At 39.2% G+C, this 230,686-nt stretch carries 156 protein-coding genes, 5 tRNA genes and 7 pseudogenes (1 of these 168 cut by a window edge); 110 read left to right on the top strand and 58 right to left on the bottom strand.

Annotated elements, in window-relative coordinates; all coding sequences use genetic code 11:
* Positions 1 to 4: 4 nt before the first annotated feature.
* Positions 5 to 283 (bottom strand): hypothetical protein, encoded by a 279-nt coding sequence (locus ASE74_RS25230; RefSeq protein WP_235526142.1) that lies wholly within the window; start codon positions 281 to 283, stop codon positions 5 to 7.
* Between the two features lie 895 nt (positions 284 to 1,178).
* Here ASE74_RS25230 and ASE74_RS17185 point away from each other — a divergent pair.
* From ASE74_RS17185 to ASE74_RS17155, 7 genes are all read left to right on the top strand, one after another.
* Complete coding sequence (locus tag ASE74_RS17185) at positions 1,179 to 2,393, top strand: Pycsar system effector family protein (protein WP_055911606.1); 1,215 nt, start codon at positions 1,179 to 1,181, stop codon at positions 2,391 to 2,393.
* Entirely contained in the window at positions 2,393 to 4,432 is a 2,040-nt protein-coding gene (ppk1, locus tag ASE74_RS17180; RefSeq protein WP_055911603.1) for a polyphosphate kinase 1, read from the top strand. The genes ASE74_RS17185 and ppk1 overlap by 1 nt, the downstream gene beginning before the upstream one ends.
* Before the next feature lie 63 nt (positions 4,433 to 4,495).
* Positions 4,496 to 5,407 (top strand): SdiA-regulated domain-containing protein, encoded by a 912-nt coding sequence (locus tag ASE74_RS17175; protein WP_055911600.1) that lies wholly within the window; start codon positions 4,496 to 4,498, stop codon positions 5,405 to 5,407.
* A gap of 159 nt (positions 5,408 to 5,566) precedes the next feature.
* Positions 5,567 to 9,169 (top strand): BamA/TamA family outer membrane protein, encoded by a 3,603-nt coding sequence (locus ASE74_RS17170; protein WP_082458828.1) that lies wholly within the window; start codon positions 5,567 to 5,569, stop codon positions 9,167 to 9,169.
* A gap of 140 nt (positions 9,170 to 9,309) precedes the next feature.
* Positions 9,310 to 11,736, top strand: a complete 2,427-nt coding sequence (locus tag ASE74_RS17165; protein WP_055911597.1) for a GAF domain-containing protein — start codon at positions 9,310 to 9,312, stop codon at positions 11,734 to 11,736.
* Between the two features lie 273 nt (positions 11,737 to 12,009).
* The gene (locus tag ASE74_RS17160) at positions 12,010 to 13,161 is read left to right on the top strand and encodes a prolipoprotein diacylglyceryl transferase (protein WP_055911594.1); all 1,152 of its coding nucleotides are present in this window, start codon (positions 12,010 to 12,012) and stop codon (positions 13,159 to 13,161) included.
* A gap of 55 nt (positions 13,162 to 13,216) precedes the next feature.
* Positions 13,217 to 14,005: an inositol monophosphatase family protein gene (locus ASE74_RS17155; protein WP_055911591.1), complete on the top strand. Its 789-nt coding sequence runs from the start codon at positions 13,217 to 13,219 to the stop codon at positions 14,003 to 14,005.
* Positions 14,006 to 14,165: 160 nt separating this feature from the next.
* Here the strand turns inward: ASE74_RS17155 and ASE74_RS17150 are convergent, their stop codons facing one another.
* The 6 genes from ASE74_RS17150 to ASE74_RS17125 all read right to left on the bottom strand — a co-directional run bounded on the left by ASE74_RS17150 (position 14,166) and on the right by ASE74_RS17125 (position 17,551).
* Positions 14,166 to 14,717, bottom strand: a complete 552-nt coding sequence (locus ASE74_RS17150; RefSeq protein WP_055911586.1) for a NifU family protein — start codon at positions 14,715 to 14,717, stop codon at positions 14,166 to 14,168.
* Positions 14,718 to 14,804: 87 nt separating this feature from the next.
* Positions 14,805 to 16,151 carry an adenylosuccinate lyase gene (gene purB / locus ASE74_RS17145; RefSeq protein WP_055911583.1) on the bottom strand — a complete coding sequence of 449 codons (1,347 nt, stop codon included), beginning with the start codon at positions 16,149 to 16,151 and terminating at the stop codon, positions 14,805 to 14,807.
* Between the two features lie 122 nt (positions 16,152 to 16,273).
* Positions 16,274 to 16,474 carry a hypothetical protein gene (locus tag ASE74_RS17140; protein WP_055911580.1) on the bottom strand — a complete coding sequence of 67 codons (201 nt, stop codon included), beginning with the start codon at positions 16,472 to 16,474 and terminating at the stop codon, positions 16,274 to 16,276.
* A 140-nt stretch (positions 16,475 to 16,614) separates the two neighbouring features.
* On the bottom strand, positions 16,615 to 16,836 hold the full coding sequence (locus ASE74_RS17135) for a hypothetical protein (RefSeq protein ID WP_055911576.1): 222 nt from the start codon (positions 16,834 to 16,836) through the stop codon (positions 16,615 to 16,617).
* Positions 16,837 to 16,964: 128 nt separating this feature from the next.
* Positions 16,965 to 17,183: a hypothetical protein gene (locus ASE74_RS17130; RefSeq protein ID WP_055911574.1), complete on the bottom strand. Its 219-nt coding sequence runs from the start codon at positions 17,181 to 17,183 to the stop codon at positions 16,965 to 16,967.
* Positions 17,184 to 17,329: 146 nt separating this feature from the next.
* Positions 17,330 to 17,551 (bottom strand): hypothetical protein, encoded by a 222-nt coding sequence (locus tag ASE74_RS17125; RefSeq protein WP_055911571.1) that lies wholly within the window; start codon positions 17,549 to 17,551, stop codon positions 17,330 to 17,332.
* 205 nt (positions 17,552 to 17,756) lie between these two features.
* Here ASE74_RS17125 and ASE74_RS17120 point away from each other — a divergent pair, with 205 nt between their 5' ends.
* The 4 genes from ASE74_RS17120 (at position 17,757) to ASE74_RS17105 (ending at position 20,633) form a co-directional block, all read left to right on the top strand.
* Positions 17,757 to 18,323 carry an RNA polymerase sigma factor gene (locus tag ASE74_RS17120; RefSeq protein WP_055911568.1) on the top strand — a complete coding sequence of 189 codons (567 nt, stop codon included), beginning with the start codon at positions 17,757 to 17,759 and terminating at the stop codon, positions 18,321 to 18,323.
* A gap of 8 nt (positions 18,324 to 18,331) precedes the next feature.
* Entirely contained in the window at positions 18,332 to 19,429 is a 1,098-nt protein-coding gene (locus ASE74_RS17115) for a S1C family serine protease (protein WP_055911565.1), read from the top strand.
* 160 nt (positions 19,430 to 19,589) lie between these two features.
* On the top strand, positions 19,590 to 20,225 hold the full coding sequence (locus tag ASE74_RS17110; RefSeq protein ID WP_055911562.1) for a peroxiredoxin: 636 nt from the start codon (positions 19,590 to 19,592) through the stop codon (positions 20,223 to 20,225).
* 210 nt (positions 20,226 to 20,435) lie between these two features.
* Positions 20,436 to 20,633, top strand: coding sequence for a cold-shock protein (locus ASE74_RS17105; RefSeq protein ID WP_055911558.1), 198 nt, complete (start codon positions 20,436 to 20,438; stop codon positions 20,631 to 20,633).
* A gap of 207 nt (positions 20,634 to 20,840) precedes the next feature.
* Here the strand turns inward: ASE74_RS17105 and ASE74_RS17100 are convergent, their stop codons facing one another.
* The 4 genes from ASE74_RS17100 to ASE74_RS17085 all read right to left on the bottom strand — a co-directional run bounded on the left by ASE74_RS17100 (position 20,841) and on the right by ASE74_RS17085 (position 24,614).
* Positions 20,841 to 22,028, bottom strand: a complete 1,188-nt coding sequence (locus ASE74_RS17100) for a class I SAM-dependent methyltransferase (protein WP_055911555.1) — start codon at positions 22,026 to 22,028, stop codon at positions 20,841 to 20,843.
* Between the two features lie 145 nt (positions 22,029 to 22,173).
* The gene (locus ASE74_RS17095; protein ID WP_055911552.1) at positions 22,174 to 23,442 is read right to left on the bottom strand and encodes an aspartate kinase; all 1,269 of its coding nucleotides are present in this window, start codon (positions 23,440 to 23,442) and stop codon (positions 22,174 to 22,176) included.
* 1 nt (position 23,443) lies between these two features.
* Positions 23,444 to 23,911, bottom strand: coding sequence for a GNAT family N-acetyltransferase (locus ASE74_RS17090; RefSeq protein WP_055911549.1), 468 nt, complete (start codon positions 23,909 to 23,911; stop codon positions 23,444 to 23,446).
* 1 nt (position 23,912) lies between these two features.
* Entirely contained in the window at positions 23,913 to 24,614 is a 702-nt protein-coding gene (locus tag ASE74_RS17085) for a YggS family pyridoxal phosphate-dependent enzyme (RefSeq protein WP_055911544.1), read from the bottom strand.
* Between the two features lie 69 nt (positions 24,615 to 24,683).
* Here ASE74_RS17085 and ASE74_RS17080 point away from each other — a divergent pair, with 69 nt between their 5' ends.
* The 5 genes from ASE74_RS17080 to ASE74_RS17060 all read left to right on the top strand — a co-directional run bounded on the left by ASE74_RS17080 (position 24,684) and on the right by ASE74_RS17060 (position 32,153).
* Positions 24,684 to 25,241, top strand: a complete 558-nt coding sequence (locus ASE74_RS17080) for a DUF4296 domain-containing protein (RefSeq protein ID WP_082458827.1) — start codon at positions 24,684 to 24,686, stop codon at positions 25,239 to 25,241.
* A gap of 1 nt (position 25,242) precedes the next feature.
* Positions 25,243 to 27,621: an endonuclease MutS2 gene (locus tag ASE74_RS17075; protein ID WP_055911537.1), complete on the top strand. Its 2,379-nt coding sequence runs from the start codon at positions 25,243 to 25,245 to the stop codon at positions 27,619 to 27,621.
* Between the two features lie 1,693 nt (positions 27,622 to 29,314).
* Positions 29,315 to 30,406, top strand: coding sequence for a sorbosone dehydrogenase family protein (locus tag ASE74_RS17070; protein WP_055911535.1), 1,092 nt, complete (start codon positions 29,315 to 29,317; stop codon positions 30,404 to 30,406).
* 296 nt (positions 30,407 to 30,702) lie between these two features.
* Positions 30,703 to 31,419: a CoA transferase subunit A gene (locus tag ASE74_RS17065; protein WP_055911532.1), complete on the top strand. Its 717-nt coding sequence runs from the start codon at positions 30,703 to 30,705 to the stop codon at positions 31,417 to 31,419.
* Between the two features lie 74 nt (positions 31,420 to 31,493).
* A complete protein-coding gene (locus ASE74_RS17060; protein ID WP_055911530.1) occupies positions 31,494 to 32,153 on the top strand; it encodes a CoA transferase subunit B in 660 nt (219 codons plus the stop codon).
* 245 nt (positions 32,154 to 32,398) lie between these two features.
* Here ASE74_RS17060 and ASE74_RS17055 read toward each other — a convergent pair whose 3' ends face one another.
* A complete protein-coding gene (locus tag ASE74_RS17055; protein WP_055911527.1) occupies positions 32,399 to 33,049 on the bottom strand; it encodes a uridine kinase in 651 nt (216 codons plus the stop codon).
* Positions 33,046 to 34,575, bottom strand: a complete 1,530-nt coding sequence (locus ASE74_RS17050; protein WP_055911524.1) for a LysM peptidoglycan-binding domain-containing protein — start codon at positions 34,573 to 34,575, stop codon at positions 33,046 to 33,048. The genes ASE74_RS17055 and ASE74_RS17050 overlap by 4 nt, the downstream gene beginning before the upstream one ends.
* A 283-nt stretch (positions 34,576 to 34,858) precedes the next feature.
* Between ASE74_RS17050 and ASE74_RS17045 the strand changes: the two genes are divergently transcribed.
* From ASE74_RS17045 to ASE74_RS17035, 3 genes are all read left to right on the top strand, one after another.
* The gene (locus ASE74_RS17045; protein ID WP_055911519.1) at positions 34,859 to 35,338 is read left to right on the top strand and encodes a Dps family protein; all 480 of its coding nucleotides are present in this window, start codon (positions 34,859 to 34,861) and stop codon (positions 35,336 to 35,338) included.
* 105 nt (positions 35,339 to 35,443) lie between these two features.
* Positions 35,444 to 37,279 (top strand): UbiD family decarboxylase, encoded by a 1,836-nt coding sequence (locus ASE74_RS17040; protein WP_055911516.1) that lies wholly within the window; start codon positions 35,444 to 35,446, stop codon positions 37,277 to 37,279.
* A gap of 47 nt (positions 37,280 to 37,326) precedes the next feature.
* Positions 37,327 to 39,750 (top strand): hypothetical protein, encoded by a 2,424-nt coding sequence (locus ASE74_RS17035; RefSeq protein WP_055911514.1) that lies wholly within the window; start codon positions 37,327 to 37,329, stop codon positions 39,748 to 39,750.
* Positions 39,751 to 39,803: 53 nt separating this feature from the next.
* On the opposite strand, the gene ASE74_RS17030 is transcribed toward ASE74_RS17035, so the two are convergent.
* Positions 39,804 to 41,342, bottom strand: a complete 1,539-nt coding sequence (locus tag ASE74_RS17030) for an OmpP1/FadL family transporter (protein ID WP_055911511.1) — start codon at positions 41,340 to 41,342, stop codon at positions 39,804 to 39,806.
* Positions 41,343 to 41,363: 21 nt separating this feature from the next.
* Positions 41,364 to 42,374 carry a hypothetical protein gene (locus tag ASE74_RS17025; protein WP_055911508.1) on the bottom strand — a complete coding sequence of 337 codons (1,011 nt, stop codon included), beginning with the start codon at positions 42,372 to 42,374 and terminating at the stop codon, positions 41,364 to 41,366.
* Between the two features lie 196 nt (positions 42,375 to 42,570).
* On the opposite strand from ASE74_RS17025, the gene proS reads away from it, so the two are divergent.
* The 5 genes from proS to ASE74_RS17000 all read left to right on the top strand — a co-directional run bounded on the left by proS (position 42,571) and on the right by ASE74_RS17000 (position 48,318).
* Entirely contained in the window at positions 42,571 to 44,043 is a 1,473-nt protein-coding gene (gene proS, locus ASE74_RS17020) for a proline--tRNA ligase (RefSeq protein ID WP_055911505.1), read from the top strand.
* Between the two features lie 82 nt (positions 44,044 to 44,125).
* Positions 44,126 to 45,265: a cystathionine gamma-synthase gene (locus ASE74_RS17015; RefSeq protein WP_055911502.1), complete on the top strand. Its 1,140-nt coding sequence runs from the start codon at positions 44,126 to 44,128 to the stop codon at positions 45,263 to 45,265.
* 204 nt (positions 45,266 to 45,469) lie between these two features.
* Positions 45,470 to 46,321, top strand: coding sequence for a TIGR02757 family protein (locus tag ASE74_RS17010; RefSeq protein ID WP_055911499.1), 852 nt, complete (start codon positions 45,470 to 45,472; stop codon positions 46,319 to 46,321).
* Between the two features lie 114 nt (positions 46,322 to 46,435).
* Positions 46,436 to 47,050, top strand: coding sequence for a Crp/Fnr family transcriptional regulator (locus ASE74_RS17005; RefSeq protein WP_055911496.1), 615 nt, complete (start codon positions 46,436 to 46,438; stop codon positions 47,048 to 47,050).
* Between the two features lie 620 nt (positions 47,051 to 47,670).
* A complete protein-coding gene (locus tag ASE74_RS17000) occupies positions 47,671 to 48,318 on the top strand; it encodes a response regulator transcription factor (RefSeq protein ID WP_055911493.1) in 648 nt (215 codons plus the stop codon).
* Between the two features lie 33 nt (positions 48,319 to 48,351).
* Here ASE74_RS17000 and ASE74_RS16995 read toward each other — a convergent pair whose 3' ends face one another.
* Entirely contained in the window at positions 48,352 to 48,525 is a 174-nt protein-coding gene (locus ASE74_RS16995; RefSeq protein WP_157255462.1) for a hypothetical protein, read from the bottom strand.
* A gap of 574 nt (positions 48,526 to 49,099) precedes the next feature.
* Between ASE74_RS16995 and ASE74_RS25550 the strand changes: the two are divergent.
* From ASE74_RS25550 to ASE74_RS16940, 13 genes and pseudogenes are all read left to right on the top strand, one after another.
* A pseudogene (locus ASE74_RS25550) lies at positions 49,100 to 52,163 on the top strand (Calx-beta domain-containing protein); the annotation flags it as partial.
* A gap of 55 nt (positions 52,164 to 52,218) precedes the next feature.
* Positions 52,219 to 52,979, top strand: a pseudogene (locus ASE74_RS25545) (Calx-beta domain-containing protein); the annotation flags it as partial.
* Positions 52,980 to 53,041: 62 nt separating this feature from the next.
* Positions 53,042 to 53,803 (top strand): annotated as a pseudogene (locus tag ASE74_RS25540) (Calx-beta domain-containing protein); the annotation flags it as partial.
* 18 nt (positions 53,804 to 53,821) lie between these two features.
* Positions 53,822 to 54,322, top strand: a pseudogene (locus ASE74_RS25535) (Calx-beta domain-containing protein); the annotation flags it as partial.
* 82 nt (positions 54,323 to 54,404) lie between these two features.
* Positions 54,405 to 54,736 (top strand): annotated as a pseudogene (locus ASE74_RS25530) (Calx-beta domain-containing protein); the annotation flags it as partial.
* Between the two features lie 95 nt (positions 54,737 to 54,831).
* Positions 54,832 to 67,925 (top strand): annotated as a pseudogene (locus tag ASE74_RS25525) (Calx-beta domain-containing protein); the annotation flags it as partial.
* 14 nt (positions 67,926 to 67,939) lie between these two features.
* Positions 67,940 to 69,725 (top strand): annotated as a pseudogene (locus tag ASE74_RS25520) (Ig-like domain-containing protein); the annotation flags it as partial.
* Position 69,726: 1 nt separating this feature from the next.
* On the top strand, positions 69,727 to 73,402 hold a 3,676-nt coding region (locus tag ASE74_RS25515; RefSeq protein WP_369800183.1), incomplete at its 5' end, for an Ig-like domain-containing protein.
* A 55-nt stretch (positions 73,403 to 73,457) separates the two neighbouring features.
* Positions 73,458 to 74,432 carry a type IX secretion system membrane protein PorP/SprF gene (locus ASE74_RS16965; protein WP_235526140.1) on the top strand — a complete coding sequence of 325 codons (975 nt, stop codon included), beginning with the start codon at positions 73,458 to 73,460 and terminating at the stop codon, positions 74,430 to 74,432.
* Positions 74,433 to 74,459: 27 nt separating this feature from the next.
* Positions 74,460 to 76,424: an OmpA family protein gene (locus ASE74_RS16960; RefSeq protein ID WP_055911472.1), complete on the top strand. Its 1,965-nt coding sequence runs from the start codon at positions 74,460 to 74,462 to the stop codon at positions 76,422 to 76,424.
* Between the two features lie 1,241 nt (positions 76,425 to 77,665).
* Positions 77,666 to 78,988 (top strand): DNA polymerase IV, encoded by a 1,323-nt coding sequence (gene dinB, locus ASE74_RS16955; RefSeq protein WP_055911470.1) that lies wholly within the window; start codon positions 77,666 to 77,668, stop codon positions 78,986 to 78,988.
* 2 nt (positions 78,989 to 78,990) lie between these two features.
* The gene (locus ASE74_RS16950) at positions 78,991 to 82,008 is read left to right on the top strand and encodes a DNA polymerase III subunit alpha (protein WP_055911468.1); all 3,018 of its coding nucleotides are present in this window, start codon (positions 78,991 to 78,993) and stop codon (positions 82,006 to 82,008) included.
* Positions 82,009 to 83,023: 1,015 nt separating this feature from the next.
* Positions 83,024 to 83,527, top strand: a complete 504-nt coding sequence (locus ASE74_RS16940) for a YdeI/OmpD-associated family protein (protein ID WP_055911463.1) — start codon at positions 83,024 to 83,026, stop codon at positions 83,525 to 83,527.
* 934 nt (positions 83,528 to 84,461) lie between these two features.
* On the opposite strand, the gene ASE74_RS16935 is transcribed toward ASE74_RS16940, so the two are convergent.
* The 8 genes from ASE74_RS16935 to ASE74_RS16905 form a co-directional block, all read right to left on the bottom strand.
* On the bottom strand, positions 84,462 to 85,196 hold the full coding sequence (locus tag ASE74_RS16935; RefSeq protein ID WP_055911461.1) for a polyprenol monophosphomannose synthase: 735 nt from the start codon (positions 85,194 to 85,196) through the stop codon (positions 84,462 to 84,464).
* 446 nt (positions 85,197 to 85,642) lie between these two features.
* The gene (locus ASE74_RS16930) at positions 85,643 to 87,124 is read right to left on the bottom strand and encodes a peptide MFS transporter (protein WP_055911459.1); all 1,482 of its coding nucleotides are present in this window, start codon (positions 87,122 to 87,124) and stop codon (positions 85,643 to 85,645) included.
* A 65-nt stretch (positions 87,125 to 87,189) separates the two neighbouring features.
* A complete protein-coding gene (locus ASE74_RS16925) occupies positions 87,190 to 88,785 on the bottom strand; it encodes a peptide MFS transporter (protein ID WP_082458825.1) in 1,596 nt (531 codons plus the stop codon).
* 147 nt (positions 88,786 to 88,932) lie between these two features.
* A complete protein-coding gene (locus ASE74_RS16920; protein WP_055911457.1) occupies positions 88,933 to 89,829 on the bottom strand; it encodes a hypothetical protein in 897 nt (298 codons plus the stop codon).
* Positions 89,830 to 89,867: 38 nt separating this feature from the next.
* Positions 89,868 to 91,043 carry an acetyl-CoA C-acyltransferase gene (locus ASE74_RS16915; protein WP_055911455.1) on the bottom strand — a complete coding sequence of 392 codons (1,176 nt, stop codon included), beginning with the start codon at positions 91,041 to 91,043 and terminating at the stop codon, positions 89,868 to 89,870.
* Between the two features lie 809 nt (positions 91,044 to 91,852).
* The gene (locus tag ASE74_RS24465) at positions 91,853 to 92,020 is read right to left on the bottom strand and encodes an Arc family DNA binding domain-containing protein (RefSeq protein WP_082458824.1); all 168 of its coding nucleotides are present in this window, start codon (positions 92,018 to 92,020) and stop codon (positions 91,853 to 91,855) included.
* Positions 92,021 to 92,022: 2 nt separating this feature from the next.
* Entirely contained in the window at positions 92,023 to 92,544 is a 522-nt protein-coding gene (locus ASE74_RS16910) for a hypothetical protein (protein WP_055911453.1), read from the bottom strand.
* Between the two features lie 5 nt (positions 92,545 to 92,549).
* A complete protein-coding gene (locus tag ASE74_RS16905) occupies positions 92,550 to 93,407 on the bottom strand; it encodes an SPFH domain-containing protein (RefSeq protein WP_055912012.1) in 858 nt (285 codons plus the stop codon).
* A gap of 190 nt (positions 93,408 to 93,597) precedes the next feature.
* Between ASE74_RS16905 and ASE74_RS16900 the strand changes: the two genes are divergently transcribed.
* From ASE74_RS16900 to ASE74_RS16875, 6 genes are all read left to right on the top strand, one after another.
* Positions 93,598 to 95,604: an HD family phosphohydrolase gene (locus tag ASE74_RS16900; protein WP_157255471.1), complete on the top strand. Its 2,007-nt coding sequence runs from the start codon at positions 93,598 to 93,600 to the stop codon at positions 95,602 to 95,604.
* Between the two features lie 81 nt (positions 95,605 to 95,685).
* Positions 95,686 to 95,772: transfer RNA gene (locus tag ASE74_RS16895), tRNA-Ser, on the top strand.
* Positions 95,773 to 95,868: 96 nt separating this feature from the next.
* A tRNA-Pro gene (locus ASE74_RS16890) sits at positions 95,869 to 95,942 on the top strand.
* 53 nt (positions 95,943 to 95,995) lie between these two features.
* Positions 95,996 to 96,069: transfer RNA gene (locus ASE74_RS16885), tRNA-Pro, on the top strand.
* Between the two features lie 528 nt (positions 96,070 to 96,597).
* Positions 96,598 to 96,981 carry a transposase gene (locus tag ASE74_RS16880; RefSeq protein WP_235526139.1) on the top strand — a complete coding sequence of 128 codons (384 nt, stop codon included), beginning with the start codon at positions 96,598 to 96,600 and terminating at the stop codon, positions 96,979 to 96,981.
* Positions 96,950 to 97,417, top strand: coding sequence for a transposase (locus ASE74_RS16875; RefSeq protein WP_055911446.1), 468 nt, complete (start codon positions 96,950 to 96,952; stop codon positions 97,415 to 97,417). Before ASE74_RS16880 ends, ASE74_RS16875 begins: the two co-directional genes overlap by 32 nt.
* Before the next feature lie 178 nt (positions 97,418 to 97,595).
* Here the strand turns inward: ASE74_RS16875 and ASE74_RS16870 are convergent.
* Together ASE74_RS16870 and ASE74_RS16865 are read right to left on the bottom strand one after the other, a co-directional pair.
* Positions 97,596 to 97,672 (bottom strand) — tRNA-Met (locus ASE74_RS16870).
* Positions 97,673 to 97,904: 232 nt separating this feature from the next.
* Complete coding sequence (locus ASE74_RS16865) at positions 97,905 to 98,546, bottom strand: hypothetical protein (RefSeq protein ID WP_157255460.1); 642 nt, start codon at positions 98,544 to 98,546, stop codon at positions 97,905 to 97,907.
* Positions 98,547 to 99,350: 804 nt separating this feature from the next.
* On the opposite strand from ASE74_RS16865, the gene ASE74_RS16855 reads away from it, so the two are divergent.
* The 3 genes from ASE74_RS16855 (at position 99,351) to ASE74_RS16845 (ending at position 102,539) form a co-directional block, all read left to right on the top strand.
* A complete protein-coding gene (locus ASE74_RS16855) occupies positions 99,351 to 99,731 on the top strand; it encodes an START-like domain-containing protein (RefSeq protein WP_055911440.1) in 381 nt (126 codons plus the stop codon).
* 30 nt (positions 99,732 to 99,761) lie between these two features.
* Entirely contained in the window at positions 99,762 to 101,186 is a 1,425-nt protein-coding gene (locus ASE74_RS16850; RefSeq protein WP_055911438.1) for an LptF/LptG family permease, read from the top strand.
* A 141-nt stretch (positions 101,187 to 101,327) separates the two neighbouring features.
* Positions 101,328 to 102,539: a bifunctional 3,4-dihydroxy-2-butanone-4-phosphate synthase/GTP cyclohydrolase II gene (locus ASE74_RS16845; RefSeq protein WP_055912011.1), complete on the top strand. Its 1,212-nt coding sequence runs from the start codon at positions 101,328 to 101,330 to the stop codon at positions 102,537 to 102,539.
* Between the two features lie 1,137 nt (positions 102,540 to 103,676).
* On the opposite strand, the gene ASE74_RS16840 is transcribed toward ASE74_RS16845, so the two are convergent.
* On the bottom strand, positions 103,677 to 107,921 hold the full coding sequence (locus ASE74_RS16840) for a translocation/assembly module TamB domain-containing protein (protein WP_235526138.1): 4,245 nt from the start codon (positions 107,919 to 107,921) through the stop codon (positions 103,677 to 103,679).
* A gap of 263 nt (positions 107,922 to 108,184) precedes the next feature.
* Here ASE74_RS16840 and tsaD point away from each other — a divergent pair, with 263 nt between their 5' ends.
* Together tsaD and ASE74_RS24915 are read left to right on the top strand one after the other, a co-directional pair.
* Positions 108,185 to 109,186 (top strand): tRNA (adenosine(37)-N6)-threonylcarbamoyltransferase complex transferase subunit TsaD, encoded by a 1,002-nt coding sequence (gene tsaD / locus ASE74_RS16835; protein WP_055911434.1) that lies wholly within the window; start codon positions 108,185 to 108,187, stop codon positions 109,184 to 109,186.
* Positions 109,187 to 109,317: 131 nt separating this feature from the next.
* Positions 109,318 to 109,515, top strand: a complete 198-nt coding sequence (locus ASE74_RS24915) for a hypothetical protein (protein WP_055911432.1) — start codon at positions 109,318 to 109,320, stop codon at positions 109,513 to 109,515.
* 222 nt (positions 109,516 to 109,737) lie between these two features.
* Here ASE74_RS24915 and recA read toward each other — a convergent pair whose 3' ends face one another.
* The 7 genes from recA to ASE74_RS16790 form a co-directional block, all read right to left on the bottom strand.
* On the bottom strand, positions 109,738 to 110,751 hold the full coding sequence (recA, locus tag ASE74_RS16825; RefSeq protein ID WP_055912009.1) for a recombinase RecA: 1,014 nt from the start codon (positions 110,749 to 110,751) through the stop codon (positions 109,738 to 109,740).
* A gap of 135 nt (positions 110,752 to 110,886) precedes the next feature.
* Positions 110,887 to 111,552 carry an endonuclease III gene (gene nth / locus ASE74_RS16820; protein WP_055911430.1) on the bottom strand — a complete coding sequence of 222 codons (666 nt, stop codon included), beginning with the start codon at positions 111,550 to 111,552 and terminating at the stop codon, positions 110,887 to 110,889.
* A 283-nt stretch (positions 111,553 to 111,835) separates the two neighbouring features.
* Positions 111,836 to 113,029 (bottom strand): MFS transporter, encoded by a 1,194-nt coding sequence (locus ASE74_RS16815; protein WP_055911429.1) that lies wholly within the window; start codon positions 113,027 to 113,029, stop codon positions 111,836 to 111,838.
* A gap of 301 nt (positions 113,030 to 113,330) precedes the next feature.
* The gene (rhuM, locus tag ASE74_RS16810; RefSeq protein WP_055911427.1) at positions 113,331 to 113,633 is read right to left on the bottom strand and encodes a RhuM family protein; all 303 of its coding nucleotides are present in this window, start codon (positions 113,631 to 113,633) and stop codon (positions 113,331 to 113,333) included.
* The gene (locus tag ASE74_RS25220; protein ID WP_082458822.1) at positions 113,603 to 113,830 is read right to left on the bottom strand and encodes a hypothetical protein; all 228 of its coding nucleotides are present in this window, start codon (positions 113,828 to 113,830) and stop codon (positions 113,603 to 113,605) included. Before ASE74_RS25220 ends, rhuM begins: the two co-directional genes overlap by 31 nt.
* A 178-nt stretch (positions 113,831 to 114,008) precedes the next feature.
* Positions 114,009 to 114,203, bottom strand: coding sequence for a hypothetical protein (locus ASE74_RS16795; RefSeq protein WP_055911421.1), 195 nt, complete (start codon positions 114,201 to 114,203; stop codon positions 114,009 to 114,011).
* A gap of 86 nt (positions 114,204 to 114,289) precedes the next feature.
* Positions 114,290 to 114,874: an RNA polymerase sigma factor gene (locus tag ASE74_RS16790; protein ID WP_055911419.1), complete on the bottom strand. Its 585-nt coding sequence runs from the start codon at positions 114,872 to 114,874 to the stop codon at positions 114,290 to 114,292.
* A gap of 259 nt (positions 114,875 to 115,133) precedes the next feature.
* Here ASE74_RS16790 and uvrA point away from each other — a divergent pair, with 259 nt between their 5' ends.
* The 5 genes from uvrA to ASE74_RS16765 all read left to right on the top strand — a co-directional run bounded on the left by uvrA (position 115,134) and on the right by ASE74_RS16765 (position 123,161).
* The gene (gene uvrA / locus ASE74_RS16785) at positions 115,134 to 117,947 is read left to right on the top strand and encodes an excinuclease ABC subunit UvrA (RefSeq protein ID WP_055911417.1); all 2,814 of its coding nucleotides are present in this window, start codon (positions 115,134 to 115,136) and stop codon (positions 117,945 to 117,947) included.
* Positions 117,948 to 117,955: 8 nt separating this feature from the next.
* Positions 117,956 to 118,609, top strand: coding sequence for a LysE family transporter (locus ASE74_RS16780; RefSeq protein WP_055911415.1), 654 nt, complete (start codon positions 117,956 to 117,958; stop codon positions 118,607 to 118,609).
* A gap of 389 nt (positions 118,610 to 118,998) precedes the next feature.
* Positions 118,999 to 119,841, top strand: coding sequence for a metallophosphoesterase (locus ASE74_RS16775; protein ID WP_055911413.1), 843 nt, complete (start codon positions 118,999 to 119,001; stop codon positions 119,839 to 119,841).
* A 16-nt stretch (positions 119,842 to 119,857) separates the two neighbouring features.
* Positions 119,858 to 120,697 carry a hypothetical protein gene (locus tag ASE74_RS16770; RefSeq protein WP_055912007.1) on the top strand — a complete coding sequence of 280 codons (840 nt, stop codon included), beginning with the start codon at positions 119,858 to 119,860 and terminating at the stop codon, positions 120,695 to 120,697.
* A 22-nt stretch (positions 120,698 to 120,719) separates the two neighbouring features.
* Entirely contained in the window at positions 120,720 to 123,161 is a 2,442-nt protein-coding gene (locus ASE74_RS16765; protein WP_055911411.1) for a bifunctional YncE family protein/alkaline phosphatase family protein, read from the top strand.
* A 120-nt stretch (positions 123,162 to 123,281) separates the two neighbouring features.
* Here the strand turns inward: ASE74_RS16765 and msrA are convergent, their stop codons facing one another.
* From msrA to ASE74_RS16750, 3 genes are all read right to left on the bottom strand, one after another.
* Positions 123,282 to 123,770 (bottom strand): peptide-methionine (S)-S-oxide reductase MsrA, encoded by a 489-nt coding sequence (msrA, locus tag ASE74_RS16760; protein ID WP_055911409.1) that lies wholly within the window; start codon positions 123,768 to 123,770, stop codon positions 123,282 to 123,284.
* An 834-nt stretch (positions 123,771 to 124,604) separates the two neighbouring features.
* Complete coding sequence (locus tag ASE74_RS16755) at positions 124,605 to 125,480, bottom strand: hypothetical protein (protein WP_055911407.1); 876 nt, start codon at positions 125,478 to 125,480, stop codon at positions 124,605 to 124,607.
* Between the two features lie 3 nt (positions 125,481 to 125,483).
* Positions 125,484 to 126,731 (bottom strand): YdcF family protein, encoded by a 1,248-nt coding sequence (locus tag ASE74_RS16750; protein WP_082458821.1) that lies wholly within the window; start codon positions 126,729 to 126,731, stop codon positions 125,484 to 125,486.
* Positions 126,732 to 127,051: 320 nt separating this feature from the next.
* On the opposite strand from ASE74_RS16750, the gene ASE74_RS16745 reads away from it, so the two are divergent.
* Positions 127,052 to 130,324 (top strand): TonB-dependent receptor, encoded by a 3,273-nt coding sequence (locus ASE74_RS16745; RefSeq protein ID WP_055911405.1) that lies wholly within the window; start codon positions 127,052 to 127,054, stop codon positions 130,322 to 130,324.
* 10 nt (positions 130,325 to 130,334) lie between these two features.
* Complete coding sequence (locus ASE74_RS16740; RefSeq protein WP_055912003.1) at positions 130,335 to 131,864, top strand: RagB/SusD family nutrient uptake outer membrane protein; 1,530 nt, start codon at positions 130,335 to 130,337, stop codon at positions 131,862 to 131,864.
* Between the two features lie 648 nt (positions 131,865 to 132,512).
* Here ASE74_RS16740 and ASE74_RS16730 read toward each other — a convergent pair.
* On the bottom strand, positions 132,513 to 136,559 hold the full coding sequence (locus ASE74_RS16730; RefSeq protein WP_055911401.1) for a hybrid sensor histidine kinase/response regulator transcription factor: 4,047 nt from the start codon (positions 136,557 to 136,559) through the stop codon (positions 132,513 to 132,515).
* 201 nt (positions 136,560 to 136,760) lie between these two features.
* On the opposite strand from ASE74_RS16730, the gene ASE74_RS16725 reads away from it, so the two are divergent.
* The 9 genes from ASE74_RS16725 (at position 136,761) to ASE74_RS16685 (ending at position 150,286) form a co-directional block, all read left to right on the top strand.
* On the top strand, positions 136,761 to 139,967 hold the full coding sequence (locus tag ASE74_RS16725; RefSeq protein ID WP_082458820.1) for a TonB-dependent receptor: 3,207 nt from the start codon (positions 136,761 to 136,763) through the stop codon (positions 139,965 to 139,967).
* 21 nt (positions 139,968 to 139,988) lie between these two features.
* Positions 139,989 to 141,893 (top strand): RagB/SusD family nutrient uptake outer membrane protein, encoded by a 1,905-nt coding sequence (locus ASE74_RS16720; protein WP_055911399.1) that lies wholly within the window; start codon positions 139,989 to 139,991, stop codon positions 141,891 to 141,893.
* A gap of 11 nt (positions 141,894 to 141,904) precedes the next feature.
* Entirely contained in the window at positions 141,905 to 142,840 is a 936-nt protein-coding gene (locus ASE74_RS16715; RefSeq protein ID WP_055911397.1) for a DUF5017 domain-containing protein, read from the top strand.
* A 56-nt stretch (positions 142,841 to 142,896) separates the two neighbouring features.
* On the top strand, positions 142,897 to 143,700 hold the full coding sequence (locus ASE74_RS16710) for a family 16 glycosylhydrolase (RefSeq protein WP_055911395.1): 804 nt from the start codon (positions 142,897 to 142,899) through the stop codon (positions 143,698 to 143,700).
* Entirely contained in the window at positions 143,697 to 145,790 is a 2,094-nt protein-coding gene (locus tag ASE74_RS16705; protein WP_055911393.1) for a polysaccharide lyase family 8 super-sandwich domain-containing protein, read from the top strand. The genes ASE74_RS16710 and ASE74_RS16705 overlap by 4 nt, the downstream gene beginning before the upstream one ends.
* A 15-nt stretch (positions 145,791 to 145,805) precedes the next feature.
* Positions 145,806 to 146,990 carry a glycoside hydrolase family 88 protein gene (locus ASE74_RS16700; RefSeq protein ID WP_055911391.1) on the top strand — a complete coding sequence of 395 codons (1,185 nt, stop codon included), beginning with the start codon at positions 145,806 to 145,808 and terminating at the stop codon, positions 146,988 to 146,990.
* Between the two features lie 353 nt (positions 146,991 to 147,343).
* Entirely contained in the window at positions 147,344 to 148,567 is a 1,224-nt protein-coding gene (locus tag ASE74_RS16695) for a DUF2264 domain-containing protein (protein ID WP_055911999.1), read from the top strand.
* Positions 148,568 to 148,656: 89 nt separating this feature from the next.
* A complete protein-coding gene (gene kduI, locus ASE74_RS16690; protein WP_055911389.1) occupies positions 148,657 to 149,496 on the top strand; it encodes a 5-dehydro-4-deoxy-D-glucuronate isomerase in 840 nt (279 codons plus the stop codon).
* A gap of 25 nt (positions 149,497 to 149,521) precedes the next feature.
* Positions 149,522 to 150,286 (top strand): SDR family NAD(P)-dependent oxidoreductase, encoded by a 765-nt coding sequence (locus tag ASE74_RS16685; RefSeq protein WP_055911387.1) that lies wholly within the window; start codon positions 149,522 to 149,524, stop codon positions 150,284 to 150,286.
* A gap of 151 nt (positions 150,287 to 150,437) precedes the next feature.
* Here the strand turns inward: ASE74_RS16685 and ASE74_RS16680 are convergent, their stop codons facing one another.
* The 5 genes from ASE74_RS16680 to ASE74_RS16660 form a co-directional block, all read right to left on the bottom strand.
* Complete coding sequence (locus tag ASE74_RS16680; protein WP_055911385.1) at positions 150,438 to 151,064, bottom strand: carbonic anhydrase; 627 nt, start codon at positions 151,062 to 151,064, stop codon at positions 150,438 to 150,440.
* Between the two features lie 59 nt (positions 151,065 to 151,123).
* Positions 151,124 to 151,387 (bottom strand): hypothetical protein, encoded by a 264-nt coding sequence (locus ASE74_RS16675; protein ID WP_055911383.1) that lies wholly within the window; start codon positions 151,385 to 151,387, stop codon positions 151,124 to 151,126.
* 3 nt (positions 151,388 to 151,390) lie between these two features.
* Positions 151,391 to 151,633: an NAD(P)H-dependent oxidoreductase gene (locus tag ASE74_RS16670; protein WP_055911381.1), complete on the bottom strand. Its 243-nt coding sequence runs from the start codon at positions 151,631 to 151,633 to the stop codon at positions 151,391 to 151,393.
* A gap of 155 nt (positions 151,634 to 151,788) precedes the next feature.
* On the bottom strand, positions 151,789 to 152,397 hold the full coding sequence (locus ASE74_RS16665; RefSeq protein WP_055911379.1) for a hypothetical protein: 609 nt from the start codon (positions 152,395 to 152,397) through the stop codon (positions 151,789 to 151,791).
* 312 nt (positions 152,398 to 152,709) lie between these two features.
* Complete coding sequence (locus ASE74_RS16660) at positions 152,710 to 153,351, bottom strand: Crp/Fnr family transcriptional regulator (protein ID WP_082458819.1); 642 nt, start codon at positions 153,349 to 153,351, stop codon at positions 152,710 to 152,712.
* 78 nt (positions 153,352 to 153,429) lie between these two features.
* Here ASE74_RS16660 and ASE74_RS16655 point away from each other — a divergent pair, with 78 nt between their 5' ends.
* From ASE74_RS16655 to ASE74_RS16640, 3 genes are all read left to right on the top strand, one after another.
* Positions 153,430 to 154,125, top strand: a complete 696-nt coding sequence (locus ASE74_RS16655; protein WP_055911377.1) for an HAD family hydrolase — start codon at positions 153,430 to 153,432, stop codon at positions 154,123 to 154,125.
* Positions 154,122 to 154,766, top strand: coding sequence for a chloramphenicol acetyltransferase (locus ASE74_RS16650; RefSeq protein WP_055911375.1), 645 nt, complete (start codon positions 154,122 to 154,124; stop codon positions 154,764 to 154,766). Before ASE74_RS16655 ends, ASE74_RS16650 begins: the two co-directional genes overlap by 4 nt.
* 414 nt (positions 154,767 to 155,180) lie before the next feature.
* A tRNA-Ala gene (locus ASE74_RS16640) sits at positions 155,181 to 155,257 on the top strand.
* Positions 155,258 to 156,678: 1,421 nt separating this feature from the next.
* On the opposite strand, the gene ASE74_RS16630 is transcribed toward ASE74_RS16640, so the two are convergent.
* Together ASE74_RS16630 and ASE74_RS25215 are read right to left on the bottom strand one after the other, a co-directional pair.
* Positions 156,679 to 158,400, bottom strand: a complete 1,722-nt coding sequence (locus tag ASE74_RS16630; RefSeq protein ID WP_055911369.1) for a hypothetical protein — start codon at positions 158,398 to 158,400, stop codon at positions 156,679 to 156,681.
* Positions 158,401 to 158,441: 41 nt separating this feature from the next.
* Positions 158,442 to 158,720, bottom strand: coding sequence for a hypothetical protein (locus tag ASE74_RS25215; protein WP_055911367.1), 279 nt, complete (start codon positions 158,718 to 158,720; stop codon positions 158,442 to 158,444).
* A gap of 223 nt (positions 158,721 to 158,943) precedes the next feature.
* Here ASE74_RS25215 and ASE74_RS16620 point away from each other — a divergent pair, with 223 nt between their 5' ends.
* Positions 158,944 to 159,993 (top strand): DUF4932 domain-containing protein, encoded by a 1,050-nt coding sequence (locus tag ASE74_RS16620; RefSeq protein WP_055911365.1) that lies wholly within the window; start codon positions 158,944 to 158,946, stop codon positions 159,991 to 159,993.
* A 21-nt stretch (positions 159,994 to 160,014) separates the two neighbouring features.
* Here ASE74_RS16620 and ASE74_RS24455 read toward each other — a convergent pair whose 3' ends face one another.
* The 6 genes from ASE74_RS24455 to folE form a co-directional block, all read right to left on the bottom strand.
* Complete coding sequence (locus ASE74_RS24455) at positions 160,015 to 160,170, bottom strand: DUF2256 domain-containing protein (protein WP_082458818.1); 156 nt, start codon at positions 160,168 to 160,170, stop codon at positions 160,015 to 160,017.
* A 27-nt stretch (positions 160,171 to 160,197) separates the two neighbouring features.
* The gene (locus ASE74_RS16615) at positions 160,198 to 161,034 is read right to left on the bottom strand and encodes a phytoene/squalene synthase family protein (protein WP_055911363.1); all 837 of its coding nucleotides are present in this window, start codon (positions 161,032 to 161,034) and stop codon (positions 160,198 to 160,200) included.
* A 78-nt stretch (positions 161,035 to 161,112) separates the two neighbouring features.
* Complete coding sequence (locus tag ASE74_RS16610) at positions 161,113 to 161,724, bottom strand: MarR family winged helix-turn-helix transcriptional regulator (RefSeq protein ID WP_055911361.1); 612 nt, start codon at positions 161,722 to 161,724, stop codon at positions 161,113 to 161,115.
* A 41-nt stretch (positions 161,725 to 161,765) separates the two neighbouring features.
* On the bottom strand, positions 161,766 to 163,022 hold the full coding sequence (locus ASE74_RS16605; protein ID WP_055911359.1) for an NAD(P)/FAD-dependent oxidoreductase: 1,257 nt from the start codon (positions 163,020 to 163,022) through the stop codon (positions 161,766 to 161,768).
* A gap of 154 nt (positions 163,023 to 163,176) precedes the next feature.
* Positions 163,177 to 163,896 (bottom strand): SDR family NAD(P)-dependent oxidoreductase, encoded by a 720-nt coding sequence (locus tag ASE74_RS16600; protein ID WP_055911357.1) that lies wholly within the window; start codon positions 163,894 to 163,896, stop codon positions 163,177 to 163,179.
* Positions 163,893 to 164,540, bottom strand: a complete 648-nt coding sequence (gene folE / locus ASE74_RS16595; protein WP_055911355.1) for a GTP cyclohydrolase I FolE — start codon at positions 164,538 to 164,540, stop codon at positions 163,893 to 163,895. Before folE ends, ASE74_RS16600 begins: the two co-directional genes overlap by 4 nt.
* Positions 164,541 to 165,264: 724 nt before the next feature.
* On the opposite strand from folE, the gene ASE74_RS16590 reads away from it, so the two are divergent.
* From ASE74_RS16590 to ASE74_RS16505, 18 genes are all read left to right on the top strand, one after another.
* Positions 165,265 to 165,429 (top strand): hypothetical protein, encoded by a 165-nt coding sequence (locus ASE74_RS16590; RefSeq protein WP_157255458.1) that lies wholly within the window; start codon positions 165,265 to 165,267, stop codon positions 165,427 to 165,429.
* Between the two features lie 3 nt (positions 165,430 to 165,432).
* The gene (locus tag ASE74_RS25510; protein WP_369800182.1) at positions 165,433 to 165,648 is read left to right on the top strand and encodes a hypothetical protein; all 216 of its coding nucleotides are present in this window, start codon (positions 165,433 to 165,435) and stop codon (positions 165,646 to 165,648) included.
* Positions 165,649 to 165,818: 170 nt separating this feature from the next.
* Complete coding sequence (locus ASE74_RS16585; protein WP_235526137.1) at positions 165,819 to 167,333, top strand: glycoside hydrolase; 1,515 nt, start codon at positions 165,819 to 165,821, stop codon at positions 167,331 to 167,333.
* Between the two features lie 117 nt (positions 167,334 to 167,450).
* The gene (locus ASE74_RS16580; protein ID WP_055911345.1) at positions 167,451 to 167,729 is read left to right on the top strand and encodes a beta-galactosidase; all 279 of its coding nucleotides are present in this window, start codon (positions 167,451 to 167,453) and stop codon (positions 167,727 to 167,729) included.
* Complete coding sequence (locus ASE74_RS16575) at positions 167,701 to 168,402, top strand: cellulase family glycosylhydrolase (RefSeq protein ID WP_055911343.1); 702 nt, start codon at positions 167,701 to 167,703, stop codon at positions 168,400 to 168,402. The genes ASE74_RS16580 and ASE74_RS16575 overlap by 29 nt, the downstream gene beginning before the upstream one ends.
* 208 nt (positions 168,403 to 168,610) lie before the next feature.
* Entirely contained in the window at positions 168,611 to 169,459 is an 849-nt protein-coding gene (locus ASE74_RS16570; RefSeq protein ID WP_055911342.1) for an NAD(P)-dependent oxidoreductase, read from the top strand.
* Positions 169,460 to 169,616: 157 nt separating this feature from the next.
* Entirely contained in the window at positions 169,617 to 169,919 is a 303-nt protein-coding gene (locus ASE74_RS16565) for a hypothetical protein (RefSeq protein ID WP_157255457.1), read from the top strand.
* A 177-nt stretch (positions 169,920 to 170,096) separates the two neighbouring features.
* Complete coding sequence (locus ASE74_RS16560; RefSeq protein WP_157255470.1) at positions 170,097 to 172,439, top strand: TonB-dependent receptor domain-containing protein; 2,343 nt, start codon at positions 170,097 to 170,099, stop codon at positions 172,437 to 172,439.
* 7 nt (positions 172,440 to 172,446) lie between these two features.
* Positions 172,447 to 172,917 (top strand): DUF4625 domain-containing protein, encoded by a 471-nt coding sequence (locus tag ASE74_RS16555; RefSeq protein ID WP_055911338.1) that lies wholly within the window; start codon positions 172,447 to 172,449, stop codon positions 172,915 to 172,917.
* 30 nt (positions 172,918 to 172,947) lie between these two features.
* On the top strand, positions 172,948 to 174,183 hold the full coding sequence (locus ASE74_RS16550) for a hypothetical protein (protein WP_055911336.1): 1,236 nt from the start codon (positions 172,948 to 172,950) through the stop codon (positions 174,181 to 174,183).
* Positions 174,184 to 174,434: 251 nt separating this feature from the next.
* On the top strand, positions 174,435 to 175,352 hold the full coding sequence (locus tag ASE74_RS16540; RefSeq protein ID WP_055911333.1) for a DUF4625 domain-containing protein: 918 nt from the start codon (positions 174,435 to 174,437) through the stop codon (positions 175,350 to 175,352).
* 365 nt (positions 175,353 to 175,717) lie between these two features.
* Positions 175,718 to 177,982 (top strand): catalase/peroxidase HPI, encoded by a 2,265-nt coding sequence (gene katG / locus ASE74_RS16535; RefSeq protein WP_055911331.1) that lies wholly within the window; start codon positions 175,718 to 175,720, stop codon positions 177,980 to 177,982.
* A gap of 697 nt (positions 177,983 to 178,679) precedes the next feature.
* Positions 178,680 to 181,874, top strand: coding sequence for a TonB-dependent receptor (locus tag ASE74_RS16530; protein ID WP_200912316.1), 3,195 nt, complete (start codon positions 178,680 to 178,682; stop codon positions 181,872 to 181,874).
* Positions 181,875 to 181,900: 26 nt separating this feature from the next.
* Complete coding sequence (locus tag ASE74_RS16525; protein WP_055911326.1) at positions 181,901 to 183,457, top strand: RagB/SusD family nutrient uptake outer membrane protein; 1,557 nt, start codon at positions 181,901 to 181,903, stop codon at positions 183,455 to 183,457.
* A gap of 794 nt (positions 183,458 to 184,251) precedes the next feature.
* Entirely contained in the window at positions 184,252 to 187,395 is a 3,144-nt protein-coding gene (locus ASE74_RS16520; protein WP_082458815.1) for a SusC/RagA family TonB-linked outer membrane protein, read from the top strand.
* An 11-nt stretch (positions 187,396 to 187,406) separates the two neighbouring features.
* Positions 187,407 to 189,287 carry a RagB/SusD family nutrient uptake outer membrane protein gene (locus tag ASE74_RS16515; protein ID WP_055911324.1) on the top strand — a complete coding sequence of 627 codons (1,881 nt, stop codon included), beginning with the start codon at positions 187,407 to 187,409 and terminating at the stop codon, positions 189,285 to 189,287.
* Positions 189,288 to 189,485: 198 nt separating this feature from the next.
* Entirely contained in the window at positions 189,486 to 190,508 is a 1,023-nt protein-coding gene (locus ASE74_RS16510) for a LacI family DNA-binding transcriptional regulator (RefSeq protein ID WP_055911322.1), read from the top strand.
* A gap of 255 nt (positions 190,509 to 190,763) precedes the next feature.
* Complete coding sequence (locus ASE74_RS16505) at positions 190,764 to 191,651, top strand: polysaccharide lyase (RefSeq protein ID WP_157255456.1); 888 nt, start codon at positions 190,764 to 190,766, stop codon at positions 191,649 to 191,651.
* A gap of 218 nt (positions 191,652 to 191,869) precedes the next feature.
* Here ASE74_RS16505 and ASE74_RS16500 read toward each other — a convergent pair whose 3' ends face one another.
* On the bottom strand, positions 191,870 to 193,036 hold the full coding sequence (locus ASE74_RS16500; protein ID WP_055911319.1) for a chondroitinase-B domain-containing protein: 1,167 nt from the start codon (positions 193,034 to 193,036) through the stop codon (positions 191,870 to 191,872).
* A 219-nt stretch (positions 193,037 to 193,255) separates the two neighbouring features.
* On the opposite strand from ASE74_RS16500, the gene ASE74_RS16495 reads away from it, so the two are divergent.
* The 13 genes from ASE74_RS16495 (at position 193,256) to ASE74_RS16435 (ending at position 212,109) form a co-directional block, all read left to right on the top strand.
* Positions 193,256 to 194,095 carry a FimB/Mfa2 family fimbrial subunit gene (locus ASE74_RS16495; RefSeq protein WP_055911317.1) on the top strand — a complete coding sequence of 280 codons (840 nt, stop codon included), beginning with the start codon at positions 193,256 to 193,258 and terminating at the stop codon, positions 194,093 to 194,095.
* 240 nt (positions 194,096 to 194,335) lie between these two features.
* Positions 194,336 to 194,833, top strand: coding sequence for a phosphoheptose isomerase (locus ASE74_RS16490; RefSeq protein WP_025142534.1), 498 nt, complete (start codon positions 194,336 to 194,338; stop codon positions 194,831 to 194,833).
* A 262-nt stretch (positions 194,834 to 195,095) separates the two neighbouring features.
* Positions 195,096 to 195,824, top strand: a complete 729-nt coding sequence (locus ASE74_RS16485) for an acyl-CoA desaturase (protein ID WP_055911311.1) — start codon at positions 195,096 to 195,098, stop codon at positions 195,822 to 195,824.
* A gap of 582 nt (positions 195,825 to 196,406) precedes the next feature.
* A complete protein-coding gene (locus ASE74_RS16480; protein WP_055911309.1) occupies positions 196,407 to 196,736 on the top strand; it encodes a DUF1475 family protein in 330 nt (109 codons plus the stop codon).
* 83 nt (positions 196,737 to 196,819) lie between these two features.
* Positions 196,820 to 197,614: a DUF1295 domain-containing protein gene (locus ASE74_RS16475; RefSeq protein WP_082458814.1), complete on the top strand. Its 795-nt coding sequence runs from the start codon at positions 196,820 to 196,822 to the stop codon at positions 197,612 to 197,614.
* 168 nt (positions 197,615 to 197,782) lie between these two features.
* Complete coding sequence (locus ASE74_RS16470) at positions 197,783 to 198,811, top strand: cyclopropane-fatty-acyl-phospholipid synthase family protein (RefSeq protein ID WP_055911305.1); 1,029 nt, start codon at positions 197,783 to 197,785, stop codon at positions 198,809 to 198,811.
* A gap of 89 nt (positions 198,812 to 198,900) precedes the next feature.
* Positions 198,901 to 200,145, top strand: a complete 1,245-nt coding sequence (locus ASE74_RS16465) for an NAD(P)/FAD-dependent oxidoreductase (protein WP_055911303.1) — start codon at positions 198,901 to 198,903, stop codon at positions 200,143 to 200,145.
* A 153-nt stretch (positions 200,146 to 200,298) separates the two neighbouring features.
* On the top strand, positions 200,299 to 201,111 hold the full coding sequence (locus tag ASE74_RS16460) for a DUF1365 domain-containing protein (RefSeq protein WP_055911301.1): 813 nt from the start codon (positions 200,299 to 200,301) through the stop codon (positions 201,109 to 201,111).
* A 10-nt stretch (positions 201,112 to 201,121) separates the two neighbouring features.
* Complete coding sequence (locus tag ASE74_RS16455; protein ID WP_082458813.1) at positions 201,122 to 202,360, top strand: cyclopropane-fatty-acyl-phospholipid synthase family protein; 1,239 nt, start codon at positions 201,122 to 201,124, stop codon at positions 202,358 to 202,360.
* A 224-nt stretch (positions 202,361 to 202,584) separates the two neighbouring features.
* Positions 202,585 to 205,041, top strand: a complete 2,457-nt coding sequence (locus ASE74_RS16450) for a TonB-dependent receptor domain-containing protein (protein ID WP_055911299.1) — start codon at positions 202,585 to 202,587, stop codon at positions 205,039 to 205,041.
* 322 nt (positions 205,042 to 205,363) lie between these two features.
* The gene (locus tag ASE74_RS16445) at positions 205,364 to 208,498 is read left to right on the top strand and encodes a SusC/RagA family TonB-linked outer membrane protein (RefSeq protein WP_055911297.1); all 3,135 of its coding nucleotides are present in this window, start codon (positions 205,364 to 205,366) and stop codon (positions 208,496 to 208,498) included.
* Positions 208,499 to 208,509: 11 nt separating this feature from the next.
* A complete protein-coding gene (locus ASE74_RS16440; RefSeq protein ID WP_055911295.1) occupies positions 208,510 to 209,940 on the top strand; it encodes a SusD/RagB family nutrient-binding outer membrane lipoprotein in 1,431 nt (476 codons plus the stop codon).
* A gap of 84 nt (positions 209,941 to 210,024) precedes the next feature.
* Positions 210,025 to 212,109 carry a prolyl oligopeptidase family serine peptidase gene (locus ASE74_RS16435; RefSeq protein ID WP_055911291.1) on the top strand — a complete coding sequence of 695 codons (2,085 nt, stop codon included), beginning with the start codon at positions 210,025 to 210,027 and terminating at the stop codon, positions 212,107 to 212,109.
* A 164-nt stretch (positions 212,110 to 212,273) separates the two neighbouring features.
* On the opposite strand, the gene ASE74_RS16430 is transcribed toward ASE74_RS16435, so the two are convergent.
* Positions 212,274 to 213,740 (bottom strand): ABC transporter substrate-binding protein, encoded by a 1,467-nt coding sequence (locus tag ASE74_RS16430; protein ID WP_235526136.1) that lies wholly within the window; start codon positions 213,738 to 213,740, stop codon positions 212,274 to 212,276.
* Positions 213,741 to 213,951: 211 nt separating this feature from the next.
* Here ASE74_RS16430 and ASE74_RS16425 point away from each other — a divergent pair, with 211 nt between their 5' ends.
* On the top strand, positions 213,952 to 214,404 hold the full coding sequence (locus ASE74_RS16425) for a hypothetical protein (protein WP_055911287.1): 453 nt from the start codon (positions 213,952 to 213,954) through the stop codon (positions 214,402 to 214,404).
* An 88-nt stretch (positions 214,405 to 214,492) separates the two neighbouring features.
* Here the strand turns inward: ASE74_RS16425 and ASE74_RS16420 are convergent, their stop codons facing one another.
* Positions 214,493 to 215,830 (bottom strand): sigma-54 dependent transcriptional regulator, encoded by a 1,338-nt coding sequence (locus ASE74_RS16420; protein ID WP_055911285.1) that lies wholly within the window; start codon positions 215,828 to 215,830, stop codon positions 214,493 to 214,495.
* Between the two features lie 670 nt (positions 215,831 to 216,500).
* On the opposite strand from ASE74_RS16420, the gene ASE74_RS16415 reads away from it, so the two are divergent.
* The 7 genes from ASE74_RS16415 (at position 216,501) to ASE74_RS16385 (ending at position 225,763) form a co-directional block, all read left to right on the top strand.
* Positions 216,501 to 218,969: a PIG-L family deacetylase gene (locus ASE74_RS16415; RefSeq protein ID WP_055911282.1), complete on the top strand. Its 2,469-nt coding sequence runs from the start codon at positions 216,501 to 216,503 to the stop codon at positions 218,967 to 218,969.
* Positions 218,970 to 219,069: 100 nt separating this feature from the next.
* On the top strand, positions 219,070 to 220,776 hold the full coding sequence (locus ASE74_RS16410) for a sodium:solute symporter (protein WP_055911280.1): 1,707 nt from the start codon (positions 219,070 to 219,072) through the stop codon (positions 220,774 to 220,776).
* A gap of 148 nt (positions 220,777 to 220,924) precedes the next feature.
* Positions 220,925 to 221,443 carry a DUF2911 domain-containing protein gene (locus tag ASE74_RS16405; protein ID WP_055911990.1) on the top strand — a complete coding sequence of 173 codons (519 nt, stop codon included), beginning with the start codon at positions 220,925 to 220,927 and terminating at the stop codon, positions 221,441 to 221,443.
* A gap of 353 nt (positions 221,444 to 221,796) precedes the next feature.
* Positions 221,797 to 223,881: a glycoside hydrolase domain-containing protein gene (locus tag ASE74_RS16400; protein ID WP_055911278.1), complete on the top strand. Its 2,085-nt coding sequence runs from the start codon at positions 221,797 to 221,799 to the stop codon at positions 223,879 to 223,881.
* A gap of 71 nt (positions 223,882 to 223,952) precedes the next feature.
* Complete coding sequence (locus ASE74_RS16395; protein ID WP_055911276.1) at positions 223,953 to 224,144, top strand: hypothetical protein; 192 nt, start codon at positions 223,953 to 223,955, stop codon at positions 224,142 to 224,144.
* Positions 224,145 to 224,280: 136 nt separating this feature from the next.
* The gene (locus ASE74_RS16390) at positions 224,281 to 224,739 is read left to right on the top strand and encodes an NUDIX domain-containing protein (RefSeq protein WP_055911274.1); all 459 of its coding nucleotides are present in this window, start codon (positions 224,281 to 224,283) and stop codon (positions 224,737 to 224,739) included.
* Positions 224,740 to 224,908: 169 nt separating this feature from the next.
* Complete coding sequence (locus ASE74_RS16385) at positions 224,909 to 225,763, top strand: NAD(P)-dependent oxidoreductase (RefSeq protein WP_055911988.1); 855 nt, start codon at positions 224,909 to 224,911, stop codon at positions 225,761 to 225,763.
* Between the two features lie 20 nt (positions 225,764 to 225,783).
* Here ASE74_RS16385 and ASE74_RS16380 read toward each other — a convergent pair whose 3' ends face one another.
* From ASE74_RS16380 to ASE74_RS16365, 4 genes are all read right to left on the bottom strand, one after another.
* Entirely contained in the window at positions 225,784 to 226,995 is a 1,212-nt protein-coding gene (locus tag ASE74_RS16380; RefSeq protein ID WP_055911272.1) for an ATP-binding protein, read from the bottom strand.
* A gap of 109 nt (positions 226,996 to 227,104) precedes the next feature.
* Entirely contained in the window at positions 227,105 to 227,503 is a 399-nt protein-coding gene (locus ASE74_RS16375) for a DUF1634 domain-containing protein (protein WP_055911270.1), read from the bottom strand.
* Between the two features lie 9 nt (positions 227,504 to 227,512).
* A complete protein-coding gene (locus tag ASE74_RS16370; protein ID WP_055911268.1) occupies positions 227,513 to 228,346 on the bottom strand; it encodes a sulfite exporter TauE/SafE family protein in 834 nt (277 codons plus the stop codon).
* A gap of 4 nt (positions 228,347 to 228,350) precedes the next feature.
* Positions 228,351 to 229,001, bottom strand: coding sequence for a FadR/GntR family transcriptional regulator (locus ASE74_RS16365; RefSeq protein WP_055911266.1), 651 nt, complete (start codon positions 228,999 to 229,001; stop codon positions 228,351 to 228,353).
* A gap of 179 nt (positions 229,002 to 229,180) precedes the next feature.
* Between ASE74_RS16365 and ASE74_RS16360 the strand changes: the two genes are divergently transcribed.
* The 3 genes from ASE74_RS16360 to ASE74_RS16350 form a co-directional block, all read left to right on the top strand.
* On the top strand, positions 229,181 to 229,579 hold the full coding sequence (locus tag ASE74_RS16360; protein ID WP_055911264.1) for a heme-binding protein: 399 nt from the start codon (positions 229,181 to 229,183) through the stop codon (positions 229,577 to 229,579).
* A gap of 285 nt (positions 229,580 to 229,864) precedes the next feature.
* A complete protein-coding gene (locus tag ASE74_RS16355) occupies positions 229,865 to 230,254 on the top strand; it encodes a BlaI/MecI/CopY family transcriptional regulator (protein WP_055911262.1) in 390 nt (129 codons plus the stop codon).
* A 23-nt stretch (positions 230,255 to 230,277) separates the two neighbouring features.
* A protein-coding gene (locus ASE74_RS16350) for a M56 family metallopeptidase (protein ID WP_055911260.1) crosses the window boundary here: on the top strand, positions 230,278 to 230,686 show its 5' end (the start). The gene runs 1,481 nt beyond the window's last position; the window shows 409 of its 1,890 coding nt (coding positions 1–409); it begins with the start codon at positions 230,278 to 230,280; the stop codon falls past the right edge of the window.

The raw sequence follows: 230,686 nt of genomic DNA, 5'->3' as shown, positions 1-230,686 counted from the left end.
CTCTTCATTTCGCGTAACCGTCATTTCGACCGAAGTGGAGAAATCTCTGAACATGTTTGTGCAGCTTTAAAAGATTTTCCGGCTGTGCTGCGCTCGAAATGACGGAAAGAGCGATAAATCCTCGCGTTACCGTCATTTCGACCGTAGTGTAGAAATCTTTGAACATGTTTGTGCATCTTAAAAAGATTTCTCGGCTGCGCTGCGCTTCGCTCGAAATGACGGAAAGAGTGATAAATACAAGTCTAATCGTCATTTCGACCGAAGTGGAGAAATCTCTGAACATGTTTGTGCAGCTTTAAAAGATTTCTCGCCTGCGCTGCGCTCGAATGACGGAAAGAGCGATAAATCCTCGCGTAATCGTCATTCCCAACCCGATAGCTATCGGGTTGATTGGGAATCTTAATGCTTAAATATTGCCTGAGTTGTAAGATCCCCGCCTGCGCGAGGATGACGACTGGCGAATTAAATACTAGTCGAATCATCATTTCGAGCGTAGTGGAGAAATCCTTGAACATATTTGTGCAACTTTAAAAGATTTCTCGGCTGCGCTGTGCTTCGCTCGAAATAACGGAAAAAGCGATAAATCGTCATTCCCAACCCGATAGCTATCAGGTTGATTGGGAATCTTAATGCTTAAATATTGCCTGAGTTGTAAGATCCCCGCCTGCGCGAGGATGACGATCGGTGAATCAAGTACTAGTAGAATCGTTATTTCGCCCGTAGTGGAGAAATCTTTGAACATGTTTGTGCAACTGTAAAAGATTTCTCGGCTGCGCTGCGCTTCGCTCGAAATGACGGAAAGAGCGATAAATACAAGTCTAATCGTCATTTCGACCGTAGTGGAAAAATCTTTGAACATGTTTCTGTGCATCTTAAAAGATTTCTCGCCTGTGCTGCGCTCCAAACAGGCCATCATAAATCGTCATACCAAACTTCAACACCAATTTTAATGCAGTTTTTACTTCCTAACCTTGATTATACCACCCCTAATTTCTACTTATCCATTAAAGCTTATTGTAAAATAAATAAGGCATTATTATTGTTCAAGGCAGAGCAGCGTTGTTTTTAAAAAATTAGCGTAATTTTATAACCATAAAACCAAACAATTTTCAGTTTTAAACATTTTAAACAAATGCATTTCCCTCATAACCACAAATTACCACAATCCCGCTCCACACATGAACTATAAACAATTGCAGGAAGATGTACAAAAGCATGTTAGCGATTACTTCCATACCCACAGCGATCCGCGATTGGTTTATCATAATCTGGAACATACTCAGGAAGTTGTACATGCTGCACAACAGATTGCCAACCACTACCAGCTAAATGAGCAAGATTTTTTCACCATAACTGTAGCCGCCTATTTCCACGATACTGGTTATTTTGAAGATGCCTTAAATCATGAGGCTAAAGGTGCAGAACTTGCCGACCAGTTTTTGGCCAAACACAAAGTAAATCAGGAAGTTCGTGATAGTGTTAAAAGTGCCATATTGGCCACCAAAATTCCTCAGCATCCTAAAAATGAAATCGATAAGATTATTTGCGATGCAGATCTTTTCCATTTAGGGTTATCTGATTTCCGAGCGAAAGGAAAACTGATGCACAAAGAAAACGAGTTGATCTATAAAAAAGACATCAGCAAACTCGATTGGCGTAAAAAAGATATCCAGTTTATGGAATCTCACCATTACCATACCGATTATGCCAATTTGTTGCTAAGTGATCAAAAACAGAAAAATATCGATAAGCTGAAAAGTAAATTAAGCGCACAGGAAGAAATCAGCACAGAACTCGAAGAACCTAAAAACTTTGCACCTGAAATTGTAAAAGAGAAAAAGAAAAAAGATAAAGACGACCGTCCAGACAAAGGAATTGAAACCATGTTCAGGATTACTTCGGCAAATAACCAGCGTTTGAGCGATATGGCTGATAATAAAGCACATATTCTCATTACTGTAAATTCAATCATGCTATCGTTGATTGTGAGTTTGTTGCTAAGGCGGTTAGAAGATCACGGCAACCTGATTATACCAACATTTATATTATTAATGGTGAGTTTAACCTGTGTAGTGGTGTCCATCCTGTCCACCCGTCCATCCATTCCCAAAGGAGAATTTACTCAAGAAGATATGGACAATAAAAAAGTTAATCTCCTGTTTTTCGGTAATTTCTATAAAATGAGTTTGCCGAGCTATACCGATGGAATGATTAAGGTAATGAACGATAAAGATTTTTTATACGGAACATTAATTACCGATGTTTACTCGCAGGGTGTGGTTTTAGGCCGTAAATACAAATTAATCCGCCTGGCATATAACATTTTTATGTTTGGCTTAATTGCAGCAGTATTGGCTTTTGTAATCGCTTACGCAGCTTACGGTAAACTTTAATGGAACAAATTATAGAAACCTCTTTTTTTAACAGAGATTTAAGCTGGTTAAAATTTAACGAGCGTATTTTAATGGAAGCCGAGCGGAATACCGTTCCGTTACTCGAACGAATTAAATTTTTGTCTATATTTTCTTCCAATCTAGATGAGTTTTACCGTGTTCGGATGCCTGTATTACTGGCACTCGAAAAGTTGAGTAATAAGGAAAATAATGACATCAGGATTGACGATAATTTACTAAATACCGCCAATCAGCTAATTTCCGATCAACAACAACGATATGGCGTTGTTCTAAAGTCTGATATCATTCCTCAGCTGAAAGAAAATAAAATAAATTTAATTTATGGTCAGCCCTTTCCTGCAGAAATTCAGAAAAGCATCACACGGTATTTTTTAAGTCAGGTAATGGCTTTTCTGCAACCTGTTTACGTTGATCAAAATACCGATTTTTTTCCGTCAAACAATGAGCTGTACTTCCTGGTTACGCTAAAAAAAGAGCTTGATGCCGAAGTTATCATTTTAAACATTCCTTCCAACCAGCTGCCCCGTTTTTATAAGGTAGAAGCCGAAGGCGAAACCTTTATCGTTTTTTTGGATGATATCGTCCGCTTTCATTTAGACCGTATTTTTCCTGAAGGAGAAGTTACAGGTTGCTACAGTTTCAAAATTACAAGGGACGCCGAAATTGATCTTAAAGATGAATATTCAGGCAGTTTATCAGAACAATTAGAAAAACAATTGCTTAAACGCGATGCAGGTTTAGCTACACGCTTTCTGCATCAGCCAGGCATACCAGCAAATGTTTTCGAGCTGCTAAAAAAACTTTTCAATTTAAAAAAAGCCAATAGGATAGAAGGCGGGCAATACCACAACCTGAAAGATTTTATGGGTTTCCCGGTAAATGTGCCCCAGCTTTCCAACCAAAATTGGCCAAAACTTTGCAATACCGATGTAATTGAAGGGTCGCTGACAGAGGCAATTTATAAAAACGACATAATTGTACATACACCTTATCAAAGTTACGATAGCGTATTGCGCTTTTTTAACGAAGCCGCCATTGATGCTGATGTTAAGGAAATTTATGTGACGCTATACCGCGTGGCCAGCGATTCTAAAATTGTAAATGCCTTAATCAGTGCAGCCAAAAATGGTAAAAAAGTTACGGTTTTGGTAGAGCTTAAAGCCCGTTTTGATGAAGCCAACAACATCAAATGGGCTAAAAAAATGAAAGAAGTTGGTGTAAACATTATTTACAGTGTAACTGCTTTAAAAGTACACGCCAAAGTAGCACTGGTAAAAAGGCAGATAGGCGATAGAATGCGCTATTCAGGTCTGTTTGCCACCGGTAACTTTAACGAAAGCACCGCTGCTTTTTACACCGATCATATTTTAATGACAGCCAATAAGGAAATGCTTCGCGAAGTAGAGTTGCTTTTTATCTTTTTGGCCAAAAGAGTTAAACCAAGCAGTGCCGATCTCATTAATTTTAAGCACTTATTGGTAGCGCAGTTTAACCTGCAGCAGGTTTTTATTCAATTGATTGATAGAGAGATAGAACATGCCAAACAAGGTAAAGTATCGGGCATTACCATTAAAATGAACAACCTCGAAGAAAAAGTATTGATTAACAAACTTTACGAAGCATCGGAGGCAGGCGTGAAGATAGAAATGATTGTGCGGAGCATTTGCCGCTTAATTCCAGGTGTAAAAGGAATGAGCGAAAACATTAAGGTAACGCGCATTGTTGACCGTTATTTAGAACACGGACGGGTTTTTATCTTCCATAATTTAGGGAAAAATGATGTTTACCTCGGCTCGGCAGATTGGATGAACCGGAACATTTACCGAAGAATAGAGGTTTGTTTCCCGATTTACAATGAACAGATTAAAGAAGAAATTTTATCCATTATCGAAATACAAAAACAAGATAATGTGCAGGCAGTTTGTATAGATGATGACATGAATAACATTCCCGTAAAAAGTGGCGGGATTCTTGTCGAGTCTCAACATGATATTTATGCATTATTGAAAAATAAATAACGCATGATTTTACTTATTGATGGGCTATGATAACACAGGCCATTAAAATTAATTTTTACCCTTATGAAATACAATAAAACTTTCCTTGCTTCCAGTTTACTACTCTCAGCTGCTTTTTTAGGCCTATCCTGCGTTAATGGTAACCGCAATGATAAAAAAAGTGATTCTACTGAAACAGTATCAACAAGTAGTGCTGCAAAATCAGATTTTCCTTACGATTTATCTGCGCCCGTTAAATACAACATGCCACATAACCTTTTTGAAATTTCTGGAATTGTGTTTCATAACGGCGACCCAAAAGAAGTTTTTGCTATCCAGGATGAGGATGGAGATCTTTTTCACCTGGGTTTAAGCGATAAGGATTCTAAATACACCAAATTTGGAGGTAAAGGCGATTACGAAGATCTAACCATCATTAACAATTATATTATTGTTTTAAAAAGCAATGGTGAGCTGCATACATTTCCGATTTCTGAAATTAACAAACCCGAGGTTGCCAATGTTGTTAAAACCAAAGATCTTGTTCCAAAGGCAGAATATGAAGGTTTGGCTGCGGATGAAAAAAACAACATGGTTTATGTGCTAACAAAAGATAGCAAGCCAGATTCAAAGGCAAAAGCATCAAGTATTTATGGCTTTAAGGTTGGAACTGATGCCACATTAACCCCTGCCGGAGAATTTAGCCTTTCGCATAAAGCGATTGAAAAAGCATCAGGAAGTTCGAAATCAAGGTTCCGCCCATCTGCACTGGCTAAAAACCCAAAAGCGAACGAGTGGTATGTGCTTTCTTCAATAAATAAAATGATTGTGGTAACCGATGCCGATTTTAAAGTAAAGGCAACATATCCATTGGATGGCAGCCTTTTTAACCAGCCAGAAGGGATAGCTTTCGATCGCGATAATAACCTCTACATCTCTAATGAAGGCGGAACCCTAGCGGCCGGTAACATTTTGATGTTTAAATTGAAAAAATAAAGGTTGGTGTTGTTTCCTCAATCTTGCGTCATGCTGAATTTATGTAAGCGTCTTTTCCACACGAAAGATCCTGAATTGAATTCAGTGTGATGTTATTATGGAATAAATCCAAAAACATAATAATTTTAAAATAACTATATTTATACAAACGCTGAGTCTATGATCAAAAGATTTACTCTTTTTACAATTTTATTTTTAATCAATTTCATTGCCATTGCTCAGGATGATGTAAAATATCGGGTCATTCTCTTTGGGGATGCAGGGGAAATGAACCCTGCCCAAATGCAGGATCTCAAAAATGCTGCAAAGCAGATTCTTCCAAAAAAAACAACCGTTGTTTACTTGGGTGATAATATCTACCCAACCGGTATGGGGCTTCCGGGAAGTTTGGAAGAAGAAGAAACTAAAAAAATCCTCCGTTCACAATTCGAACCCATGCGTAAAATGGGGGCAGCAGTTTATTTTGTTCCCGGCAACCACGATTGGGACAAATCCGGCCCGAAAGGTTTGGCTAAAATTAAAGCACAGGGTGACTATCTTAGCGCACAAAACGATCCTTTACTCAAGTTAATTCCAGCAAACGGATGCCCTGATCCCGTTGCCATTAAACTTACCGATAAATTAACCATTATTGCCTATGATAGCGAATGGTGGGTTTTTCCATATAGTAAATCCAATCCAAATGGCGAGTGCGATTGCCGTACCAAAGATGAAGTTTTGGTTAAAATGGAGCAGCTGTTAGAAGAAAATAAAGATAAAGTAATCCTGCTGGCTTCTCACCATCCATTTCAAAGTTACGGACCACATGGAGGTTATTTTAACCTGCGCAATCACCTCTTTCCCTTAACATCCCTTAATAAAAATCTATACATCCCACTGCCTGTTTTAGGTTCTGTTTACCCAATGTTGCGTTCAACATTACTGAGTCCTGAAGATTTAAATCATCCTGCTTATAAGGATATGATCAAATCAATAACAGGCGTATTTGGTGATTATCCAAATGTTACCTACGTTGCCGGCCACGAGCATGGCTTACAATTAATTAAAGGAAAACAGTTACAGATTATCAGCGGTTCAGGTTCAAAAGTATCGCCAAACAAAGAAGGCAAAACTTCGCTGTTTCACGAAATGCAACAAGGCTATGTAGTAGCCGATCAGCTAAAAAACAACGATATGCGTTACGAATATTATATATATTCCGATACCAGCGTTAAAAAAGTATACAGTTACATTAAAAAGTTCGAAACGATTCCTCAAAAGGTAAGAAACAGAGATAAACCACTCACTGCCGATAGTATTTTTGTTCGTGTTAAACCAGAGTACGATAGTGTTGGGCGTTTTCACCGCTACGTTTTTGGTGAAAATTACCGTAAAGAATATGCTGCACGAACGAAAGTGCCAGTTTTAAGGGTTTCGCAGATGATGGGTGGCTTAAAGGCTACACAACGTGGCGGAGGAAATCAATCGCGCTCATTACGATTGGAAGATAAAAACGGCAAAGAATATGTGTTGCGGAGTGTAGAAAAATATCCGGAAGTGCTTTTGCCAGCAGCCCTGCGCGAAACTTTTGCTAAAGATGTAATTAAAGATAATATGTCGGCCCAGCATCCGTTTTCGGCCCTTGTAGTGCCCGAATTGGCCAAAGCAGGCGGAATTGCGCACAGTAACCCGATTATTGGATGGGTTTCACCCGATGATAATCTGGGAGAATTTGAATCCGCATTTGCCAATACCCTTTGTTTATTCGAGGAAAGAGAACCTACGGGAGAATCGGACAGTTCGCCAAAAATGGACAAAAAACTAACGGAAGATAATGACAATAAACTAGATGGCCCAGCCTGGGTTAAAGCCAGGGCATTTGATGTTTTACTAGGAGATTGGGACAGGCACGAAGACCAGTGGCGTTGGAAAGAAACCAAAACCAAAGATGGATCCTTATATTCGCCGGTTCCGAGAGATCGCGACCAGGTATTTTTCAGATCAGACGGCTTTTTACAGCGATACACTCAATCATCTTCACTTTTGCCAATGATGCAAGGCTACGAGCGTGGCATCAAAAATATCAATTGGTTTTTATGGGAAGGTAGAGAAATAAGCAGCCGATGGACAGCAAACATTGATGAAGAAGAATTTGATCAAATTGTAAAAGATTTTTGTGCAAACTACAACGATGCTGTTTTTGAAAAAGCATTAAAAAAACTCCCTGAGCCAAGTTATTCGCTACACCACGATGCCGTTTTGGCACAAATGCGCAACAGGATAGCCACTTTGCCAAAGTTAATGAACCAGTATTATCATTTCTTTAACCGGATTGTGGATATTGAAGTAACCAATAAAAACGAACTCATCCAGATTTCTGATGCTGCTGATAATGGTTTGCGTGTTAAAATCAATAAAATTTCGAAAGAAGGCAATATTAAAGATGAACTTTTCGACCGTAAGTTCGATCCCAAGGTAACAAAAGAAATTAGGGTTTACATGCACAATGGTAACGACAGTTTAATCCTGAACAATAAAAATTCGAACATCAAATTGAGGATTATAGGCGGCAAAGGGAACAAGGTTTATGATTTTGCAAATAGTAACGGTCCGGTAAAATTATATGGTAGAAAAGATAAAGCCACTTATAATGGAGAAGATGCCAGTAAAATCAGAAAAATAATTTCCAATGATACCTCGAATTTTAGCTACATCCCAAAAGATATGTATCGCCGCAGTTCTTGGCTGTTAAATGCAGGTTATAATCAGGATGATGGTATTTTATTGGGATTAATTTACAAACAAACCAATCCTGGTTTCAGAAAACAGCCTTATGGCAATTCACAAACCATCTCTTTTCTTCATTCTTTCTCTACAAAAGCTTTTAGGTTTAACTACAAAGGCGAATGGTTAAAAGCATTAGGCAAAGCCGATTTTGTTTTAAAAGCCGATGCTTTTGCCCCTAACAATACACAAAATTTCTTTGGCCTGGGCAATGAAACACCATTTAATGATGGAGACAACATCAGGTATTACCGCGCACGCTTTAACCTCTATCAGGTAGATGCAGCAATCAGGTGGCGCCGTCCGAAATCTACTTTCAGTGTTGGCCCCTCTTGGCAGTATTATAAGTATAACAAAGAAGATAACGATGGCCGCTTTATCGAAAATCCTTCGCTTCTGCATTCAGCCGATTCTTTAACCGTACGTAACGAAAAGATGTTTGCAGGTGCTTTTATAAACTTTACCAACAATACCCGCGATAACGATTTATTGCCAACCTTAGGGAGTTATGTAGATTTTAAGCTTTTAGGATATAAAGGAGTTAACAAATATTCCAATTCTTATGGACAGTTTACCGCAAGCATTGCTTTATATAAAAACCTCGATGGCAGAAAAAACTTCATTTTGGCAGATCGTTTTGGCGGAGGAGTAACCATTGGCAAACCAGCGTTTTATCAGGCACTTTATCTCGGCGGACAGGGCAATTTACTCGGTTATCGCCAGTTTAGATTTGCCGGTGAGCATACCTTTTATAACAACTTAGAGCTTAGGGCCAAACTTGGCGATCTGGTAAGTTATGTTTTACCCGGCCAAATTGGCTTATTGGGTTTTTATGATGTTGGCAGGGTATGGAAACGTGACGAAGCATCAACATTATGGCACCACGGCGTAGGAGGGGGTGTTTATTTTGCCCCGGCATCACTCACAGTTGTGCGATTTGTGATGGGACACTCTACTGATGGCTGGTATCCATACGTATCACTTAATTTTAGGTACTAAATTTGTGTAACATATTAATAGATGTAATATTCAAGTATTACGTTCAGCAGACTAACATTGCTTTGAGGAGTTTGTATCTTTGCAATGAATTAGTAACTAAATAGATAACTATAAATTTTACACTATAGCAAACTTATACAATGAATACCAATGTAATACAGATACACAAAAATGAATGTATACATTGCCAGGTAGAATCCTCACTGTCTTTTCGCCCCCTTGTGGAGTATTTAAAAGGCAGGTTGAAAACAGAGAAATCAGTAAAATCAGAATTTTACAGGTTTTTACTTCAAAAAATTGAAAAAGACGATGTGCTGCTTGGCAACATCAGTGCCGAAGATTTATCCCAATATAAAGATACTTTAGAATTAATTTTTACCATTCTAACACCTTTAATGGATAACGAAGATGATTTGTTTTGGGCTTTAAGTACCCCAATTCCAGATCAGATTTTCTTCAGTACCAATGCATTCTATAAATTTTTTAAGGATCACGATCCTAAAAATAAGGTAACGAAAGATAACGAGCCTGTTGAGAAAAAACAGCTTAAATTTATCTACAATATCATCTTGGGGCGTTTTTATAATTTCACCTCAGTACTGAAAAATGAGATTATTTATGCTCACATTAATCAGGAAACCACCCTTACGCAATATTATAATATTCAAACAGATACAAAGTTTGTTGATATTATGCACAAAGGAGATCTGCCTGAACTTAATTTTGAAGAACTTGGTAAACATTTTCAGGATGAAACCGAATTGGACTACCTGGTAGAGCATTTACCATTGCAAAATTTCCTTTTCGAGGGTTTCAGTATCATTTCGATAACAGATGTTACCTTACAGCATGCAATTGATGGTATACGCGATGCCTTGGTTAACCACAATTACCAAACAGAAGCATATACCCACGTAATTCATGCTTTAAAAACCCTTAGCGGAAACGGAAAACTGGAATTTGGTTTAATGCCTTTTTTAACCGTTAACAATAAGCTGGTTTTCGATAACAAGGAATTTTCGCAGAGTATGCTCATCAACTCCGCTAAATCATCCAATCTCGAAGAAGAAGTTTTTTACTCACTGGTAGATAAATATAAAGAAAACCCAAGGGCCATTTTCGTTAGTGCAATAAACGACGATCAGATTGATAAGGACCCGTTTTTAAGGGTTTTAAAAGCAGCAGGCGTTTGTTCTTATTCCGTACTGCCAATTTATTACAATACCCAATTGGCTGGTGTTTTAGAAGTGTATTCTAACGAGGAAGTTTTGGTTGATGATAAGTTGTTATCAAGATTGCGTCCTGCAATGCCGCTAATAGGTCAGCTTTTCCAATACAGTATCGAAGAATTCGATTCGAAAATGGATGAAGTATTGATGGATAAATTTACAGCTTTGCAACCCTCTGTACAATGGAAGTTTAACGAGGCTGTTTGGCATTTTCTTCAACAAAACAACAGTTACCATAAGTTAAAGGAGATTGAAACCATCACCTTTAAACACATGTATCCTTTATTTGGTGCAATTGATATCCGTAACTCCACTATTGAGCGCAATAAGGCTTTAAAAGATGATATGGAAGTGCAATTGAACAGTTTAATTGATACCTTAAAATCAATTCGCAAACATGTTTCTTTAGAGCTAACAGATAAGCTATTGTTCAATTGTAAAGATTGGATAAAACGTATCGGAGATTTCGCTTCATCAAACGAAGAAAATAAACTGAATGAGTTTTTAGAGGTAGAAGTTTACCCTTTCCTGTCGATTATTAAAGGAAATTATCCTCAGACTGCTGAATTTGTCGATCATTATTTCGAAGTTATTATTCCAGAAACCGGAGCAGCTTTTGCAAACCGCAGGCAACTGGAAATATCAATGCAACTGATCAATACAGAGGTTAGTCAATATCTAGAAAAATCACAAGCAAATTTACAGGCTTCCTATCCATGTTATTTTGCCAAATTTAGAACAGATGGTGTGGAGTATGATATTTACATCGGTCAGGAAATTGCTCCCGATAAGCCTTTTGATCTGTTATACCTAAAAAATATCCGCCTTTGGCAGTTAACATCCATGGTTGATATTGCACGTTTATCTAAAGGCTTAATTGGCGAAATGCCACGGCCATTGGAAACTACCCAATTGATTTTTATCCATTCAAATGCGATCGATATCAGCTTTAGAAATGATGAACGTCGGTTTGATGTAGAAGGTGCATATAACATCCGTTACGAAGTTGTTAAAAAACGAATTGATAAAGTTCTAATAAAAGGAACAACCGAACGCTTAACACAGCCCCATAAAATTGCCATGGTTTATTTCAACCCCGAAGAAGCCAAAGAATATATGGAGTACATTAAATACATGCAGGTTCAGGGTTATTTAAATGATGATTTAGAGCAATTGGAACTGGATGAATTACAAGGTGTTTCTGGCTTAAAAGCTTTAAGAGTAGGAGTAAAATACCCCGAAAGTAAAACTGGTAACAAGGCTGATAGAGCAAAAAAGCTTAAACCTAAAGAGATCAAATCTATCGAAAAGGAAATCGCTAAAGTATTACAGCATTAATGCTCAATTAAGGAGCTGAAATTATTTTAATGATAATAACTTTAAGTCCTCTGGCATAAAGCCAGGGGATTTTTTTATTTTTTTCAAATAACAGATGAGGCTTGTGAGTTTATTTGTTAAATATCTATAAATGAAGGTATTATTTATGATTTTCAATCTTCAACAGTCTGTCTTTTTACGTCGAATTTTCCATTTAAGTGTTTCTCATTTGCCTCGAGTGTTTAGGCTTTCAGCTTTGGTCTTTCTTTCCTATCTTCGCAACAAATTATTTGTATGTTTCCTACCGTTTCACATTTTTTAGAATATTTATTTGGCATTAATTTGCCACTTCCATTTAATACGTTCGGTGTTTTTGTGGCATTGGCCTTTGTAGCTGGTTATTGGGCTTTTACCAAAGAACTTAAGCGTAAAGAAGCGCTGGGCATACTCCACCCATTTAAAAAAACAATTACAGTTGGTAAACCAGCTACCACTTCAGAGCTGATCATGAATGGGCTTTTTGGTTTTGTAATTGGCTACAAATTGGTTTATGCATTATTGAATTACAAACTTTTTGTAAACGATGCTCAAGGTATTTTAATGTCTACCAAAGGCAATTTAATCGGTGGTTTGTTTTTTGCAGGGCTGTTTGCCTACTGGGATTATACGGAAAAAAATAAACATAAACTGGATAAACCAAAAGAAACACTGGTAACCATTCACCCTTACCAAACCATGAGCAATTTAATTGTTTGGGCAGCAATTTGGGGTTTCCTTGGTGCAAAATTCTTTGATAATTTAGAATATTGGGATGATTTTGTTCAGCACCCCATCGAAAGGTTGTTGTCATTTAGTGGGCTTACATTTTATGGTGGCTTAATATGTGGTGGTGCCGCAGTACTAATTATTGCAAAAAGGTACGGTATTAAACCTTTGCACATGCTTGATGTTGGTGGACCAGGCATGATGCTCGCTTACGCAGTAGGCCGTATAGGTTGCCACCTGGCTGGAGATGGAGACTGGGGAATTGTAAACAATAATCCAAAGCCATTTTCTTGGTTGCCAGATTGGCTATGGTCGTACAAATACCCAAACAATGTAGTGGGAGAAGGGATTCCAATTCCGGGCTGCAATGGTAAATTTTGTAACGAACTTGCACAGGGTGTATATCCTACACCAATTTATGAAGTAATAATCTGTTTAATTCTCTTTGCTTTTTTATGGCGCATCAGAGATAAAATAAAAGCACCTGGTTTAATGTTTGGTATTTACATGATTTTGAACGGTATTGAACGTTTCTGCATCGAATTAATTCGTGTTAATTCAAAATACCATGTTTTTGGTTTAAGTTTTACACAAGCCGAAATGATTTCTACATTTCTTGTGGTTGGCGGTATTGCTTTAAGTGCTTATGCCTTAAGAAATAAGAATAAACTGGCTCAATAAGATCAATAAGTTCATTTAAAATCCAACAACAGCACATTTTTGTTGTTAAATAACTATGAATTACGAATTACTATGCAATAAGGTAATCTCTATTGTAAAACTTACCGGAAACTTTATCCGCAAAGAAGCGATGCAATTTGATGCCCAAAAAATTGAATACAAAGGTTTAAATGATATGGTTTCCTATGTTGATAAAACAGCAGAGCAGAAACTGGTTCAAAACCTCGAAAAACTAATTCCTGATGCTGGTTTTATCACCGAAGAAAAAACCATCAACAGAACAGGTAAAACACACACCTGGATTATCGATCCTTTAGATGGTACAACCAATTTTATACATGGTATCCCTGCTTATGGCATAAGCGTAGCGCTTTACGAAGATGGTTTGCCTGTAATTGGGGTAGTGTATGAATTAAATAGGGGAGAAATGTTTTATTCTTATAAAGGCGGATTGGCCTTTCTGAATAAAAAGGAAATTAAGGTTTCTGTAAATCCTGATTTAAAATCGAGTTTGCTCGCTACAGGTTTTCCATATTACCAGTTTGATAAACAGCCCCAGTATTTGAAATTGTTGGCTGAGATGATGCAGAAAAGCCATGGCGTACGCAGAATTGGTGCAGCCGCAGTAGACCTTGTTTACACAGCATGCGGACGTTTTGATGCATTTTTCGAATTTAATCTGCAACAATGGGATTTTGCTGCCGGTTGCTTCATTGTTCAACAGGCTGGAGGCGAAGTTTACGACTTTTCCGGGGGTAACGATTACTTTGAAAAAAGAGAAATTTTAGCAACTAACGGTAAGCTTACAGCTGAAATGTTGACTGCGATTAAGCAGTACTTTTAATTAATATCGTCACCCTGGATTTAGTTCAGCGTTTAGTTTTAAAGATGCTGAAATAAATTTAGCATGACGAATATCTCAAGAACAGCTGATTTGCAATAAAAAAAGGTCCCGATTCACATCGGGACCTTTTCATTATATATACTATGAAAAATGCACAATTTTAAAGCGCTTCAGAAACAACTTCTGTAACCTCAGGTACCATTCTTTGTAATAAGTTTTGGATACCCGATTTAAGCGTAATGGTAGAAGATGGACAGCCGCTACAAGAACCACGTAATTCTACAGTAACAACACCTTCATCAAAAGATTTATAAGTAATTGCACCACCATCCTGCTCTACAGCCGGACGAACGTAATCATGAAGAATTTGCTGAATTTTAATTTCAGTTTCCGAACCTTCAAAAGCAGGAGCTTCTTCAGCAGTTGCTTCTTTAATTTTTAATTCAGATTCAACAGCACCTTTAACAAATTCTTTCAAAATGGCTTCAATATCTGCCCATTCTGCATCTTCTGTTTTGGTGATGGTTACAAAGTTACTGGCGAAAAATACTCCAGAAACAAAGTTGAACTTAAATAACTCTTTAGCAAACGGCGAGTGTTCTGCACTTTCTTTAGTAGCAAAATCCTCACTGCCATTGATTAACAGCTTGTTTACCATGAATTTCATGGTAGCTGGATTTGGAGTCTGTTCTGTATATACGTTAATCGTCATGTCTTAATCAATTTGAATAAACAAAATTAACAATTACTCATTAATAAAACCTTGTGGTGCTGTCTGCTTAACGTCAATTTAATTCAACTAAAAAACACCAGTATAATTAAAAGGAGTAATGGTTCTCAATTGTACTTTTACAGTTTCTGTAACAGCTAAGCCTTCAATAAATTCGGCAATACTTACTGCATTGATTTTAGAATTGGTTCTGGTCAGCTCTTTTAGCGCTTCATATGGGTTAGGGTAATTTTCTCTTCTCAATACCGTTTGAATGGCTTCGGCAACAACAGCCCAGTTATCATCTAAATCAGCATGTAAAGCTGCTTCATTCAATAAAATTTTATTTAATCCACGCAAAGTAGCGTTAATTGCAATCAAAGTGTGGCCAAAAGGTACGCCAACATTCCTCAATACAGTAGAATCTGTTAAATCTCTCTGTAAGCGTGAAATCGGTAATTTTGCTGCAAAAAACTCAAATAACGCATTGGCAATCCCTGCATTTCCCTCAGCGTTTTCAAAATCAATCGGATTAACTTTATGTGGCATGGCCGACGATCCAATTTCCCCCGCTTTGATTTTCTGTTTAAAATAGTTTTTAGAGATATATGTCCAGATATCCCTGTCCAAATCGATAATGATGTTATTGATGCGTTTCAATGCATCACATTGCGCTGCAAATTGATCGTAATGTTCAATTTGAGTGGTATGTTGCGCTCTTGTTAAACCTAATGTTCCGTTAACAAAATCGTTCGAAAAATCAACCCAGTTTACTTCAGGGTAAGCAATATGGTGTGCATTAAAGTTTCCGGTGGCACCACCAAATTTTGCGCTGTTCGGGATGGCCTTTAAGCCCGCCAACTGTATGCTCAAACGTTCGGCAAAAACCAGGAATTCTTTACCTAATTTGGTAGGAGAGGCAGGTTGGCCATGGGTATGGGCCAACATCGGGATATCTTTCCACTCTGTTGCCAGGGCATTTATTTTCTCAATTAAGGTAGCAATTGCAGGATAATAACTTTCATTTAAAGCCAATTTAATTGAGTATGGAATGGCCGTATTGTTAATGTCTTGAGAGGTTAATCCAAAATGGATAAACTCTTTATAATTTTGAAGTGATAAGGTATCGAATTTGCTTTTTATGAAATATTCAACCGCTTTAACATCATGATTGGTTACTTTTTCAGTTTCCTTGATTTCTAAAGCATCTGTTTCTGAAAAATTTTCATGTATCAGACGCAATTGTGCATAAAGATTTCGATCAAAATTTTCCAAGCCAGGCAAGTTGATTTCGCAAAGGGCGATAAAATATTCGATTTCTACAAAAACCCGGTATTTAATCAGGGCTTCTTCAGAAAAGTAAGCAGCTAAACCTTCGGTAGTTTTTCTGTAACGCCCATCAACAGGTGAAATAGCTTGTAGTGATGTTAAATTCATTATGCGGATTATATTTTTGCCGCAAATTTACTATAAATGGTCGGTTTATCCCTTAAAGAATGTAGCTAAAATAAAAGAGGCCTCAGATAAATCTAAAGCCTTTAAAATAGGTGTTGCTAAAACTACATTTTTTTAGTGCTGTCCATTTTAGCAGTGTCTTTCGCCATGCTATCTTTCATAGTAGTATCTTTTACTGTAGTATCAACAACTGTTGAATCAACTGTAGAAGAATCTGCAGCACCATCTTTCTTTTCTGATTTACATGCAGCTACGGATAATGATAAAGCAAAAGCTAAAAAGCCTAATTTGAATAAATTTTTCATGTTTTTGTGTTTTGTTGTGGTTCTAAAATTAATTATTTACTAATTTATACAAAATACTCAAAAATTAATTCGTTTTTGTATAATAAAAAAGGTCGCGATATTAATATCGCGACCTTTTTTATTATAATTAGTTGATTAAACTAGTGTTTTACTTCAGTTTTCTCAGTTGTAGCTTTAATTGTAGTATCTTTTACTGTAGAATCTTTAACAACCGTGTCAACTTTAGTAGTATCAGTAACAATTGTAGATGAATCAGTAACTGTAGTATCAGCACCTTCAGCTTTTTTGTCTGAACCGCCACAAGCAGCAACTGTTAAAGATAGAGCTAGGGCTAAAAAGCCTAATTTGAATGCATTTTTCATTTTGATCTTTGTTTTAGGTTAAAATATACTGTTTATACTCAAAAGATAAAAAGGTAACCCATTTTGTATAAAAAATAAAAAAGCCTCTTGATTTAACATCAAGAGGCTTTTTATATGGGTAAGGTAAACTAGTGTTTAACTTCAGTTTTTTCTGTAGTAGTTTTTACAGTTGTATCTTTTACTGTAGAATCTTTTACAGTTGTATCTTTTGCTGTAGTGTCAGTTACGATAGCTGAAGAATCAGTTAAAGTAGTATCAGCACCTTCTGCTTTTTTTTCTGAGTTACAAGCAACAACTGATAAAGATAAAGCTAAAGCTAAAAAGCCTAATTTGAATGCATTTTTCATTTTTGAGTATTTTTAAGTAATTAATTAATTTATCTCTTAATACGGGTTATTTAAAAAGGTAACCCAAAAAAATAAAAAAAAATGAAATAAAAATAAAAAACGGCTTGAAGGCATCTTCAAGCCGTTTTTTTATGAGTAAAATTAAACTAGTGTTTAACTTCTTCTGTAGTAGTTGTAGTAGCTTTTACAGTAGTATCTTTCACTGTAGAATCTTTAACTGTAGTATCTTTTGCAGTAGTATCAGTAACGATAGTAGAAGAATCAGTTAAAGTAGTATCAGCACCTTCAGCTTTTTTTTCTGAGTTACAAGCAACAACTGATAAAGATAAAGCTAAAGCTAAAAAGCCTAATTTGAATGCATTTTTCATTTTTTGAATTTTTTTAAGTAATTAATTTCTTATTAATGCCGCAAAGGTATAAAGGTAACCCGATAATTTTTAAAAAAGTTAAAATATTTTTTTCCCACTGCTTTGGGTTACCGTATGGGTTAAGTTTGTATTAAGCAATTATAGTAGCTATAAATATTTTTTTGTCTAATATTGGGTTACTATTTATCGAAAAATGTATTAACTAGTGAATAACAGTTTAAAGAGTTCAGTTCCAACAGATAGAGAGGTTATTTTAGGTATTCTAAATAACTCCGAAGATGCACTTAACAAGTTATACAAGGCTTATTATGCGATGATTTTGCAATTCATCCTCAACAATAACGGGGATGAAGATGATGCAAAAGACGTTTATCAAGAAGCTATTATTATTTTATATAACAAAATTAAGGAAGGCAATTTTGAGCTCAGCAGCAAACTGAAAACATATATTTATTCGGTTTGTCGGCGTATTTGGCTAAAGAAATTAAGCTTAAATAGTAAAAAGGCAGGCAATATTACCGATTATGAAGATGTATTTGCTGTTGAAGAAGATGTAGAACAGCATGAAGAGAAAGACCTGCAATTTGTTAAAATGCAGTCTGCACTCGATCATTTGGGCGAACCCTGTAAAACCATTATTCAGGATTTTTATATTCACAATTTATCCATGCAGGATATCTGCGAAAAGTTTGGCTATACCAATACTGATAACGCAAAAACACAGAAATACAAGTGCCTGCAACGGTTAAAGAAAATATTTTTTCAACCATAATAATTGAAATGAGAAACGATTTGGAGTTAGATGCAATTATTGAAGATTATCTTTTAGGTAAACTTAACGCACAGGAAACTGAAGCTTTTGAACAGTTACGTCGCAATGATGCCACAGTAGATCATAAGGTGGTTTCGCATAAGTTCTTTTTAGAATCTATGGGAGCGTTTGCCGGGCAATTGCGGTTGAAAGATCAGCTTAATCAAATTCATTCAGAAATTGATGTAGCACATTTAGCCACAACATTAAGGCCGCATCCATCACGTGTGGTTCAATTATGGCGTAAACATAAATCTGCCATAGCGGTTGCTGCTTCTTTTCTGGTGTTGTCATTGGTTTCAGTATATTCGATACAGCATAACACAAGGCAAAAAGAGCAATTGGTGTTGTTAAGTAGTCAGGTTAATAAAGCCATAAAAACACAGAATAGTTTAATCAGGAAAATAAACAGCACCTCTGCGGCCGTCGGAAAGCCCGCTGTTCAGAATAGTGTAGGCGGTACCGGGTTTGCCATTTCTACAAATGGTTATATCTTAACCAATTTGCATGTAATTAACGGTGCAGATTCACTTTATGTGCAAAACAACAGGGGTGAGTCGTTTAAAGTTAAATCTGTTTATACCGATCCTCAGAACGATATTGCAATTCTTAAAATCAGTGATAAAAATTTCGATAATCTTTCTTCATTACCTTATACCATTAAAAAAAGTACCAGTAGTATTGGTGAAATGGTTTATACTTTAGGTTATCCGAAAGATGATGCAGTTTTAGGCGAAGGTTATGTTAGTTCTAAAAATGGATTTGTAGGCGATACCACGCAATACCAGGTGGCCATTGCTGTAAATCCAGGAAATAGCGGAGGACCGGTTTTAGATAATAACGGTAATTTGGTTGGAATTATCAGTAGTAAACCTGATCAAACTGAAGGTGCAGCATTTGCTGTTAAGTCTAGATATATTTTAGAGGCGATGAGGGCTATTCCTCAAGATTCCTTAGGTAAGAACAAACTCTCAGCGAATAAAAAAAGTGCCCTGTCTGGCTTAAAGCGAACGAAACAGATTGAGAAATTACAAGATTATGTATTCATGATCAAAGCTTATAATTAATTATACCCCAAATAAATTAATATTCTTGAACCCTGTGGATTATTATCTTCAGGGTTTTTTGTTGCATTTATAATTTAGATGTCCTAAAATAATATTATGTCTATGTATTTAGTATACTATTGTTTAAATTTGTTTTAATCAATATAAAATATAGACTATCATGAGTATAAGATTAGGCGATACCGCACCAAATTTCCAGGCCAATACCTCTATTGGAGAAATAGATTTTTACGATTATTTAGGCGATAGCTGGGGAGTATTATTTTCTCATCCTGCTGATTATACCCCTGTTTGTACAACAGAATTGGGTAGAACTGCGGCATTGAAAGATGAGTTTGAGAAAAGAAATGTTAAGGTTTTAGCATTAAGTGTTGATACAGCAGAATCGCATAAGGGCTGGATTAATGATATTAACGAAACTCAAAATACTTCGGTTGAATTTCCGATTATTGCCGATCCTGATAAAACTGTGGCTAATCTTTATGATATGATCCACCCGAATGCCTCAGAAACATTAACTGTAAGGTCGTTATTTGTAATTAGCCCTGATAAAAAAGTAAAATTAACGATCACCTATCCTGCATCAACCGGAAGAAATTTTAATGAAGTCTTACGTGTGATTGATTCCTTACAGCTTACTGCAAATTACAGTGTGGCAACACCAGCCGATTGGAAAGACGGGGAAGACGTAATTGTGGTGAACAGCATTAAAACAGAAGATATTCCGGCTAAATTTCCTAAAGGACACAAGGTTGTTAAACCCTATTTACGTACTACACCACAACCGAATAAATAATTAGAAGAGAATGCCCTTTTTAAACGCAACATTATTGTTAAATGGCCAAAATCGGGTTGTATACCATGTGTAAATTATTATATTTGGTAGTTTTGTGTCAATATTAACGCTAAAACTGGTTGGTTTATTCAATTTTTATTCAATCGGTTGACTGAAATGCTGATCAAAGCGTAAAAGGTTTATTTATTTTATACAATTTTTTATTTTTTTATGGCAACCGGAAAAGTTAAGTGTTTTAACACTCAAAAAGGCTTTGGATTTATTGTACAAGAAGACAATAAAGACTTATTTGTACATTTTAAAGATGTTTTAGGTGGAATAGAAAGCTTAAAAGAAAACGACTCAGTAGAATTTGAAGTAGCTGAAGGCAGAAAAGGTTTACAGGCGGTAAACGTAAAAAAAGTTTAAGCAATAATATATTAATTAATTCTTTGTACCAACAAAAAGCCTCCTACTCAGGAGGCTTTTTGTATTAAGTGGTATGTCATTTAAGCACTAAAAATGGTCATTTCCGCCAGAGTCTCATCATACTGAAGCAATCTATTCTAAATAGGTTTAGCTTCGCTGGGCCTGTGGTTTTCAACTGCGTAGCACTTGCTCGGAATTAAGACTACATTAATAATATTGAATGATTGACGCTTTAATTATGGTATTTTCTCCGTTGCCGAGTTTGGTAAAAATTAAAAATTGATTTTGATCCGCTTTAATTTTGTACTTTTTTACCAGATCTTCTGGCTTTGCAGGGTAATTTCTAACAATTACATTGCCTTTTAAATTTTCTTGTTTTTTCAGCGTTCCTGTGGTTAGTATGGCTTCTATTTTAAAAATCCTGCCAGGAAAATCAACATTTATTTCCGTAGAAGTAAAAAGTTGCGTTTGGGGATGTAGTTTTTTAAGATGATATGTTGTCCGGATTAAATTAAAAGCTCCAGATTTTAACAATGCTGCGTCTGGTTCGTATAAATAATCGCCAATGGCCAAATTATCAATAAAGGCCACCGCTCCCGGTGTTGCAGGAAAGTTAAAAGAGAAAGTTTTCTCGAGATCAGCATTTAAAGTAACCGCAACAATTTTTGTATCCCCATTAAAACCTTTATCAATGATCCATAAAAGCTCTTTACACTCATTTTTTACACTCACAATATGGATTTCGCTAACATAGTTGAGTTCTTGTAATCCTGCTGAAATATCAAGTAAAGGAGCTGTTTTTACGATAATCCTATCTGATTTCTCAAGCAGTGAGTTTAAGTTGATTACAATATCGGGCGTACAATCTTTCAGCATAAAAACTTTGCCTTTTTCAGCTCTGCGTGCCGGATCTACATAAATGGTATCGAAATGTATATCATTGTTTAATAAATAAGCAATGCCATCTTCAGCTTTAAATTCAAGGTTGGAAACCTTTAATAACTTTGCATTGTGCTTTGCGATTTCTGATAATTCGGAGTTAATTTCGCAATGGGTGACGGCTTTCAGCTTTTTTGAAAAGTAGTAGGCATCCACTCCAAATCCACCTGTAATATCGATGAGGGTATCTCCCTTAACCAGTTTTGACTTGTATTGAGCAGTAACTTCAGAAGAAGTTTGCTCTATAGAGAGTAGTGGGGGATAATAGATATTTTCGGTATTGAACCAGGTTGGTAATTTCTTTTCTGATTTTTTTTTGGCAGCGATTTGCGTTGCCAATTCTCCAGGAGTAATGCCCTCAAATATACTTTTAGCTAAAGCAATCTGATTTACATCTGCATTTAAATTTGCGTTGATATAATCTTGTACTGTTTTGGCTAAAAGTTTATTGTTCATATCTAAATATCATTTCAAAGGAGATTGTCATTTCGACCGGGCCCGATAGCTATCGGGTGCAATAATGTGGAGAAATCTAATTTAGATAGGTTTCTCCATTGCGGTCCAAAAGACGAATACATTTAATGTTCTCAATGAACAGGTGCTAAGCGGTTTTATTCTTCATCACCATTTGGCAGGTATGGCGGCTTTTCACTTCGAGTAAAATATCTTTTTCAACCGTTACACGATCGATGGTTTGTTGGTTATAATAGCGGATGGTTACCAATTCAAGCCCTTTATTGTATTTTACTGTAAACTCATCAGAAAGGTCGTTAATCAATTTTTCAATCTGTTTAGGATGATCATCAACACTTACTGAGAAACTGATGGCAGAGTTGAGCATAGTATTGATTTTGATCTTATGTTTATGAAAAAGTTCAAAAATATTGCTCAGGTTTTCTTCTATAATAAAGGAATAATCTTTCGGGAAAATCGAAATCAATGCCTGGTTTACTTTAAAAATAAAAGAGGGGATAGGCAATGGATTATTATCTTTTGTAATTGCTGTTCCTGATCCTTCTGGCTGGATAAATGACCTTACATATAGCGGTATGCCTTTGTTTTGAAGTGGTTTTATTGTTTTTGGATGTATTACCGTTGCGCCGTAATAAGTAAGCTCAATTGCATCGTGGTAGGATAACTGCGCAATTTTTTCGGTTTCATCAAACCATTTTGGATCTGCATTTAATACGCCGGGTACATCTTTCCAAATGGTTAAGGCGGCGGCATTTAAGCAAGAAGCGAATATAGCGGCAGAATAATCTGAGCCTTCTCTACCCAAGGTTGTGGTGTAATTTTCACTGGTGCCACCAATAAAACCCTGTGTTACAATAATATTATCACTCAAAAGTGGCAATAAATCTTTTTGAATAATCTGATTGGTTTTAGGCCAGTCTACTTTTCCTTCGCGGTAGGTATTATCGGTTTGGATATAGTTGCGGGCATCAGCCCATAAAGCCTTATTACCAGTTTCATTTAGCCAAGCGGCTACAATTTTGGTAGAAACCACTTCTCCGATAGAAACAATCTGATCATAAATATAATCAGGATTGTTATCCGGCTCATCTTCAATCAACCAATCAATTTCTACAAATGTATTGGCCACATCATCATAAACAGGATGGTGTTTACCTTGAAAAAGTTGATCTATAATGTTGAAATGGAAATGTTTAATCTCCTCAAAAATGGCGTGTGCCTCATCATTTTGCGCTAAAAAAGCATGGGTAAGTTTCTCTAATTGATCAGTGATTTTGCCCATCGCCGAAATTACAATCAGTAAATTTCCTTTTTTGTAATCGCGGACTATATTTGCCAGATTTTTTACACCATCTGCATCTTTTACCGAGGCACCACCAAATTTAAAAATATCCATATTAAAATGCCTTGATTTGTTCTTTAGAGAAAGCTGCATTTAACCATCCGCTCTCTAAATGTGCTTTGTATTTATTATAAAAGTTAATTGCGGGCTCGTTCCAATCTAATACCTGCCATACCATACCACTATAGTTGCCGGTTTTGGCTTCTTCCATAACCTTTTCGAATAATACTTTTCCAATTCCTTTTCCCCTGAATTCTTCAGTTACAATAAAATCCTCAAGGTATAATCTGCAACCTTTCCAGGTAGAATAACGGGTATAATACAAGGCAAAACCAACAATTGTATTGTTTACTTCTGCAACGTAGGCTTTCCAAACCGATTGCTTGCCAAAGCCAGCTTCTATAAAGTGATCTAAAGTTACTGTCACTTCTTCCGGAGCACGTTCATAAACCGCTAGTTCATTAATCAGTTCAAGTATTCTTGGGCAGTCATTTGCAGTTGCAAATCTGATGTTAAAATCCATATTAGTTGGCTGAAATGTCACTTTTGAAATGTTTGATAATCCTTTTTCCAAAAATACTGCTACCAATACGCACCATTGTACTCCCTTCTTCAATCGCAAGTTTATAATCAGCACTCATTCCAGTCGATATCTCTTTAAAAGCATCGTGCTTGCGGAAAAAACTCACTTTAAGGCCATCAAAAAATACTTTTAACTCATGAAACTCTATAGTGATCTGTTTCTCATTTTTAGTGTTTGTGGCAATTCCCATTAACCCAACAATGCGAATGTTTTTCAATTCGGCATAGGCCTCATCGCGTAGCAATTCGATTACTTCATCAAAACCAAGTCCGAATTTAGTATCTTCATCTGCAATGTAAACCTGTAATAAACAATCTATTACACGTTTGTTTTTTGCTGCCTGTTTGTTAATTTCCTGGAGTAGTTTTAAACTATCTACACCGTGGATCAGTTGTACAAAAGGGGCAATATATTTTACTTTATTGGTTTGTAAATGCCCAATTAAGTGCCATTCAATATCGTTAGGAAGTTGCGCCTGCTTATCAACCATTTCCTGCACATGGTTTTCACCAAAGATGCGCTGACCAGCATTGTAGGCTTCTAAAATTGATTCTATTGATTGTGTTTTCGAAACGGCTATCAGTTTAACCCCATCTGATTCAACTTCGCTTTTATATTGTTTAAGATTATCAGCTATGCTCATTTATAACTATTTTTGGTAAAATTAATAACCTTGCCGCAATTTGGGCAAAAAATAATATTTTAATTCAGCATGAAAAGATTAATATGGGTTTTAATGACAGCTATATTATGGTTTGGTTGCAAACCTGGTATTCCTGACGGCATTATTAAACCTGATAAAATGGAAAAGATTTTATACGATATGCACATGGTTGATGGCTATATTTCTACTATTTACGTTGTAGATTCAGCTAAAAAAGTTGCAGCAGCCTATTATAAGGGTATTTATAAGAAATTTGGAACCGATTCTGCCGAATATAACAAAAGCCTGATTTGGTACAATACCAATCCTAAAGAGCTGGAAACCATGTACAAGAATATCCAGAAATCTTTCGTTAAGCAGAAAAAAGCGGTTGAAATTGCCGATAGAATGATTAAACAAAAGAAATTTAAGGCAGATTCGCTGGTGATTGCAAAGAAATTTAAGGCCGATTCTATTGCGATCAGGAAAAAAATGAAACCAGATTCTTTATCTAAAGTAAAGGCACTGGCAGAAATTGCTAAAAAGAAAAAACAGGCCGATTCACTTATAAATATAAAAAAATCGGAAGTGATGAGTACAATCTCCGCTCCGGCACTCGTACAATAATATGTTATATCCCGAAAACTGTTTAGAACGTTTAGGTTTTGTGGAGATCAGGCAACTGATCAGCAAACATTGTTTGAGCCCAATGGGACAAACGATGGTGGAAAAGATGCAGGTGATGAACCGTTTTGATCAAATTGATAAATTTTTACGCCAAACTAACGAATTTAAGGGTATCCTGCAAAATCAGGAGCCTTTACAAATTAATACTTTTTTTGATATCAAATCGCTGGTCGAAAAGATCAGGGTAGAAGGCACTTATCTGTTGGAAGACGAGTGGTTTCAGGTTTATACTTCACTGCATACCGTTTTCTCCGTACTTCGGTTTTTTGAAGAACGCGCAGAGGTTTACCCAACGCTCGAAGCTTTATTTGAACATTTACCGATTGAAAAAAATATCCTTCGTAAAATTGAAACTGTAATTGATGCCAAAGGAAAGATAAAGCCCAATGCTTCAAAAGAACTGCAGGAAATTACTTCAGCCATTTCAAAAGCAGAGCAGGATGTGCGTAAGCGCATGGATTCGATCTACAAGCAAGCTATTGCAAATAATTGGGTTGCCGATGGTAGTTTAACCATACGCGATGGTAGAATGTGTATTCCGGTTTTGGCAGAAAATAAACGCAAGCTCAAGGGTTTTGTTCATGATGAATCTGCAACCGGGCAAACGGTTTATATTGAGCCAGAAGAAGTTTTTACCTTAAATAATAAACTGCGCGATTTAGAATTTGATAAAAGACGTGAGATAATCAAGATTTTAATTGCTTTAACAGACGACTTACGACCATATTCGCCATTATTGCTTTCATATCATGGTTTCCTTACCAAGTTGGATTTTGTTCGTGCAAAGGCATTGTTTGCATTAGATATTGAGGCAGAAATGCCGGGTTTGTTAAAAGAACCTAAAACAAAATTAATCAATGCAAGGCACCCGCTTTTATCGATATCATTTGCTGCTGAAAAGAAAAGTGTTACTCCTTTAAATATTCATATTGATGCTGAAACACGTGTAGTATTGGTATCTGGTCCGAATGCCGGTGGTAAATCAGTTTGTATGAAAACCGTTGGATTGTTACAGATTATGCTGCAAACCGGTTTGTTAATACCCGTTGATGCCAATAGTGAAGTGGGGATTTTTGAAAATATTTTTGCAGATATTGGTGATGATCAGTCAATAGAAAGTGATTTAAGTACTTATAGTGCGCACCTTAAAAAGATGCGCTATTTTGTGGAGCACGCTTCGCCAAAAACGATGGTACTGATTGATGAGTTTGGAACTGGTACCGACCCGCAATTTGGCGGCCCAATGGCTGAAGCTGTTTTAGAGGTATTGAACAATAAAAAAGTTAGGGGTGTAATTACTACCCACTATTCTAACTTAAAGCTTTTTGCAGGCAATACACCAGGTTTGGAAAATGCATCTATGCTTTTCGATAACGCAAAAATGAAACCGCTTTACATTTTAGAAATGGGCAAACCTGGTAGTTCTTATGCGTTTGAAATTGCCCAGAATATTGGTTTGCCCAAAGAGGTGATTCAATTGGCCAGAGAGAAAACAGGATCGAATCAAAATAGGGTAGATACCATGCTTGTTGATTTGGAACGTGAAAAGAAAAATGTTTATGATGCCAAAGTGAGTTTAGCCAATCAGCAGAATAAGGCCAAAAACCTGGTTGCTGAGAATGAAAAGTTAAAAAGCTTCTTAGAGGAAAACAGAAAAATACTGATTAAAGAGGCAAAACAGGAGGCACAGAACATCATTAAAAATGCCAATAAACTGGTTGAGAATACCATTGCTGAAATTAAAGAGAAACAGGCCGATAAGGAGGTTACTAAAGAACTCCGCCAGAATTTGCAAAAGGAACTGGTAAAAAATACTGTTCCAAAAGAACGGCCTAAACCAGTACAAGTTGTTGTTGGCGGAGAGATTGAGGTTGGCGATTTAGTAAAGTTTACTGATAGCGAAACCCTTGGGCAAGTTTTAGAGATTAACCGCAATGAACTGATTTTAGCTATTGGCGATTTACGATCGACGGTTAAAAAGAACCGTGTGCAAAAAGTAAGCAATAAGGAGGCAAAAAAAGTAATTCAAAGCAGCGCAAACTCTTTTGCCGGGCGCATGAATGATGCTGTATCGGGCTTCAGGGCAGAATTGGATCTTCGTGGAAAGCGTACAGAAGATGCCTTGCACGAGGTAGAAAAATACCTGGATAAAGCCATTATGCTTGGGTTTCCATCAATTAAATTAATCCATGGAAAAGGTGATGGCATACTGCGGAAAATGATTCGAGAATATTTGCGAAAGTATAGTCAGGTAAACCGGATGGAAGATGAGCATGCAGATAGAGGCGGGGATGGAATTACCTATGTATATTTGAATTGATAAAAAAGTATTAATCTTGTGTCGGATGTTTCCATTCGACACAAGCACAAGTCTAATATCTTTAAGATCCCCGCATGCGCGAGGATGGCGGTAAAGAGGTGAAATACTTTGAATATTGGTAAGTGGGGCAAATTCCTATCCAACCGTCATTTCGACCGTAGTGGAGAAATCTTTGGATAGATTTAAATAAACTTAAAAGATTTCTCGGCTGCGCTTTGCTTCGCTCGAAATGACGGAGCGAGCGATGAAAATTTTTATTCGATTTGATAAGAAATCTTGATATAATACTGGAGTGTTAAGATCCCCGCCTGCGCGAGGATGACGGTATGCGGCGAAATACTTTGAATATTAGTAAGTGGGGCGAATTCCTATCCAACCGTCATTTCGACCGAAGAGGAGAAATCTTTGGATAGGCTTGACGCATCTTTAAAAGATTTCTCGGCTGCGCTTGCTTCGCTCGAAATGACGGAGCGGGCGATGAAAATCGTTATTTGATTTGATAGTGAATCTTAATATAATACTGGAGTGTTAAGATCCCCGCATGCGCGAGGATGACGGCGTGGGGCGAATTCACTTGTAACCGTTTCGATCGTAGTGGAGAAATCTTTGGATAAGCTTAAAGCAACTTAAAAAGATTTATCGGCTGCGCTTTGCTTCGCTCGAAATGACGGAGAGGGCGATGAAAATTGTTATTTGATTTGATAAGAAATCTTGATATAATACTGGAGTGTTAAGATCCCCGCCTGCGCGAGGATGACGGTAAGGAGGTGAATTCCTATCCACCGTCATTTCGCCCGTAGTGGAGAAATCTTTGGATAAGGTTAAAGCAAATTAAAAAGATTTCTCGGCTGCGCTTTGCTTCGCTCGAAATGACGGAGCGGGCGATAAATTTTGTTCGATTTGATAAGGAATCTTAATATAATACTGGTGTGTTAAGATCCCCGCCTGCGCGAGGATGACGGTAAGGAGGTGAAATACACGGGATATTAGTATAGCGTGCGTATTCCTATCCAACCGTCATTTCGACCGTAGTGGAGAAATCTTTGGATAGGCTTAAATAAACCTTAAAAGATTTCTCGGCTGCGCTTTGCTTCGCTCGAAATGACGGAGCGGGCGATAAATTGTTATTCGATTTGATAAGGATCTTGATATAATACTGGTGTGTTAAGATCCTCGCCTGCGCGAGGATGACGGCTTGGGCGAATTCCTATCCAACCGTCATTTCGACCGTAGTGGAGAAATCTTTGAATAGTCTTAAATAAACCTTAAAAGATTTCTCGGCTGCACTTTGCTTCGCTCGAAATGACGGAGCGGGCGATAAGTTGTTATTCGATTTGATAGGGAGTTTTGATGTATTTATAATACTGGAGTGTTAAGATCCCTGCATGCGCGAGGATGACGGTAAGGAGGTGAAATACTCGAGTAATGTCTGAGGTTAACGGTATATATACTGGTGTGTTAAGATCCCCGCCTGCGCGAGGATGACGGTATGCGGCGAATACTTTGTAGAGTAAGGGGGTCGAATTTCTATCCAACCTTCATTTCGACCGTAGTGGAGAAATCTTTGGATAGGCTTAAATCTACCTTAAAAAGATTTCTCGGCTGCGCTTTTCTTCGCTCGAAATGACGGAGCGAGCGATAAATAATAAAACTTTTTTGGCCGTAACTGAGTTATTTTTAAAACGTTACGGTTATGAAAAAAATCTTACTCTGTCTTTTTGTGGTAATGGTTGCCACAACTTGCAAAAAGAATGATAATGATGGTAATGAAGATCCAGGAACACTACCTGATGTAACGTTAAAATCAAAGGTTTTAGTTTCTGGTTTAAGTTTACCATGGGAAATGGTTTATGGTCCTGATAACTTTATCTGGTTTACAGAAAAGGCCGGCAAAATTAGTCGCTTAAATCCTTCAACTGGTCAGGTTACTCCATTACTTACCATAAGCGAAGTGCGTACGAATGGCGAAGGCGGTTTGTTAGGTATGGCACTCCATCCCGATTTCTCTTCAAACCCATACGTTTATGTAATTTATGGTTACGGAAGCACCTACAAAGCTAAAGTAGTGCGGTATACTTTTAGTAGTGGCAATTTAACAGGTGCACAGACTTTACTGGATCAAATTCCGGCAGCTTCCATCCACAATGGATCGCGTTTATTAATAAGTGGCGGTAAACTGTTTATCAGTACTGGCGATGCCTCTGATACGGCCAACCCTCAAAATTTAAATTCGCTGGCTGGTAAAATCCTGAGGATAAATTTAGATGGATCAATCCCGGCTGATAATCCTTTTCCCAATAATCCGGTTTGTAGTTTAGGGCATCGAAATGCGCAGGGATTAGTTCAGGTGGGTGACAAAATATTTTCTTCTGAACACGGACCGGATTCTGATGATGAAATTAATATTATCGAAAAAGGGAGAAATTATGGATGGCCGAACATCAAGGGGTTTTGCAATGAAAGTAACGAACAATCTTTTTGCAGCCTGAATAAGATAGCAGAACCATTAATAAATTGGACACCAACCATCGCACCGAGTGGATTAACATATTACAATTCTGATTATATACCGCAATTTAAAAATTCGCTTTTGTTGGCGGTACTAAAAGGTACCAAATTGATGCAGCTAAAACTAGATGAGGCACAAACAAAAATTACAGCTACAAAAGATTTTTATGTGAATACGTATGGAAGGATAAGGGCTGTATGCCAATCACCTGAAGGAAAGATTTATATCTGCACCAGTAATGGAAGTGACGATAAAATTATTGAAATTTCGAAATAAGTTTATTTCTTTTTATTTCCGGGGCATTTTTTACAACGCTTACCCTTTTTAAATTTCTCACAACATTTTTTGTGCTCAGCAGTGCAGCTGAAAATAAAACCCATTCCTTTTTGAAACTCAGGATCGGTGGGTAAAATGAATAGGCTATCTTCTCTCTCGTAAATCATTGCAGCACAAATATAATGGTTATTTAGATTAATTCCAATTGATTAGTATTCCTATTGGATTTAAAAATTATAAATGCATCATTTATGAAGGCAATTTGTAATTTAGCAAACTAACCAAAAATTCATAAAATGATAAATAAAGTGGTATCTGGTGCTGAAGAAGCCATCAAAGATATATCAGACGGTGCTACCATCATGCTCGGTGGTTTCGGCCTTTGTGGTATTCCAGAAAATTGTATAAATGCTTTGGTAACCAAACAGGTGAAAAATTTAACCTGTATTTCAAATAATGCTGGGGTAGATGATTTTGGGATCGGTTTAATGCTGAAACAGCGTCAGGTTAAAAAGATGATATCTTCTTACGTGGGCGAAAACGCGGAGTTTGAAAGGCAACTGCTTAGCGGCGAGCTTGAGGTAGATCTTATTCCACAAGGTACTTTGGCTACCAGATGTTTGGCTGCGGGCTATGGTATGCCTGCTATATTTACTCCCGCAGGCGTGGGTACTGAAGTGGCAGAAGGCAAAGAGGTGCGCAATTTCAATGGTAAAGATTATTTAATGGAATATGCATTCGATGCTGATTTTGCAATTGTTAAAGCATGGAAAGGGGATACAGCAGGTAATTTAATCTTCCGATCAACAAGTCGGAATTTTAATCCTGTAATGGCCATGGCTGGTAAAATAACCATTGCCGAAGTTGAAGAATTGGTAGTGGCTGGTGAACTTGATCCTGATTACATTCATACACCGGGTATTTATGTGCATCGAATTTTTCAGGGTAAGGATTACGAAAAAAGAATTGAACAACGAACGGTGAGGAAGAGGAGTGACGACTCTGAAATTTAGTAGCAGCTTCGAACATTCAGTCATTAAAAAAATCAGTTATTCCATCATCCAACATTCAATTATTTACAATTTTTATGTTTTCAAAAGAAGAGATCGCTCAGCGCATTGCTAAAGAAATAAAAGACGGATACTATGTTAACCTTGGCATTGGTATACCCACTTTGGTTGCCAATTATATTCCAAAGGGCATTAACGTAGTGTTACAATCAGAAAACGGTTTACTCGGTATGGGGCCATTTCCATTTGAGGGAGAAGAGGATGCCGACTTAATTAATGCCGGCAAGCAAACCATTACCACCTTACCCGGATCATCTATTTTTGATTCAGCGATGAGTTTCGGGATGATCCGTTCGCAGAAAGTAGATTTAACTATTCTTGGTGCCATGGAGGTTTCGGAAAATGGCGATATCGCGAACTGGAAAATTCCTGGTAAAATGGTTAAAGGAATGGGAGGAGCAATGGATTTGGTAGCATCGGCCAAAAATATTATTGTAGCCATGCAGCATATCAATAAAGCAGGCGAAAGCAAGTTGTTGCCGAAATGTACATTGCCATTAACGGGCGTAAAGTGTATCAAAAAAATTGTGACTGAGCTGGCTGTTTTAGATGTTTTACCTGAAGGTGGTTTTAAACTTTTGGAGCGTGCCCCTGGTGTGAGTATCGAGTTTATACAAAAATCTACTGCGGGGAGATTGGTAGTGGAAGGGGAGATCCCAGAGATGAGGTTAGATTAAGTGGTGGTTTGTGGGGACACAAACCACGGTAATAGCGAAGGGGGAAGATACCTGAAATGAGGTTGGATTAAGTGGTGGTTTGTGGGGATACAAATCAGGCAGACGAAGATGATCTTCTCTGGCCCGAAGGGGGGCTTAGTAGATTCTGTAAAGCTATAAAGGCATTATGATTCCAAATCAAGTTGGAATAACGATTCTTTACGAAAAAAAAGAAGTCAAGTTTTAAAAACTTGACTTCTTTCATTTTAATGTATATCTACTAAAATACTATTCCTTAAATCGTTCGAAATATCTTCAGTAATGGCGATAATTTCATCTGGTTCGTTGGTGTTGTTCATCACCACTTTGTTGCATGCTTCACGATAGGGAAGTAGGTATTCTTTATAAGCGGGTACAACATGGTTGTGCCATTTATACAATACATCTTCTTCGGGATAACCGCGTTCCAGTCCATCGCGTTTAATGCGCCGGTCTAAAGCAACCTGTTCATCTGCATCAACAAATATTGTATGATCCAAAAGCGCAGCTATTTCTTTAAAGTGAAGAATAAAAAGACCTTCAACAATAATTATTGGTGCGGATTTAATTTCGAGTATTTTAACTACAGCTAATGGATTGTTAAAATTATATTCCTTTTTATAAACAACTTCACCGCTCATTAATTGCTTTATATCTCTTAAAAACTGTTCGCTATCAATGGTTGATGGCAGATCAAAATTGTAGAGCTTATTTTCTTCCTGGGTCATGTCGCCAGCCGGAATGTAATAATCATCCTGTGATACAAGCGTTACTTCATCTTGTTTAAAATGATGAAGAAAGCAGTTTAAGAAAAAAGTTTTACCCGATCCGCTACCACCGGCAATGCCAATAATGAAAGGCTTTTTGTTCGAACTCATTGAGCACTATAAGTTAAATTGCAGAAAAAACGTTTATCTAAAGCGCCCAGTGAATCGGCTACTGCTTTAGTCATTACAATGATAACATCTTTTGTGGATTCGTTCTCTGTAAATTTACCAACAACCTTTGCAAAGGTTGTGCGGTTTGTCATTGGGTTGGTAATCTTAATTACCCTTCCTACAGGTGCTGTGCGGTGTAAAACCAGCATTTTTGTGCCATCAAGATCCTGATCGGCAATCCATACGGCGGTACCTTTTTCCTCGATCTGACTCAAGCCATAAACACTCGGATCGCGACGTAGTTTGGGATCTTTTACCATGGTACTGTCCGGTTCATTCTCCTGGTCTTCTTTCGAAGCATCATTAACCGACTTTGGTTGTGGTGGTTTCGGGATAATCAGTTTTTGATCAACTTTGATGTTATTATCCTCCAATTTATTAGCTGTCCTGATCTGAAAAGCAGTTAGGTTATATTTTTTTGCAATTGAAAAAATATTTTCTCCGGTAGCTACTGTATGGATAAAACTTTCTTCTTTTGCTACTGGTGTTTCTTTAACTTTTGTTTCTGCCTGTTTCTCTACCGGAACCTGAACTTCGGCAACAATACCTCCCGGAACTTTTAAAACCTGTCCAATGGTAATCGCATTATCAGGGAGGTCGTTTAGTTTTCTGATCTGATAAGCAGTAATGCCATATTGTTTGGCAATGGTGAAAATGGTTTCATTCCTGAGCACAGTATGTGTTCCTGATGCATCAGTAGGTTTATTTTCCTGAACTGGTTTTTCTTCAGCAGTTGCTGTTACAACCTTATTATCATTGATATTTTTAGTTGCCGGAATTTTAAGTTTCTGCCCTATACGGAGATTATTTCCCGAAAGGTTATTGGCTTTTTTTACTTCCTCTACGGTAGTACCATATTTTTCGGCAATTTTACCTAAAAACTCTTTTGGTGCAACAGTATGCTCAATCATGGTTTGATCAGCAGATGGTGTGTTGGTTTGTGGAGTTTCTGTATTGTTTTTAACTGGCGGCGGCGTTACAGGAGCAGCTGTAGCAGTTTGTTCTCCATTTTTTACAGGAATTTTCAATACCTGACCAATGCTTAAATTATTTCCGCTTAGGTTATTTAAAGCTTTAATCTCGTTTATGGTTGTGCCATATTTTTCGGCCAGCATATTTAAATTTTCCTTTGCTTTAATGGTATGTTCAATCACATTGCCGGTAGCAGCACCTGGAGTTTGTGCAGTAGCGGTTGATCCTGTTGCAGTAAAAGGAATATTTGTTGGTACTTTAATAATTATACCAACCTGAAGGTACTTATTATCGTTAAAGGCCATAATGTCTTTAGGGGCAACATTATATCTCCGTCCGATGGAATAATAAGTATCCTTTGCAACGGTTTGGTGAACAATCAGTTTTTTGCCTTTATTATTTTCTACACCGATAGAGTCTCTTGCTGTACTGGCTTTGGCATTTGCAATGTTTAAAGCAAATAACACCACAGCAGATAAATATATTTTATGCATTTATTTTATGTAAATTTTTAAGTCAAAGGGAGCAATTATACGAATAATATTGTTAATCAGCCTATGTTATGCTTCTCGTTTTTGGGTAAAAATAAGATGACTTTATTAAGCTGATGTTGGTATGCTATTCATTAACAAATGTTTATAAAATTGTTATTCCCTGTAATATTGAATATTAAACGATCTAATAAATAACGTATTGTTCAAAAGACAAAATTGGATAAAACTTTTATAAATTTGGGTTGTTAGGTAGACACTAAAATACACCATAAATAATAACAAAATGGACGCTAAAGAAATAAGCTTAAACGAAAAAGAAGTTAAACCAGTTGTTGATCTTTTAAACGATTACCTGGCTAATTACCACATCCATTACCAAAAACTGAGAGGTTGCCATTGGAATATTAAAGGGCAAAACTTTTTTACACTTCACGTAAAGTTTGAAGAATTATATACCAACGCGCAGTTGACCATTGATGAAATTGCCGAACGGGTTTTAACTTTAGGTAAACCACCACATAGCCGTTTTGCGGATTACATTAAAGAATCTAACATTAAAGAAATTGATACTATTGGCCTTAAAGACCTTGATATGGTTGATGCAATTTTAGACGATATGGCTACATTGATTGAATTGGAAAGAGAACTTTTAGATGCAACTGATGCTGCCGGAGACGACGGTTCGAATGATATGGTAAACCGCTTTATGCAATTTAAAGAGAAAAACACCTGGATGTTACGCTCTTTTGCAGGAAAAAAATAGAATCAAATTATCCTGTTGAAAGCCCTAAATAAGTAGCATTATTGTAAAATCTGCTTATATAGGGCTTTTTTGTTTCTCAGAAAATCTAATTATTTATCTTTGGGCATGGCATACAAAAGTTTAGCAGAATGTGTATCCGATCTTGAAAAGCACGGTCATTTAATCAGAATAAAAGAAGAAGTAGATCCCTATTTAGAAATGGCAGCCATCCATTTAAGGGTTTACGAAAATAAGGGGCCTGCAATATTATTCGAAAAAGTAAAAGGAAGTCCTTTTCCGGCGGTTTCTAACCTGTTTGGTACCTTAGAACGTTCAAAATTTATTTTCAGGGATACTTTGCCAAAAGTACAACAATTGGTTTCGCTCAGAAACGATCCGATGAAGGCTTTGAAGAATCCTTTCAAATATGCAGGTACGGCAATGTCGGCACTTTCTGCGCTGCCACTTAAAACACCTTCTGCAAAAAATAAATTTTTAAAAACGACCATCAGTCAGTTGCCGCAAATTGTAAACTGGCCTATGGATGGCGGCCCTTTTGTAACCATGCCGCAGGTATACACTGAGGATGTAGATAAACCTGGTGTTTTAAATGCCAATTTAGGTATGTACCGCATTCAATTGGGTGGAAACGATTATATTCAGGATAAAGAGATTGGCTTGCATTACCAAATTCATAGGGGTATAGGCGTGCATCAATCAAAAGCCAATGCCTTAGGTTTACCTTTAAAAGTAAGTGTTTTTGTCGGCGGCCCACCTTCACACCCTTTAGCAGCTGTTATGCCATTGCCTGAGGGCCTTTCTGAAATGACTTTTGCGGGAGCCCTGGGGGATAGAAGATTCCGTTATTTTTATGATGATGAAGGTTTTTGTATCTCTGCAGATGCAGATTTTATCATTACGGGCACTGTTTATCCAAATGAAAATAAGCCAGAAGGTCCATTCGGTGATCATTTAGGGTATTATAGCCTAACGCATCCGTTTCCTTTGATGAAAGTACATAATGTGTATCATAAAAAGGATGCCATCTGGTCGTTTACCGTAGTAGGCAGACCACCGCAAGAGGATACCAGTTTCGGTGCTTTAATTCACGAAATTACAGGTTCGGCGATACCACAAGAAATACATGGTTTAAAAGAAGTTCATGCTGTTGATGCCGCTGGCGTGCATCCTTTGCTTTTTGCCATTGGTAGCGAGCGTTATACGCCCTATTTAAAGGAAAGAAGACCGCAGGAAATTTTAACTATCGCGAATCATATTTTGGGTAAAAACCAATTGAGTTTGGCCAAATACCTGTTTATTGCAGCCAAGGAAGATGATCAACATTTGAATACCCATCATATTGAAGATTTTATTAAACATATTCTAACACGGATCGACTTAACCCGGGATGTTCATTTTTATACCAATACCACAATTGATACACTTGATTATAGTGGCGACGGACTAAACAGCGGATCAAAAGTTGTAATAGCTGCCGCGGGCGATAAAAAGCGTGAACTTTGGAATCAAATTCCTGATGGATTGAAATTGAGTGATGGGTTTTATCAGCCTGAAATCGCCATGCCTGGCGTACTTGTTTTAGAAAGTAATAAATATTTGAATCCTGAAAAAACTGCGGCTGAAATTGCTTTGCTAAATATGGCGTTGATTGATCAGGATTTGTCAGGATTGCCTTTAATAGTATTGGCCGATGATGCCAAGTTTACAGCCGCTACTGTTGATAACCTGGTTTGGGTAGCTTTTACAAGAAGTAATCCGGCAGCAGATATTTATGGTATTAATGATTTTACAATCAATAAGCACTGGGGTTGCAAAGGAGCTTTGATCATTGATGCACGGAAAAAGCCCCACCATGCACCAGAATTAATTAAAGATGCTGAAACAGAAAAGAAACTGGATGTTTTGGCAAAAAGCGGAGGAAGCCTGCAAGGAATTATTTAATTGAAAATTTGAATTAAATTTTTGAATTTTAGGCATATCATTCCATTATGCTGTCAAAATTCTATATTCTATTATTTCTTGCATTCGTTTTTTTTGTAAAAGCAAAAGCTCAGGATAGAAAATTAGATAGCATTGCCCTAAATCTTGATCGTTATGCTTCAAAAACAGCAACCTCTGAGTTGTTTGTTCACTTTGATAAAAATGTATATACCAATAATGATCAGGTTTGGTTTACTGGTTATTTGCTTAAAACCATAACTGGTATAGATGGATACCATACTTTATATTTATCACTGATTAATAATCAAGACAGCTCAATTGTTATTCAGCAGAAATTTTTAATTGATAAAGGTTTTGCATTAGGTGCATTAACACTTCCCGATTCGTTGCCCAGTGGTGCTTATCGTTTCGTTGCAAACACCAATATTAAAATTAATAATCAACCCGATGGTGCATTTATACAGCCGATCACCATTAAATCTACAACCGTAAATGCGTTAACGGCAAACCTTTCCATTTTTAAAGCCTACGATGAAGAAACTAAAAATGGAACAGCTTTGTTAAAAGTTTTATCAAGCGATAACCGTTTTGTTGAAGGGGCTGAGGTTAAGTATCAGATTGGAGGCGATAAAGAACGCTTGCAAACTGGTGTTGCCAAAAGCAGTGTAATTGGCGAATTGATGATTAGTTACCCCGCCCAAAAAATCACATCTGCAAATAATCTGCTTACAGTGAGGGTTAAAAAAGGAAAAGAAGTGAGGTACGTGAAGCTTGCGCTTCCAATCAGAACTCAAACCAGTTATAATGTCCAGTTTTATCCTGAAGGCGGTTATCTTGTTGATCATTTAACATCTAATGTAGGTTTCGAAATAAAAGATGCAGATGGATCGGTAATACAAACAAATGCTGTTTTGTATGAAAATGATTTGGCCATTGATACCATACAAACCAGTTCGATTGGAATTGGTTCATTTTCAATTTGTCCACAACTACCAAATCGTTATTCCGTTAAACTTTTGGCAAAAGATCAGGCTGAGGTTAAATTTAATTTGCCAACACCACTTCAAAATGGTGTGGTATTAAGTGCTGGTTCTGCTATTGCAAATGGCTATTTCAGGGTTCAGCTAGAAAGTAATTCAAATACTAAAGTTCATGTTCTGGTGCACAATTTTTCTTCTGTTTTGCTTCATACTGAGTTAAACCTGACTACAAATAAAATTCAAAGTATAAAGTTTAAGTTGGATTCTGTTCCAATTGGATTGCATACTGTAACTGTTTTAGATGCGAATTACCGCCCAATTGCAGAAAGAATTTTTTTCGCACATTATGATCAGCTTAACCAAACTGAATTATTTACAGATAAAAATGAATACAACACCAGGGATCAGGTAAATTTAAAACTCAATGTTTTGAAAGATAATAAGCCTGTTGCTGCAGTGGTATCAGTTGCTTGTGTGCAATACAACAGGATTTCGGGCAGCAACAATCAGAATATTATTGATTATTTTTATTTAGGGCAATACTTAAACAAACTCCCCAACCATCCGATGGGTATAAAATATGTTGATCAGAAATACCTTAATGATGTTTTGTTGGTTAAAACATGGAGCAGATATAAATGGCCTCAAAGCGTGGTAGCAGAAACTGAAAAAAATAAGATTATTTCCAGTTTAGATTATTCAGGCAGCATTACCCGGAAAAAAAAGTTGCTGGAAAGTCCGATGGGTTTATCAACAATAGCTGGAGAAAACCTTTATTTTCTTAATACAGACAGTGCAGGACAATTCAGCATTCCATTTACCAATCTGATTACTGCAACGCCAAAAGTACCTGTTTGGTTAAGTATGGCTACATCAAAATATGATCAGTACGACCTTAAAATAAAAGAGCCACAGGATGAATTAAAAAAGTATTTGATGCAGCAAAATTTTGAACCGCTAACCACTAAATCAGCCATTTTAAATGAGGATACACAAAGTATAACATCAGTTGCCGGAATTAGCTTAAAAGAAGTGGTAATTAAGAAAACCAGGGATGACAGAACCGATTTTGCCAAAAATGCTTTTGCAAATGGCTGCGGCGATTATGTTTGCAGGTACAATATTTTAAACTGCCCCAATCACAACGGCGATCTTGAAAACACCAGTCCGGTTAAAGGCAAAGCTTATGCAAATGGTAGAGGAGGCACAACTGTTTATCAAGGATGTACAGATCAGCAATCAAAACCCAACATCACTATTTTAAAAGGAATAAACCTTCCTAAAGAATTTTATGTAGCCGATATAAATAATAAAAATGAACCCATCAATTTTGCAACGGTATATTGGAATTACCAGTTATTGGTTAATGGAGAAATCCCAATTACTTTTAATACCGGCGATTTAACCGGACAGTTTAAAATTGTTGTGCAAGGCGTTACAGATGGGGGAGTGGTGTATGGGGAAAAGGAGATATTGGTAAAGGCTAGGTAAAAAAAAAGGGCGAAGATTAAAAATCTTCGCCCTTTTTAAATTATTATGTAATCTTAAAATCTTACTCCAAAAGTTAAAAATACATTGTTCCTTTTGCTTTTAACATCTGCAACAGGCTCGCTGTAATCATCTAACAAGTATGGGCTTGAGTTGAAATTTGTTTTGTAATTTTGGTATGCCACATCGAAATAATAGTTATCTATACGGTATCCAATACCACCTGTATAGTATTGGCCCTGGTAAAATTTATTATCGCCGCCTTTAACACCGTTACCATTTACACCATATCCAACACGAAGACTTAACTCATTAGTTGCTTTTACTTCTGCACCAACTCTATAATTCACTGCTTCTTTATAAGCTTCTTTAATAAAAGCATTGTTGCTGTTGATTGTAGAAAGATCAGATCCGTTTGAATCAGAAAAACGCATTGAAGAATAATCAATATAATCTACATCAGCCGATATTAATGCCGTACCAGCAATTACATAACTAACACCCGCAGATGCTTTTAAAGGCGTACGCAGGTTATAAGTGAATGAATAATATTGGGTTGGATTATTGGATTTTGTTGGCGGAGTATTGGCATTTCCAGCAGTAGTAGCCTGTAAGGTTTCACTGGTATTATCTTCAATATTCATCCATGTAGGAGTTTGAAAATTTAAACCGATTCTTAATTCGCTTACTGGTCTAAAAATTGCACCTAATTTTAAATTGAAACCACCACCTTTAGTTTCCTGATTTCTGAAATGGGTAAGGTTGTAATTTTCATTTCCATTGTAAGTTGGTACTTTTGGTAAAACCGCACCATCATTATAAGAATTTAGAATTCCTGATTCGGTAAATGTAGCATCACTTGTATATTTTACATTAACAAAACTTGCGGTTGCACCAATATATACCTTATTGCCAAAATTTAGGGCACCTGCCACGTTAAATTCTGAAGTAGAGCCTAAGCGGGCTTCATCCCAGTTTTGTTTAAAATTGGCGTTATTATAGGGTTCAGCAGAATATTGATTAGGAAAAGTCGGTGTATTTCTATTGATGATGTAACTATTGTAAGCATCGCCAGCAATAGAGTTTTCAATTCCGTTATTATTTGCCTGATCAACATATGAATCCCTGATCGAGCTATTGGTATTTGTACCATTATAGCTGATATTATTTAAAAAATCATTGTTGCGGGTATAGCTTAAACCGAAAACGGTACTTACTAAACCTTTATCTACATCAGATCCTTTCATTTTTGCAGCAGGACTATAAAATACTACGCCAATATTGTTTAGGTTAATCTGGCTTTTATTCGCTTTGATATTATTGCCTAAGTATGCACTATTGTTCGAAACGGAATTAAATTCAGGGGTGATGCTGAATTCAGATTTAGTAAATAAACCTAATCCGGCCGGATTGGCATTGATTGAACCAATATCGCCTCCAACACCGATTTGTGCGCCGCCCATTCCTTTAAATCGTGAAGAGCTTCCATAATTGGTTTGTGAGAAACGGAATGCATCGGGTGCATAACTTTGGGCATATGTTGTTCCCATAGTAGCTACTGTAGCTACTAGAGAAGCAAGGATGATTTTTTTCATTTGTGTGTTTAGATTTTATAATTAACCTCTTCCAGCTCTTGATGGTCTAGAACCACCGCCGCCGCCTCCGCCGCCATTAGAGCCACCGCCGCCGCCATTTGATGGTGGAGGTGAATAAGATGGTCTGCTTTCAGTTCTTGCTGGTTGTTGTGGTGTATAATTTTCGTTTCTGGTTGGTCTGCTGCCTTGTGTACCTTGAGGTGAATAATTATCATTTCTGGTTGGTCTGCCACTTTGGTTACCTTGACCTTGTGTGTAAACGCCACCTTGATTTCTTGCTGGTCGGCCAGCATTATTATTTGGTGCATAAGATACTCCACCATTTGGATTACCAACACCAGATCTGCTCGGTCTGCCTACATTGCCGCCATTACCGTTTCCATATCTTGGTGTACCTCTGTCATCACTACCTGGTCTTGGTCTGTTGTAACCTCTGTTGGTATACACACCGCCGCCACCATAGTATCCGCCGCCAATACCCCAGCCACCGCCGTAGTATCCACCGCCCCAACCATAACGGTCGTAATAAGAGTTTGGTCCCCAAGAGTTCCATCCATAAGGATTATTCCATCCGTAGCCAAAGTTGCCATAATAGAATGGATTGCTCCAAATGTTGCTGTAACCGAAACCTCCGCCCCAGCCACCTAAACCGTATCCACTGCTCCAACCCAGGCCATAACCAAGATAGTTAGACGGGCCATAGCTGCTGCCAGAGTAATAATTATCGAAATAAGGATCGTAATAACTTTGGAAACTGTAACCATTGTAAAAACGGTTTATCCTTGAAGAATAATCCATATCGTAATAAGGATTACTGGTTCCATAATATTCATCGTACTCTTCCTGACCGCGATTTTGATTTTGTGCCTGTTGATTTTGAGGAGGTAAAGCAACCTCAACTTCCCGCGCCTTGGCAACAGAATTATAAACATCATCTGCCGGCTTAGTTTGAGCCAATTTTGATGTTGAGCATGATGCCACCAACCCAGCGGCAGCAATCATAACAATGGGTAAAAATTTAATTGGTTTCATTGTGTTTATATTTAGTTGTGTGTGTTCACGAATGAATAAACAAGTTTAATGGTAAATAATTCTTAACTGGTAATTTAGTCAAAAATGAGCAAAAATAATAGATATTAATTTCTTAATATTTTGTAGGCATAAATTTATAAATTTGCCAGCGAATTTTACACTTTTAAACACACAAATTACGTTCCAAATACATAACATGAGCAAAGAAATTACAAGCAGAGAAGCAGATTATTCCCAGTGGTATAATGATATTGTATTAAAAGCAGATTTGGCAGAGCACTCTGCTGTACGTGGTTGCATGGTTATAAAGCCAAATGGTTATGCCATATGGGAAAAAATGCAGGCTGTTTTAGATAAAATGTTTAAGGATACAGGCCACCAAAATGCCTATTTTCCATTATTCATCCCAAAGTCATTTTTTTCTAAGGAAGCTTCTCATGTTGAGGGCTTTGCGACAGAATGTGCCGTTGTAACACATTATCGCTTAAAAAATGACGGTAACGGGAACATTGTGGTTGATGAAACTGCCAAATTGGAAGAGGAGTTAATCGTTCGTCCTACCTCAGAAACAATTATATGGAATACCTATAAAGGATGGATTCAGTCTTACCGCGATTTGCCGATATTGATTAATCAATGGGCCAATGTGGTAAGATGGGAAATGCGTACGAGGTTGTTTTTACGTACTGCAGAATTTTTATGGCAAGAGGGCCATACTGCACATGCTACTGCACAGGAAGCAATTGAAGAAACGGAACGCATGTTGCACATTTATGCCGATTTTGCCGAAAACTGGTTGGCAGTTCCTGTAATCAGGGGGCGTAAATCGCCAAATGAAAGGTTTGCGGGCGCGTTAGATACTTATTGTATTGAAGCATTGATGCAGGATGGTAAAGCTTTACAGGCAGGTACTTCGCACTTTTTGGGCCAGAATTTTGCTAAAGCATTTGACGTTAAATTTACTGGTAAAGATGGAAAACTCGATCACGTTTGGGCTTCATCATGGGGTGTTTCTACCAGGTTAATGGGTGCTTTAATTATGGCACACAGTGACGATTCCGGTTTAATTATTCCACCAAAATTGGCACCAATCCAGGTTGTAATTGTTCCTATTTATAAGAGTGATGAGGATCTTGCCAAAATTTCTACTTATGTAAATGAGTTAACCATGCGGTTAAAGGGAATGGGCGTTTCTGTTAAATATGATGACAGAGATACACAGCGACCTGGTTTTAAGTTTGCTGATTATGAATTGAAAGGTGTGCCAATCCGTGTTGCCATTGGCGGTAGGGATTTAGAAAATAAAACGGTAGAAATTGCCCGTAGAGATACCAAGTTAAAACAAACTGTACCTCAGGAAGGATTGGATATCTACATCATCAAATTATTGGAAGATATTCAGCAAAGTATGTTTAACAAGGCACTGGCTTATCGTGATGAACATATAACTGAGGCCAATAGTTACGAAGAGTTCCAAGAGCTTTTAGATACCAAAGCAGGTTTTATCTCAGCGCACTGGGACGGTACACCAGAAACAGAACAAAAAATAAAAGAAGAAACAAAAGCAACCATACGTTGTATTCCTTTAGATAATAAACTGGAAGATGGGGTATGTATTTATTCAGGCAAGCCTTCAATCCAAAGGGTATTGTTCGCTAGAGCATATTAATTAGACATGAGATTTGAGATGTTAGATTTGAGAATGGATCTCATCTTACATCTTAAGTCTCGCATCTCAAATCTGAAAAAAAATGAAATTCGCAACCAAAGCTATACATGCAGGTCAAGAGCCTGATCCAACAACTGGTGCTGTAATGACACCGATTTACCAAACTTCTACTTATTGGCAAAAATCTCCCGGCGATAACAAAGGATATGAATATTCGAGGGGAACAAATCCAACACGTAAAGCTTTGGAAGACTGTTTAGCTGCTTTGGAAAATGCCAGATATGGTTTGGCTTTTTCGAGTGGAATGGGTGCAACTGATGCCGTATTAAAACTATTGCAGCCTGGCGATGAGGTTATTACCGGAAACGACCTTTACGGAGGATCTTATCGTATTTTTACAAAAATTTATACCAAATATGGCATCAAATTCCATTTTCTGGATCTTTCGAAGCCAGAAAATATGTTGTCTTATATCAATGATAAAACGAAGTTGGTATGGATTGAAACCCCTACAAACCCAACAATGCAAATTATAGATATTGAAGGTGTGGCAAAAATTACAAAAGAGAAAAACTTAATTCTTACAGTTGATAATACTTTTGCTTCACCATACCTGCAAAACCCTATAGATTTAGGAGCAGATATTGTGATGCATTCGGTAACGAAGTACATTGGTGGTCACTCTGATGTGGTGATGGGGGCGTTGGTAACAAATGATGAGCAATTGTATAAAGACCTTTGGTTTATTTACAATGCCTGTGGTGCAACCCCTGGTCCGCAAGATGCATTTTTGGTATTAAGAGGCATTAAAACGCTTCATTTAAGAATGAAAGCGCACTGCGAAAACGGTGAGCGCATTGCCCGTTATTTAAAAACTCATCCAAAGGTTGATAAAATCTACTGGCCGGGTTTTGAAGACCATCCTAACCATGATATCGCTAAAAAACAAATGCGTGGTTTTGGAGGAATGATCTCAATTACCTTAAAAGGTGCAGATTTGGAAGAAACATTTAGAATTTCATCTAATTTTAAGGTATTCACCCTTGCCGAATCTTTAGGTGGGGTAGAATCCTTAATCAATCACCCTGCAACAATGACTCATGGCTCAATTCCTAAGGAAGAAAGAGAGAAAGTAGGCGTTACCGATAACCTTTTGCGTTTAAGCGTTGGGGTAGAGGATATTGATGATCTTTTGGAAGATCTGGAACGCGCATTGGCTTAGGCTAAGTGTAATAAATTGCCGTCATTTCGATTGGAGTACAATGAAGTTGAGGAATCTTTATTTAGGTAGATCTTTCCGCTCCACTGCGTTTCAGTCGAAATGACGTAATTTTTATTGAACCTTCAAAAAGATATCAGGCTATTCAATTTGTTCCAAATTACAGCTAAGGAGAAGGAAGAAATTCACGTCTAATCAAAACTAACAATGCAATTTTTAGAGCTGAAAAATTTTTTGGATAGTAAAGTTGATCAGTACAACCGACCAGATTTTATAGCAAATGACCCTGTTTGTATTCCACATCTTTTTGATAAAAAGCAGGATATTGAAATTGCAGGTTTTTTTGCTGCTGTTTTGGCCTGGGGCCAGCGTAAAACCATCATTAATAAGTGTAAGGAATTGCTTAACCGCATGGATAATGCTCCTTATGATTTTGTGGTTAACCATACAGATGATGATTTAAAGCGGTTGCTAAATTTTAAGCACCGTACTTTTAACGATACTGATTTACTCTATTTTATTTCATTTTTTAAACAGCATTATCAGCATTTTTATAGTTTGGAACAGGCATTTGTGCCTCAGCAAGATACTTATTTATCAGAATATTTAGCGGTTTCATCCATTGGAAGTGAAATTGAATACGCTTCAGAAGTTTGCTTATCCGGAACATTAACTTTCACAATTGAGCAGGCTTTAAATCACTTTAGGGCCTATTTTTTCTCCTTGGAGGATTTTCCGCACCGCACTAAAAAGCATATTTCTTCGCCAAAGCAAAAATCGACCTGTAAACGCCTAAATATGTTTTTAAGGTGGATGGTTAGGGCAGATGATAATGGTGTGGATTTTGGCATTTGGAATACGCTTAAACCAAAGGATTTAATTTGCCCATGCGATGTGCATGTGGATAGGGTAGGGCGTTTGTTGGGATTGATTAACCGAAAGCAAACTGACTGGCTTACGGCGGTTGAACTCACCGATAATTTGAAACAATTTGATCCTTCGGATCCTGTAAAATATGATTTCGCCTTGTTTGGCCTAGGGGTAGAAAAGATATTGTAAGGCCGAAAAAATTGAGAAATGTCAAAAAAAACTTCTTTTTTCAATTCTATCTTCTTATCATTACATTGTTATTCTGCTTAAAACGCAGAATTTGTCTGTCCCAACCGTATTCATATGCTCGCAGTCAACTTATCTGATGAAGATAGATGGAAGAAATATAATAATTTTTCTCCCGTGGTTTCAATTTTCAAAAAATTTCATCCTTTAAACATTGAAATTGAAAAACGCATCAATCAACACACTTTTCCTGTAAGTTACAAAAAGAATAAATTTTTAGTTTCTCCGGTAGACCGTAATAAATTCCTTTTTTTGATTGTAAAAGGTGTAGTTAGAGGCTTTGTAAAGGATGGAACCAGCGAAATTACCACCTGGATTGCCAAAGAAAATGAGGTGGTTGGTACGATTCGTAACTTATGGATAGATAGTGATTCGGAGGAATATTTGCAGGCTTTGGAAGATGTTGATTTAATTGCCATACCACATGTACTTTCAGAGTATTTATACGAGAATTTTCCTGAAGCCAATGTTGTAGGGAGGAAGATGATGGAAGTGTATTACCGCTCGGCTGAGGAAAGGGCTTATTTATGTAGAATTTCATCTGCTGAAAAAAGGTATAAACGTTTTTTAGTGTCTTTTCCTGGTTTAATTAACCGGGTTTCTTTAAAGCATATTGCTTCATTTTTAGCCATTCGGCTTGAAACGCTTAGTAGGATCAGAGCTAAAATTTAAAAAATCATTTCTAAATTTATTTTCTCTCTTGAATGTATTCTCGTGTAAGGTTGTTATTCGATAATCAATTTACCAAGTTCACCATTTCTATTTTTAGTTAAAACGCGTATAATAAGTTATATGGTTTTAATATTGTTGTTGATTTTTGTCAATAATCGTACTTGCTAAAATAATGATGTATTTCTGTAAGGAAATAACATATACAATGTGTTTTATTTCTAATATTTAATACAGGTTTGTTATCGAAATTTTTAAGCTTATAATATTTAAACGTTTAACGGTTTACCAAAATTTACACATATTGTTTAATTATGTGATCTTAAGCGGTATTTATGGTTAATATGCTGCCGATGTAGAGCAGAAAGTTTTTAGAGATGCATAACAAAGTTCATTTTGGTTAAGTTGATGATGAGGAATTTGGGTGTTTTTGGTATCAATAAAACAGGTTTTTATTGATTATTTATAGCTCCAAACAATCTGGTAATTCTGGTGTTAGGTTATTTTTTAACAGAATTTTAATTTTGTGTATAATAATATTTACATAATTGAACGAAAAATTTACTACAATTGCGTACAAAAAAATAACTTTTTATTAACTTGCAGAAATATTCTTATAAATAATGAAAACAAAAAATGCCGTAAGTACTTTTAGTGTGCTCATTGCTGATGATCACGAAATCATCCGTCGTGGCCTAAAAGGTTTAATATCAGATTTTTGGCCTGGTGTCGAGATCATTCATGCTTCCACTATGGAGCAGGCGCTTGTAGAAGCAGAAAAGTCGCCGAGTTTAATTATCATCGACGTAAATTTACCTGGCGGTAACAACCTTAAGGTTATCGATCAGTTAAAATTGGTTCAGCCAAATGCGAAAATCCTTGTATTTTCTTCATTAAATGAAAACATTTATGCTGTTCCTTATTTAAAATCTGGCGCATCAGGATATTTAACCAAAAATGCGGAAGAATCGGAAATTGTAACCGCAATTACTACCATTTTAGCTGGCAGCCGTTATTCGAGCAGAAATGTTAAAGAAAATATGTTTAACAGCATATTGGGTAATGATGCAGATAATCCATTTACAAAACTTTCTGGTCGCGAGCTTGAAGTTGCAGAATTACTTACCAAAGGCATTGGCGTATTGGAAATTTCCAATCAGCTAAATCTTCAAATGGGTACAGTAAGTACTTACAAACTAAGACTTTTTCAGAAATTAAAAATAAAGAGCATTATAGAGCTTGCTGAAAAGATGAGTATCTATGAAAGATAAAAAGAGTGTTAGCACTCTTTTTATCTTATTGCATTAGTTTTCTTTATTTTTTTTAGTCGTACCAACTCCGCTCTCTCCGGATTCGTTCGGGGTAGAGCCTGATTGGCCATATTTAGGCGCTGCACCCTCCCCATTTTGATCAAATGATGCCTTTTCTTTAGAGGTGCCTTTAGTTTTTTCCGTATTTTCTTTGCTTTTAGTTTTCATAATCATGTTTTATGTATAACTAACAATCTCTTAAAGGCAAAGTTTTGTTAAACGTTTTCATTTTGATATTGAGTGCCTGATAACTTTATCAGTGGCTGCCTGTAAGTTTTACTAAAAGGATTTATAAGTAATTTTATTAATGATTAGTTAAATGATTGCGCATATTTGGTACTTATCATATTTTGAAATTAATTCTTCAATATGACACAACAATTATATAGCTATAAGTTGTTGAAAAGTAATTGATTAGAATCAAACTTCTCTCAATTTCAACACTTTCAAAAACCTGTCTAATTACTAGCAAACGCAATTTAATGATGATAAAAATCAAATTCGGTACTTTTTGTATTTTAAATACGACATTTTTTGGGAGGGAGGTAAAAATTATGATACGGAATAATATATCTTTGCGGCTTGAAATGAATGGAATGAACAAAATTTCAAAATTGTTTTAATTTTTTTCATTTTTTTTAAAACCATAGGTTTTGAGATTACGTAGGTAACGCTGATAACCGACAAATAACTATTGCAAATTGCATCATTCCAAGTGATGTAAGTCCCTATTATCCCGTGTATGAATAAAAATTTACTCTCTTCGCGTACCCCTGCGCGAAATTTTTCGAGGACTAACAATAATTTAGCGAGCTTTTTCGGTAAATATTTTGTGCAGTTACTGCTTTTAGCCGTTCTACTTCTTTTTACGAATTTGAATTCAGCATTTGCCGATGGTAGTAAGGATTTATACCAAGGAACTACAGTTGGTAGAAGAGCCTTTATGTATAGCAATTCTTATACTACGGACGGTACAACTATCAATTCCTGGCCATTTAAAACTTTAGGTGCTCACTATGTATATGCTAATGCTGGTGAACGACTTGCAATGGCCTTCAGTTCAGCTGGTGTCGGCAATGCAGCTATTAGATTGACTAGCCCTACAGGAGCTAATATTCCGGTAGCTACAAGTACTACCGTAGGACGTATAAATACGAGAGCTAATGAAGTTGCTGGTCCAAAGTATACAGTGGCAGATGCCACCCCAAATCGTTATACACCAGCCTACTATACAGTTCCAGTAACAGGTGTTTACAAAGTTGAGTTTCTTCCAGTTGGAGACGTGAATGCTCCTGCAATTAATACAACTGAGACAGGAACTACAAATATTCTATCAAATGTAGATTGGACAGCCCCAACCACTGCCAATAGCTTTAATATGATTGCGGCCTGGGATATAACAGTTTTAAGTACAATTCCGGCACCAATTCCTGGTAGGGTTTACGCTAATGTATTAAATCTAATGGTATATAATGCAGATTTTTCTACAGGATACTATGGAAATAATTATGTTTTGACTAAAAATGGGCGTGCTTATCGAGTTAAAACAAATGGTGCTCATGGCGCATTCTTTTCATTTTTTGCGAACAATAAAGGTTTTATAGATGCCAGTGGAAACCCGACATTTAAGAGTTTGGATGCCTCAACAAGACCAGCTGTTGCTGCTGCGGTTAAAGACCCTACAACTCAGGATCTTTCTAATCCATCAATTCAGATAACACATAAGATTTTTTATTTAGCACCTGCAACAGATCTTCCAACTACTGACCAAAATGTATCCTTGGATGGTCCAAATACAACAACAACTACCTGGCTAAAAAAAACAGCTACGACACCAACCATTTCGAATATTGCATTGACTGGTAAAGAAGGTACAGTAGATAAAGCTGGAAGGAAAGGGGCAACTATTACGTTCACAGCATCAGAGAATGGTACCTACCAAATTACGATTCCGGCAGCTACCCCGAGAGTTTTAACAGGTGACGCATTTGCAGGGTCTACCAATTCAGTAGTTTGGGATGGTAAAGATGGTGCTGGTGCTGATCTTCCAGCGGGAACTGTCATTAGTAATATTAAGGTAAGGCTATTAACTGCTGAGGTTCACTTTCCTTATATTGATATGGAGATTAATCCAAATGGTATTATAATAGAATTAACTGAAAATACCAATAATTATATTGTTCAAAGTGGTAATTCGAGTCCGCAGGTTTATAGCGATATTGTTTATTGGAATGATAGCAATATCTCCGGTGCAGGAACATTAGCTTCAAGTTCTAATCCAGTTGTACAAACTACGGGTTCATCTTCCACAACTGGAAATGGAGGGCACAAATGGGGCTCTTATGTTTCCGGTTCAGGTACGGGGGCTGGAAATAGTGGTACGGGGAATCAATCATTTGGTAATGAAAAATCTCTTGATACTTATGCTTACATTATGGGTGCAGAGGTTACTAAGCCTGTAAATATCAATATTGCTGTAGCAGATTTAAGAACAAATAGTATCACACCTACTTTCAACACACCTGTTGCAGTTGGAAGCACGGTTACGTATACTGTCGTTGTTGAAAATAATAATAATACAGCTGCCGGCAGCACAAGTGATGTAACGGGAGCTGGCTTTAATTTTACTGCACCTGCCGGTTTTACAGTTACGAATGCACAATTATCATCTTCAACAGGAGGAATAGTAAGTCAAACAAGCGGTTCTATTTCAGGAAGTCAGTTCAATGCCAAATTAAATATGGTTAGCGGTAGCACTGCTACATACACAATAACCGGTACAGTTGGATCCACTTTAGCTGGCAAAAATATTCCGGTTGAAGCTAGTATGATCCGTACTGCCGATACTACAGATCCTGATGCTACCGATCCTAATACCACGTCAACTCCAACGGATCCTCATCTTGAATGTAAAAATGGAACTGCTACCGAATCTTGTAATAATATTCAATACAATTCAACTGTTTCGGTCGTGAATTATGTTTCTGTATCTACGGCTACACCAACCGTTACTGAAGGAGGAGCTGCGGGTTCTTACACCTTTACTATTCAAAATGCATCGGCTAACCCTACTGTGATTAACTATACCATATCTGGCACAGCTTCAATTGGTAGTGATTATACGATAGCTAGTACCGCTACGATTCCTGCTAATGCAACATCGGTAACTATTCCACTAGCGGTTATTGATGATAATTTAGTGGAAGGATCTGAAAGCGTTATATTAACACTATCATCAGCTGATAATGGTGTTTTGATTACTACAACACCTGCTAATGCTACAGCTACAGTAAATATCTCTGATAACGATTTTGCCACTGTTGCCATTACGCCAACCGTTTCGGTAGGAGAGGCGAACGGTCCTGCTACATTTACCGTTACCTTAACAGGCGCAGTACAGAACGCTTTTACGGTTACTTACTCAACGGCAAATGGTACTGCAACCGCCGGATCTGATTATACGGGATCGACAAATGCGACAATCAGCTTCCCGGCCAACTCGGCAAGCGGGGCTACCCAAACAATTAGTATCCCGGTGATCAATGACAATATTGCCGAGGCTGATGAAACTTTTACGGTTACGTTGAACGGCACTAGCATCGGTACTCAGGTTACCATTCCTGCTGCCACATCAACAGGAACGGCAACGATCATAGATAACGACCGTCCTGTTGCGACATTGAGCGGTGATGCCACAGTTACCGAGGGAACGAATGCTGTTGCCAACTATACCGTAACGCTTACAGGAGCTGCGAATACCACTTTGAGTTCAGCGGTTACCATTCCTGTATCGGCTGTTGCGGGTANACGAATGCTGTTGCCAACTATACCGTAACGCTTACAGGAGCTGCGAATACCACTTTGAGTTCAGCGGTTACCATTCCTGTATCGGCTGTTGCGGGTACGGCCCAGCTAACAAGCGACTACAGCAATGTACCTGCAAGTGTAACATTTGCTGCTGGTACGGTGCTTAACGCATCTGGCATTGCCACACAGGCATTCACGGTCACAATCGTAAACGACAATATTTCTGAACCAACAGAAAACTATACGGTTAGCATCGGTACGCCTACTGGCCCTGCCTTACTTGGTACAACCACCTCTCAGATTACCACTATAAACGATAACGATTTTGCCACTGTTGCCATTACGCCAACCGTTTCGGTAGGAGAGGCGAACGGACCTGCTACATTTACCGTTACCTTAACAGGTGCGGTACAGAACGCTTTTACGGTTACTTACTCAACTGCAAATGGTACCGCAACCGCTGGATCGGATTATACGGGATCGACCAACGCGACAATCAGTTTCCCGGCCAACTCGGCAAGTGGGGCTATCCAAACAATCAGTATCCCGGTGATCAATGACAATATTGCCGAGGCTGATGAAACCTTTACAGTTACGTTGAACGGCACTAGCATCGGTACTCAGGTTACCATTCCTGCTGCTACATCAACAGGAACGGCAACGATCATAGATAACGACCGTCCTGTTGCGACATTGAGCGGTGATGCCACAGTTACAGAGGGAACGAATGCTGTTGCCAACTATACCGTAACGCTTACAGGAGCTGCGAATACCACTTTGAGTTCAGCGGTTACCATTCCTGTATCGGCTGTTGCNAGAGGGAACGAATGCTGTTGCCAACTATACCGTAACGCTTACAGGAGCTGCGAATACCACTTTGAGTTCAGCGGTTACCATTCCTGTATCGGCTGTTGCGGGTACTGCTCAGCTAACAAGCGATTACAGCAATGTACCTGCAAGTGTAACATTTGCTGCTGGTACGGTGCTTAACGCATCTGGCATTGCCATACAGGCATTCACGGTTACAATCGTAAACGACAATATTTCTGAACCAACCGAAAACTATACGGTTAGCATCGGTACGCTTACTGGCCCTGCCTCACTTGGTACAACCACCTCTCAGATTACCACTATAAACGATAACGATGCTTCATCGATAGCGATCAACAATATTACTGTTGCGGAAGATATTTCTACAGGTTTGGCTACTTTTACCGTTACTTTAACAGGAGCGGTACAAAATAGTTTCACAGTAAACTATAACACTGCTGATGGTACAGCCGTTCAGCCTGGAGATTACACGGCTAAAACAGGAACAATAACTTTTCCTGCAAATGCCGCTAGCGGTGCAACGCAAACCTTTACCGTGCCGGTTGTCAATGACAATATTATTGAAGGAAACGAAAACTTTTCGGCTACGCTTTCGGGCATTACCGGACCAACCACAATTGCAGTAGCTACAGGTACGGCTACAATAACCGATGACGATGTGGCGGCCATCACTGTTGCTGCAACAGATGGAGCTGAGCCTGGTACGAACGGCTCGTTTGTTTTCACGATGAGCAAGGCAAGTGCTACCAATACCACCATTACGTACACTGTTGGCGGAACTGCCACCAATGGTACCGATTATACCACTNGCTCGTTTGTTTTCACGATGAGCAAGGCAAGTGCTACCAATACCACCATTACGTACACTGTTGGCGGAACTGCCACCAATGGTACCGATTATACCACTGTCCCTGCAACTGCAACAATCCTGGCTGGCCAGACCACTGTTACCGTTCCGGTTACGGTGACCAACGACCAGATTGTGGAGGGCACTGAAACAGTTGTACTGACTTTCACAGCTGCAACGAACAACCCGAACATCACGGTAACCCCTTCAAGTGCCACTGTGAACATTGCCGATGACGATGTGGCGGCCATCACTGTTGCTGCAACAGATGGAGCTGAACCTGGTACGAACGGCTCGTTTGCTTTCATGATGAGCAAGGCAAGTGCTACCAATACCACCATTACTTATACTGTTGGCGGAACTGCCACCAATGGTACCGATTATACCACTGTCCCTGCAACTGCAACAATCCTGGCTGGCCAGACCAGTGTTACCGTTCCGGTTACGGTGACCAATGACCAGATTGTAGAGGGCACTGAAACAGTTGTACTGACTTTCACAGCTGCAACGAACAACCCGAACATCACGGTAACCCCTTCAAGTGCCACGGTGAACATTGCCGATGACGATGTGGCGGCCATCACTGTTGCTGCAACAGATGGAGATGAACCTGGTACGAACGGCTCGTTTGTGCTCGTTTGTTTTCACGATGAGCAAGGCAAGTGCTACCAATACCACCATTACGTACACTGTTGGCGGAACTGCCACCAATGGTACCGATTATACCACTATCCCTGCAACTGCAACAATCCTGGCTGGCCAGACCACTGTTACCGTTCCGGTTACGGTGACCAACGACCAGATTGTAGAGGGCACTGAAACAGTTGTACTGACTTTCACAGCTGCAACGAACAACCCGAACATCACGGTAACCCCTTCAAGTGCCACGGTGAANTGACCAGATTGTAGAGGGCACTGAAACAGTTGTACTGACTTTCACAGCTGCAACGAACAACCCGAACATCACGGTAACCCCTTCAAGTGCCACGGTGAACATTGCCGATGACGATGTGGCTACCGTAAGCATCTCTGCAACACCAATAAGTTATGATGAAGCTAGTGGCAATGCAACATTTACAGTTACCTTAAGCAAAGCGATTCAAAATTCTTTCACTGTTGATTATGCAACTGTAGATGGTACAGCGAAAGCAGGCACAGATTATACAGCTAAAAATGGCACCATAACTTTCCCTGCGGGATCAGCAGCTGGTGCTATTCAAACCTTTACCGTTGCCATTACAAACGATAATGTAGTTGAGCCAAGCGAAACTTTCTCGGCAACGTTAAGTAATCCGATAGGAAACATAGTTACAATTGCAACTGCAACCGCTACGGCAACCATTACCGATAATGATACTTCAGTAGCCACAATTACTGCAGGTACCGCCGGTAATGAAAATGGACCGGTTAACGGAACGTTCAATGTAACTTTAAGCAATCCATCATCAACCGATACGCAGATTACCTATACATTAGGTGGAAGCGCGACTGAGGGTAGCGATTATACTGCCATTACAACCAAAACCATTACCATTCCAGCTGGTCAAACCACAGGAACAATTACTATACCTGTTAAAACGGATTTAGTAGTAGAAGGCACAGAAACGGTTATTGCTAATCTTGTTTCTACCAATAGCGCTTTGGTAAGTATTACTACTGCTCCAGCAGATAAAACAGCTACAATTAATATTCTTGATAACAATACTGCAACGGTAAGCATCTCTGCAACACCAACAAGCATTGATGAAGCAACTGCAACCGCAACTTTTACAGTTACTTTAAACGCTGCCGTACAAAATGCATTTGATGTTAATTATACCACAACAAATGGTACTGCAATTGCCGGCTTAGATTATACTGCAACAAGTGGAACATTAAACTTCCCTGCAAATTCTGCAGCGGGTACTACTAAAACTTTCACTGTTCCAATCATTAACGACAATACAGTTGAACCGAGCGAAACATTTAATGGTACATTAACTAGTGTAACAGGAAATTTAGTAACCATTGCAACTGGCAGTGCTACAGTAACCATAACCGATAACGATACATCGGTAGCTACAATTACCGCAGGTATTAATGGCAATGAAACTGGGCCGATAAAAGGAACATTTACCGTAACACTAAGCAACCCGGCATCTACCGATACACAGCTTACTTATGTGTTAAGTGGATCGGCCACTGAAGGAAGTGATTATACCACTATAACAACCAAAACCATTACCATTCCAGCTGGTCAAACTACCGGAACAATAACCATTGATGTTTTAGCAGATGCACTAACCGAAAATACAGAAACGGTAATTGCAACTTTAGGCACCTCAAATAATGCAGTAACAGTAAATACGTCTCCTGCCAGTATCAATATTATTGATGCGAATACCTCGAGCATAAGTATTTCTACCACGCCTACAGTAAACGAGTCAAATGGTACAGCAACTTTTACTGTAACCTTAAATAATGCTGTTCAAAATGCTTTCAGTGTAAATTACAGCACAGCTGATGGTACTGCAACAGCAGGATTGGATTATACGGCTACAACCGGAACGTTAAACTTCCCTGCAAACGCTGCAGCAGGAAGTACTTTAACTTTTACTGTTCCGATAAACAATGATAACATTGCCGAAGCAAACGAAACCTTTACTGCTACATTAAGCGGTATTACAGGTGGGGTAGTGGTAATCAGCAATGCTACCGCCACTGCAACCATTGTAGATAACGATGCTGCAACAGTTTCTATTGCGGCAGGTACAGCTGGTAACGAAAACGGACCTGTAAACGGCACTTTCAATGTAACTTTAAGTAATCCATCATCAACAGATACGCAAATTACCTATACATTAGGTGGTAGCGCAACTGAGGGTAGCGATTATTCAACTATTGTTACAAAAACCATTACCATCCCAGCAGGGCAAACTACCGGAACGATAACCATTCCGGTATTAACCGATAACCTGGTAGAAGGAACAGAAACCGTAGTAGCCACCTTGGTAGCTACAAACAGCGCATTGGTAACAGTAACACCAACACCTGCTAATAAAACGGCAACAATTAACATTGCCGATAATACCACTGCTACAGTAACCGTAGTGGCTACCACCAATGGAGCAGAACCGAATACACAAGGTTTATTTACCTTTACATTAAGTAACGCATCAACAACTGATACACAGCTTACTTATACCGTAACCGGAACAGCTACAAGCGGAACAGATTATATCTCTATAGGTACAACAGTAACCATCCCGGCCGGACAAACCACTGTAACGGTACCTGTTTTGGTACAGGATGATACTTTTGCAGAGTCGACAGAAACGGTGATTTTAACATTAGCAGCTGCGACCAATAATCCGGCTATTACAGCAAGTACCGCTCCTGCAACTGTAAACATTAGCGATAACGACAATGCAACAGTTGCCGTTAATAATGTAACCGTAGTAGAAAATGCAGGCAATGCAATATTTACAGTAACCTTAACCGGTAACGTACAAAATGCATTTACAGTAAATTATACAACAGCCAACGGTACAGCCCTCGCAGGTACCGATTATACCGCAACAACTGGTAGTGTAACCTTCCCTGCCGGATCGATAAGTGGTGCAACACAAACTTTCAGCATTCCGGTTGCGAATGATAACATTGCCGAACTCGCAGAAACTTTCACGGTAACATTAAACAGTGTAAGTGCAGGTTCGGTGGTAACAATACCTGTGGCAGGCGCAACAGGAACTGCAACCATTACTGATGATGATGCTGCAAGTGTGGCCATTAACAGTGTTTCTGCCCTAGAAAGTGATGGCAACATGACTTTTACGGTAACTTTAACGGGAAATGTACAAAATGCAGTTTCAATTAATTATACCACTGCCGATAATACTGCAATAGCAGGAGCAGACTACACCGCTAAAACTGGTGTGGTTACTTTCCCTGCCGGATCTGTTTCTGGTGCTACACAAACCATATTGATCCCGGTTACGGATGATAACATTACCGAAAGTCCTGAAAGCTTTAAAGTAACTTTAAGCAATGCAACTGCTCCGGTTACCATAACGCAAGCTGAAGGAATTGGTACCATAAATGATAATGATGCAGCAACAGTTAGTATTTCTGCTACGCCAACAAGCGTTAATGAGGCAAATGGTACTGCAACATTTATAGTAACCTTAAGCAACGCTGTTCAGGCTGGTTTTAGTGTAAATTATGCCACATCGAACGGAACAGCTACATCAGGCAGCGATTATACGGCAACAAGCGGAACATTAAACTTCCCTGCCGGATCGGCCGCTGGCACAACCTTAACCTTTACCGTTCCGATTATAAACGATAATATAGTAGAGTTAAACGAAACATTTAACGCTACAATAAGTAATGTATCTGGTAATTTGGTAAGCATTGCAACCGCTACTGCAAGCGTAACCATTACCGATAACGATACTGCGGTGGCCACCATTACACCAGGCACAGCAGGTAATGAAAATGGACCTGTAAACGGTACATTTACAGTAACCATAAGTAATCCATCATCAACCGATACGCAAATAACCTATACTTTAGGCGGAACGGCTACGGAAGGAAGCGATTACTCAAGCATTGTAACCAAAACCATTACCATCCCGGCTGGGCAAACCACCGGAACGATCACCATTCCGGTATTAACCGATAATATTGTAGAAGGTACAGAAACTGTGATTGCTACATTAACTGCCACAAATAATACGGCGGTAACGGTGAGCAACAGCCCTGCAACCATTAACATTAACGACAATACTACTGCCACTGTATCGGTTGCGGCAACTGCAGATGGTGCTGAACCAACTGTACCAGGCAGATTTACCTTTACCTTAAGCAATGTATCTACAACAGATACTCAAATTACTTATGCTGTAAGTGGTAGTGCTACCAGCGGGCTGGATTATACATCAATCGGCACAACGGTAACCATCCCTGCCGGACAAACCACTGCAACAATTAACGTTCCGGTATTGGAAGATAACATTATAGAGGGGAACGAAACCGTAATTATAACCATGAATGCGGCAACAAGTAATCCATCGGTTACTGCAAGTACTAGTCCGGCAACAGTTAACATTACCGATAATGATACTTCTATTGCCACCATTACGCCTGGCACTCCTGGTAATGAAAATGGACCTGTAAACGGAACATTTACCGTTACGTTAAGTAAACCATCATCAACAGATACGCAGGTTACCTATACTTTAGGTGGCTCAGCGACTGAAGGAAGTGATTACTCAACCATCGTAACCAAAACCATTACCATCCCGGCAGGCCAAACCACCGGAACGATTACCATCCCGGTATTAACCGATGCAATAGTAGAAGGTACAGAAACCGTAACTGCAACATTGGCTACCACGGGCAATCCATTGGTAACAGTGAGCAATATGCCTGCAAGTATCAATATTCTTGATAACAATACGGCAACGGTGAGTATTTCTGCTGCTCCAACAAGTATTAACGAGGCAGCTGGAATGGCAACCTTTACCGTAACTTTAAGTGCAGCAGTTCAAAATGCATTTACAGTAGATTATGCTACAACTAACGGAACAGCAACTGCTGGTGCGGGATTGGATTATACTGCAACAAATGGAACCTTAACATTTCCAGCGGGATCTGCCGCCGGAACAACCTTAACATTTAACGTTCCTGTAAACGATGATAACCTGGTTGAGCCAAGCGAAACATTTACTGCTACATTAAGCAACCCAACTGGCGGTTTGGTAACCATTGCAACAAGTTCGGCTACTGTAAGCATTACCGATAACGATACTTCGGTTGCAACCATTACTGCCGGTATAAACGGAAATGAAACTGGCCCCGTTAATGGAACCTTTACCGTAACCTTAAGCAATCCATCTTCTACAGATACGCAGATTACTTATACTTTAGGTGGAACGGCAACTGAAGGCAGCGATTACTCAAACATTGTTACGAAAACCATTACCATCCCGGCAGGTCAAACCACCGGAATGATTACCATTCCGGTATTAACTGATGTCTTTACTGAAAGTATTGAAACGGTAATTGCTACGCTCACCGCTTTGGGCAACCCATTGGTAACTTTTAGCACAACACCTGCAACAATCAATATTCTTGATGCCAATACGGCAAGTGTAAGTATTTCTACCACGCCTACAGTAGATGAAGGTGCTGGTACAGCAACATTTACAGTAACCTTGAATAATGCAGTTCAGGATGCATTTAGCGTTAATTATACCACTGCAAATGGTACTGCCCTTGCAGGAATAGATTATACTGCTACAACAGGAACATTAAATTTCCCTGCCAATGCAGCAGCCGGAACAACTTTAACATTCACTGTTCCGATTAACGACGATAACATTGCCGAGCCATCAGAAACCTTTACCGCAACATTAAGTGGTATTACTGGTGGAGTGGTACTAATTAGCAATGCCACAGCAACGGCTACTATTGTAGATAACGATGCCTCAGTAGCTACCATTACAGCTGGTACCCCAGGAAATGAAAACGGACCTGCAAATGGAACCTTTACCGTAACATTAAGCAAACCATCATCAACTGATACACAGCTTACCTATACTTTAGGCGGAACAGCAACTGAGGGTAGTGATTACTCGACTGTTGTTACCAAAACAATCATTATTCCTGCCGGACAAACCACCGGAACGATTACCATTCCTGTATTAACTGATAATTTGGTAGAAGGTACAGAAACTGTTATTGCAACCTTAACTACATCAGGTAATCCACTGGTAAGCATAAGCAATACACCTGCTACCATTAACATTGCCGATAATACAACAGCAACGGTAACCGTAGCAGCCACCACAGATGGGGCGGAGCCAGGCACACCAGGATTGTTTACTTTTACATTAAGTAATGCATCAACTACTGATACGCAGATTACTTATACCGTAACCGGAACAGCAACCAGCGGCTTAGATTATACTGCAATTGGTAACATAGTAACCATCCCGGCCGGCCAAACCACCGCAACGGTAAGTGTACCGGTATTGAACGATAACATTGCTGAAGGTACAGAAACGGTTATTTTAACCATGACTGCTGCAACAAACAATGCGTCAATTACGGCAAGCAACAGCCCTGCAACGGTTAACATTACGGATAACGATACCTCAGTTGCCACCATTACCCCAGGCACACCTGGTAACGAAAACGGACCTGCAAACGGTACATTTACTGTAACGCTAAGCAACCCATCATCACAGCCAACAACTATAACATATACGTTAAGCGGAACAGCGGTTGAGGGCAGCGATTACTCAACCATTGTTACCAAAACAATCACCATACCAGCCGGGCAAACCGTTGGAACCATTACCATTCCGGTATTAGCCGATAATTTGGTTGAAGGAACCGAAACGGTTATTGCCACTTTAATTACTTCAGGCAATCCGTTGGTAACCGTAAGCAATACACCTGCAACAATTAATATTGATGACAATACCACAGCAACTGTAACGGTAGCTGCAACAACCAATGGCGCAGAACCTGCAACACCAGGCTTGTTTACCTTTAGGCTAAGCAACGTATCTACAACCGATACACAGATTACTTATGGCGTAACCGGTACAGCAACAAGTGGAACAGATTTCACGGCGATTGGTACTACGGTAACTATACCTGCCGGACAAACCACTGCAACTGTGAGTGTGCCGGTACTTGATGATAACATTGCCGAAGGTACAGAAACGGTTATCTTAACCATGATTGCCACTACCAGCAATGGCGCAATAACGGCAAGCACAACACCAGCTACAGTTAACATTACCGATAACGATACCGCTGTGGCCACAATAGCCGCAGGAACAAACGGTAATGAAAATGGCCCTGCAAACGGAACATTTGTGGTAACATTAAGTAATCCTTCAGCGCAGCCTACCACCATTACGTATACTGTAACAGGAACGGCAACTGAGGGAAGTGATTATGCTGGCATTGTAACCAAAACCGTTACCATCCCGGCCGGACAAACCACTGCTACCATTACCATCCCGGTATTAACCGATAATTTGGTAGAAGGAACAGAAACAGTTATTGCTACATTAACTGCTTCTACAAACCCACTGGTAACGGTAAGCAATAGCCCGGCTAGCATTAACATTGCAGATAATACTACCGCAACAGTTAATGTTGCAGCAACCGCAAATGGGGCAGAGCCAGGCACACCTGGTCAGTTTACTTTTACCTTGAGTAATGTATCTACAACAGATACGCAGATTACGTACTCGGTAACCGGAACAGCCACCAGCGGATTGGATTATACTTCAATTGGTACTACCGTAACCATCCCGGCGGGCCAAACTACGGCAACCGTAAGCGTGCCGGTATTGAACGATAACCTGGTAGAAGGAACTGAAACTGTAATATTAACCATGGCTGCAACAACAGGCAATGCTTCTATTACCGCAAATACAACACCAGCTACAGTTAACATTACTGATAATGATACCGCAATTGCGACCATTACACCAGGAATAACCGGTAATGAAAACGGCCCTGTTAACGGAACATTTACAGTAACCTTAAGTAATCCATCATCAACCGATACACAGATTACGTATACTGTTGGCGGAACAGCAACCGAGGGAAGTGATTACACGCCAATTGTAAAAACCATTACCATTTTGGCCGGTCAAACTACCGGAACCATAACCATTCCGGTATTAACTGATGCCGTGGTAGAGGGAACAGAAAACGTAGCCATTACATTGGCAGGCACAAATAATCCGTTGATTAATGTAAACACTACGGCTGCCAGTATCAATATTCTTGATAACAGTACAGCATCTGTAAGCATTTCTACCACCCCGGTGATAAATGAAAACGCAGGAACAGCAACCTTTACCGTTACCCTAAGTGCAGCGGTACAGAACGCATTCAGTGTTGATTATAAAACAACAGATGGTACAGCAACGGCAGGTTTGGATTATACCGATGCAACCGGAACTTTAACCTTCCCTGCAAATTCACCAGCCGGAGCAACATTAACATTCACTGTGCCAATTAACGATGATAATATTGTTGAAGGATCAGAAACTTTTGGTGCTACCCTGAGCAACGTAAGCAGTACCTTGATAAGCATTGCAACGCCAACAGCCAATGTTACCATCACCGATAATGATACTGCTGTAGCCAGTATTGCAATGGGTTCTAACGGTAATGAAAGTGGTCCGGTTAACGGAACATTTATTGTAACCTTAAGTAATCCATCGGCTACTGATACGCAGATTACCTATACACTAGGTGGTACAGCAACCGAGGGTAGCGATTACACAACTATTGTAACCAAAACAATTACCATTCCTGCAGGTCAAACTACCGGAACGATTACCATCCCTGTTATTGTAGATGCAGTAGCAGAAAGTATCGAAACGGTTGTAGCTACCTTGGGTACAACAAACAATCCAGCGGTTACAATAAATACAACTCCTTCAAGCATCAACATCCTTGATGCCAACACGGCCAACGTAAGTATTTCAATCAATGCGGCAAGCATTCCTGAATCAGTTGGTACGGTTACTTTATCCGTAACGTTAAATATTGCGGTTCAGAACGGCTTTACAGTTGATTATGCAACGGCAAACGGAACAGCCCTATCAGGATTGGATTATACCGCAACTAGCGGAACTTTAACATTCCCTGCAAACTCACCTGCAGGTACCGTGCTTAATGTTGTTATTCCAATTACCGACGATAACCTGATAGAAAGTTCAGAAACATTTAATGTTGGATTGAGTAATGTTGTAGGTGCTGATGTAGCCATTGGCGCAAGTCCGGCTACAGTAACCATTGCCGATAATGATAGCGCTGTTGCTACCATTACAGCAGGTACCAATGCAAATGAGAATGGCCTGGTTAATGGTGTGTTTAATGTAACATTGAGCAACCCATCGGCTACCCCAACTACATTAACATTTACCCTAACCGGAACTGCAACAGAAAGTGCCGATTACAGTGCAGTTACCAAAACCATCATTATTCCTGCGGGAGCAACCACAGCTACCATTACCATTCCGGTGATGGCAGATGCATTGGCCGAAGGTACTGAGACAGTAATTGCAACGTTAACCGCATCAAGCAATCCAGTAATTACCATTAACAACACACCGGCAACAATCAATGTGATTGATGCAGATGCTGCAACCGTAAACATTTCTACCACACCGGTAATTAATGAAAATGCAGGCACGGCTACGTTTACCGTAACCTTAAATAATGCTGTTCAAAATAGCTTTAGTGTAAATTATGCTACAGCCAATGGTACTGCAAATTCAGGATTGGATTATACCGCAACAACAGGAACATTAACTTTCCCTGCAAATGCTGCGGCAGGATCTACTTTAACTTTTACTGTTCCGATTAATGATGATAATTTGGTAGAACCAGCTGAAACTTTTAGTGCATCATTAAGTGGTGTAACAGGAGGGGTGGTTACCATTGGTACATCGCCAGCAACCGTAACCATTACCGATAACGATACCTCGGTAGCCAGCATTACTGCGGGTACAAACGGAAACGAAAATGGGCCGGTAAACGGAACATATAATGTAACCTTAAGTAATCCTTCATCAACAGATACACAGATTACCTTTACGGTTGGTGGCACTGCAACTGAAGGAGGCGATTATACCACGATTACCAAAACCATTACCATCCCGGCAGGTCAAACCACAGGTACAATTGCTATCCCGGTAATTAGCGATAACATTGTAGAAGGAAACGAAACTGTTATTGTTACGTTAACCAACACCAATAATCCTTTAGTAACCGTAAACAATACACCAGCAACAATCAATATTCTTGATAACAATTCGGTAACGGCAAGTATATCAGTAATACAAACCAGCGTAAACGAAGCTGCCGGAACAGCAACCTTTACCGTAACCTTAAGTGGTGCGGTGCAAGATTCTTTCAGTGTTGATTATACCACAGCTGATGGAACTGCAAAAGCAGGACTTGATTACCTGGCCACCAGCGGAACATTAACCTTCCCTGCAAATTCTGCAGCTGGCGCAAGTTTAACCTTTACCGTTCCGATTATTGATGATAATATTGTTGAGGGTGATGAAATCTTTAACGGTATCATCAGTAACGTAACGGGCGGTTTGGTAACCATTGCAAATGGTACCGCTCCGGTAACCATTACCGACAACGATTCGTCGGTAGCTACCATAACTGCCGGAACAAACGGAAGTGAAAACGGACCAGTAAACGGAACATTTACGGTAACGCTAAGCAACCCGGCTTCAACAGATACCCAGCTTGCTTATACTTTAGCAGGTTCTGCGATTGAGGGTAGTGATTACACCACAATTGTAACCAAAACCATTACCATCCCGGCAGGCCAAACCACAGGAACAATCATGATTCCGGTATTGCCTGATGCTATAGTAGAAGGAACAGAAACTGTTATTGCTACATTGGTAACATCTGGTAATCCATTGGTAAGCCTGAGCAATACACCTGCAACCATTACCATTGCCGATAATACCGAAGCAATTGTAACAGTAGCGGCAACAGCAGATGGTGCAGAACCTGCTACCCCTGGAAGGTTTACCTTTACGTTAAGCCAGGTAGCTACAACAGATACACAGATTACTTATACAGTAAGCGGAACAGCAACCAGCGGGACTGACTATACTGCAATTGGCAATACGGTAACCATTCCGGCTGGCCAAACCACGGCAACAGTCTCGGTACCGGTATTGAACGATAATATTGTAGAAGGCACTGAAACGGTTATCTTAACCATGAACGCCACCACAAATAATGGTTCGATCATTGCCAGCACTACACCTGCTACGGTGAATATTACCGATAACGGTTCGTCAATTGCTACAATAACTGCCGTAACAAATGGTAACGAAAACGGTCCGGTAAACGGAACATTCACAGTTACGCTAAACAATCCGTCGGCTACCGATACCCAGCTTAGTTATACCTTTACCGGTACAGCAACTGAAGGTGCAGATTACAGCACAATTGTAACCAAAACCATTACCATCCCTGCAGGTCAAACCACCGGAAATATAACCGTCCCGGTATTGACTGATGCCTTGGTTGAGGGTACAGAAACAGTTGTTGCCACACTGGTAACTTCGAGCAATCCTCAAATTACTGTTAGTAACGTTCCGGCAACCATTACCATTGCCGATAACAATACAGCCACGGTAAGTATTGCTACAGCAGCAACTGTTAACGAAGCAGCAGGAACAGCTACATTTACGGTAACTTTAAGTGCAGCCGTACAGAATGCATTTAGCGTAGCATATACCACTACTGATGGCACGGCCAAAGCAGGTTTGGATTACACCACTAGCAGCGGAACATTAACATTCCCTGCCGGATCAGCTGCTGGTGCAACGTTAAGCTTTACCGTTCCGGTAAATGATGATAACATTGTTGAAACGAACGAAACTTTCGGTGCAACAATCAGTAATGTGAGCAGTAACCTAATCAGCATTGCCACAGCTACAGCAACCACTACCATTATTGATAACGATACATCGGTAGCTACCATTACCGCTGGAGTTGATGGTAACGAAAACGGACCGGATAACGGAACTTTTACCGTAACATTAAGCAATCCGTCATCAACTGATACGCAAATCACTTATACTTTAGGTGGTACAGCAACAGAAGGTAGTGATTACTCAACAATCGTTACCAAAACCATTACTATCCTGGCAGGGCAAACCACAGGAACAATTACTATTCCGGTATTAACCGATGCAGTGTTAGAAGGTAATGAGACGGTTGTAGCTACTTTAACTGCTTCTGCAAATCCGGCAGTAACAGTAAGTAATGTTTCAGCAAGCATTAACATTGCCGATAATAATGATTCAACGGTGAGCATTGCAACAGCTCCAACGGTTAACGAATCGGCAGGAACAGCTACCTTTACCGTAACATTAAGTGCAGCAGTTCAAAATGCATTCAGCGTTGATTATGCAACAAGCAATGGAACGGCAACAGCCGGACAGGATTATACAGCAACCAGCGGAACATTAACTTTCCCTGCAGGTTCTGCTGCCGGCGCAACCTTAACATTTACTGTTCCGATTAATGATGACAACACCGTTGAAACCAGCGAAACATTTAACGCAACCATTAGTAACGTAACAGGTAATTTGGTAACCATTGCCACAAACTCGGCAACTACCACAATAATTGACAATGATACTTCGGTAGCAACCATTACAGCAGGAACAGATGGTAACGAAAATGGCCCTGCAAATGGCACTTTCACCATTACACTGAGCAAGCCATCTGCAACTGATACCAAGCTTACTTATGTACTGGCAGGTAGCGCAACTGAAGGCAGCGACTATAGCGCGATCGTAACCAAAACAGTTACCATCCCGGCTGGTCAAACCACTGCAACAGTTACCATTCCGGTATTGAGTGATGCACTTGTAGAAGGTACAGAAACTGTAATTGCAACGCTAACCGTTTCCGATAATCCTGTGGTAAGTGTGAGCAGTGTTCCTGCAAACATCAATATCCTGGATGGAACAAATGCAACTGTTACTGTAACGGCAACTGCTGATGGTGCTGAGCCAGCAACTCCTGGTCAGTTTACCTTTACTTTAAGCAATGTATCAACAACTGATACGAAGATAACTTATACGGTAACAGGAACAGCAACCAGCGGTGCAGATTATACAACAATTGGTACTACTGTAACTATCCCACCGGGACAAACAACAGCAACAGTTTCGGTGCCGGTACTTGATGATAACATTAACGAAGGAAATGAAACGGTGATACTTACAATGAATGCAGCAACAAATAATGCATTGATTACCGCAAGTATAACGCCTGCTACAGTTAACATTAGGGATAACCGTTCGCCAGTGGTTACTGCTCCGGCGGTTACAGGCAATGAGGATTCGCAAATCAACGGCACCATTACCGCTACCGATGCTGATGGCGATCCACTTACTTTCACAGTGGCTACACCTCCAGCACATGGAACAGTTGTGATAAACCCTGACGGTACTTATACGTATACTCCGGCACCAAATTACAACGGTACCGATAGCTTTACGGTAACNACATGGAACAGTTGTGATAAACCCTGACGGTACTTATACGTATACTCCGGCACCAAATTACAACGGTACCGATAGCTTTACGGTAACAGTAAGCGATGGAAAAGGTGGAACAACTACGGTAACCATCAACGTAACCATTACTCCGGTTAACGATGCTCCGGTTGCCACGGCTCCAGCCATTGTAACCAATAAAAACATCCCGGTTAACGGAACCATTACCGCAAGTGATGTGGATGGCGATGCCCTTACCTTTACCGTAAGCACGCCACCTGCACATGGAACGGTTGTGGTTAAAGCCGACGGAACTTACACCTACACTCCGGCCAACAACTACAGCGGCAGCGATGTGTTCACGGTAACAGTTAGCGATGGCAAAGGTGGTACAGCCACGGTAACCATCAACGTTACAATCAACCCGACCAATGTTGCACCAGTGGTTACTGCACCTGCGGTTACAGGTAATGAGGATTCGCCAATCAACGGAACCATTACCGCGACCGATGCAGACGGTGATCCACTTACATTCACAGTGGCTACGCCTCCGTCAAACGGAACAGTTGTGGTAAATCCCGATGGAACCTATACGTATACTCCGGCACCAAACTACAACGGTACCGATAGCTTTACGGTAACAGTAAGTGATGGAAAAGGTGGTACCACAACGGTAACAGTAAACGTAAACGTAACTCCGGTGAACGATGCTCCGGTTGCTACATCGCCAGCGATTGTAACCAATAAAAACATCCCGGTTAACGGAACCATTACCGCAAGTGATGTGGATGGCGATGCCCTTACCTTTACGGTAAGCACTCCGCCTGCACATGGAACGGTAGTGGTTAATGCCGACGGAACTTACACCTACACTCCAGCCAACAACTACAGCGGTAGCGATGTGTTTACGGTAACGGTAAGCGATGGCAAAGGTGGTACCACAACGGTAACCATCAACGTTACGGTTAACCCGACCAATGTTGCGCCAGTGGTTACTGCTCCGGCGGTTACAGGCAATGAGGATTCGCCAATCAACGGCACCATTACCGCTACTGATGCAGACGGCGATCCGCTGACCTTTACGGTTGCTACACCTCCGGCAAACGGAACAGTTGTGGTAAATCCTGATGGAACCTATACGTATACTCCTGTACCAAATTACAACGGTACCGATAGCTTTACGGTAACGGTAAGCGATGGCAAAGGTGGTACAACTACGGTAACCATCAACGTAACCGTAACTCCGGTTAACGATGCTCCGGTTGCCACGGCTCCAGCCATTGTAACCAATAAAAACATCCCGGTTAATGGAACCATTACCGCAAGTGATGTGGATGGTGATGCCCTTACTTTTACGGTAAGCACTCCACCTGCACATGGAACGGTTGTGGTTAATGCCGACGGAACTTACACCTACACCCCGGCCAACAACTACAGCGGCAGCGATGTGTTCACGGTAACGGTAAGTGATGGCAAAGGTGGCACAACCACGGTAACCATCAACGTTACAATTAACCCGACCAATGTTGCACCAGTGGTTACTGCTCCGGCGGTTACAGGCAATGAGGATTCGCCAATCAACGGCACCATTACGGCTACCGATGCAGACGGCGATCCGCTGACCTTTACAGTAAGCACACCTCCAGCACATGGAACAGTTGTGATAAACCCTGACGGTACTTATACGTATACTCCGGCACCAAATTACAACGGTACCGATAGCTTTACGGTAACGGTAAGCGATGGCAAAGGTGGTACAACTACGGTAACCATCAACGTAACCGTAACTCCGCCCGAAACTATTTCTANTACACCTCCAGCACATGGAACAGTTGTGATAAACCCTGACGGTACTTATACGTATACTCCGGCACCAAATTACAACGGTACCGATAGCTTTACGGTAACAGTAAGCGATGGCAAAGGTGGAACCACAACGGTAACAATCAATGTTATCATCAACCCGGTTAACGATGCTCCTGTTGCCACGGCTCCTGCGATTGTAACCAATAAAAACATCCCGGTTAACGGAACCATTACCGCAAGCGATGTGGATGGCGATGCACTTACTTTCACGGTAAGCACGCCACCTGCACATGGAACGGTAACTGTTAATGCAGATGGAACGTATACTTATACCCCGGCCAACAACTACAGTGGTAGCGATGTGTTCACGGTAACGGTAAGCGATGGCAAAGGTGGCACAGCCACGGTAACCATCAATGTTACAATCAACCCGACCAATGTTGCTCCAGTGGTTACTGCCCCGGCCGTTACAGGAAATGAGGATTCGCCGATCAACGGCACCATTACCGCTACCGATGCAGACGGTGATCCGCTTACTTTCACGGTGGCTACGCCTCCGGCACATGGTACGGTAACTGTTAATGCCGACGGAACCTATACGTATACTCCTGCACCAAACTACAACGGTACCGATAGCTTTACGGTAACAGTAAGCGATGGAAAAGGTGGAACCACAACGGTAACAGTAAACGTAAACGTAACTCCGGTTAACGATGCTCCTGTTGCTACATCGCCAGCGATTGTAACCAATAAAAACATCCCGGTTAACGGAACCATTACCGCAAGTGATGTGGATGGCGATGCCCTTACTTTCACAGTAAGCACTCCACCTGCACATGGTACGGTAACTGTTAATGCCGACGGAACCTATACCTATACCCCGGCCAACAACTACAGCGGCAGCGACGTGTTCACAGTAACGGTAAGCGATGGCAAAGGTGGCACAACCACGGTAACCATCAACGTTACGGTTAACCCGACCAATGTTGCACCATTTGTAACTTCACCAGCGGTTACTGGTAATGAGGATTCTCCAATCAACAGCAGCATTACCGCTACTGATGCAGACGGCGATCCGCTGACCTTTACAGTAAGCACACCTCCGGCACATGGAACAGTTGTGGTAAACCCTGATGGAACCTATACGTATACTCCGGCACCAAACTACAACGGTACCGATAGCTTTACGGTAACAGTAAGCGATGGAAAAGGTGGAACAACTACGGTAACAGTAAACGTAACCGTAACTCCGGTGAACGATGCTCCGGTTGCTACATCGCCAGCGATTGTAACCAATAAGAACATCCCGGTTAACGGAACCATTACCGCAAGTGATGTGGATGGCGATGCACTTACTTTCACGGTAAGCACTCCACCTGCACATGGTACGGTAACTGTTAAAGCCGACGGAACTTACACCTACACCCCAGCCAACAACTACAGCGGCAGCGATGTGTTCACGGTAACAGTAAGTGATGGCAAAGGTGGTACAACCACGGTAACCATCAACGTTACAATCAACCCGACCAATGTTGCACCAGTGGTTACTGCTCCGGCGGTTACTGGTAATGAGGATTCGCCAATCAACGGCACCATTACCGCTACCGATGCAGACGGCGATCCTTTGATCTTTACGGTTGCTACGCCTCCGGCACATGGTACGGTAACCGTTAATGCCGACGGAACGTATACGTATATTCCTGCACCAAACTACAACGGTACCGATAGCTTTACGGTAACAGTAAGCGATGGCAAAGGCGGTACCACAACGGTAACAGTAAACGTAACCGTTACTCCGGTGAACGACGCTCCGGTCACTACGGCACCTGCGGTTACCACTCCTCAGAATACGGCGGTTAACGGAGCCATTACTGCCAGTGATGTGGACGGTGATGCACTTACCTTTACGCTAACTGCACAGCCAGCGCATGGAACGGTTGTGGTGAATGCAAACGGTACTTACACTTATACACCAACAGCCGGTTACTCAGGTAACGATACCTTCACCATAACGGTAAGCGATGGCAAAGGCGGCACCGTTACAGTAACCGTTCCGGTTACCGTAACCCTGGTAGCAGCACCTGCCATGAGCCTGACCAAAACGGCTACCAACACGGTAAGCAAAGTGGGCGATGTGATCAATTACAACATCATTGTAACCAACACCGGTAACGTAACCTTAACAAATGTTGCGGTAACCGATGCAGGAGCAGATGCAGGATCACTTACCCCTGCGGGCATAGCAAGCCTGTTACCTGGCAGCAGTGTAACGGTAACCGCAAGGCACACCGTTACCTTAACCGAGGTAAACGCAGGCTCGTTCAGCAACCAGGCTTCTGCAACGGCACAGACCCCGGGCGGAAGTATTTTGAACAAACCTAAATCAGACGATCCGAACACAATTGCGGTTGATGATGCAACAGTAACGGTAATTGCTCCTGCCTCGATGATCACCCTGGTTAAAACCGGAACGGTGAGCACTGATGGAAACAGCATTACCTACAGCTTCAGTGTTAAAAACACCGGAAACGTAACGCTTCACATCATTACCCTCGTGGATGCCAAACTTGGATTGAACAGGGTGATCCCTGGTACACTGGCCCCTGGTGCAACGGTAACCGATAGCTATGTTTACCAGTTGACCCAGGCCGATAAAGATGCAGGAAGTGTAACCAACACGGCAAGCATTACCGGCCAGACCCCGGCAAATGTTGCGGTGAGCGATATCTCCGGTACGGCAGAAAACAACAATACGCCAACGGTAACCTTGATTCCGAACAACGGATCAGTCGCGCTCGTTAAAACATCAGTATTTAATGGAAATAAAGTAACCTACACATTCACCATCAAGAATACAGGAACCATTACTTTAAACACCATTACTTTAACAGATGCTAAACTCGGACTGAACAATAAAGTGATCACGGTAGCTGGCGGACTTGCACCTGGTGCAACCACAACTGATGTTGAAGTGTACACCTTAACTCAGGCCGACAAGGATTTAGGTACGGTAACCAATACCGCAACCGTAAATGCCAGAACACTTGCCGGAGCCAGCGTAACAGATGTTTCAGGAACAGCAGAAACAAACAATACGCCAACGGTTACCACATTCCCTAAATCGCCGACAGCTGTTGATGATAAGGCACAAACGGTGGCCAATTCGCCGGTGGTGATCAGCGTGCTCAACAATGATGATCCAGGTAATTCTACCCTCGATAAATTAACTGTTGAGGTTGTAAATGCGCCTAAACACGGTACCGTAAAAGTAAATGCAGATGGTACGGTAACTTATACACCTGATCCTGGTTATGTGGGAGATGATGTGTTTACCTACCGCGTAAAAGATGCTTATGGATATTATACCAATGTGGCAACGGTAACATTAACCGCCAACTTTACAGGCATCACCGTCCCTAACCTGTTTACACCGAACGGCGACGGTATCAACGATACCTTCGAGATCATCGGCCTTAACCAGTACCAGGTTAATGAACTGCAGATTGTGAACAGATGGGGCAATGAGGTGTTCCACGCCAAAGGTTACCAGAACAACTGGACGGGCGAGGGGTTGAATGAAGGTACTTATTACTACCTGCTGCGTGTTAAAAAAGCAGGAAGCGATCAGTATGAAGTGTTTAAAGGCTACATCACATTGATCAAGGCGTTTAAAAAATAAGATAAGACTTAGTGCAGCCAGGAGTTTCAACCCGGTTGCGCTTTAAGATATTACGATGATGAAGAAATTAATATTGTTAATAGCAGGTTCGTTTTTGTTGCTTTCGCGACCGGCATCTGCACAACAGGATGCCCAGTACAGCCAGTATATGTTCAACGGGATTTATATCAACCCGGCTTACGCAGGATATAAGGAAGTGCTGAATGTGCACAGTTTTTACCGGAGCCAGTGGACGGGCATTACCGGGGCACCAAGGAGCATGTCGCTCGCGGTTGATGCCATTGCCAACAGCGGCAACGTAGGTTTGGCGCTTCAGGTGGCCAGCGATAAACTGGGTGCGCAGAACAACCTGAGCATTTACGGCAACTATGCTTACCGCATCAGGATGAACGACGACGGAAGCTCAAGATTGGCATTAGGCCTCGGTATTGGCATGGTACAGTTGGGGATTGACGGCTCAATGCTGAACCCGAACAACCCGGAGCCCAACCAGCCCGTGGGCATGCAGAGCACTATTGTGCCCGATGCAAGGGCAGGGGTTTATTTTGCAAACGACAGGTATTATGCAGGCTTTTCGGTTGACAACCTGATCGCCACCTACATCAACATCGACCGCTATGCCTTTATCCCACAGCCAAAACCGCATTATTATCTGACCGCCGGGGCTTTGTTCCCGCTATCTGAGGATTTCCAGATCAAGCCTTCCTTTCTGATAAAGGATGACCGGGGCGGCCCTACCAGTCTGGATGTGAACGCCTTCCTGCTGATCAAGGATTTTTTATGGGTGGGCGGTTCTTACCGTACCGGAGTAAAACTTTATGATAAAAGCTACCTGCAGAAAGACCTTACGCCAAGGAACTCCGCGGTGGCCGCCATCCAGATCTTCCCATCGGAAAAAATCAGGATCGGTTACGGTTACGACTTTTCCGTTGGCCCTTTGCAAGGTTACAGCGGCGGAACGCATGAGATCTCGCTATCTTATTCGTTCATCAAACCGAACGTTAGAATGGCAACCCCAAGGGTATTTTAAACAACAACATCCAGTAATCTGATCACAATGAAAAGAATTTTAATAGGTGCCTGCCTTTCTGCATATTTTCTGTTTGCAACCGGTTTTCCGGCCAGGGCGCAGTATGTAATAAAAGATGCCGACAAAGCTTACGAACTGTTCAACTACAGCAAAGCGGTTGATCTTTACGAACAGGCCTATCAGAAGAAAAAATCCCTGCATGCGGCAGAGCGTCTGGCCAGTGCCTATGCCATGGTTTACAACTATAAACAGGCCGAAAGCTGGTACGCCATCGCCTCTCAGATGCCGGGCAGCAGACCGGAAAATATTTTGGCCTATGCCAGGGCATTGCAGAGCAATTCGAAATACAGCGAGGCGAAAGTTCAGTATCTGAATTACATCGATAAAAAGAAAGACGTACCGGAAAAGCAGCAGGCCGTTTGGGTCTCTTCCTGCGATTCGGCCTTGAAATGGATCAGGAACCCGAAGAAAACCGAGCTGGTGAACCAGGTGGCGTTGAACAGTGCACAGTCTGACTGGGGTGCGGTTGACTATCAGGGCGGGGTGGTTTTTACTTCCGACAGGGCGGTAAAGGGATCAGGATCTGAACAGGAAAACAAACCTTTTTTACGTTTCGACGGATCGAAGGAACCGGACAAACAGGTTTACGGATGGACGGGCAACGGATACCTGAAACTGTATGTAAAACCTTCGCCAACCGACAGTTTACAGTTGTTCCCTCTAAAAGCGGGAACAAGTTACCATGTAGGTTCGGCAAGTTTTACGGGCGACGGCAAAACCATGTATTTTACCTTAACACGGATCTCCAGCGAACTGGAAAAAGTAAAGAACAAACCTACAACTGTAAATGTGGAAATTTACAGCAGCACCAAGGGTACGGATGGCGTTTGGGGCGAACCTGTTTCTTTTGCATACAATGATGTGAACGGTTATTCTGTCGGCGACCCCTTCATTACCAAAGATGGCAACAGCCTTTACTTTGCTTCGAACATGCCCGGTGGAGTTGGTGCTACAGATATTTATGTCTGCCTTAAAACCGATGCGGGTGCATGGGGCAAACCCATCAACCTGAAAGAGGTGAATACGGAGGGGAACGACAGGAGTCCATTTTTTGATGACAAGGACAACTTTTATTTCTCCAGCAACGGCCGGACCGGGATGGGTGGACTGGATGTTTTCATGGCCCTGAGGGAAGGTGGCAGCATTGGCCGGATTGAAAACCTGGGCTATCCTTTAAACTCCCCGCAGGATGATTTCGGTTTCAGCCTGAATGAAAAGGGTGGCATTGTTTACCTGTCTTCCAACCGTGAGGGCGGCATGGGCAGTGATGATATTTACACCATCGATCAGAAAATGATCCTCGCCTTTAAGCTGGAGGGAAGGGTTTTCGACAAGAACAGCAACCAGCCTATTGCAGGCGCTTTGGTGAGCCTGGCGAAAGTAAACGGCTCGATCCTGAAAACAGAAACCGATGAAAACGGCAGCTACAGATTTAATCTGACCAAAGAAACAGAATACAATGTTTCGGCAGAGAAAACCGGTTACCGATCTGATGTGGAAAACCTGGCTACCATTGGTTTAACCACTTCTAGTGTGCTCAACCAGGATTTATATCTGGAAGCTATTGTAATTGATAAGGGAATCAGGATTGAAAACATTTATTACGATTTCGACAAATGGAACATCCGTGCAGATGCAGCGGTTGAACTCGACAAACTGGTAAAGATCATGACTGATAACCCGACGATCTGGATCGAACTGGGTTCGCACACCGACAGCAGGGGTAAAGATGGCTACAACCTGAACCTATCGCAAAAAAGAGCAGAATCGGCAGTTCAGTACATTATCTCAAAAGGCATTGATAAAAACCGCATTACCGCCAAAGGTTATGGCGAAACCCAACTGCTTAACAAATGTGCAAATGGTGTAGCGTGTAGCGAAACAGATCACCAGTTGAACAGACGTACGGAGTTTAAAATCGTAAAGCAGTAAAGCGGTCGTCATTGCTGAGGTACGAAGCAATCTTTCATGCTAGTGAGCCTTGCCATAAAGATTGCTTCGTCGGCTGAAAAAGCCTTCTCGCAATGACGCAAAATGACGGCCATGGGATTACAATCTATGAATTTTTACCGTAGAGCTTCAGTTTACATGCTAGTGAGCCTTGCCATAAAGATTGCTTCGTCGGCTGAAAAAGCCTTCTCGCAATGACGCAAAATGACGGCCATGGGATTACAATCTATGAATTCTCCCTGCTTTCTGTGTTTCCGTGGCAAACTGAACTGTGTAAATCTGTGGTTAAAGTCCTTCGACTACATGCTAGTGAGCCTTGCCATAAAGATTGCTTCGTCGGCTGAAAAAGCCTTCTCNGGTTAGGGTGTTTTTCGATGGTTTTGTATAATAATGGTTGCGTAAATTTAGGTTCATCCTTTCTGTGTTTCCGTGGCAAACTGAACTGTGTAAATCTGTGGTTAAAGTCCTTCGACTACATGCTAGTGAGCCTTGCCATAAAGATTGCTTCGTCGGCTGAAAAAGCCTTCTCRCAATGACGCAAAATGACACGACCATAGGATTACAATCTATGAATTCTCCGTGCTTTCTGTGTTTCCGAGGCTAAAAATGATCTCTGTGTAAATCTGTGGTTAAAGCCCTTCGACTACATGCTAGTGAGCCTTACCATAAAGATTTCTTCGTCGGCTGAAAAAGCCTTCTCGCAATGACGCAGAATGACATAACCAGGGGATTACAATCTATGAATTCTCCGTGCTTTCTGTGTTTCCGTGGCAAACTGAACTGTGTAATCTGTGGTTAAAACCCTTCGACACTGTGAACGTCTCGCAATTGATACTGAAACTTACGCAATCGATACTGGAAAGCTCGCGAAACACAGTGGCTATTTTGCAATCGATACTGAAACTTACGCAATTGACACTGGAAGGCTCGCAAAGTAAAGTGAACGTCTCGCAATTGATACCGGCATCTTCGCAATCTATTCTGATAGGTCTGCAAAGCATTGTAAAGCTCTCGCAACTGATACTGATGTTTTTGCGATCTATGCGGAAAGTAAGGTACAAAAGCTAATCGCTACCTTCCCATATTTCCGTAGCCAAAACCTTTTTGATAACAAACATTAAAACTAAAATTGTTAGTATTATGTTCATAAGTTAGAGCTAGAGATTATTAATAAAACTAATTATATTAGTATTTTTGATCTCAATCATCCCAATTGTACAGAAATGGTAAAAGAGAGGCAGATTATTCATATGGATCAGGATGCATTTTTTGTGTCGGTAGAAATTAGAAAGAATTCCAATTTAATTGGGAAACCGGTTATTATTGGAGGCGGCGGTGATAGGGGCGTAGTCGCATCCTGCAGTTACGAGGCGCGCAAATACGGGGTACACTCGGCAATGCCCGGGCGTACGGCCAAACTACTTTGTCCGGGGGCAATATTTTTAAAAGGCGATATGGAAGAGTATTCAAAGGCCTCGCACGAAATCACCGAAATTATTGCCGATAAAGTTCCGCTTTTCGAGAAAGCCAGCATTGATGAGCACTATATTGATATGACTGGTATGGACCGCTTTTTTGGCTGCATGAAGTTTGCATCCGAACTCAGGCAAACAATTATCAGAGAGATGGGTCTGCCCATTTCCTTTGGCTTATCCATCAACAAAACCGTAGCCAAAATTGCTACAAACGAATCAAAACCGGATGGCGAATTGCAGGTTACCTATCCCGAACTGCGGCCATTTCTCGATCCGCTGGCCATTCATAAAATTCCGGGTATCGGCCATGCCACCTATAAAAAACTGAGCGAAATGGGAGTGCGCGAAATCCTTACCCTCACACAGATTCCGCAACAGCTGATGTTTAAAATATTGGGTCAGCAGGGATTAAGTTTATGGCAAAAAGCCAACGGGATCGACCTTTCGCCGGTTGTGCCTTACCGCGAAAGAAAATCAATAGGTACACAAGCCACTTTCGAAAGCGATACGATGGATATGGCCAAACTGAAAGCCATTATTACCGGAATGGTTACCGGATTAACTTTTCAGTTGCGCAACCAAAAAAAACTAACCGCCTGCATTACTGTAACCGTACGTTATACCAATTTTGAAACAGTTACCCAGCAGGAAAGAATTCCATACACCTCACTCGATTCGTTTTTGATCAGCAAGGCACATAACCTGTTCGAAAAATTATATTCAAAACGGATGTTGCTGCGTTTGGTGGGGGTAAAGCTTTCGCATTTGGTAAGCGGTTACGAGCAGATTGGTTTATATAATATCGCCGAAGAAGAATATAGTCTTTACCAGGCTATGGATAAGGTGCGCAATCATTACGGTGCCGAAGCAGTGGTAAAAGCCTGCATAGTTACCCAGCCACCCCGCGATGAAAAGGGAAAAGTGATAAAATACAATCCCCGCAAAAAGAAAGTGCTGATTGGGAATACGGAAGAAGGAGAGCCGAAAGAAGATTTGGAAGTAAGAAAACGATCCAAAATCAGGAGTTTTATGAGCGAAAAAGGCACAAGGGGTACAAAATCATATGATTAGCGATGTTTTTAAATGTGCATTCTTCATATAGCCTGAAATATGGCACGCTGAGTGTTGAGCAATTGATTGCTACTGCGCGATCGCTTGGCATTCACCAGATGGTATTAACCGATATCAATAATTCAACCGGTGCTGTAGAATTTATACGTGAATGCTACAGGCAGGGGATTGCCAAAGAGGCTGATGAAATACACAAAGGGAATATACCATATCAGCTTAAACCGGTAGCAGGTATCGAATTCAGGCTCAACAACAGGTTGTTGTATGTGGGCATTGCCAGAAACAGGGAGGGTATGCGCGAATTGAATGAATTTTTGAGTCACCACAACATCAACCACATTCCTTTGCCCGAAATTCCGCCCGAAATGGAAAACGTATACATTGTATATCCCTTTCAAAAAACTTTAAATAAAACACTAAAGGAAAATGAATTTGTAGGAATCCGCGCTAAACAGCTTAACCTTTTGTATCAGCACCCGCTTTTAAAGCAAAAAGAAAAATTGCTGGTGTGGCATCCCGTTACCGTAAATGATAAAATTACCCACCGTTTGCACCAGTATTTTAGGGCCATTGAGCTCAATACGCTTTTAAGTAAAGTACCCGAAGAACAAAAATGCGATGCAGACGAATACCTGATTCCAGAAGCAGTACTCACGCAGAAATTCGAACAATACCCTTTTATTGTTCAAAACACACAAAAACTGATAAACAGTTGCGATTTAAGTGCCTATTTTGAAGATAGTGCGGTGCCTAAATCTAAAAATAAGCTTTTCTACACCAGCGAAGGCTTGGCCGGAGATAAAAAAATGCTTCGCGAGCTGGCCGAAGAAGGGTTAATATACCGCTATGGCGAAAACAATCCGGAAGCCGTTAAGCGTTTGGAAAAAGAATTGCGGATTATTGAACTTAAAAACTTTTGCGCTTATTTTCTGATCACTCACGACATTGTAAACTATGCCATGAATACCTGCGGTTTCTATCATGTTGGCCGTGGCTCAGGCGCAAACAGTATTGTAGCCTATTGCTTGCGCATTACAGATGTAGATCCGATTGATCTTGATTTGTACTTCGAACGTTTTCTCCACGAAAAAAGAACCAGTCCGCCAGATTTTGATATCGATTTTTCATGGGATGAACGCGAAGTAATACAGCGTTATATTTTTAGCCGCTATCCTAAATGGCATGTTGCTTTTTTGGGTACCATGAGCACTTTTAAAGATCGGGCAATCATCAGGGAAATCGGTAAAGTGTTGGGTTTGCCCAAGGGAGAAATTGATGGTTTTACCGATCCTACAAAAGAGCGCGAAAACTTGCTGAATGCTACTTACAAGAAGCTGCTGGCTGTATACCAATACATGAAAGGAATGCCCAACCAGCGATCTATCCATGCCGGGGGGATTTTGATTTCCGAAGAACCGATTACCTATTATACCGCTTTGGATATGCCCCCAAAAGGTTTTCCAACCGTTCAATGGGATATGTATGAAGCTGAAGCCATTGGTTATGAGAAATTTGATATTTTAAGTCAGCGCGGTATTGGGCACATTCGCGAGGCCGTACAACTGATTAAGAAAAATAAAGACCTGGATATTGATATACACGATTTTAAAACTTTTAAAACAGACCGGAAATTAAATGCTATCCTTAAAGAAGGTCAGCCCATAGGTTGTTTTTACATCGAATCGCCGGCAATGAGGCAATTGCTCAAAAAGCTAAAATGCGAAAATTACCTCACCCTTGTAGCCGCCAGTTCAATTATCCGGCCAGGTGTGGCCAGCTCGGGTATGATGAAATCGTATATCGAACGCTACCATGCACCCGATAAGGTGGTATACCTTTGCGAAGTGATGAAAGAGCGGCTTAGCGAAACCTATGGCGTAATGGTTTACCAGGAAGATGTGATTAAAGTTTGCCATTATTTTGCAGGTTTGGATCTGTCTGATGCTGATATTCTTCGTAAAGCCATGAGTGGTAAATACCGTTCTAAACTTGCTTTCGAGGAACTGGTAAAAAAGTTTTTTGCCTCCGCCCGGAAAGAAGGCCACTCCGAAGAGCTCATTACAGAAGTATGGCGGCAAATCTCCTCTTTTGCAGGATATAGCTTTTCTAAAGCCCATTCTGCATCTTTTGCGGTAGAAAGTTATCAGAGTTTATACCTCAAAACCTATCATCCAATGGAGTTTATGGTAGCCGTGCTTAATAATTATGGTGGCTTTTACAGCAGGTGGGTGTATGTGCACGAGTTGCAGAAAACTGGTGCGAAAGTACATTTACCCTGTGTTAACCGTAGTGATGAAGTGGTAAACATCAATGGCGAAGATGCCTATCTTGGTTTTATTGGCATCCAGGGTTTAGAAGGAAAATACATTCAGACCATTCCGCAAGAACGGAAGGCAAACGGAAAATATCTCGATCTAGAAGATTTTGTGAAACGCACCTGCATTTCCCTTGAACAAGCCATTATTTTAATCCGTTTAGGCGCGCTGCGTTTTACAGGCAAAGACCGTAAAACCCTGCTTTGGGATGTGCACAATTACTTAGGTTTTAAACAGAAGAAAGTAAACCATGCCGAGCTATTTAAACTAAGTTACAAAACTTACCAGCTTCCCGAACTGGCCGATTCCGAACTCGAAAATGCCTACACAGAATTGGAGTTGTTGGGTTATCCGCTTAATTATAACATGTTCGATTTTCTGAAAACACCTTACAGGGGCGATACCATGGCCGCAGATATGCATAAACACTTAGGCAAAACAGTAAGGATGGTTGGTAATTATGTATGCGAAAAAACAGTACATACCATTAAGAATACCAAAATGTGGTTCGGTACTTTTTTAGATGCCAATGGCGACTTTTTTGATACCACCCACTTCCCCAATTCCACACCCATGTATCCTTTTAAGGGAAAAGGCTGTTACCTTATTTTAGGAAAGGTAGTAGAAGATTTTGGCTTTCAAAGCATCGAAGTTTTAAAGTTTGCCAAGCTGGATATCCGGATGAACCCGGTAGCGATTGATTAAGCATCATTAGGGGAACTAGACCTAGAATTGAGTCGTCATTACAAAAATCTGCTTGTTTTGTAACTCCAAGGTCTGTGTCTCCACAGCCCTTTTTATATTTATTCAGTACCTATTTTAAACAATGGTGCCATCCTGAGGGATAATTTATTTATAAAAACTAATATAAGTGACATGATTTTAAAGAAACGAATATCCTATTTAAAGAAATGAATATCCTATGGGTATCGTCATTGCGAGAAGGCTTTTTCAGCCGACGAAGCAATCTTACAACGATCGCTATAGCATGCGCTATAAATCAAATAAAAGCCCCCTTGGTTACAAGCCTTAAAAAATTCTTCCCTTCACAGAATTAGTCTTAAATTCCTTAAGTAGTTAATACAAAAAAGTAAACTGTTAAGTAGTTTTAAAACCTGATTTGAAGATAATGAGCCGATTAATTCTGCTAATCGGCTCATAAATTGGGTTGTTTTTGAGCCGATTAATAATTTAATAAATTCTGTTATGCGGTTGAATTTATTTTCTTTTAATTTTTCATAAAATCTAAATAACAATTAAGTCGTCCTTTCGAGCGTAGCCGAGAAATCTGCCTCAGATATTTTATCTTAAGATCTCTCCATTCCGCTACGCTTCAGTCGATAATATCTTTCCTAACTCCAAGGTCTGTGTCTCCACAGACCTTTTTATATTAATTCAGTACATATCTTAAACAAAAGTGTCATCCTGAGCTTGTGGAAGGGTTTGCTTAAATTCCCCTCAAAGCGTTTCTGACAAGCTCAACGTGACAAATATATAAACCAAGGTTTTTGCGGTGATAAATTGTAATGAATGCTCATTTAAAGAAAGCTTTCGATCGGAAACATCGCCGTAATTAAATCCCAATATCAATAGATCTCTCCATTCCGCTGCGCTTCAGTCGAGATGACGCTGTGTTATTAATAATCAGTTTATAAAGTAATCTACTATTGCTAAAGTATTATTCATTTACAAGTTAAAACATAATATTTATCTTTAAACCATGGTCCACATTAAAGCAGAGATAGAACGTTTTGAGAGCATGGGTGAAAAAACTGGCTGGAGTTATGTGTTTGTTCCGGCGGCATTGGCAAACGAAATTAAGCCTGGTTGCAAAAAAAGTTTTAGGGTAAAAGGTAAAATAGATCAACTTGAAGTTGCCGGAATGGCAACCACTCCTATGGGTGAGGGTGATTTTATAATAGCTTTAAAAAGCGAAGTCCGTAAAAAACTAAAAAAGGAATCTGGTGCTGTTGTTGAGCTTTATTTAGAAGAAGATAAAGATTTCAAGGTCGAAATGCCCGAAGATCTCGACATCTGTCTATCAGAAGAAGAACATTTAATGCATAACTTTTTAAAACAGCCTAAGTCGCACCAGAACTATTACATCAACTGGATTAACCAAGCCAAAACAGAACCTACACGGACTAAAAGAATTGTGATGACGGTTAAAGCGATGGATAAAGGACAGGATTTTGGTACAATGATAAGGGAAAGTAAGTTGTGAGTTTGGCGTTTTTAGTTCGGAGTCTCGCAAAGAGCAAACAGCTAGGTACTTAGAAATCCAACTCCTGTTTTCCAGTCCCAAATTTAAATTATTCGGCATTTAGAAACTCTAAACTTCAGGCTCCCAGCTCCAAACTTAAGACTCGGGGAAGTAAGTTGTGAGTTTGGAGTTTTTAGTTCGGAGCCTCGCAAAGAGCAAACAACTAGGTGCTTAGAACTCCCAACTGCTGTTTTTCAGTCCCAAATTTAAATTATTCGGCATTTAGGAACTCCAGGCTCCCAGCTCCAAACTTAAGACTCGGGAAGTAAGTTGTGAGTTTGGAGTTTTTAGTTTGGAGTCTCGCAAAAAGCAAACAGCTAGGTACTTAGAAATCCCAACTCCTGTTTTCCAGCCCCAAATTTAAATTATTTATCATTTAGGAACTCTAAACTCAAGGCTTCCAGCTCCAAACTTAAGACTGCGGAATGTAAGTTGTGAGTTTGGAGTTTTTAGTTCGGAGTCTTGCAAAGAGCAAACAGCTAGGTACTTAGAGCTCCCAGCTCCTGTTTTCCAGTCCCAAATTAAATTATTCGGCATTTAGAAACTCTAAACTTCAGGCTCCCAGCTCCAAACTTAAGATTCTGGAAAGTAAGTTGTGAGTTTGGCGTTTTTAGTTCGGAGTCTCGCAAAGAGCAAACAGCTAGGTACTTAGAAATCCAACTCCTGTTTTCCAGTCCCAAATTTAAATTATTCGGCATTTAGAAACTCTAAACTTCAGGCTCCCAGCTCCAAACTTAAGACTCGGGAAAGTGAGTTGTGAGTTTCGAGTTTTTAGTTCGGAGTCTCGCAAAGAGCAAACAGCTAGGTACTTAGAAATCCAACTCCTGTTTTCCAGTCCAAAATTTAAATTATTTATCATTTAGGAACGCTAAACCCCAGGCTCCCAGCTCCAAACTTAAGACTCCCTTTTATAACTCCTAAACCAACTCCAAACCTTCATTTGTATTACACCTAAAAAAGCTTCCCTAAAAATACGGGTGCTCATTTTGGATGTACCTTCGGTACGGTCGGTAAAGATAATGGGAACTTCCACCACTTTAAAACCAAATTTTATGGCGGTAAACTTCATTTCGATCTGAAAGGCGTAACCCACAAATTTAATTTTATTTAACGGAATGGTTTCCAATACAATTCTACGGTAACATTTAAAACCTGCAGTTGCATCCTGAATGTTGATCCGGGTAATAAAACGCACATACATCGAAGCAAAGTACGACATTAAAACCCTTCCCATAGGCCAGTTTACCACATTTACACCCTTAACATAACGCGATCCTATGGCCACATCTGCACCATTTACGCAAGCCTCTCGCAAGCGGGCCAAATCATCCGGATTATGTGAAAAATCTGCGTCCATTTCAAAAATGTAAGCATAATCTCTTTGCAAAGCCCAATTAAAGCCATATATATATGCTGTACCCAAACCTTGTTTGCCTGCACGTTCTTCGATAAATAAATGCCCCTCGTACTCAGCCTGTAACGATTTAACGATTTCAGCTGTTCCATCCGGAGAACCGTCATCAATAATTAAAACATGAAAAGGTTGTGTTAAAGAAAAAACCTTTCTAATGATCTTTTCAATATTTTCCTTCTCGTTATAAGTAGGTATGATGACTAAACTATCTGACACGTTGCTTGTGGTTATTTAATAATTAAGCTTTGAATGTATATAATTGAATTATATTTTGCTTTTAAACTGCGAAAGTAAATATTAAAAGTGAAACCTTTATGAAAATTCATTAATTCGGAATGATTAGCGTGTTCAACTAAGTTTTTCAGCTTCTCATTGGTGTGGGTTTGTAACCCGGATCGTTATTTAAGTCCCTTCGAGCTTTAACCTTCATTTTTCAAGGTACAAACCTTTGTTCCTAAACCCGAAAGCAGCGGCAGCTCCCGAGTTTTCGTATGGACTATAGCGAATGGCGGGATAGCAGGCCTTTAAGAACTACTGTTCCCCCGTTTCCAAATTGCCCACCTCTTGTAAACCATACTCGATCTAAGCACAGGCTAAGATTTTTCTCTCTGACTAATGAAAAAGATTATCCTTCAACTACGCAAAGGATGACACCTTATTTTCTACCGCACCTCCTGCATCAACCTTTTAACCAGTTGTGAAAAAATAATCAGCGCCAAACCTGCAATTAAAGAATATATGGCCAAAGATTTATAACCTTCTGTATAGGCCATTAACTTTGTAGACAACGAAGCATGATCAATACTCGACATCTCTGCGCCTAACTTTCCGGCAGCCAACTGACCAAAAGCACTTGATAAAAACCAAAGTCCCATCATCATTCCAAACATTTTCTTTGGAGAAAGCTTCGTAATTATCGACATCCCAATCGGCCCCAAACAAAGTTCGCCGAGGGTTAGCAATAAATAGGCGAGGGTAAAAACGTTTAAGGAGGTTATGCCTTGTGCATTTGCAAAGAATCTTGTGGCATAAAACACATAAAAACTTACCGCCAGTAGCAGGAAACCGATCCCGAATTTGACAACAGTATTCGGTTCAATTTTGCGTTTATACAATCCCAACCATAAAATACCTACAATCGGACTAAAAACAATTACAAATAATGAGTTAACACTATTGTTTACCACATTGGGGTCGATATTAAAGAACAAAATTTTATGATCAAGGTTATCCTTCGCAAACAACGACAGGGAACCACCGCTTTGCTCGGATATAGCCATGAAAATAAAGTAACAGAATATAAAAACGAAAGCAGCCAACAGCTTGTATTGAGCCTTTTTGTCTTTAATTTTAAAGGTTTCGAACAAGAAATAAATCAAAGCCACAGCTCCAATTGTGTACATGAAATAATCGGTAAAAGCGGTATTTTTTACCATAATGTAAATCAACGGGATGCACAATATCGACCCCGCGTAAACGGCAATTTCTGAAAACTGTTGTCTTGATTTTTTAAGGTGCGATAACGGAGAATTTCCGATAGGCCCTAAATGTTTTTTAGTAAAAATAAAGGTGCCCAAGCCAAACATCATCACCAATGCAGCCGATAAGAAACACAAATGCCAGTTATAATATTTGCCCAGGTAAATGCACATTGCGCCGCCCAGCAAACCACCAACATTTATTCCGGCATAAAAAAGACCATAGCCCGCATCTCTGCGGTTATCCTTTTCATGGTACAATTCGCCCACCATTGAGGAAACATTGGGTTTAAAAAAACCTGTCCCGATAATAGATAAAGTAATGCCTACATAAAAAAGATCGTGCGGAGAAAAAGCCAGAACCAGGTTGCCAATAATCATTAAAGAACCACCCCAGAATAACGATTTCCTGAAGCCCAAAATCTTATCGGCAAAAATACCACCTATAAAGGTAAAAGCATACACAAAAGCCTGTATGGCACCGTATTGTAAATTTGATTTTTGATCGCTCAGGCCCAATTGTTCAACCATGAAGAAAGCCAATACCCCGCGCATGCCATAAAAACAGAAACGCTCCCACATTTCTACCAGCGATAAATGCCAGAGCTGTTTTGGATATTTACCCTCAAAATTTTGAATATCTTCTATTGAAACTGTTTTTTCCATTAAATAGGTTTAAAAATTAAAAGCCCGATTGTTGATCGGGCTTTTTGGTAAAAATATATTTTTGATTAGTGAACACCATGCATCCATTTGCGCAAAATAGGGCTTATGGCAAACATAATTAAACCCGCAACAATTGGTATTATAGTGAAAATTAAGAAAAATGTAGAAATTGAATAAGCAGAACTTATTTTGTCAATCAAAGATCCGGTTGCACCAGCTAAATAATTACCAATAGCGGTACAGGTAAAAAATACACCAAACATTAAACCAACAAGGTTTGAAGGTGCAAGCTTACTCACATAAGATAATCCGACAGGAGAGATGCACAACTCACCAACAGTGTGGAAGAAATAGGCAAAAATTAACCAGAATAAACTTACTTCAGCGGAGGTAGCTCCTTGTGGAATAGATGAGCCGCCATAAGCTAAGCCTGCAAAACCGATACCAACGAAAATCAATCCAAAACCGAATTTTACAGGTCCGCTAGGATTAAATTTGGTTTCCCAGATTTTTGAAACAATAGGGGCCAAGGATACAATAAAGAAAGAGTTTAATACACTGAACCATGAAGCCGGAACTTCGGTACTTACCGATCCCATTTCTCTGCTTACCTTCCAGATTGCCAACACCCAGATGATGGCAAAACTCAATAGTGTAAATAAAATGGTTGCAGGATATTTTTTGAAAATTTTTCCGGCTAACGAAAGCAGTACGAAAGTTACAGCTACCAATGGAAATATGGTTAAAATCGCATCAACCCATTTAAAGGTAGTTGCTGCTCCGCCGGTTAAGTTTCTGAGCGTATAATCTTTTGCAAAAATGGTCATTGAACCACCTGCCTGTTCGAATACCATCCAGAAGAAAATGGTAAAAATAGATAAAATAGCGATCACCCATAAACGTTGACTTCTAACCTTTGCAGGAATTTCTTCAACAGTAGGATCTGCCTTTTCGACTGCTTTGGTTTTATCAACAGCAGAGCCGATTACTCCAAAAATTTTCTGAGCGAAATAAAACTGTAGCATACCAAAAAGCATAAAAATACCAGCAAGGCCGAAACCATAATGCCAACCTACTTTTTCGCCGATATAACCACACATTAACATGCCGATAAAGGCTCCGGAGTTAATACCCATGTAAAAAATAGCGTAAGCACTATCTTTTTTATCACTGATTGGTGGATATAGTTTACCTACAATTGAGGAAATATTTGGTTTAAAAAATCCGTTACCGATAATTAACAATAGTAAACCAATATAAAAGAAGTTGGTGCTGATGCCTTCCATTGCCATTGCAGCATGGCCTAATGTCATAATAAAAGCGCCGATGATAACAGCTTTTCTATAACCTGTAAATCTATCGGCAATTAAACCACCAAGTATTGGTGTAAAGTATACTAAACCTGTATAAATAGCATAAAGCTGTAAGGCTTCTGGCCGTGGCCAGCCCCAACCGTTTTTGCTTAAATCACTAATCAGGAATAAAACCAGAATGGCACGCATTCCATAGTAACTGAATCTTTCCCACATTTCGGTAAAAAAGAGTACAAAAAGGCCAACCGGATGGCTAAATAATTTTTCGGGTGAAACGCCTTGACTGTTTAAATGGAGGTCTAGTTCCTTATCATGGTCAATACTAATGATTTCATTAGATGTTTGCATAAAACATTTGTTGGTTTTAGTTTATGAATTCAGAATTTGTGTGTTGTTTAAGCTAGTTTAGCAGGGCGCAATATAGTCAGCGATTGGCAAACTCACAAATTTTTAAGTAATGTGTAAGGTAATGATTTAGTTAAGCTGTGTTAAAAATCAGAACTTTCGGATGGGTTTTACATTTTTCTTTGGGTCGGCATAAAGTTCGTCGCTCGCATCAGGATCGTTGTTAAGTGTCAGGTCTTCTTGCAGTTTTAATTTTCCGCCAATAATTTTAAAACCATCAAAAGTACCATCCGATCCATAATATTCGAATTTGTCTTTTATTTCAGGGTCGAAAGATGCCAGGTGATCAAATACAATCATGCCCGCTTTTAAATCTGTTTTTAAAGTCATGGCATTCGATTTTGCATATTCAAATACCATCCTGTTTTTTCCTTTCAGTTCTTTTCCATCAAAAACCGGAGCACCAAAAGTAAGGTTGTCCTTATCAAAAGAAAGCACTTCAATTACCTTTTTAGTAGTTGCCTGTGTGTTTCCTTTCCAGCCTAAAAGTACGTAATAAGGCAGTCGGTTGCCACTCGTTACCGGAACAATTTCGTAATACCTCGCACCAAACCATTTCTGGTTGTTGGTAATGATATTTGGATCGTTCAGATTTTCAGTCTGATCGATTAGTGGGTAAAGTTTTAACGGGCCGCTTTTGGTATTCAGTTGTATGGCACCATAATAACGGTAGCTGCCATTTTCCAATAGTACATACCAGCTTAGTATCCTGAAAGCCTGGTCTGGAGATTTAATTACCGATACATTTTTGAGTGAATCAAAGGCGAATGCAAAAGAATTAGGTGCTTTTAAAGCTTCAACCAAAGTTTTTACAAATTTGCCATTTATTGCTAATTTCTGGTCATCACTTTGCGCTGCAACAACATTTGCAGAAATTTTAATCAGCGTATCCTGAAAACTAACCAATTTATTTGGGCTTTGCTGTGCTTTTAGGTTAAAGCTGAGCAATGCGGTAAGGAGGAGGATATAAAAGCTGTAATGTTTCATATGCAATTAACGGCCCATAATAATTTGCCGACCCAAAATTATAACTTTTCGATAACTAATGCGCTTGCGCCGCCACCCCCGTTGCAAATTCCTGCAACGCCTATTTTTCCTTCATTTTGTGCCAATACTGAAAGTAAAGTAACTACAATTCTGGCTCCGGAAGCACCAAGCGGATGCCCTAACGATACTGCGCCACCGTTTACATTAACCTGATCTTCGTTTAAGTTCAATAATTGATTGTTAGCCAAAGAAACTACAGAAAAAGCCTCGTTAATTTCAAAATAATCAACATTTTTTATATCAATATTTGCTTTATGCAAAGCCAGCGGAATGGCTTTTGATGGGGCCGTTGTAAACCATTCCGGGGCCTGCTGTGCATCGGCATAGCCTAATATTTTAGCCAAAGGTGTTAAACCCAGTTCTTTTGCTTTATCTGCACTCATTAAAACTAAAGCTGCAGCCCCATCATTAAGTGTAGATGCGTTTGCTGCCGTTACTGTTCCATCTTTTTTGAAAACAGGTTTCAGCGAAGGTATTTTGTCAAATTTAACCGCTGTAGGCTCATCATCCGTATCAACCACAGTAATATCGCCTTTACGGTCTTTCACCTCTACCGCTATAATTTCGCCGGCAAATTTGCCAGATGTTTGTGCAGCTTGTGCTCTTTTATATGATGTGATGGTGAAATTATCCTGCGCTTCGCGACTGATATTACATTCTGTTGCACAAAGTTCGGCAGCATTGCCCATATGGTAATCATTATAAACATCCCATAAACCATCTTTTACAAGCCCATCAGTAAGCTGTCCGTGGCCTAATCTGTAACCGTTCCTTGCTTTATCAAGGTAATATGGCACATTGCTCATGCTTTCCATTCCGCCGGCAACAATTATGTCGTTATCACCGTTGGCAATACTTTGTGCGGCAAGCATGATGGCTTTTGTACCCGAGGCGCATACTTTATTTATGGTGGTTGCAGGTAAATCTGGTAAGCCGGCAAATTTTGCAGCTTGTGTGGCTGGTGCCTGACCCAAATTAGCAGATAATACATTGCCCATATACACCTCCTGAATTTGATCTGGCCTTAAACCAGCTTTTTCGATGGCTGCTTTTATAGCAAAACCACCAAGTTGAGGGGCAGAAAACTGAGCTAATGAGCCTCCAAAACTGCCAATAGGTGTTCTTACAGCTGATACAATTACAACTTCTTTCATGTGAAAATTTTTATGAATTTTTGGTTAGGCCGCTAAGTTAGTTAAACCCTGCAGGTTTCCAAAACCTGTAGGTTTATAAATAACGTATGAGAAATTCATTTAGCACATTGATATTGTATTTTTATTAGTCGTTAAATCAAGAAAGTTAAATGTGCTTGGTTATTTGTTTTTTTTGAAAAGGAGTGGTTCGGTGTAAATGGCTGTCTGCGGTCCTGCTATCTCTTCAAGTCCTCACCCGATGAAAAATCGGGTTGCGGGCTTTCTGTTCTATCAGGTTTAAATTACCAGAGATAGTGTGCCTTAGGCGTGGTTGCCAGGTGCAGAAATTGAATTTATTTAAAACGGTGGGTTTTGCGTTAGGGATTGTAAGGGTTATAGTACCGATCCTTCATCGGTACCGAAGTGAAGCGCAGCCCTGAAAAGCCTTAATCAGTTTGCAGTTAATAATTGCCAGTTATAAATGGCAATATTTAGTCCTGTAATCCTTTCAATTCCTCAACCGATAAAAAAATGGGCTTTTGACGTGGTTGCCAGGTGCAGAAATTAAATTTATTTAAAACGATGGGTTTTGCGTTAGGGATTGTAAGGGTTCAGTACCGATCCTTCATCGGTACCAAAGCGTAGCGCAGCCCTGAAAAGCCCGACCCCATATCGATTTTTCATCGGTATGGGGTAACGCCCAAATCAGTTTACAGTTGATAATAATCAGTTACCAGTTTGCAGTTGATAATAATCAGTTTACAGTTGCCAGTTGCCAGTTGCCAGTTATCACTTGCCCAGTTTTCAGTGAACAAATAACAATTCGCAATTTATTCTTCTTTCGTTTTCCCTTTCTTTCGCGATTTCAACGCCTGGGTAAGTAAAAACTCAATCTGCCCGTTGGTACTCCTAAACTCATCGGCAGCCCAGGTTTCTACTTCTTTTAATAAAGCAGCACTAATTCTTAATACAAAAGCCTTTTTATCTTTCTCCGCCATTCTTATTGTATTGCTTGTATATTATATCTCTTTTTCAAATTAATCAGGAAAATTTCAAGGTCTTCTATTTTATTGGAACTGAACAATAATTTTTTTCCGTTTTTAAATTCAATCTGTAAACCTTTGTTTTTATCGTTAAAAATATAGGCTTTATCATTAAATTTAAACCAAAGCCTGTTCCGCACACCAAATCCACCATAATCACCTAAAGCATCATATTTATTGATGTAAACCTTTTCCATGTTGATCCAGTTTAACAATTTAAATTTTCTCTGAAACGGAAAATATTTATAGGAAATGCCTTGGCTCCCGATTTGCACAGTCAATTTGTTTTTTTGAAGCATAAAAATGATCGCAAAAGGAAGCATTACCGCCCAAAATGGAGCAAAGTAAGTGGATTTTAAAGTTTCGAAACTCATTCCGCCTTTATCAAAAAGCACAATACTCAGCACCATAACAGCATCGATTGCCAGTAAAATATAAAGCCACCAAAGTTTTAAACCTTGTTTTTCCTCGAATTCCATTTTACCTAATTGTATAAGGTTCCTGTATTTACCACGGGTTGCACATGGCGATCGCCACATAGAACAACCAATAAATTGCTCACCATAGCAGCTTTGCGTTCTTCATCAAGATCAACAATTCCTTTTTGTGATAATTTTTCCAATGCCATTTCTACCATGCCCACAGCACCTTCTACAATTAATTTACGGGCTGCAATAACGGCGGTAGCTTGCTGGCGCTGTAACATGGCACTGGCAATTTCGGGCGCATAGGCTAAGTGAGAAATTCGGGCCTCTAAAACTTCAATGCCCGCTCTTGATAAACGTTCGTTCAGTTCATTTTCCAATAATTCACTTACTTTTTCGGCACCATCTTTTAAGGTAATGCTGGTTTCCTCGCCCTCAGCATGGTCGTAAGGGAAAATATTGGCCAGGTGCCTAACTGCAGCTTCACTTTGGATGTTTACATATTGCATGTAGTTTTCTACAGAAAAAACAGCTTTTGCCGTCTCATTTACTTTCCAAACCACTACAGCAGCAATCTCAATCGGATTTCCAAGTTTATCATTCACTTTTAACTGTTGCCCGTTCAGGTTATTGGCTTTAAGCGAAAGGCGTCTTTTAGTGGTTAACGGATTTACCCAGAAAAAACCATCTTGTTTAACGGTACCCAGATATTTACCAAACAGGGTGAGCACCATGGATTGATTGGGATTGATAATTAAAAAGCCGGGGAATATTAAAAATAAATCTACCGCGAGCAAAATCCCGCCCCAGAGAAAAATCTCCGATATAAAACAGAAAATTGATGCACCTAATAAGGCGATGGATAGTGCAAATGTTAAATACCCGGATGGAGGGCTGATAATTTTTTCTTGATACATAATTGATATTAATTTGATATCATAAAGTAAAATATAAAATCTGGTAATTGCAAACAAAATCTCTAAAATGTATATTAGATAAAAATGTTATTTTTGACAGTACAATAAATACATCGTTTTGGCTAAAATCAAGAGAAACTCACATAAAATCCTTTATCGTAAATATTCATCAAACCTAAAATATGTGATGATGATATTTACTGTTTTCATTATCACGCTCTTTCTGCCCAAGCAACCCAGGTTTAGGTACGAATTTGAAAAAAATGCGGTATGGAAAAATAAGGACCTGATTTCGCCTTTCAGCTTTGCCATCTTAAAAACCAATCCTCAGGTTAGTGCCGATAAAAAAAATGCTTTAAAAGATATATTACCTGTTTATCAACTTGATAGGAGCATTACCGCCAATGCTTTGGAAGAATTTGCCAATGAGTTTGATGTAAAGTGGAAAACCAAGCAACTTAACGAAAAAGATAAAGATGTATATAAAAGCAACGCTTATAAGTTGCTGCAGAATATTTACCAGAGAGGCATTATCAGCTTAAATGTAAAACACCAAACCGGTGGTAAAAACTACGATTTTTCGTTAATGGAGAATAATGTAGCACAAGAGAAAAATACGCAGGATGTTTTTACCGCAGAAACTGCATTGAATTTCTTCAAAGAAAACTTTAAAGCATCTAACCAGGTTATGGACGATCTGGTGGCAAACCTGGCCATAGATCACATTACACCAAACATTGTTTTTGATGAACGCCTAACCCAAACCATACAGGATAATACCATTAACAACATCTCTACCACAAGAGGAATGGTGCAAAAAGGTGAACTTATTGTGGCCAAAAATGATGTGATTGATGAAGAAATTTATCAAAAATTAGAATCTTATAAAGCCACTTATGATGCACAAACCAAAACCATAGGCAGCAGGGCACTCGTTTATTTAGGGCAGGTGGTTTTGGTGGGTTTTGTGTTAACCATTTTAATGTCGTTCCTTTTTCTTTTCAGGAAGGATATTTTTGCCGATAACCGCCAGTTATCATTAATCCTGATTGTAACCACTGGGATGTTGCTTGCTTTAACCTGGGCCATTAAAATGGAAATTCCCAGTTTGTATTACATTCCGTTTTGCGTGGTGCCTATTATAATCAGGATCCTTTTTGATACACGTTTGGCACTTTACCTGCATATGCTGGTGATTTTAATTGCAGGTTTTTTTGTTGCCAACAGCTTCGAATTTGTATTTTATCAGGTTACGGCCGGGATGGTTGCTATATTCAGCATTAAAAACTTTGTTAAGCGCGAAAGGTTCCTGGTTTCGGCCTTGTTTATACTTATGGCTTATTTTGTTTCATTTGTTGGTATTGCGCTATTGCGCGAGGGTTCTTTCCGTGAAATAGAGTGGATCAATTTTATTCCTTTTGTGTTTAGCGTACTGTTATCACTACTGGCTTACCCTTTAATCTATCTTTTCGAACGTATTTTTGGCATCACATCTGATGTTGCCTTAATCGAGCTGACCAATACCAATAATAAACTTTTGCGAGAACTTGCTTTTAAAGCTCCTGGAACGTTTCAGCATTCATTACAGGTGGCAAACCTTGCTGAGGCTGCCATATTTAAAATAGGGGGTAACTCGGTGCTGGTAAGGGCTGGTGCATTATACCATGATATTGGTAAGGTGGATAATCCGCAATATTTTATCGAAAACCAGAATACGGCTGTAAGTCCGCACGATAAATTGCCATATGAGCAAAGTGCGCAAATTATTATTCAGCATGTGCACAAAGGGATTGAAATATTGAGAAAAAATCAAATACCTGAAGCGATTATTGATTTTATCAGAACGCACCATGGAAATACCCGTGTTGATTATTTTTATCAATCGTTTTTAAAAAATACTCCCGAAAAATTTGTCGACGAAAACATTTTCCGCTATCCCGGACCGATCCCTTTTAGTAAAGAAACTGGTGTGTTAATGTTGGCAGATTCGGTAGAAGCTGCCTCAAGAAGCCTGAAAAATCCCGATGCTCAGAACATAAATGACATCGTTGAAAGGATAATTAACTATAAATTGGAGCAAAATCAGTTAGATGACTGCGATTTAACGTTAAAAGATATCGAGACTATCAAATTGATATTCAAGACAATGCTTATGAGTATCTATCATGTGCGAATAGATTATCAACAAATTTTGTAATTTTTTTTTGTTGGATAACTTGTTTTACTATATTTGCAGACCTCAAAACAAGGTCGGTAGGACAAAATTTTGAAGGTGAAAGGAGAGGTGCCTGAGTGGCCGAAAGGAACAGTTTGCTAAACTGTCGTACTGGTAACGGTACCGCGGGTTCGAATCCCGCCCTCTCCGCAGAAACAAAAATAATTGCAAATAAAAGTGGTATTATCAATTTAAAACCGTCAATTTGCAATCCCTCCGAAAGAGGGGAAAAGAAGATACCAAGTTCGGGATGTAGCGTAGCCCGGTATCGCGCCTGCTTTGGGAGCAGGAGGTCGTAGGTTCGAATCCTGCCATCCCGACAAAAAGTTTATCCACTTTTAAAACAGGATAAAAAARAGATCGATACCAAGTTCGGGATGTAGCGTAGCCCGGTATCGCGCCTGCTTTGGGAGCAGGAGGTCGTAGGTTCGAATCCTGCCATCCCGACAAAAAAAGGATTTAAATCCTATAAATCCCTTGAATTAATCATTCAAGGGGTTTCTTGTTTAAGGTGGAATTGCTAAGTTGAATGGATCAAGGATCAAGCGGAAAAGTTGGGGGTAATCGAATAATTTGTTTCTTTTGTAGTTAATAGTAATTACAAATTCCCTTGAATCCAGCCGAACAAACCCTACGGGATAACTGAGCTCGAATCAAAGGGCTTTCTTCCAGAAGTTTCCATTCAGGATTTTCCTATTCGTGGGCAAAAAGTTGCCTTACGTATCAAGAGACGTAGATGGACGGTAAAAAAGACTGGGGATATCATTRGTAGAGATTGGGATTTAGTAAKAAAAGGGACTCGGATGACTACGGAATTCGGTCTTTTTTTAAAAGGAATATTTGGATAACCACCCCATTAGCTGCTATCATTTAGGGCATTATTTCCAAATAGACGGCAAACAACTYYAGGAGCAATATAAAGAGCACATCAGTGATTATAGTRGTTGGGATCAGARAGGGCATGCGRATGATTGGATGCTTTTTGTAAAGAATGTGAGCCCCAGGCTCAGTATTGATGAAACAGCTTTATCCAATGGAGAGCTTTATACTATTGTAACCAATAAGGAAGCCAAAGGTAGAAAGRGTGCTATTGTAGCGATGATCAAGGGTACGGTGGCMGAAAACATTATATCTRTACTGAAAAAGATTCCGGAAAGACTGAGAAAACGGGTGCGGGAAGTAACCATGGATATGGCTGCCAACATGCAATTGGCCATAAAACGATGTTTTGTAAACGCGCATCGGGTAATTGATCGTTTCCATGTTCAGAAATTGGCTTATGATGCAGTTCAGGAAGTTAGGATAAAGTATCGTTGGGAGGCTATCGATGCAGAAAATGAGGATGCATCGGGTAATTGATCGTTTCCATGTTCAGAAATTGGCTTATGATGCAGTTCAGGAAGTTAGGATAAAGTATCGTTGGGAGGCTATCGATGCAGAAAATGAGGACATCRCAACGGCAAAAAAGAACAAAACTGCTTACCATCCAGAAGTGTTRGCKAATGGAGATACTTTAAAGCAATTGCTGGCGCGGAGCAGGTATCTTTTGTTTAAACATCCCTCAAAATGGACACGGAATCAAGAACTTAGAGCAGAGCTACTTTTCRWAAGGTATCCCAAATTAAAGAATGCATATAATATTGCCCAAAAATTGGGAGATATATTCAGATTGTGCAAAAGTAAGGAACAGGCCTTTAAAAGATTGGCAATCTGGTATAATGAGGTCGAAGCATGCGGAATTGATTCCTTTAGGACTGTTGCCAGATCAATTCAATCGCAAGATCAAAGCCTTTAGAGCAACATCGAGAGGTGTAAGGGATATTAAGTTTTTCTTATTCAGATTATCGAAAATATATGCCTAGAGTTTAACTCCCCCCCAACTTTTCCGCTTGATCCCGTTCTAGGTACTTTAAAGGCCGTTTTTGAGGGCAAAAAAAAGGGGCAAACCAAACAAAAATTTGATTTGCCCACTATGGTAGCGGGGAGCAGGATCGAACTGCCGACCTCAGGGTTATGAATCCTGCGCTCTAACCATCTGAGCTACCCCGCCGGGTCAAAATATTTGTGATGCAAGACAAATATTTATATGGTTATTTTTTGGAGCTGCAAATATAAGACTTAATTTCTTTTCAGTGAAATTAAATGTGAAATATCCTTTAATAGCTTTTATATCAGTGCTTTTATTTGTTTGGGCTACTCATAAAAGCTCTTAAATCTCTGTTATCTTCTTAAACAATGTACGCCATTGTAAATCAGCTATAATGTTTGCTGAATTCTGAATGTTATTTGGTTTTAACGAATATGTATTTGATATTATACCAGGCAATCTCGTCATTCCTGTTTTTCATCTCTGCGGGGCTTTTAAAGAGATATTGATTGTTATTAAAATATCGGAAGTATTTTACTTCACCAGAGTTGTGTCCGTTTTCTCCAACCATGGATGGCGGAGTATGTTTTTGGAAACTGTAAAAGCACACATAGTGTTCTATCGTGTCGCTTTTTTTTATGCCATAAAATTCCCAGAAATCGGCATATCGGTTCCATCGGTAAACGCTATCTTTCCTTAACTCATATTTGAAATTATTAATCTGATATTCAAATGGTGTTTCGGAAATGCTGTCTTTTGTAACGGTTAATGTATTATAAAAGTAATCGGCTAATTTTGTGGAATTCCAAAAGGATTCAGGTTTCTCCTGATTTGAAACTTCAATACCTCCCTGGTCAGAACCCCTGTAGGCCTTAAAATCTATAACTTCTTTACGTAAAAAAGTGTATGATGCTGTTACTTTTTTGGTTCCGCCGTCAGTCTTTTCAGGTAAATTAGGTATGTCGTTATTCTTACGGCAAGATTGGGCTAAAAAGAGGCACGAAACAAATAGAAAAAAAATGGTGCTGTTTTTAAAAAGAATTGGTTTTATCATCATTCGATATAGATGGTTTTAAATGTTATAATTATACTTTCTCCGTAATAATGATTAAACGAAGGTAGCCCAATCGGATTATAAAACCAAATTTAATTAGATAGTGGTGTATTATTAATATGTTAAATTGGCTTGGCTTTATTTTCAAAGGGTTATTATTTGTTATGGTTATCAACATATCTCCAGGCTTACTTCTGCTGTACCCTTTATTCACCTTTTCTTTACTCTTTAGGTAAGCAAAAGTTAACCAATAGTAAGCAAAAGGTAGAGGATAGGTAAAGCCAACGGTTAACATGGGGCTAAGCTGGTACCAAAGAAAGGGTAGAAAATTGTCCAAACAGGACAGTTTGCAATTGGCAGTTTGCAGTTGCGCATGACGAATGAATATTGAACTAATTAAACCAACTCTGTGTGCTTTGCGCCTTCTCTTTGTGATCTCTGTTGTTAAAGGTGGAAAATGGACAATGAAATAGTTCCAGCTCTGTGTGCTTTGCGCCTTCTCTTTGTGATTAAAGATGGGAGATGTAAAGTGTACGATGATCCGATAACTATAGGATGACAACGAAAAGGGAGCATGTTAGTGAGTCCTGCGTCGATTCAAGCATCTCCAACAATTAACCGGTTTCTACAGTTCATCAATTCACCATCCCCCCCTAAATAAAACCCGATAAATGAGTCTATTGTATGAGCCATGATACAAAAAATGCGGGTGTTAATGATAAGTGTTGCAGATATAGAATAAATTACCTTTCTTTAGAAAAATAATATTAAATAATAGTCCGGAAATTATTCTGGTAGTGTACTAACATGGCAGAAAAGAAAAAATTTACACTCGAGTACGAAGTTAGATCGTCACCAAGAATATTGTACAGTTTTATAAGTGAGCCAAACGGCTTATCTCAGTGGTTTGCCGATGATGTAAATTTCCGCGATCAGGTATATACCTTTACCTGGGATGATGAGCAGTTAAAAGCTAAGCTGGTTTCTATTAAGGAGAATAAGCTAGTCAAATTTAAATGGCTGGATGATGAACCTCAATGTTATTTTGAGATGGAAATTGTACAGGACGAACTAACCAACGATGTAGCCCTTTCCATTACCGATTTTACCACCGACGAGCTTCTTGCAGAAAAAAAGTTAATCTGGGATAACCAGATCGATTATCTGATTAGTGTTTTGGGTGCATAAAATTACCTTCGCATTGTTTACCTTTGTAAGGTGAAAAAAATACATCTTCTTTTAATAAAGGCATTTGTGAAACCATTCATCGCAACATTTTTTGTGATGATGTTTATCCTGTTAATGTTCTTTCTCTTTAAATGGATTGATGATCTCATAGGAAAAGGTTTCGAATGGTACACCATTCTGGAGCTGATGTATTATGCCTCAGCCGCCAACGTATCCATGGCACTGCCACTTTCGGTGCTGCTTTCCTCTATCATGACTTTCGGTACCCTTGGCGAAAATTACGAACTTGTAGCCATCAAATCAGCAGGTATTTCCCTTCAAAAAGCCATGCGCCCGCTCTTTGTAGTGATTTTGATGCTAACCATAGCGTCGTTCTTTTTTGCCAATTACATGCTGCCCAAAGCCAACTTAAAATTCGGCTCGCTTTTATACGATGTGCGGAATAAAAAATTGTCATTCCTAATTAAACCAGGAGTATTTAATAACGCTATTCCAGGTTACGCCATCCGTGTCGATTCTAAAGAAGAAGATGGCACTTTGCATAACATCATGATTTACGATCACCGTGAAAATAGCGGGATTCCAAAAGTTATTTTGGCGAAAGAAGGTAAGATGAATAAAACTACCGATGGTAAATTCCTGGTGCTGAACCTAAAAAACGGCGTGCAGTATGAAGAGCAGGCATCTAAAAATGGCATGTACAATCCAAGACAGATCTTTACGCGGAACCGGTTCAAGGAAACCTCGCCACGTTTCGATATGTCTTCATTTGATCCGAGCACCACAGATCCGAATGCTTTTGGAAACAGTACGCCGATGCTCAACCTTAAAGGGATTGCCAGAAAACGCGATTCACTCACCAAACAACTCGATACTCTTCAATTAAGAACCATTGCCAACCTTACCAGTAACTTTAAACAGTTTAATACCACTAAGGGATACACCAAAGTAAAAGCCGTTCCAAAAGTAATTGATGATGTGATTCTGAAAAGCATTCCGAACGGATCGCGCAAACTGGCCCTCGATAATGCAACCAATGTGGTGGCAAACGTAATGCAACATGTACCCAACTGGGCCCCACGCCAAACCGATTTAACAGGCGAAATTATTTTTGCTACAGTAGAATACCAACGTAAATTTACCCTTGCAGCATCTTGTATCCTGTTGTTTTTTATCGGTGCGCCATTGGGTGCCATCATCCGAAAAGGAGGGATGGGCTTACCCGTTGTAGTGGCCATCTGTTTCTTCCTGGTGTACCATATTATCACTACCGTAGCCGAAAAATCTGCACGAGAAGGAAATCTGAACCCAATATTCGGAATGTGGATTGCCGTAATTGTACTGTCGCCTTTAGCTGCCTTTTTAACCTATAAAGCCACTGTAGATTCTGCCCTTTTTGATGTAAACTACTACAAGCAGCTTATCGTTAAAGTGTTTAAAAAGAAGGCAAAATAGCCCCTGTTTTCCTTTACTTACAGATGATATATTAAATTAAATAATGCTTAATAAGGTTGTACATTTGTACGGGCTTATTGTTGCTGCATAAATTACATTTAATGCCCCCTAAGCACAGTATGCCCCATAATGCTAAATAAAATGCAAACAAAATTAAACACAATAGAAGAAGCTATCGCAGATATAAAAGCTGGTAAAGTAATTATTGTTGTAGATGACGAGAATAGAGAGAATGAAGGTGATTTTTTAACGGCTGCAGAAAACGCAACTCCGGAGATCATCAATTTTATGGCAACTTATGGTCGCGGTTTAATCTGCGCACCCCTAACAGAAGAACGTTGCAAGGAGCTTAACCTTAGCCTTATGGTGGGTAAAAACACAGCTGCTTACGAAACCAATTTTACCGTTTCGGTAGATCTTGTTGGTCATGGTTGTACCACAGGGATTTCGGCAAGCGACCGCTCAAAAACGATGTTAGCCTTGGTTGATCCTAAAACCAACCCTGAAGAGTTGGGCAGACCCGGACATATTTTTCCATTAATTGCCAAAGATGGTGGTGTAATCCGCCGTGCTGGCCATACGGAAGCTGGTGTAGATTTAGCGCGTTTAGCCGGAATGAAACCAGCAGGTTTATTGGTAGAGATTTTAAAAGAAGATGGTGAAATGGCCAGGCTTCCGGATCTTTTTAAAATTGCAGAACAGCACCAGTTAAAAATTATTTCAATTGAAGATTTAATCGCTTACCGTTTAACTATGGATAGCTTGATTAAACAGGAGGTAACCATCGATTTACCCACAGCTTGGGGTGATTTTAAAATGACGGCTTACACCCAATTGGATAATAATGCCACTCACCTGGCCATTTCTAAAGGTACCTGGACTGCCGATGAGCCTATTTTAGCGCGTGTGCACAGCTCATGTGTAACAGGTGATATTTTTGGCTCTTGTCGCTGCGATTGCGGACCACAGTTGCACAAAGCTTTGGAGATGATTGAGAAAGAGGGTAAAGGAATTGTAGTGTACATGAACCAGGAAGGTAGAGGTATCGGACTGATTAATAAACTTCGTTCATACAACCTACAGGATGCTGGTTTTGATACCGTTGAAGCCAATATTAAACTTGGCTTTAAGGGTGATGAACGCGATTATGGTGTAGGAGCACAAATTCTGAGGTCAGAAGGTGTTACCAAAATGCGCTTAATGAGCAACAACCCAACCAAAAGAGCTGGTTTAATTGGTTATGGTTTAGAAGTAGTAGAAAATATTCCGATCGAAATTGCCAGTAATGTGCATAACGAACGTTATTTAACTACCAAAAGAGATAAAATGGGCCATTCGATTATGAAAGGGTAATTCAGTTTGAAATTTACAGCTTGAAGTTTACAGTTTAGATTACGTAAATTGAAACCATATATAAAACCAACAGTTGAACACGTGTTTGATTGTTGGTTTTTTTTTGATCCATCGGTCGCCTGTCAATGGTAGTGTCGTCGAAGGGCTTTAACCACAGATTTACACAGAGATCAGTTTTTGCCACGGAAACACAGAACGCACGGAGAATTCACAGATGATCATACTGCATCGTCCTCGTTTGTAACGAGGATTTACGAGTAAAGCGATTTTATATAAAAAGATTAATCTCTTCAGGTTATCGTCATTGCGAAAAGGCTTTTTCAGCCGACGAAGCAATCATTCATCGCTCTTAAAGGAATTATTTTCGCATTGCAAATGCGTAACTCAAAAATCCTCGTTATAAACGAGGACTATTTAACTCAACATAACATAATTAAGGAGAATTGCTTTCAAATGAATGCTAAGCGATCAATCCCCACACTTACGTCCTCCTGAACTTGTTTCAGGATCTTCTTYGCAATGGGRATCGCTAATCTACATCGTCCTCGTTTGTAAYGAGGATGTRCRAGTAAAGCGATTTTATATWAAAAGATTAATCTCTTCAGGTTATCGTCATTGCTGAGAAGGCTTTTTCAGCCGACGAAGCGATCTTTTATCGCTTTTAAAAGAATTATTTTCGCATTGCAAATGCGTACCTCAAAAATCCTCGTTACAAACGAGGACTATTTAACTCAACATGACATAATTAAGGAGAATTTCTTTCAAATGAATACTAAGCGATCAATCCCCACACTTACGTCCTCCTGAACTTGTTTCAGGATCTTCTTTGCAATGGGGATCGCTTTTATATTAAAAGATTAATTTCCTCAGGTTATCGTCATTGCGAGAAGGCTTTTTCAGCCGACGAAGCAATCTTTTATCGCTCTTGAACAATTATTTATGCATTGCAAATGCGTACCTCAAAAATCCTCGTTACAAACGAGAACTATTTAACTCAGCATAACATAATTAAGGAGAATTGCTTTCAAATGAATACAAAGCGATCAATCCCCACACTTACGTCCTCCTCAACTTGTTTCAGGATCTTCTTTGCAATGGATCGCTAATCACCAAATCACTACCAACAATTTACTCTCATTACCTCCGCTGCTTACCTTTTGATTGGTTAATTATCGCATCCTTGTTAATCGATTTGTTGGTTTTAACAGGTTTCTCACCTTGCGTACGTTTTAAATTCCTTCGGTAAGCACCAGAAATTTTCTGAATAAACTCTTTAAATGTATCAAACTGCTGGGTGTACACCAATCCAAATGAAGTTACATTTGCCGTTGCGCTTATCCCGCTGTTTAAGAAAATACTTTGTTGTGTAGGTGGCTTATTGGCCGCTTTAACGGTTAAACTTCCATCTTTTTTCAATAAATAGAGGGCTTCCACTTCGCTGCCAACATTGTTATTGTTAAAGCTAATAATGGTGAAATCATTTAAACTATTCCTATCTACGATACCTGCATTAATGATTAGGCGGTTATTAAAGAATTTAAATGATGCATTCGCCTCGCTTAGTGATCGTACATTCAGATCCACAAAGTTTAAATTTAACGAAGAAAGTACATTGTTAAACTGGTTAAATACCAACTCGGTTGCCGTACTTGTGGCGGTAGAACTCAACTGATTTCCAATCGATTCACCACCGTTGCCAGGTGCAAAACTTCTTCTGATAATTAAACTGAAAGCCTGTAAGTTCAGGTTATTCTGATCGCTGAAATAGGTTTGCAATTCTTCTTTAATTGAAGGTTGTGCCGGGAAATTAATATCCAGTTTAATATCTGGTTTTAACAACAAGCCTGTTAAACCCATTTCCACTTCCGTGTTTACCCTTTGGTTGGCATTGCTACTCGCATCACGATTGGCAGCTTTGTAAAGGTCGTTCAAACTTGCTCTCAGCGCATATACAGCTTTTAAGTTGATTTGTGCAGCAGTCGGATTTCCCGTCCAGCGAATGGTTCCACCTTGCCTGATTTCGAATTTTTTATTGATTACTTCCTGCGCGGTAAAATCAAAACTTCCGGTTTCAATAATGTAATCTCCTGACATTTCAAAATCACCAAAACTATTGATGTTCAGGTTTAAATCTGCATTACCCTTGCCACTCAGGTTGCCCAGCGTGGTAAAAATATTGGCAGTAGTATTCTGATCTATCGTAAGTTTAAAGGTAAGGGTTAAACCATCAAAATTGGTTTTCTTCTTCACCAGCGTAGTCGAATCCCTGGAAACGAAATTAATGAAGTCTTTATCAGATATGGTTTCAGAACTGTTTAAAGGTAAATTGAAAACCGTGCCTTTTTCAGTTTTGGCTTTAATATCGATCTTCATCTTATTGGTTGGTCCGGTAAAGCTAAACACCCCGGTTCCATAAGCGCGACCGTAATATACAGAATTGTCTTTTGCCGTTGTATTCAGTGCCATTAAATTATTGGCTTCAAGCTTCACATTTAGGGTTGGGTAATTAATGTCGTTCAAATCTACCGTACCATCCTTAACTGTACCCTCGTGGCCCTCCAAATCCTTTATCGTAAAGTCTTCCAGCTTAATTACGCTGTTATTTACCTCCACTTTATCGGTAATTACATAAGTGGTTTTAAGGTAATTTACCATGAGCTGGCCTTTATCCAAGGATAAACTTCCATTTATTTCGGGTTTACTCAGTTTTCCTTTTACGGTTAAATCAGCAGATATGTTTCCTTTAAGGTTTGATACCAGCTCTTTTACAAATGGCTCTAAAATGGTGAGTTTACTCTCGTCCATCTTTACTCCAAGGTCAATCTCTTTCTCTTTTAAATCAAGATTTCCCGTTAGTTTAAAAGTTTCCGAACCATCTGCCACCACGCGTGTAAATACATTTACTTTGTTACTTTCATTGTTGTACGATGATGTATCTGTTAAAGTGCCGATATAGATGTCGTTAAAGTTTAGTGAATCGATTTTTAGATCATCAGTTAACCTTGGTGCTTTTAAAACACCGTACAAATCGGTTGTGCCGTTCAGGTTTCCACCCAGTTTCACGCCAAAACCCTTGGTAAAAGGATTGAGAGTTTTAAGGCTGAAATCTTTAAAACCAACGCTGATTAAATCTTTAGGATCTTCAGAAATCAATCCATCAATAATCAACTGTTGTTTTCCGTTGGTAAGGTCAAAATTGCTGATTTCAGTTTTACCGTTATTCAGTACAATTCTTACTTTTTCTTGAATACGCCATTCTTCACTGTTTATTTTTAAGATGGAAGGCAATACGCTCAATCTTGCTGTAGTGTCTTGATTTTTGGTAAACTCCACTAAACCGTTCAAATCAAGCTGGTTGGCCTCATCTGAGTTAGACATTTTAACGTTGAAGGCCAAACTATCGTTCCGTAAAATATTGGAAATGTTGACGTCTTTAATAAATAAACTATCATTAATCTGTACCCGATCAGATGTTACAATCAGCTGAAGCTGTTGTGGAGTAGTGTTTTCATCAAGAATAATGTTGTTTACCACAACTCCATTGTATTTTAGTTTCCGCACAAAACCATTCAAGGTGGCTGTATTGTTCCGTGAATCGAAATCACCTGTTAAGGTGGCACCTTCTTCGAGCTCTAAACCTGGCGCAAAAATCTGCGACAAAGGTTCGAATTTTTTCACCATGAGGTTAAACTGAAATATCTGGTTTTTGTACTTAATGATATCAGCTTTTAACGAAGGAATGTAAGTTTTAGCAATGGCTTTATAGTATGAAACAATTGAGTTTAAATCGTACTCACCTTTAATGCTGGCATCTAAAATATCCGAACGGATATCAAGTACACGGTTGGCACCTGTACCATTGGCCATAAGTTGCACCGAATCTACGCTATATACACCCTTAGGATTTTGTAACCGGATCTCTTCAATCAACAATTTGCCCGAAATATTATCAAGGTTTGTTCCTGAGAAATTAGTGGTAAATTTTGCATCCACCATCAAAGAGTCTTTCAGGAGTTTTAGGGCCTTTAATTTCGCTTTGGAAATGGTTGCATTAAAGTTGAAAACAGGTAGTTTAGGATTTAGGTTTACGCCACCATCAAATACCAGTTTAACATTCCGGTCGTTAATACTCAGTTTACCATCGAAATATTTTTTATCAAACGTACCGTCAATTTTTACATTATGATACCTGTAATTGTTAAAGTCGATATAGGTTACATCGCCATTTATTTTCTCGGTCAAACTTTTAAGTTCCGTTCCGCGTCCTTTTACATTTAAAGAAGAAGTGATGCGGCCGAGGCTTTTTTCGCCAATCAGCTCGCCAACATTAAAATCGTAGCTTTTTACACTTCCGGTATAAGAAGGAACATCCTTTTTATCAAGCTTCATGTTTAGATCAGAAACCAGGCGGCCAAGTTTTGTCTTAAATTCGCCATAAGCAATAAAATCGTTCTGAAAACCTGTAAAGCTTCCGTTAAAGTTAATGTTGCCGAATTTATTTACAATTGCCGGCACAATTTTCTTTTTGCTGTTGGTAATGCCTCCGAGTACCTCATCCAGATCGGTTTTATTTGTTCCTGCCATTTCGATGTTCAGGTCCATAAAGGTTTCCTTCCATTTCGGTAATCCCTTTAAAATGAAATCACCTTTTATGTGAGTCGCTTTTCCGGTTCGTATAGAAAGTTTCTTGGCTTTAAGGTTATTCACTAAACCGGTAATCTGGCCATCTACATCCAGATCAAGTTTCATGGTATTCAGCTCAGGAGCAAAAAAAGCTATATCTCTGGAGGTAATATGGCTATTCTTGAAAATTGCCTTCATCCTCACATTATCGATGTAGTGGTTAAAATCTTTATAACTTTTAAACCGCATCTGGTAATAATCAGTTAAACGGCTTTGGTTGGTTTCCAATAACAGATTTTTTAACTCAATGGCATTGCTATCTATCGTGGTTTGTGCAGTAAGGTTTTTCAGGTAAAATCCGCTACGCTCTTTAAAAGTTAAATTTTTAATATTGGTTTTAACCAAATGGTTTTTGGTATCCAATCCTTCAAAAATTCCGCTCAGTTGTTTCACATCAACGTTGTCGAAGTTTACGCTTTTTCCCTGGGTTGTATCTTTTGCATTGTAGTTAATATATCTGAAAGCAAATTTGTTCAAAATCAGGCGTCGCAAAGTCACATCGAAAGGTTTGCTTTTCTTTTTCTTTACCGTAGGTTTACCAGAATCGAAGTAGTTGATGATGAAATCGAGATTAGAAGACTTATCTTTGAAATCCTTTAGGTAAAACTGTCCGTTATTAATTTGAACGGTGTTGATATCAATAATCTTCTTATCAATGGACAATTGATTAATATCGACCATAAATTGGGGAGTGCTCAATAAAGTGTCTTTTTGAAGATCAAGCACCAGTAAATCTTCAAGAACGATAGATTTGAAGGGTTTGATATAAAGGCTTTTGATTGATATAGTAGTTTTGAGCTCTTTTGATAAGTATGCAGCAGCCCTCTGAGCAAAATAAGTTTGAACAGGCTTAAATTGCAGAGAAAAAATAACAAGCGCGAGCAGCAAAATTATTGATGCGATTACCCAAAGGAGTATTTTAAATAGTTTTTTAATAATTTTGCAGCTTAAATATTAATAATTTGTCTGTTATACTTGCTATTGAGTCTTCTTGCGATGATACATCCGTTGCTATTTGTAACAACGGCAAAATTACTGCCAATGTTATTGCAAACCAAACAATTCATCAAAATTATGGTGGTGTTATTCCTGAATTGGCTTCAAGGGTACACCAACAAAACATTGTACCTGCCGTACAACAAGCGCTGATTGATGCCAATGTTACAAAACAGGACATAAATGCCGTTGCTTTTACACGTGGCCCTGGCCTTTTAGGTTCATTACTGGTTGGTGTTTCTTTCGCAAAATCTTTTGCTTTAGCCTTAAATATACCTTTAATTTCTGTCAATCATATGCATGCACATATTTTAGCGCATTTTATTGACGATCCAAAACCTGTCTTTCCGTTTTTATGCCTTACTGTTTCTGGTGGCCATACGCAGATTGTTTTGGTTAAGGATTACTTCGACATGGAAATTGTTGGCGAAACCCTGGATGATGCTGCAGGTGAAGCTTTTGATAAAACAGCTAAACTTTTGGCTTTACCTTACCCTGGCGGACCATTAATCGATAAACATGCGAAGCTTGGAAATCCGCTAGCTTTCAAATTTGCTGAACCGCAGATTGCGGATCTGAATTTCAGCTTTAGTGGTTTTAAAACCTCAATCCTTTATTTTATCCGGAAGCAGGAAAAAGATAACCCTAATTTTATTGCAGAAAATTTAGATGATATTTGCGCGTCAGTTCAACATAGTATTGTGCAAATATTACTGAATAAGTTAAAAAAAGCTGCAGTACAATATAATATTAAAGAAGTTGCGATTGCAGGGGGAGTTTCAGCAAACTCGGGTTTGAGAAATGGCTTACACCAAACTGCAGAAGAACTTGATTGGAACATTTATATTCCAGCTTTTCAATATTGTACTGATAATGCTGGAATGATTGCCATTGCAGGTTATCAAAAATATTTGAAGCAGGATTTTGTTGGTCAGGATATTTCACCACTTGCAAGGATGGAATTTTAGAGGAATTTTATGGTGTAACTTATTAAATGCGTTACATCTTCCGTGGGGCCGTGATAAACATAGGTAACTTTGAACTGTAAGCCGCCAACTGAAAACTGGCAAAAAGAAGTGATTAAATTGAATTTATATATATGACTGGTGCATCGTTGATATTTTGGATTGTTTGTGCGATACCGTTAATCGGAGTTTTATACTGGCTGATTAGAAAGGATAAGAATAAACTAAAGGGAAGTTGGGGCGTAATTATTTTGGGTGCTTTGGTTATTGCGGCCCTTTTAGTAATTGTCTACGTAACAAAAGATTTCAGTGCCGTATTCAGTCAAAATTAGGTAGAGGGTTCTCCTTATGTATAATAACGCAAACTGTTCTGTTTAAATTTTAGCGTTTCTTTATCGCGGCAATTTTGCTAATTATATAGCTATAAAAAGATTTTGATGCCTCATTCAGTAAGAATTAATTGAGTGGTATTTCCAAATATATTATAAAACAAACCGCCCTGCTAAATAATCTTTAGCAGGGCGGTTTGTTATCTTTAACTAATAAAGGCTGATTTATTTTTCAGCTAATTTATCACCAGTTACTTCAGCTTTAATTTTAACTTCCAGTTCTTCGGCAAGTTCAGGATTATCGCTTAACAATTGTTTCACAGCATCTCTACCTTGACCAAGTTTGGTATCTCCATAAGAATACCATGATCCGGCTTTTTTGATAATACCAAAATCAACACCTAAATCAACGATCTCTCCGTTTTTAGAGATACCTTCTCCAAACATTACATCAAATTCTGCAATACGGAAAGGCGGAGCCACTTTATTTTTAACAATTTTTACTTTAACACGGTTACCTGAAACTTCGTCAGAATCTTTGATCTGAGAAATACGACGGATATCTAAACGTACAGACGCATAAAATTTCAAAGCATTACCACCCGTTGTTGTTTCAGGGTTACCAAACATTACGCCAATTTTATCACGCAACTGGTTAATGAAGATACAGCAACATCCGGTTTTAGAAATTGTACCTGTTAATTTACGTAAGGCCTGGCTCATTAAACGGGCATGTAAACCCATTTTACTATCACCCATTTCTCCTTCAATTTCACTTTTAGGAACCAAGGCCGCAACAGAGTCAATAACGATTACATCAATTGCACCTGAGCGGATCAGGTTATCAGCAATTTCTAAGGCCTGCTCACCGTTATCTGGTTGAGAGATTAATAGGTTGTCGGTATCTACACCTAGTTTCTTTGCATAAAACTGGTCAAAAGCATGCTCCGCATCAATAAATGCTGCAATGCCACCTTTTTTCTGTGCTTCAGCAATAATGTGTGTAGCTAAAGTTGTTTTACCAGAAGATTCCGGGCCATAAATTTCGATTACACGACCTTTTGGAATACCTCCAATACCTAAAGCAATATCCAAGCTAATTGATCCTGTAGAAATAAAATCTATCGGCTCAATGGCAGTATCGCCAAGTTTCATGATGGTACCTTTGCCGTATGATTTCTCTAGTTTATCTAAAGTAAGCTGTAGGGCTTTTAATTTATCTGGATTTGCAGTGCTCATTTCTTTTTTCATTGATTGCGTAAATATAATCGATTCTCGGCTAATATGATTAAATGTTGATATTTATAATACTAATATATTTAGCTAAGGTAAATGTTTTTTGGCTAATGTCAATAGTAAATTCAAAATATTTTTTTAAGCCCTTAATTTATCTCTTTCGTTTTGAGCAGTTAAGCGTTCGAAGTACCTGCACATGTAGGTAATCTCGCAAACATCACATTTTGGGCTTCGGGCTACACAAACATAACGGCCATGCAGAATAAGCCAGTGGTGTGCAATATGGATATCATGCTCTGGCAAATGTTTTACCAGATCTTTTTCTACAGCAAGCGGGGTTTTACCATTGGTTAACCCTAAACGGTTGGCCACACGGAAAACATGCGTATCAACCGCCATGGCAGGCGCATTGTAAATTACCGAGGCGATAACATTTGCAGTTTTACGGCCAACACCAGGCATTTTCTGTAAATCATCAATACCAGAAGGCACTACATCATTAAATTCGTGAAGCAAAATATTAGCCATGCCCACCAGGTGTTTGGCCTTATTGTTAGGATAACTAATGCTTCTGATATAATCAAAAACAATATCGGGTGTGGCTTCTGCCAATGCTCTGGCATTCGGGAAACGTTGAAAGAGGGCTGGAGTAACCATATTTACCCTTTTATCGGTACACTGTGCAGAAAGGATTACCGCCACTAAAAGCTGATAAGGATTATTATAATGTAATTCGGTTTCTGCATCAGGCTGCTTGGCCGAAAAGTGTTCTACAAAAAGTTTGTAACGTTCTTTTTTAAGCATGGCCAAAGATAAGAGATAAATTGTTATTGGTTCACTTGTTCGGTGGTCAATAGTTCCTTAGTCGAAGGTTTGTTAGTCGATAGTTCATTTGTCAATAGTCCAATAGTTTATTAGTCGATAGTCCAATAGTTCTTTGGTCAATAGCTAAATAGTTTGTTGGCCAATCGTCTATTAGTTAATCGTCTAAACTGTTTTGCAAACCGAAAAAAGATATTGCTGTATTGTCTTTAAAGTATTTATCAAAAAAGAATAAGGCTGCTGATGAATTGCTGGTTAAAGTTAATTAATGCATAACAACCAATTTCTCTTTGCTTTCTGCTTCGAGTACTGGTTTTGAGCTGGTGCTTTTAATTAACCAAAAAGCAAATAGGGCACCTACAAGTGCCATTGCTGCACCCACATAAGCAGGTGAAGTATAATCGAAACCATAAACCAATGGAAGTCCGCCGAAGAAAGCACCTAAGGCATTGCCAATATTAAAACTTGCCTGACTTGCTGATGCCGCCAACATTTCTGAACCTTTGGCACTCTGGATCATCAGCATCTGGATTGGTGCGGCCAACGCGAAAGCTACTGCTCCGGTAATAAAAGTCATGATTAAAGCCAATGGCTGACTTGCTGAAACAAAGTGCACAATGGTTAGTGTAATTACCATGGTTAACAGTAATGCTGCAGATGCTTTTGCCGGAGAAAATTTATCAGCAAGTATGCCACCAACGTAATTGCCACAAAGCATGCCTATGCCTGCCAACATTAAAATATAGGTAACTGCATTTGGCGAAAAACCTGCAACATCTGTCATAAGTGGAGCAATATAGCTGTACCAGGTAAATAAACCACCGGTACCTATGGAAATCATAAAGATGATGATCCAGGCTTCCCTCTTTTTGAAAAAGCTTAACTCTGCTTTTAAATCTCGGTTTTTAGTGGCTTCCAAAGCTGGAAGCCATAATTTTAAGCTTAATAAAGTAACCAGTCCGACAAATACAACTACTGCGAAAGAAATGCGCCAGGAGAAATTATGACCGATAAAGGTACCCAATGGTACGCCAACAATATTGGCAATGGTTAGGCCCATAAACATGAGCGATACCGCCTGTGCAGCTTTCCCTTTTTCTGCTATCCTGCTCGCCACTACCGATCCTACGCCGAAAAATGCACCATGAGGTAAGCCAGAAAGTAATCTGGCAATAAATAAAGTATTAAAAGTAGGCGCAAAAGCCGAAAAGGCGTTAAATACGGTAAACATAACCATCAAAGCAATTAGAATCATTTTTGGTGGATATTTACCTGCGATCATAATCAATAAAGGCGCGCCAATTACTACCCCTAAGGCATAAGCCGAAATCAAATGCCCGGCCTGTGGAATGGTTACGGCTAAATCCTTTGAGATATCAGGGAGCAGACCCATCATAACAAATTCTGTTATGCCGATGCCTAAACCGCCTAATGTGAGTGGAAGCAAGTTCTTGTTCATAGCGTACTTAGTGTTAAATTTACACTATGCAAAGGTAATGCTTTTTGTATTAGGGCATTGTAAAAATTAGGCCATTTATGAAGGCATGTGAGATGAATTGAGATAATTATTTATTGCTAAATTGTTTCCTTGCTAAAGGAGATGTTTAATAGTTTATGAGCAATAAACACCACGGTGAGCTTATCATATGATAAACGCTAGTTAATTGCTTTTCTAGCCTGACTATAGTCTATTACAAATAATTCGATAGATGTGGTTCCCTCAATTGCTAATTGTTGATGGTCATTTTTATCTAAAATATCTAGGCGTATTCATAATCTGTTACAACTTCTAATAGACCAGTCGCCTCATCAGAAGAAAGCTGTTTATTGACTAATACGTGGCTTATTAGATTTACTGTATTTTTGAGCCCGGCTAACTGTTCTGTTTGAGCTTTTAATTGACTTTCATTTATGGAATAACCTTTAATCAAATATTCTTTTAGTATTTTATTTGCCCAAATTCGAAATTGCGTGCCTTCCCGTGATTTTATCCTGGAACCAACAGATATAATAACGTCTAAACTGAAAGCAGCTACTGGTTTGTCAGAATTTGCAGTATGCATAAAATGCATATTGCTTTTTCTACTAATTTTTCTTCTTTAAAAATATTATTAATATGCCTAGAAATCACGGATTGATCTCTCTTGAATAAACTTACCATCTGAGACTGTGTTAGCCACATCGTTTCTTGGCTTAAGTTAACATCAACCGCTGTTTGTCCATCCTTAGTTTGGTAAATAACAATTTGATTGGGCTCCATTATTGCTCGTTTTAAAGTAAAAATACAAAAGGTTATTAAGGAAGAATTAGGTAATGGTAAAACTTTAGTGGTTAATAGAAAGGGAATTGTAAATGCCGTATGTCCATCTCACATGTTCCATAACAAAAAAAGCTTGCTCCACCCTGTGGAACAAGCTTTTTGGCTCGTGTAAAATTTACTACTTGGCGCGGCTGTAAGCTAAAATCTTGTTGATGGTTTCATCTTGAGGATTTTTAGCCAGTCGATCTAACTTACCTTTTATTTGATCGTAAAATAAGTCGATTTCTGCGTCCGATTCAATATCAGTTTTAGGCTGAAACATGTTGGGTGTAGGTAAATTTACATTTGTTTTTGATGTAGAGGTTTTTGTCATAAGCACTGAATGTGATAAGTTTATAAACTTAACGATAGTTCAGATGCTTTATTTCAACCCCTAAAATATTTTATGTAACATTTTTACTACCCTTTGTAGGTCATCTCTTTAGTTTTAAGCATTTTGCGCAGGTTACTTAAGGCGTAACGCATTCGGCCAAGTGCTGTATTAATGCTTACTTCGGTTAAATCAGCTATTTCTTTAAAGCTTAAATCTGCATAATGGCGCATTAAAAGCACTTCTTTCTGCTCATCAGGCAATAAATGGATCATAGCTTTTAAATCTTTATGGGTTTGATCGCGAAGCATTTTATCTTCTGCGCTCTCATCATAAAAGTGTAGCATATTGAACACATCCATTCCATCGGCACTTGTGATGATGGGTGTCCGTTTTTCTTTCCTGAAATAATCAATAACCAGGTTATGCGCAATACGCATCACCCATGGTAAAAACTTACCTTCTTCGTTATATCTTCCCGATCGCAGGGTATTGATTACTTTTATAAATGCATCCTGAAAAATATCCTCCGCCAGATATTGGTCTTTAACCAATAAATATATAGAGGTATAAATTTTGCTTTTATGTCTTCTTAAAAGTTCCTGCAATCCATTCTCGTTCCCAGTAATATATACCTTTACCAGGTCCTGATCATTATATGATTGTAAATTCATAGGTTTACCTACACTAAATCCCGTACTATTTGCTAAAAATTAATTTGTAGATGTTTAATTTCTATAGCTGCTCTCCTATGTTTTTTGAATGTGTTAGTTTGGTTTTGAGGTTGTTAATATCCAAAGAAAGTTATTTTTTTATCAAAAAGCAAAAAATAAAATGTTAAAAAATAAATTAACCGTCTCAGTACCCTATTTTTGTATGTTCTTAAAACCCTAACCACATTCTGGGGTTATACATTTATATTCGTTACAATACATGAGCAAAAAAGAGGCCGAAAAAGATCCGCATAAAAATATCATTATAAAAGGTGCCCGCGTGCACAACCTAAAAAACATCGATGTTGCCATTCCAAAAAATAAGCTTGTGGTGGTAACGGGGATGTCGGGCTCAGGTAAATCTTCGCTGGCATTTGATACCTTATATGCTGAAGGGCAACGCCGGTATGTAGAAAGTTTATCATCATATGCCCGCCAGTTTATGGGCCGGATGAATAAACCAGATGTTGATTATATTAAAGGTATTGCGCCTGCAATTGCCATTGAGCAAAAAGTAATTACTTCCAATCCACGGTCAACAGTTGGTACTTCGACCGAAATATATGATTACCTGAAACTGCTGTTTTCGCGTATTGGTAAAACGATATCTCCGGTCTCTGGCAAAGAAGTTAAAAAAGATTCGGTTAGTACCGTGGTTGATTACGTAAATGCAATGCCTGAGGATACAACGGTAACGATTTTTTGTCCACTGTATCCGCATAATAACCGCACCATTAAAGAAGAACTTGCAATTTTATTGCAGAAAGGGTTTTTACGTGTGCTGATTAATGATAAAATAGAAAAAATTGAGTCTGTTTTAGATGATGCTGATTTTAAGGATGCAGAATTAACAGATGATAAAACTGTTCAGATCCTGATTGATCGTATTGTAACCAACCAGGAGGAAGAAACACTTAGCCGTTTAGCTGATTCGGCGCAGACGGCTTTTTTTGAAGGTAAAGGCGATTGTTATGTGGAAGCCCAGGGAACCACAAAACATTTTAGCGATCGTTTTGAATTGGATGGTATTAAATTCGAAGAGCCTACGCCTAATTTTTTCTCTTTCAACAATCCTTACGGTGCCTGTAAACGCTGTGAAGGCTATGGAAACGTTATCGGCATTGATGAGGATTTGGTTATCCCAGATAAAAGCAAGAGTGTTTATGATAATGCTATTGCCCCTTGGCGTGGTGAAAAAATGAATGTTTGGTTGCAAAATTTTATCAAAGCTGCACCAAAATTCGACTTCCCGATACACCGTTCTTATAGTGCTTTAACAGAAAAGGAACAACAGTTACTTTGGACTGGGAATAAATATTTTGCTGGTTTAGATGCCTTTTTTAAGGAGCTGGAAGAGCAGACTTATAAAATTCAGTACCGCGTAATGTTATCGCGTTACAGAGGCAAAACTACCTGCCCTGATTGTAAGGGCTCCCGTTTGCGTAAAGATGCTTCTTATGTTAAGATTGCAGAAAAATCGATTATTGATGTGGTTTTGATGCCATTGTCCAAAGCGCTGGTATTTTTTAACGAATTGAAATTAAGTGCCAACGATACCAAAATTGCAAAACGTTTGTTGGCAGAGGTTGATAACCGTTTTTTATACCTTAATAATGTGGGTTTAGGTTACCTTACTTTAAACCGTTTATCGAATACCTTATCTGGTGGAGAATCGCAAAGGATTAACCTTGCCACTTCGTTAGGAAGCAGTTTAGTAGGTTCTATTTATGTGTTGGATGAGCCGAGTATTGGTTTGCATCCGCGCGATACCAATAAACTGATCGAAGTGTTGGTTTCTCTCCGTAATGTGGGCAATACGGTAATTGTGGTAGAGCATGAGGAAGAGATGATGCGTGCAGCCGATTACATTATTGATATTGGTCCTGAAGCAGGTACTCATGGCGGCAATTTAGTTTTTAGTGGCAATTATGAGGAAATCTTAAAAGATAAATCCAGTTTAACCGGTCGTTATTTAGCAGGTATAGAAAAAATTGCCATTCCGGAGAAGCGCCGTAAATGGAAAGATCACATTTTAATTAAGGGTGCCAGGGAAAACAATCTTCAGAATATTGACGTAAAATTCCCACTTGGTGTTTTTACTGCTGTGAGCGGTGTTTCAGGATCGGGAAAAACCAGTTTGGTTAAAAAAATCCTGTATCCGGCTTTACAAAAAGCAATTGGAAACTATGCTGGCGAACAAACTGGAACCTATGATGGCATTTTTGGTAATTATGACCTGGTGAGTGCTGTTGAGATGGTTGATCAGAATCCAATCGGTCGTTCGAGCCGCTCCAACCCGGTTACTTATGTTAAAGCATGGGATGATATCCGTGCATTGTTTTCGGGCCTGGCATCAGCCAAAGCTGCGGGTTTAAAACCAGCTGCTTTCTCTTTTAATGTAGAAGGAGGCCGGTGTGATGTTTGCCAGGGTGAGGGTGAGGTGAAAATCGAGATGCAGTTTATGGCTGATATTTACCTTCTTTGCGAAGCTTGTAATGGTAAACGGTTTAAACAGCAGGTTTTAGATGTAACCTATAAAGAGAAAAATGTATCCGAAATTCTGGATATGACAATTGATGAGGCTGTAAGCTTTTTTAAGGATGAGCAAAAAATCCTCAATAAATTAAATCCGTTGGTTGATGTTGGTTTGGGTTATGTGCATTTGGGGCAATCTTCCAATACTTTATCGGGTGGTGAGGCACAGCGGATTAAGTTGGCTTCTTTCTTAATAAAAGGCAACAATGCGAATAAAACGCTGTTTATATTTGATGAGCCAACTACGGGTTTGCACTTTCACGATATTAAAAAGCTGTTAAAAGCACTTAACACATTAATTGAGCAAGGAAACACAATTTTGGTGATCGAACACAACATGGATATGATTAAATGTGCAGATTGGGTAATCGATATTGGTCCTGAAGGAGGTGATGGCGGGGGTAAGCTGGTTTTTGAAGGTACACCAGAAGACCTTGTTAAGGTAGAAAATTCGCACACCGGAAAATATTTAGCATCGCATTTAAATTTAAATCCATAATTTCGGCAATGCTTTTTCTAACGTTTTTCATCGGCATCCTTCTCAATGCCATGGGCTATATCCCCCCAGGCAATATCAATTTAACGGTAGCACAGCTCGCTATTAATAAGGGGATGCGCCAGGTTTGGTATTTTATCCTCTCTTTCTCTTGTGTAGAAGTATTTTTTACCTTTGGGATGATGCGCTTTGCAAGATGGGCCATGAGTGATATCAATCCGAACGAAGCCGTAAGCGAGGTACGCCTAAGTACCCTGGTGGATTGTTTCATGATTGTGATGTTTTTGGTGATGGGTACCATTACCTGGAAAAACCGGAAAAAGGTACCTAAAACAAGTAATAAAAAGGAGGATAAACGCAGCGGCAGTGTTTTATATGGATTAATTTTGGGTGTATTAAACCCTGTACAGATTCCTTTCTGGTTATTCTTCGGCAATTACGTAATCCTGCATCAATGGATTGAAACAGATTATCTTTCACTGATTGTATTTGCTTTAGGCTCTGGTGTGGGTTCATCTGTAGCACTTTATGTGTATGCCCATTTTGCAACCTATATTCAAGAGAAATTTGCCCTGAGTAGCTTAATCATCAATAAATCGATCGCGATATTTTTGTACGCACTTGCGGCTTATTTAATTGTTAAACAGGTAATTGTTATTCTTTAAAATAATTTAAGGCTGGTGTACGTCTTATCCATGGTCTGTGTCCTTACAGACCATTATTTTTTAAACAATTATGTAAATAATTTTTTCGGTCTGTGAGACACAGATCGAGGAGTTTATAGGTCTTATCCATGGTCTGTGTCCTCACAGGCCATTATTTTTAAAACAATTATAGTAGATAAGGTTTTCGGTCTGTGGGGACACATACCGAGAGATTAATATGTCTTATCCATGGTCTGTGTCCTCACAGACCATTATTTTTTATTAAACCTTTTTGTTATAAAATTGATACACAATTAGCGTTTGGTTAACTTAATCATAACATTAAATTTATGTTTAGTAAGCCTGATCAAGCTAATATTGGGCTTTGATACAAAACATATTTTATCCTTATGTCTAACAGACGTTTTTTTTTAAAAAATAGTTTGGCTGCTGCTGTTGTAGCCAGTATTTCACCGGTTCTTTCTTCATTCGCAGAAGAACATAATGCACCTGTAAAATCGGGTAAAGCGCCAAAACTGCGTTTCGCCATTGCATCTGATGGGCATTATGGCCAGCCAGGTACGGAATATAAACTTCATCACGAAAATATTGTGAAGTGGCTAAACGAATCTCATGATAAAAACCCTTTGAATTTCGTAATTATTAACGGAGATCTGGTGCATGACAGGCCTGATTTGTTACCCGAGGTTAAAAAAGACTATTACGATAAACTTAAAGTTCCTTTTTATGCCATCCCTGGTAACCATGACCATGCGGATACAAAAATCTGGAAATCTGTTTTCGGTTATGAGGATAACTTCTCATTTGAAAAAAGTGGAGTAGGCTTTGTGCTGGCCAATACTTCTGATACTAAAGGTACTTATGTATGCCCCAATAATGATTTCTTAAAGCAAGAACTTGATAAGTTTAAAAACCTGAAAACTGTTTTTGTGGTGTTGCACATTCCGCCTCATTTATGGGTGCCAGAAAGCCCGTTTGTAGAGTGTCCTGATACAATTAAATTATTGCACAGTTACCCGAATGTGAAGGCGGTGTTTCATGGGCACGACCATAGTTTGGATGCTGTTTTTTATACGGATAAACTGCCGCATTTTTTTGATGCGCATATTGGAGGAAACTGGGGCACTGCCTATAAAGGCTATCGGATTGTGGAGGTTGATGAAAATGATAAGATTCAGACTTACCAGGTAAATGCAAGTGGATCGCCATTGTTAAATGAAACCAAATTTTAACGGATATTTAATAGAAATGAAAAAGACATTTTTGATGCTCGTTTTTGCAGGTACTGTATTAAATTGTGCAGCACAGCAAATAGGCGATACCAGACAGGAAATTAAGGCTGGAACAGATGCGGCGCAACCTTTTCTGTTTTCCTTAAATACTTTAACTGCAGAAAATCAACGGTGGAATATCCATTATTCCGGCAGTTATGGAGAAAGGACAAATGGCCAGTTCGGATATGATGGTTTAGGGCAACAGTTTGGCGTTAAAGGTTATTTGGGCAGTCGATTTACCTTATATGCAACTGCCGCTATCGGTTTTGCAAATGCGGGTGGTATTACCTCGGCCGAACAGGCAGAAGTAATTAGAGATGTAATTGGTGGTAAAGGCATTGCAGGTTTTAGACTGGGTGCTGGTTTAGGATTGAGTAGAGATTGGTCTAATACCGGTTCAGCAATTAGCCGCATTACTTCTTCTTTCGATCGTACAAACTGGCGGATGGCTGGTAATTTTCGTTTCGAAAAAGCATTTGCTAAATCCAGGGATAAATTGGATTTTATTACAAGTTTTGGCTATCAGCATCGTGTTTCGAATGTTTTATATCTTGGATTTGAAGCATTAGGTCAGGATTTGGAAGGACTTTGGGAGAAAGATGAAGCTGAAGGTGGTGCAAAAGTAATGATTGGGCCTTCGATTAACCTTGAGCCAAACCATTCAAAACTTTCGTTTTCTATCTCTGGCGGACCAGTTTTTTACGCAACCCGTAGCCAGGTAATCCCCTCAGAAGCCATCCGCGAAATCGGTTCGGTAGCCTCTGGTAACGGCTATACCATCAAGGCACTGGTTAATTTCAATCTTCATCGCTAGTAATTTACATTCAATACGCAACATGAAAAAAACATATATATTAATCCTATTCGGGCTCCTTTTTATTCAAAAAGGATTTGCACAATGGCCTGGTAAAAACGAAAGCACCAAGCAGATTTTACTGCCTAATGGGTGGAAATTAAGTCCTGCGGGGCATTCTTTGCAGTTGGGCGATTTGCCTTTAAATATGCAGTTAAGTGCTTCGGGCAAATACCTGGCAATCACCAATAATGGGCAAAGTACCCAGTCGCTGCAACTTATTGATGCTAAAACGGAACAGATTATTGATGAAAAAGTGCTCAGCAAATCGTGGTACGGCATTGCTTTCAGTAAAGATGAAAAACACCTTTATGCTTCTGGAGGTAACGATAACTGGATTTTGGATTTTAATATCCAGAATAATAAACTGGGAAAAAGCGATACAATAAAGTTGGGTCCAATTTGGCCAAAAGGAAAAATCAGTCCGGCCGGGATTGTAGTAAACAGAAACAATACTAAACTTTACACGGTAACAAAAGAAGACAGTAGTTTATATGTAATCAACCCTGTTGAGCGGCAGATATTGAAAAAAATTCAGCTTCCGGCAATTGCTTATAGCTGTGTATTATCTACTGACGAAAGCAAAATCTATGTTTCACTTTGGGGAGGAAAATCTGTTGCGGTTGTAGATTTAACAACAGAAAGTATAACCAAACTTATTCCGGTGGGCGATCACCCGAATGAGCTCCTGCTTAATAAAAAGGGGAATACACTTTTTGTAGCCAACGCGAATGATAATACGGTTTCAGTAATTAATACTACCAATAATAAGGTAATCGAAACCATTGCCACTACACTTTATGCCACCCAGTTAACGGGATCTACTACCAACGGTTTGGCTTTAAGCAGCAATGAAAAAACCTTGTATATCGCCAATGCCGATAACAACTGTTTAGCCGTTTTCGACGTAAGCAAACCTGGTGTAAGCCAGAGCCAGGGCTTTGTTCCGGTAGGTTGGTACCCTACAAGTGTTAAGGTTTTGGGTTCAAAAATTTTGGTTACCAATGGTAAGGGCAATACCTCTATGGCCAATCCTCAAGGGCCACAACCGATATCTAAAGTAGACAATAGCGGTTACCACATGGGCAGTACGGCCAATAGCAGGCTACAATATATTGCCGGTTTGTTTAAAGGAACTTTATCTTTTATCGATGCACCAAAGCCTGAGCAGTTAAAAGTATATACAAAACAGGTATATGCCAATACTCCCTTTACTGATAAAAGGACTATTACTGCCGATGGTGAAGCCGGAAATCCTATTCCGCGCAAGCAGGGAGAAAAATCACCAATTAAGCACGTTTTTTATATCATTAAAGAAAACAGAACTTATGATCAGGTACTTGGCGATATGCCTAAAGGAAACGGCGATTCTACCTTAACATTGTTTGGTAAAAAAATTACACCTAACCAACATGCCTTTGCCGATAATTATGTGCTGCTTGATAATTTTTATGTTGATGCAGAGGTAAGCGCAGATGGACACAACTGGAGTATGGCCGCTTATGCAACCGATGTGGTGGAAAAAACCTGGCCAACCAGTTATGGGGCACGTGGCGGGAGCACTACATTTGAAGGTGGCAGACCGGTTACTTACCCTAAAGGTGGCTTTATATGGGATTATTGCCAGCGTGCGGGTATAAGCTACCGCAGTTATGGCGAGTTTGGCGACTATGGCAAAGCAAATATTAAATCGTTACAGGGCCATATGTGTGCCGCTTCACCAGGTTTTGATATGGATATCAAAGATCAGGTACGGGTAGATGCCTGGACGCATGATTTCGATTCATTATTGGTAGCCGGCGCAGTGCCTCAGTTTAATACGCTAAGAATATCCAATGACCATACCAGCGGACAAAAGAAAGGAAAATACTCACCACAGGCTGCGGTAGCCGATAATGATTTGGCGGTTGGCCGTATATTGGAGCATTTATCGCATAGCAAAGTCTGGAAAGAGTCGGTTGTATTTATTTTGGAAGATGATGCGCAAAACGGTCCCGACCATGTGGATGCACACCGTTCGCCGGCATATGTGGTTGGCCCATATGTAAAAAGGAATACCGCTGTACATACGATGTATTCTACTTCAGGCTTTTTAAGAACCATGGAACTTATTTTGGGTTTGCCGCCAATGAGCCAGTACGATGCTGCCGCAATGCCGCTTTACGAATGTTTTACTTCCAAGCCTGATTTTACACCTTATACTGTAATACAACCGCTTATCGATTTAGATACGAGAAACGTAGCCGTTAACGAAAGTAGTAGACGCTCTGAAATGTTCAATTTTGCCAAAGAAGATTCTGCACCAGATTTAGATTTAAATGAGGTTGTATGGAAATCGGTTAAGGGCGAACAATCGGTAATGCCTGCACCGAAGCGGAGCGCTTTTGTGATATTGGAGAAAAAGAAAAAAGATGATGATGATTAGTTGTTAGTCATAACTTCCTTTAAACAAAGAGGCAATTTCCTAAAGGAAATTGCCTCTTTGTTTTTTATTTCGTGGTTTGTGTTATCACAGACCATTTTGTTTATTATGATGGATTATTGTCTACAATTTCCAGTCTGGTCTTTCGAAGTGACAAGTATAACCGTAAGGGTTTTTCTGCAAATAATCCTGGTGTTCTTCTTCTGCGTTCCAGAAATCGGTTTCAGGTACTACTTCGGTTACAATTTTGCCTGGCCATTTTCCAGAAGCGTCCAATTCTGAGATTAGTTCATTTGCGGTTTTTTCCTGTTCTTCGTTATTGAAAAAAATAGCTGAGCGGTAAGAGGCTCCCACATCGTTTCCTTGTCTGTTGCGGGTGCTTGGGTCGTGGATCTGGAAGAAGTATTCTAATAATTGACGGTAAGTTAAAACAGTCGGATCAAAGGTAACTTCAATCGCTTCGGCATGTGTGCCATGATTCCGGTAAGTGGCATTGGGAACATCACCACCAGTATATCCAACAACAGTTGAGATAACGCCAGGGTAATGACGGATCAGTTCTTCTACTCCCCAAAAGCAGCCGCCTGCAAGAATGGCTTTTTCAGTATTCATATATCTTTCCTTTTTTTAATTACATAAAGATACGGCGAAGATGTGTAAAAGGAAAGTAAAGAAGGGGGCTGTATAGTTTTTTCGGTAAGGGGAAATCTGTTGTAATGAATAGATTTTTAGTATTTGGAGCGCGGTGGCTGTACAATACCTGAAGTTTCTTCCCGTTTTTTGCTTTTACGCTTCGCTTCCTCGTACCTCTTTGCTGCAGGGTAACGCTTCAACCGGTGCTAAATGGCCAAGGCAGTATTATATTTATGATGTTGCAGTGTGCACAACCCCTGGTTTATAAACCCGATAGCAGCGGCAGCCTCCGATTTTTCATCGGAGCTATAGCGAATGAGCGGGACAGCAAACCGCCAAGAAACACAGTCTGCTCATTTTCTAAGAATATATAAATTATATATTTCGGTCGGTGAGACACCAACCGATAAGATAATGAATAGATTTTTAGTATTTGGAGCGCGGGGGCTGTACAATACATTAAGTTTCTTCCCGTTTTTTGCTTTTACGCTTCGCTTCCTCGTACCTCGTTGCTGTAGGGTAACGCTTCAACCGGAGCTAAATGGCTAAGGCAGTGTTATATTTTTGAGGTTGCAGTGTGCACAACCCCTGGTTTATAAACCCGATAGCAGCGGTTCCGATCCTTCATCGGAATACGCGATGACGGGACTGCATACCGCCAAAAACCACAAGCCTTTCATTTTCTAATTCTGAAGGTACAATTTCGGTCGGTGAAACACCAACAGATAAGATGGTGTACCATGGTAGTGCTGTGCTATCGCTTCGCACCAGACTATTCGCAAATTATTTAATTGTTGGGCTTGTCACTTAGCGCTAACCGCCAAACCCGAAGTCCATAAAACTCACATTGTTTTTGCGTGAAGAGCTTACGGCAATGCCTTTTTCAGTCTTATTGGTAAAGGTGAAACCTTCCAGTTCATCCGCTTTGTCGGTATCAATCACGTTTAAAACAACTTCTTGCCCTTTGATTATGGATTTTTCGAGATCTACAAAGGTCAGTCTCCATTTGCGTCCTTCAATTTGGTTCTGGATTAAAACCAAAATGCCTTTATCAGCAATATAATGTAAGTTCTGTACCCATGGTGAGCAGGTGAATTTTTTAAAGAGGATGCCCTTTTCACTTGTTTTATTGGCTTTTGATAAAGCTGCGGGATTGTACAAACGCACCTCATTGGCTTTATTTCCATAATCGGCTGTTGCGACAAACCACTTCCCTTTATAATTTACATATTCTGGTCGCGTACCCTGGATACAGGCATCATCTTCAATGGTTTTAAACAAATTCCCATCCAATGTTTTCGTCTTTAAAAAACCTTGCCAGTTGATACAGTTTATCACCGCTTTCCACACCGTACCTTCTGCATTTTGCTTTACCGAATTACCCACAAATGTGGGTAAGCCCTTGTGGTAAGCAATACCAGTGGGATGTTTGATGATATTTTCGCCTTTAATGGTGAACCTGTATTCTTGATGCTGGTAAATCAACGAGTCTTTCTGGAGCTTATACCCTCGCATAACACCCACTTCTCTATCGCCGTAAAGAAAATACCGTCCATTCTGATAAGAAATACCCTGGCAGGCGCCTAGTGAATCAACTGTAATTGTTTTGGTAATTTTTCCATCTCTATTGTTGTATCTGCCCACAAAAAACATCACGATCAACACCAGGATTGGGTTTAATGTTTTCATATACTAAGGATCTAAAGGTTCATCAAAATCTATTTGTAAGGATGTTGTATTTAAGTAGAATTCTGACTCGGTATCGCTTAAACGTTTTCCATTTTTATAAGGGTAATAGCCAAGCTCTTTTTTACAGCGTTGGAGCAGAATATCGGTGATATAATAACTCTGCGATTTTACGGTACAGGCTAAACCGGGTTTATCTACCGGTATCCCGTATCTGAACATCAGTCTGGCACAGTTACGCAGGTTGGTGGTGGTATGGCGGGCATGGGGCTCTATAATAATGTGGCTTTCGGGTATCTGAAGGGTTTTCATTAAAAACTTCTTCATTTCGTAAGCTTCGCTGAATTTGGTTTTATAAGGGTGAACGCGACCGCCCGATACCACGATAAATGGCGCTACGCCTTTTTTATACTGTATTGCCGCTAAGCGGCAACGGATCATTCCGCCAGGGCTAAGTGCAACCTCTCTTTCCTCTGGACCAGCGCCCGGCACCAGGATTACGCTGTAAGGATATTTCTTCCAATCTGTTTTTTTGATCTGGTTAATGGCGGCAAGATTTACACCTTTGGCCATTGGCTCGTAATCGGCGGCATCATCGCGTTCATTTAGTTCTAATGCTTCCAACGCAAATGCCATCTCGGGTTCGAAAAAAAGCTTATTATTGTTTTGTAAGGATAACCATGCATTGGCTGAGGTTAGTTCTGCAAACTCTTTATCCTTTAAATTAAAGCTGATTGAGTCTATTTTCGGGTAATTGGGTTTGTTTCCCTCTATATAAACACCAATTGCATAATTAATGGCATGAGCATCTTGTTCCCAGGCTTTAATTAAAAGGGTTTTGTGTTGTTCTTTGGCTAACATGGCATAACAACCTGAGGGGATGAGATGGTTTTTTACCAAACTCCCCAATAGATTATTTTCGGTATAGAGCAAGGCCAACCGGTTCCCGATACTCGTAATTTCCGCATCGGTAAACTTTAAAGCCCTGGCATAACAGGCAATATCTGTTTTGCAGGTTTTAACTGCTTCGTTTACTTGTTCTGTTTTTAAGTTGTAGCGCTTGTTAAGCGCTGTATCTGTGCTGAGCATTTTGCGTAGCCCGGGCAATTGCTGGAAAAGCGTAAGCAGGTAATAATTTTTGTACTGTACTTCATTTCTGGTCTTGGTTAACTGATAAGACTGTTTTGGCAGATCCTGTGCAGATAAGCCTTGACAGAACAGGCAGACTACTAAAAGCGGATAAAGGAATTTCATTCGAACAATTTTGGAAGCAAAGTTAAACTTCAGCCATTAAAGAAACATTAAGAGGTTGTTATACTTTGACCTATAGTAAACCGATTTAGGAGCTGTTTACCGTCCTTAATATTAATTTAAAGTACCTGTGTTGTTTGGTGTAAAGAGTTAACATCAGGGATACATAGTGTTAAAAGTACAGCTATACTTTTGCGGCTGTAGAACGCTCAAGAAATTACTCGTTAACCTTAAAAGGATCAGCCTATGTAAATGTGAACATCTACAATCTACTTAAAACAAAATCCCAATTATAATTCAAAACCATTACTAAGAACAAAAAGATGACATCATTTTTTTTTACCGCAAGTATTAAAAGTGCTTGCAGGAAATTGCTTTTGCCTTTAGGCTTACTGGCCATCTGTAATTCCGGTGCAATAGCAATAAACCATAATGTGGCTGTTTCTGGCTTGCAAAATAAGGCATTTGCCACCGTAAGCGGAACAGTTACCGATCAAAATAACCAACCTTTACCTGGTGTAAGTGTTTTTGAAAAGAAAACGAAAAAAACAACCGTTACCGATCCAAATGGTAAATACTCCATTAATGTAGAGGATGGTTCCATATTGGTATTTACTTATATCGGTTATGATAATCAGGAAGTTGTGGTTAACGGCCGCTCCAATGTCAATGTTATTTTAAAAGAAAGCAGCAATACCCTTAATGAGGTTGTAGCCATTGGTTACCAAAAAATTAGAAAAGCTGATGTAACCGGAGCCATCAGCAGTGTTAAAGCCAGCGAAATGAACCTTACATCGCCTACTGTTGGCCAGGCACTGGTTGGAAAGGTTGCTGGTGTGCAGGTATCGCAAACCAGTGGTGCGCCATACTCGGGTACCAAAATAAGGGTAAGGGGTGTTGGTTCAATCAACGCCAGTTCCGAGCCTTTATATGTAATTGATGGTTATCCGGCAGGAAACAATGTATCCATCAATCCGGAGGATATTGAAACCATCGACATTTTAAAGGATGCGGCTTCTGCTGCCATTTATGGTTCAAGAGCATCGGGTGGGGTTGTGCTAATTACCACTAAAAGAGGTGCCGATGGGAAAGGAAAGTTTGAGTACGATGTTCAGGGTGGTATTTCTCAGTTGGCTAAAAAAGTAAAATTATTGGATGCCAACCAGTTTATCCAGCTGTTAATTGACGGGCGTAACAATGCCTATAAAGATTTATGGGTAAATGCGGGCAAAACCTGGAACGACTCCATGTTTGGTGATAGCAACGCTACGCGTATTACGAATGTAGGTAATGGAAGTAGTGTAAGCATTCCGGCTGATCTTTATAATTTTAGTACACAACAGGCCATCCCTGCTGCCTACAATACCGATTGGCAGGACGAACTTTACCGCAATGCAGTTTTTCAACGCCATAATCTTTCATTTTCTGGCGGTACCAAAGATGTAAAATACTTTTTAAGCGGTGGTTATCAGAACAATGATGGTATAGTAACGAACACCAACCAAAAGGTAACCAACTTTAGGGGTAATATCGATGGTAAAGTGAGCGAGCGTTTGCGTGTTGGTGCAAACATTGCTTACACAAAAAACGATAACAGAGAGGTACAGGAAGGACGTTATAACTTAAGTCCGATGATGTCGGCATTAATTTATCTGCCTTTTCTGCCTGCAAGAGATGCAAACGGAAATCCTGTTCAGTTTGGAATGGGGGCACTGGCTTCTCAATACGGTATTCAGAATCCAGAAAATCCTTTGGCAACGGTTGAGCAACTAAAAATCACCAGAAAGAGCAACAGGAGTAATTATAATGCCAATGCTACTTACACCATTTTAGATGGACTTAATTTTAAGGCTAACTTAGGTACACAAACCTACAACGAGAAATACGATTATTATTTGCCTACAAGCTTAAGTAGTGGCAATACGGCTCCTTATTCTCCTGAATCAATAAGGGCGGCAAATGCAATTGCGCAAACGCTTAGTCAGGTAGATCAATTGGCAGAGTTTACTTTAAATTACAACAAAACTTTTGGTAAGCACAGCATAGATGTTTTAGGAGGTTACTCTGCACAGCATACATCGAGCGATCAGATCAGGGTAGCAGCAAGCGGTTTCCAAAATGATTATATAGGTGAAATTACAGATAAAGGAGCTGATGCCGGGTTTTTTACTTTAGACCGTAACAGAACAGGCAAAACAGTTACCACTTTACTTTCTTATTTTGGCCGTTTCAGCTATAATTATGCGGGCAAATACTTTTTAACCGGTTCCTTCCGTCGTGATGGTTCCTCGAGGTTTGGTCCGTTAAATAAATACGGTGTGTTCCCATCAATCGCTGCGGGTTGGAATTTATCTGACGAAAGTTTTTACAATAACTTTTTGGGCGGACAATCAAGAGTTAAACTAAGGGCAAGCTGGGGCTTAAGCGGCAATAACAGCATACAGGATTACCGCACACAGCAAGAGCTAACCGCACCGGGTGGTGCAGTTTTCGGGAGTGCAATTTCTACCGCCATTTGGCCAGCCAGTATTCAGGATAAGGGATTAGGATGGGAATCTACCTCTCAGTTTAACTTCGGTACCGATATCAGTCTGTTCAAAAACCGTGTTTCAATCATGGCGAATTATTACCTGAGTTATTCTTTCAACTTATTGTTTAACCAGCCGCTTTCGGCCATTGCCGGCACTTCATCCGTACTAACCAATCTGAGTAACAGCAGGGTGCGTAACAAGGGTTTCGATTTGCAGGTTGATGGCAAAATTATCCAGAACGAAGATTTTACCTTTGGCTTAAGTGGAAACATTGCTGCAAACCGGAACAAGGTTTTAAATATGGGTGGTAACAGTACCATATTTACAGCAGGTGCGGAGCGTTCGTACATTACACACGTTACACAAGAAGGGCAGCCAATTGGTATGTTTTATGGTTTTAAGGTGCTGGGTAGGATTACTGCCGATAATTTGGGTAAGGTTGCGCCATCTGCTTCTTCTACAAACCCGGCCAAAATCGGCGATTTATACTTTCAGGATACCGATGGTAATGGTATTGTAAATGATGCTGATAAAACAGTAATTGGTACACCATATGCAAAATTCACCTATGGTTTTGCCTTAAATACCTCTTACAAAGCGTTCGATTTGAGGGCATCTTTCAATGGATCTTATGGGAACCAGGTTTTAGATGGACAGGATTATTACCTGTACAACTTTGAAGGCTCAGGAAACCAATATGTAGAGGTTGCCGATCGTTACAGAAATGAAGCTAATCCCGGCAGTGGTTTAAACTATCGTGCATCGCGTGCAGGTACACAAAGTAACAGCACCCGTTTATCATCTTTCTATATTCAGGATGGATCTTACTTTAGGTGTACCAATATTACTTTGGGTTACAGTTTTCCAAAACAATTGGCCAATGCGCTTAAGGTGAGCAATATCCGCGTTTATGCCAGTGTAGATAACGCCTTTACCATAACCGATTATAAAGGTTATAATCCTGAGGTGGATTATAGCGTAGGCAACAACCTTGCACCTGGTGTAGATTATGGAAACTACCCATTGGCAAGAACTTATAACCTTGGTATTAAACTTACTTTTTAGCATTAAAGAAATGAAAAAACATATTTATAAAGTATTGGCCCTAAGCACTGTTTTAAGTTTGGGTGCCTGTAAAAAAGATTTTTTAAACCAAAGAAACCCCAATGCCATTGCTGTAGAAAATTATTATAAAACAGAAAACGATGTATTGCTGGCGGTTAATGGTGTTTATCAATCGTTAAGAAGCAGCAACACCCTGGGCGAAAACAGCGGTTTGTTTACTGATGAGCGTTCGGATGATGCGGGTAGGAACGATAACCAGAGTAATGCAGGTGAACCTTTCCAGTTTAATGATTTTTCACTTTTACCTAGTAATTCCTATTTAAAGACCCATTGGTTAGCACTTTATGAAGCCATTGGAAGAACCAATGTTTTGCTTACCTCTATTGATAAAGTGGCTTTTGCAAATGCGGCTACCAAAGAAAATTATAAAGCTGAGGCCAAGTTTATCAGGGCGATTATGTATTTCGAACTGGTAAGGAAATGGGGACCGGTGCCTGTGGTAACCAAACAGCTTAGCACGCCCGAAGAGGTTAAGGAAAATACTTTCCGCGTACCTGAAGCGGATGTATATAACCAAATTGTATCTGATTTAAAAGATGCCCTAAATAGTACGTTGCCGAATTTCCAAACAGGAGCGAACGTAGGCAGAACTTCAAAAGCGGCAATAAACGCCTATTTAGGAAAGGTTTATTTAACCATGGCTACTACGCTTACGGCAAATAAAACAGAAAACCTGAGCAATGCCAATACTTACTTAACGGCAGCTTACAACATGAAAGCTTTCGGAAACCTATCAGAAATTCCGTATACCGATGTATTTGATGTGGCGAAGAAAACAACCTGTAAGGAACTGATTTTTCAGATTTCCAATAAGCAGGGCGATATTAACTTTAGTTCGAGCATTGCTGCAAACAACCAGGCCAAAGGCGAAACCATCAATTCGCTTAAGCCATCTACAGGGATTGGTGGCAATGTAAAACTTGATCTGATTAATGAATACGAAACAAGCGATTTAAGAAAAGATTTCTCTGTTAAATTTGCCAATGATCAGATTGTAAAAGACTGGTTTATCACCAAATTCCGCGATGTGAGTCAGCTAGCAACAAATGCGGGTTATGGCGGTAACGACTGGATTTTAATGCGTTATGCTGATGTGATTTTAATGCTTGCGGAAGTAAATATGTTGCAGGGCAATGATGCAGTGGCTATTCAGTATTTGGATATGGTAAGGGCAAGGGCAGGAATGCCATTATATGCGGTAGCCAAAACAGATGCCGGTTATGCTGCTAAATACCCAACGTTGAAACTTGCCATTTTACACGAGCGCAGGGTAGAGTTTGCTTTTGAACACCAGAGATGGTTTGATTTAATCAGGAATTTTACTGCTGCGGAGTTGGTTACTTATCTAAAAGCGAAACCACAATCATCGTACGGTATTGCCAAACTGGCCAATGTAACTGCAAAAGACAGGTATTTTCCTATTCCATTTGATGAGGTGAAATTGGATCCTGTTAAAATGTACCAGAATCAAGGTTATTAAGTATGTTTTGATATCGGGAAAGCGGACTATCGTTGATCAGTCCGCTTTTTTAATATTTTTTTAGCGAGCACTTAAATGTTAGCTTCTTGTGCGTTTAGTTGGATATTTTCTCCTTAGAGGTGGAGTTTTGAAGTCGCAGTAGATTTTATGTTAATAGTTACTTTGGGCCCCATTATAAATTCGCTTTGAATAGTCTTTGACTCCGCTTACACCTGTAGGCGACCAATTAAACAATATCAAATATTAAAAATTAAGGGGGCAGGGCTTTGCAATGTCCACGAATCCAATGTTATGAAATGTACAAATGGAGTTTAGGGATCTACCTTTTTATCTGCAAGAGTTAGAGCAGTTTTGAGGCATGGATGTTTGTTTTTTACTATGCTGCTGCCCTGCAAAATTGTTTGTTCAATAAATCGGGCAGGTTTAAGCATTGGCGCAGACCAATCCGCTTCAGCTCAGGTGGAAAATATTTACAGTAAAGAAGTTAACAACGCGTATTTTTCACCGGGTGCCAAAATCTTTTTTGAGCAGCAAAACGCTGAACTCTGCGCTTTTATGCTTCATCAGCTTTTTGATTAAATGTACCATGCCTTAGTAGTTTTAAAAATGGGTGCACTATGAAGTACATGTTACCAAAATGCTACTTGTTTAATTGTTGCTGATAAACTCACTTGGCGTTTTGCCGAAAAATTTTTTAAACTCTGAGCTAAAGTATTTCCTATCGCTAAAGCCTACGGCATAAGCAACTTCGGTGATGTTGCCTGAGCCTTGTTTTAATAATTGTGCGGCCCTTTTAATGCGGAGTGATTTAATAAAATCGTTTACGGATAGATCAGTCAGTGCCCTTATTTTTTTGTAAAGTACAGGTTGGCTCATGCCAATTTCTAATGAAAGTGTGGGTACATCAAAATCAGGATCGGCAATGCGATCTTCTATCACCTGGATAATTTTATTTAAAAAGTTTTGCTCGGTGGTATTAATGACCATATTTTTCGGCTCGAGCGTAATTACCTGTGCAAACTTCTTTTTAATGATTTCTCGTGCATTTAAGAGGTTCTGAATGTTAAGTTCCAGTATTTTTAGGTTAAATGGTTTCATGATATAGGCATCTGCACCGTTTTCGAACCCGTTTACCTGGTGCACATAGGCCGACCTCGCTGTTAATAATACCACAGGGATATGGCTCGTTCTTTCGTCGGTTTTAAGTTTCCGGCACAGTTCCAAGCCATCCATCACAGGCATCATTACATCGCTGATGATTAGATCGGGAATCAGATCGAACGCAGATGCAAGCCCGGTTGCTCCATTTTCCTCTTCAAATATCTTGTAATTTCCGTTTAAGGATTGTTTGATAAATGTTCTTACATCTTCGTTATCCTCTACCAGTAAAATGCTGTGTTTTTTCTTAATTTCAACGGCATCAACAGCAGTGTTTGCCTGAATGGTTTGTACTGTTGCTACTGTGGGTGTGCCAAGGTTATAGTTTGTGGCATCGTCGTAATAAACATAATCTGCTATAAATTCAGACGGATCAAAATGTGCTTTTCCTGTTTTTAAGCTTACCGTAAAGCAGGTATGGCCAAATGGTTTTTCGTTCCTCGGGTAACTTTCTAAAGTAATTTCACCGTGATGCAAGGTTACAATACTTTTAGAAAACGATAAACCCAGGCCGGTACCAATGGTTGTAGTGGCGTTGGCCTGGTAAAAATTAGTGAATAAATTTGCCTGGTTTTCTAGCGGAATGCCTTTGCCGTTATCGCAGATCTGAATGTGTACGGAATCGTGTTCTTCAGTAAGTTTCAAACTTATTTTACCGTTTGCAGGCGTAAACTTAAAGGCGTTTGAAAGTAAGTTGAACAATACTTTTTCCATTTGAACTTTATCGAAATAGAGTTCAATTGTAGGCTTTGCGGTTTCGAACTGGTAATCGATATTTTTAGCAATCGCCATATTCTGGAACGCCAGAAAGATTTCTCTACAGAATTTCACTACGTCACCCGGACTAACGTGCAATGGCATTTTTCCGCTCTCGGCCTTTCTAAAGTCGAGCAGTTCGGTAACGAGGTTCATTAAGCGGTCGGCATTATTTTTAATCGGCTGTAAATCTCTGTTCAGGGCAGGATCATCTTTAGCATTTTCGATCAATTTATCAAGCGGACCAACAATAAGCGTTAATGGCGTGCGGATTTCGTGTGAGATATTGGTGAAAAACTCAAGTTTATGCTCATTTATTTCTTTTTCTTTTTTAAGTACCGCTTTAATTAATAAATAGCGTACAAATATGAAAAATATGGCAGCAAAAATGCAGAAATAAACCAGGTATGCCCACCAGGTAAGGTAAAAAGGTGGATTTACGGTAATGATGATCCGGCGTATATTGGCCCCCGGAATGCCATCATTGTTAACGCCCCTAACCATAAAAGTGTAATTGCCCGGTGGCAGATTGGTATAAGCTGCAGTTGGTACATTTACATCGTTCCAGCTTTTTTCAAAGCCTTCCAGCTTATATGAAAAGCGGTTTTTTTCAGGTTTTATAAAGTTTAATAAGGCAAAACTTAAACTAAAAGTATTTTGATGGCTGGAAAAAACCAGCTGATCTTTTGAGTCTATATTTTCATCAAGCAGGCCATCTTCGGCATTGATTTTTATGGGTTTGTTATCAACTTTTAAACCGGTTATGACCATTGTTGCGGCCTTGTTGTTAGTTTGTATGCGGTTGGGGAAAAAGCTGATGAAGCCATTATAACCGCCAAAAAACATTTCGCCGTTACTGCTTTTAAAAAAGGCATTGGTATTAAATTCATTTCCCGGCAGTCCATCGGCAACGGTATAGTTTTTAAAGGTTTTGTGTTCGCTGTTAAACATACATAAACCGTTGGCGGTACTTACCCATAGGTTGCCATTGTCATCTTCTAAAAGGCCCAGTACATTATCGTTTGGCAAACCATTTTTAACAGTGTAGTAAATTACTTTATTCGTTTTTTGGTTGTACTGCACCAGCCCCCTGTTGTTGGTGCAGATGTAAACTTCTTTATTTTTTGTTTCGGCAATACCGTTTACATAATAATCCAAAGGTTTTTTTGTTTTTGCATCGCACAGGGTGTAAAATTCGTTTTTCTCAATGTTGTGAATGCTAAAACCGCTTGTGGTGCCAAAGTAAACGCGATCGGTTATGGTAAGAGCCTTAACTATTGCTGCGTTTGAAAAAACGGCGGGAAGCTGAAAGGTGTAAAAAACTGTTTTTTCGGGATTCGAAATTTTAATGCCGTTACGCTGGGTGGCTACATAAAGGTGGGCATTTTTATCTTCGGCCACGGCAGTAATCTCATCGGGCACATCTTCCTGTTTCGCACTAAAATCGAAACGTTTAAAACTGTTGTTGCTGCTGTTGTAAACGTTAAGTCCGCCAGAGTGTGTGCCTATCCAGAGTTTACCGGTTTTATCGAGTATTATTTTTTTAATCAGATTGGATTTGATCGAATTGCTGCGGCCATCGTTTTTAAAAGCAGTAAATTTTTTTGTCAGCTTGTTAAAATAATTTAATCCGCCGCCCTCGGTTCCAATCCACAAATTTTGATGTTCATCTTCTGCGAAAGCACTTACCACATTGTTGTTAACGCTTGAGGTATTTTTGCTGGTGCTGTAAATGGTGAATGCGGTGGTATAGGGATAGTTTATGTTAACACCGCCAAAATAAGTGCCCACCCAGATAGAGCCATTCTGATCTTTGTATAACCGGTGTACGGAATTTTGCGAAAGGCTTTTTTTGTTGTCGGGATCGTACTGCAGGTTGTTACAGGTAAAGTTCTGGGTGTCCATTACGCTGATCCCATCCAATGTACCTATCCACAATTTACCGGCATCATCTAAAGCCATGGTGCGGATGGTGTTGTTTACGAGCGAATGAGGCTGATTATCGGAATGTTTAAAATTTTGAAAGGTATTGGTAGTGGGGATGTACAAGTTCAAACCATTATCCTGGGTACTAAACCACAGTTTGTGCTGGCTATCTTCTATAATACCGGTGATGTAATTTTCGCTGATATCGCCAGCTTTGCCCTCATTTTTAAAAACAGCGGTTTGATAAGTACCGTTTTTAGCGGTCATTTTTAATAGGCCGTTAGAGGTACCAATCCAGATATTTCCTTCACTATCCTGCTTTATGGTTCTGATGTTATGGTATACTTTATCTTTAAAAAAAACCTTGATCTTTTTAAGGTTTCCGTTTACAAGTAAATTTAATCCGTTGAGTGTGCCAAGCCAAACATTTCCATTTTTATCTTCGGTAATGCAGTTAACCATATTGTTGCTAATGCCATTTGGACCTGCAGCAATGCGTTCGAAATTATCCGTTCTTTCATTGTACTTATTTAAGCCAGCATCAGTACCTACCCATAAGTTATGATGCGAATCAGAAAGTAGGCTTACAACGTAGTTATGCGATATGGAAAGGGGATCGGCCTCCAAAAATTGATATACTTTTATGTTGTAACCATCGTAACGGTTTAAGCCATTCCGCGTACCAAACCACATAAATCCTTTTTTATCCTGGCATATGGCCAGTACTGAAGTTTGCGACAGGCCTTTTTCTATACCAAGGTGATCAAACAGAATGGGTTGCTGGCATTTTCCGGGTGTCACAAATCCTAAAAACAGGGCTGCACAGCACAAATATTTTAGGAAGGCTTTGGGCATGGGATAATTGGTTATAGTTGTTATTGGCAATCTAAATTATGGTTTAAAAGCATTTTTGCCAAATATTTAGAATTTTACCCCTAAATGTTTAGAAAATTATACCCCCAAAAAATGGGCTATGCTATAAGTTTGTTCTGCGGTGAATGCTTTTTTAAAGCTAAACCTAACAAACAGACCCGATAACCAATTTAACCAACAATTATGAGTAAACTCTACATCCCGGGAGGAGCAGGCACGCCGGTGTATGCACATCTTTTCCCTAAGCTTTTATTATTACTCACTTTCTTCCTGCTTGGCCATGTTACTGTTTTTGCCCAAAGCAAAACCGTTATTGGTGTAGTTACCGATGAAAGTAAACAAACAGTGCCCGGTGTATCGGTAAGTGTTAAAGGAAGTAAAACCACCACACAAACAGATGCTGATGGCCGGTTTAAAATTCAGGCACTGGCAACAGATCAGTTGGTGTTTAACTATGTGGGTTATGCTGCCCAAGCGGTAACGGTTGGCACGCGCAGCACGGTTAATGTGGTGTTAAAATCTTCTGTTACGGGTTTGAGCGATGTTGTGGTTGTGGGCTACGGAACAACCAAAAGGGCCGATTTAACAGGTGCTGTAGGCTCAGTAAACATGAAAGATCTGGAACAGGCTCCTGTTAAATCATTCGACCAGGCGTTGGCCGGCCGTGTAGCGGGGGTACAGGTATCAACCAGTGATGGCCAACCGGGTGCAACGGCAAACATTGTTATCCGCGGTGCCGGATCTATCTCGCAAGATAATTCGCCGTTGTACGTTATCGATGGTTTCCCTTCAGAAGATGCCAATGCAAACTCCATCAACCCTTCTGATATTGAAAGTATCGATGTGTTAAAAGATGCTTCGGCAACCGCCATTTATGGTGCGCGAGGCTCTAACGGGGTTGTACTCATTACCACCAAAAGGGGCAAGGCAGGCAAACCACAACTTAGTTATAACGCCTATTACGGCACGCAGAAATCGCCAGAAAAAATTCCGGTGATGAATGCCTTTGAGTTTGTGAAATACGTGAAAGAACTGAATCCTGTTTTTGCGGATTCTGTGTATTTAAAAAACGGTGTTACCATAAATGATTACCAGAATGTTTCGAGCCTTGATATGCAGGATTATATTTTTCAGAACGGGCAGAACCAAAACCATGATATTGCCTTGAGAGGTGGAAATGATAAAACGACCTACTCTATTTCTGGTAACTATAACAACCAGAAAGGGATTGTAAAGTATAGTGGATTTAAACGTTACCAAGGCCGTTTTGTGCTCGATCAAACGGTTACCGATAAATTAAAAGCAGGCGTAAACGTAAATTATGCCTATAGCGAAACTTTCGGTACACCGATTTCTGCAACCAATTTTTATGCATCTTCGGTACTGTTGTATTCAGTTTGGGGCTACAGGCCTGCTGCGGCAATTTCGGGCAGAGATCAGAATACAGATTTGCTTGATTCGTTTTACGACCCTACAAACGAGCTGGCAAATAACCAGGATTACCGTGTAAATCCTTTAATCAGTTTAGAAAACCAGAAAACCATGTATAAAACCACCACTATGGTTGCCAATGGTTATGCTGAGTATGCTTTTACACCAAAATTAAAATTGAGGGTAGCCGCAGGGATAACAAACGCCAATACCGAAACCAATATTTTTAATAATGCTTTAACACAATCGGGCAGTAAATGGAATTCATCAGGACCTAACGGCACCTATGCCACCAGCCCCGCTTTTAACTGGTTAAATGATAACACATTAACTTATAAAAACACTTTTAATAAGGACCACAACTTAACAGTTTTAGCGGGGTACTCTGCACAGCGGAGCAAAAGTTCTTACCGCTCTATTTATGCCTCGCAGATTACCAATGAAAGTTTGGGTATTGATGCGCTTGATTTAGTGCCGGCAGCCAATACAGTGGTAAATTCGCGCAGCTCGGTTTGGACCCTGCAATCCTTTTTAGGTAGGCTCAATTATGATTTTAAAGGCAAGTATTTGTTAACGGCCAGTTTCAGGGCAGATGGATCGTCGAAGTTTGCCCCGGGCAAGCGTTGGGGCTATTTTCCTTCGGCATCTGCCGGATGGCGTTTCAGTCAGGAATCTTTTCTAAAAGAAGCCACCTGGTTATCTGATGGTAAACTGAGGATTGGTTACGGCGAATCTGGCAATAACCGTGTTGGCGATTTTGCTTACCTGCCTCAGCTAAACCTGGGCAATACACAATATTGGTACTCATTTAACGGGAAACCTGTAGCCATTGGCTCGGTAATTACAGCATCGGGCAATTACGATTTGCAATGGGAAACAAATACACAAACCAATATCGGTTTGGATCTGAGCTTTTTTAAAAACCGCCTTGGCTTAACCGCCGATGTTTATAAAAGGGTAACCAACGATTTGTTGCTGAATGCGCAGCTCCCTTATGCAAGTGGGGTACAAAGCGGAACGGGGTTTAAAAACATTGGTAGTTTAGAAAACCGCGGTTTGGAAATTACCCTGAACAGTACAAATATTCAGACCAAGAATTTTCGCTGGACGAGTAATTTCAACATCAGCTTCAACAAGAACAAAATTCTTGAATTAACCGAGGGGCAAAACTCATTACTTGCAGGTTCTGGTACATTTTTTAATACCACCTACACCAGTTTATCTCCATATATATCCGTTAAGGGCCGTTCAGTTGGCGAAATGTACGGGCTGATTTTTGATGGCGTTTACCAGTACGCTGATTTTGATAAAATGCCTAATGGTACATTCCTGTTAAAACCAAATGTTACCACCAATGGCTCAACCAGAACATCAATACAGCCTGGCGATATTAAATACAAAGATTTAAATGGTGATTTGGTGGTAAACAATAACGATTATACCATTATAGGTAGGGGGTTACCGATCCATACGGGCGGGTTTAGCAATAATTTCAGTTATAAAAACTGGGATCTGGGTGTTTTCCTGCAATGGTCTTACGGCAATAACATCATCAATGCCAACCGTTACGTTTTTGAAGGCGGTATTGTAACCAATCCAAACCTTAACCAGTACGCTTCGTTCCAAAACCGCTGGACGCCGGGCAACCAGAACAACGACCTGTTTAGGGCGGGTGGAATGGCTGCCGCAAATTACTCATCTAGAGTGGTAGAAGATGGGTCGTACCTGCGTTTAAAAACCGTTCAGCTGGGCTACAATTTTGCTAACAAAATGCTTAAAAGTATTGGTTTATCGAAACTGCGTTTAAATGCCTCGGCCCAAAACCTGTTAACCGTTACCGGTTATACCGGGCTTGATCCTGAAGCTTCATCGCGGCCGAGCAACCTTACCCCGGGTTTTGATTATGGCACTTACCCACAGTCGTTCACAGTCACCTTTGGTTTAAACGCAACATTTTAATCACCATTAAAAAATAAAACAATGAAAAATAAATATATTCTGGCTTTTTTATTTGTGATGGCATTATCATCATCATGCAAAAAATTTTTAGATACTGAACCAACAGATTTCTACAGCCCATCTAATTATTACGAAACAGCAGATCAGTTGCAGGTGGCACTTAACGGTATTTACAGCAATATGATGTATGAGCGGATGTACGGGCAGGTATTGAACTTTAATTTTGTAAGCGCAACTGACGAAATGTTGCCGAACCGGCCGGTAAACGGCGAGGCACGTGGTTTATACTATTCGTACGATGCCGGGCATGCTTATGTTGCCGATGTTTGGCGCTGGCCGTATTTGGGCATTAACAATGCAAATGTGTTGATTGATAACATTAACAAGCCAACAATGGATGAAAAACAACGCGGTTACATTAAAGGCCAGGCTTTGTTTTTAAGGGCTTACAATTATTTTATCCTCACTACAAATTTTGGTGCAGTGCCGGTAATTCTGCATAGCCCGGGTATCGCCGAAACCAATATTCCGGCTTCACCGCAGTCAGCAGTTTATGCGCAGATTGTTACCGATTTGAAAGAAGCCGAAACCTTATTACAAGGAAGAACGGCCACAAGCCTGGGTTATAACGACCAGGTAACCATAACGGCTGTACAAGCCATGTTGGCACGCGTTTACCTGTATTGGGCGGGTTATCCAACCAATGATGCCACTAAATATGCCGATGCGGTGCTGTATGCTGATAAAGTAATCAGCTCTGGCTTACATGGCTTAAATCCGGATTATAAGCAGGTTTTTATCAATTTGTGCCAGGATAAATATGATGTAAAGGAAGATATTTTAGAATGGGGATCGGCAGGGGCTGCTGCGGGTGTAACCAATAAAACAGGTAACGATATCGGAAACTTTGTGGGCATACAATCGGCTATTCTTACCGTTAACGGCACTTTCGATCCCGCATCTTATTCGGCAGTTGGCTGGGTACAAACCACCAAAAAGTTATTTGATAGTTACGAGGTAGAGCCAACAAGCACATTGGTAAACAAAGCGTCATTAGATACGAGAAGAGATTGGAACTGTGCTGATTTTATCTGGACGGTAAATACAACCACTGGCGTGAGGAGTAAAACAGAAAAGCCAAGTCCATGGCAAATGATGTGTGGTAAATTCCGCCGCGAATACTGTCCGGAAGCTTCAAGGAATTTAGGTAGTTACAATATCAATTGGCCTGTAATCCGTTATTCGGATGTGCTATTGATGAAAGCAGAAGCCGAAAATCAGGTTAACGGTCCAACGGCTGCCGCTTACGATGCCATTAATCAAGTGCGGAAAAGGGCTTACGGAACCATGTATGGTAATATTGTAAAAAATATTACGGTAGTAAACGGAGGTTCAGGTTATAGTGCTGCCAACCCTCCTGTGGTAACCATTAGCGGCGGTGGCGGCTCGGGTGCTACTGGGGTAGCGGTAGTATCAACAGGAGGCGTGGTAACCGGAATTAAATTAACCAGCAGAGGGAATTTAACAGCTGCAGGTCCGTATTTTACCAGTGCACCAACGGTGAGCATTGCTGCACCAACTACTGGAGTTACTGCAACAGCTACAGCAAGCATTACAAACGGTAGCGAATACCTTTTAACACCAGGACTGAACAAAGCCGATTTTCAATTGGCGATTAGAGATGAACGTATGCGCGAGTTATGCTTTGAGGCCTACCGCAAGGCCGACCTTATCCGTTGGGGCAATTTTGTGGGCGATATGCAAAACTTTGCCAACTACGCTGTAGCCAATGGCGTTTCAGCAACAACAGGCAATGCGGTCGGTTATAGCGGAATTACCGGAATCACCCAAAGGCATGTACTGCTCCCGAAACCAACCTACGAGTTAAACCTAAATAAGGATTTAACTCAAAACCCAGGATATTAACCAAATCAAAAATGAAAAAGAAGATGAAATATCTATTCAATATAGGTTTGCTTGCACTTTTGTTTTTTACCGCATGCAAGAAAGACCTTACAACAGATGCACCAACCGCTGGCATTAACCTTATTAATGCACGTGCCGCCATTGGCGATACACTGGTTTTTAAACTGGGCGATACCTGTAAGTTTGCGCTAGATGGCTATGCCGATAATATTGCTTTTTGGGGCGGTACCCCAGGCAATAAGTACGAGTACCGAGATAGGGCAATGGCGCAGGGCCTACCAACGCTATCTTTTACGAGTACTGCCCAGTTTGGTACACAAACCAATACTTTGCAGGTTCTGGCTACCAACAGGCTGCCCTCAAGAGATTCAGCAACGGTTGTAAATGCAGCGTGGACAAACATTACAGCCCGTACACCTTTGGCTACGAGTGCCACCGCAGTAAATACAGGCAATATTAATTTAGCTGATCTGGTAAGTGGTATAAATGATTCACTTTTTATTGCCTTTAAATATTCGGGCGTAACAGGCTCAACACAGCGAACCTGGACCATTACCAATTATACGGTAAACAATGTATTGGCCGATTATAGCTTTAACTTAAGTTCGTTAGCGAGTGATAATGCATACTGGACACGTTATGGCAACGTTTGGACACCTGCTAGCGCGCGCTGGGTAGCCACTACCACAGCGCTCACCATTGTAGGTGGCGCGGCTACACTTCCAACAAACACCAGCTGGATTGTAAGTAAGGCATTGTATGTTGGTCGCGTTTCTCCAGATATTGCAACCGCCACGGTTAAAAACATAACCGCATCTGCTACCACATCATACGCTTATAAATATGCTGCTGTAGGTAAATACAAGGCAACTTTTGTGGCTTATAATGTTAATCCCAACCAAAGTAAATCAACAATAAAAGAATTTAATATTAAGGTTATCCTTTAACATCAAATGCGGCTGCTTAACCAGTTTAATGCCAGCCGCATTTACAAAATACTTTTATGAAGAAACAACTATTAATCCTGCTGTTTTGTCTGGTTGGCTATAACTGTTTTGCGCAAAGCGATGGCATAAAGCGGAAATTGATCTGGAGCGATGAATTTGACTATACAGGTTTGCCCGATGCTAAAAAGTGGACTTACGAGCAAGGATTTGTACGCAATAAAGAGCCACAGCTTTATACAAAAAACAGGTTGGAGAACGCCAGGGTAGAAAATGGAAAACTGGTAATAGAAGCAAAGAAGGAAGAATTTGAAGGTGCGCATTTTACCTCAGCCAGTGTAATTACTTTAGGGAAGCAGCATTTTAAGTATGGCCGGGTAGAGGTTAGGGCAAAAGTATGTAAGGGTGTTGGTGCATGGCCTGCCATTTGGATGCTGGGTACCAACCGCGGTCAGGTAAAATGGCCCAATTGCGGCGAAATTGACATTTTGGAATTTGTGGGTAAAGATTCTACACAGGTATACGGAACGGTACATTATGCAGATTCTACCAATACCTATAAACACCAGGGGGAAAAACCTGTGGTGGGTAAACCATGGGAAGATTTTCATGTGTATGCCATTAATTGGGATGAAGACAAAATTGAATTCTATTATGATGATTTAAAGTATATGGTATTTGATGTTAAAAAAGCAGATCACGCAGTAGATAATCCTTTTAGGAAAGAATTTTACCTGCTGCTTAACCTGGCTTTGGGCAGGCAGGGAACGCTGGGCGGGCCATTAAAAGAAGCGATTTTACCATTAAAATATGAGGTAGATTATGTTAGGGTTTACAAAACTCCTTTAAACCGTAGAAAATGATGGTGAGGATAAAAGGAAAAGGGTTGAAAATAAATTTATCGGTAATTTTTGTTTGTTTAAGCTGCTTTTTTGTAAGCGCACAGCAAAAACCCTATACCATTATTATGGAGCGTATCAATCTGGATTTGCAGGTAGGCATAAACGATGGCGTGCTAACAAAAAGGATAAATAAAAACCTGCCGGCATTACTTCCAGATGGAAGCTGGACGGATATTAATTATGCAGATGCACAATACGATCCGCTAAACAGAATAAAAGATATGGCAACTGCTTATATAAGGCAATCAAATAAGCTGTATCAAAATAAAGAGATGTATGGTGCAATTGTGAAAGCTTTGCAGAACTGGCTGGATAAAAATCCAAAGAACAAAAACTGGTGGTACAACGATATTTTTTATCCACAGGCCATTGGCCAAACGTTAATTTTAATGCGGAATGCGAAAACGCAACTCCCTGTTGAGCTAGAAAATGCCTTGATTAATAGAATGATCAGAAAGTTAAAAACCGGTGATGGTGCCAATACTTCTGATGAGGCACTGCACTATCTCTACAGGGCCTGCTTAACACAAAATAAGGCAACGTTGGATTCTGCCGCGAAATACCTGTTCGAACCGATAACCATTGCAGATGGAAAAGAAGGCGTTCAGGTGGATGGAAGTTATTACCAGCATGGTAAACAGCAGGCCATTGCGAGTTATGGCAGGGTATTCGCCGGAAATTCGGTGAACGCTGCTTTTTATTTACGTGGAACGGAATATGCCCTGCCAAAAGATCAACTGGCTATTTTGGTTAACTACCTCAAAAATACTTTCCTCAAAACGGTAAGGGGATCGTTTTATGATTTTAACGTACGCGGACGGGGGATTAGTCGTAAAGACTCCTTAAGTAGCGGCATGGGCGGTATGGTAGGCAAAATTAAACTGTTCGACCCCGAAAATGCCGATTATTGGGATGCAGCACAACTCAGAACATCAGGCAAAAAACCTGTTGATTACGGAATAACAGCTTCCCATAGCCAATATTGGAAAAGTGGTTACACCCTGCACCTCCGTAAGGCTTATACTTTCAGTGTTCAAACGGCATCGAGCAGAACGCTAAGAACGGAACGTGGCAATAATGAAAACATATTGGGGAAATTTCTCCCCGATGGGGCAACAAATATTCAACGTAGCGGGTCAGAATATGCCAACCTGATGCCCGTTTGGGAATGGGATAAAATTCCGGGCACTACCAGCAGGGATTATGCTGATGACAGTGGCGCAACAGTATTAAAAGAATGGGGTATACCTGGCAGCACCAAATTTGTGGGCGGGGTAAGTGATGGCTTTTATGGCGTTTCGTGTTACGATTTGAATTATGACAGCGTTCAGGCTAAAAAGGCATGGTTCTTTTTTGATCAGGAAGTGGTTTGTTTAGGTGCCGGGATTAACAGCAATGCTATACAAAATATCACCACCACAATCAATCAGGTATGGTTGCGTAGTAACGTATCAACTTCTAACGGCATACAGAAAAATGGCAAGAGCGAAGTTTGGGCATTACACGATAGTATTGGGTATATTTTTCCCCATGGTGGGAATTTGGAAATCAGCACTAAAGCCCAAAGTGGAAGTTGGTACCGCGTTAACCATTTTCAAAGTAAAACCGAGTTAAAGCATAATGTTTTTAAAATGTGGTTAAACCATGGTCAAAATCCACAAAATGGCAGTTACCAATATATTGTTGTGCCAGGGATAGATGTAGCCGGATTAAAAAAGTATAACCGATCGATGATTGAGATATTAAAAAATACCGACGAGATACAGGCGGTAAAACACACTGGTTTAAATATGTTGCAAGCCGTCTTTTATAAACCGGGCACGCTGAATGCAGATGGCTTATCACTCCGTGTAGATCAGGCTTGTACGGTTTACATTAAAAATATAAATGGTAAAAATCCTACGCTTTACATCGCAGATCCGGCGCAGCAAAATGCAAGCATCAATGTGCTTTTAAAACTACCGGCCATGTTAAAACCTCAAAATATAAATTGTAATCTACCTGCCGGTGCACTTTCGGGTGCAACGGCAACTTTTAAAATTAAAGAATAATACACATTATTAATTATGAAAAAAATCAATCTCGCTGTCGCATTGCTGTTGTTAAGCAGTTCGGTTTCATTTGCCCAAGCCGCAAAGAAGCCTATGGCCCAGTTAATCAACGATGAATTTAAATTCGCCCTTGATCAATATAAAGTGCTGGGTAAAAATATTCCCGAAGGAAAAACACCACAAACTTTTGAGAAAGGGAAACCTGTAAATTACGACATCAAATGGTGGTGCAGCGGTTTTTACTCTGGCAGTTTGTGGTACATATACGAAGAGACTAAAAATGCAGAGGTTAAACAGGAGGCCGAGAAAGCTTTAAAAGTAATTGAGCCAAACCAAACGTATACCGGCAACCACGATTTGGGATTTATGATGTACTGTAGCTTTGGCAACGCTTACCGATTAACCGGTAAGCCAGAATATAAGGCTGTAATTGAGCGTTCGGCCGAATCGTTGGCTACACGCTACCGCCCGGCAGTAAAATCAATCCAATCATGGAATAAGAGTAAACTATGGGAATGCCCCGTAATTATCGATAACATGATGAACCTCGAAATGATGAACTGGGTGAGTGATAATGGAGGCAATAAAAAGTATAAAGAAATATCGGTTATCCATGCAAATACGGCTTTAAAAAACCATTTCCGCCCCGATTTCAGCTCTTTCCACGTGGTTGATTATAACCCTGAAACAGGAGCTGTAATTAGAAAAGCGACATGGCAGGGTGCTGCAAATTGCTCTGCATGGGCACGCGGACAGGGTTGGGCGCTGTATGGTTATACCATGATGTACCGTTTTACTAAAGATCCGGTTTATTTAAAACAGGCAAAAGGTATAGCACATTTTATTCTTAACCATCCAAACCTGCCTGCAGATAAAATTCCATTCTGGGATTTTGATGCACAGGGTATTCCGTTTGCAAAGCGTGATGCTTCTGCGGGTGCATTAATGGCTTCGGCATTGTTAGAGCTGGGTCAATATACTTCCGGAAGTGAGAAAACAGAATTTAAATCGGCAGCCGAAACCATGATTTATTCCCTTTCAAGCAGTGAATACCACGCAAAGCTGGGCGAAAACGGAGGCTTTTTATTGATGCACAGTACTGGCGCTTATCCTTTAAACAGTGAAATTGATGTACCTTTAATTTATGCCGATTATTATTATTTAGAGGCCTTGGCGCGGTATAAAAAATGGTATTTGTAGAAATGTTAAATACAGGTTTAAGCGGAATAGCTGTTTTGGATTAGCCGGATAATGAATTTTTGTTTTATTCGGAAATGAAGGTTCAGCAGTGCTTCGGATGCGGTAGCCGCGTTATTCGCTACAGCTCCGATGAAAAATCGGAGGCTACCGCTACTACCGGGTTTATGAAGAGTGGGTTTGTGCAAAGACTTTCAGAAATTCATGTTTGTCGGCTAAGCATCCAACCAATAATATTAAGGCCTGCAATGCTGCCTAGACCCGGAAAGCGTAAAGAAACTGAATACTAGCATAAAAACCCGCTCTCCAAATAATTTAATCTAACCTTGAGTTTTATCACTCACATTATAATGAAAATGAAATGTAAAGTAATTTTTTCTGCCCTGCTGATTTTTTCTCAGTTTGCTTATGCACAAAAGAAACCTGAAACCGGTGCAGAAGACCGTGCTTTTTGGGTAAAAACTTTTAACAGAATCGCTTATCCGGTAATTCATAACCTGGCAAACGAAACTTTAAAGAAAAATATGCCTTTAGAAAAAGCGCCAGGCTATGGCTTAAACGTAGCAAAAGTTACCTATCTGGAAGCTTTGGGCCGTACCATTGCTGGGGTTGCACCCTGGCTGGCTTTACCGGATGATGAAACCCCTGAAGGAAAACTCAGAAAAACCATGCGCACCGAACTTTTAAAAGCTTTGGCCAATTCGGTTAATCCCGAAAGTCCGGATTACATCAGTTACCGATCAGAAAGTCAGCCGATTGTTGATGCCGCTTACGTTGCGCATGCTTTTTTGCGTGCCCCAAAAGCATTATGGGAACCGCTTGATGAAACGACTAAAAAAAGATTTATAGAAGAATTTAAATCTTTACGCACCAGGAGCGGGGCCTACAACAACTGGCTCTTATTTTCTGGCTTAACTGAAGGTTTTTTGCTGAGCATTGGCGAGCAATATGATCCTGCACGTGTTCAGTTTTCGATCAACAAAATGAAAGAATGGTATGTGGGCGATAGCTGGTACAGTGATGGTGAAAAGTTTAGCATGGATTATTACAACTCATACGTGATCCATCCGATGCTTGTTGACCTTTTAAAAGTTTTGGTTGATAAGAAAAAAGCACTGCAGGCCGATTACGACCTTGCCTTGAAAAGAATGGTGCGCTATTCGGAATATTTAGAAAGAATTATTTCCCCGGAAGGGACTTACCCTGCTTATGGCCGATCGATTACCTACCGTACAGCTGCCTTTCAGGCATTGGCTCAAACAGCCTTAATGGAAAAATTGCCCGAATATGTAAAACCAGCACAGGTTCGCGGTGGTTTAACTGCTATAATGCATAAACTTTATGATGGAAACCAGAATTTCGACAATAAAGGCTGGTTGGTGTTGGGTTTTAACGGTCATCAACCAGAAGTGGCCGATACCTATACCTCAACCGGAAGTTTATATATGGCAACTTTAGGTTTTTTAACTTTGGGCCTGCCCGCTGATAATAAATTCTGGACGGATGCACCTGCGCCATGGACGAGTTTGAAAGCCTGGGGCGGAGAAACCATTAAAAAGGATTATAAAGTTGAGTATTAATACCAAAATTAAGTATCGTATAAATATATTTGCGGATAGGATCTGAAATATGAGTCAGATTTTTATCCCAAAACTCAATTTTTTAACCAATGAATAAATTTGAAAGCCGTTACGCGCAAAGTCCCAAAGAAGTTAAACAAATGGATACCGCAGCTTTGCGGGATAATTTCTTAATTGAAAACGTATTTGAGGCCAACCAGGTAAATTTAACCTTATCTCATTTCGATAGGTATATTGTTGGTGGTGCTATGCCTGTTGATCAGAAAATAGCCCTTCCGAATCCTGATGATTTAAAAGCAAACTATTTTTTAGAACGCAGGGAGCTTGGTATTATCAACGTAGGCGGAAAAGCAATTGTTACTGCTGATGGCGAAAAATACGAATTGGACTATAAAGAAGCTCTCTACATTGGAAAAGGTGCTAAAGATGTGTTTTTCGAATCTGCAATTCCGGGTGAAGCCGCTAAATTATACATCAATTCTGCCCCGGCACACCACGCTTATCCAAACAAGAAGGTAAGCAAGGCTGAAGCAGAAATTGTAGAATTGGGTACACCAGAAACAGCGAACCACAGAATCATCAATAAATTATTGGTAAACAGCGTGTTGCCAACTTGCCAGTTGCAGATGGGTATGACCGAGTTAAAATCGGGTAGCGTGTGGAATACCATGCCGGCGCATACGCACGACAGGAGAATGGAAGCTTATTTTTATTTTGAGGTTCCAACAGGGCAAAGTGTTTGCCATTTTATGGGGCAGCCGCAAGAAACCCGCCACATTTGGATGCAGAACGATCAGGCAGTAATTTCGCCAAACTGGTCTATCCACTCTGGTGCTGGTACAAGCAATTATACCTTTATTTGGGGTATGGCTGGTGAAAACCTTGATTATGGCGATATGGACCACTGTGCCATTACCGAACTGAAATAAGAAGCAATTTATCTGAATAAAAAACATGTCGAACATATTTGATTTAGCAGGTAAAACTGCATTAGTTACCGGTTGTAAAAGAGGTATCGGGAAAGCAATGGCTTTAGCACTGGCCGAAGCAGGCGCCGATGTTATTGGTGTTTCTGCGAGTTTAGAATTGCAGGGGAGTGCTGTAGAAAAGGAAATTGTAGCCTTAGGCAGAAAGTTTTATGCCTACCAGTGCGATTTTGGTAAACGTGAAAATACGCTTGAATTTGCTGCGCAGGTAAAGGCCGATCATCCCGTTATTGATATTCTGGTTAACAATGCAGGTACTATTTTACGCAAACCAATTGCTGAGCATCCGGATGAATATTGGGATGAGGTAATTGCAGTAAACCAAACTGCTCCGTTTATTTTAACCCGCGAAATCGGGCGCGAAATGATTGCCCGGGGTAGTGGAAAAGTGATTTTTACGGCATCCTTATTGTCGTTTCAAGGTGGTATAACCGTTCCTGGATATGCGGCAAGTAAAGGTGCAATTTCATCTTTAACCAAAGCTTTTGCTAACGAATGGGCATCAAAAGGTGTAAATGTAAATGCCATTGCGCCAGGTTATATCGCAACCGATAATACTTCTGCATTGCGCGAAGATCAGGATAGAAGCACCTCTATATTATCCCGTATTCCTGCCGGAAGATGGGGAACACCAGAAGATTTTAAAGGACCGACATTATTTCTGGCTTCTGCGGCAAGTGATTATGTGCATGGAACAATTTTAACCGTTGATGGCGGTTGGATGGGCAGGTAAGTTAATCCTTATTCTGCATTTCATAGTCGATGATTTGCGGTTTATATTGTCAAAGAAGTCAAGTTTATTTAAACTTGACTTCTTTGTTTCAAATATCTGTTTTTTATGCAGCCCTGATCACCAAACGCTCCAGGCCGCACACCCCAAACTGTTAATACAGGTTATAAATCTCCTTAATATCTTTCAGTATATTCTCGAAATCAATTTTCAGGTCGATTAAGCGGCCGGTATGTATATCGAATACCCACCCTTGTACGGTTAATCCGCGTGCGGTAACAGCTTCCTGCACGGCTGCGGTTTTTAGCAGGTTAACGCATTGTTCCTGTACGTTAAGTTCTACCAATCGGTTATAACGCGAATCTTCGTTTTCAATGGCGTTCAGTTCATCTTTGTGAATGCGATAAACATCGCGGATATTTCTTAACCAAGGGTTTAAAATGCCCAAATCTGCTGGCTGCATGGCTGCTTTAACACCTCCACAGTTGTAATGGCCACATACCACAATATGGTTAACCTTTAAATGGCGCACGGCATAATTCAAAACCGTCATCACATTTAAATCCACGTTATTTACCAGGTTGGCAACATTTCGGTGCACAAAAGCCTGCCCCGGTTGGATACCCATTAAATCTTCGGCGGTTACACGGCTATCAGAACAGCCGATATACAAAAACTCAGGACTTTGCCCTTTGGATAATTCTGTAAAATAATCAGGATTGATGGCCAGTTTATCGGCAATCCATTTTTCATTGTTCTTAAAAACTTCTTCTACGTTCATGCTTTTGCTTTAAATAGAATTTTTGGATAAATAAATTTTTGAGCGATAACAAACAGCTATTATATGGCTATAAAACTAAAGAAAGATTTCCTCATTTCGGCAAATTCATCATCATTAAGCCTATCATCCGAATTAAAATACAAGTGGCCTTTATAATCCAACTCCAGGTAATTCGCTGTCATGAAAAATGGCGTGGTAAATCCATCAGGCAAGTCAGCATCGGTGCCAACTGCAATTAATTGCATGGTTTTACCTTTCAGGTTTCTGCCCACATCTTTATTTAAGGTTACCCAATTTGTTAAGCGGTCGAACAGATTTTTCATTCTTCAGCTCATGGAGTACCAGTAAACAGGAGTAGCAAAAATTAGGTGTTTGTGGTACAATATTTCTTTGGCAAAGGTTTCGAAACAATCTTCCGGGGGGTATTGGTTTTCGTAATTGTAGGGAAGAAAATGGTGCTCCAACAGGTTAATCTGATCAAAAGCAATTTCTTCGGTAAGTTTGCTGATATATTTTTGCGTATTGCCATTCAACCTGGCGCTTCCGTTAATTATTAAGCTATCGGCCATACTTGTTTGTGTTAAATTTAATTAACAAGTTTAGCCAGGAAATGTTTAATGGCTGGCCGGGTATTGAAGGAGGAATCCGGCAAAAAGGATGATAAAATAAAAGCCAATATCAATTCACGGTGAAACCGGAAATTAATATTGGCTTAAAATATTACCTAGATGGCAATAGCTACCGCATTTTTATTAATGTGGTTTGGCAATTCTTCCAGGGTGTACAAGTTAACAAGTGATTCCGTTAACGCATTTTTTGAATCGTACCAAAGGTTCTCTTGTGTAAAATGACAAACACCATTTGTTAGTTCGGTAATTATTGCACCGATTAGGGTTGCAAAGTGATTTTCGAAAACATCACCTGAATGGTATTTAAGCGAAAATACTTTGTTGTAGTTTTGAAGTTTTGCTTCAACCTCAGCACTTAGCTTAACCGGTTTTGCAACTTTTCTTTTTTTCTTTTTAAATAGTCCCAAAATCTTTTGAACCAGGCTTTGCTTAATGATTTTTTCTTTAAAAAGCTTTTTCTTGTATTCTTTTAAGTCGAAAGATTTAAGCGATACAGCGAAATTTAACTTAAGGCTGTTTTCGTTAAATATTTCCAGGCTTGGTTTTTCCCATTTAAAAACGATCGGTAAATTTCCGTTAGGGTTTCTAAATGAAAAGGACGAATTGATGTCTAACACATTTTCGTGTTCGTTCAAACGTTTTAAAATTGTTGGAATGAGGTCGTCGGTTAAAGAGTTTGTGTAAATGTTAATGTAAGCGCTCATTTTAATTAGATTAGCTATAATCAGTAAATTGCGTTAAACGGTTTGTTTACGCGTTATATAAATGATAGTTAAGGATATCATCATAAGTCGGAGTAATCTATTCCGAATAGATCGGTTCCTCAATACCGATTAACTGGGAAATTTTGAGCTGTACTGGCGGTTTTGTTTCATTTGTATATGTGGTTGTTGGTGTAGTCGCAATTGCGCAAAGCAGCGCATTTTTTTATTAACCTAAACGGGTTTAAACAGCAAAACGTTACAGTTAAATTAAAAATATCTTCTGTGCAATAATTATACCATAAAATGAGGCAATTACTTAAGTTTTTCCACCAGCTTTTTCATGTTGGGCAGCAGCAGTATATTTTCAAATTCGGGCGTATCAAAACCTCCTTTATCCACTACTTGCTTTAAGCTTCTGTTAAAACTTCTTACTGATATGCCCAGGTAGGCAGCCATGTCTTCTTTGGAGATGGAGATATGTTCGTCGGCCTGCAGTTTAAGTAATTTTAATAGCGCATATTCCAATGTATATAGTTGTTGAAAAGATGCCCTTGTACTGGTTTGTATAATTCTGGTGGATAATTCCTGAAGCAGGATTGTAGTAAATTCACTACTCCTGTTTATGAGGGACAGGAATAGAAAATCAGGGATAACATAGGCGGTAACATCACTGATTGCAGCCACGGTGCATAAACAGTCTATCTTTTTAATGGCTTCGAGTTCTCCGGCCACTTCCCCTTTACCTAAAAATTCGATAATAAAATCCTTACCATTTTCTTCAGAAATAAAACATTTGCTTATTCCATCCTTGATGATGTAAATGTTGCTTATTTTCTCTCCCTGCTCTATAAATCTATATCCTGCGTTAAAGCTTTTTAATGTTATTTTTTCTTCTTTATTTTCCGAACAAAATCGTTCAATAAAAGATAAGAAAGTAAGGTTGGTCCGTAGCATATTAATATAGTCGAGACAAATGTCCTTTTTTAACACGATCTCTTGGGTTACTTTTGTGGCACTAAAGTAAGCATAACAATGAAAAATCAAATTACCGTAATTGCTTTTGATGCTGATGATACCCTTTGGGTAAACGAACCCTATTTCCGCGAAACGGAAGAGCAATTTGCGGGTCTTTTAGAAGATTTTATGCCACGGCACAGCATTCTGGCCGAGCTTTATAAAACTGAGATTGCCAATTTGCCTCTATATGGTTACGGTATTAAAGGTTTTGTGTTGAGTATGATGGAAACCGTTTTAAACATAACATTGGGGAAAATTGACCCCATAATTATGGGAAAAGCAATAGAATTGGGGAAAGAAATGCTCAATAAACCTGTTGTTTTACTCGAAGGTGTAGAAGATGTACTCAAAACCTTGCATGGGCAATACCGATTGGTGGTGGCTACCAAGGGCGATTTGCTGGATCAGCAGCGTAAGCTTACCAAATCTGGTCTTGATCATTATTTTCACCATATCGAGATTATGAGCGCTAAACAGGAAAGTGATTACCGAAAATTACTTAAACATCTTGATTGTAAGCCAGAAGAATTTTTAATGCTGGGCAATTCATTAAAATCGGATGTGTTGCCAGTATTGAATATTGGTGGCCACGCGGTACACATTCCTTTTCATACCACCTGGATACACGAAAGCATTGAACATACCATCGAACACGAAAATTTTTATCAGATGGAAAGCCTGTCTGAAGTTTTACCAAAATTAATTGAATGAAAGAAAAAATAGATATAAACACCTGGATCAGAAAAGATCATTTTAAATTTTTTAGCGCTTTTGAAGAACCTTTCTTCGGCGTTACAGTAGATGTAGATTGTACGGCTACCTACCATGAAGCAAAAGAAACTCAACGTTCATTCTTCCTGCTTTATCTGCATAAATCGCTTGTTGCAGCAAATAAGGTAGAACCTTTTAGTTACCGCATGATCGACGGCGAAGTTTGGAAACACAACATTATTAATGCCGCTGCAACCATTAACAGACCAAACGGCACATTCGGCTTTGGATATATTGATTTTCACGAAGATTTCGAAGATTTTAGAAGAGGAGCAGCTCAAGAAATCGAAAAAGTACAATCAACCACAGGCTTAATTCCTTCTTCATCAGGAGAAAATGTAATCCATTATTCGGCCTTGCCCTGGTTAAATTTCACTTCCCTATCACACGCCCGGAGCTTTTCCTATCAGGATAGTTGTCCGAAAATTTCTTTTGGAAAGGTTAAAGATGAAAATAGGAAAAAAATCATGCCGGTATCTATACATGTAAACCATGCTTTAATGGATGGTTACCATGTTGGCCAATTTGTAACCTTATATCAGGATCTGTTAAACAAGAAAGAAATTAAACAGCTCGTTTAGTTTTAGATCTTAAGGAATTAAACCTAAAAAATATTTAATGTTCGGTTAATATTAGGAATTTATTTTAGGCGATGTTTATCACTGCCGTTATTATTCCTTTTTATATCCTGGCCATCGTATCTATGTTTTATATGGATTCTGTATTTAAGGCCTTTATGTTTTTTGTACTGTTATTAATTGCCACATTTGTTCTTTTCCTGTTTATTAATTACCCGATGCAGTCTGCTATTGCAATCATTTGTTTTATGGCCATGTTTGCTTTTAAATTTAAGGATTAAGAAATTACCTGGATAAAAAGATCAATTATCATTTGCATTCGAGAAAGTATTTGCTATTTTTGCTCCACAAGCCGGAAGCTTGTTTCAATACTTAAATTGTGTCAATATATATTTAGTATATGAATTTCCATAACCTGGGGGATTAGCTCATTTGGCTAGAGCGCTTCGCTGGCAGTGAAGAGGTGATCGGTTCGAATCCGATATTCTCCACCACTAATACTTAAATTATGCTCTTAGAATATTTCTAAGGGCATTTTTTTATGTTTTTTATTTCTGGTGGTGCAGTTAGTGGTGTAATTTTAGAGCTGATAAAGTTCGTTTTAAGTTACTATCAACTAATTAATTGGTCGAATTATTTTTTACATTTTAAAATGTCTTCACGTAATTTTATAACACAATCAACCCAAGTTATATCTTGTACAAAGAATTAACAATTTATAACATATTTAAAGTGACAATCACGTTGAGAGGCCGAAGAATGCATTTCAATCCCCAAAACCTTAACTGATTCCGCGAATAGACGTGTTTAAATTTAAAGTTCTCGTTGAGCATAAAATGAATTTAGATAAATATCCTGAAATCATCTAAGGTGTAAGTTTTTATGTGCGTGTTGTGCGTGTCTTCAAGTTTCGGAGAAAAATATATAATTAAAAGCAGGGGTACACGGTTTTGAACTTTCATTTTCCATTTCGAAGCTAACTTTTTTAATTTAGTAGCTGTTATATTGGCAGAATGACATAAAATTATGCAAGCAAATAATTTACAATACTTAAAATTATTCTTGACAAATTGTAACCCCATTAGAAGTTGGTTTAAGTATGCAAAGTTTCGCCGCAATTCCATCATTAATAAGTTTTCTCATGAAAAATCTAGCTTGTGATTCATCATGTGTCGCCATAATTAATTGATAATCGAAATCGATAAAGATCAAATACCCCAGAAGCATGTACTAAATCGTGATGCTGAATTGGGTCATCAAGAAGTAAGCCTTTCCAAGATGACGTTTTGATCTTTCGATTAACATTTTTTTGGAATCTACTTCGAAGTACTTCTGTTCAATTTAACATAGAATGGATTTAGCTTGGATATCATCAACGGATGAACGTGCCGCCCCATCCTCGGACAATGTACTAGCTTTTAAATGGCTGCAAGACCTAATTAATGAGGATTTTGGAAGATATGATGTCTCGTAGCCTCATGAATTGATAGAACAGATTCAAAACGGTCTGGAGCAATAATGTTTGATGAAGAATAAATGGATTTTGAAACCGCACTTATATTTGTTCGGAGGGAAAGGAACACAATATAAATTTTCCGGCATTCAAATCAGCGACCAGTTTGGTCTGAAATGGCTAGCCTACTTTCGATGAAATACACACATTAATGTCTAACCTTTCTCCTTCGAGTATTTCTTGCTTTTTTCTCTTCATGCGGTTACTGCACTTGCTTGTTTCCAAAACTATTGCGTACGTAGCTAAGTATAGCCGAGGTGCCGGGAGGGGGTGTCAAATTATTTCAAGGGAACAAACAAAGAAATATTTTTTAAAAGGTGTTCATTTGTTAGAAGGGCTCCCGTCAGTCAATCTTATTGGTCATCACCTGCTTCAGCTTGCTTTGAAAACCGACTAGTTCGCTTAATTGATTATTCTGACGGTCATATTGCCGTTTTTGTCATATCTTGCCAACCATCGCCTTAACGCGGTTTGAGCTAGTTCTAGTGTTTCATAGGTATTAAAATCGCCAGTACTCCCTGATGCGTTATCAAATTGTTCCTTGGCCTTCGAATAGATTATTGTTTGCACATCCCTCAATTCTTTCTGGGTCCCAGTTAGCTCACTAATATCAGTGCGTAAAATCGTCTTGTTCTGTGTTGAGCCAATATCTGTACGCGGTCGGGAAAAAAAGAAATAGTAGTATTTCCTTGCCAGGGATTTCTCGTCTTTAGCAAGGGACTGTTCACGCGTAGGCAAACCAAGAGTTGATGCGACGTTCTGATAGGTATTGACGTTGACGAGGTATTTTTCACGTAACAGGCCAAATTTTGCTCGATCAGCAACCGCTTCGCTCAGTGTTTTCTCGAAAAATTCGTAATTTGTCTTTACGGTAGTTGATTGTAGCAACAGGTTCATCCATTTCCACATCTTCTCTTCACCAATCTCTTTTTCGATAGCCGAAAAAAGGAGCGGCGAGTAAGTATAGGAATACAGCTGACGGTTTCTGTAATCGGATTTTGATCGGATTTTTTCTAGAGGCATTGGAATCAAGTTGCCCATGGCATGGGCCTTCGCTTTTAGGCTTTCTTGGTAAAGAGAGTCGCCCATGAAATCTCGGGTAATGCGCATTGCAAGAAACTCTGCAAAGCCTTCGGCGATCATGTCTCCAATTTCGAGATTAAAGGAACGAACTGTTCCAAAATAATAGTGGGAAAGCTCGTGGGCCATGTCATGCAAGAAATCGGGGCGCTTGTTTTTATCTTGAAAGGATTTCATCCCATCTTGCCAGCCGACCTTAATAATCGATGGATAAGAAACAAATAACCAAGAGTTATTTTTAGAGACCGGTGTGGTTTGGATATATACCGTTTTTCCTTTATATGGAATATTCAATTTTTTCTGTAAATATTCTTGATACGAACGAAGCTCTTTTTCCAAATTCGTCAACAAGGCATCATCACCATCCGGGTTTAAAAAATATTTGTTGTTTATGTCTGTCGACTTAAAATCGCCGGCGAACATGGTTAGGTCCTGTGGCGAATCACTCTTAACATTGGCGCTTGTGCCATACACCGGATCACTTCCATTTACATAGATCACTTTACAATCGTTACAGGTAATGTTCAAATCGTATGTAACCTTCTCGTATCTCTTATCCGTTGAAACATCATATAATGTTGGACACCATGCGCTTTGGATCCCGTCTACCCTAAGTGAGGTGCCATTAAACGCAATGTTTCCCCTCCAGTCCGAAACACTCGACGTATCGGTGATTACAGGATACATACCAACGTAATTGAAACGAACGGAATAGGGAAGGTATTTTCCCGATGCTGACCAGGAAGGTATATAATATGCAGATGACTCGCCGGAGGAGAGTGTATCTGACAGCGATTTTTCATACTCAAGTGGCAACATGTTTGGTTCGTCATTCTTTATGTATCGAATGTTCATACCCGAGTTGAGCCTAAAAAAGTAATCTTTCAATCTTGGCATGTTTGATATTACTAGGTCACATTCAAATGTTCCTTTTTTAACAGAAATGGTAAGCTTCCCCTTTATATGTGGAATGGTGTCTTGTGCATGTGTATAAACCCAAGGCAATAGTGCCATAAGTGCAATGATAACAATTTTTCTTTTCATAGATTTTAGAGATGGAAAGCTGTAACTTATAGAATTATGAATCAATATGCAGTGTTTGTCCCCGACAGCGCTGCGGAGGTGGTCTTTTTATAAGCTGCCTTTCGCTCGCTGGCGGTTTGGCTAAGCGAACGATCGGCGAAGTAGCTCTTCTGTGCTTGCTGAGCCTTCACAAATTGCAACTGGAAAAAAAGGGTGATAATTAGGACGGTAGGCATATCATTGACTTTACTCAAAAATAATGTTTTTTTCAGACTGGTCAAAAAGCTTAGGGTGGCAAAACTACATGGATCTTCGGGAACTGATTCAAAGCCACTTTTCAACTGCGAATCAAAATGATGACATCAGATTTCGCTTATTCAAAAATCCACAATATCCAGCATAATTAGAGGTGAAAATAAGAGAAGGAAGTTCTCGCTCGCAGGTGGGAAGAGACTAGAAATCAACAACTGTTGGTGATTTGGTAAAAAGGCGGGTGCTCAGTTTTTAAAACCATTTTTAGTTATTAAATTATGATTTTCCAACTCTCTTTATACATTTGTAAGTATGACGATAAAATCGCTTCTAAAATGTATTTTAGTTTTAATCATCACAATTCAGGCGAATGGATCATACGGGCAAAAAATATTTTCCATAAAAACCGACCCGAGAGTTGAGGCATTAAGTATATTCTACACACTTGCCACTGCTGATACACTGGACACTAAACCTACACCATCAACTTATTATCGTGATGTAAAAGCATATTTCAAAAAGTATAACGACCATCCGTCTTTAAATTGGTATAGAAAACTTAAAAACTGGGACGGTCCTGATATGGCTTCGTTGGGTCTTTTTTTATCAGAGGAGCATCCATTTAAACTATTGAGCAAGCCAGAAGTTAATTATGTTAGAAACGCTCCTTTGGATACTTTTTTATTTCGCTTCAATACTTTTTATGAGGATTGCCAGGTATCAAATTTTATAAAAAAACATCGCTTAGAATACAACCGCATCAATAAAAAAGGAGAATTGTATATCCAAAAAAGTAAGATACTTAATAACGTTGATTCTTTTTACAGAACGAAGCGAAACGGTGAATATTTAATTTACACCGATATATTATGTAACCATGGGAGTAATGCAATATCATCAAATGAAAAAGAGTTTGCCGGAAAAATAATGGCTAAGGCTGGTTATATTGAAGATAAAACCAAGAAACTAACAAATGATAGTTCAGTTAATTTTGAACCTGCATTAAATGTGGTTGCCCATGAATGTAGTCATATTTATCTAAAAAATTTTATAAACAATTATCACGACCGATTATTTAAGATCAAAGATAATTTCCTGACTACCGCTAAAGGAAAAAAACTGCCTGATGAGCAATGGAAAAATGAATTAGACGAACTATTGGTAAGAACTTGCGTAGCAAAAATACTGGCACAAAAATTTGGGAAAGAAAGCGGCGAAGCAGAAATATCAAACCAGGCAAAGCATTTTAAATGGGCTAATGATTTGTATCATTTTATGGATAATTACACCAGCCGCTACAAAAGCATTGAAGATTTTTATCCTGAACTGATTTCCTTTCTGGAAACCAAAACCAGTATATAATTTTTGAGTATCAAAACATTTTCAAGGGGAAATTTTAAAAGAATTTTTTCCACGGCACTTATCACTGCAATATTTCACTTCTTCCCATACCTTTGCCCATTTTTTTCTCCATAAAAAAGGCCTTCCGCAAGTGGCGCAAATTTTTGACGGAAAGTTTTCTTTTTTTATTGTTTTCATCTTTATAAACTACCCTAATTTTTTAGCTTATATTCTACCCGTACGTTGGCGTAGAACAGAGCTGAACATAAGCCTGAATTTATAGGCATTCGAAATTCTGATTCTTCCTGCCATTAGCTGAGCCGCAGTTTTCTTTCTAATCTTATCAAAAAGCTTTCTATAATAAATGTAAGCCAGGTATACACCACCTCTAGAAGATACTGGCAATTGACGTATGCCTTCCAATGCAGCATCAAACTCACCTGCAATATCCTCTTCAATTGCCCTTTTCTTTTCGTCCGAAAAATCAGAAAGGTCAACGCCTGGGAAATAGGTGCGGCCAAGCAGATAAAAGTCTGCATTTACATCCCTTAGGAAATTGATTTTTTGGAAAGCAGAACCCAATTTCATTGCAGGCTCTTTCATCCGCTCGTATCTTTCCATGTTTCCGTCGGAAAAAACGTATAAACACATCAGACCTACCACTTGTGCCGAACCAAGAATATAACGCTCATATTTTTCTTGTGTGTAAACTTCCCTGTTAAGGTCCATTTCCATGCTGTTAAGAAAAAGATGGATTAGTTTTAAATCTATGCCATACTTATTAACTACTTCCTGAAAAGAGTTTAATACCGGATTTAAACTTATCGAATCCCGCACTGCTTCCAAACAGTCCCTTTTAAACCTGAATAAAAGTGATGCCTTGTCATATCCATGGAAACTGTCAACGATTTCGTCGGCAAGCCTTACAAATCCGTAAATGGCATAAATTGGTCCCCTGATCTCCTTATTTAGAAAATTGATGCCAAGAGAAAAACTGGTACTGTATGTTCTGGTAACGTTTCTGCTGCATTGGGCAGATACTTTATCAAAGGTTTCTTTCATTGTTGTTGATACTGGTGGAGGACCACAATTGTGGACCGGATTGATTTAATTTGGCTTGTTAGCCCTTTAATATGACGATTACAGTTTTACAGCCGGGTTTTCATAATGAAAATCTTCTAGTTTCAGCAGCAGCCGGATCAGGTCCATTTTTTCTGAATCAGAAAGCGGACGGGTTACATTTGCCGAAGCAAGTTTAATGTCTGCAATACTTTCTTTTAAGTGCCGGCTGCCCTCTGGTGTAATATGAATAATCCTGCTTCTCTTATCTTTATCGGTAGATTGCTGCAGCGCAAGGCCCTTTTTTAGTAGTCTGTTAATAATTAACGTACCTGTTGCTTTTTCATGAATATTTGCTCTAATCAGTGCAGCTTTGCTCATGCTTCCCGCCGAGGCGAGAGTAATCAGGTAAATAAATTCATCAGGTGTAGAAAAGGCAGAACCTGCAATGGCCGCTTTTGCATGCAACTTGGCATACCGGTACAGGTGTACCAGCGAAGTATTGATCACACTGTCTGCCGAGCGCCCTTTTTCTTTTCCGTCCCAATCGGTATGATCCACATCAGCCCTTGGCTTTTCAGCGCGACTGTTCACCCAGCTAAGGAATGGAGCCAGCGCTTCGCTTGGGTTTTCATTGCTGCTTTCGTAAGTTTTAACGAGTGTTATCAGTTCACTTAAAAGATTGTACATCATGATGCTGTGGTTTGTATTTTTAACTGGCTGTTCGGTTATTTTCAGGTAGTTTGCCCTGTTTTCAGTATCTCATCTACAACGGTGCAGGCACTTTTCATGGCACCGTTTATCGATCCATTTAGCAAATAATCACCGCAGAGGTAGCACTTTGGCGATATCTGTGTTGATTTAGGATCAATTTTATGCCCGGCATGTTTATTATCCGGTAGGGCGTGAGGAATTGCATAAGTGGCCAGTAGTTTCCATTTTGCCGCCTGTGGATACCATTGTATTAGTTCTTTCCTTACTTGGAATTCAATATCTGCAGCTCCTAGTAAATTTGCGGTTCTGATCGATACCGAAATAAGCGACTGCCCTTTAGGTGCATATGATGGCGCAACATGTTCCATAAAAGCAATATTATTAATCAATTGCCCACTTATGGCGTTCAAGGCGATTCTTTTTGAAGAGGATGTTTTTTCATCGCTAGAAAAATATAAGGTAAATGCATCTTTTTTGAGGTGAAGATCCATGTTTTGGTCTGATTGGGAAATATTATTTGTGCCTGTAGCAATAATGATGTATTCGGCCTCATATCTTCTACCTGAACTGCCGAATACCACGCCATTTTTTATTTCTATGATTTTCTCTTTCAATACCAGTTCATCCGGATTTAAACATTCGGCAAGCTGTTTACTGATTTCTCCCATGCCAAGGGCAGGAACAGCGGCGGCACCTTCACTAAGCATTTTAAAAACAAATTCGAACATCCTGCTGGATGTATCGAGCCTGTTTTCAAGAAAAATCCCTGAAAAGAATGGCTTAAAAAATTTTGCTGTAAGTTTTTCGCTGAAACCCAAATCATTAAGATAAGAAAGTGTTTCAGTCTCTTTTTTTTGGAATATTTCTTCAACGCTCGTGAATGTTAACCTGGCCTTTAATTTTAGCAACCGTAACTTGTCGCCAAGGCTACCAACAGGAGAAAACAAGGTTTTAAGCAGCATGAATGGCTCCCTGATTGGATCTCCGATTTTATGGCTTCCGTTTTCATCAAGAATTTCTGCCCCAGGAAGAAAAGCCTTTAGGTTAAGTTTTTTATAATCGAGAAGTTTTTTCGCTTCAGGGTAAGCGGTGAGCAAAACCTGAAAACCCCGATCTAAGATAAAACCGTCTTTATGGTCGCTTCTTGCCCTGCCCCCTAATCCGTCAGACGCCTCAGTAACCAGAATTTTCCTGCCAGCCTGTTTTAGGAGCTTGGCCGCAGAAAGACCTGCTATCCCTCCACCAACAATAACCACATCGAATTTTTCGTTTTTCATAACTGTTAACAATTTTATGCCCAATAAAGGGATAGTTTTGGCTTAGCTAAAAACTGGAAATAGCGATGCGGTTCTTTCGAATAAAAGATAACTGCATGCTGTTTTAATAATCCTGCCCAATAGCACTCCTAGTTTTAAACTTTCTGTTAATCGGTTACAAATTAGTCCTTAAACTGCCCATACCACCATCTACTGGAATCACTTGCCCTGTAATCCAGCTGCTTTCTTGCGAAAGAAGAAAGGCAATGGCCGCACTAATGTCTTCAGGCTCACCGTATTTTCCCATCGGATGTCTTTTAGCCGAAGCCTCCATTTTATCGGGTGTATTGAGGAATTTGGAGGCAAGTGGAGTATTGGTTAGCGAGGGCGATACCACATTTACCCTGATTCCGTTTGAGCTTAGCTCTGCAGCGAGTGATATAGCAAGCCCTTCCAATGCAGCTTTTGAGGCTGCAATGCTTGAGTGAAATCCCATTCCTGTTCTGGCCGCTACAGAACTGATGAACACGATTGACGCTGAAGGAACATTTTTTAGTGATTTTAATGCGAGCTGTACAACGAGTGCAGCGCCCACAACATTTAGCCTGAAATCATCTATCAGGTCTTTTTCGCTTACCCGCGCAAAGGGTTTGAGGTTAATACTTCCTACACTATATACCACTCCGTGTAGCTCATCAGGAAGAAAGGAAGAAAGTGCATCGATATTGTCCATTACATCAATCGCTTGGTAGTGTACTGATGCTGGCCAGCTTTCTGAACTGTTTCTGGATGCCGCATATATATTTGCACCCTCTCTATCTAATAATTTTACCAGATCGAGGCCTATCCCTGAACTTCCCCCGATGATAAGAATGTTTTTGTCTTTAAATCTCATTGCGCTATATATCTTAAAAATTCATTTCTGGTATCCATATCCTTAAATTTTCCACTAAAGGATGTAGTCACTGTTGAACTGCCACTGTCCTGAATTCCTCGTGATGATACACAGTGGTGATTGGCATCAATCATAACCGCTACATCATCAGTATCCATTACCCGCTTAATTTCCTGGGCAATTTGCACGGTAAGTCTTTCCTGTACCTGTGGCCGCCTCGAATAGTACTGTACAATTCGGTTGAGTTTTGATAAACCGATCACTTTTCCATTGCTGATATATGCAACATGTGCTTTCCCCGTAATGGGCACAAAATGATGCTCACAGTTACTAAACACAGATATGTTTTTTTCTACCAACATCTCACTGTAACGGTAACGGTTTTCAAAAAGGGTGGTCGCAGGCTTATTTGCCGGGTTTAATCCACTGAATATTTCTTTTACATACATTTTGGCAATCCTGCCCGGTGTTCCTTTTAAACTATCATCTCTTAAATCCAACCCAAGGATATTAAGTATGCTGGTAAAATGTTCCGAAATGAGGGCGATTTTGGTTTCGTCATCAATATCAAATGCGTTTGTTTTTAAAGGCGTTTCGTAATATTCCGGTTCAATTTCGTAATCTGCTCGATTAAGGTCTGGCATATTTATATGGTGTATTTTTATACTAAGTTATGATATAAAAGATTATTAATATACTAATTGTTTGTATAATAAATCTATTCGGTCAAAATTTTAAAGTTTAATGACTTAATAATTTTGGAGATATTTCAATAGCGATTGAATTTAATTGGCGAGCGGTACCTAAAACCCATTATACTAAATGTTTACAATTCTATCTGCTTTTGATTTGTTTTGCTGATTTTCCGAAACGATTGAACTTAAAACTGGATACCCTTCATACTTATAAAACAGTATATTTTCTAAGCCTGGCGTTTGTAATCTATTACTACTGGCAAATCAAATGGATTAATCATTAATTAATTAATATTCGACTTGCATTTTTAAGGTAGCTATTTTAAAATAATGTGAATATTATTATATGTTTATTTATGTAAATTGTTGTTTTACATTTGTTTAATCATGCAGGAAAAACATAAACTTTGAATAGGATAGCTGTATGTGATGATAAGCCCTCTATAAGCAATTTTTTACTGAGGATTTTATACTAAATTGAAATGGCAAAATGGTTTATTTTAGCGCATTCAATAAACCCTGTGTTGCGAATCAAAGAAAGCTGTAATTTCGTCTGTCAAAATCTATTCTCTCCAAATTTTAGTACATTAGCTAATCTTTCCATCTTTTTATGAGGTTCATTTTTTTAACCATTCAATTTTTATTGCTGGTCTGTAGTATCAAGGGGCAGGTCGTGGAAAAATCGTCCCAAAATATCAGTCACAAAAATTATGTAGTTAAAACTTATGGCATCAATGCAATGAAATCAATGAATGAAAAGTTGAATAATATGCCAATACTACGAATTGCAGGTATTGAGATAGAAGCTGTTGCCAAAGAAATGAATCCGGTATTGTAGGGTTTGATCAACTATTACGGAAAATTCTATAGCGCTAAGTTGAAAGACTTTTTGCGTAGGGTCAACTCAAAGCTGGCCAACTGGGCAATCAGGAAATACAAAGGGTTAAGGGTTAGTTTGACCAGTGCGATGAAATGGATAAGTCGTTTACATAAACGAAAGCCAAACTTATTTGCACATTGGACATTTGGCTCGAAACCTACTATGGAATTACGATAATAAGAGCCGTATGATGGGAGACCATCACGTACGGTTCTGGCACATTGGACATTTGGCTCGAAACCTACTATGGAATTACGATAATAAGAGCCGTATGATGGGAGACCATCACGTACGGTTCTGTGAGAATCTCAGGTTGAAACACCTGGGTTTACTTGATAATTTTTTAAATGATGAGGTTACAAAAGCATACCAATCCTTTTTTTATTTTTCTTGTCTTGTTTTTTTACAATGCATTTGCCATTGCGCAAAGTAAAATTGTAAAAATCGAAATTGATCCATCAATTCAATTTCAGACGATTGAAGGTTTTGGTGCTTCTGATGCATGGTCTTGTCAGTTTGCAGGATTATGGCCTGACGAAAAAAAGAATAAAATGGCCGACTTGCTGTTTAGTTCAAAAATGACTGATACCGGCCAACCCGTTGGTATTGGTTTAAATATGTGGCGTTTTAGCATCGGTGCAGGTAGCGCAGCACAACATAAGGAAAGTGATATTGGCGACGAATGGCGTCGCCAATTATCCTTTCTCCAGCCAGATGGACAATACAACTGGAATGCAATGCCAGGCCAAACCTGGTTTTTGAAAGCAGCAAAAGCACGTGGAGTAAAGCAATTTATTGGCTTTGTAAACAGTCCGCATGTAGGGTTTACTAAGAATGGCAAAGCCTACTCAACGGATGGCAAATGCAACCTCAATTTTGATAAGCTTGATGCATTTTCGAACGATATGGTAGAAACAATTAAAGGATTAAAAACGACAACAGGAATAGAATTGGCCTATTTAAGTCCAGCAAACGAACCGCAGTGGAAATGGAATGAACATAATCAGGAAGGCTGTCCGTACACCAATTCAGAATTAGCACAGCTTTACAAAGGTGTAAATAAAGCATTTGCGGCAAATCAGATCAAAACAAAAATACAGATCGGTGAGGCAGGACAGCTTGATTATTTATACAATAACGGCAATAGTGAAAAAGGAAATCAGGTTGATCAATTTTTCAACGCTTCATCCCCAAATTATGTTGGGAACCTTTCACATTTAGATCAATCGATTTCAGGCCACAGTTATTTTACCACAAGTCCTGAGCAAAAATTCATCAACACCCGGAAAAAAACTGCCGAAGCAGTGGCCAAAATTAAAGGTTTGAGGTACTGGATGTCTGAATACTGTATTTTGGGAGATAGTTTGATGAGGGGCGAAAAACGTGATCTTGGCATTGCCCCGGCACTTTTTATTGCAAAATTGATTCATCACGATCTTGTACTGTCAAATGCCACTTCCTGGCAATGGTGGTTGGCAATATCATCAGGCGATTATAAGGATGGGTTGGTTTACATCGACAAAAACAAAACCAACGGACAAGTTTACGATAGTAAAATGTTATGGGCTTTGGGTAATTACAGTCGCTTTATTGGCGAAGGCAGTAAACGGCTTTTTGTAAAAGGCGAAGCAAACCAGGTTTTTGTATCTTCTTATCAAAATGACAAAAAACTGGTAACGGTTGCGGTTAACTTAACAGAAAATGATCTCGATCTTGATATGAATGTAAAAGGGAAAAAACAAAGTGTTGTACAAACTTATGTTACTTCAACTGAATACAATTTAACACCTTTTAAAAAATATAAAAATACTAAAAGTGTTCGTGTACCTGCTAAATCTATCACCACAATACTTAGTAATTAGGCTTAACAATCATTAATAACGCTCTCAATTTTTAACTCCCCATTTGGTTTGAGCTGAAAAGCATTTATAAATCGATAAGGGAAACTATGCTTTTGATTTTTTACTTAAACACTTAAAATGAGAACCACCTTAAAACGTTTTATCACTACCGTAATCTTAATTACCTGTTTCGCCAGTTTTGGCGCATTTGCACAAAAGCAGCATACTTTTAAACTTGCCGATTCCGTTTTTCTCCTTGATGATAAGCCTTTTCAAATCATTTCAGGAGAAATGCATTATCCCCGCATTCCGCGTGAGGCATGGCGCGACAGGATGAAAATGGCCAAAGCTATGGGTTTAAATACCATTGGTACCTACGTATTCTGGAATGTACACGAACCCCAAAAAGATCGTTGATAAGGCGTTGGGTAAAAACATGAAAGTAATTTTATCTTATTGGGAAAGTGCCTCATCACGCAATGGAACCATTGATGATGTAAATCAATTTTGGTGCGTGTGGCAAACTGTAGTTAACAAATATGGGAGCAACGGAAATGTATTTTTCGAACCCATGAATGAGCCTCATGGATATACACTTGCCCAACTAACGAGTATTTATGCCGAATGGCTTTCTCGGTATCATAATGTAACCAAAGGAAGAATTATTTTGGACGGCTCAGGTTACTCCGAAAATGTTAATTCGATTGGTTCTGATAGCCGTTTTTCAAGCTGTTTACTGGCCTTGCACAACTATGCTTATTGGGCCAACAGAACTCAATCGGGTTGGGAGGCAGATTGGAGAAGCCGCTATGGTAATTTTGCTAGCCGAACCGTGGTTACCGAATTTGGTGCAACCATGACTACCGGTAAAAATTATACAGGTGCTGCTGGCAATGATAATGAGATCGCATACATCGTTGGTGCAACCAATGTTTTCAGAAATGATCGCGTTGCAAGCGTATACTGGCCAGGACTTAGAGATAATGATACCTACAGTATTCAAAGGCGAGGTGGAAGCGGAACGAATATTACCTTAACCACAACAAACGCATCAGGAGTGTCCCGAATCCGTTATGGTTGGGGATTGTAATCAAAACCTAAGGTAGTTTAGGCCAGAAAGCCTGGCTAAATATATGATGCAAACAGCTGTCTGGAAATATTTCTGGCAGCTGTTTGTGTTTAAAGGGGGGGCTTAATACTCAATCAAGATCATCTAAGTCCATTATTCCAATTATTGATTTTTCCATCAGTTTAATTTAAAAACTTGTAATTTATTATCTTTATCAAAAAACCTGTATATGAAAGCATTTTTAGGGACGGGCCTATTGGGCGCGAATTTTGTAAAAGCCATGCTCCAAAAAGGAGATCAGGTACAAGTATGGAACAGGACATCATCAAAGGCTAAAGCACTTGAAAATGACGGGGCGAAAGCTTTCGGCAATAGTGTTGATGCCGTGAAAAATGCAGATGTAATTCACCTTACGTTAAAGGATGACAGTACGGTTGATGAAGTTCTGGAAGCTGCAAGCTCCGGCTTTAAACCAGGCGTAACAATTATTGATCATACCACTACCTCTGCCAAAGGTGCTATTGAAAGAACAGCATCCTGGAAGGCAAAAGGATTTACTTACCTGCATGCGCCTGTTTTTATGGGGCCACCAAATGCGCTCGAAAGTACAGGTAATATGCTGGTATCGGGCAATCAGGAAGTAATTGAAAAATGGTTGCCCGAATTATCAAAAATGACCGGCAAAGTAATCAATTTCGGACCAGAAGAGGGAAAAGCAGCAGCCATAAAATTGGTGGGTAATCTTTTTCTTATTTCACTAAACGCAGGCTTGGCTGATGTGCTCGCCCTTGCTAAAGCACTTGCAATACCTGCTACTGATATCGCATCGCTATTTGAATCATGGAATCCGGGAGCAGGTGTACCGGCCAGGTTTAATAAAATACTTACGGGCGATTTTACTAAGCCATCCTGGGAGCTGGATATGGCACGTAAAGATGCTGGTTTAATGTTGCAGGCAGCAAATGAAGAAGGTGTAAAACTAAATGTGTTACCAGCCGTTATTTCGGAAATGGATAGGTGGATTGCTAATGGTTATGGTGGAAACGATTGGAGTATAATCGCTAAAGACAATCTTTAATGATGTAATAAATAGTAGAATTTTTGGCTGATTATCAGTTATTTGTGTGTTTTTTTATATTCAAATTTAACCTTATTTTGGTTACTTGAATTATTTAATGCAATTTTGTTGCGATTTGAAAAGGGAAGCTACATATAAACAACAGATAAAAAACATTTTGGCCATCTGGTTAATAATGCTTTTTGTTGGCACCTCATTATTTCAGATTTATCACCACCACGAACATCTTGCAAATCATAAACAATACAGCCAAACATCCATACAAAAATGGGTTAAAAGTTGCCAAGTTTGCGATTACCTGGTACATCATCACGCTGTACCCATTTTAAATGCACATCATTTCGAGTTAGTACCCCCTTTAAAATCTACCGCTGAATTTGCAGGTAGGTATTACATTGGTTTTTATAAATTTACTTTACAGGGCTTTACCAACAAAGGGCCACCAAGTATCAATTCTTAAAACCTGGTTTTCATGCCAGGATCTATGCCCTTTCAGGGCAATTTAATCCCACACTCCAATTTTATTACCGGTTAGCCGAATGTATTCGGTTTGCCTAAAAAATTCGCGTAAGCGTATATTTTTCCTATGAAGAAAATTATGCTGCTATTGGTTAGCACATTTTTTTGCTGCGGTATAATGGCTCAAACCCACCCTTTAAACGGTGTAATTACAGATGATTTTCAGCATCCGCTTGCGGGCCTGAATGTTAAATTAATCAATACTGGTTTTTTTGCAGTTAGCGATTCTTCGGGCAAGTTTAATTTTCAGCTTCCGAACGGAAAATATGAATTAATGGTAAATGCCATAGGTTTTCAATCCGTTAAAAGAAACATTGTTATTGATGGAAAGGCTGTTTATCTGGTTTTAAAATTAACAATCCATTCACAGTTGTTGAACGAGGTTACTGTAAAAAGTAAAGCCATTGATGAACGCAGACGGCAAGAATCGTTAAATGTTGAAGTGGTTAGGACTGATTTTATTCAGCAACATTTAGGGGGCAGTTTAATGAATACGCTCCAAAGGTTGCCAGGTATTAAAACAATCGGAATTGGCTCGGGCCAGTCTAAACCTCTAATACGGGGTTTGGGCTTTAACCGTGTGGTGGTGGTTGATAAGGGCATAAAACACGAAGGGCAGCAATGGGGTGCCGATCATGGATTGGAAATTGACCAGTTTGCGGCAGAGGAAGTGGAACTGATTAAAGGTGCTGCGTCATTTGTTTACGGTTCTGATGCCATTGGCGGTGCCATTAATATTAAAGCACCGGTTTTGCCTGCCCCAAACAGTTTTGGTGGTGAGTTAAATTTAATCGGTAAAACAAATAATGCTTTATACGGCACTTCAGTACGGTTGTTCAAAAGGAAAGAAAGGCTGTTTTTCGATGGTCGCTTTACTTATCAAAATTATGGTGATTACCGTGTGCCTACAGATAGCCTTTATGTATACGATTTTGCTGTGGGCTTGCACAAAAACCATTTAAGGAATACTGCTGGTAGAGAAACGGGTATTCATTTCAATACCGGATATATTACCTCGAAATTCAAAACCCTATTTTATTTGAGCAATACCTATAGCAAAAGTGGTTTTTTTGCCAATGCACATGGCCTGGAACCAAGGAGGGTTAATGCGGAAGTTCACGATGCCAGCTCACGCGATATTTTGATGCCATACCAACAGGTGATTCATTTTAAACTGATTAATAAAAACAGCTGGATTGTTAAGCGCCACAATATTGAACTGGAGTTCGGTTATCAACATAATTTCCGTCAGGAGTACAATCATTATGTAAATCATGGCTATATGCCGCCTGTTTATCCGAATGCGATGAATATCCCAATTGATTTGGAAAGAGAATTTGATAAAAAGGTTTATGCTTTAAATGCAAAAGATCAGATCACTTTAGGCAAACATCAATTGCAAATCGGAATAAACGGTGAGTTGCAAAATAATGTGATAAACGGCTGGAGTTTTTTAGTACCTGCGTTTAAGCAAAAAGGGTTAGGTGCCTATGCTTACGATAAGTTGAAGCTAAATGACAAAGTATTGCTCCACGCTGCCATTAGGTATGATGTGGCACAAATAAATTTGTTGAGGTACACCGATTGGTTCTTTTCTGAAACGGAAAATGGTTCTAGGGGAAAACTGGTTAGGGCCAATAATTTAATCCGGAATTTTAATAGTTTCGTATGGTCGGCGGGGATTAATTACAATGTTGATCAGTTTGAATTTAAGGCGAATATTGGAAAGAGCTTCCGCATTCCGATAGCAAAAGAACTTGGCGCAAATGGTGTAAATTACCATTATTTCAGCTACGAAAAGGGAAATCCGAATCTCAATCCGGAGCAGTCTTATCAAGCAGATTTCGCTATCGGTTTAAATACTGAGAAGTGGACAGTTAAGTTAAGCCCTTTCTTTAATTATTTTCCCAACTATATTTATCTGAATCCTACTTCAGCCCACGATTATTTCTACGGCGCAGGCAATCAGGTTTTCGAGTATGCGCAGAGCGAAGTGTTGCGTTATGGTGGCGAAATACAGGTTAAGTATCAGTTTGCACATCAATGGAGTGCCGAAGTTTTGGCAGAATATTTATATGCACAACAATTATCCGGAGATAAAAAAGGCTATACACTGCCCTTTTCTCCGCCAGCTTCTGCGTTAGTCAATTTAACCTATGCACCCCAAAAACTAGTTGGCTCATCAGCTACGTACTTTTCCTTGGATTACCGAATCACCGCCGAACAGCTCAACATTGTTCCGCCAGAGCGAAAAACAGCAGGTTATAGTTTGTTCAATTTGCAGGCAGGAACGAAAATTCAGATCAGCAATCGTCCGCTTCACATCAGTGCACAATTGCAGAATGTATTCAATACAAAATACCTTAACCATACCAGCTTTTATCGCTTAATCGGTTTGCCGGAACAAGGCCGTAACCTGGTGCTTTCTGTTAAACTGCCTTTCAATTTTAATCGTCAATAAAAAATCAATGAAAACAAAACAATTGCTTATCGCACTGCTCACTGTAGCAACAGTATTTTCTGCCTGTAAAAAAGATACCGAAGAAATCGATACCGAATATCCATCAATTGATTTAACAGGATCAGCTTTTCCGCAACAATGTGCCATTATTAAAAAAGGAGAAAAATTTATTTTTAAAGCCACGCTGAATGATAATGTTGAATTGGGTTCGGTGAGTGTAGATGTGCATCACAATTTCGATCACCATAGTCATAGTACCGAAGTAAATGATTGCAATTTGGGTGCTGTAAAACAACCCGTAAACCCATTTCTGCTTATTAAGGATTTTCCTGTTCCATCAGGCTTGAAAACCTATGATATTGCCCAGGAGATAATTGTGCCCGCAAATATAGATGCAGGAGATTACCACTTCTTAATTCGGCTAACCGATAAAACCGGATGGCAAACGCTTAAAGGCATAAGCATCAAAATCAATTAATAAAAAATCTAATTATTTAAAATACAAAAAATGAAAATTCAGAACAAACTTAAAACTGCATTATTATTTGCACTGTTGGCAACAGGTTTTGCCGCTTGTAAAAAAGATAACAATACTACAGAACCGGTACCCGAAGCCGTTTTAAAAGAGCATAAATTTTTAAGGGTTTTAGTAGCTGATGAAACCTCCCCCGTACTTACCCAAATAGAACCCTCTACGGGTAAAATAACTGCTTTTACTGGTAAATATCCTTTAGCCAATATTTATGGAACAGCATCTGGCAGATATGCAGCAGTACTTTACGGAGCGCAGAATTTGGTAGAGGTATTTGACAGTGGTTTGCAATCGCACGATGACCATATCGATGTAGACGGAATCGCCAAATGGGCAGCCATCACAGCAAATGGAACCAAGCCAACCCATTTTAAAAGCAAAAACAATGAATCTTTAATTTTTAACGATGGCGATGGAACTTTAAGCGTTGCTAATGATGCAGATTTTAATACGGCAAACGCAAAGTTTAAAACGGTAAATGCTGGTTTACTGCCTCATCATGGTGCAATGGCACAGTTTAGCAATGGCAACTATGCCATCACTTCAACCGCAACTTCGGGTGTATCGCCTACAAGGGTAATTATAACCGATAAAAATGGTACGTTGATACATTCGTCTACTTTAGAAGTGGGTGCAATACATGGTAATGCGAGCGATGGCCAAAATGCTGTATTCGGTGCTTATACCACATCGGCAGCAACTGCAGGAGGTGTTTTGGTTGTGGCACAAAATGGTACGCAACGTATAATTTCAAATCCTGATGGTTTTGGTGCATTTCGGTTGGCTACTATTCTATATGCTGAAAGTGCCAAAAAATTCATTGGCTATGTTGCTGCGAAAGGTGCTTATTTAATTGATTTAACAACAAACAAGATCAATCCAATTTATGCAGGTGCCGATGCTTTTCAATGTAAGGTAGATTATGCAGGTAAAAACTTATTGGTGTTAACACTTGATGGTAAATTAAGAATTTATGATTTGCTAACAGGTGGTTTGAAGAAAGAGGGCACAGTGATTACCTCTATTGCAGCTGCCGATACATATAAACCGGTATTAGAAGCTACAGCAAGGTTTGCTTATGTAGCGATGCCGGCTAGTGGCGAGGTTCACCAAATCGATCTGACCGATTTTACAAAAGTTATAAAACATAAGGTTACTGCACGCCCGGTAAGGTTAACCCTGCTTGGTTTCGAAAGTAGCGCAGAACATTAATATTTTCAAATAAGGCTGTATCATATTTATAAACCCGTCTTGATTTTTAAAGTTGAATTTTCAAGCAAATCGATTATGCGGTCATGGATTGAGTTTCGTAGAGCGGTCGCCATTGCTGAGGCAAGAAGCCATCTTAAAGCGTACGTGGTCGCAATTGTTATAAAATTGTCTCCCACGAATTTGAAACCCGCTGCAAGATGACAAACTTTCTCAGCCAATAAATATGATACAGCCTTTTTAACCCATTTCAAATGAAAAATCCAATACATAAACTAACCACTTTACTCATCTTGTTGGTGGTTTTTGCAACAAGTTGTAAAAAAGAAAAAAGCCCTGAAATAACTGCACCAACCGCTACCAACATTGAAATAGGTACGGCCAATAACAGGCAAGCCATAAGGGGAAGAGATTTCCATTTAAATGCAGATGTAATTGCTGGTGATAAAATTAAAAGCGTAGAAGTTAAAATACTTCAAAAAGCAGGACAAACATATACCGCAAACTGGAAGTTTGAACTGGCCTGGGAGCAGTACAATGGCGTAAAAAACACCAATGTACACAAACATTTTACCATCCCTGCAGAAGCACCTGAAGGAAAGTACGATTTCTATTTTACTGTGTACGATGAAAACGGGACCAAGTTGGAAATAAAAGAAGATTTTACCATTATAGATGCCACCAGTATTGAAGTTGATCCAAAAATTGGCCGCGACATTTTTTCCAGGAATGGTGCCATGATTTATTACATGGATACCTTCGTTGAGCAAGAACTCATTTTAAAAAAAGGTGACGAATTTACAGCCCATGCACAGGTAAGCGGCATAAAAGGTGATGGAATATTATATACCGTATTAATTAAGAGAAAAGCCAGCTATTTCCCCGAATCAATTGATAAGCTCGATTTAAATAAAACGATTGTGATTGCTAAAGTTGCACATAATGGCTTGCCAAGTGCTTCAAAAGTATCAACATTAAAACAGATTAATGGCATTTATGGTGGCGAAAGTATAATTATCGGTGCAGAAAAAGATGGCAATGAGCCTAATGCAAATCCCATAGTCGGCGAAAAAGCATGGGAATCCGGCCAGTATAACCTGGTAATTCTTTATAAAAACACCACTTATAATATGAGCACCTATAAATCCATCCCAATCACCATTGTTTATTAAATTGAAAAAGAAAAATAGCATTTATCATATTTCAATCTCCTTAATGTTGCTTATAACCTTTTTAATAGGTATGCTGTTAGGAGCTGCATTAATATTACATATCGACTAGGTTAATCCTTTGATGAAACATTTTTAAAGGTGGATTATTTTATAATTCTTTTTATTTCCAAAGTTTAATGTGAAGTATAATTTTCGTTGATATGGATTGTTGAAGCAGCTTAAATGCTTGATATTTAACCATAATAGATTCTAGCTATTCCGTTATAGAATTAAATGATTGTGATTAGTTATTCCAATTCTCTAAATTTATATAATCCCGAATAATTCTTTTATGGGTTCAATATTTCACTAAACAAATTATATAAATGGAAAACGAAGCAAACGATATCAGTAAGTGCCCTTTTCACAACGGTAGCATGAAAAGCAATGTAGGTGGTGGCGGCACCAGGAATAACGACTGGTGGCCAAAACAATTAAAGTTGAGCATTTTACGCCAACATTCTAATTTATCCCATCCTATGGGAAGTTTTAACTATGCCGAAGCCTTTAAAAGCCTTGATTTGGATGCCTTAAAAGCAGATCTTCATGCACTTATGACCGATTCACAAGATTGGTGGCCGGCAGATTTTGGGCACTATGGAGGTTTGTTTATCCGGATGGCCTGGCATAGCGCCGGCACGTACCGTGTGGGCGATGGCCGCGGAGGGGCAGGTGCCGGATTACAACGTTTTGCACCTTTGAACAGTTGGCCCGATAATGTGAGTCTTGATAAAGCACGCAGGTTACTCTGGCCAATTAAACAGAAATATGGAAACAAAATTTCATGGGCCGATCTGATGATTTTAACCGGTAATATTGCCTTGGAATCAATGGGTTTTAAAACCTTTGGTTTTGCCGGTGGACGTGAGGATGTTTGGGAAGCAGATGAATCAGTTTATTGGGGATCAGAAACCACCTGGTTAGGTGGCGATCTTCGTTATGCTCATGGTTCAGATGGTGCAGGTAAAGCACATGGTGTAGTGGTAACAGATGATGATGCCGATGGCGATATCCATTCACGCAATTTAGAAAAACCACTTGCTGCGGTGCAGATGGGATTAATTTATGTAAATCCTGAAGGACCGGACGGAAATCCTGATCCAGTGCTTGCCGCTAAAGATATCCGCGATACCTTCGGCCGCATGGCTATGGATGATGAAGAAACAGTTGCGCTTATTGCAGGTGGCCATACTTTTGGTAAAACACATGGTGCTGCCTCAGCAGATCATGTAGGTAAAGAACCTGAGGCTGCAGGTATTGAAAGTCAGGGCTTTGGCTGGCACAACAGCTATGCATCTGGTAAAGGTAGTGATACGATTACCAGCGGACTTGAAGTAACCTGGACCACCACACCTACCCAATGGAGCAATAATTTCTTTGAAAACCTTTTTGCATTTGAATGGGAATTAACAAAAAGCCCTGCTGGTGCTCACCAATGGGTGGCTAAAAATGCAGAAGCCATTATCCCTGATGCATTTGACGGTACAAAGAAACATTTACCAACTATGCTTACCACCGATCTTGCGTTGAGAATCGATCCGGCGTATGAAAAAATATCCAGACGGTTTTTAGAAAATCCCGATCAGTTTGCTGATGCTTTTGCAAGGGCCTGGTTTAAATTAACACACCGCGATATGGGGCCGATAGCCCGTTATCTTGGTCCGGATGTACCGCAGGAAGAATTGCTTTGGCAAGATCCAATTCCGGCAGTTAACCACGCGTTGATCAATGACAGTGATATTGCGGTTTTAAAAACAAAGGTGCTGGATGCTGGCTTGAGTATAGCTGAGTTGGTTTCTACCGCATGGGCTTCGGCTTCAACCTTCCGTGGTTCTGATAAACGTGGTGGAGCCAATGGCGCGCGTATCCGTTTAGTGCCTCAAAAAGATTGGAAAGTAAATAATCCGGTTCAATTGCAAAAGGTGTTAAATGTATTGGAGGGTATTCAAAAAGAATTTAATGATGCACAAGTTGATGGTAAAAAAGTTTCATTAGCCGATTTAATCGTATTGGCGGGTGCTGCTGCTGTAGAAAAAGCTGCCGGATATTCAATTTCAGTGCCATTTACTCCAGGTCGTATGGATGCCTCCCAAGCACAAACCGATATAGAATCTTTCAGTTATTTAGAGCCCGTTGTTGATGGTTTCCGCAATTACCGCAACTCAAAATCACCAGTTCCAACAGAAGAATTTTTGATTGATAAAGCTCAGTTATTAACTTTAACTGCACCAGAGTTAACCGTATTGGTAGGTGGTTTGCGCGCCTTGGATACCAATTTTGATGGTTCCAAAAATGGTGTTTTAACCACTACTCCAGGTAAATTGACTAACGATTTCTTTGTAAACCTATTGGATATGGAAACCGCATGGAAAGCCATTGCCGAAGACAAAGAACTTTATATCGGGAGCAGCCGTTCAACTGGTCAGCCTAAATGGACAGCAACCCGTGCCGATCTTGTATTTGGATCTAATGCCGAACTGAGGGCAATTGCCGAAGTGTATGCAAGTTCGGATGCACAGGGTAAATTTATAAAAGACTTTGTGGCCACCTGGAACAAAGTGATGAATTTAGATCGTTTTGATTTGAAATAACTTTAAAATAATAAGTGCAAGGGGCTGTATGATCAATTTAATTGATGATATAGCCCTTTTTTTATAGAAAGCTTTACTACGGCTCTTCCAATGCTATTTCCACTCATGTTCACCCTATTATGGGCAACTGGTTGCAACAAACGCCGCTGTTATTTTTAAGCTGCACAATACTAAATCCGCGAAAAAAAAAATCTTAATTCAGTAATTTAAATAGATTTCTTAAGGATAATCAGAAAATCGGCATCAAACAGCTCAGGAATGAAGTTTAGCAGATAAACGTTTTTACTCGAACTTATGCGACTTATTCAAAAAAAATAACCCCTGTAAAAGTAATCATACTGTAATCTGCCTGCTGCGTTTAAACTGACATTTCCTGTCAAAATTATATTCTTGATTTTGTAGTAAAATATTTAATATTGGGTAGATAAATCGTTTTATCCACAACCAAATATGATGATGAGCTTAGGAGTATTTACCCTGTATTGTGCAGTGTATATCTTTGTGATTTACGCTGGTGTATATTTAGCCAATTCCGGTAATTTATCGCATTACTGTTCTGTTTACATCAAAAGCCTTTCCGATTAAAATAATGATTTGCATGTCAGTTATTTGTGATGAAATCGATAAAACGTTTTAGCTGCCAGCAGTTGAATTAAATATTATTAACTAACCATTTACTAAACCTAAACTAATGAAAATGAATCTACTCAAGATTTCAGGGCTTTCTGTGCTTTTTTTGCTCAATAGTCCTGCTTTTTCGATGAATCCGGGTGCCGAAAAATCCAGGGGATTTTCTGGCCTTCATGTGCTTACCGCGCACAATCAGAATCGAAAAGTTATTACCGGAACCGTATTGGATGAAAAGAACATGCCCATACCGGGGGTTGGCATTAAAAACATCACTTCGGGTAAAACTGCGGTAACCAACGAGGCCGGTAAGTTTAGCATCGATGCCAATGCCGGCGAGGTAATCCGTTTCTCCTACGTTGGTTATCAGAATAAAGATGTTACGGTAGGTAACGACGCAAACCTGAACATTAAACTATCACCTGCCGAAGCCAATAAACTTGATGAAGTTGTGGTAATTGGTTATGGTAGTGTGAAAAAAACAGATCTAACGGGCTCTGTTGGTGTGGTAAAGGCCAGTGAACTGCAAGAACGACCAGCGGCATCCCTAAACCAAGCCTTAGCCGGGCGTATTTCTGGTGTTCAGGTCAATACCAACTCGGGTAGGCCAGGTGGGCAAACCAATATCAAAATCCGTGGTTTCAGTTCCATCAATACCAGTAATAATCCACTTTATGTGGTAGATGGTGTGGCTTTACCTGTGGGCTCGCAAACGCAGAACAGTAATGCTATAGATTACATCAACCCTAGCGATATTGCATCAGTAGAGGTATTAAAAGATGCTTCATCCACAGCTATATATGGTGCAAGGGGAGCAAATGGAGTAATCTTAATTACCACCAAAAAAGGAACGGCAAATGCGCAACGGATTACCTACGATGCCGATTTTGGAATTAATACCCTGGCTGCACACCATGTTAAAATGCTCGATGCTTACGAATATGTAAAGGTTCAGGATCTGGCTTACGATAATATCAAAGTTTACGATCCGGTGGGTTGGGCGGCAGGAAACTATGCTTCCACACCAGTTCCGAAAGCTGCAAGGATTGCCCTGCCGCAGTTTTTTGATAGCAATGGAAACCCATTGTACAATACCGATTGGTTAAAAGAATCTACACAGAACAAACTCTCACAAAATCACCAGCTTGGTTTTACCGGAGGGAATGAAAACAGTACTTACGGTGTTTTTGCAGGCTATCGCGATGATGAAGGACTATTAAAAAACTCCTATTTAAAACGTTATTCGGGAAGATTTAACTTCGACAGTAAAATTAAGCCCTGGTTAAAAGTTGGTGGTAACTTGAGTTATAATAACCAGGATGAAAACATTGTAGATCAGGGAACAGGCGGTTTAAACTCTGTTCGTATGATTACCGAAGCATTTCCTTTTCTTCCGATTAAGCTGTCAGATGGCAAATGGGGCGATAATAAGTTAATTCCATGGGCAGAAGGTGGTTCTAATCCGGTACACATTTTAACCGATCAAAGATATGGCATGATTACACAAACTGCCTTGGGAAGCATTTATTCTACAATCAGTTTCAGTAAAGACCTCGAATTCCGCACCCAACTGGGCGCCAATGTAGTTAGCCGCAACATTAATGAATACAATGCAAAACAGCTCTATGGTATATCTGATGGGCAGAATGGTACGGCAAACGTAACCAACGATAGGGAAACATTCTGGTCGTTGGAAAATTATTTAACCTACAACAAACGTTTCGCCGAATCGCATGCCATTAATGCGTTATTGGGTATTTCGTGGCAGGCCACCAATTTCTTTAGCAACACCAGTCATGCAGAAAATTTTGTAACCGATTTTTATGGCAACAACAACATGGGTTCTGGCAGTAAATCCATCACTGTTGGTTCTAACCGGAACAGGTCTGCTTTCAACTCCTATTTTGGAAGGTTAAATTATGCATTTAAGGATAAATACCTGGTAACCTTTACGGGCAGGGTAGATGGATCGTCGAAATTCGGAGATAACCATAAATTCGCCTTTTTCCCTTCTGCGGCCTTGGCATGGAAAGCTTCCGATGAAGATTTTCTTAAAGGAAACAAAACAATCTCTAACTTAAAATTAAGAACCAGTTATGGTTTAAGCGGTAATTCCGAGCTTCCTGCTTATCAATCATTAGCCACCCTGGTAAACAATTCAGCCATTATTAACGATAGTAAAGTAACCGGTATCGGTATCGGCAGGCTGGCCAATCCCGATCTGGTTTGGGAAAAAACAGCACAGGTTGATGCCGGTTTGGAACTGGGTTTATTTAACAACAGGATTAATTTAGAGGCCGATCTGTATTACAGAAAAACAACTGATATGTTATTAGATGCCCCTGTGCCACGCACCTCTGGTTATTCGGTTATCAGAAAAAATGTAGGTTCGATGCAAAATAAAGGATTGGACTTAGGTATTAATACCGTTAACATACAAAGTGACGATTTTACCTGGAAAACCAGTTTTAACATTTCCCTTAACCGCAACAAAGTACTTTCTTTGGCCACACCCGATGATATTTTTGGTGTAGGCAATCCTAATTTTACCAATCAAACGGGTATTATTAGGGTTGGTGAGCCTGTAGGTTCGTTTTGGGGGCTTGTGCGTTTAGGTACCTGGAGCGAGGCAGAAAGGGCTGAAGCCGCTAAATATGTAAGCTACCGAGGTGGTAAAACTTTGCTGCCGGGCGATATTAAGTACTTGGATGTAAACGGCGACCATGCCATTACTGATGCCGACCGCCAGATTATCGGTAACGGATCGCCAAAAGGCTGGGGATCATTTTCAAACTCTTTCCGCTATAAAAATTTAGATCTGATTGTAGAACTTCAGTATTCTTATGGCAACGATGTGTTAAATATGACGCACCATTCTGGTGAAGACAGACAGGTACAGGCCAACAGTTTTGCCAGTGTATTAGATGCCTGGACACCTCAAAATCAGGATACTCCGATCGCGGCAATCAGAGATCAATCTGCCGGATATGTAACCAATGTTGATACGCACTGGTTAGAAGATGGCTCGTTCATCCGTGGGAAAAACCTTTTGCTGGGTTATACCTTTAATAAATCGCTTCTAGAAAAACTGCGGTTAAATAAGCTCCGTGTTTATGCCTCTGTTCAGAATTTCTTCTTGGCCACCAAATACACTGGTAACGATCCGGAGGTAACCACTTACGGTAACGTATTTGCACAAGGCCAAACATTTTTCGATTATCCAAAGCCAACAACATTTATGGTAGGCTTAAATATTGGATTGTAAACATTAATTAAAGAAAGGATATCAAAATGAAAATAAATATAAAAAATATCGCTGCCCTGTTGTTGCTGGGTGGTGCTATCATCGGAAATTCGGGATGTAAGAAATTTTTGGATGAAACCGATCCCACCAATCTTTCGCCAAACAGTTTTTACACTTTGCCAGAGCATGCCGAAGCAGGTATTGCCGCTGTTTATTCGGAGATCAGGTTTATTGGAAACGGTGCCGGAATTTTCTCTAATAACTGGCAGATGCTTGATGCACCAACGGGAATACAATCTACCGAAACGGCACAAAATTCTGATTTAAACAATTTGTATTCACTTATTTATGATGGAACAAATCTTCATGTTAATCAAAACTGGAATGGTTTTTACAAGGTTATTGCCCAAACCAACCTGGTGTTGGATAAAGTTCCGGGTATTAACCCAATGGATGCCGCACAGAAAAAAAGGATTTTGGGCGAGGCGTCATTTATCAGGGCTTGGGCCTATTTCTACCTCGTGCGTTTATGGGGTGATGTGCCATTGATTACCAAACCTATTGCCAGCCCTAACGATCCTAATTTTTCACCTTCGCGTGCCCCTCAGGAGCAGGTTTATAAACAGATTGTGGATGACCTCGTTTTGGCAGAAGCTGCGGGTTTACCTTATATGGATGCAAGTGGACGTGTTTCTACTGCTGCCATTAAAACCGAATTGGCAAAAGTTTATTTAACCATGGCCGGGCAGCCCTTAAACAAAGGTGCAGCTTATTATAAACTTGCTGCTGATAAGGCAAAAGAAGTGATTGATTATGCTACATCAAATCCAACGGCACTTGGCCTGTTTCCAACTTATGCTGCTTTACATGATGCTAAAAATGACAATAAAACAGAGCATTTGTTCGAAATTCAGTATAATGATGCCGCCGGAACAGGAAATCCGCTGCAATCGTCTTATCTGCCCTTGCACCAGCCCCTGGTTTCTAAAATTGATGGGATTGGAACTTCTATTCCTACAGCAAGTTTTTACGCATCTTATGAAGCGGGCGATTTAAGGGCAAAAAATAGAGAAGGTTATTTCTTTACCGATTATTACACTGATGGTTTTAAACTTCCTTTGATTAACCGGGGCAAACCCTATATTTTTAAACATTTCGATGTAATTGCCAATGGAACCTTAGGGGTAGAAGGAACCAGTAGGAGCGATTTAAATATTCCGCAGATTAGATATGCTGAAACCTTGTTGATTTATGCTGAAGCGCAAAACAGGGCCGATGGTAGTCCGAATGCGGCAGCATATGCTGCGGTAAATGCAGTAAGAAAGAGGGCACAATTAGCAGATTTGGCAGGCTTGGGTCAAACCCAGTTCGAAGAGGCAGTTTGGAGAGAACGTTGGCACGAGCTATGTTACGAAGGCGTTACCTGGTTTGATATGTTGCGTTTGCGCAAGGTTTACAATGAAAGCACAAATAGCTTCGATAATTTTGTTGGCCACATCAATAAAAGCGTTAACCAACCTTTGCAAACCAAACATTTGCTGTTTCCGATACCTACACCAGAAATCAAGAACAATCCTAATTTGACACAAAATCCAGGCTATTAATACCGCCTGTTAAGGGTTAAATTAATCAAAATAATATTGTCATTGTGAGCCTGTCGAAGCACTCGTTTAAAATGAGGTTTAAGCGTTTCGACAGGCTCAACGTGACAAATTTAAAAATCAGATAACTAAAATTGTCGTCCTGAGTTTATCTAAGGATTCTATACACTAATAGATGCTGAACCAAGTTCAGCATGACGTAACTTATGGTAAAAAAACACCCCAAGGTCTGTGTCCTCACAGACCTTTAATAAATTTTAGCTGTTCAATCTCTTATTTAACAATTGTTATCCTAAGTTTATTGAAGGATCGATAACAATATATATGCTGAACCAAGTTCAGCATGATGTAAATCGCGGTAAAAAAACACCCAAGGCCTGTGTCCTCACAGACTTTAATAAATTTAGCTGTTTAGTCTCTTAATTAACAATTGTTATCCTATGTTTATTAAAGGATTCTATACCATAATAGATGCTGAAACAAGTTCAGCAGGACGTAAAACTCTAGCTCGAGCATTCCCAGATAAATAATTTTTATCTCAACGTAGCCAACGCAGACTAACCAATAAAATTAATTACATCGTTGTAAATTCAATCTGAGGCATATTTTAGCCTTATTCCAATTATAGTTTTTACAACTCACACAGCTGATTTTTATATTAGATAAAATAAGTCTAACCAAATCACCTATGTTCAAGAGTTCACAAATGTACCCCTATACAGGTATTATTCATTTTTTCTCTGGCTGATATTCCATTTCTTGATAAGGAACATATAATCACTACTTAAACTACAATTATGACTAAAATTTACAAACAAAGAGGGGTATTTCCATTCCTCAAGCGCACCTGCATAGAGAAGGCTAAAATTTTTGCCTTTTCATTCCTGGCTATCATATGGAGTTTTAGCGCTTATGCCCAAACCACTGTTGTGGGTACAATTAAAGATAATAAAGGAATTACACTTCCGGGAGTAAGCGTTAGGGTAAAAAATACGCAGATTGGAACTTTAACAGATGCTTCCGGTAAATACAGCATCAAAACTACCGAAGCCAATCAAACGCTGATTTTTACCTTTGTTGGTTTTACCACACAAGAAACTGCTGTAAATGGCCGTACAACCGTTAACATTACAATGGAAGATGGCTCGCAAGGCCTTAATGATGTTGTGGTAATCGGATATGGTACCGCGCAGAAAAAAGATGTTACCGGTGCGGTTTCAAGCATTAAAGCTACCCAGTTGGAAAACGAAAATCCCAATAGTGTTACCGATATTCTTCGTGGTAATATACCGGGTTTGAGCGTAGGTTTTAACAATAGTGCAAAAGGTGGTGGAGATCTCCTGGTGCGTGGCAAAACCACGCTTACTGGTACCACCACACCACTGATTGTACTGGATGGGGTGATTTTTATCGGGCAGCTATCCGATATCAATCCGAATGATATCGAATCAGTTGATGTTTTAAAAGATGCCAGCTCACTTGCTGTTTATGGTGCAAAAGCCGCAACAGGAGTGGTGGCCATTACCACAAAAAAAGGAAAAAGTGGTGCACCAACCATCACCGTAAATACAAACTTCGGGATGGCTACATTGGCCGAAAATCAACCTGTATATGATGGGCCTGGTTTTCTAAACTGGCGGGCCGATGTACAGCGAAGTGGTGGCGTAAACCCACCATATATTTATAACGATCCGAATAATTTACCAGCAGGGGTAACACTTGCGCAATGGTTAAACGGACAAACAACTGCAAATCCAACTGATCTTTGGTTAAGCCGTTTAGGTTTATTGGCCAATGAAAAAGCCAATTATCTTGCTGGCAAAACAACCGATTGGTATGATATGCTTTTTGTAACCGGCCAGCGTCAGGATCACACTTTAAGCCTTAGCGGAAAAAAAGAAGAAGTTTCCTATTACATGTCTTTAGGTTACCTTAAAAACGAAAGTATTATTGCTGGCGGTGGTTTCAGCACCTTCCGTACCCGTTTAAATCTCGAAGGTAAGGCAGCAAAATTTTTAACCCTGGGGATGAACCTGCAATTTGCCGACCGCGATGAAGGTGCAATAGAAGCACAGTTTTCACAACTGCCTGATTTATCTCCTTACGGTGATTTTTACAATGCCGATGGTTCTCTGCGTAGAATCCCTACCGATGATAATGGTCTTAATGCGCGCAATCCATTTCTCGATCAAAATTATAATTCGAGGTTGCAAAAACAAAGCACTTTATTTGGAAGCATTTATGCCAAAGTGCAATTGCCTTTCGGTATTACTTATCAAGCTAATTTTAGTCCGGGTTTAGATCAGTACCGTACATTTAACCACCTTTCTTCCAAAAACCCCAATGTTGTGGTACCCGGAGGTTCAGCTTCAAGGGCGCAGGAAACAAGGTATAATTGGCAATTGGATAACTTGTTAAAATGGAACAAAACCTTTGGAACCGACCATAATGTAGATGTAACCCTACTGGTAAACGGCGAAAAATATTCTACCTGGTATACCATTGCCAGCAACGAGGGTTTTGCACCAACCGATGTATTGGGTTACCACAATATACAAAGCGGTAACAAACCTACGGTTAGCAGTGATGATAAAGTTTACACCGGCGATGCATTATTGGCCAGGGTAAATTATTCGTACAAAGGAAGGTATGCTTTTACGGGTTCTATCCGTAGAGATGGATATTCTGCATTTGGAGCAGCTAAAAAACGTGCTAATTTTCCTGCAGCAGCTGTAGCATGGACGGTAAGTGAAGAAAGCTTTTTGAAATCAGCCAAATGGATCGACTTTTTAAAACTACGTTTATCATATGGTATAAATGGCAACAGGGAAATCAGGGATGTCAATAACGTAATTGATCCGTATGTGGCCATCCAAACTTTGGTTGGTGGCAAATACCAGTCTGTTAATGGAAGCGGTACCGCGGGTGAGGTAAATACGGTAGTAAACAGTCCGCGTTTGGGCAATCCAAATTTAGAATGGGAGAAAACAAAATCTTTAAACCTTGGCCTGGATTTCGGTTTTTTAAACAACAGAATCAGCGGTTCATTAGAGCTTTACGATAAGAAAACCTCAGATCTTTTAATTGGCCAAAGCCTATCATCAGTGAGTGGTTACGCAAACGTAATCGCCAATTTGGGCCGTGTTAACAACAAAGGCTTTGAACTGAGTTTAACCACTAAAAATTTTACCGGCGGGAACATTACCTGGAGCAGTACAGCAAACTTTTCGTTTAACCGCAATAAAATTGTGGCTTTGGCCACACCCAATGATGACCCTGGAAACGGATGGTTTATCGGCAAAGACATCGATGTGATATGGGAGTATAAAATTTTAGGCGTTTGGCAGGAAAATGAAGTGGCCGAAGCAAATAAATTTAATAAAGGCATTAAGCCCGGCGATTTTAAATTATTGGATGTAGATGGCAATTATGTATATAACGATCTGGATAAACAGTTTATAGGTTATAGAAGCCCAAGATTCAACTGGTCGTTCCGTAATGATTTTAATATTTATAAAAACTTCGATTTTTCTTTTCAGCTCATCTCAAGCTGGGGTCAGCTGAGGGCCGATAACCAAACTAAAAACCAGCCCGGAAGTGTGGGTTTTGGCCGGTCGAGTTCTTATGTTGTACCTTATTGGACACCAAGCAACCCGATTAACGATTATGCACGCTTAAATTCTGGTTTAAGTGGCGTGAGTTTTAATGCTTACCGTAAAAGCTCATTCATCAGGTTAAATACCATTGCCCTTGCCTATAGCCTGCCAAAACATTTCCTTGGGAAACTCAAAATCCAAAGCGCAAAAATATATGCCAATGTAAGCAATGCAGGTGTATATGCACCAAACTGGAACCAGTGGGACCCGCAAACTGCAGATGGTAATGGAAATCCTGTTCCAACACCCAGAGTTTATACTTTCGGATTGAATGTTACCCTTTAAAAACAACAAAGATGAAAATCACATATAAAAAAATAATTCCATTTGTTGCCCTGGCCATTCTGTTATCGGCAAATGGATGTAAAAAATCAAGACTTGATTCAGAGTTATTATCACAACTTGAACCTCAAACTGCCCTAACCAGTGTGGCGGCCATGAAAGCTGCTATAGCAGGCATTGGAGCCAACGTAAGGCGCGAGTTTACCGGAGATATGGCGCCAATTGTTACCGAATCAATCTTCTCAGAAGTGGCCGTAGATGGAACAACTGATAAAACCACACAAGCCCAGGATATGGATACCCGCATTACGCCGGATGCCAATCTTGATAATCCGGATTTTAACCGAATTGGATTTTACTGGACAGAGGGTTTTAGAGGCGTACGCATGGCAAATACAGTAATTACCTATATCGATAATGTAACCTATAAAGATGAGGCCGAAAAAAATGCCATTCTCAGTGCGGCCTATTTTTACCGGGCATATTATTATTACCGCTTGGTGCATCAGTTTGGCGATGTGCCCCTGAACTTGAAAGATATTACAGCAGCAAAGCTTGATTATTATTCAACCAAACGCGAAGTAATCCTTAAAAAAATGCAGGAAGACCTGTTGTTTGCCGAAAAGTGGTTAAAAGACAATGTAGATAGGGGAGATGTAACCAAAGGTGCCTGTAGCCATTTATTAACCAAGGTAAACCTTGCGCTGGGCGATTTTGATGCTGCCATTACTTCTGCCAATAACGTAATCAATAGCGGTACCTACAGTTTAATGCGTAACCGTTTCGGAAGCACCGCTAACGATGCCACTAAAAATGTGGTTTGGGATTTGCACCGCATGGATAACAAAGCCATTCCTGCAAATCGGGAAGCACTTTTTTTAACCATTGATAGAGAAACCCTTGCCGGTGCCACCGATCTTGGATCGCAGGTAATGCGTAACTGTGTACCCGCATGGCATTTTGCCAATTTAAAAACACCATCTGGCATTACACAAGCCATTGTTGATGGAGTTAATGTAGAAATACCACTTACCTTAATGTATGGTAGAGGAATTGGCCGTTACCGTGGCACCGCTTACAGCACTAAAAATATCTGGACAGACAATACTGATTATCGCCATGCACCAGGCATGTGGATGAACATGACCGATCTAGTTTACAACAATCCCGCACTTAAATCATCAAATAATCCATCCGAAAAGGCATTATACGGTAAACCACTGGTTGATGTAACGCCTGCAAATGTAAACAACATGTTTTTAAACAAAGGTTTAGATACCATCCGCCACTTTTTTGGCTGGCCGCATTATAAAACCTTTATCAACTCTACAAATGCACTTGCCGTTGATAAATACTGGACCCCACCGCGTGGTACCAATACAGACTGGTATATTTTCCGTTTGGCCGAAACCTATCTGTTAAGAGCCGAGGCTTACTATTGGAAGGGTAATTTGGCTTTGGCTATGGCCGATATAAACCAGGTAAGATCAAGGGCCAATGCCGCGTTGTTAACCGATGCTTCGGTAATTAACATCGGGACAATACTCGATGAACGCGCGAGGGAATTATACTATGAAGAACCCCGTAAAACGGAGCTAACACGTATTGCCTATATTTTTGCGCAAACAGGAAAAGCGGCATACAATGGTAAAACGTATACTATGGCAGCATTTTCGGATAATAATTTCTTTTACGACAGAATTATGGAGAAAAATGATTTTTACCGCAACAAAGTGCCAACCGTATTGGGGGTAAACTTTAAAATATCTCCTTACCATGTACTTTGGCCTGTACCGGCGGCGGCACAACGTTTTAATACCGGAGGCCGGATTAATCAAAATAAAGGTTACACTGGTTATGAAAATAACGTGCCCGCTTTAGATAAAATCCAATAGGGTAAAAAATTAAATAAATAAAATGTTATCATGAAACGTGATTTATTTTATGAATTATATAACAGCAATTTCATGTTATGATATCCGCTTATTGTTATTTAATTGATGTACCGGAGCAGTTGCTCGCTGCTCCGGCCATTAATCGCTTCGTTTAACGCTAACCGCTCAACACCTTGTAACGCTTAAGCTCCCTCACCTATGGAAAATAAACCTGTTACATTAAAATTAATTGCAAAAGAATTAAAGTTATCCATCTCTACCGTTTCTAAATCGCTAAAAGATTATCCGAGAATTAAGGAGAGTACCAAATTGCGTGTAAAAGAACTGGCAGCAAGATTAAATTTTACTCCTGATATTTCTGCTCTAAGACTAAGAGATAGGAAATCGCGTATTATCGGCATCATATTGCCCAATCTGTCCGACCACTTTTTTACCCGGAGCATTTATGGCATGGAGCAGCTGGCCACCGCCAATGGATATAACATTATCATCAGCCAATCGCATGATAATTTTGAGATGGAAGTAAGGGCTGCGGCAACGCTTTTAGGCTCAAGGGTAGATGGATTAATCGTTGCCATTTCTAAACAAACCTCAGATTTTTCACATCTTGATCAATTTGAGAAAATTGGTATTCCTGTTGTTTATTACACCCGAAATCCAAGTTTTAATCTCAATTGCCACAAGGTATTGGGCAATACCCATCAAGGCTGTTATATGGCTACCGAATACTTAATCAACAGAGGGCATAAAAAAGTGGCCTATCTCGGTGGACCCAAACTGGTTAATTTCAGTCACGATCGTTTTTCCGGATACATCAATGCACTTAAAGATAATGCCATTCCTTTTAATGCTGAGCATGTAGCATATACTGATTTTGATGATGAAAACACACTTTTGGCCATTAAAGGCCTTTTTAGCAATTTAGAAAATGGACCAACTGCATTAGTTGCTTTTAAAGAAAAGCTACTGTTTGATACCATTAAATTTCTGCGTTCAATAGCGCATCCTCATTACAAAAAACTCGAATGTATCGGCTTTGGCAACGATCCCATAATTGCTTACCTCAGTTCTCCTCCAATTGCATCTATAGAAGAAAATCCTGAATCACTTGGCGAGCAGGCTGTTACTCTATTGGTTAAACTCATTAATGGAGAAATTGAAGTGAAAGATTACAAAAAGGTAATTGTGAATTGTAACCTTAAAATTCACGCAGTTGAATAATTACAATAAATTTGTAAAAAAATAGCGCTTAACCAGCATTATTTCAATCGTTGTAATAAAGAGAGAGATAGGTTTTACCGTTTTTAAGATAAAGCAAGTCTGTTTGAAAATACCTTTTTGACTAAGTTAGTGTATCAGATAATAGCTAACCAAAAAAATAAAAAGAATTACTATCAAACGTGTAACATGCTATCAAGGATAGTAAGTTGCCCCCGAAAAAAATCTAACCAAATTTAAATCTTAATTAAAACTAACATGAGTCAAAAAATGAATTCTACGCATTTTATTGCGTCTGTATTGCTTATATTTTCGCTAACCATTTACAGTTGCCAAAAAGATGAATCTGCTAAAGCTACTTCAGAAAGTATTACCTCGCCTGAAAAAATCAGTGCAGCCAACAATACATTAGCAGCTGCTGCGGCTTACCCAAGCAACATTAATACGGGTTTTACCCATGCCGATGGTGCTTATACCTACGGCGAGGCCAGTACCGATTTTGGTGGTGCAAGCTTAACAGGCTGGAACGAAAGCCGCGCTTATATCTCAGGTAACTGGGCCAGGGCTACTCTTGCTCCAAATTCAGTTTCTAACGGTTTAATCGCTGGTGCAGATATATCAGATGGTTCGGCCTACGAAGCAACATTTAAAGTACGTTTCCATAGCCAGTTCGATTGGAGCAGGGGAGGGAAAGTTGGCTTCGGTTTCCTCATTGGAGAGGGAAATACCGGATGCGATATAGCCAGCGATGGTAACGGCGGCAGTTTGCGTTTAATGTGGTACAATACCGGTAGCCGTGTGTTTTTTCAACCATATGTTTACCATAGGGATATGGCGGGCCCTTGCGGCGATACCTTTGGCAAATCTTACCCATCTTCTGGCAGTTTGGTTAAAGGCGATACCTACACCGTTCACCTTTATGTAAAAAGCAACACCGGATCCAATAAAAATGGTCAGGTACAGGTAATCATCAATGGAACCACTGTGCTGGATCAGGCTATCCGTTGGACCACAAACGATGCTCAGCGACTGATCAACAGGTTATCCTTTCATAACTTTAGAGGAGGAAAAGATGTTGCGGTATGGGGTTCAAGCCAAACCAGCTACATTTACTTTGATGATTTAGTGGTAAATAAGATTCAGTAGTGATAATGGATTAAAAGCTAAAGAATCTTGATGTATGGCTGTCATCTCGATTGAAGCATAGCGGAATGCAGAGGTCTATCTTATAGATTTTCCGGCTACGTTGCGCTCCATTTGAGATGACAGTTTTTTGCAGATTGTATAAATTAACTCCTTTATTTAAGTATCTTTTCTTGCTATCTATCCTAGCAATGAAATAAATCAGGTGACTGTGCTAAACTTTACATTTTCACCACCTCATTCTTTACATTTTTAAAGTTATTTGCCCTTATATCATTATCAAAAGGAGCAATATTTTGCATTACTGAAGAAGGATACCTTTTCGTATCAAATTTACCTGTCCAGTCTGCATCCTTGCTATCGCCAATTAATATTCCGGTTGTGGCATTAGTTATCATATTGCTCTTAATAATACAATCACTCGCCGCGATGTAAAAACCAATTTCATCCTTGCCTTTTGCCATGCCATACATCAGCCTGATGGCCGTTTGAATGCCATCCAATTTATTATTGATAATCTGATGGCCGGTACCATTAACCCTGATGCCACCTGTACCACCTTTAAATGTGTTATGGGCAATGGTACAATCGTGTCCTCCACGCATTACCAGTTCGCCATCGTTATCTTCAAAATAATTATTAAGGTATTTATTGCCGCTACTTTTATTGCTAATTACCTCATTTTCTGCATTGCAATGGATAAATCTGTTTTTTTGTACCAGCGTTTCCGGACGTTGGTTTCCCAATAACACAGGATCCTGACCAACCTGAATACATTCGCCCCCGTTGCCGTTTGGCCAGCTCACTTTGTTTTTATCTTTGAAAAGGTTGTTTTCTATAACTGTAAATTTAGGGTAAGCATCTTTGGTGATTTTCACTTGTACATCCTGATTATCGATGTTGGAAATAAAGCTTGAATGGTTAATGCTATTGCCGCTGCCCTTACCAGAGATAACAACCAAAGGCGTAAATTGCGCGCTCACTTTATTGCCAGAAAAACTGCAGCCAGATACTTTGCAATACTTGGTTGCCTTGAGTTCAATAAGTGTGGCATTTTTGCTCAATATGCAGTTTTTAAAGCTAATGCCTCTAATGAATATGTGTTCTCCTGAAATCTCAAATATTGATTTTGCTACACCTCCTGAAAAAACAACCATTCCAGCTTTCTCAGCAGAAATTAAAATTGGCTTGGCTGAAGTTCCTTTAGCACTTATTGTTAAGGCCCAGTTAGAATAATTTCCGCTTTTGATGATCACTTCATCCCCCGCAAGCAATACAGATTCAATGACTTTAAATTCTTGTTCAGTACTGATGTGGTAAACTTTTGCCGTTATATTTTGAATAAAAATTAGCGAGAATAAGATGCAGATGCTTAGTTTTTGGATCATGAAAGGGATTTTTTGTTAATCAAACATAGTAAAACCACCTGAGCATAATAAGTTATATTAAGCGTATTGCTGTTATTTATTATGCTTGTATTTTAATTTTTACATGATTACTCCGAAAGGTGTGCATTTTTGCTATCACGGGTAACAATTGTTGATACAAATTTAAAAGTAGACTCATATTGGATTTTGATTAGGTTAAATTTATTATAAAAAAGCCTTATGAAAAAGAGTATGTTAACAATATGTGCGGTGGCGGTGATGCTGTCGGCATGTATAAAAGATTTTGGCGGGCATGTGGAATCTGTGAAAAAAAGTAAAATAGCGTTTAAAATTGGCGGGTTAAACCACAATGTCGGCGATCCAAATGTTGGATTTCCGACAGAGCCGATTAAAAATTTTATTGTACAATTAACAATTATTGCCTATAACACTGAAGATGGAGCTGAAATAACCAGACAAACGCAACTTTCTTCGAGCCCAACCTTTGGGCAAATTACTCTTGATTTGCCTAACGGAACTTATAATTTTGTGGCAATAGGATCCAATAGCGAGTTTGGTATCAATCAATTTTATGATGCAGATAAGGATAAGCCTGTTTATTTGCACTATGCGGATGCTAATTTTCAATATTGGCAGCCAACCCAATTCTTTTTGGATAAATTCTATAAAACATCAGATACCTTTTTTGCGAAAAAAGTGGGGGTTACTATAAATAATAACCAGACCATGGAAATGATAATGGAAAGAATTGTAGGCTTGTTAAATGTTGTGGTAACCGATTTGCCCAATTACCTTGTTGACCTGCAAAATGATTACACTGCATATAAGATTGATACCCAAACGGCCTATAATCCAATGGAAAATGATTTTGGATCAGCAATAAGGTATAGTCAAAACGGACCTATCAGTTTCTACATCATAAGAACACATGTTCCAGTTGGCTTACGGATCAGATATGGTAGTACTGAAAAATATATTGAAGTAAATGTACCTAAGAACAAACGCATCACATTAACTGGACAATTTGCAACAATGACATTTACTTCATCGGTAGAATAATCAATTGATTTGATAGTTTAGCTATAACACATTTATAGGTTCAGTTTGCAGTTAAGTACAGATCCTCATGCTTTGTACGATGAGTATTATGCAGCTTAAAATTTCTGATCAAAAAAATAAAGAGCCCGAAGGGGCTTTTTTAATTTATTAGGCTTATTTTTGCAGCAATTATAGAACCACATAGGCCATTTAATAATGCCTATGCACCTCGACAATCATTAGAAAACAAATATTTTATCAATGACAAACGACAAAAAAGAAATATTCGAAAGCGTTGCACAACGTTTAAAAATTGAAGGTTTCAATGTAGTAAACCGCGATGAAACCCGTCCTTGGGGTGGTTTCTTTGTAATAGACGAAGCTCAGGCACAACAATTTGCCGATACTTATTTTGATGGATTAAATGTAGAAGACCTTAAAATTGGTGGTAAATTAAGTCCGAAAATTTTAATTGTTGCGCCAAATACACGCCTTTCGTGGCAATATCACCACCGTAGAGCCGAAATATGGCAGGTAGTAACCGGTACTGTTGGCATTAAAACCAGCCAAACTGATGAAGAAGGCGAAGTAAAAAAATATGCGCCAAAAGATCAGATTAAATTACAACAAGGCGAACGCCACCGTTTAATTGGTTTGGAAGATTGGGGAGTAGTAGCAGAAATTTGGCAACATACAGATGCTTCCAACCCATCAGATGAAAGTGATATTGTTCGCGTTCAAGATGATTTCGGTAGATAATAAATAATTTAAAAAAGAAGAGGTTGTAGCATAAAAGGCAATTTTAAACCAAATGCTTCATATTATTTGATAAGATAACTAGGAACAGATTGTCTAAATGCGTTAAAACGTATTTAAACAGGTTTTTCTACAGCTCAACATAATAAAACGATGTTATTATATGGCCTCTTCTTTTTATCTAAATGCTCCAGTCAAAGTGGTTTTCTCCACATTCAGAAACTAAACGCCCTCAAATTCCGTTTATACAGCATACACATTATACATGATTATCCTCATATTTTTTCTTTGCCATTGGTTTTTATCCTTATTTAGCCAAACCTTTTTTCTTCACCGTTACTCATCTCATAAGATGTTTAAGATGGAGCTTTTCTGGGAGCGGTTTTTCTACCTGATATTACTGATTTCGCAAGGTTCTTCATTTTTAAACCCACGCGCATATGCCATTCTGCATAGAATGCACCACGCGTATAGCGATACTGAAAAAGATCCGCATTCACCACATTTTTTTAAGGATGTTTTCGGGATGATGATCGCAACGAAGAACATGTATATGAATTATTTGCAATTTAAAATACAACCGGAGCCAGCTTTTCAGGGCAATTATCCAGAATGGCCGGTTGTTGATAGAATCGGGAACTCATGGGCCTGGAGAATTGCTTGTGGCTTGTTTTATATCGGTTTTTATGTTGCTTTTGCCAATTATTGGTGGATGTATATCTTATTGCCGGTTCACTTTTTAATGGGGCCGTTACATGGTGCGATTGTAAACTGGTGTGGGCATAAATATGGCTATTCTAACCACGATAACGACGACCACAGTAAAAACTCATTGCCATGGGATTTCTTATTAATGGGTGAGCTTTTTCAAAACAATCACCACAAAAAACCAAATAGCCCTAATTTCGCTACAAAATGGTGGGAGTTCGACCCAACCTATCCAGTAATGAAAGTATTGCATTGGATGAGGATCATTAAGATTAGAAAAGTTTAATGCAAAAGCTGAAGAAAAATCTCAGCAAAAAACATTCCTTTGTCAACTCTTTTAGTAAAATCTCCATGGTCTGTGTCCCCACAGACCATTTGTTTTTTATTATTAAACGTCACTTATTTTACCACCAGAAACAATTATTCATTTCAGAGTTGTCAACTTTCTAGCAACTGTGTTATTAAAGTTGACAATTCTTAGCGCCACATATTTTTTACCACCACGAAACAAAAGCACAGGTTTCCTTTTTTCGCATGAGGGATAGCAGTGGAAATCCTTTTTTGATTCTTCATCAAAAAAGATTGCAACGTATAGCCCGACCCTTGCGCAGCTTGGGGCATGCCCAAATCGTTCGCAAAATTTTATTATTATAATACTATTTCAGAGTTGTCAACTTTCTAGCAACCTTGTTATTAATTTGACAACTCTTTTAGTTCTTTTTGAACCATCATCATCTGAACTTCACCTTACTGTTATCCGCCTTTCCCTCTCGCACCCTGCAGACAGCCTTTAGCAAATTAAAATAAATCTTTTTTGGCTACCTTACCGTATATATGCCAAATTATAAATAAAATTAAAGTCCTCCTTATGATCAACTTTCTTAAAATTATTTTCTCGGCACTGTTTGTTTTTATGTGTTATAAGGTGATTAGCACTTCGTTAGAAAGCAACCTTTTTGATCAATGGGATTTTTTAGGCAGTATTCCATGGATGCGCGCCACCTTATGGGATTTTTATGCTAACATATTCATTATCACCCTTTGGATGTTTTACAAAGAAAAAAGCATTATTCTTAAAATCTCTATCACAATTTTGTTCGTATGTTTAGGCAGTATTGCAACTTTAGCTTATGTTTTAGTTTATTTGTTTAAATTAAAGGATGGCGAAGGTATTAAAGAATTGCTGGTAAAAAGGTAGAAGGCAAAGGTGTATGGCTGAAGGTAAAATCTAAAGCAGCATGCATTTCCTTAAACCTTATGCCCTAAACCCTAAACCTTTTTATGGATTACAAACATCTACTTTTCATCACGCTCATTTCTTTAATTGCCTGCTGTTTTATTATGGCCATGGTTTGGTTCTGGGCGAAGAAGATCAAAAATGCCGGAGTAGTGGATGTGTTTTGGGCGTTGAATTTCCCTGTAATTACGTTGATTACTTTTTTCATGTCAGACGGATTTGATCCACGCAAAATTTTAATCTGCGGAATGTTTTTACTTGCAGAACTCAGACTTGGCATTCACCTTTGGCAACGTGTTATCGGCCATTTGGATGAAGAAGAAGGCCGATACGAGCAACTCCGTAAAGAATGGGGCGATAAAGCAGACCGGAATTTTTTTGTGTTTTTCCAGTTTCAGGCCATTTCAAATGTTATTCTGGCTATTCCCTTTTTTATCATTACCGCAAATACATCGCAAGGAATTTCCGTCTTAGAATTTGCTGGCGCAGTAGTTTGGGCTGTTGGTTTCTTTGGTGAAATGATCGCCGACAGGCAACTTGCTGCCTTCAAAACAGATCCGGGCAATAAAGGCAAAGTTTGCGATACAGGGCTCTGGTATTATAGCCGCCATCCCAACTATTTCTTTGAATGGTTAACCTGGATGGCCTATTTTATTTTTGCAATGGCTTCCCCTTGGGGCATCTTGGCCATCATCAGTCCGGCAATTATTTTATATTTATTAACCAAAGTTACCGGTGTTCCCAATAACGAAGAACAAAATTTGCGGAGCAAACCTGTAGCTTATAAAAAATACCAACAAACAACAAGTGCTTTTTTTCCTTGGTTTAAAAAGGAATAGTTAGAAGTGGAAAAACCTAAGTTGGAAAGCTAATTAATCTTCCGACGTCATTAAAGTAAAATAACAACCAATCTGCTCACGAGCAAATTGCGTATAACCAATAGCATCGTAATCCGGCTTTCGGACTGACGACTCAAAACCCTTTACCTTACAACCCTCTACCTTATTATGTGGTACGACAAACTTTTAGAAAACGACAAACTTCCGGATACAGCATTGCGTATCGGCATTAGAAAATTATGTAAACAGCGTTTGGACGATGAAACCCTGGGTGATGAAGAATTGCAACAGGAAAAATTTATGGATCTGGTTGCAGAGCTAAAACAATCGCCAATTGCAGTAAATACAGCCGATGCAAATGAGCAGCACTATGAATTGCCTACCAAATTTTTTCAGTATTGTTTGGGCAAAAACCTAAAGTACAGCAGTGGTTATTGGAAACCTGGGGTAAAAGATATCGATACCTCTGAAGATGACATGTTGGCTTTAACCTGCAAAAGAGCCGATTTACAGCATGGGCAAAACGTTTTGGAACTAGGCTGTGGCTGGGGATCACTCTCCCTTTACATGTCGGCAAAATTTCCCGATAGCACGTTTACCGTGGTATCCAATTCGGCTACGCAAAAGATTTTTATCGATGAAACGGCAAAGCAGCGTGGCATTCAGAACCTAACGGTTTTGACGGCCGATATGAACACCTTTACCATTGCTGATACATTTGACAGGATAGTTTCAGTAGAGATGTTTGAACATATGCGCAATTATAAATTTTTGCTCAATAAAGTAGCTTCATTTCTAAAACCAGATGGGAAATTGTTCGTGCACATTTTTACGCACAAAACTTTAGCCTATAAATTTGAGGTAATTGATGAAACCGACTGGATGAGTAAATACTTTTTTACGGGTGGGATTATGCCATCTAACCATTTGTTTTTTTACTTCAACGATGATCTAAAAATAGATAAACATTGGGTGGTAAATGGAACCAATTATGGCAAAACTTCTGAAGCCTGGTTAAGCAATATGGACAAACATAAAAAAGAAATTATGCCCATATTAGAAGATACTTATGGCAAAGATCAGGCCGTGAGGTGGTGGGTATACTGGAGGTTATTTTATATGTCGTGCGCCGAACTGTTTAATTACAATAAAGGTAACGAATGGATGGTGTGCCATTATTTATTTAATAAAGTTTAACGAGCTGCGTCACCCCTGAACTTAATGCAGGGGCTTTATAACAGATGCTGAACTAAATTCAGCATGACGATTAATCCAATTTCATCAAAATGCAAAAACTTGCCATTATAGGCTCAGGAATTGCTGGCATGGGTTGTGCCCATAAGCTGCAACATAAATACGATATTACCCTTTTCGAAGAAGCCGATTATATTGGAGGGCATACCAATACCATCACACTCGAAGAAGATGGTAAGCCCATTTACCTGGATAGCGGTTTTATGGTTTTTAACTATCAAACCTATCCAAATTTAACCGAAATGTTTGCAGAGATCGATGCCCCTGTTATTAAAACAGATATGTCGTTCAGTGTGCAGTTCCTGCCAAAAAAGTTAGAATATAGTGGCTCGAGTTTAAACCATCTTTTTGCCCAGCGGAAAAATATTTTTAATATTTCCTACCTGAAAATGCTGATGCAGATTAACCGTTTCAATAAACAAAGTGTAGAAATATTGGATAAACCCGAATATCAGGATTATTCTATAGGCAGGTTTTTTAAAGAATTTGGCTATAGTGATGATATGCTCTGGCAATACCTCATTCCGATGAGTGCTGCGGTTTGGAGTGCCCCGATGGAACAGATTCTTGATTTCCCTGCAATTACGCTGATTCGCTTTTTTAAAAATCATGGCTTTTTAGGCTTAGACACGCAGCATCAATGGTATACGCTCCAAAATGGAAGTCAGGCCTACCGCGAAAAACTGATTGCCCCTTTTCGGGATAGAATAAAAATCAATACTAAAATAGTTTCTGTAAAACGTTTGGATAATGGGAAAGTTGAAGTAATAAATAATAATGGCGAGCGGTTCGAATTTGATAAGGTAATTATGGCCAGCCATGCCGATGAAACGTTTGAAATTGTAAAAGATAAAACAGCTTTAGAAACAGAACTGCTTTCTAAATTTAAATACCAGCTGAACAAAGCTGTAGTGCATACCGATGAAAAGCAAATGCCCTCAGCCAGGCTGGCCTGGAGCAGCTGGAATTATCGCGTAGAAAAACAGGGAGAAAAGCTGTTGCCAAGTACCATTTATTGGATGAACAGTTTACAGGGTGTATCTAAAAAACAGAATTATTTTGTCTCCATCAATCCTACATCAACATTAAATCCGGAGAAAATTATTAAGGAAATCGATTACCACCATCCTTTATTTGATGTTCCGGCCATGCAGGCGCAGGAGCAATTACACAAGCTGAACGGAACAGGGCCTGTATATTATTGCGGCAGTTATTTTAAGTACGGTTTTCACGAGGATGCCTATAAAAGCGCAGTTGATTTATGTATGGGGCTTTAATTGCAGATCTCTTTTAAAGTTGCCGTTATTTTTTAGCTCAGCGCAATGTAGTCTATAAATCTGTTAAGATCGATCTCTCCATTCTGCTGCGTTGCAGTCAAGATGATGAATCGATAGAATAACAACCAAAAAAAAATGTAAATTGTAATATTAATGCAAATCAACTCAAACATCTACACCGCAAAGGTAATGCACCATCGCCTGGCACCCAAAAAACATTCTTTTTGGTATAGTGTATATATGTTTTACATTGATTTGGATGAGTTGGATTTGCTTAGCCAAAAATTGCGCTGGTTCAGCAGGAACAGATTTAACTTGTTTTCTTTCAGGGATGCCGAACACCTCCAGTTGCCAAAAGAAAATCCAGACGGGAGCAAAAACACCCGTCAGCACCTGGAAGATTATTTAAAAGAAAACGGTGTAGATGGCACCCGGCTTAACATTAAGTTATTAACCAATCTTAATGTTCTAGGCTATAATTTTAATCCTGTTTCTTTCTATTATTGTTTTGATAAGGAAGAAAATCCGGTTTGTTGCGTGGCCGAAATAAGCAATACTTACCGCGAAATGAAACTTTTTTTCTTTGGAAAAGATGAATTGAAGGAAAATACTTTTAAAAAAATTACAACAAAATATTTTTATGTTTCGCCCTTTATAGATCATGATGATGCTTTCGATTTTAAACTAAAAGTACCATCCAATACCCTCGATATTAAAATTGATGATCTGGATAAGAACGGCAATCTATTTTTTATCAGTACCTTAAAGGGAGAAAAGAAAGCATTAACCAACGCCAATATGTTGCGGTATTTTTTCTCTATACCCTTTATTCCGCTGCAGATTATGGGTATGATTCATTGGCAGGCTTTCAAACTCTGGTTAAAAAAAATACCATTTCATCCAAAAGCCGAAAACCCTGAGCTGCAACGCAACGTATATAAACCCTATAAACCTCAAATTAAATAGATCGAAGATTATGAATACGCTTACCGCTACCAGAACATCAACAGGCTTTTTTGAAAGAGTTGTACTCAATGCACTTTCTAAAATGACATTGGGGAAATTAGAACTTTCGATGCCAGGCGGCGAAACTTTGGTTTTTGGGAACGGCGAACATAAAATTGAAGCACATATTCAGGTTAATCATGCTGATTTTTTTAAATCTATTGCACTTTACGGCGACATCGGTTTTGGCGAAGGGTATACCACTGGTTTATGGGATACCACAAACATTACCAATGTGATTAAATGGGTAATCCTGAACATCGAAAACGCGCCCTCCATTACCGGAAGTAAAGTAAAATCGGTTGCGCTGAATCTTTTTAAATGGGTTAATAAAATTTACCACGTACGCAGGGCAAATACCCTGGCCGGATCACAAAAAAATATTTCAGAGCATTACGACCTGAACAATGATTTTTTTGCCACTTTTCTGGATAAAACCATGACTTACTCCAGCGGTTATTTTAATCCTGAAGATTTAAGTTTAGAAGAATCTCAATATGCCAAATATGACCGTTTGGCAAAACAGCTCAAAATTAAAGCTACTGATCATGTTTTGGAAATAGGAAGCGGTTGGGGTGGAAATGCAATATTTTTAGCGAAAAATTATGGTTGTAAAGTTACTTCGGTAACCATCTCTAAAGAGCAACAAAAATTGGCCATAGCGCGTGTAAATGCCGAAGGCCTGGCCGATAAAGTTTCTATTATTATTCAGGATTACCGTAAAATTGAAGGCACATTTGATAAAATTGTTTCCATAGAAATGCTTGAGGCTGTTGGTCACCAATATTTGGAAACCTATTTCGAAAAATGTCAGGATCTTTTAAAGCCCGATGGGATATTTGCTTTTCAGGTAATCACTTCGCCCGATTGCAGATACGATAAGTTGCGGAACGGTGTAGACTGGATTCAAAAACATATTTTCCCTGGCTCACTTTTACCTTCTGTTGCAGCCATGAATAAAGCCATTAATGAAACAGGCGATTTAACCCTTGTTGATTTAAAAGATATGGGTTTGGATTATGCCCGTACATTACATTTGTGGTTTCTTGAATTTAATAAAAACATTGATAAAGTAAAGGCCTTAGGTTTTGATGATACTTTTATCCGCAAATGGAATTATTACCTTAACTATTGTGAAGCAGCATTTGCCATGAGGAATATAAATGTAATGCAAATGGTTTATTCCCGCCCGAACAATATTGCCAGGTAAGAAATTTGAAGTGCTTAGCAGGATGTTTTTAGTTTAAAATCTTAATTTATAATAAATACAATTCAAATTCAGTAATTGAGTTAAGGATTAAATGGAAAAATTTCATTTACCGACTAATCGGCATTGTTTGCCGACTAATTGATAGGGTTGGTGTAAAAAGTATAGCGTATAATTGTAACAAAATGCAATTTGCGTAGACTAATTACAAAAGACTAACTTTTAACATGAAAAGACTTCTACTATTAACCTTTATCCTTGGACTATTTTTCACTGCGCAGGCCCAATTTCCGGGCGGCTTTGGTGGAGGACCAAAAAAATCTACAGTTACCGGACGTATTACTGCCACCATACTTGATTCATTAACCAAAAAACCAATTGATTACGCCACAGTTTCTTTGGTTACTGCAAAAGATAATAAATCTGTAAATGGTGGTGTAACCGATGAAAAAGGTAAACTAAGCTTGCAAAACGTATCGCCGGATTCTTATAAACTAATGATCGGTTTTATGGGTTACAAAACAAAATCTGTTCTGGTTACCACAACTCCGGCAAAACCTGATAACAACATTGGCACAATTTATATCTCAGGATCGGAAAATACTTTGGCCGATGTTCAGATTGAAGGAACAAAAGCGGTTATTGAAAATAAAATCGATAGAATGGTTTACAATGCAGAAGCTGATGGTACAAATGCAGGTGGCGATGCTACAGATGTAATGCGTAAAGTGCCCATGCTTTCAGTAGATCCTACTGGAAACATTCAGCTTCGTGGTGCCGCAGTAAGGGTTTTGATTAATGGTAAGCCATCTGGTACGATGGCAAGTAGCGTAGCTGATGCACTAAAGATGATTCCTGCTGAACAAATTAAAAGCGTAGAGGTAATTACAAGCCCATCTGCTAAATACGACGCGGAAGGTTCTGGCGGTATTATTAATATTATCACAAAAAAATCTAGTGCTCAAGGCGTTTCAGGAAGTGTAAGTGCTGCGGCAGGAACGCGTCAAAATAACGGAGCATTTAATCTAACCGCAAAAACAGGTCGTTTGAGTGTAAATACCAGTTTAGGTACAAACTTGGCTTACGCCCAAGATTCAAGAACATCGTTTGTAACCAATACTATATTCAAGGATGGAACTACCGACAACCGAGTACAGAATGGTGTTTCTAAATGGAGTCGCAATGGTTACAATGGAAGTTTAGGTTTAGATTATGACTTTAATGCTTACAATAACATTAGTACAACAGTTAAATTAAATAACTTTTCTAATGGGGGTCCAGGTTCATCTGAATATACTATCAATAATTTGAAAGCAACCAATATTAGCGACATGGATATGACGTTTAGTAATATGGATTGGAACGTAGATTACCGTAAAACCAGCAAAAAGGAAGGAGAGGAGTTTTCAATTTCTGCACAGCTTTCAACAGGCCGTACCCCAACAAGTTTTAGTAATACATTCATTCCTGATGGTGCCATAACCGGGCAAACGCTGACTAGTAATAATACAGGTAAGAATAATGAATACACAGCTCAAACCGATTACACTTATCCATTTAGTAAGGCTGTAGTTTTAGAGGTTGGGGCTAAAGGTATTTTCAGAGATATTAAAAGCCAGTTTGATGTTTCTGCACAAGATTTTGAATATAACCAAAATGTTGGAGCAGGTTATGGTGTAATCAGCTTCAATTTAACCAAGAAACTACAAGTTAAGGGTGGTTTAAGAGCCGAATACACTCAAATAGATTTCAATACCCAAAGCAGTGGAATCCAAAAAAATGATTACTTCAATCTGTTTCCCAGTGTAATTGTATCTAGAACCCTAAAAGGTAGTACAACCCTTAAATTGAGCTATAACCGCAGGGTACAGAGGCCTACTCAATCTTATTTAAACCCATTCAGAAATACGAGTGATTTGTTTAATGTTCAACAGGGAAATCCGCAGTTAAGCCCAGAGTTGAGTGATAATCTAGAGCTTGGATATTCAACATTTATCAAGGGATCTGTTATCAACGCATCAGTTTTTTATCGCCGTACAGGTGGAGTTATCGAAAGTTCTATCTCTCCAATTCAAGAGTTAAATCCGACAACAAATCAATTGGTTGACAAAACCTTAACCTCATATATCAATGTTGGTACCGCAGAAACCTATGGCTTCAATCTTTTCGCATCGTACAACATTAAACCGAAATGGACCCTGATGACAAATTTTGCTGGAAATACTTATTCAGTAACTAATACCCAAACCAATATCAATACCGGTACATATTTTAATTTCAACTGGTTTATACGCTCTGCTTATGGTTTTGGCAAAGGCTACAATTTTGAGCTTTTTAATGTGATCACCTCGAAAAGACGTACCTATCAAGGTTCAACAGATCCATTCTATATCTATGGGGGATCTATCAAGAAAGATATTTTAAAGAAAAAGGGAAGTATTGGTCTTAATGTGCTAAATCCGTTCACTAAAGATTTACATATAAAAACAGTAAACAATGCGATAAATGCAACAGGTACGATTTACCAAAGTGCTAATATTTATTATCCACTACGTTCATTCGGTGTTAACTTTAGTTATTCATTCGGTAAACTTAAGTTTACAGAGAAGAAAAAGATTAAAAACGACGATGTGAAGCAAGATCAACAGCAGCAAGGTGGTGGTATGGGCGGTGTTCAACAGTAAAAACCCAATCAACATATATATTATAAGTCTTTCCTATAACCTGGAAAGACTTTTTTGTTTAACATGAGGTGGTTATTTAACTTAAACAATAATAATTTAAATAAGCAATTAAATATCTTCCTAATTTTTACTACAAGAATTAAATTCAATGGTTATTTGCGTCATTAACTGTTAATTTATGCGCGTTTTTGCGGGAGATTGCATTTTTGTATCAAAAATTGTACTAAAAATAGCTTCATTGCTCGCGTTTTGTTGCGTGTTCTTGTTTCTAAAAATCTTATATTGCAATTGCTAACACATCCTTAACCTAAATAATCGAGATATGAGAAAAATCTTTACCTCACTTTTTTTTCTGTGCATACTACTTACTGGTCTTTCCGCACTGGCACAGGTAAAAACAGTAACAGGGAAAATAACTTCCGCTGATGACCGGGGTCCGTTACCTGGTGCAAGTATTAAAATCAAGGGAACTTCCACAGGTACCTCAACCGATGGGAACGGTGGTTTTACCATTCAGGTGCCCGCTCCAAATGCAGTACTTGTAATTAGCCTTTTGGGATATAAAACGCAAGAAATTACTGTTGGCAGTAAAACAACAATTAACGCAGTTTTGGCTTCAGATGCTCAGGATCTACAGGAAGTTACCATTTCAACCGCTCTAGGCATTACACGTCAGGCCAAATCACTTGGTTATGCCGCGCAGTCTGTAAAATCCGAAGATCTTAATTACAACCATCAGTCTAACTTGGTAAATGCCTTGCAAGGTAAAATTGCAGGGGCAACCATATCGAGTACAGGTGGTGGCCCTGGCCAGGGAGCCAGTATCCGGATCAGGGGAGTAAACTCCATTGATCCTAATATTTCTGGCGATCCATTGTATGTAATTGATGGGGTACAGATTGACAATTCTACCTCTACAGTTGGTGCAAATCCTGATGGAACCGCTTATGGATCAAGGGGCGTAACCAACAGGGCTTCAGATGTAAATCCTGAAGATATAGAAACCATTAATATTTTAAAGGGAGGTGCCGCAACTGCCCTTTATGGTTTGCGGGGTGCAAATGGCGTGGTGGTAATTACTACCAAAAGGGGCAAGGAGAATGGCGTCAGCGTTAATTTCAACAGCAGTTATGGTTTTGATGAAGTCTTGAAATCGCCAGATGTACAAACAGAATATACCCAGGGCGTTTTAGGCGTATATACGAACCCGCCTGGAGGTATTGGCCCGGCATGGGGCCCAACCATTGCCGAAGCTAAACTGATTGACCCAACACACCCAGATCAGTTATTTAACAATTACGACCGTGCATTTGGTACGGGACAGCAGGTTAAAAACTCAATTTCGGTTACCGGAGGAAGTGATGTTATTAAATTTTTCTCTTCAATTTCGCAGCTGTACCAAAAAGGGATGATGCCAAATACCGATAACAAAAACTTTTCGGGCCGCTTAAATACAGATTTTACCATTAGTCCTAAATTTAAGGCCTCTGTAAATATGAATTTTACCAATTCTGGTGGCTATACCTACAGTGCTGACCGTTTTGGTGAAACTTTGGCCTATTGGTCACCACGTTACGATGTAGCAGATTATCAGAATCCAGATGGTTCGCAAAAATATATTGGTACAAACAATCCAATATGGGGAACAGCAAATAACAGGCTTAAAGGTGATGTAAACCGGTTTATCGGTGGTACCAGCCTAAGTTATGAACCAACAAAGTGGCTTAATTTTTCTTACCGTTTAGGGATTGATACTTATACCGATAACCGTGTGCGCACCGCTCGTGGCCCAATGTATGCCACCGAAGCCATGTACGATAATTTACAGGGTTTTTATGGCGAGTACAATACCAAGTTTAGAACGATCAACAGTACTTTTGTTGCTACGTTAACCTCGAAATTAACTGATGATATTACCGGTACATTAAGACTCGGACAAGAACTTTACGATCGTAAATCCAAGGAGATCGGTACTTTGGGTAGTATCTTAGGTGTTTACAATTTCTTTAACTTAGCCAATGCAGGTGTACTTACACCATCGCAAACCCTGAAACAAAAAAGATTGATCGGTTATTTTGGAGAAGCTACTTTTGATTACAAAAATTACCTTTTCTTAACCTTAACAGGCCGGAATGATATCACTTCAACGCTGCCAAAAGCAAGCAGGTCATTTTTCTATCCCTCAGCAAGTTTAAGTTATGTGTTTTCTGATCAGTTTAAATTGCCTGCGGTAATCAGTCAGGCCAAGTTGCGTTTATCTTATGCAAGAATCGGAAAGGACGCTTCAGAATATTCTACCTTTACCGGGTATTCGCCCTATATTCAGCTACCAACAGGAACAGGTGGTTTAACAATAGCACCAAATCTGGGTAATCCCGATCTTCGGCCTGAGTTTACCAATACTTATGAGGCTGGGTTAGAAATGTCGTTTCTTAAAAACCGCTTAGGCTTTGATTTTACTTATTATTACTCGTTAAGTAAAGATCAGATTATTCAAACGCAGATTTCATCGGCCGTGGGTTATGTAACCAAATCAATCAATGCGGGCGATATTAGAAACAGGGGAGTTGAGCTGGTGCTGAACGGTAAACCAATCGTATCAAAAGATTTCAGGTGGGATGTAAATGTAAACTTTTCAGCAAACAGGAACAGGGTGCTGACTATGCCTAACGGGATATCAGAAATTGTGTATGGTGCCGCAAGAGGATATGGAAATGCCGGGGTATCCATGAAACTGATCCAAGGACAACCATATGGCAATATTTACGGAAGTTATTTTAACCGTTATTATGGAACTACGCCCGAAGATCCGATCGTTCTTGATAAAAATCTGCCCTTGTTAATTGGTGCAAACGGATTTCCGAGTATTTCTGGCGGAAAGCAAAAACTGTTGGGTAATTCGCAACCGAACTATATAATTGGTATGGGCAATACCTTCAAATACAAAAATTTCAGCTTAAATGTATTGTTTGATGCCCGTTTAGGATTTGAAAAATACAACTGGTTAGAAGATTTTTATACCGCTTTCGGTTTACCTGATTACACTACAGACAGAAGAACGGTAAAAGTGTTTGATGGCGTTTTGGCCAATGGGCAACCGAATACTAAACCAGTATATATGGGGCAGAGAATTGGGCCTGACGGGGTTGATTATGGTGAAGGATATTACCGCATTTATTACCGTAATGTTTCTGAACCTTTTGTAAGCGATGCCTCATGGGTACGTTTACGTTCGGCAAGTTTAACCTATAACTTACCTGAAAACTGGTTGCCGGCAAAATCAATCAAAAATGCTTCATTATCCGTTACCGGAAATAATTTATGGTTGTGGACAAAATATTACGGTGTAGATCCAGAATCGAGCTCTTACGATTCGGGTAGCAATAATGATGGTTCTGCCGGATTTACCTATCCATCGGCCCGTACAATCATGTTCACCCTTAATGTTGGTTTTTAAAAAGAATTACGATGCAAAAAAATATAAAATATACATTGTGCGCAGCTTTAATTGCAACACTAGCTTTGCAAAGCTGTAAAGACAGTTATTTCGATAAGTTGTCTGATAATCCGAATCAGGTACCTACAGCTACATTGAGTACCTTGCTGGCTACATCAACGTATAAAATTGGAAATAACAATTATTTTATTGGAAGTGTTGTTGCCCCTTACGTGCAGTATATTGCCAGTCCGTCAGCAAATGGTGCAGCAGATACCTACCAATCAATTGATTTTACAGGTACCTGGGATGCACTCTATTTTGCCATGGCCGATGCCAATGAGCTTAAAAAACTTGCCATAGCACAGGGATCAAGTGAATATAAAGGTGTGGCGGATGTAATTATTGCTTACAACCTTAGTTTGGTTAATGATTTATGGGGAGATGCACCATTTTCGCAGGCATTCGACATCAACAACCTTAAACCTAAATATGATAAACAACAGGAAGTTTATACACAGGCCCTTGCGCTTTTAGATGAAGCCATTGTTGAACTTTCCAAAACCAATGCAACAATAAAGCTGGCACCCACCAGCGATTTAATTTACGGAAAATCTACTGCTGAGCGGGCAAACTGGTTAAAAATGGCTTATGCACTAAAAGCAAGGTTATTAATTAAATTAAGTAAAACCAGTTCGTATAACCCGGCAGCGGTTATTGCAGCATTAAGCAATTCGTTTACCGCTAATGCAGATGATGCTGGTATGGCCACTTTTAAAGAGCGAAACCCATGGGCTAATGTGGCTTTGTTAAATACACAACAATCATTAGGTGGATGGCTTTCTGAGCAGTTGATTGATGCTTTAAATGGTAAAACTTTTGGCGTTTTTGACCCGCGTATAGAAAAGATTACAGATAAAACGATAAACAATACCTACATCGGTACCATTAATGGCGCAGGCAACAGGCTCCCGGGTGCCAACACAACTAAAGATGAATGTTACATTTCTGCCAATTCACCGTGGACAAGCAACACCGCACCGATACTTATTGTAACTTATGCAGAGCTTAAATTTATCGAAGCAGAAGCGTATTTCGATACTGATAAAACCAAAGCTTCCGCAGCTTATTTAGCTGGTATTAGTGCCAATATGGATAAATTTACGGTATCTACCGCGGCAAGAGATGCTTATTTAGCCGATCCTGTAGTTAATGTGGGGGCTAATGCTTTAACAAAAGACCTCATTTTTAAAGAAAAATACATTGCAACCTACTTAAATCCTGAAGCGTGGAATGATGCCCGCCGTTTCGATTACAAATACAAGGATTTTACTCCGCCAGTTAATAATTCGCTTACCACCTACATCCGCCGATTGGATTATCCGCAAGGAGAAAGAAGCAAAAACGGAGCAAACGTTCCGGTAGATGTGTTAAGAACAACCAAACTGTGGTGGGATCAGTAACAATCTTATAAAAAATAGTTTTTCAAGCCCTAATCATCTAATGGTTAGGGCTTTTTTTTATAATTTATCTCAAAATCACCGGCAATGAAAAAATCACTGTTTATAATTTTTCTATTACTATCAGCCTCAAAAATATTTGCACAGTCTTTTAGCTTAAAATCTGTTTTATCTTATCCTTTTCCAACACAATTGGTGGCAGCTCCTGTAGGTGCTAAAATTGCCTGGGCTGCAAATGAGCAAGGAAAAAGAAACATTTATACAGCAGAGGCACCCGATTATAAAGCAATAAAAATTACCGGTTACATTGATGATGACGGGCAGGAAATTAGCAGTTTATCTATCTCTCCCGATGGAAAATGGATTGTATTTGTGCGCGGTGGAGATCACGGTGGCCGCGATGCGAGCCCGGTTAACGCAAACTCATCTGCAATAGCACCCAAAGTACAGGTGTTTGCTATTCCTTTCGGTGGAGGCAAATTAATTACCATTGGCGAAGGCGATAACCCTGTAATTTCACCCAATAGCGGGCAGGTGCTTTTTTCCAAAGCCGGTCAGGTAATGATTGGTACATTGGATGGTACGTCTGCATCGAAAAGTTTATTTTATGCAAAAGGGATTAATGGGGCCTATAAATGGTCGCCTGATGGGAAGAAAATAGCGTTCATTTCCAACCGCACTGATCATGCTTTCCTGGGTATTTATACCGATGAGCAAAGTCCGGTTCAATGGTTATTGCCTTCTTTTTCCAAAGATAGTGCGCCGGTATGGTCACCTGACGGAAATGATATTGCTTTTATCAGAACCCCAGGTGCAGGTGGTGAAACAGATTCAATTTTAACAAAAAAGCATCAGCCCTGGGCCATCTTTACAGTTAATGTAATTACCGGAGCTGGAAAACAAATCTGGAAAGCACCCGAAACATTAAGAGGCTCTTTCCCTTCAGTTGATGGTGGAGCAAATTTATTGTGGGCTGAGGGGAAGATCATTTTTACTTCTTATGAAGATGGCTGGCCCCATCTTTATGCTATAAATGCCGATGGAACCAACCGTTTATTGCTTACCCCAGGAGAATTTGCTGTAGAAAACGTGAAATTAAGTGCCGATAAAAAAACTTTGGTTTTTGCGGCCAATAAGGGAGGTAATGCTGATGATCTTGATAGGCGGCATATTTATAAAGTTTCGGTTGATAAGCCCGATATGCAAATTTTAACACCCGGAAAAGGCATAGAGGCTTACCCGGTAATTGGCGGGGATAACAAAACAGTTTTCTGCTTAAGTTCTACTGCCGAACGACCATTGTTGCCTGTAATTATCAGGGATAAACAGCGCTTAAATCTGATTGGCGAATCGCTTTTGCCAACTGATTTTCCGCTTAAAGAAATGGTTGCACCGAAACATGTTAATTTTAAAGCTCCCGATGGAAAAACAGTTTACGGACAATTGTTTACACCAAAAAAGGTGATTAAAAACCATCCTGCAATTGTTTATGTACATGGCGGACCGCAAAGGCAGATGTTTTTAGGCTGGAATCCGATGGATTATTATTCAATAGATTATGCTTTAAACCAATATCTGGTTAACATGGGTTTTACAGTGCTTTCAGTAAATTATCGTTTGGGCATAGGTTACGGCTACGAATTTCACAAACCTTTAAATGCAGGCGCGCAAGGTGCATCAGAATATCAAGACATTAAAGCAGCAGGCGAATGGCTGGCTCAGCAAGCGAATGTTGATAAAAACAAAATCGGAATTTATGGCGGTTCTTACGGTGGGTACTTAACTGCACTGGCATTGGGAAAAGATTCGGAATTATTTGCCGCAGGTGTAGATATTCATGGCGTAAACAATAGATTTTCCAATCAGGATGCGGAAGGTAAAAAGGCAGCTCCCGATGCACAACTCGCCGCAAAGGTAGCCGAAGAATCATCGCCGGTAAGTTATATTGCAACGTGGACTTCTCCTACACTGATTATACATGCAGATGATGACCGCAATGTGGCATTTAATCAAAGTGTGGATCTTGCGAAACGTTTTGAAGATAAAAAATTCGATTTTGAGTTTTTGGCCATTCCCGATGATACCCACCACTGGATGAAATTTTCGAATGGCTTAAAGGTGAGTGAGGCTACGGCCGATTTTTTGAAAAGGAAATTGATGGATAAGAAGTAAATCTGCTTACTGACATAAACAGTCAAGAGCATCCGCATAGCTGAGCAGTTGTATTAGCCAGAGGTGCTGTCGTGATTTAAATTTTTGGTAAAAATAACACTTTTAGTACGTGCATTTATGGTATCAATTGTGAATGCTTTAGCGTTTAAGGTGCCTAGTTTCTATCACTTTTTAATCCTTTTTAAAATCATCAAACTTAAAGGGTTAAATGAGTAACCAGATATGTTATTTTGTAGCATCACCACAGATTGGTCGTAAAATAATGGTACAACCGGTGAATAATCCATTACCATCTGATCCATTTTACGATAAAGTTCAAATCTTTTTTCGTTATCAGTTTCATAATAGCTTTTTTCAAAGAGCCGATCGAATTCCTTGTTGTAAAAAGCGGTGTAGTTTGGCCCGTTAGGCACTTTGTTTTTTGAGTAAAACATGGAAAGGAAATTTTCGCCATCGCCATAATCAGCCAGCCACGAGCCTCGGAAAAAGTTCACATTATTTTTCGACATTAAATCTCTCAGGCTGGCACTCGGACTTACATCAATTTTAGTTTTAATGCCAATCGCAGTAAGTTCGCCCTGAATAAATTCGATGAGATCTTTATAAGTAGTGGTGGTATTCAGTTTTACTTCAGCAAGGCCTTTACCTTCAGGATAACCAGCTTCCTCTAAAAGTTTAGCGGCAAGTTTTGGGTTGTAAGCATAACCATGAACAGCGGCACTATCGAAACCAGGCATTCCTTTAGGGATAAAACCAGATGTTGCTGCAACACCGATTCCGTTTCTTAGGTATTTAATCAGTCGATCGCGATCAATTGAATAGTTTATCGCCTGTCGGATTTTTTTTAAGCGCAGTGGTGAATTTTTAACAATAGAAAGGTTGGTATCAACCAATATCCCTACATATTCTGTGCATAAGTACGGGCTTTTAGTGAGCGTAAATTTGCCCTTGTATTTTGAAGTCATTTTTCCGCTTTTCGTTAAAATATCATCTCGATAACTCCCGTCCACGTTGTAATAGAAATCCAGGTCTTTTTTTAAAAAACTCATAAATCCACTTTGTTTATCGGTAATAAAGCTGGCTTTTACGGCATCAAGATAAGGCAAGGGCTTTCCATTGGCGTCTTTCTCGAAATAATGGTCATTTTTGAGTAAGACTAAAATCTCACCTTCTTTCCAATATTTAAACCTGAAAGGGCCTGTGCCCACCGGGTGACTTCTAAAATCTTTGCCATAATGTTCCACAATTTCTTTCGGTACCACAGAACAATATTGTGTAGTGAGCAAACTCATAAACGGTGGGAAAGGGCGCACCAGTTTAATTTGAAATGTAGAATCATTTAAAGCAATAAAATTATGTTCATCTTTTACCTTATCGCTAAAAATCCATCCACCAGATGAGGCCACCTTAGGATCGATTAAGCGATAAAAACTATATACAAAGTCGCTGGCAACAACTTTTCTTCCCTTACCGTTTTTAAATATAGGGTCGTTATGAAAGTAAATATCATTACGCAGATTAAAAGTGTAGGTGAGTGCGTCTTCAGAAATCTGCCAGCTTTTTGCGATACATGGAACGGTTTGTAATGAAGAATCTATCTGCACTAAACCGTTAAATATCTGGTTCGTCATCCAGATGGCGTTCTGGTTACGCGCAAAAGCAGGATCTATAGAAGTTAAACCCTGATCGAGATTAATATTAAAGATTTTTTTGTCGTTATGTGCTGTGTTTTCCTTGCAGGAAAAGATGATAGTTAAACAAAAAATCCAAAATATATACTTAATTGAGCCTCGCATGCGGTAAGGAATGTTATTTTTGCACAAATTAATAAATTTAATGCAGATGTCTTTTTTAAACGATTTATTTATTGGCCTTGATGCCGCTCAACAAGAAGAATTACAGGAACGTTTAGATTTAGTGGAGCACAAGATTAAATTTATGGATAAAACGCCTGTTGCCTGTCTCGATACAGATAATAATCCGGTTTATTTCCTGTCAGAAGAACTCTCAGTAGCAGGCGGAATGGTAGAAACTGATATTTTAAGTGCTGTTTTTATCATTTATTACCAACCGGGCAAAACCCTGACCGATTTAATGAGAGAAGTTCCTGCTGCATTAAATACAGATTGGCAAGCCGTACAAAACAACCGCATCATTTTATTAAATGATGATGTAAACCGCGAAAAAACTGCCGAAAATGCGGTAGCACTTGTAGAAGATATTGCAGAAATGCTGCACCCCGGTTCTTTCATTTTCGGCCACGAAGGTGATAAATGGATTAGGTTTGGTGCTTAACGTCATTTGCTTCAAAGGCAAGTTAATTTTGTCACCTTTAAAAATGTTTCTGCTAGATAGTAGCTCTGACAGCACAAGTACAATTCACCTATATTTCCTTAATCTGGTATTCTTCAATTTTACGGTAAAGGGTGGTTAAGCCTATCCCCAATAATCGTGATGTTTCTGTTTTATTGCCCTTGGTATGAACGAGCACTTTTTGGATATGCTGTTTTTCTACCTGTTGTAGGTTATAATCGTCTGCTACCGGTGCAAATTCAAAAAATTCGGGAGGAAGCGCAGTGGCACTTAGTTGATCTCCATCAGATAAAATGACTAAACGCTCAATTACGTTTTTAAGCTCACGGATATTTCCTTTCCAGCTATGATCACTTAAAATGGAAAGTATTTTATCATCCATTTTTGGGGTAGCGCGGTTAACCTTATCGGCAAACTCCTTTAAGTAGTGTTTCGCCAATGCAGGTATATCTGATTTTCGCTCACGCAGTGGAGGTAAAATGATGGTGAAAACTGAAAGCCGGTAATAAAGATCTGAGCGGAATTTCCCAGAAGCGGCATCAGCCTTTAAATCTTTATTTGTTGCTGCTAAAATCCGTACGTTTACCTGTTGTGTTTGCGTATCGCCTACTTTAATAAAAGTCTGGCTTTCCAGTACACGTAATAATTTGGCCTGGAGATCAAGGTTCATTTCACCGATTTCATCCAATAATAATGTTCCGCCGTTGGCTTCTTCAAGTAAGCCTTTTTTATCTTTATTTGCCCCTGTAAAAGCCCCTGCCTTATAACCAAACAGTTCGCTTTCCAGTAAATCAGGACTAAAACCACTGCAGTTTAATGCAACAAAGGGTTTTGCTGCCCGCGGACTTTCATAATGAATGGATTGTGCAAAAACTTCTTTACCTGTTCCGGTTTCGCCCAATAGTAAAACAGTGGTATCGGTGGCACTAACTTTTTTTGCCAGGTCAATGGCTTCTTTTAATGCTTTTGACTGACCAATAATCGTTTCGAAGCTATGTTTTTTTGCAATTTTATTTTCCAGGTCAGAAACCCTGCGCTGTAAATTTGATTTATCCATCGCCCTGTACAAAAGCGGTATAATTTTATCGTTATCGTCGCCTTTTACAAGATAATCGAAAGCTCCGTTTTTTATTGCTAAAACGCCATCGGCTATTGTACCATAAGCCGTAAGGTTAATGATTTCTACATATGGCTTAATGGCTTTAATATCTTTAACCAAAGCAACACCGTTAACATCAGGCAGTTTTACATCGCTGATTACAATGCTTACATCGTTGTTTTTTAGTAGTTTAAGTCCATCTTTTCCTGTATTTGCTTGCAAGGTTTTAAAGCCTTCAAGTTCTATAATCCTGGAAAGTAAACTGCAGATTTTTTTTTCATCATCAATGATGAGCACCATGCCATTCATAGGTAAAATTTATGCTGCAATATTAAGTATAAAAATACCGAAAGATTAAATGATTTTTCCTCGGTTTGTGTTTGCATATAAGATTTCATTCCCCGGTCTGTGTCCCCGCAGACCGAAACAGGAATATTTTAGTTTGATATTAAAATAAAGCGGTCTGTGGGAATACAGACCACGGATTTATATTTCAACACGATCGTCATTCTCGCGCATCTAAGAATCTTAATGCGGATGCAAGGTTTCATTTCCTCGGTCTGTGTCCGCACAGACCGAAATAAAAATATTATTGCATTGATTTAAAAAATAGAGCGGTCTGTGGGGACACAGACCACGGGTTTATATTCAACACGGTCGTCATTCTCGCGCATGCGGGAATCTTAATGCGGATGCAAGGTTTCATTCCTAGGTCTGTGTCCGCACAGACCGAAATAGGAATATTTCTAGTTTGATTTTAAAAAGTAGAACGGTCTGTGTAGCCACTGACCACGGGTTTATATTTAAAGAGTTCTAAAAACTAAATAAGCTTATACTGACAAATACATGTTTACACGAGCTTAAACATTAAACTCAATACCTAAAACTCCCTATTCCAAACTAAATTGTACCTTTTTCGTTTCCGAGGCCTTAAAGTAAAAGCTTTTTAAGCATATTTGATTTTTGCAACACAAATTCTATGTTTAAGAAACTAATCGCAATAATTATACTTTGCTTTCCGGTAATTTTTTGTGCTGCCCAACAGGTGCGCCCGGCAAAATCTTCGGAAATTTATAGAGAAATCAAAACTTTAAAGCACTTGCCAAAGGTTTTATATCTGGCGGCCCATCCGGATGATGAAAATACAGGTTTACTATCGTGGTTAATTAATGAGCAAAATGTAGAAACCGGTTATCTATCACTTACAAGGGGTGATGGCGGACAAAACCTTTTGGGTACAGAACAAGGTGCGGCCTTAGGCCTGATCAGAACGCATGAGCTTTTAGAAGCTCGGAGATTGGATGGTGCACAGCAATTTTTTACCAGGGCGATTGATTTCGGTTTTTCTAAAAATACAAACGACACTTTTAAACAGTGGGATGCCGATAGCATTACAGCAGATGTGGTATGGGTAATTAGAAAATTCAGACCGGATGTAATTATTTGCCGTTTTCCACCTACAGCTGCTGCAGGTCATGGTCAACATGCTGCATCTGCTGTTGTAGCCGAAAAAGCTTTTAAAGCTGCGGCCGATAAAGATATGTTTCCAAATCAGCTCAAGTATGTTTCCGTTTGGCAGCCAAAAAGATTGTTATGGAATACTTTTAGGTTTGGTTCTGTAAATACTACTTCCGAAAATCAAATAAAAGCCACAGTTGGCCAGTACGATGCACAGCTGGGGATGGGTTATGGTGAGTTGGCAGGTTTAAGTAGAAGTTTGCACAAAAGTCAGGGAGCAGGTACACAATCAGTTGCCGGTGTACGTGCTGAATATTTTACAAATGTTTTGGGCGAGCCTGCAAAAAGAACTCTTTTTGATGGTTTAAGTCTTAACTGGTCTGACAAAGGAACTGGCGATATTGACGAACTGATTGATATTATCCTGCTATCTTTTAATTACAACCAACCTGATAAGAGTTTGCATGGTTTATTGATGTTGAGAAAGAAGATTGCCGAATTACAGGATGTAGCTCTGAGAAAAGATAAGCTGGTAGCTATTGACAATATTATTTTAAGTTGTGTAGGTTTTATGGGTGAAGTTGTAACCAACCAACCTGAAGCCATTGCTGGTAATGGCTATAATTTCCGTTTAAATTTAATTTCGAGGTCTGCTACTCCGATTACTGTAGAAAATGTAAACTGGTTGAATCAAACAGATAATTTGAACCGAAAACTTGATAACGACTCGTTGATTACCATTGAACGAAAAATACAGATTCCTGCAGATGCTTCGCCCACAGAGCCGTATTGGCTGTCCAAACCAGCTAAAAATACAGCAACTTTCAGTGTAGCAAACGATACGCTGATCGGATTGCCCGAAATGCAATCGCCACTGAATGTATTGGTATCTTTAAAAATAGAAAATGAGAAATTTGACATCAGATTGCCTTTATCCTATAAAAAGCTAGATCCTGTTAAAGGTGATGTAGTAGAGCCGTTGCGCATTATACCTCTGCTGGATTTAAGTTTTAGCGAACCTGTTTATTTTGCTAAAGAAAAAGAATCGTTAAACGTTAGTCTCCGCTTAAAAGCCAATAAGAATATTAATTATGGTAAGGTGAGTTTCAAGATCGGAAACCAGATAGTGAAGACTTTTCAAGGCATTAACCTAGCCGAAAACACCATTACCACCAAAGATTTCTTAATCCCGGTTGAAGATTTAGCCAAAATTAAAACCAGTCAAAATAAGCTCGAAGCTGTTTTTTCATCAGAAGCAAATGAATATTCGAGGGGGCAAGTACTTATTCAATATCCACATTTGCCAACATTACAGTATTTTGTTCCGGCCACAACATGGTTAATTAAAGGCGACGTAAAAGTGCTGGCCAAAAAAATAGGTTACATTGAAGGTGCGGGAGATCTGATTCCTGAGTTTTTAAGGCAGGCAGGTTTACAGGTTGATGTTTTAACCGAAGCAGATATTCTAAATACAACAAAACTGGCAAGTTATGATGCTGTGGTAACAGGTGTGAGGGTTATCAATACCGAAAAACGAATTAAAAACTGGCAAACTGCACTGCGTAGCTATGTAGAAAACGGAGGCACTATCGTAATGCAATATAATACCACTCAGGATATGGCCTTGCAAGATTTCGGCATTTATCCATTCTCCATCAGCGGTAAAAGAGTAACTGAAGAAAACGCTGAGGTTAAACTCTTAAATCCCAATCACAAACTCCTTAATTCTCCTAATAAAATTACTTCAGATGATTTTAAAGGTTGGGTGCAGGAGCGCGGAGCTTATTTCCCCGATCAATGGGATGCTAAATATGAGCCGCTTTTTGAAATGCACGATACCGGTGAAGAACCGCTTCAGGGATCAACATTATATGCTAAATATGGAAAAGGAAACTTTATTTATACTCCCTTAGCCTTTTTTAGGCAATTGCCAGCTGGCAATGTGGGCGCAGCAAGGCTTTTCTTTAACTTTTTGTCTGCCGGTAAATGATGAAAAATCAATTCAAAAACTGGAATACCTGGTACGTGCTACTCGCTTTGGCACTGGTATTTCAGATTGTATTTTACTATTTGTTTACTAAATTCTGGGCATGAGTAATATCGATTGGGCAGTATTGATATTTACATTGCTTGCGGTGGTAACGTATGGCGTTTTTATCGGCCGCGGACAAAAAAGCAATGCATCATACTTAAAGGCAGATAATAAAATGCCCTGGTACATTGTGTTACTGGGTATTATGGCTACCCAGGCCAGTGCCATTACTTTTTTATCGGCACCAGGGCAGGCCTATACAGATGGTATGCGTTTCGTTCAATATTATTTCGGCTTGCCGTTGGCAATGATCGTTATATGTATCACATTTATCCCGATTTTTCAAAAATTAAATGTTTATACTGCTTATGAGTATCTCGAAAACCGTTTTGATAAAAAAACAAGAGTTTTAACCTCACTTTTGTTCCTGTTTTCCCGTGGATTGTCGACAGGGATCAGTATTTACGCCCCAAGTATTATCCTGTCTAGTGTTTTAAACTGGAACATCTATTTAACAAATATTTTAACTGGTGGAATACTGCTGATTTATACTTATGTTGGCGGTGCAAAGGCCATTGCGCATACACAGAAGCTGCAATTTCTGATAATTTTAGGAACAATGGCCTTTGCCGGATATCTTTTGGTGCAAAATATGCCCAATGGCATCGGTTTTAAAGATGCGCTGTATCTTGCCGGTAAATCGGGAAAATTAAATGTAATAACCACAGAATTTGATTGGAAGGATAAATACAATATCTGGAGTGGTTTAATTGGTGGTTTCTTTCTCGCACTTTCTTATTTTGGCACTGATCAGAGTCAGGTTGGAAGGTACATCACCGCAAAAGACAATACCAATGCGAAAATGGGGCTGCTCTTAAACGGATTGGTTAAAATACCAATGCAGTTTGCAATCTTATTAATCGGTGCTTTACTTTTCGCATTTTTCTCCTTAAAACCTGCACCGATCTATTTCAATGAGCATTCCTATCAATATTTAAAAGAAACGCAACCACAGCAGGCTGCTGTTTTCGAAAAAGAACACAATGCCTTGGCGCAGAAATTTAATGAGCAATCAAAAACCATACTTGTAGAAAAGGAACAGCAATCACCATTGTTAAATGTTGCTATTGAAAATTTTAAGTCAACCCAAAAACAAGTGAAAGAACTTCATGGTAGGGTAGAGGAAGCAATCAACAAAGCAAATTACAATGCAGAAAAAACAGATACCAATTATATATTTTTATATTTTGTTAAAAATACACTTCCGGTAGGAATGATCGGTTTGCTTTTCGCCGTCATATTTTTAGCCAGTTGGGGATCAATATCTGCGGCATTAAATTCATTGGCCGCCTGTTCTTTAAAAGATGTGCACCTCATTTTTAAAAAAAGTGCAGTAAACGATGAAACAGAGCTAAGATACAGCAGGCTGCATACATTGGCCTGGGGTATTTTTTCGATAGCGGTTGCCATGTTTGCCACACAAATGGGTTCGTTAATTGAAGCGGTTAATGTATTGGGTTCCTTATTTTATGGGCCTATACTTGGTATTTTCCTAGTGGCATTTTATTTTAAAAAGATAAACGGTCCGTTGGTGTTTTTTGCTGCAATCTTTTCCGAAATCGCAGTTATTGCTGTTTATGAGTTTGATATTGTTTCATTCCTGTGGCTTAACGTAATTGGTGCTGCTGCGGTGATTATATTTTCATTACTTGGGATGATATTTTATAACCCGCAAGTTAAAGCCAATAGTACATCTAAAGCATAGTACATTCGGTAAGACGAAATGTTAGAAAACTACTAATGAAATAATAAAAACGTTTCTTCGTTTTAAGACACTGGGATTATAGTTTTTATCAACTGAAAGCCATAAATTCGTGAAATTAAAAACAACAAAAACAGATAAATATAATACTATGAAAACGATGATTAAATCAATCGCTTTGCTATTTACGGCAATTACCATTTCTGTAAGTGCAATGGCACAAGATGCTCAGCCTAAGCCAAGTCCTGCGGCTACTGCAACAGGAAAAGTAAAGGGTGCAACCATTACCATTAACTACAGCAGTCCGGCAGTTAAAGGACGTAAAATTTGGGGAGGCCTTGAGGCTTTTGATAAAGTATGGCGTGCGGGTGCTAATGAGGCAACTACTTTTGAAACCGATAAAGATATCATGGTAGAAGGTAAAGCTTTGCCCGCAGGAAAATATAGCTTCTTTTTAATACCTAAAGAAAGTGGAACCTGGACAGCAATTTTTAACAAGGAGCCAAAACAATGGGGAGCTTACAAATACGAAGAAGCTAAGGATGCTTTACGCGTTGATGTTAAAACGAAAGCATTAAAAGCTACACAAGAGCGTTTGGTATATAAAATTACTAAAAGTGGTTTCTCTTTGGATTGGGATAAAATTTCAGTTCCGGTTACCATCAAATAATAACAATAATCTTATTTAAAGCCGTCTTGATTTTATATTTAGACGGCTTTTTTTGTTTTATTATCATCCTGATCTTGTTATGTTATCTCTTGTTAACACTATCAGCCTGGAAAACAGATCAGGCAACAACAATTGCACTGATACTATTAATTTAACGTTTTTAACCACAGATGAGCACAGAAAATACGGATTTCCCTATCTGTGTGCATCCTTTTTATCTGTGGTGAAATTACGTTCACCCGTAATTAGGGCTTCTAATAGCAAGACGAAGAACTTCTGTAAAGAAGCTAAAACATAATATCTACTTCATGTTAAAATGTTATTTTAGGCCGATTTAAAAACAGTACTACATAATGAAGTTTTCTCTTAAACTCCTGGCCTTTTTGCCGCTCATTTCATTAAACGTTTTAGCACAACATAAATCTCAGCTATTCACAGTCGAAACTGCAAAACCTGTAGATCAGGTAAATGTTTTTCTGGGCTCCTCTGCAGATCACGGACAAATGTCGCCAGCCGCATCTGCACCGTTTAGTATGTTAAGCATCGGTCCGCAAACGTATCCTAAAACACATACAGGTTACGAATTCCTGGCCAAAAAATTTGAGGGTTTTACCCATAATCGTTTTGAGGGCGTAGGTTGCCAGGGTTCTGGTGGGAATATTTTCATTAAACCCTTTTTAGGTACCGATCCGGCGCAAACTGAGCTGATTAAAGTTTCAGAAAAAGCAAATCCTGGGTATTACGAAGTGGGCTTTGAAAATAAAATTAAGGCAAGTTTTACGGTGTTTGGTAAAGCAGGGAAACATGCTTATCAATTTCCGAAAGGGGCAAAAGGTTTTTATATTGATTTAAGTTACGCCTTTAACGGTGCTTTTGTGGCAGAATCTCACGATATAAATGGCAACAGTGTAAGTGGATGGATTACTGCTAAAACCACTTGTGGGGTAGGTAAATACAAGCTGTTCTATTACATGGAAATCGGAAATAATGTTTCATGGAAAATAATTGATGATCATAAAATGATTGCCACTTTAAAAGAAGATGTAACTTCATCAGGTATCAATATCGCACTTTCATCGGTAAGTGTGGAATATGCAAAAGCCGCTATCAATAAAAACCCTTTTAACACCGTTAAAGAACAAAGCAAGGCTGAATGGAATACGAATCTTTCCAAAATTGCAGTAAACGGCGATCTGGAAAGCGCAAAACTGTTCTATTCACTATTATACCGTACCATGCAATCGCCTTATGTAATTTCTGAAACTGATGGCACCTACCGCAATACAAAAGGTGAAATTCAAAAGGATAAAGAAATCCGTTACAATGGCTGGGCCATATGGGACAACTACCGCACCCAGTTACCTTTACTTTCTTTAATAGCACAAAACCGCTATTCAGGAATGGTGAATTCTATTGCTGATTTATATAACTCAGGAAAAAAAGATTATGCAGGGCAAAATGAGCCATCAAATACGGTCCGTTCTGAACATGCCATTGTGGTATTGCTCGATGCTTACCGAAAAGGTTATCCTGTAGATTTTAATAAAATTGCCGATTCATTGGTGAAAGAAGTTGATGGTTTAGATTATAAATCGCCAGATAAAGCACTCGAATCCAGTTATGACAACTGGGCATTATCTGAAATTTTCAAGATTTTGAACAATAAGGAAAAATCAACTTTTTACCTAAATAAGGCACTGGATTATAAAAAATACTGGAATAAGGATTTTAAAGATATGAGCAAAAATGATGTAGACAGGATGCAGGCCAGAGGATTGTACCAGGGCACGATCTGGCAATACCGGTGGTTTGTTCCATACGATTTCAAAGGATTGATAGCGCTTGATGGTGGAGAAGAATCTTACCTTGCTAAGCTTGACGAGTTTTTTGCCCGCGATTTATATAATCATGCCAATGAGCCCGATCTTCAGGTACCATTGATGTATAATACCACCAAATTGGGCTATAAATCGCAATATTGGATGCATCAATTGGCTGCTGATACAGTAATTCAGAATTATTTTAACGATAACAGTAGGGGAATTGGCAGTTATATTGGCAAAATCTACCGAAATCAACCACATGCTTATCTCCGTACCATGGATGATGATGCGGGGGCAATGAGTGCATGGTATATATTTGCAGCAAGTGGCTTTTCTCCAGCCTGTGTAGGTTGGCCGGTATACTATTTAAATGTGCCTTTGTTTCCATCACTTAGCTATAACCTGCCGAAAGGGAAAACTTTTACCATCGAAACAGAAAATTTTAACCTCAAAAATAAATACATCAAAACTATTTTTCTTAACGGAAAGCCCTTCAAAAGGAATTACATCACCCAAGATGAAATTAATGCTGGAGGGGTACTTAAAATTGTAGCTTCGGCGGTTCCGGTAAAGATTTCGGATACAGAAAACTGGATTTCCAGCCTTGAAAAATAATTTAAAAAAAATAACTTACCCCGCAAACTTATTTCAATAATTCCTGTTGTTCTAGTATAAATTTCAAGATCATGGCACCTTTAAAATTAAGCGAAGAACAGCATGCTACATTAAGCAACAAGAACACATTAGAACAAATTAACGATCAACCTTTAGAACTTCATCCAGAAGCCTATAAAGTAAAAGGCCCATCTCCGGATAAGATGAAAACAGTATCATCTTCATTAAGGAACTACGCCCACGGTTTGTACGGGTTGTTGTAAACGCCTCCAATAAAATCTCATCATACCAGATTATATAAAGCAGTTAAGTATAAAACTTAACTGCTTTTTTGTTTGTACAAAGAAGTCAAGTTTTTAAAACTTGACTTCTTGGATCATAAAGCCCTATCTTGTTGCTATGAAACAAAGCGCAGGTATTTTACTCTTCAGAAAGAAAGATCAGCATCTCGAATTTTTTCTTGTACATCCCGGCGGTCCTTTTTTTGTTAAGAAAGATTTAGGATTTTGGACAATACCCAAAGGGGAATTAAATGAAAATGAAGAGCCATTAAATGCCGCCATCAGAGAGTTTGCCGAAGAAACAGGCAAAACATTATCAGGTGATTTTATAGCATTAAGTGCAATTGTGCAAAAAGGAGGTAAAAGGGTTTTATGCTGGGCCATTGAAGGGGAATTGGATCCATCTAGCATTGTGAGCAATACTTTTGAAATTGAATGGCCTCCACGATCAGGGAAAAAGCAAAATTTTGCTGAAGTGGATAAGGCCGGGTGGTTTAATTATAACGATGCGGTTAAACAAATTAATGAAAAACAGATTGCTTTACTCGATGAACTTACATTGAAACTAGGTAGCTAATCCAATATGAGAAATATCCTTTCCTGCACCATTGATAATCATTAAAATATGTTGTAGACTGGAAATATTTTCTATCATAAACAAAAAATTATTAATGATGTCATTTTTACGCTTAATAAATAATTTAAGCTTTTTCTTTGGCACATTTGTTTATCATAAAAACGAAGAAATGAATACACAAAAAATAGGTTGGATTGGGCTAGGTAATATGGGGATCCCAATGGCAGAACAATTAATAAAAGCTGATTACGCCGTTACGGTTTATAACAGGAGCAAGGATAAAGAAGCTGTTTTGAAAGAAATGGGTGCTTCAATTGCTGAAACGCCAAAAGATTTGGTTGCAGCTACCGATGTGGTAATTGTTATGGTTACCGATGATGTGGCAATAGAACAGGTTTTTAAAGGAGATGATGGACTTTTTAGCGCAGAAAATGCTGGCAAAATCATCATTAATATGAGTACAGTTTCTCCTTCAATTTCAAAAGAAATGGCTGCATTATGCCAAGATAAAGGAAGTATCTATTTAGATGCGCCAGTTTCTGGAAGTGTAAAACAGGCAGAAACAGGTCAGTTGGTAATTATGGTAGGAGGTGATGAAACTGCTTTCAACGAGGTAAAACCAATCCTCGAAAAAATGGGCAAAATGGCTGTACGCCTCGGCGAAGCAGGTGTTGGCAATGTGGCAAAACTCGCCATAAATTCATTATTGGCATTATATACCCAGGGTTTGGCAGAAACTGTTGTGTTTGCCAATCAACAAGGCATTAAAACCGAAGATTTACTTAATCTGATTAACAATGGGGCTATTGCTAATGTATTCACCAAAATTAAAGGCTATGTAATTGTTGCTGATAATTATAAACCCGCTTTTGCACTTAAGCACATTGTAAAAGATTTAAATCTAGCTAAAGCCATCGGCCTTGATTTGCCTTTAGCGAAAACAGCACGGAATACCTTTGAGGCTGCAGCTGCAAATTATGGAGAAGAAGATTTGATTGCAGTAATTAAGCAGCTTAAAGCATAATTGTAATAATTTGTTAATTGTTAATTATCAGTCTGTTCGGATAAAAATTCGAGCAGATTTTTTTGTATAATGCCTTCTTTATTTTGTCCTATCATTATATCATTTAATGTAATAACATATTTTGGATAGTTATCCTCTATTTTTAAAAGGTTTCCAAATTCACGGTTAGCAGTGATTTCGCTCTGTATAGTTAGGCAAACTTGTATATACGTTTTATTGCCATTTTTATCGGCTACAAAATCAATTTCATTTTCGCCCAGTTTACCAACAAAAACGTTAAAATTTTGCTGTTTTAAATGTAGGTAAACTGCGTTTTCCATTAATTTATGTAGATCAGCAACTTGGTTGAAACCTATAATTGCGTTTCTAAGGCCTAAATCCTCAAAATAATATTTTTCTCCTATTTCGAATATTTTTAGCCCACCCACTTCAGTGCGCTGAACCTTATGCACAAAAAAAGTATTGCTCAAAGCCCGCAAATAGTTTATGGTTAGTTGCGTGGAAATCTCTACTTTTTGCGATTTCAGGTATTTGCTGATATTATTAGCTGAAAATAAGCTTCCCATATTATCTGCGAGATAGGCCACAAGGTTTTCTAGAAAGGAAACACTACGTATATTTTCTCTGGCCACAACATCTTTTAGTAAAATGGTCGAATAAACACTTCGCAGGTATTCGTAAGGCAGATTTTCTTGTAGTCCGATATTTGGTAAAAAAGGCATTCCTCCATACTTAAGGTAAAGTATAAGTGATTCTTGTTTATTTTCTAGTTGATGAAATTCAAGAAATTCAATAAAGCTTAATGCATGAATCTGAAAAACCATATACCTTCCGGATAAATGAGTGGCAAGTTCGCCTGAAAGCATATTGGCATTACTGCCTGTACAATATATATCGCAGGTATTTTTTGCAAGTAAACTCCGTAAAGTTCTTTCAAATTCCTTTACCTCCTGAACCTCATCAATAAAAAAATAATTATTTTTATTGCTTGGAAATTTGTCTTTAAGGTGATTGGTTAAATCTTCATGTGTTTTAATATGTGTAAAATCATCCACTTCCATATTTATATACACAATGTTCGCTTTTTTATCAATTGCTTTGATATTTTCCATTAACTGAAGCATAACATAACTCTTACCAACACGCCTTTGGCCAGTAATTACCTTTATTACCTGTTTGTTGATAAATGGAGTAATCCGATTTGTATATATGGGTCTTTTGATAAGTTTCATGTATGCCGTATACTTTTCTCAAAAGTAGTAAAAGTTTCATGTATATCGTAAACTTATAAACAAATCATAAAAAGTTTCATGTATACCGTATAAAAAACCTTTAAGAAAGTTAGATTTTTAGTCCGCCGAAAGTGCTGCCTAAAATAATAGCAAGAACAATTAATGTTATTATAACATACATTTTATCCTTCTCGATTACAAAGGCAAATAGCGAAAATACAATTCGCATTATGGGCGTAATGATTAAGAGTAACACTCCAAACTGGATAATGGCCATGGGTTTTAATGTGAAAATCCCCATAAAAATCCCTTTAAAGGTAATATAACTGTTTTCTTCGCCTTTAAAGATATGATAATCCGGCCTGGCCGCTGTTCCATATTGAATGAGAAAGAGTATGCCGCCTGCTAACACCACTATACTGGCTGTAATTACACCAAACCGTAATAATTTTCCAACAATTTTTTCTACGTCGCGATCTTGTATAAGATGTGTGGAGATATTTTTCATAATCTTTTATTAAAATTTATGTTGATAGCCATTGTAGATCATTTCGAAGGCAACAAATGTAATGGCGATACAAAAGATAATTCTCAATGTTGATGGATTGATGCTTGTTAATAATTTTGCTCCGGTAAAAGCTCCGCCCAATACACCAAGTACAACCGGAAATGCAATTCCAGGATCCATGTATCCACGTTGCAAATAAACTACAGCACTGGCTGCTGCGGTAACACCAATCATAAAATTACTGGTGGTAGTACTCACTTTAAAAGGAATTTTCATTGCTGTATCCATTGCCAGTACTTTTAGTGCACCAGAGCCGATACCCAATAAGCCCGACATTAGACCAGCTACCGTCATGATGGAAAAACCTGCACCAACGTTTTTTAATTTATAATCTACCGTTCCTGTTGGGGTAGGATAGCTGCTGTTAAGCTTGAGTATTGCAGAAAGTTTACTGCCCTCAGTTAAGGCCACCTGGTTTTTTTTCCTTAAAGTCATTGCTGCCGAAAAAAGCAATACACTCCCGAAAAGAATCGCAATGGTATTTGTTGGAGTATAAACTGCAATTAAAGCACCAATTACTGCACCAACTGTTGTGGCGATTTCTAAAAACATACCCAAACGGATATTGGTAATTCCCTCTTTAATGTACGCGCTTGCAGCACCTGATGAATTGGCGATGGAAGCCAGTAAAGCGGCACCAATTGCATAGCGGATATCGACGTGAAAAACAAGGGTAAGTAAGGGGATTACAACTACGCCTCCGCCAAGACCGGTTAATGATCCAACGAGCCCTGCGAGATAAGCACCGAGGATGAGGATCAGGGTAAAAGTTAAAATTGACATGATATTAATGATTATTGTTCAAAATTGTTGTAATTGTCGCACTTGCGGTTTCGGTATCGCTTTGCTGTATTGCGTTAAAAAGCGCCTGGTGCAAGTGATGGCTCATTGCAAAATGGCTAATCCCTGAAGGAGCTCTTTTGGCAAAGAAATCGCGGATAATGATTGTGAAGCTTTCATAAAGGTCGGCCAGAACGCGGTTCCCTGAGGCGCGGGCAATGGCGAGGTGAAATTCGATATCGGCATTGGTACATTCAGCTCTTAATTCATGCTCAATTGCTTTTTTTCTATTTTCAAGTGCATCATGAATTATTTGAAGATCTGAATCTGTGCGGTTTTGGGTAGCTAAACGTACAATTTCCTGTTCGAGAAGGGCCCTTACCTGATTAATCTCTTCGAAATTCGAACTCCGCAGGCGTTGTTCAATCGGTTCGGTAGGCACGGCATTAACTTTTGTTCCAAAACCTTGCTGGACGGTGAGGATTCCAGATAGGGTAAGCGATTTAATTGCCTCTCTAACTGTAGAACGACCTACATTATAAAGTTCCATTAATGCAGGCTCTGATGGGATTTTTTCACCAACTTTAAATTTTCCGTCTTTAATATCTCTCCGAATTTTACCGGATACCTGCTCAAATAGTCTGCTCTCCTGTTTCATAATTTTCAATTAACAGTACAAACATACGATGTTTGTTTTAAACATCAGATGTTTTGTGTCTTTTTATTTTCATTTTTCGCTGACGGTTCAATATTTTTATTTATTGGAGTGTGCTTATTTATTGATTTTTAAAACTTTACGCGTTAGTATATGTTATTTCCTTCTAACTCAAAATAAATATGAACATTACATTAGAACAGGCTGAACAGGTAATTGCTGCGGCTAAGGCCAAAGCCATTGAAATTAATACTAAAATGAATATTGCAGTGGTAGATGCAGGCAGTAACCTGCTTGCTTTTGTGCGTATGGATGGTGCCTGGCTAGGCTCGGCTGATATTGCACAAAAGAAAGCCAAAACAGCCAATTGGTTTTTGATGGATACAAAAGCCTTAACACCACTTGTTCAACCCGGAGAACCATTATTTAATATTGAGCACTCAAACGGTGGGTTAATTACCTTTCCGGGTGGTGTGGTAATTAAAAATGAGGCAGGTGAGATTATTGGTGCAATTGGTGTTTCGGGCAGCACTGTTGATGATGATCATGCCGTGGCTACTGCCGGGGCAGACGCTTTATAGTAAACTTTGTTCTTCTATGCTGTTTATCTGGTTTATCCTAATGGGAAACTTGATAAACAGCATCTTTCCTTCCGCTTAACCAATCTGGTAAATCAACTTGTTTTAAGTAAAATTTATTTACATCTTCCTTCGTAAAGTTGATTTTTAAACACCTATAAAATTAAAATTCGATTTTTTATTTTCAGTAATGCCTGTTTATATAGCGTATAAGGCCCATTATTTGAAAAAAATAAAAATAATTAACCTAATATTTGTAACGTACGATATTTATCGTACCTTTAAATTATGAAAAGTAATCAAGCTGGAAATAATCTGCCCGAACCTACTAAAGCCGAATTGGAAATTCTTCAGGTATTGTGGGAGTTCGGACCATCTACAGTTCGGTTTGTAAACGATAAATTGAACATTCAAAAAGAGGTAAACTATACTTCAACTTTAAAGCAGATGCAAATTCTGACCGAAAAAGGGATCTTAAAACGTGATGAAAGCCAAATGAAACACATTTATATTCCGGTTGAGGCAGAAGAAAAAACAAAAGTTCAACTGTTAGATCGTTTCGTTAATACTTTGTACAAAGGTTCAGCTTCGCAGTTGATGATGCAGTTATTGGGTAATGAAAAAACATCTAAACAAGAAATTGAAGAGATAAAGCGGCTATTGGATAGCATGGATTAACAGAATCTAAAAGAACCACAATCATGGATTTTAAATTAATTAAGCTTTTACCCGAAAATTGGCTGCATGCCTTAGGGACTACCTTGTTCCACTCATTATGGCTTGGTGTAATCCTGTCTCTTATTGCAGGCCTGGTGATGTTTACAACCCGCAAAGCAAGTGCTACCCTGAGGTACAACCTGCTAACCATTTGTTTGGGGCTTTTTGTTTTGTCCATCGGCATTACCTTTTTTAACGAGCTTCAAAAACCCAGTGCTTACGAGAACCAAATTATTCATCAAAGCGGAATTAATGTGCCAACTGCGCTGGCAGATCAACAAACAGTAGCGGCATTACAACATAACATGTATTCCGGAATAAACAGAATCCTTTCGGCCTGGAATGCCAATTCTTATCAGATTGTATTGATTTGGTTTTTAATTATTTGTGGCA

This window comes from Pedobacter sp. Leaf216 (assembly GCF_001421515.1).
Taxonomy (GTDB): domain Bacteria; phylum Bacteroidota; class Bacteroidia; order Sphingobacteriales; family Sphingobacteriaceae; genus Pedobacter.
This window is presented reverse-complemented; position numbering and strand designations above follow the sequence as displayed.

What these genes read in the sequence shown, in the direction of transcription:
- ASE74_RS25230 (WP_235526142.1), bottom strand. Translation starts at nt 283, where the DNA reads ATGTTCAGAGATTTCTCCACTTCGGTCGAAATGACGATTAGACTTGTA.
- ASE74_RS17185 (WP_055911606.1), top strand. Translation starts at nt 1,179, where the DNA reads ATGAACTATAAACAATTGCAGGAAGATGTACAAAAGCATGTTAGCGAT.
- ppk1 (WP_055911603.1), top strand. Translation starts at nt 2,393, where the DNA reads ATGGAACAAATTATAGAAACCTCTTTTTTTAACAGAGATTTAAGCTGG.
- ASE74_RS17175 (WP_055911600.1), top strand. Translation starts at nt 4,496, where the DNA reads ATGAAATACAATAAAACTTTCCTTGCTTCCAGTTTACTACTCTCAGCT.
- ASE74_RS17170 (WP_082458828.1), top strand. Translation starts at nt 5,567, where the DNA reads ATGATCAAAAGATTTACTCTTTTTACAATTTTATTTTTAATCAATTTC.
- ASE74_RS17165 (WP_055911597.1), top strand. Translation starts at nt 9,310, where the DNA reads ATGAATACCAATGTAATACAGATACACAAAAATGAATGTATACATTGC.
- ASE74_RS17160 (WP_055911594.1), top strand. Translation starts at nt 12,010, where the DNA reads ATGTTTCCTACCGTTTCACATTTTTTAGAATATTTATTTGGCATTAAT.
- ASE74_RS17155 (WP_055911591.1), top strand. Translation starts at nt 13,217, where the DNA reads ATGAATTACGAATTACTATGCAATAAGGTAATCTCTATTGTAAAACTT.
- ASE74_RS17150 (WP_055911586.1), bottom strand. Translation starts at nt 14,717, where the DNA reads ATGACGATTAACGTATATACAGAACAGACTCCAAATCCAGCTACCATG.
- purB (WP_055911583.1), bottom strand. Translation starts at nt 16,151, where the DNA reads ATGAATTTAACATCACTACAAGCTATTTCACCTGTTGATGGGCGTTAC.
- ASE74_RS17140 (WP_055911580.1), bottom strand. Translation starts at nt 16,474, where the DNA reads ATGAAAAATTTATTCAAATTAGGCTTTTTAGCTTTTGCTTTATCATTA.
- ASE74_RS17135 (WP_055911576.1), bottom strand. Translation starts at nt 16,836, where the DNA reads ATGAAAAATGCATTCAAATTAGGCTTTTTAGCCCTAGCTCTATCTTTA.
- ASE74_RS17130 (WP_055911574.1), bottom strand. Translation starts at nt 17,183, where the DNA reads ATGAAAAATGCATTCAAATTAGGCTTTTTAGCTTTAGCTTTATCTTTA.
- ASE74_RS17125 (WP_055911571.1), bottom strand. Translation starts at nt 17,551, where the DNA reads ATGAAAAATGCATTCAAATTAGGCTTTTTAGCTTTAGCTTTATCTTTA.
- ASE74_RS17115 (WP_055911565.1), top strand. Translation starts at nt 18,332, where the DNA reads ATGAGAAACGATTTGGAGTTAGATGCAATTATTGAAGATTATCTTTTA.
- ASE74_RS17110 (WP_055911562.1), top strand. Translation starts at nt 19,590, where the DNA reads ATGAGTATAAGATTAGGCGATACCGCACCAAATTTCCAGGCCAATACC.
- ASE74_RS17105 (WP_055911558.1), top strand. Translation starts at nt 20,436, where the DNA reads ATGGCAACCGGAAAAGTTAAGTGTTTTAACACTCAAAAAGGCTTTGGA.
- ASE74_RS17100 (WP_055911555.1), bottom strand. Translation starts at nt 22,028, where the DNA reads ATGAACAATAAACTTTTAGCCAAAACAGTACAAGATTATATCAACGCA.
- ASE74_RS17095 (WP_055911552.1), bottom strand. Translation starts at nt 23,442, where the DNA reads ATGGATATTTTTAAATTTGGTGGTGCCTCGGTAAAAGATGCAGATGGT.
- ASE74_RS17090 (WP_055911549.1), bottom strand. Translation starts at nt 23,911, where the DNA reads ATGGATTTTAACATCAGATTTGCAACTGCAAATGACTGCCCAAGAATA.
- ASE74_RS17085 (WP_055911544.1), bottom strand. Translation starts at nt 24,614, where the DNA reads ATGAGCATAGCTGATAATCTTAAACAATATAAAAGCGAAGTTGAATCA.
- ASE74_RS17080 (WP_082458827.1), top strand. Translation starts at nt 24,684, where the DNA reads ATGAAAAGATTAATATGGGTTTTAATGACAGCTATATTATGGTTTGGT.
- ASE74_RS17075 (WP_055911537.1), top strand. Translation starts at nt 25,243, where the DNA reads ATGTTATATCCCGAAAACTGTTTAGAACGTTTAGGTTTTGTGGAGATC.
- ASE74_RS17070 (WP_055911535.1), top strand. Translation starts at nt 29,315, where the DNA reads ATGAAAAAAATCTTACTCTGTCTTTTTGTGGTAATGGTTGCCACAACT.
- ASE74_RS17065 (WP_055911532.1), top strand. Translation starts at nt 30,703, where the DNA reads ATGATAAATAAAGTGGTATCTGGTGCTGAAGAAGCCATCAAAGATATA.
- ASE74_RS17060 (WP_055911530.1), top strand. Translation starts at nt 31,494, where the DNA reads ATGTTTTCAAAAGAAGAGATCGCTCAGCGCATTGCTAAAGAAATAAAA.
- ASE74_RS17055 (WP_055911527.1), bottom strand. Translation starts at nt 33,049, where the DNA reads ATGAGTTCGAACAAAAAGCCTTTCATTATTGGCATTGCCGGTGGTAGC.
- ASE74_RS17050 (WP_055911524.1), bottom strand. Translation starts at nt 34,575, where the DNA reads ATGCATAAAATATATTTATCTGCTGTGGTGTTATTTGCTTTAAACATT.
- ASE74_RS17045 (WP_055911519.1), top strand. Translation starts at nt 34,859, where the DNA reads ATGGACGCTAAAGAAATAAGCTTAAACGAAAAAGAAGTTAAACCAGTT.
- ASE74_RS17040 (WP_055911516.1), top strand. Translation starts at nt 35,444, where the DNA reads ATGGCATACAAAAGTTTAGCAGAATGTGTATCCGATCTTGAAAAGCAC.
- ASE74_RS17035 (WP_055911514.1), top strand. Translation starts at nt 37,327, where the DNA reads ATGCTGTCAAAATTCTATATTCTATTATTTCTTGCATTCGTTTTTTTT.
- ASE74_RS17030 (WP_055911511.1), bottom strand. Translation starts at nt 41,342, where the DNA reads ATGAAAAAAATCATCCTTGCTTCTCTAGTAGCTACAGTAGCTACTATG.
- ASE74_RS17025 (WP_055911508.1), bottom strand. Translation starts at nt 42,374, where the DNA reads ATGAAACCAATTAAATTTTTACCCATTGTTATGATTGCTGCCGCTGGG.
- proS (WP_055911505.1), top strand. Translation starts at nt 42,571, where the DNA reads ATGAGCAAAGAAATTACAAGCAGAGAAGCAGATTATTCCCAGTGGTAT.
- ASE74_RS17015 (WP_055911502.1), top strand. Translation starts at nt 44,126, where the DNA reads ATGAAATTCGCAACCAAAGCTATACATGCAGGTCAAGAGCCTGATCCA.
- ASE74_RS17010 (WP_055911499.1), top strand. Translation starts at nt 45,470, where the DNA reads ATGCAATTTTTAGAGCTGAAAAATTTTTTGGATAGTAAAGTTGATCAG.
- ASE74_RS17005 (WP_055911496.1), top strand. Translation starts at nt 46,436, where the DNA reads ATGCTCGCAGTCAACTTATCTGATGAAGATAGATGGAAGAAATATAAT.
- ASE74_RS17000 (WP_055911493.1), top strand. Translation starts at nt 47,671, where the DNA reads ATGAAAACAAAAAATGCCGTAAGTACTTTTAGTGTGCTCATTGCTGAT.
- ASE74_RS16995 (WP_157255462.1), bottom strand. Translation starts at nt 48,525, where the DNA reads ATGAAAACTAAAAGCAAAGAAAATACGGAAAAAACTAAAGGCACCTCT.
- ASE74_RS16965 (WP_235526140.1), top strand. Translation starts at nt 73,458, where the DNA reads ATGATGAAGAAATTAATATTGTTAATAGCAGGTTCGTTTTTGTTGCTT.
- ASE74_RS16960 (WP_055911472.1), top strand. Translation starts at nt 74,460, where the DNA reads ATGAAAAGAATTTTAATAGGTGCCTGCCTTTCTGCATATTTTCTGTTT.
- dinB (WP_055911470.1), top strand. Translation starts at nt 77,666, where the DNA reads ATGGTAAAAGAGAGGCAGATTATTCATATGGATCAGGATGCATTTTTT.
- ASE74_RS16950 (WP_055911468.1), top strand. Translation starts at nt 78,991, where the DNA reads ATGTTTTTAAATGTGCATTCTTCATATAGCCTGAAATATGGCACGCTG.
- ASE74_RS16940 (WP_055911463.1), top strand. Translation starts at nt 83,024, where the DNA reads ATGGTCCACATTAAAGCAGAGATAGAACGTTTTGAGAGCATGGGTGAA.
- ASE74_RS16930 (WP_055911459.1), bottom strand. Translation starts at nt 87,124, where the DNA reads ATGGAAAAAACAGTTTCAATAGAAGATATTCAAAATTTTGAGGGTAAA.
- ASE74_RS16925 (WP_082458825.1), bottom strand. Translation starts at nt 88,785, where the DNA reads ATGCAAACATCTAATGAAATCATTAGTATTGACCATGATAAGGAACTA.
- ASE74_RS16920 (WP_055911457.1), bottom strand. Translation starts at nt 89,829, where the DNA reads ATGAAACATTACAGCTTTTATATCCTCCTCCTTACCGCATTGCTCAGC.
- ASE74_RS16915 (WP_055911455.1), bottom strand. Translation starts at nt 91,043, where the DNA reads ATGAAAGAAGTTGTAATTGTATCAGCTGTAAGAACACCTATTGGCAGT.
- ASE74_RS24465 (WP_082458824.1), bottom strand. Translation starts at nt 92,020, where the DNA reads ATGGCGGAGAAAGATAAAAAGGCTTTTGTATTAAGAATTAGTGCTGCT.
- ASE74_RS16910 (WP_055911453.1), bottom strand. Translation starts at nt 92,544, where the DNA reads ATGGAATTCGAGGAAAAACAAGGTTTAAAACTTTGGTGGCTTTATATT.
- ASE74_RS16905 (WP_055912012.1), bottom strand. Translation starts at nt 93,407, where the DNA reads ATGTATCAAGAAAAAATTATCAGCCCTCCATCCGGGTATTTAACATTT.
- ASE74_RS16900 (WP_157255471.1), top strand. Translation starts at nt 93,598, where the DNA reads ATGATATTTACTGTTTTCATTATCACGCTCTTTCTGCCCAAGCAACCC.
- ASE74_RS16865 (WP_157255460.1), bottom strand. Translation starts at nt 98,546, where the DNA reads ATGATGATAAAACCAATTCTTTTTAAAAACAGCACCATTTTTTTTCTA.
- ASE74_RS16855 (WP_055911440.1), top strand. Translation starts at nt 99,351, where the DNA reads ATGGCAGAAAAGAAAAAATTTACACTCGAGTACGAAGTTAGATCGTCA.
- ASE74_RS16845 (WP_055912011.1), top strand. Translation starts at nt 101,328, where the DNA reads ATGCAAACAAAATTAAACACAATAGAAGAAGCTATCGCAGATATAAAA.
- ASE74_RS24915 (WP_055911432.1), top strand. Translation starts at nt 109,318, where the DNA reads ATGACTGGTGCATCGTTGATATTTTGGATTGTTTGTGCGATACCGTTA.
- recA (WP_055912009.1), bottom strand. Translation starts at nt 110,751, where the DNA reads ATGAGCACTGCAAATCCAGATAAATTAAAAGCCCTACAGCTTACTTTA.
- nth (WP_055911430.1), bottom strand. Translation starts at nt 111,552, where the DNA reads ATGCTTAAAAAAGAACGTTACAAACTTTTTGTAGAACACTTTTCGGCC.
- ASE74_RS16815 (WP_055911429.1), bottom strand. Translation starts at nt 113,029, where the DNA reads ATGAACAAGAACTTGCTTCCACTCACATTAGGCGGTTTAGGCATCGGC.
- rhuM (WP_055911427.1), bottom strand. Translation starts at nt 113,633, where the DNA reads ATGCATACTGCAAATTCTGACAAACCAGTAGCTGCTTTCAGTTTAGAC.
- ASE74_RS25220 (WP_082458822.1), bottom strand. Translation starts at nt 113,830, where the DNA reads ATGGAGCCCAATCAAATTGTTATTTACCAAACTAAGGATGGACAAACA.
- ASE74_RS16795 (WP_055911421.1), bottom strand. Translation starts at nt 114,203, where the DNA reads ATGACAAAAACCTCTACATCAAAAACAAATGTAAATTTACCTACACCC.
- ASE74_RS16790 (WP_055911419.1), bottom strand. Translation starts at nt 114,874, where the DNA reads ATGAATTTACAATCATATAATGATCAGGACCTGGTAAAGGTATATATT.
- uvrA (WP_055911417.1), top strand. Translation starts at nt 115,134, where the DNA reads ATGAGCAAAAAAGAGGCCGAAAAAGATCCGCATAAAAATATCATTATA.
- ASE74_RS16780 (WP_055911415.1), top strand. Translation starts at nt 117,956, where the DNA reads ATGCTTTTTCTAACGTTTTTCATCGGCATCCTTCTCAATGCCATGGGC.
- ASE74_RS16775 (WP_055911413.1), top strand. Translation starts at nt 118,999, where the DNA reads ATGTCTAACAGACGTTTTTTTTTAAAAAATAGTTTGGCTGCTGCTGTT.
- ASE74_RS16770 (WP_055912007.1), top strand. Translation starts at nt 119,858, where the DNA reads ATGAAAAAGACATTTTTGATGCTCGTTTTTGCAGGTACTGTATTAAAT.
- ASE74_RS16765 (WP_055911411.1), top strand. Translation starts at nt 120,720, where the DNA reads ATGAAAAAAACATATATATTAATCCTATTCGGGCTCCTTTTTATTCAA.
- msrA (WP_055911409.1), bottom strand. Translation starts at nt 123,770, where the DNA reads ATGAATACTGAAAAAGCCATTCTTGCAGGCGGCTGCTTTTGGGGAGTA.
- ASE74_RS16755 (WP_055911407.1), bottom strand. Translation starts at nt 125,480, where the DNA reads ATGAAAACATTAAACCCAATCCTGGTGTTGATCGTGATGTTTTTTGTG.
- ASE74_RS16750 (WP_082458821.1), bottom strand. Translation starts at nt 126,731, where the DNA reads ATGAAATTCCTTTATCCGCTTTTAGTAGTCTGCCTGTTCTGTCAAGGC.
- ASE74_RS16745 (WP_055911405.1), top strand. Translation starts at nt 127,052, where the DNA reads ATGACATCATTTTTTTTTACCGCAAGTATTAAAAGTGCTTGCAGGAAA.
- ASE74_RS16740 (WP_055912003.1), top strand. Translation starts at nt 130,335, where the DNA reads ATGAAAAAACATATTTATAAAGTATTGGCCCTAAGCACTGTTTTAAGT.
- ASE74_RS16730 (WP_055911401.1), bottom strand. Translation starts at nt 136,559, where the DNA reads ATGCCCAAAGCCTTCCTAAAATATTTGTGCTGTGCAGCCCTGTTTTTA.
- ASE74_RS16725 (WP_082458820.1), top strand. Translation starts at nt 136,761, where the DNA reads ATGAGTAAACTCTACATCCCGGGAGGAGCAGGCACGCCGGTGTATGCA.
- ASE74_RS16720 (WP_055911399.1), top strand. Translation starts at nt 139,989, where the DNA reads ATGAAAAATAAATATATTCTGGCTTTTTTATTTGTGATGGCATTATCA.
- ASE74_RS16715 (WP_055911397.1), top strand. Translation starts at nt 141,905, where the DNA reads ATGAAAAAGAAGATGAAATATCTATTCAATATAGGTTTGCTTGCACTT.
- ASE74_RS16710 (WP_055911395.1), top strand. Translation starts at nt 142,897, where the DNA reads ATGAAGAAACAACTATTAATCCTGCTGTTTTGTCTGGTTGGCTATAAC.
- ASE74_RS16705 (WP_055911393.1), top strand. Translation starts at nt 143,697, where the DNA reads ATGATGGTGAGGATAAAAGGAAAAGGGTTGAAAATAAATTTATCGGTA.
- ASE74_RS16700 (WP_055911391.1), top strand. Translation starts at nt 145,806, where the DNA reads ATGAAAAAAATCAATCTCGCTGTCGCATTGCTGTTGTTAAGCAGTTCG.
- ASE74_RS16695 (WP_055911999.1), top strand. Translation starts at nt 147,344, where the DNA reads ATGAAATGTAAAGTAATTTTTTCTGCCCTGCTGATTTTTTCTCAGTTT.
- kduI (WP_055911389.1), top strand. Translation starts at nt 148,657, where the DNA reads ATGAATAAATTTGAAAGCCGTTACGCGCAAAGTCCCAAAGAAGTTAAA.
- ASE74_RS16685 (WP_055911387.1), top strand. Translation starts at nt 149,522, where the DNA reads ATGTCGAACATATTTGATTTAGCAGGTAAAACTGCATTAGTTACCGGT.
- ASE74_RS16680 (WP_055911385.1), bottom strand. Translation starts at nt 151,064, where the DNA reads ATGAACGTAGAAGAAGTTTTTAAGAACAATGAAAAATGGATTGCCGAT.
- ASE74_RS16675 (WP_055911383.1), bottom strand. Translation starts at nt 151,387, where the DNA reads ATGAAAAATCTGTTCGACCGCTTAACAAATTGGGTAACCTTAAATAAA.
- ASE74_RS16670 (WP_055911381.1), bottom strand. Translation starts at nt 151,633, where the DNA reads ATGGCCGATAGCTTAATAATTAACGGAAGCGCCAGGTTGAATGGCAAT.
- ASE74_RS16665 (WP_055911379.1), bottom strand. Translation starts at nt 152,397, where the DNA reads ATGAGCGCTTACATTAACATTTACACAAACTCTTTAACCGACGACCTC.
- ASE74_RS16660 (WP_082458819.1), bottom strand. Translation starts at nt 153,351, where the DNA reads ATGCTACGGACCAACCTTACTTTCTTATCTTTTATTGAACGATTTTGT.
- ASE74_RS16655 (WP_055911377.1), top strand. Translation starts at nt 153,430, where the DNA reads ATGAAAAATCAAATTACCGTAATTGCTTTTGATGCTGATGATACCCTT.
- ASE74_RS16650 (WP_055911375.1), top strand. Translation starts at nt 154,122, where the DNA reads ATGAAAGAAAAAATAGATATAAACACCTGGATCAGAAAAGATCATTTT.
- ASE74_RS16630 (WP_055911369.1), bottom strand. Translation starts at nt 158,400, where the DNA reads ATGAAAAGAAAAATTGTTATCATTGCACTTATGGCACTATTGCCTTGG.
- ASE74_RS16620 (WP_055911365.1), top strand. Translation starts at nt 158,944, where the DNA reads ATGACGATAAAATCGCTTCTAAAATGTATTTTAGTTTTAATCATCACA.
- ASE74_RS24455 (WP_082458818.1), bottom strand. Translation starts at nt 160,170, where the DNA reads ATGAAAACAATAAAAAAAGAAAACTTTCCGTCAAAAATTTGCGCCACT.
- ASE74_RS16615 (WP_055911363.1), bottom strand. Translation starts at nt 161,034, where the DNA reads ATGAAAGAAACCTTTGATAAAGTATCTGCCCAATGCAGCAGAAACGTT.
- ASE74_RS16610 (WP_055911361.1), bottom strand. Translation starts at nt 161,724, where the DNA reads ATGATGTACAATCTTTTAAGTGAACTGATAACACTCGTTAAAACTTAC.
- ASE74_RS16605 (WP_055911359.1), bottom strand. Translation starts at nt 163,022, where the DNA reads ATGAAAAACGAAAAATTCGATGTGGTTATTGTTGGTGGAGGGATAGCA.
- ASE74_RS16600 (WP_055911357.1), bottom strand. Translation starts at nt 163,896, where the DNA reads ATGAGATTTAAAGACAAAAACATTCTTATCATCGGGGGAAGTTCAGGG.
- folE (WP_055911355.1), bottom strand. Translation starts at nt 164,540, where the DNA reads ATGCCAGACCTTAATCGAGCAGATTACGAAATTGAACCGGAATATTAC.
- ASE74_RS16585 (WP_235526137.1), top strand. Translation starts at nt 165,819, where the DNA reads ATGATGAGGTTACAAAAGCATACCAATCCTTTTTTTATTTTTCTTGTC.
- ASE74_RS16580 (WP_055911345.1), top strand. Translation starts at nt 167,451, where the DNA reads ATGAGAACCACCTTAAAACGTTTTATCACTACCGTAATCTTAATTACC.
- ASE74_RS16575 (WP_055911343.1), top strand. Translation starts at nt 167,701, where the DNA reads ATGTACACGAACCCCAAAAAGATCGTTGATAAGGCGTTGGGTAAAAAC.
- ASE74_RS16570 (WP_055911342.1), top strand. Translation starts at nt 168,611, where the DNA reads ATGAAAGCATTTTTAGGGACGGGCCTATTGGGCGCGAATTTTGTAAAA.
- ASE74_RS16560 (WP_157255470.1), top strand. Translation starts at nt 170,097, where the DNA reads ATGGCTCAAACCCACCCTTTAAACGGTGTAATTACAGATGATTTTCAG.
- ASE74_RS16555 (WP_055911338.1), top strand. Translation starts at nt 172,447, where the DNA reads ATGAAAACAAAACAATTGCTTATCGCACTGCTCACTGTAGCAACAGTA.
- ASE74_RS16550 (WP_055911336.1), top strand. Translation starts at nt 172,948, where the DNA reads ATGAAAATTCAGAACAAACTTAAAACTGCATTATTATTTGCACTGTTG.
- ASE74_RS16540 (WP_055911333.1), top strand. Translation starts at nt 174,435, where the DNA reads ATGAAAAATCCAATACATAAACTAACCACTTTACTCATCTTGTTGGTG.
- katG (WP_055911331.1), top strand. Translation starts at nt 175,718, where the DNA reads ATGGAAAACGAAGCAAACGATATCAGTAAGTGCCCTTTTCACAACGGT.
- ASE74_RS16530 (WP_200912316.1), top strand. Translation starts at nt 178,680, where the DNA reads ATGAATCTACTCAAGATTTCAGGGCTTTCTGTGCTTTTTTTGCTCAAT.
- ASE74_RS16525 (WP_055911326.1), top strand. Translation starts at nt 181,901, where the DNA reads ATGAAAATAAATATAAAAAATATCGCTGCCCTGTTGTTGCTGGGTGGT.
- ASE74_RS16520 (WP_082458815.1), top strand. Translation starts at nt 184,252, where the DNA reads ATGACTAAAATTTACAAACAAAGAGGGGTATTTCCATTCCTCAAGCGC.
- ASE74_RS16515 (WP_055911324.1), top strand. Translation starts at nt 187,407, where the DNA reads ATGAAAATCACATATAAAAAAATAATTCCATTTGTTGCCCTGGCCATT.
- ASE74_RS16510 (WP_055911322.1), top strand. Translation starts at nt 189,486, where the DNA reads ATGGAAAATAAACCTGTTACATTAAAATTAATTGCAAAAGAATTAAAG.
- ASE74_RS16505 (WP_157255456.1), top strand. Translation starts at nt 190,764, where the DNA reads ATGAGTCAAAAAATGAATTCTACGCATTTTATTGCGTCTGTATTGCTT.
- ASE74_RS16500 (WP_055911319.1), bottom strand. Translation starts at nt 193,036, where the DNA reads ATGATCCAAAAACTAAGCATCTGCATCTTATTCTCGCTAATTTTTATT.
- ASE74_RS16495 (WP_055911317.1), top strand. Translation starts at nt 193,256, where the DNA reads ATGAAAAAGAGTATGTTAACAATATGTGCGGTGGCGGTGATGCTGTCG.
- ASE74_RS16490 (WP_025142534.1), top strand. Translation starts at nt 194,336, where the DNA reads ATGACAAACGACAAAAAAGAAATATTCGAAAGCGTTGCACAACGTTTA.
- ASE74_RS16485 (WP_055911311.1), top strand. Translation starts at nt 195,096, where the DNA reads ATGATTATCCTCATATTTTTTCTTTGCCATTGGTTTTTATCCTTATTT.
- ASE74_RS16480 (WP_055911309.1), top strand. Translation starts at nt 196,407, where the DNA reads ATGATCAACTTTCTTAAAATTATTTTCTCGGCACTGTTTGTTTTTATG.
- ASE74_RS16475 (WP_082458814.1), top strand. Translation starts at nt 196,820, where the DNA reads ATGGATTACAAACATCTACTTTTCATCACGCTCATTTCTTTAATTGCC.
- ASE74_RS16470 (WP_055911305.1), top strand. Translation starts at nt 197,783, where the DNA reads ATGTGGTACGACAAACTTTTAGAAAACGACAAACTTCCGGATACAGCA.
- ASE74_RS16465 (WP_055911303.1), top strand. Translation starts at nt 198,901, where the DNA reads ATGCAAAAACTTGCCATTATAGGCTCAGGAATTGCTGGCATGGGTTGT.
- ASE74_RS16460 (WP_055911301.1), top strand. Translation starts at nt 200,299, where the DNA reads ATGCAAATCAACTCAAACATCTACACCGCAAAGGTAATGCACCATCGC.
- ASE74_RS16455 (WP_082458813.1), top strand. Translation starts at nt 201,122, where the DNA reads ATGAATACGCTTACCGCTACCAGAACATCAACAGGCTTTTTTGAAAGA.
- ASE74_RS16450 (WP_055911299.1), top strand. Translation starts at nt 202,585, where the DNA reads ATGAAAAGACTTCTACTATTAACCTTTATCCTTGGACTATTTTTCACT.
- ASE74_RS16445 (WP_055911297.1), top strand. Translation starts at nt 205,364, where the DNA reads ATGAGAAAAATCTTTACCTCACTTTTTTTTCTGTGCATACTACTTACT.
- ASE74_RS16440 (WP_055911295.1), top strand. Translation starts at nt 208,510, where the DNA reads ATGCAAAAAAATATAAAATATACATTGTGCGCAGCTTTAATTGCAACA.
- ASE74_RS16435 (WP_055911291.1), top strand. Translation starts at nt 210,025, where the DNA reads ATGAAAAAATCACTGTTTATAATTTTTCTATTACTATCAGCCTCAAAA.
- ASE74_RS16430 (WP_235526136.1), bottom strand. Translation starts at nt 213,740, where the DNA reads ATGACGAACCAGATATTTAACGGTTTAGTGCAGATAGATTCTTCATTA.
- ASE74_RS16425 (WP_055911287.1), top strand. Translation starts at nt 213,952, where the DNA reads ATGTCTTTTTTAAACGATTTATTTATTGGCCTTGATGCCGCTCAACAA.
- ASE74_RS16420 (WP_055911285.1), bottom strand. Translation starts at nt 215,830, where the DNA reads ATGAATGGCATGGTGCTCATCATTGATGATGAAAAAAAAATCTGCAGT.
- ASE74_RS16415 (WP_055911282.1), top strand. Translation starts at nt 216,501, where the DNA reads ATGTTTAAGAAACTAATCGCAATAATTATACTTTGCTTTCCGGTAATT.
- ASE74_RS16410 (WP_055911280.1), top strand. Translation starts at nt 219,070, where the DNA reads ATGAGTAATATCGATTGGGCAGTATTGATATTTACATTGCTTGCGGTG.
- ASE74_RS16405 (WP_055911990.1), top strand. Translation starts at nt 220,925, where the DNA reads ATGAAAACGATGATTAAATCAATCGCTTTGCTATTTACGGCAATTACC.
- ASE74_RS16400 (WP_055911278.1), top strand. Translation starts at nt 221,797, where the DNA reads ATGAAGTTTTCTCTTAAACTCCTGGCCTTTTTGCCGCTCATTTCATTA.
- ASE74_RS16395 (WP_055911276.1), top strand. Translation starts at nt 223,953, where the DNA reads ATGGCACCTTTAAAATTAAGCGAAGAACAGCATGCTACATTAAGCAAC.
- ASE74_RS16390 (WP_055911274.1), top strand. Translation starts at nt 224,281, where the DNA reads ATGAAACAAAGCGCAGGTATTTTACTCTTCAGAAAGAAAGATCAGCAT.
- ASE74_RS16385 (WP_055911988.1), top strand. Translation starts at nt 224,909, where the DNA reads ATGAATACACAAAAAATAGGTTGGATTGGGCTAGGTAATATGGGGATC.
- ASE74_RS16380 (WP_055911272.1), bottom strand. Translation starts at nt 226,995, where the DNA reads ATGAAACTTATCAAAAGACCCATATATACAAATCGGATTACTCCATTT.
- ASE74_RS16375 (WP_055911270.1), bottom strand. Translation starts at nt 227,503, where the DNA reads ATGAAAAATATCTCCACACATCTTATACAAGATCGCGACGTAGAAAAA.
- ASE74_RS16370 (WP_055911268.1), bottom strand. Translation starts at nt 228,346, where the DNA reads ATGTCAATTTTAACTTTTACCCTGATCCTCATCCTCGGTGCTTATCTC.
- ASE74_RS16365 (WP_055911266.1), bottom strand. Translation starts at nt 229,001, where the DNA reads ATGAAACAGGAGAGCAGACTATTTGAGCAGGTATCCGGTAAAATTCGG.
- ASE74_RS16360 (WP_055911264.1), top strand. Translation starts at nt 229,181, where the DNA reads ATGAACATTACATTAGAACAGGCTGAACAGGTAATTGCTGCGGCTAAG.
- ASE74_RS16355 (WP_055911262.1), top strand. Translation starts at nt 229,865, where the DNA reads ATGAAAAGTAATCAAGCTGGAAATAATCTGCCCGAACCTACTAAAGCC.